The organism is Chryseobacterium indologenes (assembly GCF_018362995.1).
Classification (GTDB): domain Bacteria; phylum Bacteroidota; class Bacteroidia; order Flavobacteriales; family Weeksellaceae; genus Chryseobacterium; species Chryseobacterium indologenes_G.
Window position 1 is genome coordinate 4,207,831 of record NZ_CP074372.1, and the last position, 230,686, is coordinate 4,438,516.

The 230,686-nt window shown below is 36.4% G+C and carries 211 protein-coding genes, 16 tRNA genes and 1 pseudogene (2 of these 228 running past the window's edge); 131 read left to right on the top strand and 97 right to left on the bottom strand.

The window, feature by feature from the left end; all coding sequences use genetic code 11:
* The 3 genes from DYR29_RS19070 to rbfA all read right to left on the bottom strand — a co-directional run.
* On the bottom strand, positions 1–87 hold the 5' portion of the coding sequence (locus DYR29_RS19070; protein ID WP_213278094.1) for an endonuclease. Its footprint begins 1,704 nt before the window's first position; 87 of the gene's 1,791 nt are visible here — the first part of the coding sequence; the start codon lies at positions 85–87; its stop codon lies beyond the left edge, outside the window.
* Between the two features lie 80 nt (positions 88–167).
* Complete coding sequence (locus DYR29_RS19075) at positions 168–1,373, bottom strand: ABC transporter permease (protein ID WP_213278095.1); 1,206 nt, start codon at positions 1,371–1,373, stop codon at positions 168–170.
* A gap of 3 nt (positions 1,374–1,376) precedes the next feature.
* A complete protein-coding gene (gene rbfA, locus DYR29_RS19080) occupies positions 1,377–1,736 on the bottom strand; it encodes a 30S ribosome-binding factor RbfA (protein WP_047377769.1) in 360 nt (119 codons plus the stop codon).
* Between the two features lie 93 nt (positions 1,737–1,829).
* On the opposite strand from rbfA, the gene mce reads away from it, so the two are divergent.
* From mce to DYR29_RS19105, 5 genes are all read left to right on the top strand, one after another.
* Positions 1,830–2,228: a methylmalonyl-CoA epimerase gene (mce, locus tag DYR29_RS19085; protein WP_213278096.1), complete on the top strand. Its 399-nt coding sequence runs from the start codon at positions 1,830–1,832 to the stop codon at positions 2,226–2,228.
* Between the two features lie 62 nt (positions 2,229–2,290).
* A tRNA-Ile gene (locus DYR29_RS19090) sits at positions 2,291–2,364 on the top strand.
* A 286-nt stretch (positions 2,365–2,650) separates the two neighbouring features.
* Positions 2,651–4,402 carry an alkaline phosphatase D family protein gene (locus tag DYR29_RS19095; RefSeq protein ID WP_213278097.1) on the top strand — a complete coding sequence of 584 codons (1,752 nt, stop codon included), beginning with the start codon at positions 2,651–2,653 and terminating at the stop codon, positions 4,400–4,402.
* A 252-nt stretch (positions 4,403–4,654) separates the two neighbouring features.
* Positions 4,655–5,218 carry a hypothetical protein gene (locus DYR29_RS19100; RefSeq protein WP_213278098.1) on the top strand — a complete coding sequence of 188 codons (564 nt, stop codon included), beginning with the start codon at positions 4,655–4,657 and terminating at the stop codon, positions 5,216–5,218.
* Between the two features lie 147 nt (positions 5,219–5,365).
* Positions 5,366–6,415, top strand: coding sequence for an MBL fold metallo-hydrolase (locus DYR29_RS19105; protein ID WP_213278099.1), 1,050 nt, complete (start codon positions 5,366–5,368; stop codon positions 6,413–6,415).
* Positions 6,416–6,496: 81 nt separating this feature from the next.
* On the opposite strand, the gene DYR29_RS19110 is transcribed toward DYR29_RS19105, so the two are convergent.
* A complete protein-coding gene (locus DYR29_RS19110; RefSeq protein WP_213278100.1) occupies positions 6,497–7,336 on the bottom strand; it encodes a DUF4822 domain-containing protein in 840 nt (279 codons plus the stop codon).
* A gap of 270 nt (positions 7,337–7,606) precedes the next feature.
* Here DYR29_RS19110 and DYR29_RS19115 point away from each other — a divergent pair, with 270 nt between their 5' ends.
* From DYR29_RS19115 to DYR29_RS19125, 3 genes are all read left to right on the top strand, one after another.
* Positions 7,607–8,320, top strand: a complete 714-nt coding sequence (locus DYR29_RS19115; RefSeq protein WP_213278101.1) for a DUF434 domain-containing protein — start codon at positions 7,607–7,609, stop codon at positions 8,318–8,320.
* 3 nt (positions 8,321–8,323) lie between these two features.
* Complete coding sequence (locus tag DYR29_RS19120; protein WP_213278102.1) at positions 8,324–8,974, top strand: hypothetical protein; 651 nt, start codon at positions 8,324–8,326, stop codon at positions 8,972–8,974.
* Between the two features lie 198 nt (positions 8,975–9,172).
* Complete coding sequence (locus DYR29_RS19125; protein ID WP_213278103.1) at positions 9,173–9,958, top strand: TatD family hydrolase; 786 nt, start codon at positions 9,173–9,175, stop codon at positions 9,956–9,958.
* A gap of 58 nt (positions 9,959–10,016) precedes the next feature.
* On the opposite strand, the gene deoD is transcribed toward DYR29_RS19125, so the two are convergent.
* Entirely contained in the window at positions 10,017–10,727 is a 711-nt protein-coding gene (gene deoD / locus DYR29_RS19130; protein WP_213278104.1) for a purine-nucleoside phosphorylase, read from the bottom strand.
* Positions 10,728–10,989: 262 nt separating this feature from the next.
* On the opposite strand from deoD, the gene DYR29_RS19135 reads away from it, so the two are divergent.
* The 30 genes from DYR29_RS19135 to DYR29_RS19280 all read left to right on the top strand — a co-directional run bounded on the left by DYR29_RS19135 (position 10,990) and on the right by DYR29_RS19280 (position 28,260).
* On the top strand, positions 10,990–11,379 hold the full coding sequence (locus DYR29_RS19135) for a VOC family protein (RefSeq protein WP_213278105.1): 390 nt from the start codon (positions 10,990–10,992) through the stop codon (positions 11,377–11,379).
* A 327-nt stretch (positions 11,380–11,706) separates the two neighbouring features.
* The gene (locus DYR29_RS19140; RefSeq protein ID WP_213278106.1) at positions 11,707–12,363 is read left to right on the top strand and encodes a hypothetical protein; all 657 of its coding nucleotides are present in this window, start codon (positions 11,707–11,709) and stop codon (positions 12,361–12,363) included.
* A complete protein-coding gene (locus DYR29_RS19145; protein WP_213278107.1) occupies positions 12,350–12,616 on the top strand; it encodes a hypothetical protein in 267 nt (88 codons plus the stop codon). The genes DYR29_RS19140 and DYR29_RS19145 overlap by 14 nt, the downstream gene beginning before the upstream one ends.
* Complete coding sequence (locus tag DYR29_RS19150; RefSeq protein ID WP_249413538.1) at positions 12,583–12,927, top strand: hypothetical protein; 345 nt, start codon at positions 12,583–12,585, stop codon at positions 12,925–12,927. Before DYR29_RS19145 ends, DYR29_RS19150 begins: the two co-directional genes overlap by 34 nt.
* Before the next feature lie 12 nt (positions 12,928–12,939).
* Positions 12,940–14,073, top strand: a complete 1,134-nt coding sequence (locus DYR29_RS19155; protein WP_213278108.1) for an AAA family ATPase — start codon at positions 12,940–12,942, stop codon at positions 14,071–14,073.
* Positions 14,046–14,789, top strand: a complete 744-nt coding sequence (locus tag DYR29_RS19160; protein WP_213278109.1) for a hypothetical protein — start codon at positions 14,046–14,048, stop codon at positions 14,787–14,789. Before DYR29_RS19155 ends, DYR29_RS19160 begins: the two co-directional genes overlap by 28 nt.
* Positions 14,780–17,158 carry a hypothetical protein gene (locus DYR29_RS19165; protein ID WP_213278110.1) on the top strand — a complete coding sequence of 793 codons (2,379 nt, stop codon included), beginning with the start codon at positions 14,780–14,782 and terminating at the stop codon, positions 17,156–17,158. The genes DYR29_RS19160 and DYR29_RS19165 overlap by 10 nt, the downstream gene beginning before the upstream one ends.
* Complete coding sequence (locus tag DYR29_RS19170; RefSeq protein ID WP_213278111.1) at positions 17,148–18,842, top strand: APC family permease; 1,695 nt, start codon at positions 17,148–17,150, stop codon at positions 18,840–18,842. The genes DYR29_RS19165 and DYR29_RS19170 overlap by 11 nt, the downstream gene beginning before the upstream one ends.
* The gene (locus DYR29_RS19175) at positions 18,835–19,857 is read left to right on the top strand and encodes a hypothetical protein (protein WP_213278112.1); all 1,023 of its coding nucleotides are present in this window, start codon (positions 18,835–18,837) and stop codon (positions 19,855–19,857) included. Before DYR29_RS19170 ends, DYR29_RS19175 begins: the two co-directional genes overlap by 8 nt.
* A 243-nt stretch (positions 19,858–20,100) precedes the next feature.
* Positions 20,101–20,229, top strand: a complete 129-nt coding sequence (locus DYR29_RS19180; RefSeq protein ID WP_142719492.1) for a penicillin-binding protein — start codon at positions 20,101–20,103, stop codon at positions 20,227–20,229.
* A gap of 569 nt (positions 20,230–20,798) precedes the next feature.
* Positions 20,799–20,871: transfer RNA gene (locus DYR29_RS19185), tRNA-His, on the top strand.
* Between the two features lie 9 nt (positions 20,872–20,880).
* A tRNA-Lys gene (locus DYR29_RS19190) sits at positions 20,881–20,954 on the top strand.
* 7 nt (positions 20,955–20,961) lie between these two features.
* Positions 20,962–21,035: transfer RNA gene (locus DYR29_RS19195), tRNA-Arg, on the top strand.
* A gap of 68 nt (positions 21,036–21,103) precedes the next feature.
* Positions 21,104–21,175: transfer RNA gene (locus tag DYR29_RS19200), tRNA-Pro, on the top strand.
* Between the two features lie 6 nt (positions 21,176–21,181).
* Positions 21,182–21,253, top strand: a tRNA-Glu gene (locus DYR29_RS19205).
* A gap of 5 nt (positions 21,254–21,258) precedes the next feature.
* A tRNA-Ile gene (locus DYR29_RS19210) sits at positions 21,259–21,332 on the top strand.
* Positions 21,333–21,552: 220 nt separating this feature from the next.
* Positions 21,553–21,634, top strand: a tRNA-Cys gene (locus tag DYR29_RS19215).
* A gap of 173 nt (positions 21,635–21,807) precedes the next feature.
* Positions 21,808–21,891 (top strand) — tRNA-Tyr (locus DYR29_RS19220).
* A gap of 81 nt (positions 21,892–21,972) precedes the next feature.
* A tRNA-Glu gene (locus DYR29_RS19225) sits at positions 21,973–22,044 on the top strand.
* Between the two features lie 527 nt (positions 22,045–22,571).
* Positions 22,572–22,644: transfer RNA gene (locus tag DYR29_RS19230), tRNA-Phe, on the top strand.
* Between the two features lie 176 nt (positions 22,645–22,820).
* Positions 22,821–22,891, top strand: a tRNA-Trp gene (locus tag DYR29_RS19235).
* A 110-nt stretch (positions 22,892–23,001) separates the two neighbouring features.
* Positions 23,002–23,487, top strand: coding sequence for a ribonuclease H-like YkuK family protein (locus tag DYR29_RS19240; RefSeq protein ID WP_105684299.1), 486 nt, complete (start codon positions 23,002–23,004; stop codon positions 23,485–23,487).
* A 59-nt stretch (positions 23,488–23,546) separates the two neighbouring features.
* Positions 23,547–23,918, top strand: a complete 372-nt coding sequence (locus tag DYR29_RS19245; RefSeq protein WP_213278113.1) for a cyclic-phosphate processing receiver domain-containing protein — start codon at positions 23,547–23,549, stop codon at positions 23,916–23,918.
* Entirely contained in the window at positions 23,918–24,472 is a 555-nt protein-coding gene (locus DYR29_RS19250) for a DinB family protein (RefSeq protein ID WP_213278114.1), read from the top strand. Before DYR29_RS19245 ends, DYR29_RS19250 begins: the two co-directional genes overlap by 1 nt.
* Before the next feature lie 25 nt (positions 24,473–24,497).
* Positions 24,498–25,088 (top strand): DUF5565 family protein, encoded by a 591-nt coding sequence (locus DYR29_RS19255; RefSeq protein WP_213278115.1) that lies wholly within the window; start codon positions 24,498–24,500, stop codon positions 25,086–25,088.
* Positions 25,089–25,273: 185 nt separating this feature from the next.
* Positions 25,274–26,218, top strand: coding sequence for an MBL fold metallo-hydrolase (locus DYR29_RS19260; protein WP_213278116.1), 945 nt, complete (start codon positions 25,274–25,276; stop codon positions 26,216–26,218).
* A gap of 160 nt (positions 26,219–26,378) precedes the next feature.
* A complete protein-coding gene (locus DYR29_RS19265; RefSeq protein WP_213278117.1) occupies positions 26,379–26,942 on the top strand; it encodes a metallophosphoesterase family protein in 564 nt (187 codons plus the stop codon).
* Between the two features lie 53 nt (positions 26,943–26,995).
* Positions 26,996–27,256, top strand: a complete 261-nt coding sequence (locus DYR29_RS19270) for a hypothetical protein (RefSeq protein WP_213278118.1) — start codon at positions 26,996–26,998, stop codon at positions 27,254–27,256.
* A 35-nt stretch (positions 27,257–27,291) separates the two neighbouring features.
* Positions 27,292–27,597: a hypothetical protein gene (locus DYR29_RS19275; protein WP_249413683.1), complete on the top strand. Its 306-nt coding sequence runs from the start codon at positions 27,292–27,294 to the stop codon at positions 27,595–27,597.
* Positions 27,598–27,708: 111 nt separating this feature from the next.
* Positions 27,709–28,260 (top strand): 3'-5' exonuclease, encoded by a 552-nt coding sequence (locus tag DYR29_RS19280; RefSeq protein ID WP_213278119.1) that lies wholly within the window; start codon positions 27,709–27,711, stop codon positions 28,258–28,260.
* A 65-nt stretch (positions 28,261–28,325) separates the two neighbouring features.
* Here DYR29_RS19280 and DYR29_RS19285 read toward each other — a convergent pair whose 3' ends face one another.
* The 3 genes from DYR29_RS19285 to DYR29_RS19295 are packed head-to-tail and all read right to left on the bottom strand — an operon-like array spanning position 28,326 to position 29,987.
* Positions 28,326–29,210: an alpha/beta fold hydrolase gene (locus DYR29_RS19285; RefSeq protein WP_213278120.1), complete on the bottom strand. Its 885-nt coding sequence runs from the start codon at positions 29,208–29,210 to the stop codon at positions 28,326–28,328.
* A gap of 5 nt (positions 29,211–29,215) precedes the next feature.
* On the bottom strand, positions 29,216–29,554 hold the full coding sequence (locus DYR29_RS19290; protein WP_213278121.1) for a GIY-YIG nuclease family protein: 339 nt from the start codon (positions 29,552–29,554) through the stop codon (positions 29,216–29,218).
* Positions 29,555–29,561: 7 nt separating this feature from the next.
* Positions 29,562–29,987, bottom strand: a complete 426-nt coding sequence (locus DYR29_RS19295; RefSeq protein WP_213278122.1) for a MarR family winged helix-turn-helix transcriptional regulator — start codon at positions 29,985–29,987, stop codon at positions 29,562–29,564.
* A gap of 505 nt (positions 29,988–30,492) precedes the next feature.
* Here DYR29_RS19295 and DYR29_RS19300 point away from each other — a divergent pair.
* The gene (locus DYR29_RS19300) at positions 30,493–33,189 is read left to right on the top strand and encodes a DUF6493 family protein (protein ID WP_213278123.1); all 2,697 of its coding nucleotides are present in this window, start codon (positions 30,493–30,495) and stop codon (positions 33,187–33,189) included.
* 3 nt (positions 33,190–33,192) lie between these two features.
* A complete protein-coding gene (locus tag DYR29_RS19305; protein WP_213278124.1) occupies positions 33,193–34,554 on the top strand; it encodes an SWIM zinc finger family protein in 1,362 nt (453 codons plus the stop codon).
* Positions 34,555–34,668: 114 nt separating this feature from the next.
* Here the strand turns inward: DYR29_RS19305 and DYR29_RS19310 are convergent, their stop codons facing one another.
* Positions 34,669–35,121, bottom strand: a complete 453-nt coding sequence (locus DYR29_RS19310) for a VOC family protein (RefSeq protein WP_142719499.1) — start codon at positions 35,119–35,121, stop codon at positions 34,669–34,671.
* Positions 35,122–35,530: 409 nt separating this feature from the next.
* On the opposite strand from DYR29_RS19310, the gene DYR29_RS19315 reads away from it, so the two are divergent.
* From DYR29_RS19315 to DYR29_RS19325, 3 genes are read left to right on the top strand one after another with little or no spacing between them, the layout of a single operon-like run.
* On the top strand, positions 35,531–37,048 hold the full coding sequence (locus tag DYR29_RS19315; protein ID WP_213278125.1) for a TROVE domain-containing protein: 1,518 nt from the start codon (positions 35,531–35,533) through the stop codon (positions 37,046–37,048).
* Positions 37,049–37,100: 52 nt separating this feature from the next.
* A complete protein-coding gene (locus DYR29_RS19320) occupies positions 37,101–37,679 on the top strand; it encodes a hypothetical protein (RefSeq protein ID WP_213278126.1) in 579 nt (192 codons plus the stop codon).
* Between the two features lie 42 nt (positions 37,680–37,721).
* Entirely contained in the window at positions 37,722–38,249 is a 528-nt protein-coding gene (locus DYR29_RS19325; RefSeq protein ID WP_213278127.1) for a DUF6584 family protein, read from the top strand.
* Between the two features lie 1,310 nt (positions 38,250–39,559).
* On the opposite strand, the gene DYR29_RS19330 is transcribed toward DYR29_RS19325, so the two are convergent.
* Both DYR29_RS19330 and DYR29_RS19335 read right to left on the bottom strand, forming a co-directional pair.
* On the bottom strand, positions 39,560–39,862 hold the full coding sequence (locus tag DYR29_RS19330) for a helix-turn-helix domain-containing protein (protein ID WP_228460201.1): 303 nt from the start codon (positions 39,860–39,862) through the stop codon (positions 39,560–39,562).
* 44 nt (positions 39,863–39,906) lie between these two features.
* Positions 39,907–40,335, bottom strand: coding sequence for a transposase (locus DYR29_RS19335; RefSeq protein WP_142719503.1), 429 nt, complete (start codon positions 40,333–40,335; stop codon positions 39,907–39,909).
* 610 nt (positions 40,336–40,945) lie between these two features.
* On the opposite strand from DYR29_RS19335, the gene DYR29_RS19340 reads away from it, so the two are divergent.
* Positions 40,946–42,484 (top strand): SulP family inorganic anion transporter, encoded by a 1,539-nt coding sequence (locus tag DYR29_RS19340; protein WP_213278128.1) that lies wholly within the window; start codon positions 40,946–40,948, stop codon positions 42,482–42,484.
* Positions 42,485–42,574: 90 nt separating this feature from the next.
* Here DYR29_RS19340 and fusA read toward each other — a convergent pair whose 3' ends face one another.
* Positions 42,575–44,641, bottom strand: coding sequence for an elongation factor G (gene fusA, locus DYR29_RS19345; RefSeq protein ID WP_249413539.1), 2,067 nt, complete (start codon positions 44,639–44,641; stop codon positions 42,575–42,577).
* A gap of 627 nt (positions 44,642–45,268) precedes the next feature.
* Between fusA and DYR29_RS19350 the strand changes: the two genes are divergently transcribed.
* From DYR29_RS19350 to DYR29_RS19390, 9 genes are all read left to right on the top strand, one after another.
* Positions 45,269–45,937: an HAD family hydrolase gene (locus tag DYR29_RS19350; protein ID WP_213278129.1), complete on the top strand. Its 669-nt coding sequence runs from the start codon at positions 45,269–45,271 to the stop codon at positions 45,935–45,937.
* A gap of 8 nt (positions 45,938–45,945) precedes the next feature.
* Entirely contained in the window at positions 45,946–46,770 is an 825-nt protein-coding gene (locus tag DYR29_RS19355) for a phosphoribosyltransferase family protein (protein WP_213278130.1), read from the top strand.
* A complete protein-coding gene (locus DYR29_RS19360) occupies positions 46,760–47,317 on the top strand; it encodes a TerD family protein (RefSeq protein ID WP_142719508.1) in 558 nt (185 codons plus the stop codon). The genes DYR29_RS19355 and DYR29_RS19360 overlap by 11 nt, the downstream gene beginning before the upstream one ends.
* 2 nt (positions 47,318–47,319) lie before the next feature.
* Positions 47,320–48,495, top strand: coding sequence for a toxic anion resistance protein (locus tag DYR29_RS19365; RefSeq protein WP_213278131.1), 1,176 nt, complete (start codon positions 47,320–47,322; stop codon positions 48,493–48,495).
* Between the two features lie 16 nt (positions 48,496–48,511).
* The gene (locus DYR29_RS19370; protein ID WP_213278132.1) at positions 48,512–49,459 is read left to right on the top strand and encodes a hypothetical protein; all 948 of its coding nucleotides are present in this window, start codon (positions 48,512–48,514) and stop codon (positions 49,457–49,459) included.
* Between the two features lie 66 nt (positions 49,460–49,525).
* On the top strand, positions 49,526–50,134 hold the full coding sequence (locus tag DYR29_RS19375) for a TerD family protein (RefSeq protein ID WP_213278133.1): 609 nt from the start codon (positions 49,526–49,528) through the stop codon (positions 50,132–50,134).
* An 85-nt stretch (positions 50,135–50,219) separates the two neighbouring features.
* Positions 50,220–51,263 (top strand): TerC/Alx family metal homeostasis membrane protein, encoded by a 1,044-nt coding sequence (locus DYR29_RS19380; RefSeq protein ID WP_047424111.1) that lies wholly within the window; start codon positions 50,220–50,222, stop codon positions 51,261–51,263.
* 343 nt (positions 51,264–51,606) lie between these two features.
* Positions 51,607–52,134: a TetR/AcrR family transcriptional regulator gene (locus DYR29_RS19385; RefSeq protein ID WP_213278134.1), complete on the top strand. Its 528-nt coding sequence runs from the start codon at positions 51,607–51,609 to the stop codon at positions 52,132–52,134.
* 3 nt (positions 52,135–52,137) lie between these two features.
* A complete protein-coding gene (locus DYR29_RS19390) occupies positions 52,138–52,551 on the top strand; it encodes a DUF1348 family protein (RefSeq protein ID WP_213278135.1) in 414 nt (137 codons plus the stop codon).
* A gap of 108 nt (positions 52,552–52,659) precedes the next feature.
* On the opposite strand, the gene DYR29_RS19395 is transcribed toward DYR29_RS19390, so the two are convergent.
* Complete coding sequence (locus tag DYR29_RS19395; protein ID WP_213278136.1) at positions 52,660–53,667, bottom strand: catalase; 1,008 nt, start codon at positions 53,665–53,667, stop codon at positions 52,660–52,662.
* A gap of 297 nt (positions 53,668–53,964) precedes the next feature.
* Between DYR29_RS19395 and DYR29_RS19400 the strand changes: the two genes are divergently transcribed.
* The 6 genes from DYR29_RS19400 (at position 53,965) to DYR29_RS19425 (ending at position 58,682) form a co-directional block, all read left to right on the top strand.
* A complete protein-coding gene (locus DYR29_RS19400; RefSeq protein WP_213278137.1) occupies positions 53,965–54,399 on the top strand; it encodes an FKBP-type peptidyl-prolyl cis-trans isomerase in 435 nt (144 codons plus the stop codon).
* A 144-nt stretch (positions 54,400–54,543) separates the two neighbouring features.
* Positions 54,544–55,494: a hypothetical protein gene (locus DYR29_RS19405; protein ID WP_213278138.1), complete on the top strand. Its 951-nt coding sequence runs from the start codon at positions 54,544–54,546 to the stop codon at positions 55,492–55,494.
* Between the two features lie 65 nt (positions 55,495–55,559).
* Positions 55,560–55,970: an Rrf2 family transcriptional regulator gene (locus DYR29_RS19410; protein WP_213278139.1), complete on the top strand. Its 411-nt coding sequence runs from the start codon at positions 55,560–55,562 to the stop codon at positions 55,968–55,970.
* 59 nt (positions 55,971–56,029) lie between these two features.
* Complete coding sequence (locus tag DYR29_RS19415) at positions 56,030–56,683, top strand: NAD(P)-dependent oxidoreductase (protein ID WP_213278140.1); 654 nt, start codon at positions 56,030–56,032, stop codon at positions 56,681–56,683.
* 17 nt (positions 56,684–56,700) lie between these two features.
* Positions 56,701–57,873, top strand: a complete 1,173-nt coding sequence (locus DYR29_RS19420; RefSeq protein WP_213278141.1) for an MBL fold metallo-hydrolase — start codon at positions 56,701–56,703, stop codon at positions 57,871–57,873.
* Positions 57,874–57,998: 125 nt separating this feature from the next.
* Positions 57,999–58,682 (top strand): hypothetical protein, encoded by a 684-nt coding sequence (locus tag DYR29_RS19425; RefSeq protein ID WP_213278142.1) that lies wholly within the window; start codon positions 57,999–58,001, stop codon positions 58,680–58,682.
* Positions 58,683–58,738: 56 nt separating this feature from the next.
* Here DYR29_RS19425 and DYR29_RS19430 read toward each other — a convergent pair whose 3' ends face one another.
* Positions 58,739–59,767 (bottom strand): M23 family metallopeptidase, encoded by a 1,029-nt coding sequence (locus tag DYR29_RS19430; protein ID WP_213278143.1) that lies wholly within the window; start codon positions 59,765–59,767, stop codon positions 58,739–58,741.
* Between the two features lie 225 nt (positions 59,768–59,992).
* Between DYR29_RS19430 and DYR29_RS19435 the strand changes: the two genes are divergently transcribed.
* The 4 genes from DYR29_RS19435 (at position 59,993) to DYR29_RS19450 (ending at position 64,131) form a co-directional block, all read left to right on the top strand.
* Complete coding sequence (locus DYR29_RS19435; protein WP_052184756.1) at positions 59,993–61,033, top strand: NAD(P)H-dependent glycerol-3-phosphate dehydrogenase; 1,041 nt, start codon at positions 59,993–59,995, stop codon at positions 61,031–61,033.
* 255 nt (positions 61,034–61,288) lie between these two features.
* Complete coding sequence (gene mqo, locus DYR29_RS19440) at positions 61,289–62,794, top strand: malate dehydrogenase (quinone) (protein ID WP_213278144.1); 1,506 nt, start codon at positions 61,289–61,291, stop codon at positions 62,792–62,794.
* A 67-nt stretch (positions 62,795–62,861) separates the two neighbouring features.
* Positions 62,862–63,263 carry a hypothetical protein gene (locus tag DYR29_RS19445; RefSeq protein ID WP_213278145.1) on the top strand — a complete coding sequence of 134 codons (402 nt, stop codon included), beginning with the start codon at positions 62,862–62,864 and terminating at the stop codon, positions 63,261–63,263.
* Between the two features lies 1 nt (position 63,264).
* Positions 63,265–64,131, top strand: coding sequence for an AadS family aminoglycoside 6-adenylyltransferase (locus DYR29_RS19450; protein WP_213278146.1), 867 nt, complete (start codon positions 63,265–63,267; stop codon positions 64,129–64,131).
* 2 nt (positions 64,132–64,133) lie between these two features.
* On the opposite strand, the gene DYR29_RS19455 is transcribed toward DYR29_RS19450, so the two are convergent.
* Entirely contained in the window at positions 64,134–65,714 is a 1,581-nt protein-coding gene (locus DYR29_RS19455; protein ID WP_213278147.1) for a GMC family oxidoreductase N-terminal domain-containing protein, read from the bottom strand.
* Between the two features lie 131 nt (positions 65,715–65,845).
* On the opposite strand from DYR29_RS19455, the gene DYR29_RS19460 reads away from it, so the two are divergent.
* The 4 genes from DYR29_RS19460 (at position 65,846) to DYR29_RS19475 (ending at position 70,605) form a co-directional block, all read left to right on the top strand.
* Positions 65,846–66,463, top strand: coding sequence for a DUF1684 domain-containing protein (locus tag DYR29_RS19460; protein ID WP_213278148.1), 618 nt, complete (start codon positions 65,846–65,848; stop codon positions 66,461–66,463).
* 4 nt (positions 66,464–66,467) lie between these two features.
* A complete protein-coding gene (locus DYR29_RS19465) occupies positions 66,468–66,941 on the top strand; it encodes a GNAT family N-acetyltransferase (protein ID WP_249413540.1) in 474 nt (157 codons plus the stop codon).
* 73 nt (positions 66,942–67,014) lie between these two features.
* Positions 67,015–67,824: a glucose 1-dehydrogenase gene (locus DYR29_RS19470; RefSeq protein WP_213278150.1), complete on the top strand. Its 810-nt coding sequence runs from the start codon at positions 67,015–67,017 to the stop codon at positions 67,822–67,824.
* Between the two features lie 111 nt (positions 67,825–67,935).
* Positions 67,936–70,605: an MGH1-like glycoside hydrolase domain-containing protein gene (locus tag DYR29_RS19475; protein WP_213278151.1), complete on the top strand. Its 2,670-nt coding sequence runs from the start codon at positions 67,936–67,938 to the stop codon at positions 70,603–70,605.
* A gap of 26 nt (positions 70,606–70,631) precedes the next feature.
* Here the strand turns inward: DYR29_RS19475 and recO are convergent, their stop codons facing one another.
* The 4 genes from recO to DYR29_RS19495 are packed head-to-tail and all read right to left on the bottom strand — an operon-like array spanning position 70,632 to position 75,301.
* Complete coding sequence (gene recO / locus DYR29_RS19480; RefSeq protein ID WP_213278152.1) at positions 70,632–71,318, bottom strand: DNA repair protein RecO; 687 nt, start codon at positions 71,316–71,318, stop codon at positions 70,632–70,634.
* Between the two features lie 3 nt (positions 71,319–71,321).
* Positions 71,322–73,586, bottom strand: coding sequence for a T9SS type A sorting domain-containing protein (locus tag DYR29_RS19485; RefSeq protein WP_213278153.1), 2,265 nt, complete (start codon positions 73,584–73,586; stop codon positions 71,322–71,324).
* Positions 73,587–73,595: 9 nt separating this feature from the next.
* Positions 73,596–74,543, bottom strand: coding sequence for a bifunctional metallophosphatase/5'-nucleotidase (locus tag DYR29_RS19490; protein ID WP_213278154.1), 948 nt, complete (start codon positions 74,541–74,543; stop codon positions 73,596–73,598).
* Positions 74,543–75,301, bottom strand: coding sequence for a 5'-nucleotidase C-terminal domain-containing protein (locus DYR29_RS19495; protein ID WP_213278155.1), 759 nt, complete (start codon positions 75,299–75,301; stop codon positions 74,543–74,545). Before DYR29_RS19495 ends, DYR29_RS19490 begins: the two co-directional genes overlap by 1 nt.
* Positions 75,302–75,408: 107 nt before the next feature.
* Here DYR29_RS19495 and dapA point away from each other — a divergent pair, with 107 nt between their 5' ends.
* From dapA to DYR29_RS19515, 4 genes are all read left to right on the top strand, one after another.
* Positions 75,409–76,281, top strand: coding sequence for a 4-hydroxy-tetrahydrodipicolinate synthase (dapA, locus tag DYR29_RS19500; protein ID WP_213278156.1), 873 nt, complete (start codon positions 75,409–75,411; stop codon positions 76,279–76,281).
* A 112-nt stretch (positions 76,282–76,393) separates the two neighbouring features.
* Complete coding sequence (locus tag DYR29_RS19505) at positions 76,394–76,897, top strand: GNAT family N-acetyltransferase (protein WP_213278157.1); 504 nt, start codon at positions 76,394–76,396, stop codon at positions 76,895–76,897.
* A gap of 295 nt (positions 76,898–77,192) precedes the next feature.
* Entirely contained in the window at positions 77,193–77,774 is a 582-nt protein-coding gene (locus tag DYR29_RS19510; RefSeq protein ID WP_047424159.1) for a helix-turn-helix domain-containing protein, read from the top strand.
* Positions 77,767–78,213: a response regulator gene (locus tag DYR29_RS19515; protein ID WP_213278158.1), complete on the top strand. Its 447-nt coding sequence runs from the start codon at positions 77,767–77,769 to the stop codon at positions 78,211–78,213. Before DYR29_RS19510 ends, DYR29_RS19515 begins: the two co-directional genes overlap by 8 nt.
* 612 nt (positions 78,214–78,825) lie before the next feature.
* Here DYR29_RS19515 and recG read toward each other — a convergent pair.
* From recG to DYR29_RS19545, 7 genes are all read right to left on the bottom strand, one after another.
* Positions 78,826–80,913, bottom strand: a complete 2,088-nt coding sequence (recG, locus tag DYR29_RS19520; protein ID WP_213278159.1) for an ATP-dependent DNA helicase RecG — start codon at positions 80,911–80,913, stop codon at positions 78,826–78,828.
* Between the two features lie 159 nt (positions 80,914–81,072).
* Positions 81,073–81,606, bottom strand: a complete 534-nt coding sequence (locus DYR29_RS19525; protein ID WP_213278160.1) for a thioredoxin family protein — start codon at positions 81,604–81,606, stop codon at positions 81,073–81,075.
* A gap of 40 nt (positions 81,607–81,646) precedes the next feature.
* Positions 81,647–83,158 (bottom strand): peptide MFS transporter, encoded by a 1,512-nt coding sequence (locus DYR29_RS19530; RefSeq protein ID WP_213278161.1) that lies wholly within the window; start codon positions 83,156–83,158, stop codon positions 81,647–81,649.
* A 23-nt stretch (positions 83,159–83,181) separates the two neighbouring features.
* Complete coding sequence (locus DYR29_RS22945) at positions 83,182–83,310, bottom strand: hypothetical protein (protein ID WP_262904091.1); 129 nt, start codon at positions 83,308–83,310, stop codon at positions 83,182–83,184.
* A gap of 12 nt (positions 83,311–83,322) precedes the next feature.
* Entirely contained in the window at positions 83,323–83,727 is a 405-nt protein-coding gene (locus DYR29_RS19535; RefSeq protein WP_249413541.1) for a DUF1016 N-terminal domain-containing protein, read from the bottom strand.
* A 59-nt stretch (positions 83,728–83,786) separates the two neighbouring features.
* Positions 83,787–85,541: a peptide MFS transporter gene (locus tag DYR29_RS19540; protein WP_213278162.1), complete on the bottom strand. Its 1,755-nt coding sequence runs from the start codon at positions 85,539–85,541 to the stop codon at positions 83,787–83,789.
* Positions 85,542–85,673: 132 nt separating this feature from the next.
* Positions 85,674–87,329, bottom strand: a complete 1,656-nt coding sequence (locus DYR29_RS19545) for a peptide MFS transporter (RefSeq protein ID WP_213278163.1) — start codon at positions 87,327–87,329, stop codon at positions 85,674–85,676.
* A 142-nt stretch (positions 87,330–87,471) separates the two neighbouring features.
* Between DYR29_RS19545 and DYR29_RS19550 the strand changes: the two genes are divergently transcribed.
* Entirely contained in the window at positions 87,472–88,296 is an 825-nt protein-coding gene (locus DYR29_RS19550) for a GLPGLI family protein (protein ID WP_213278164.1), read from the top strand.
* Positions 88,297–88,351: 55 nt separating this feature from the next.
* On the opposite strand, the gene DYR29_RS19555 is transcribed toward DYR29_RS19550, so the two are convergent.
* Complete coding sequence (locus tag DYR29_RS19555) at positions 88,352–90,481, bottom strand: S9 family peptidase (RefSeq protein ID WP_213278165.1); 2,130 nt, start codon at positions 90,479–90,481, stop codon at positions 88,352–88,354.
* A gap of 181 nt (positions 90,482–90,662) precedes the next feature.
* On the opposite strand from DYR29_RS19555, the gene DYR29_RS19560 reads away from it, so the two are divergent.
* Positions 90,663–91,136, top strand: coding sequence for a hypothetical protein (locus DYR29_RS19560; protein WP_213278166.1), 474 nt, complete (start codon positions 90,663–90,665; stop codon positions 91,134–91,136).
* Positions 91,137–91,148: 12 nt separating this feature from the next.
* On the top strand, positions 91,149–91,337 hold the full coding sequence (locus tag DYR29_RS19565; RefSeq protein ID WP_213278167.1) for a DUF6496 domain-containing protein: 189 nt from the start codon (positions 91,149–91,151) through the stop codon (positions 91,335–91,337).
* A 72-nt stretch (positions 91,338–91,409) separates the two neighbouring features.
* Here the strand turns inward: DYR29_RS19565 and glgP are convergent, their stop codons facing one another.
* The gene (glgP, locus tag DYR29_RS19570; protein ID WP_213278168.1) at positions 91,410–93,074 is read right to left on the bottom strand and encodes an alpha-glucan family phosphorylase; all 1,665 of its coding nucleotides are present in this window, start codon (positions 93,072–93,074) and stop codon (positions 91,410–91,412) included.
* 204 nt (positions 93,075–93,278) lie between these two features.
* Here glgP and DYR29_RS19575 point away from each other — a divergent pair, with 204 nt between their 5' ends.
* From DYR29_RS19575 to DYR29_RS19595, 5 genes are all read left to right on the top strand, one after another.
* The gene (locus DYR29_RS19575; protein ID WP_047424181.1) at positions 93,279–94,076 is read left to right on the top strand and encodes a hypothetical protein; all 798 of its coding nucleotides are present in this window, start codon (positions 93,279–93,281) and stop codon (positions 94,074–94,076) included.
* Positions 94,077–94,280: 204 nt separating this feature from the next.
* Positions 94,281–96,383 carry a T9SS type B sorting domain-containing protein gene (locus tag DYR29_RS19580; protein WP_213278169.1) on the top strand — a complete coding sequence of 701 codons (2,103 nt, stop codon included), beginning with the start codon at positions 94,281–94,283 and terminating at the stop codon, positions 96,381–96,383.
* An 88-nt stretch (positions 96,384–96,471) separates the two neighbouring features.
* On the top strand, positions 96,472–97,062 hold the full coding sequence (locus DYR29_RS19585; protein ID WP_213278170.1) for a DUF1572 family protein: 591 nt from the start codon (positions 96,472–96,474) through the stop codon (positions 97,060–97,062).
* Positions 97,063–97,128: 66 nt separating this feature from the next.
* The gene (gene mtaB / locus DYR29_RS19590) at positions 97,129–98,475 is read left to right on the top strand and encodes a tRNA (N(6)-L-threonylcarbamoyladenosine(37)-C(2))-methylthiotransferase MtaB (RefSeq protein ID WP_213278171.1); all 1,347 of its coding nucleotides are present in this window, start codon (positions 97,129–97,131) and stop codon (positions 98,473–98,475) included.
* Between the two features lie 54 nt (positions 98,476–98,529).
* Complete coding sequence (locus tag DYR29_RS19595) at positions 98,530–100,044, top strand: FMN-binding glutamate synthase family protein (protein WP_047424189.1); 1,515 nt, start codon at positions 98,530–98,532, stop codon at positions 100,042–100,044.
* Positions 100,045–100,107: 63 nt separating this feature from the next.
* On the opposite strand, the gene DYR29_RS19600 is transcribed toward DYR29_RS19595, so the two are convergent.
* Complete coding sequence (locus tag DYR29_RS19600) at positions 100,108–100,887, bottom strand: hypothetical protein (RefSeq protein ID WP_213278172.1); 780 nt, start codon at positions 100,885–100,887, stop codon at positions 100,108–100,110.
* 55 nt (positions 100,888–100,942) lie between these two features.
* Between DYR29_RS19600 and DYR29_RS19605 the strand changes: the two genes are divergently transcribed.
* Entirely contained in the window at positions 100,943–101,380 is a 438-nt protein-coding gene (locus DYR29_RS19605) for an RNA-binding S4 domain-containing protein (RefSeq protein WP_213278173.1), read from the top strand.
* A gap of 17 nt (positions 101,381–101,397) precedes the next feature.
* On the opposite strand, the gene DYR29_RS19610 is transcribed toward DYR29_RS19605, so the two are convergent.
* Positions 101,398–101,913 carry a shikimate kinase gene (locus DYR29_RS19610; protein ID WP_047377852.1) on the bottom strand — a complete coding sequence of 172 codons (516 nt, stop codon included), beginning with the start codon at positions 101,911–101,913 and terminating at the stop codon, positions 101,398–101,400.
* Between the two features lie 115 nt (positions 101,914–102,028).
* On the opposite strand from DYR29_RS19610, the gene DYR29_RS19615 reads away from it, so the two are divergent.
* The 3 genes from DYR29_RS19615 to DYR29_RS19625 all read left to right on the top strand — a co-directional run bounded on the left by DYR29_RS19615 (position 102,029) and on the right by DYR29_RS19625 (position 102,350).
* A tRNA-Lys gene (locus DYR29_RS19615) sits at positions 102,029–102,101 on the top strand.
* Between the two features lie 36 nt (positions 102,102–102,137).
* A tRNA-Leu gene (locus DYR29_RS19620) sits at positions 102,138–102,220 on the top strand.
* A 57-nt stretch (positions 102,221–102,277) separates the two neighbouring features.
* A tRNA-Lys gene (locus tag DYR29_RS19625) sits at positions 102,278–102,350 on the top strand.
* A gap of 165 nt (positions 102,351–102,515) precedes the next feature.
* Here DYR29_RS19625 and panC read toward each other — a convergent pair.
* Positions 102,516–103,364 carry a pantoate--beta-alanine ligase gene (gene panC, locus DYR29_RS19630; RefSeq protein WP_142719556.1) on the bottom strand — a complete coding sequence of 283 codons (849 nt, stop codon included), beginning with the start codon at positions 103,362–103,364 and terminating at the stop codon, positions 102,516–102,518.
* Positions 103,365–103,535: 171 nt separating this feature from the next.
* Between panC and DYR29_RS19635 the strand changes: the two genes are divergently transcribed.
* From DYR29_RS19635 to DYR29_RS19675, 9 genes are all read left to right on the top strand, one after another.
* Entirely contained in the window at positions 103,536–104,306 is a 771-nt protein-coding gene (locus tag DYR29_RS19635) for a glycogen/starch synthase (protein ID WP_047382402.1), read from the top strand.
* Positions 104,307–104,319: 13 nt separating this feature from the next.
* On the top strand, positions 104,320–105,957 hold the full coding sequence (locus tag DYR29_RS19640; RefSeq protein ID WP_213278174.1) for a DUF4270 family protein: 1,638 nt from the start codon (positions 104,320–104,322) through the stop codon (positions 105,955–105,957).
* A 37-nt stretch (positions 105,958–105,994) separates the two neighbouring features.
* The gene (gene glmS / locus DYR29_RS19645; protein ID WP_213278175.1) at positions 105,995–107,848 is read left to right on the top strand and encodes a glutamine--fructose-6-phosphate transaminase (isomerizing); all 1,854 of its coding nucleotides are present in this window, start codon (positions 105,995–105,997) and stop codon (positions 107,846–107,848) included.
* Positions 107,849–107,956: 108 nt separating this feature from the next.
* Positions 107,957–109,381, top strand: coding sequence for a gliding motility lipoprotein GldK (gldK, locus tag DYR29_RS19650; RefSeq protein WP_047424201.1), 1,425 nt, complete (start codon positions 107,957–107,959; stop codon positions 109,379–109,381).
* A gap of 53 nt (positions 109,382–109,434) precedes the next feature.
* A complete protein-coding gene (gldL, locus tag DYR29_RS19655) occupies positions 109,435–110,133 on the top strand; it encodes a gliding motility protein GldL (protein ID WP_142719560.1) in 699 nt (232 codons plus the stop codon).
* 52 nt (positions 110,134–110,185) lie between these two features.
* A complete protein-coding gene (locus DYR29_RS19660; RefSeq protein ID WP_213278176.1) occupies positions 110,186–111,775 on the top strand; it encodes a GldM family protein in 1,590 nt (529 codons plus the stop codon).
* A gap of 22 nt (positions 111,776–111,797) precedes the next feature.
* Positions 111,798–112,736 (top strand): gliding motility protein GldN, encoded by a 939-nt coding sequence (gldN, locus tag DYR29_RS19665; RefSeq protein WP_213278177.1) that lies wholly within the window; start codon positions 111,798–111,800, stop codon positions 112,734–112,736.
* Positions 112,737–112,872: 136 nt separating this feature from the next.
* Positions 112,873–113,907, top strand: a complete 1,035-nt coding sequence (locus DYR29_RS19670; protein ID WP_213278178.1) for an NAD(P)/FAD-dependent oxidoreductase — start codon at positions 112,873–112,875, stop codon at positions 113,905–113,907.
* Between the two features lie 36 nt (positions 113,908–113,943).
* Complete coding sequence (locus DYR29_RS19675; protein WP_213278179.1) at positions 113,944–114,204, top strand: SemiSWEET transporter; 261 nt, start codon at positions 113,944–113,946, stop codon at positions 114,202–114,204.
* 69 nt (positions 114,205–114,273) lie between these two features.
* On the opposite strand, the gene DYR29_RS19680 is transcribed toward DYR29_RS19675, so the two are convergent.
* Entirely contained in the window at positions 114,274–114,708 is a 435-nt protein-coding gene (locus tag DYR29_RS19680; RefSeq protein WP_213278180.1) for an META domain-containing protein, read from the bottom strand.
* Between the two features lie 37 nt (positions 114,709–114,745).
* Entirely contained in the window at positions 114,746–115,138 is a 393-nt protein-coding gene (locus tag DYR29_RS19685; RefSeq protein ID WP_213278181.1) for a multicopper oxidase domain-containing protein, read from the bottom strand.
* Positions 115,139–115,776: 638 nt separating this feature from the next.
* Here DYR29_RS19685 and DYR29_RS19690 point away from each other — a divergent pair.
* The 11 genes and pseudogenes from DYR29_RS19690 (at position 115,777) to map (ending at position 133,702) form a co-directional block, all read left to right on the top strand.
* Positions 115,777–116,163 (top strand): hypothetical protein, encoded by a 387-nt coding sequence (locus DYR29_RS19690; protein ID WP_213278182.1) that lies wholly within the window; start codon positions 115,777–115,779, stop codon positions 116,161–116,163.
* A 148-nt stretch (positions 116,164–116,311) separates the two neighbouring features.
* A complete protein-coding gene (locus DYR29_RS19695) occupies positions 116,312–117,394 on the top strand; it encodes an efflux RND transporter periplasmic adaptor subunit (RefSeq protein ID WP_149388580.1) in 1,083 nt (360 codons plus the stop codon).
* 21 nt (positions 117,395–117,415) lie between these two features.
* The gene (locus DYR29_RS19700) at positions 117,416–120,607 is read left to right on the top strand and encodes an efflux RND transporter permease subunit (protein ID WP_213278183.1); all 3,192 of its coding nucleotides are present in this window, start codon (positions 117,416–117,418) and stop codon (positions 120,605–120,607) included.
* Positions 120,579–122,036 carry a TolC family protein gene (locus tag DYR29_RS19705; protein WP_047424220.1) on the top strand — a complete coding sequence of 486 codons (1,458 nt, stop codon included), beginning with the start codon at positions 120,579–120,581 and terminating at the stop codon, positions 122,034–122,036. Before DYR29_RS19700 ends, DYR29_RS19705 begins: the two co-directional genes overlap by 29 nt.
* A 276-nt stretch (positions 122,037–122,312) precedes the next feature.
* Entirely contained in the window at positions 122,313–123,941 is a 1,629-nt protein-coding gene (locus DYR29_RS19710) for a T9SS type A sorting domain-containing protein (protein ID WP_213278184.1), read from the top strand.
* Positions 123,942–123,981: 40 nt separating this feature from the next.
* A complete protein-coding gene (locus DYR29_RS19715; RefSeq protein WP_213278185.1) occupies positions 123,982–127,356 on the top strand; it encodes a hypothetical protein in 3,375 nt (1,124 codons plus the stop codon).
* A 5-nt stretch (positions 127,357–127,361) separates the two neighbouring features.
* On the top strand, positions 127,362–130,718 hold the full coding sequence (locus DYR29_RS19720; protein ID WP_213278186.1) for a DUF6443 domain-containing protein: 3,357 nt from the start codon (positions 127,362–127,364) through the stop codon (positions 130,716–130,718).
* Positions 130,718–131,158: a hypothetical protein gene (locus DYR29_RS19725; protein WP_213278187.1), complete on the top strand. Its 441-nt coding sequence runs from the start codon at positions 130,718–130,720 to the stop codon at positions 131,156–131,158. The genes DYR29_RS19720 and DYR29_RS19725 overlap by 1 nt, the downstream gene beginning before the upstream one ends.
* A gap of 3 nt (positions 131,159–131,161) precedes the next feature.
* Positions 131,162–131,359 (top strand): annotated as a pseudogene (locus DYR29_RS23050) (RHS repeat-associated core domain-containing protein); the annotation flags it as partial.
* 722 nt (positions 131,360–132,081) lie between these two features.
* A complete protein-coding gene (locus DYR29_RS19735; RefSeq protein WP_213278189.1) occupies positions 132,082–132,408 on the top strand; it encodes a hypothetical protein in 327 nt (108 codons plus the stop codon).
* A 529-nt stretch (positions 132,409–132,937) separates the two neighbouring features.
* Positions 132,938–133,702: a type I methionyl aminopeptidase gene (gene map, locus DYR29_RS19740; RefSeq protein ID WP_213278190.1), complete on the top strand. Its 765-nt coding sequence runs from the start codon at positions 132,938–132,940 to the stop codon at positions 133,700–133,702.
* A gap of 256 nt (positions 133,703–133,958) precedes the next feature.
* On the opposite strand, the gene DYR29_RS19745 is transcribed toward map, so the two are convergent.
* A complete protein-coding gene (locus DYR29_RS19745) occupies positions 133,959–134,567 on the bottom strand; it encodes an FMN-dependent NADH-azoreductase (protein WP_213278191.1) in 609 nt (202 codons plus the stop codon).
* 190 nt (positions 134,568–134,757) lie between these two features.
* Here DYR29_RS19745 and DYR29_RS19750 point away from each other — a divergent pair, with 190 nt between their 5' ends.
* The gene (locus DYR29_RS19750) at positions 134,758–136,290 is read left to right on the top strand and encodes a M20/M25/M40 family metallo-hydrolase (RefSeq protein WP_213278192.1); all 1,533 of its coding nucleotides are present in this window, start codon (positions 134,758–134,760) and stop codon (positions 136,288–136,290) included.
* Positions 136,291–136,612: 322 nt separating this feature from the next.
* On the top strand, positions 136,613–137,308 hold the full coding sequence (locus DYR29_RS19755; RefSeq protein WP_213278193.1) for a hypothetical protein: 696 nt from the start codon (positions 136,613–136,615) through the stop codon (positions 137,306–137,308).
* A gap of 115 nt (positions 137,309–137,423) precedes the next feature.
* Here DYR29_RS19755 and DYR29_RS19760 read toward each other — a convergent pair whose 3' ends face one another.
* On the bottom strand, positions 137,424–138,215 hold the full coding sequence (locus tag DYR29_RS19760; protein WP_213278194.1) for a DUF2490 domain-containing protein: 792 nt from the start codon (positions 138,213–138,215) through the stop codon (positions 137,424–137,426).
* Positions 138,216–138,663: 448 nt separating this feature from the next.
* Between DYR29_RS19760 and DYR29_RS19765 the strand changes: the two genes are divergently transcribed.
* The gene (locus tag DYR29_RS19765; protein ID WP_213278195.1) at positions 138,664–141,135 is read left to right on the top strand and encodes a TonB-dependent receptor; all 2,472 of its coding nucleotides are present in this window, start codon (positions 138,664–138,666) and stop codon (positions 141,133–141,135) included.
* 69 nt (positions 141,136–141,204) lie between these two features.
* Here DYR29_RS19765 and DYR29_RS19770 read toward each other — a convergent pair whose 3' ends face one another.
* From DYR29_RS19770 to DYR29_RS19785, 4 genes are all read right to left on the bottom strand, one after another.
* Positions 141,205–141,939 carry a hypothetical protein gene (locus tag DYR29_RS19770; RefSeq protein WP_213278196.1) on the bottom strand — a complete coding sequence of 245 codons (735 nt, stop codon included), beginning with the start codon at positions 141,937–141,939 and terminating at the stop codon, positions 141,205–141,207.
* 176 nt (positions 141,940–142,115) lie between these two features.
* On the bottom strand, positions 142,116–142,532 hold the full coding sequence (locus tag DYR29_RS19775) for a hypothetical protein (RefSeq protein ID WP_213278197.1): 417 nt from the start codon (positions 142,530–142,532) through the stop codon (positions 142,116–142,118).
* Between the two features lie 189 nt (positions 142,533–142,721).
* Positions 142,722–142,808, bottom strand: a tRNA-Ser gene (locus DYR29_RS19780).
* A 55-nt stretch (positions 142,809–142,863) separates the two neighbouring features.
* Positions 142,864–143,880, bottom strand: a complete 1,017-nt coding sequence (locus DYR29_RS19785) for an asparaginase (protein ID WP_213278198.1) — start codon at positions 143,878–143,880, stop codon at positions 142,864–142,866.
* A 162-nt stretch (positions 143,881–144,042) separates the two neighbouring features.
* On the opposite strand from DYR29_RS19785, the gene DYR29_RS19790 reads away from it, so the two are divergent.
* Positions 144,043–144,723, top strand: coding sequence for a TrmH family RNA methyltransferase (locus DYR29_RS19790; RefSeq protein WP_213278199.1), 681 nt, complete (start codon positions 144,043–144,045; stop codon positions 144,721–144,723).
* A 47-nt stretch (positions 144,724–144,770) separates the two neighbouring features.
* On the opposite strand, the gene DYR29_RS19795 is transcribed toward DYR29_RS19790, so the two are convergent.
* Genes DYR29_RS19795 through tsaD form a run of 3 tightly spaced genes read right to left on the bottom strand, consistent with a single transcriptional unit; the run spans position 144,771 to position 146,871 of the window.
* On the bottom strand, positions 144,771–145,466 hold the full coding sequence (locus DYR29_RS19795) for an RsmE family RNA methyltransferase (RefSeq protein WP_213278200.1): 696 nt from the start codon (positions 145,464–145,466) through the stop codon (positions 144,771–144,773).
* Positions 145,463–145,858, bottom strand: coding sequence for a hypothetical protein (locus tag DYR29_RS19800; protein ID WP_213278201.1), 396 nt, complete (start codon positions 145,856–145,858; stop codon positions 145,463–145,465). The genes DYR29_RS19795 and DYR29_RS19800 overlap by 4 nt, the downstream gene beginning before the upstream one ends.
* A complete protein-coding gene (gene tsaD / locus DYR29_RS19805; protein WP_047424252.1) occupies positions 145,855–146,871 on the bottom strand; it encodes a tRNA (adenosine(37)-N6)-threonylcarbamoyltransferase complex transferase subunit TsaD in 1,017 nt (338 codons plus the stop codon). The genes DYR29_RS19800 and tsaD overlap by 4 nt, the downstream gene beginning before the upstream one ends.
* A 4-nt stretch (positions 146,872–146,875) precedes the next feature.
* Here tsaD and DYR29_RS19810 point away from each other — a divergent pair, with 4 nt between their 5' ends.
* The 3 genes from DYR29_RS19810 to DYR29_RS19820 all read left to right on the top strand — a co-directional run bounded on the left by DYR29_RS19810 (position 146,876) and on the right by DYR29_RS19820 (position 152,724).
* A complete protein-coding gene (locus tag DYR29_RS19810; RefSeq protein ID WP_213278202.1) occupies positions 146,876–151,672 on the top strand; it encodes a translocation/assembly module TamB domain-containing protein in 4,797 nt (1,598 codons plus the stop codon).
* A 134-nt stretch (positions 151,673–151,806) separates the two neighbouring features.
* Entirely contained in the window at positions 151,807–152,277 is a 471-nt protein-coding gene (locus DYR29_RS19815) for an Lrp/AsnC family transcriptional regulator (protein WP_039371059.1), read from the top strand.
* Positions 152,278–152,346: 69 nt separating this feature from the next.
* Positions 152,347–152,724: a hypothetical protein gene (locus DYR29_RS19820; protein WP_047373649.1), complete on the top strand. Its 378-nt coding sequence runs from the start codon at positions 152,347–152,349 to the stop codon at positions 152,722–152,724.
* An 83-nt stretch (positions 152,725–152,807) separates the two neighbouring features.
* On the opposite strand, the gene gwsS is transcribed toward DYR29_RS19820, so the two are convergent.
* The 5 genes from gwsS to DYR29_RS19840 form a co-directional block, all read right to left on the bottom strand.
* Positions 152,808–153,878: a grasp-with-spasm system SPASM domain peptide maturase gene (gwsS, locus tag DYR29_RS19825; RefSeq protein WP_213278203.1), complete on the bottom strand. Its 1,071-nt coding sequence runs from the start codon at positions 153,876–153,878 to the stop codon at positions 152,808–152,810.
* 175 nt (positions 153,879–154,053) lie between these two features.
* On the bottom strand, positions 154,054–154,485 hold the full coding sequence (locus DYR29_RS22865) for a hypothetical protein (protein ID WP_249413543.1): 432 nt from the start codon (positions 154,483–154,485) through the stop codon (positions 154,054–154,056).
* Positions 154,452–154,955: a hypothetical protein gene (locus DYR29_RS22870; protein WP_249413544.1), complete on the bottom strand. Its 504-nt coding sequence runs from the start codon at positions 154,953–154,955 to the stop codon at positions 154,452–154,454. The genes DYR29_RS22865 and DYR29_RS22870 overlap by 34 nt, the downstream gene beginning before the upstream one ends.
* The gene (locus tag DYR29_RS19835) at positions 154,952–155,857 is read right to left on the bottom strand and encodes a hypothetical protein (protein WP_213278204.1); all 906 of its coding nucleotides are present in this window, start codon (positions 155,855–155,857) and stop codon (positions 154,952–154,954) included. Before DYR29_RS19835 ends, DYR29_RS22870 begins: the two co-directional genes overlap by 4 nt.
* Before the next feature lie 65 nt (positions 155,858–155,922).
* Positions 155,923–156,123: a TIGR04139 family peptide modification target gene (locus DYR29_RS19840; RefSeq protein ID WP_213278205.1), complete on the bottom strand. Its 201-nt coding sequence runs from the start codon at positions 156,121–156,123 to the stop codon at positions 155,923–155,925.
* 875 nt (positions 156,124–156,998) lie between these two features.
* Here DYR29_RS19840 and DYR29_RS19845 point away from each other — a divergent pair.
* The 3 genes from DYR29_RS19845 (at position 156,999) to DYR29_RS19855 (ending at position 158,661) form a co-directional block, all read left to right on the top strand.
* Positions 156,999–157,532 (top strand): DUF4303 domain-containing protein, encoded by a 534-nt coding sequence (locus DYR29_RS19845; RefSeq protein WP_213278206.1) that lies wholly within the window; start codon positions 156,999–157,001, stop codon positions 157,530–157,532.
* Positions 157,533–157,682: 150 nt separating this feature from the next.
* A complete protein-coding gene (locus DYR29_RS19850; protein WP_142719254.1) occupies positions 157,683–158,162 on the top strand; it encodes a hypothetical protein in 480 nt (159 codons plus the stop codon).
* Positions 158,140–158,661 (top strand): hypothetical protein, encoded by a 522-nt coding sequence (locus DYR29_RS19855; RefSeq protein WP_249413545.1) that lies wholly within the window; start codon positions 158,140–158,142, stop codon positions 158,659–158,661. The genes DYR29_RS19850 and DYR29_RS19855 overlap by 23 nt, the downstream gene beginning before the upstream one ends.
* Before the next feature lie 196 nt (positions 158,662–158,857).
* Here the strand turns inward: DYR29_RS19855 and DYR29_RS19860 are convergent, their stop codons facing one another.
* From DYR29_RS19860 to DYR29_RS19870, 3 genes are all read right to left on the bottom strand, one after another.
* The gene (locus tag DYR29_RS19860; RefSeq protein WP_213278207.1) at positions 158,858–159,802 is read right to left on the bottom strand and encodes a transketolase family protein; all 945 of its coding nucleotides are present in this window, start codon (positions 159,800–159,802) and stop codon (positions 158,858–158,860) included.
* A gap of 30 nt (positions 159,803–159,832) precedes the next feature.
* Complete coding sequence (locus DYR29_RS19865; RefSeq protein ID WP_213278208.1) at positions 159,833–160,684, bottom strand: transketolase; 852 nt, start codon at positions 160,682–160,684, stop codon at positions 159,833–159,835.
* Between the two features lie 110 nt (positions 160,685–160,794).
* A complete protein-coding gene (locus DYR29_RS19870; protein WP_213278209.1) occupies positions 160,795–161,313 on the bottom strand; it encodes a hypothetical protein in 519 nt (172 codons plus the stop codon).
* Positions 161,314–161,640: 327 nt separating this feature from the next.
* On the opposite strand from DYR29_RS19870, the gene DYR29_RS19875 reads away from it, so the two are divergent.
* Positions 161,641–163,878, top strand: a complete 2,238-nt coding sequence (locus tag DYR29_RS19875) for a reprolysin-like metallopeptidase (protein WP_213278210.1) — start codon at positions 161,641–161,643, stop codon at positions 163,876–163,878.
* Positions 163,879–163,946: 68 nt separating this feature from the next.
* Here DYR29_RS19875 and DYR29_RS19880 read toward each other — a convergent pair whose 3' ends face one another.
* The 14 genes from DYR29_RS19880 to DYR29_RS19945 form a co-directional block, all read right to left on the bottom strand.
* Positions 163,947–165,506: a sodium:solute symporter gene (locus DYR29_RS19880; protein WP_213278211.1), complete on the bottom strand. Its 1,560-nt coding sequence runs from the start codon at positions 165,504–165,506 to the stop codon at positions 163,947–163,949.
* A 183-nt stretch (positions 165,507–165,689) separates the two neighbouring features.
* Complete coding sequence (locus DYR29_RS19885) at positions 165,690–165,977, bottom strand: GNAT family N-acetyltransferase (protein ID WP_213278212.1); 288 nt, start codon at positions 165,975–165,977, stop codon at positions 165,690–165,692.
* A 1-nt stretch (position 165,978) separates the two neighbouring features.
* The gene (locus tag DYR29_RS19890; protein WP_213278213.1) at positions 165,979–166,374 is read right to left on the bottom strand and encodes an OsmC family protein; all 396 of its coding nucleotides are present in this window, start codon (positions 166,372–166,374) and stop codon (positions 165,979–165,981) included.
* Positions 166,374–166,592: a (4Fe-4S)-binding protein gene (locus tag DYR29_RS19895; RefSeq protein ID WP_213278214.1), complete on the bottom strand. Its 219-nt coding sequence runs from the start codon at positions 166,590–166,592 to the stop codon at positions 166,374–166,376. Before DYR29_RS19895 ends, DYR29_RS19890 begins: the two co-directional genes overlap by 1 nt.
* A gap of 1 nt (position 166,593) precedes the next feature.
* Entirely contained in the window at positions 166,594–167,172 is a 579-nt protein-coding gene (locus DYR29_RS19900; protein WP_047424290.1) for a TMEM175 family protein, read from the bottom strand.
* A complete protein-coding gene (locus DYR29_RS19905; protein ID WP_047424292.1) occupies positions 167,165–167,704 on the bottom strand; it encodes an NADPH-dependent FMN reductase in 540 nt (179 codons plus the stop codon). Before DYR29_RS19905 ends, DYR29_RS19900 begins: the two co-directional genes overlap by 8 nt.
* A 14-nt stretch (positions 167,705–167,718) precedes the next feature.
* Positions 167,719–168,618 (bottom strand): pirin family protein, encoded by a 900-nt coding sequence (locus DYR29_RS19910; RefSeq protein ID WP_213278215.1) that lies wholly within the window; start codon positions 168,616–168,618, stop codon positions 167,719–167,721.
* 59 nt (positions 168,619–168,677) lie between these two features.
* Positions 168,678–168,989 carry a GNAT family N-acetyltransferase gene (locus tag DYR29_RS19915; RefSeq protein WP_213278216.1) on the bottom strand — a complete coding sequence of 104 codons (312 nt, stop codon included), beginning with the start codon at positions 168,987–168,989 and terminating at the stop codon, positions 168,678–168,680.
* 154 nt (positions 168,990–169,143) lie between these two features.
* Positions 169,144–170,019, bottom strand: a complete 876-nt coding sequence (locus DYR29_RS19920) for a pirin family protein (protein ID WP_213280661.1) — start codon at positions 170,017–170,019, stop codon at positions 169,144–169,146.
* A 134-nt stretch (positions 170,020–170,153) separates the two neighbouring features.
* A complete protein-coding gene (locus tag DYR29_RS19925; protein ID WP_213278217.1) occupies positions 170,154–171,557 on the bottom strand; it encodes an MFS transporter in 1,404 nt (467 codons plus the stop codon).
* Between the two features lie 138 nt (positions 171,558–171,695).
* Positions 171,696–172,508, bottom strand: coding sequence for a hypothetical protein (locus DYR29_RS19930; protein WP_142719267.1), 813 nt, complete (start codon positions 172,506–172,508; stop codon positions 171,696–171,698).
* A 382-nt stretch (positions 172,509–172,890) separates the two neighbouring features.
* Complete coding sequence (asnB, locus tag DYR29_RS19935) at positions 172,891–174,558, bottom strand: asparagine synthase B (protein ID WP_213278218.1); 1,668 nt, start codon at positions 174,556–174,558, stop codon at positions 172,891–172,893.
* Positions 174,559–174,878: 320 nt separating this feature from the next.
* Positions 174,879–176,546, bottom strand: a complete 1,668-nt coding sequence (locus tag DYR29_RS19940; RefSeq protein WP_213278219.1) for a GLPGLI family protein — start codon at positions 176,544–176,546, stop codon at positions 174,879–174,881.
* A 183-nt stretch (positions 176,547–176,729) separates the two neighbouring features.
* Positions 176,730–177,935, bottom strand: a complete 1,206-nt coding sequence (locus DYR29_RS19945; RefSeq protein ID WP_213278220.1) for an RsmB/NOP family class I SAM-dependent RNA methyltransferase — start codon at positions 177,933–177,935, stop codon at positions 176,730–176,732.
* A 435-nt stretch (positions 177,936–178,370) separates the two neighbouring features.
* Between DYR29_RS19945 and DYR29_RS19950 the strand changes: the two genes are divergently transcribed.
* Positions 178,371–178,715: a zinc ribbon domain-containing protein YjdM gene (locus tag DYR29_RS19950; protein ID WP_047373671.1), complete on the top strand. Its 345-nt coding sequence runs from the start codon at positions 178,371–178,373 to the stop codon at positions 178,713–178,715.
* 287 nt (positions 178,716–179,002) lie between these two features.
* Here the strand turns inward: DYR29_RS19950 and DYR29_RS19955 are convergent, their stop codons facing one another.
* Positions 179,003–179,938: a sulfate/molybdate ABC transporter ATP-binding protein gene (locus tag DYR29_RS19955; protein WP_213278221.1), complete on the bottom strand. Its 936-nt coding sequence runs from the start codon at positions 179,936–179,938 to the stop codon at positions 179,003–179,005.
* A gap of 75 nt (positions 179,939–180,013) precedes the next feature.
* On the opposite strand from DYR29_RS19955, the gene DYR29_RS19960 reads away from it, so the two are divergent.
* Together DYR29_RS19960 and pheS are read left to right on the top strand one after the other, a co-directional pair.
* Positions 180,014–180,673: a YceI family protein gene (locus DYR29_RS19960; RefSeq protein WP_213278222.1), complete on the top strand. Its 660-nt coding sequence runs from the start codon at positions 180,014–180,016 to the stop codon at positions 180,671–180,673.
* A gap of 126 nt (positions 180,674–180,799) precedes the next feature.
* Positions 180,800–181,810 carry a phenylalanine--tRNA ligase subunit alpha gene (gene pheS, locus DYR29_RS19965; protein WP_213278223.1) on the top strand — a complete coding sequence of 337 codons (1,011 nt, stop codon included), beginning with the start codon at positions 180,800–180,802 and terminating at the stop codon, positions 181,808–181,810.
* 276 nt (positions 181,811–182,086) lie between these two features.
* On the opposite strand, the gene DYR29_RS19970 is transcribed toward pheS, so the two are convergent.
* Positions 182,087–182,857 carry a DUF3108 domain-containing protein gene (locus DYR29_RS19970; protein ID WP_213278224.1) on the bottom strand — a complete coding sequence of 257 codons (771 nt, stop codon included), beginning with the start codon at positions 182,855–182,857 and terminating at the stop codon, positions 182,087–182,089.
* Positions 182,858–183,010: 153 nt separating this feature from the next.
* Between DYR29_RS19970 and DYR29_RS19975 the strand changes: the two genes are divergently transcribed.
* Together DYR29_RS19975 and DYR29_RS19980 are read left to right on the top strand one after the other, a co-directional pair.
* The gene (locus DYR29_RS19975) at positions 183,011–184,066 is read left to right on the top strand and encodes an NAD(P)/FAD-dependent oxidoreductase (protein ID WP_213278225.1); all 1,056 of its coding nucleotides are present in this window, start codon (positions 183,011–183,013) and stop codon (positions 184,064–184,066) included.
* A gap of 12 nt (positions 184,067–184,078) precedes the next feature.
* Positions 184,079–184,408: a ferredoxin gene (locus DYR29_RS19980; protein ID WP_213278226.1), complete on the top strand. Its 330-nt coding sequence runs from the start codon at positions 184,079–184,081 to the stop codon at positions 184,406–184,408.
* Positions 184,409–184,476: 68 nt separating this feature from the next.
* On the opposite strand, the gene DYR29_RS19985 is transcribed toward DYR29_RS19980, so the two are convergent.
* From DYR29_RS19985 to DYR29_RS20005, 5 genes are all read right to left on the bottom strand, one after another.
* Positions 184,477–184,692, bottom strand: a complete 216-nt coding sequence (locus DYR29_RS19985; RefSeq protein ID WP_213278227.1) for a hypothetical protein — start codon at positions 184,690–184,692, stop codon at positions 184,477–184,479.
* A gap of 530 nt (positions 184,693–185,222) precedes the next feature.
* Positions 185,223–185,804 (bottom strand): TIGR00730 family Rossman fold protein, encoded by a 582-nt coding sequence (locus DYR29_RS19990; RefSeq protein ID WP_213278228.1) that lies wholly within the window; start codon positions 185,802–185,804, stop codon positions 185,223–185,225.
* A gap of 189 nt (positions 185,805–185,993) precedes the next feature.
* A complete protein-coding gene (locus DYR29_RS19995) occupies positions 185,994–187,436 on the bottom strand; it encodes an aminoacyl-histidine dipeptidase (protein WP_213278229.1) in 1,443 nt (480 codons plus the stop codon).
* Positions 187,437–187,516: 80 nt separating this feature from the next.
* Positions 187,517–188,008: a hypothetical protein gene (locus DYR29_RS20000; protein WP_213278230.1), complete on the bottom strand. Its 492-nt coding sequence runs from the start codon at positions 188,006–188,008 to the stop codon at positions 187,517–187,519.
* A gap of 23 nt (positions 188,009–188,031) precedes the next feature.
* Positions 188,032–188,637: a hypothetical protein gene (locus DYR29_RS20005; RefSeq protein WP_047424325.1), complete on the bottom strand. Its 606-nt coding sequence runs from the start codon at positions 188,635–188,637 to the stop codon at positions 188,032–188,034.
* 287 nt (positions 188,638–188,924) lie between these two features.
* Here DYR29_RS20005 and recR point away from each other — a divergent pair, with 287 nt between their 5' ends.
* Together recR and DYR29_RS20015 are read left to right on the top strand one after the other, a co-directional pair.
* The gene (recR, locus tag DYR29_RS20010) at positions 188,925–189,536 is read left to right on the top strand and encodes a recombination mediator RecR (protein ID WP_034697032.1); all 612 of its coding nucleotides are present in this window, start codon (positions 188,925–188,927) and stop codon (positions 189,534–189,536) included.
* On the top strand, positions 189,532–190,371 hold the full coding sequence (locus tag DYR29_RS20015; protein WP_213280662.1) for a glycosyltransferase family 2 protein: 840 nt from the start codon (positions 189,532–189,534) through the stop codon (positions 190,369–190,371). Before recR ends, DYR29_RS20015 begins: the two co-directional genes overlap by 5 nt.
* A 57-nt stretch (positions 190,372–190,428) precedes the next feature.
* Here the strand turns inward: DYR29_RS20015 and secG are convergent, their stop codons facing one another.
* The 3 genes from secG to DYR29_RS20030 form a co-directional block, all read right to left on the bottom strand.
* Positions 190,429–190,779, bottom strand: coding sequence for a preprotein translocase subunit SecG (secG, locus tag DYR29_RS20020; RefSeq protein ID WP_213278231.1), 351 nt, complete (start codon positions 190,777–190,779; stop codon positions 190,429–190,431).
* 133 nt (positions 190,780–190,912) lie between these two features.
* Positions 190,913–192,958 (bottom strand): M16 family metallopeptidase, encoded by a 2,046-nt coding sequence (locus tag DYR29_RS20025; protein ID WP_213278232.1) that lies wholly within the window; start codon positions 192,956–192,958, stop codon positions 190,913–190,915.
* 53 nt (positions 192,959–193,011) lie between these two features.
* Entirely contained in the window at positions 193,012–194,325 is a 1,314-nt protein-coding gene (locus tag DYR29_RS20030) for a M16 family metallopeptidase (RefSeq protein WP_213278233.1), read from the bottom strand.
* A gap of 304 nt (positions 194,326–194,629) precedes the next feature.
* On the opposite strand from DYR29_RS20030, the gene DYR29_RS20035 reads away from it, so the two are divergent.
* Together DYR29_RS20035 and DYR29_RS20040 are read left to right on the top strand one after the other, a co-directional pair.
* Entirely contained in the window at positions 194,630–196,960 is a 2,331-nt protein-coding gene (locus DYR29_RS20035) for an ATP-dependent helicase (RefSeq protein WP_213278234.1), read from the top strand.
* A gap of 400 nt (positions 196,961–197,360) precedes the next feature.
* On the top strand, positions 197,361–200,129 hold the full coding sequence (locus DYR29_RS20040; RefSeq protein WP_213278235.1) for a TonB-dependent receptor plug domain-containing protein: 2,769 nt from the start codon (positions 197,361–197,363) through the stop codon (positions 200,127–200,129).
* Between the two features lie 205 nt (positions 200,130–200,334).
* Here the strand turns inward: DYR29_RS20040 and DYR29_RS20045 are convergent, their stop codons facing one another.
* The 5 genes from DYR29_RS20045 to DYR29_RS22950 form a co-directional block, all read right to left on the bottom strand.
* Positions 200,335–202,176 (bottom strand): carbon starvation CstA family protein, encoded by a 1,842-nt coding sequence (locus tag DYR29_RS20045; RefSeq protein WP_213278236.1) that lies wholly within the window; start codon positions 202,174–202,176, stop codon positions 200,335–200,337.
* A 192-nt stretch (positions 202,177–202,368) separates the two neighbouring features.
* Positions 202,369–203,403, bottom strand: coding sequence for an alpha/beta hydrolase (locus DYR29_RS20050; protein WP_213278237.1), 1,035 nt, complete (start codon positions 203,401–203,403; stop codon positions 202,369–202,371).
* A 22-nt stretch (positions 203,404–203,425) separates the two neighbouring features.
* Positions 203,426–203,809, bottom strand: a complete 384-nt coding sequence (locus DYR29_RS20055) for a DUF3037 domain-containing protein (RefSeq protein WP_047424345.1) — start codon at positions 203,807–203,809, stop codon at positions 203,426–203,428.
* Positions 203,796–204,569, bottom strand: a complete 774-nt coding sequence (locus DYR29_RS20060; RefSeq protein WP_213278238.1) for a HipA family kinase — start codon at positions 204,567–204,569, stop codon at positions 203,796–203,798. The genes DYR29_RS20055 and DYR29_RS20060 overlap by 14 nt, the downstream gene beginning before the upstream one ends.
* Before the next feature lie 15 nt (positions 204,570–204,584).
* The gene (locus tag DYR29_RS22950; RefSeq protein ID WP_213278239.1) at positions 204,585–205,841 is read right to left on the bottom strand and encodes a T9SS type A sorting domain-containing protein; all 1,257 of its coding nucleotides are present in this window, start codon (positions 205,839–205,841) and stop codon (positions 204,585–204,587) included.
* 61 nt (positions 205,842–205,902) lie between these two features.
* Here DYR29_RS22950 and DYR29_RS20070 point away from each other — a divergent pair, with 61 nt between their 5' ends.
* Positions 205,903–206,745, top strand: a complete 843-nt coding sequence (locus DYR29_RS20070; protein WP_213278240.1) for an alpha/beta hydrolase family protein — start codon at positions 205,903–205,905, stop codon at positions 206,743–206,745.
* Positions 206,746–206,794: 49 nt separating this feature from the next.
* Positions 206,795–207,301: a hypothetical protein gene (locus DYR29_RS20075; RefSeq protein WP_213278241.1), complete on the top strand. Its 507-nt coding sequence runs from the start codon at positions 206,795–206,797 to the stop codon at positions 207,299–207,301.
* Positions 207,302–207,496: 195 nt separating this feature from the next.
* Here the strand turns inward: DYR29_RS20075 and DYR29_RS20080 are convergent, their stop codons facing one another.
* The 9 genes from DYR29_RS20080 to DYR29_RS20120 form a co-directional block, all read right to left on the bottom strand.
* Positions 207,497–208,321 (bottom strand): flavin reductase family protein, encoded by an 825-nt coding sequence (locus DYR29_RS20080; RefSeq protein WP_213278242.1) that lies wholly within the window; start codon positions 208,319–208,321, stop codon positions 207,497–207,499.
* A gap of 61 nt (positions 208,322–208,382) precedes the next feature.
* Positions 208,383–208,790 (bottom strand): GxxExxY protein, encoded by a 408-nt coding sequence (locus DYR29_RS20085; protein ID WP_142719290.1) that lies wholly within the window; start codon positions 208,788–208,790, stop codon positions 208,383–208,385.
* A 29-nt stretch (positions 208,791–208,819) separates the two neighbouring features.
* Positions 208,820–210,067 (bottom strand): fumarylacetoacetase, encoded by a 1,248-nt coding sequence (gene fahA, locus DYR29_RS20090; RefSeq protein WP_213278243.1) that lies wholly within the window; start codon positions 210,065–210,067, stop codon positions 208,820–208,822.
* Positions 210,068–210,121: 54 nt separating this feature from the next.
* Positions 210,122–210,583, bottom strand: a complete 462-nt coding sequence (locus DYR29_RS20095; RefSeq protein WP_047382827.1) for a hypothetical protein — start codon at positions 210,581–210,583, stop codon at positions 210,122–210,124.
* 71 nt (positions 210,584–210,654) lie between these two features.
* Positions 210,655–211,785 (bottom strand): 4-hydroxyphenylpyruvate dioxygenase, encoded by a 1,131-nt coding sequence (hppD, locus tag DYR29_RS20100; RefSeq protein ID WP_213278244.1) that lies wholly within the window; start codon positions 211,783–211,785, stop codon positions 210,655–210,657.
* Between the two features lie 234 nt (positions 211,786–212,019).
* Positions 212,020–212,811 carry a hypothetical protein gene (locus DYR29_RS20105; protein WP_213278245.1) on the bottom strand — a complete coding sequence of 264 codons (792 nt, stop codon included), beginning with the start codon at positions 212,809–212,811 and terminating at the stop codon, positions 212,020–212,022.
* Positions 212,812–212,949: 138 nt separating this feature from the next.
* Positions 212,950–214,224, bottom strand: a complete 1,275-nt coding sequence (locus DYR29_RS20110; protein ID WP_213278246.1) for an acetyl-CoA hydrolase/transferase family protein — start codon at positions 214,222–214,224, stop codon at positions 212,950–212,952.
* Positions 214,225–214,442: 218 nt separating this feature from the next.
* Complete coding sequence (locus DYR29_RS20115; RefSeq protein WP_213278247.1) at positions 214,443–215,954, bottom strand: succinate CoA transferase; 1,512 nt, start codon at positions 215,952–215,954, stop codon at positions 214,443–214,445.
* Between the two features lie 171 nt (positions 215,955–216,125).
* Positions 216,126–217,277: a homogentisate 1,2-dioxygenase gene (locus DYR29_RS20120; protein WP_213278248.1), complete on the bottom strand. Its 1,152-nt coding sequence runs from the start codon at positions 217,275–217,277 to the stop codon at positions 216,126–216,128.
* 123 nt (positions 217,278–217,400) lie between these two features.
* Between DYR29_RS20120 and DYR29_RS20125 the strand changes: the two genes are divergently transcribed.
* Together DYR29_RS20125 and DYR29_RS20130 are read left to right on the top strand one after the other, a co-directional pair.
* On the top strand, positions 217,401–219,470 hold the full coding sequence (locus DYR29_RS20125; RefSeq protein ID WP_213278249.1) for a TonB-dependent receptor plug domain-containing protein: 2,070 nt from the start codon (positions 217,401–217,403) through the stop codon (positions 219,468–219,470).
* Positions 219,467–219,928, top strand: a complete 462-nt coding sequence (locus tag DYR29_RS20130) for a thioredoxin fold domain-containing protein (RefSeq protein ID WP_213278250.1) — start codon at positions 219,467–219,469, stop codon at positions 219,926–219,928. The genes DYR29_RS20125 and DYR29_RS20130 overlap by 4 nt, the downstream gene beginning before the upstream one ends.
* Before the next feature lie 204 nt (positions 219,929–220,132).
* On the opposite strand, the gene DYR29_RS20135 is transcribed toward DYR29_RS20130, so the two are convergent.
* Positions 220,133–220,603, bottom strand: a complete 471-nt coding sequence (locus tag DYR29_RS20135; RefSeq protein WP_213278251.1) for a cupin domain-containing protein — start codon at positions 220,601–220,603, stop codon at positions 220,133–220,135.
* 3 nt (positions 220,604–220,606) lie between these two features.
* Positions 220,607–221,596, bottom strand: coding sequence for an NADP-dependent oxidoreductase (locus DYR29_RS20140; RefSeq protein ID WP_213278252.1), 990 nt, complete (start codon positions 221,594–221,596; stop codon positions 220,607–220,609).
* 92 nt (positions 221,597–221,688) lie between these two features.
* Here DYR29_RS20140 and DYR29_RS20145 point away from each other — a divergent pair, with 92 nt between their 5' ends.
* The gene (locus DYR29_RS20145; protein ID WP_142719300.1) at positions 221,689–222,066 is read left to right on the top strand and encodes a winged helix-turn-helix transcriptional regulator; all 378 of its coding nucleotides are present in this window, start codon (positions 221,689–221,691) and stop codon (positions 222,064–222,066) included.
* Positions 222,067–222,372: 306 nt separating this feature from the next.
* Here DYR29_RS20145 and DYR29_RS20150 read toward each other — a convergent pair whose 3' ends face one another.
* From DYR29_RS20150 to DYR29_RS20165, 4 genes are all read right to left on the bottom strand, one after another.
* Positions 222,373–223,227: a glycine betaine ABC transporter substrate-binding protein gene (locus tag DYR29_RS20150; protein WP_213278253.1), complete on the bottom strand. Its 855-nt coding sequence runs from the start codon at positions 223,225–223,227 to the stop codon at positions 222,373–222,375.
* A gap of 1 nt (position 223,228) precedes the next feature.
* Positions 223,229–224,056: an ABC transporter permease gene (locus DYR29_RS20155; RefSeq protein WP_047424380.1), complete on the bottom strand. Its 828-nt coding sequence runs from the start codon at positions 224,054–224,056 to the stop codon at positions 223,229–223,231.
* Between the two features lies 1 nt (position 224,057).
* Entirely contained in the window at positions 224,058–225,308 is a 1,251-nt protein-coding gene (locus DYR29_RS20160; protein ID WP_213278254.1) for a quaternary amine ABC transporter ATP-binding protein, read from the bottom strand.
* A gap of 515 nt (positions 225,309–225,823) precedes the next feature.
* The gene (locus DYR29_RS20165) at positions 225,824–226,189 is read right to left on the bottom strand and encodes a DUF1304 domain-containing protein (protein WP_047429381.1); all 366 of its coding nucleotides are present in this window, start codon (positions 226,187–226,189) and stop codon (positions 225,824–225,826) included.
* 63 nt (positions 226,190–226,252) lie between these two features.
* Here DYR29_RS20165 and DYR29_RS20170 point away from each other — a divergent pair, with 63 nt between their 5' ends.
* The 3 genes from DYR29_RS20170 (at position 226,253) to DYR29_RS20180 (ending at position 227,772) form a co-directional block, all read left to right on the top strand.
* Positions 226,253–226,825: a Crp/Fnr family transcriptional regulator gene (locus DYR29_RS20170; RefSeq protein WP_213278255.1), complete on the top strand. Its 573-nt coding sequence runs from the start codon at positions 226,253–226,255 to the stop codon at positions 226,823–226,825.
* A 63-nt stretch (positions 226,826–226,888) separates the two neighbouring features.
* Positions 226,889–227,320: a DoxX family protein gene (locus DYR29_RS20175; protein WP_249413546.1), complete on the top strand. Its 432-nt coding sequence runs from the start codon at positions 226,889–226,891 to the stop codon at positions 227,318–227,320.
* Between the two features lie 8 nt (positions 227,321–227,328).
* On the top strand, positions 227,329–227,772 hold the full coding sequence (locus DYR29_RS20180; RefSeq protein WP_213278257.1) for a carboxymuconolactone decarboxylase family protein: 444 nt from the start codon (positions 227,329–227,331) through the stop codon (positions 227,770–227,772).
* A 217-nt stretch (positions 227,773–227,989) separates the two neighbouring features.
* Here DYR29_RS20180 and DYR29_RS20185 read toward each other — a convergent pair whose 3' ends face one another.
* From DYR29_RS20185 to DYR29_RS20195, 3 genes are all read right to left on the bottom strand, one after another.
* The gene (locus tag DYR29_RS20185; protein WP_213278258.1) at positions 227,990–228,958 is read right to left on the bottom strand and encodes a cyclase family protein; all 969 of its coding nucleotides are present in this window, start codon (positions 228,956–228,958) and stop codon (positions 227,990–227,992) included.
* Between the two features lie 219 nt (positions 228,959–229,177).
* Positions 229,178–230,161, bottom strand: a complete 984-nt coding sequence (locus tag DYR29_RS20190; RefSeq protein ID WP_213278259.1) for an aldo/keto reductase — start codon at positions 230,159–230,161, stop codon at positions 229,178–229,180.
* 170 nt (positions 230,162–230,331) lie between these two features.
* Positions 230,332–230,686 carry the 3' end of a type 1 glutamine amidotransferase domain-containing protein gene (locus DYR29_RS20195; protein ID WP_213278260.1) on the bottom strand. It continues 398 nt past the right edge of the window, so the window shows 355 of its 753 coding nt (coding positions 399–753); its start codon lies beyond the right edge, outside the window; it ends in the stop codon at positions 230,332–230,334.

Genomic DNA, 230,686 nt, shown 5'->3' on the forward strand with positions numbered 1-230,686 from the left:
CGATTGATTGTAGTATCCTGCCGGAGCCTGTGCCAAAGCGCCTATAAATGTTACGCTTAAAAGAAAAAAAGATAAAAGTTGTTTCATTTATTTAAAATTGGGGCGTAAAGGTACGAAAAAATGAAACCGAAGTGTATTAACTTAATGTAATATATAAACTTAGATTCTTAGTTCTTAGTAATATATTCCTTGCTGATTTTTGAAAAGAACCATGAAATAGTGATTCCAAACAGAGAAGCTGTAAGGGCTACGATAAGATAATTTTTTCCTACAATTTTTACCGGGAATGGCAGCACTTCATTGGCTCTGAAGAACTCTGTGTAAAGCTGGAAGTAGCAAAGTGCAGTTCCAAGAATCAATCCCGTAATGACCCCGGAAACAACAATAAGAAGGCCGGTGTAGAAATAGGTCAATCTTAAATGGCTTAAAGGAAAACCAAGTGAAATAAGTGATTTTGCCTGTTCCTTTTTATCAAGCTGGAGGATAATGATCGCTCCTGCAAGATTAAAGGTGGTAATGAAGATAACCAGTGCGAAAATCAGGTAGATGAAAAGCTTTTCAGTATTGATCATTTTCCAGAAAGCGGCATTTTCCTCTTCCTTGGTTTTGATCTCAATATTTTTTCCGAGAGAAGAAAGCAGGCTTTGTTTTACAGCATCTGCATTTTCCGGATTTTTTAATTTAATAACAATCTGGTAAGCTGACTTTTTGGGAAGGTTAAGTAATTCTTCCGCAAGTTCAATAGGAGAGATGATATAATTGTCCAGCTGATCTTTTCCAGGGAAAACACCGGTTACCGAAATATCTCTTTTATTATAAATGTCTTCTTCTTTATTAATAATCCCTGTTCCCGGTTTGGGCATAAAGACTGTTGCATAATGGTTGGAAGAATCCACAGGGATTGAAAGTCTGTTATCCAGACTGTTTTCCATCAATACTTCATTGGAATATTTGAAGCTTGGATACGTTCCGTAGAAAACATCTTTATTGATAGGGTTTACTTTGATATAAGCAGAATCAACACCTCTTAAATAGGCAATATCTCCTTTCCCATTGAAGCTAATGTATACTTTTTCTTCAATAATACGGGAAAAACTGCTGATTTGTTTATGACTGCCTAATACTTTATTGACGGTATCCAGATTTTTAATGGTTTTTCCGGAAATGCTTTTTATGGTAAGGTCAGCATGAAGATTAGAAATAAGGTCTTTATTCAGATCTTCAAGACCTGAAAAAACAGAAATAATGACGAACATTGCAGCCACAGCAACCGTCATGGCACCTACGGCCAGCCACGTAATGAACGTAACGGCAGTACTTCCTTTTTTAGCTAAAAGGTATCTGGATGCTATGTAAAATGCAATATTCTTCAAGATTTATAAAACAGGATTGTCGCCTTCGCCTCTTAACTCTCTTTCCAGTTTTTCAACATCATCCAGAGCAGTGTCAAGGTAAAAGTTAAGCTGTGGAATGATACGTACCTGTTTTGACATTTTCTGTCCGATGAAATTTCTGTATTGAGGTTTGTTTTCTTCAATCTCCTTCATCACAGCGGTACGGAATTCCTGTGGGAAAATGCTTAAATAAATCTTAGCAATTCCTAAGTCAGCAGTTACTTTTACATCTGAAACAGATACTAAAATACTCTGTTTGCTTTCTGCAGCCTGTTTGCGGAAAAGCTCTGCGAAGTCTTCCTGAATAATCTGTGCTACTTTTCTTTGTCTGTTACTTTCCATAATTTCTGCAAATTTAGTACTTTTGTTTGAATTGATACTTTGAAATTCAACAGGAGTATCAAATTTACGATTTAATTATATTTATTAGTATTTATGAAGCTAGAACATATTGGTATTGCTGTAAAGTCTTTAGGTGTTTCTGATGAGCTTTTTGCCAAATTATTGGGAAAAGAATCCTATAAAAAAGAATCCGTGGAAAGAGAAGGGGTTGTAACTTCTTTCTATAAAACAGGAGAAAGTAAAATTGAGCTGTTGGAAGCCAGTAATTCTGAAAGTCCGATCTCAAAATTCATCGATAAAAAGGGTGAAGGCATCCATCATCTGGCATTTGGCGTTGAAAATATTGTGGAAGAAGTGAAAAGACTGAAAAAAGAAGGATTTCAGTTTATCTCCGAAGAACCGAAAGAAGGTGCTGATAATAAATTAGTTGTCTTCCTGCACCCAAAGTCTACAAACGGCGTGCTGGTAGAACTTTGCCAAGAAAAGCAATAAAAAATTTTGTAGTGAAAGAAATTTTACTATTTTTGCAAACACAAAATTTAACCAAGTTTTGAGGTCCTATAGCTCAGTTGGTTAGAGCACCTGACTCATAATCAGGTGGTCCCTGGTTCGAGCCCAGGTGGGACCACTTTTTAAATCAAGCACTTACAGAAATGTAGGTGCTTTTTTTGCTCATTCTTTATTTCAGGGTGTTGTAGTATTGTCTTAATTACTATAATTCAATTTGTTCTATTTAATCAGATGATAAAAAAGAGTGTTGAGTGAGATTTTTTTCTCTGTATCCATCAAAACCATACATGCCATAATAATTTCCTATGCGTAACATTAAACATTTGTTTAAAAAACCATAAAATACATTTAAAATTCAGTTAACAGTCTTCTTCCACAGATACCGTTGCTTTGCAAAAAAAGTAATGATGGAAAACAATAACCAATTCAACAGAAGAAGATTTCTTAAAAATTCACTATTGGCAGCCGGAGGAATTTTCATTGCTCCTTTAATTGAAAGCTGCAGCGATGATTTTACTGAAAACGGTAATGCCCCTGACGATCTCAAAAACGGAGGATTTGAATCAGGAGTGGCAAGTTTTGATCCAAGTGCAACGGGAATCATCATCTGGACAAGATATTCTAAGGGTACTGATGCGGAAATTACATGGGAAATCAGTAAAAACAGCAACTTTTCAGAAGTGGTAAGAAGAGGGCAGACAAATGCTACTGGAGTGAATGATTTTACAATAGCAGTTGATGTTCAGAATATCTCCTCTAACACAAAATATTACTACAGATTCTATAATACGAAAACTAAAGAAGTAAGTGTAACGGGGGAAACCCTTACTTTGCCTTCAAAATCAGATGCTGTAAATGAAGTGAAAATGGCGGTGGTGTCATGTTCCAATTTTCCTGCAGGACTTTTCAATGTCTATGGGGCGATTGCAAAATCTGATGCCGATGTAGTGGTGCATCTTGGAGATTACATCTATGAATATGCTCCGGGACAATACGGAACAAACCCTTACACCAATCAATTAGGAAGAGCCCATCAGCCTGCTAAGGAGATTCTTAACCTCAGCGATTACAGAGAACGATACAGACAGTACAGAGGTGACAAAAATCTTCAGCTTCTTCACCAGAAAAAACCATTCATCTGTGTTTGGGATGATCATGAATTTGCCAATGATACCTATAAAACCGGAGCTGAAAACCATCAGCCTAATGAAGGCGATTTTCAGGTAAGAAAAATGGCAGCCTTCCAGGCATACAGCGAATACATTCCTCTTAAAACAGGGAAAGATATGAGAATTTACAGAAGCTTCAACTTCGGAAATATCGTTTCTCTTTATATGATGGATACCAGGGTAATTGCAAGAGATAAGCAAATGGAATATTCTGATTATCTTGATAATGCAGGAAACTTCAATCAGGTGCAATTTAAAACAGATTTCCTGAGTACCAGCAGAAAACTGATCGGGAACGAGCAGATGTCATGGCTGGGTTCTCAGATCAATGGGGATACTGCAAAATGGAAAGTACTTGGACAGCAGATTTTAATGACTAAAATGATGGTTCCTGCAGAACTTCTGATGTTACTGAATCAGATTTTAGCAGAAATAAAACAAAACGGAAGCGCACAGCCGGCTACCATGCAGGCCCTTCAGAATACCATCGCACAATTAATTATTCTTAAGACAAGATACCAACAGCAGGACCCGACATTAACACCACTGGAAATTGCCAGAATCACAACTACTTTACCCTATAATTTAGATGCCTGGGATGGATATTTTATGGAAAGAGAACAGCTGTATTCCATTCTTGCAGGGAAAAATATAGTGGTGTTGGCAGGAGATACCCATAATGCATGGTTAGGAAAACTGACAGATGCCCAAGGGAAATTTATCGGAACCGAACTGGCGTGCAGCTCCGTTTCTTCTCCGGGATTGGAAGGCTATCTTGGAATCACATCTGATCCTACAAAAGCAATAGAACTGGCACAGGCTTTTTCATTACTCATTGATGACCTAGATTATGCCAATCTCTATAAAAGAGGATATCTGCATGTGAAATTTACAATGGGAAGTTCCGTGGCGGAATGGAGATTTGTAGACAACGTCATCTCCGATACATACAATATAACGACAGAAAAAACATATACAATTTCATAGTTTCAATTTAATTATATCTTATTTTCAATTTGGTAAAAAGAGTCATGGTGTGCCACTGTGGCTCTTTTATAGTATTCACTTTTTTCGTATCTTGAACAGATGCAAGAGGATGTAAGAAAAGATTTTTTGCCGTTAGTTTCTAAATCATGGAGGTTCATGACCTGGCTCACCAGAACGTCGGCTGCACTTTTATTATTGGTGATGTTTTTAGTGTTATTGATATTACCCGTTATTATTTGCAAAAATATTACAATGCTTGTTGTAGTATCAATTTTGTACTATCCGGCCCTGGGTTTTGGTTTATACCGTTTTATTCTTTATCAGAAGACGGTCAGAAAAAGAATAGTTAAAAGAATAGTGGTGGATGATAAGGGAGTTCATTATGAAAGAAAAGATGGTACAACAGACCATATTCTTTACCATGATCTGGAAAAATATAACCTTGCAGATGAATATGATGTAGATCTTAGCCCCAGAAATAAAATCTATGTATTGAAAGTAAAACACAATGACTCTGTAACATATGTAGATTTTGATGGAGTGGATGCAGGTTACAGCAGCTATATTGTTAATCTCAAAGCTTTACGGAGAAGATATATTCAGGGAATCGTTTACTTCAGACCGGATTTGCGTATAAATCCTTCTGTTTATACTACATACAATATCAATCCTGTAGATTTTACATTTGATAAAAAAGAATATTGGACAGTGTTTGTGAAGACTTTAGCAGTATTAATCCTGTTAGGTTCAGTATTGGGATGTATTATGCTGGGACTGGTTAAATGGCTTGCCAAAGATCAGATTTATTTACATTAAAAATCATCCGGCAAAAATTTCACAGTCAATTAAATTTATTTTCACTTCTCAAAATCTTATGCTTATATTTATTTTATGTTAAGGCATGACAGCCCATGAAATGAAGATTGTTTCTTTCAAAACGAGGCTGGATTTAAAATTAAATGAATGAAAAATTTAAAAAAGCAGCTCGGGCAGTTTCCCGATGAAAAAAGAAAAGAATATTTCAATACACTTCCCAATTATCTTAATGGGAGATTTCAGAATATATTGACAACCCCTTCTTTACTGGAAGGAGAAAGTATGACCAAAGTACTTTTCCATACTTTGTGTAAAGTGGAAAATACTTCGCCAAAAACGGCACTTCCATTTGTAATAACAGATCTAAAGAACCTTCATCCGGAAGAAAATGTTTTGGTATGGTTCGGGCACAGTTCCTATTTCATACAGGTAGATGGCAAGAAATTTCTTATAGATCCCGTTTTCAGCGGAAATGCTTCTCCAATGCCGGGTTCCATAAAAGCTTTCCAGGGAGCCGATTATTACAAACCGGAACACATGCCGGAGATTGACTTTCTGCTGATCTCCCACGATCATTGGGATCATCTCGATTATAAAACCGTTCAGGAATTAAAAGATAAAGTTGGTAAAGTCATTTGTGGTTTGGGTACAGGCCAGCATTTTGAATATTGGGGCTGGGGTTTCGACAAAATCATCGAAAAAAACTGGTGGGAAAGTATTGACATCGCAGAAGGCTTCAGAATTACACTCACTCCTGCAAGACACTTCTCAGGAAGATTACTGAACCGTAATATCTCACTCTGGACTTCCTTTGTTTTAAAAACCCCTACAAAAAAAATATTTTTGGGAGGAGACAGCGGTTATGGAAATCATTTTACAGAAATTGGAGATAAATACGGCCCATTTGATCTGGCCATTATGGAAAACGGACAGTATAACGAAAAGTGGCCATACATTCACACTTTGCCGGATCAGCTCATCACGGAAATAAAAGAACTGAAGGCTAATAATTTTATTCCTGTCCACAATTCCAAATTTAAGCTGGCTCAGCACGCATGGTATGAACCTTTAGAACTGGCCTCAAAAAATGCAGAAGAAAATAATATCCCCATTACCCTTCCCATGATCGGTGAAAAGGTTGATCTGAACCAGTTGGGAATCATAACCTGGAAAAAATGGTGGGAGGACTGTTGGTAAGGATATACATTTCTTTTAATTTAAAATATGAAAACCTGCCCATTACTGAGCAGGTTTTTCCTTATTATAAAAAAATAATCACTACAAAGGCTCCTTATGGTTGACCTTCGTATGAATGATGTCGTAAAATACAGTTGGGTTATTGGCATCAGGAGTAATTCTGTAAGTGAATGTTGTTTCGTTCAGAAGCAGAATATCTACAACACGCGTAAAAGTAGGCGTGGTAAGTGTTCTCTTTTTTCCATCCGGAGAAATTGACCAGGTGCCTTCAGATCTTAATACATCATTTAATCCGAAAATTTTAAAAGTTCCGTTAGCTTTGAAGTAAGAATATCCTACATATCCGGCAACACTTGCATCTGTAAGTGCTACATTATTTCCGCTTTTATCCTTTGCACCAGTTGTTTCCCATGGCGTGGAGGCTAATGTAAGCTGTCCGTTAGTTGGTTCCGCATGAGAAGTTTTTGTATGGATGATGTCATAGTACACAGAAGGATCACTTGAGTTAGGATGGATTCTGTACGTGAATTCATTTTTGTTCAAAACAAGAATTTCAACATCACGGGTGAAAATAGTAGTTCCGTCCGGGTTTAATGCTACAATTGTTCTTGTTTTTCCCTGTGCATCTACAGACCAGGTTCCCATAGATCTCAATACATCAGTCAGATTATATATAGCAAACTTTCCGTCTGCCTTGAAGTAAGCAAACCCTACATATCCGGCCACGCTGGCATCAGTAAGCGCTACATTATTTCCGTTTTTATCCTTAGCTCCGGTAGTTTCCCATGGAGTAGATGAAAGTACCTGTGAGGGAGTCTGCTGTTCAATAATAATTTCATTGTCATCACTTGAGCATGCAACAAAAGATGCTGATAACAGTGCTGCTGCAGACAGATAACATAATTTTTTCAGTGTATTCATAAGGGTATTTTTTAAGTCTTTGCAAACTTATTCCTAATAAATATCAAAACGTTGTACAGAATATCTCTTTTGTTGTAGAAAACATAACAGATTTTAGATTAGAATGAGAAAAACAATATTTTTGACAAATATTACTAATCGAAGTAACAAATTCCCCTCTTTTGGATGGGTGGCGAAAATTCAAAGAATTTTTGACGGGGTGGTTTTAATATTCCCGGATAAAAACATATTTTTTACCATAATAATTCACCAAAAATTCTATTTTTGAGTATGAATAGCAGAAACCGCGGAAAAAATACGGGTGATGATACCTTGTTCGGTTCAGAGAAACAGATCAGTAAACTGAAACTGGCTGTTGAGGATATGCGGTATCTTCTGACCAGAGAATATCCGGAAAAAGCAGCTTCTGAACTTGTTGGAAACCGGTATAGATTGAAAACCCGTCAGATACAGGCTTTTCGGGGTGCATCCGCATCAGATTCTCAACTTTACAACAGGCGGTTGAAACACGTGGAAACTTTAGATTTAAAAGGTAAAACGGTTTACCTCGATGGTTTTAATGTGCTGATTCTATTGGAAAGTCTGCTTTCCGAAGCGTATATATTTGAAGGATTGGATGGCTGTTTCCGTGACCTTTCTGGAGTTCACGGAACCTATAAAAGAGTCAATCAGACTTTAAGAGCGATAGAACTGGTTGCTGCCTTTTATCAGAAAAATCAGATTCAGAAGCTAGTCTGGATCTTTGATAAACCGGTTTCAAACAGTGGACGGATTAAGCAGATTATTCTTGAATTCGCAGAACAGCACCAGCTCAACTGGGAAGTTGATCTGCAGTTTAATCCGGATAAGTTTTTAGCGGAAAGTTCAGAAATTATTATTTCTTCTGATGCCTGGATTCTTGATCATTGTAAAGAATGGTTTAACCTGATTGGTTATCTGATCAGAGAAGAAAAACTTCCTGTTAATCTGATTAAAATGCTGTAAAATATGAACCTGTTTGATCCCTATATTTCCCTGTTTTCTAAAGAATGGAAAGACAAATACCAAGGTGTTTTAGTGAAAGAACATCTGGAAACTCTGGAAAAAAATCTTCAGAGAGGTAAGGAAAATACTTTAGAACTTCATCTTCCTTATTTTAATGAAGAAATAATCATTGACAGGCAGGAAAGCTTTGAAAAATTTATTGATATTCTGGAAAGTAAGGATTCAGATGAGGTGAAAACAGAATCTCTGGAAGCAATGCCGTTTGAACATTGGCTGAATATTTTAGGACAAAGGTTAACCTCAGCAAGTATCCGTCATGAAAATGCAATTCCACCTTTAAAAACAACTCTGATCAAAGCTTGTGAGGAACCCTTCAATAGCGAAATTACCATTGCACAGAGAGCCTGGGAAAAACATATCGGAAGAATGGATGACGATTTCTGGGGAGAAATCAAGGGAAACAATCAGCAGAAACAGGAAAAAGTAATGGCAAAAATCCATGATATCCTTGACAACAGAACCTGGTGGAATGTTTTCTTTCACTACAAACATGAACTGGTTTTTGAAGTCAGAGAAAAAGAAGGTCACGGAATCCGCTGGAGCCATGGTGGAACAAAACTGATCGGCTTTCTGGAAAAATTTATCAACGAATAAATAAAGCACAAACATCTGTGTCATCTGCGAAAAATGTAATAAAAAAAGCTTTTGCAGTTTCATAAGGTACTTTAGTTTTCCTTTTTCTCATTCTTTTGAATTGCGTAAAAACATTGCGCATTAAACTTCTAGTTTTGCAGATAAAAACAAGAGCTATCATATTTGAACAACAGTTATAAATAATATTAAAAAAACAAAATGAACACATACATTGATATTGGCATTAATCTGACCAATAAACAGTTCTATAATGAACACGAAGAAATAATCAACCGTGCTTTGGATCATGGTGTTGAGCATATGATTCTCACAGGAACCAGCGTAAAGGGAAGTAAAGAATCTGCTGAAATTGCTGAAGAATATCCGGAAATTTTATTTTCAACAGCCGGGATTCATCCCCACGACGCCAAATCGTTTAACGGTGAAAGCATTGCTGAACTCAGGAAATTGTTGAAACAGGATCATGTGATTTCAGTAGGCGAGTGCGGACTTGATTTTGACCGTGATTTCTCTCCCAGACCCGTTCAGGAAAAATGTTATAAAGCCCAGCTGGAATTGGCTATAGAAGTCAATAAACCGCTTTTTCTTCATGAAAGATCCGCATTTAAAAGATTTAATGACATCACAGATGAATACCTTTCCCAATTACCGGAAGCTGTTGTACATTGCTTTACCGGAACATTGGATGAAGCGAAAATCTATCTGGACAAAGGATTTTATTTAGGATTTACAGGAGCTGTCAGCGATGAGAAAAGATTTAAACATCTCGAAGACGTTATAAAATATGTTCCTCTTGACAGAATGATGATTGAAACAGATGCTCCTTTTATGCTTCCGAAAAATATGCCCAGAATGCAGAACAGGCGAAATGAACCCTCATTTTTACCTTATGTAGCACAGACAATTGCCCACCTGAAGAAGATCAGTATTTCTGAAGTCGCAGACGAGACTACAGAAACGGCCAGAAATTTTTTCAAACTATAAAAAAGAGCTCTACTGATAAAGTAAAGCTCTTTTTTTATAAGCAGAATTGTCTTTCTTTTTACAAACTCTTTATTGCTGATTCTAAAGCCAGCTCCATCATAGGATTCAAGGCTTTTTCTCTCTCGTCAGCAGAGATTTTTTCATGCGTAGGAATGATATCCGTTACCGTAAGAATAGTAGCAGCATTTTTTCCTAAATGTTGAGCATTGGCAAATAAACCGAATGCCTCCATTTCTACTGCGGGACAGTTGTATTTTGTTGCAATTTCAGGAATCGCAGGATCTTTTCTATAGAAAATATCACTACTGTGGATGTTGATTGCTTTAGCGTTTAATGATAATTCTTTAGCCGTCTCATTGATGGTACCAAAGATATTTCCCTGGTGAGGAAGGATTTCATCTTCAATTCCCCAAGCATATTTGGCATAAGTACTTTCGCTGGCAGCATTTTCAATATTTAAAATATCAAAAAGTTTAAGATCCGTATTGTAAGCACCACAAGTCCCGATTCTGATAATCGTCTCTACCTCATATTCTGTAAATAACTCAAAAGAATAGATCCCGATACTTGGGAAACCCATTCCACTAGCTCCTACAGTGATCTCTTTTCCTTTATAAAGACCTGTATAATAAAAAATTCCTCTGGTTTTACTTACCAGCTTAGCATTTTCTAAATAATTTTCAGCAATATACTGTGCACGAAGCGGATCCCCCGGCTGCAATACTACTTTGGCAATTTCTCCTTTTTTTGCACTGATGTGAATACTCATAATGTTATTTTGAATGGAGCAAAGATAATAACTTTTAGATTGTCCCGGTGATTACGATAATGGAAACAAGGAAGCCTTCTCATATCAACAGAATATATAAGATGTTATCAATAAATGCTTTAAATAATACGATATATGAAGTCTTTTGTATAATTCAAAAACGTAATCTGGTAAATGCAGAACAATAAAAGAATAATACGGAGCAGGTATGATGGAAACAGTCAGGCTAGTTTTGCATAAGTAAAACAATAAAATTTTAAAAATGAAAATTGAGCATATCGCCATCTGGGTTAAAGACCTTGAAAAATCCAGAGCATTTTACCAGAAATATTTCGGAGCTGTTTCCAATGAAAAATACCACAATTCTGTCAAAAATTTTCAGTCGTACTTTTTAAGCTTTGATAATGGCTGCAGGCTTGAAATTATGACCAAACCAGATATCAGAGAAACCGAAAACTCCTACGAATCCCAACAGTATGGAATCATCCATCTTGCATTTTCAGTAGACAGCAAAGAAAAAGTAGATGAACTTACAGAGACGTTAAGAAAAGACGGATACACAGTGGCTGGAGAACCTCGTACCACCGGAGACGGTTATTATGAAAGTGTAATCCTTGACCCGGAAAACAATATCATTGAAATCGTAGCCTAAACCGTCATTGCGAGAAGCTTTAGCGACGAAGCAATCTCTTAATAGGTTGGAAAACGCAAAGGCGCAAAACTTAATCAATGCCGTAGATTAAGGTGCAAGGATTTTATCTCCGATAAAAATTAATACTAAAAATTATAATTCTTCATTTAAAAATTATCCTTGCTGAAAATCTCAGATTTTCCTGCGCTTTAAAAATAGTATAATAGATTTCAGCTTAGCGCCTTTGCGTTTTCCAACCTTATAATTACTCCAAAGAATCCATATTTAACATGAATCTTCACTTTAAAAATTTTATTCTCAGCGAAATAATTTTATTTTTGTTAGATCATGGAAACCAAGTCACCGTTTTTAGACACGATCTTTTTGCTTCGTAAGGAAGAATGTATTACCCTCTTCTCAAGCTTACAGCAAATTTCCCCTCAGGAAGAGGTGGAAGCAGGAGATTATTTTGAAACAGAATTTGAAAAAGAAAGACTTGAATTTTTATCCGACCAGTTAATCTGCAACAAACCGGCAGCCGTATGGGCGGCAAAGATCCTCTATCACAGCGCACAGCTTTATCTGATCAGAGAAAATACAGAGAAAAATGTTGAATATCTTATTCCCGCATTTAAAGGAAGCCGGGATATTTCTTCTATCTTATCCGCAGACTTATCGTTGAGGTTTTTACCACAAATTATTGTTGCTTTAAATTCTGTAGATTCGGAAGATCCTTTGATTGCTATGCTGGAAGAGATTCTGACACAGTTTCATTATTCAGGAATCGGGTATGATCTCGATCTGAAAAATGTCAATTGGCAGGAAGAATTGAAAGACACAACTTACAGAAAACTCTATCTGGAAAGAATTGTTGAAAAAAAAGATTATAAACTGGCGGAAATTCCGTTTATCAATAAACTAATAACAGCCGAATTCGGAATTCATAAAGACGCATTCTGGCGAGAACTAAAAACTATAACCGAAGAAAACAATGAAAACGTATGAGAAAGTATTTGAATTTTTAGCTGATCCTGCCAAAGAAACCTTTCTGAAATGCCGTGAACTGGTAATCAATGATCCTGAATACGATCCTTATTCCGGGGATCTTGAAAACATCCAGGGTTTACTCAATGAAGGAAAATTTGGAGAGGTTATACAATATGTAAATGTCAATATTTTATTAGTCCGAGAGCTCATATTTATAAATATTTTGCATACAAAGAATTGGGTGATGAAAAAGGAAGGAGTATTGAAATGACAATCGCTCAGATTATTTTTGAATGTCTTGAAAAAACCGGAGATGGAACCAAAGAATCTCCCTATATGATTACAAGAATTTCTGACGAAAGAGATTTAGTAAGACATCACCTCAACAAACAGGACATATCCCAAAATCTGGTTAAAGATGGAGATAAAATCATGGATGCCCTTACACTTGATGACGGAACGCAACTGTACTTTGATATCAAAGACCCTTATCAGAGACTCGCTTTTTCATTCAGCAAAAGAAATGAACAGGCAGAAAGTAAAGACGAAGAGAAACCCCATAAGAAATGGTGGAAATTTTAATTTTTTAAATCAATGAATCAGAATATCAATCAACTCAATACAGTCCTTACCTACGTAAAAGAAACCTTTGTAGGTAAAAATGATGTCGTAGATCTGTTGGGAATCTGCCTTTTGGCAAGAGAAAATGCTTTTTTGTACGGCCCTCCGGGGACTGCAAAATCGGCGATTGTCAGAACGTTGGCGAAAACCGTAAAAGATGGAAAAAACTTTGAATATTTATTAACCCGCTTTACAGAACCGAACGAAATTTTCGGACCTTTTGATATCAGAAAACTGAAAGAAGGTGAACTTCTGACCAATACGGAAGGAATGATGCCTGAAGCTTCCATGGTTTTTCTGGATGAAATTTTCAATGCCAATTCTGCCATTCTGAATTCCCTTTTGATGGCACTTAACGAGAAGATTTTTAAAAGGGGAAAAGAAACAAAACACTTACCTGCACTGATGTTTGTGGGGGCAAGTAACGTTCTTCCCGAAGATGAAGCATTGAACGCATTGTTTGACCGTTTTCTGGTGAGAATCAATGTAGATTATGTAAAACCTGAACTGTTACAACAGGTGCTTTTAGCCGGAAGAAAACTGGAGAATCAGGAAGAAGCGGATATTCCGGAAATCCATGCCGATGAGATCAGGCAGCTTCAGAACCTGTGTAGAACCATAGACCTTAAACCAATCTATGAAGTTTATCTCAATACTATTATGAGCCTTCGGAATACAGGAATTGCCATTTCAGACCGTAGAGCCGTAAAGCTTCAGAACCTGATTGCTGCAAGTGCCCTGATCTGTGGAAGAAAAGAAGCCGTGCTTTCTGACCTTTGGGTATTGAAGCATATCTGGGATACCGAAGAGCAGATTGAAATTCTGGAGGGAATTATCAACAGGACCATAGAGAAAGACGATCATCCGGATTCCCATCCACAGGCGATGCACAACAAAACTCCCAATCCCGAGGAGGTCATGAAAGATGTGACAATTCTTGTGGAAAAATGGAATGGCGGAATGCTGAGCTTTGAAGAACAGAATGTAATAAAAGATAAACTGAGATACCTGCAGACCCGTTGCGACTGGATCAGAAATCCGGAACAGAAACAGTATATCCAGCAAGAAATTGAAAGCTTATGGCAGAAGATCCTTCAAAGCGTTTAAAAGAATTCTGGGCAGAACTTCCCCGTGCCGATGAAGACTTTCTGGGCTCTGTCAGAGACTGGAAAAACATTCAGATCGCTGTGGAGGAAGGAACAATCTGGCTGAAAGGCTTTACCGACGAACAGGCTGAATCTCAGGAAGTACAGCAGTTGCCGGACTTTATCCTGTATGAGCTTCGGAATGGTCTTTTATTCAGGAAAGAAGCTTTGGTTCCAAGCAAAAAAATGAGAACAGCATTGCTTTGGGTACCTATAGACAAGGCGTTGCAGCTTACTTTTCCTCTTTCCAATCAGAACTATTTTGGAATTCAGGAACAGGTTCAGGTAAAATTAAAAGAAAGCAATGAAGAGCAGCCGGTAATCGCTTTATTAAGCAATATTGCTGATATTAAAGAAAGTATCGCAGCATTACCGAAGTTTAAACTGGAAAAAATAAAATGGACTGTTTTAGGAAATAAAGCACTGTTTGTAGGCATTCCATTATTAAGCTTTCCCGGAAAAACCTATTGGACAAAAGACAGACATTTATTGCCGGCCGGTCTGGATTTTGAATTTAAAAATCTAAGTACCCTTTTACAGCAGAAATATAATAAAGAGCCGGAAGGATGGTTACTTTGGGATGAAAACGGGAATTATCTTTTAATAAAAGAAACTGATTTCCGTCCTTTATCTATAAGTTCATTCCGTCTTACAGAAAAATCAAGAGAATGGAATTAAAGTTCTATTTCCAGTCCTATGAAAATTACTTTTGGGAATGGAAAACTGATGAAGATGTTCCCGGTGATTCCGGTTACCATGACAATAATCTCCTCTCGGTTCCGGGAGTGGGAGCGATAGCTTACAGGCCTTATGTGATGGAGATTCTCAAAGAACTTCAGCCACAGGGATGGCCTCCCTTTGGAGCGTTGCTGATGGTTTTGTATGCTATGCAGGATGGCTATATTGATTTTGCAGGCTCTTTGAGACGTACCGCTGAGTTTTATAGTGGAGAAGACTTTGAATTCAATGTGGAAAAACAAATTGAATTTCTTGAAAAGATCCAATCACTTCCCAATGTTTATAAGCAGAAACAAAACAGAATTGTTTTGCTGCAAACGTTATTCAGCAATGGTCATAACAGGGTGGCCTCTCTTCATGCGGATATGTATTTAAAGATCTATTATAAACGACCGCAGGAAATTGCTATCAGTGCAGAAAAACAAGACGAAGGTTCAATAGCTTTAAACAAAGATTTAAGTGCTTTGAATCTGAATGAAAAATTTCCTACTGTACAATCCATCATTGATGCCATGAAAGGTTTGATCGACGAGCCTGAGCTGGATGATGAGGTAGTAGAAGAGGAAACAACAGCGGATACAGATAAAGATTTTATTAAAGAATTAATTGAAGAACCCAAAACATTTCAGGTAGGAAGCCTCATCAAAAGAATATGGAGCGGTCTGAAAATTCCTATGCGCCACCTTTCCCCGGGAGAACAGCCTATCGGAGGAATTTCTGATATGACCAACAAAGGTGATTTTCACAGGATGCTTCTTTCTGAATTTGCCAATGAAGATGACGTCTTTATGAATAGGGTAGCCAATAATGAAGCGCTTTATATTCAAAGAGAAATTCCGCCCGAAGAAAATATTTTTGAAAGAATTATTCTGATTGATACTTCCCTCAGAAATTGGGGGACTCCAAAAGTATTGGCTTTTGCCTCTGCAATTGCTATCATCAAACACCCGAAAGCTCATTCTGAATGTAAAGTTTTTGCCTTAGGGCAGGCAGGTGTTCCTATTGCCCTTAACAAAGTAGAGGAAGTGGTTGAAAACCTCAATCAGGTGAGTCCGGTTCTGGAAGTTTCCGAAGCGTTGGAAAGTTTTTTTAATCAAGAGCATACTGAAAAAGATATTGAAGTGTTCTTTATTACCCATCAGGAGAATATGGAGGATGAAAAAATTCAGCGGGTGGTTCATCAGAACAGAAACAGGCTTAAGTTTCTGGTGACTACAACATCAGATGGTGAAATTAATTTTTATAAACATCATAAAGGAACCAGAAAACATATTCAGAAAATAAAACTTCCATTACAGGAGTTGTGGGCCAATCCGCCACAGCAAAAACAGTCCGTTCATAATTTCAATGGAAAGAAAACCGATCTTCCACAAAACTATCCTGTCTTATTTCCAACCCCTGTTAATAAGATTGCCAAGTTTTTATATGATGGCGAATTTTTCATTCTGAGTTCTAAAAAACAATTATTGAAGACTTATCTTTCTGATAATTATTACGACAAACATTCTTATGATTACTATAAAACACATCACGGCTGTGAAGTTTTGTTTGATAATATTTCCATAAAACTCAAAGGACAGTTTGCCCTTGCAAAAAACAAGCAGCAGCACTTTATTCTGTGCCAGTATCAGCATGATCAGAAATTAATATCAAAGCTTAACCTTAATACAAGAGAATATTCCGAGCAGAATCTTACAGGAATGAATATTCCGGAGTCCTACAAACTGATTTATTTTGGACGGAGCTTTTATCTTCATCACCCGGACAATTCTACCCACTATAAAATAAACATGGAGGGAAATATCTCTGTAGAACCTATTACCGGAAAAGATAAAGAGTTTGAAAAAAATAATATAAAAGCTGAGGCTGAAGTTGCGAAACTGAAGGGAAGTGGATTAAGAATTATCAATAATTTCAACAAAATAGGAATCAATCAATATGAAAATCTGGTTATTTCCGGACATGAATTGTACATTTCTTCAGAAAACACACTTGATTTTTCCAAAAACAAATATGATATTAAAATTTTTGCTGAGCAGAACAAAAATAAATTTACATTTCCCGATGGAAGCGAAATTATTACAGACTCACGGGGAATGCTGACTTTCCGAAGCAGTAATAAAAGTATCGAAGAATTTTTTATTCCTTCCACGGCTCATGGGTTTCTCTCTTTGGCAACTTATACAGAATTTGGAGGATCAGAATATTATCTTCCGGAACATGCCTTGCTGAAAGTAAGAACAATGGATGATATGTGCGACAGGTTTTTGAAACCGTTTATAGAACAGATATTGGATTATGGAGCTTAGAATAAAACCTTTCCCGAAAAATAACTATCCCAAAAAAGGTCTCTTAATCAGAGGTTCTTCACCTGTGGTATGGCTTCAGGAAATGGAAACGCTTGGCATTAATTTAAGCCAGGTAAAATCTTATGCAATTCCTGCCAACAGTCCGAATGTGCTGTATGGTTGTTTCCTTGTTTTTAATGATTATGCTCCGCAGGAAATAGGTAGAAATGCTTACTTTCAATGTGTTGATAACAGACTTTTCATTCCTGAAAACACTACTTTTTATCCTAAAATAAATCCGGAAGACTGGGCACGGCTTGATTCCCGTTTTCTGATTATGCATCCTGAATTCGGATTCGTAAAACTCTCTGAAGAAATCGACTGGATTTCATTAATTCAGCTGCCCGGTATTATAGACGAAAACATCAGAAAGCCATTGAACGGCGTTTCAATTCCTCAGAAAATTGAAAGCTATACCGTTGAAATAGATGATGAAAAAGTAATGGAAGAATTACAGCCAAAGCAAACCGAAGAAGAATGGATGAATCACCTTCCGTTTGATCTTAAAAAAGTAATGGCCGGAAATAAAAAGGAAATAGAAAAGTACTTACAGTATATTGAAAAATACCCTGAAAGAGCAGTGGAACTGGGCGTTTCGCTTGATGTAATGGGAACTTCCAGAGGTGACGGCTTTGGCAAATTTACCTGGCTGGAAGGATTATTTGGTGGAAGCTCCGGAGGGAAAACTGAAAGTGCAGGAACAAAAAACTTTCGCAGAATATTCTGGGCGGTAATTATTGTGGCTATAGTCTTAAAGATAGCATTACCTTCAGATAAAAATAATACTGAACAGGAAGAAAATGCAGTTTCTGGAAAAATGGCAAATAATACTGTAAAAGAACCTTCTGATATGATTGCTTTCCAGTCCGGGACCTCAGAAATTGATCTGAAGATCGACTCTATATATCATCAGGAGAGAAAAGAACTGTCCAAAGAACTTATTCATGCCGGGATCATAGAATCCAAAACAAAAGAAGACAAAGAAAATTATAAAAAAGCAGGTGGAAGAGAGGTGAGTGAAATAGGAAGAGATATCGGAAAGCTTGTGAATAAAGAAAAGCAAAGCCGGGATTCTCTTAAAACCATTTATACCCAAAAGATCACAAAGCACCTTGAACAAAAATCTGAAAAGCTGGAACGCAAAATTTCAGATTCCCTGAAGCAGTATACCAATGGAAAACCCGTAAATGGAGAAGTCGTAAAATTCCTGCTGAAAAAGAAAAAAGCTTTGATAGCTGATTCTTTGGGTAAACTTTACGGAACATTGGATATTGTAGACCCTTCTTCTGCTTCCATTGATAAATCCAAAGTGAAAGCAGTGGGGACGGAAGGAACTGCATTGGAGAAAAAAGCCCCTGTTTCAGATATTATGTATATGGTTATCCTGATGATTGCTGGTGTAGGGCTGTATTTGTTCTTATTTAAAAATAAATCATTAAACCTTGGCGGCGATAATGTACCTGCATGGGTGAAATTTATTTTAATATCAATCCTTGTGGCGATGCTGGTGTATTTATTTTATCCGTTGGTAAAAATGTTTGGCTACAACTGGTTTGTATGGGTTCTGGTGATTTGTGTGATGCTGCTCCTTTATCGCCTGTTCAGAGAAGATAAAACCATTTTAAAATCCGATGATGATGAATAAACAGAAATTTATAGACAAATTTATGGCGGCATTCGTACTGCTTGCCCTATTTAAGGTCATCGGAATCGTTGCCCAATTATTCCATGAAAGCTTCTGGAGCGTGGCCGGAACATTAGGCATCTTCTTAATTGTAGCCTTTATTATCCTTCTTGTGATCACTTCCTTAAAAGATAAAGAACAGAACAACAGAAATTCAGCAGGAAGAAAAGGCAGTGGAAGTAGCAGTTTCTATCTGGAAAATTCACTTTTTGACAGGATCCGGAGCAAATACGAAGAACTCGCAGAAAAATATATTGCTGAAAACGATTATAAAAAAGCAGCAAGAGTCTATATGAATTTGCTGCAGGACAACTACAGAGGGGCAAAAACACTTGAAAATGGCGGGTTCTACAATGAAGCAGCCGTAGTATACCTTAAGAAACTGAATAATAAAACTGATGCAGCACTTTGCTATGAAAAGGCAAAGCAATACAAAAAGGCAATCGATCTTTATAAAGAAATGGAGCAGAAAGAAAAAGTAGGTGATCTCTATAAAGAAATCAATGATCTTAAAAATGCCCACCATTACTATCAAATAGTTGCAGACGACTATACAATCAATAATCAGATGGTGAAAGCTTCCCTAGTATACCGTAAAAAAATGGAAAAAGCTGAAGAGGCACAAAAAGTACTGCTGAAAGGATGGGAAGAAGACAGAGATGCTTTCAATTGTTTGAATAACTACTTTGCCAATATTTTTGATGTTAAAAAACTGGAATCTGAAATACAGCATTTGTATCAGAAAACTCCGGCTCACAAAAAGATCACTTATCTGGAGGCTCTGAAATATGAATTTAAAAAAGATCCGAAATTACATGCCGTCACAAGAAATATAGCCTACGAAATCATTGCTGAAAAAGTAGCCACCCGTTCAGAAATTGTGAATGAGCTAAAATATTTTAATCCCAATGATGAAGTGATTCTTAAAGACATTTCAAGATTTAAAACCGGAAGAAATAAAATGTTTAGGAATTAAATATTTAAAAATTGAAGAATTTAAAAATTAAAAGAAAAATTTTGCTTCATTAAATCAATGTAATTATTTGCATTATTCAGACCAATATTATTAACGGTATTAAATTTTATCGGAGATAAAATCCTCGCGCCTTAAAGCATATTTTTTTAATATTATTTTGCGCCTTGCGTATCTAAAACCTTCCAGAGATCGTGACAATTATAAAATAATAACAAAAAAGATTTATCTTTGCCCCAGAAAATTATGACAATACAAAGAGCACATATCAATGCAGAACTATTCGGAAGTCCTTCTAATAAAGGATTATTTGGATATGATGAGATGATATGGAATGAGGCGAAATGTGCTGACTTTGGAAATTATTTACTGTAATCTTGTAAAAAATTAATCAAAATACAACAGAAACGCCTCGGAAAACCGAGGCGTTTTTTGTTTTTTAGGTCAGAAATTATTTAGAATGAAAAAAAATAACCATAAACATGAAAATTTTTTAATTAACAATGAAACTTTAATACGATAAAATAGAGTGATAAGCAACCCGGTGAGAGACAGTCATTTAGGTAATTAAGATATCTGCAAAATATTGCGGACAGAAATTCTCTATTCTAAAAACAAAACGTAATTAATTGATTATCAATAATTTGATTTGAAAATTTATTTGCGGATTCCAAAAATTCATATTTACTTTGCAACCGAAAATTGAAAGCAACAGGTTTTCAGGATTCAATTAAAAATAATTTAGAAACAAACAAAAATAAAATGAAACAGTTACACAACATATTCAATCAATATTCAAGACTATTCGGACATGAGCCGGCAGGAGTTCTGTGTATTCTTGATAGTGAAATTGTGGATGAAAGGTGCTTGTATACGTGGGTCAGCTAATGATCTCTTACGTTTAAAAATATGAAGCGCCTCCCGAAAAGAGGCGCTTTTTTTATGGTTTCTTTAGCTTATTTGGTAAAGCGCCGGTCTGTGGAACCGGAGAACAGGGTTCGATTCCCGGAGATACCCCAAATATAAAATCTCATAGCTCAAGTGGTTAGAGCACCGGTCTTTTAAACCGGGGGTTGAAAGTTCAAATCTTTCTGGGGTTACAAAAACGGTTCCGTAGCTCAATTGGATAGAGCATGGGTTTTCTAAACCCAGGGCTAGAGGTTCGAATCCTCTCGGAATCACAAAAAGGTTCATGGAAAATTTCCCATCCGGCTGTCTCCCGGAAAAGAAACAGAAGTGAACCCCAAAGCTGGAAAGATAACGGTGGTTGTTTACCCGTCTTGGACGCGGGAGGTCGCAAGTTCGAATCTTGCTTTCCAGACAATTTGTTCCATTAGCATAGTGGTAAGTGCATTCGGCTTTCTACCGAACGACAAGGGTTCGATCCCCTTATGGAATACAAATGATTTCGTAGCTCAAGTGGTTAGAGTATCGGTCTGATACACCGAAGGTTGAAGGTTCGAGTCCTTCCGGAATTACAGTAACTAATTGTTAATTGTTTCAGGAGAAAAAAGTAAAAGTTTGTCGAGAGCAGAAGATCTTTACGCCAAACACGAAAATACAGACAGGCTTTTCTTCTCTCCGGATTAATTAAAAGTTAAGAATATCATTTATAAATTTTTAGGTAAAAATAAAGTTTGTCAAGCGCAGAAGTTCTTATATCAAACAAATCTTAGACAGACTTTATTTTTTTAATCTGATGGTTCGCCGAAGTGGAAGAGTCGGGGCGGTCTGCAAAACCGTTGTGTAAACTGAGTGGGTTTGAATCCCATAGCCATCTCAATGTAAAACTATAGGAGAGATATAAGAATCTTTTATCAATGATCCTTTATCATCTATAGCAAAGAATATCCTTTATTAATAAAAGAAAAAGGCTGTCGAGCGCAGAAGATCTTTAATCAAACATTCAATAAAGACAGACCTTTTCTTTTTTAAGGAAAAAATAAAAAATCCGGAAGTACGCCGAAGTTGGAGAGTCGGGGCAGACTGTAAATCTGTTGCTTCATAGCTGAGTAGGTTCGAATCCTACTACTTCCACCCAACCACTGATAATGTAATGGCAGCATGCAGGAAATGTACTCTTGTTGTTCAGGTTCGATTCCTGGTTAGTGGGTTAACGCTCTATTCGTCTAACGGTGAGGACGCCTGCCTTTCGAGCAGAAAACAAGGGTTCGATTCCCTTATAGAGTACTGGATGTGAATAGCTGGTCAATAATGAATTGATATAATACCATGAAAGTTCAGATTTTTTTTAAAAAAATTGGCCAGTTACCATTCACACAAAAAATGAAGAAAAGAGAAAAAGGACTGTCAAGAGCAGAAGATCTTTAGTCAATAAAAATAGACAGCCTTTTACTTTTTTAAACGAAATACATTAGGAAATGAGAAAGGTTTGTCAAGCGCAGAAGATCTTTACAAATACTAGCAGGCATAATTTATAAACAGACAGAGCTTTCTCAAACCTAGCATGACATAGGTAATAAGCAATGAGCAATAAGTAATAACCATAGATTTTCATATTACTCATTACCGATTACTCATTACTAATAAAATAACGCCTCTCTATTCCAATTGGCAGAGAAAACGGCTTTAAACCCCGTAAAGTCCCAGTTTGAATCTGGGGAGAGGTACAGAATATGATTAATAAGCAATGAGCAATAAGTAATGATATAGGGTGAAAATTACTAATTACCAATTACTCATTGCTTATAAAATCCGGAAGAGTGGTGTAGAAGGTCTGCACGTTAGTCTGAAAAACTAAAGGTACAGGTTCAATTCCTGTCTGTTCCACAGAAACATGAATGATAAGTAATAAACAATGAGTAATCATTGATACCTGATTAATTTCTGGCATTATCATTACCAATTACTCATTAATTTAAACCTTGATTCATAGTGTAATAGGCAGCACACAAGATTTTGATTCTTGTAGTTTAGGTTCGAGTCCTAATGAATTAACAGTATTTACTCTGATAGTGTAATGAGAGCATCTCAGTCTCCAAAACTGATGGTATCGGTTCGAGTCCGGTTCGGAGTGCAAAAGATGAATAGTCAATAGTGAATTTTGCTTCGGAAATAAATTTAAAAAAATTGATGATTCACAATTCACAAATTAATTTAAAACAAAATTTAAAACATGTAGAAAAAATGGAAACGCAACAACAAACATGGCAGAATATGAACGGAAAATTTTTCCAAAACTCTATCACACAGCTGGTAGAAGAAGCCATTATCCGCGAACAGGCAAACGGACACCGTCTGAAAGTATGTGTGGGATCAGACTCTCATGTATACGGAGATGCCATCAATTATGCTACGGCAGTAGTATTTATTCGTGAGGGAAAAGGAGCGTTTACCTTTATTAGAAAAGAAAGAGAAATACAGAGTATCAGTATCAAAGAGCGAATGCTGAATGAGGTTAACAAATCCGTAGAAATTGCATACGCTATCTGCTCTGTGTTGGACACTTATGGTGTGGAAATGGAGGTACACGCAGACATTAATACCGACCCCGATTTTAAATCCAATGTAGCATTAAAAGATGCAATGGGATACATTCTGGGAATGGGATATGTGTTTAAAGCAAAACCTTTTGCCTTCGCAAGTTCCAACTGTGCTGATATGATGGTGTAAGAAAGCTGGAAGAGGGATGTTGAGAGTTGGAAGCTTAAAAAAATTATAAAAATTAAATCATGCAAAAAACAAAAAGATTACTATTTCTGGATGATATAAGATATCCTGTTGAGGCGTATCATTACACCAAACAGGAGATTTTCCTCAGAAACGACTGGCATATCGTTCGGAATTACGAGCAGTTTGTCAGAAGGATTTTGGAAAAAGGACTTCCGGAAATGATTTCTTTTGACCATGACCTTGCCGATGAGCATTATCTCAAACATGATTCTCAGGAATTTGTTGAGAAAACAGGATACGACTGCGCCAAATGGCTGGTAGAATATTGTATGGACAATTATTTGGATCTTCCAAAATTCTATAGTCACTCCATGAATCCTGTAGGAAAGGAAAATATTCTTTCCCTTTTAAAAAACTTTAAAAAACTGTAATGGACATTTTTAGATATATTCAGGATATAAAAACACACCTGAAACTCACATTTGATGAGGTAGACGGATGGTTTAAAAAAGATAAAGAAACGTTGAATCATCAGCCTTCCAACGGAGGCTGGACGGTTCAGCAGATTTTAGAACACATTTATCTTACAAATTTTTACTTGCTGATCCTTATTGAAAAAGGCTCAAAAAAAGCAATGAAGAATTCTTTGAATCTTGATCTTGAATCTGAAATGAAAAATTACAGTTTCGATAAGAAAAAATTTGACAGAGTAGGTGAACATGGCGCTTTTGAATGGATAAGACCGGAACATATGGAACCGAAAGGAGAAGTAGGTCCGGATGCAATCAGAAGCTTAATAAGCCAGCAATATCTGCAATGTTTACATTATCTGGAAGTAATGAAAAATGGTGAAGGACTCTTGTATAAAACAACAATGACGGTGAATGAACTGGGGAAAATTAATGTATATGAATATATTTATTTTCTGTCACTTCATGCTCAGAGACACGTTACCCAGATGAAGAAAAATGAATTGGATGTTTAAAATAATCCATTAAAGAACAATTAAAATGAAAAAGATAAGTACATTATTCAAAAAAGATATAAATAATTTAGGAAGAGTTATTGACGAAATTAATCCTGAAAATAATTGGGTTTTTGACGGAGAAGCTATTGCTACACAAAAATTTGATGGTTCTGCATGTGCAGTGATCAACGGTAAATTATATAAAAGATACGATGCCAAGAAAGGAAAAATAGCTCCTGAAGGTGCAATTGCATGTCAGGAAGCCGATTTTATTACCGGTCACCATCCACATTGGTTAGCGTGTGATATTAATAAAAAAGAAGATAAATACTTTTGGGAAGGTTTCACTGCTTTAGCTGAATTAGGCAAGGTGGAAGATGGAACATACGAACTTATTGGTGAGAAAGTACGAGGAAATCCTGAAAATATTAAAGGTCATTTATTAGTAAAACATGGAAATCATATTCTCAGTTTAAAAAGTTTGGATTTTGAATGGATCAAAAACTTTTTAAGTGATCCTGAGAATAATATGGAAGGTATTGTTTTCCACCATATCGCTGATAATCGTATGTGTAAGATCAGGAAGTCTGATTTTGGTGTACGTAGAAAGGAAGTAAAAGAACTTATCGTTTAAAATAAAGATTAAGGTTTCGGTGATTCATTTTATCGGAACTTTTTTATGTATAAACCTAACCATAAATGCTGCGTGAGTTTAAGAATCTGATTTTCATTATGCAGTAAGTTTGTCATTCCGTAGGAATCTCAACTGTTAAAAGTGAAAATAGGCTTTCTTTTATGGTTTAATAAAAAGAAAAAAACATGTTACAGGCAGAAATAAAAAGTCTTTTAAAAGAAGACATCAGTATATTGATTACAATTCCTAACTCAGGAAAGCACTATTTGTGTGATTGCGGAGAAGCAAGTTTATTGACGGTGAAAGAAGTACAGTCTATATCAGCTGTATTCATTAGTCATACCCACATTGATCACTTTTCGAATTTCGATGGAATTTTCAGACATCAGATCGGAAGCGGAGAAAAAGTGGTGATTTGTGGACCAAAAAATATTCATCAGCAGGTTGAAGCAAGGTTGAAATCTTACACCTGGAACCTGATTGATGAAAAAGCCATTGAATATGAAATTCGTGAAATTGTTTCAGAGGATGAAATTAATATTTATACCCTTCGTCCACCATACTGGAATCTTGAGTTGGTAAAGACTCAAAACTTCCTGTTTGAAGACGAATATGTCAACGTTGATTTTGCTATTCTGGATCACAAAACAGATTCTATTGCTTATTTATTTAAGGAAAAAGATTCGGTCACCTTTAATGAAAATGCTTCCGGTTTCAGAAAAGGAAAGTGGATCAGCGAACTGAAAACCGCTTTTGAAAATAATGCAGGAGATAAAGAAATTGAAATTGAAGGAAATCTTTACAAAACATCAGAACTTTTTCATCTGTTGACCCGGAATGCTGGTTATAAACTTGGTGTTATCATGGATCATGCGGCGGACGAAGGCAATTACGAAAAAATCAGAGCCGTATTTGGAGGTGCAGATCTAGTGTATATCGAAAGCTTTTATAAAGATACAGATCAGGAATTTGCAAAGATCAATTACCACAGTTTTGCTTCTGCATCAGGAAAAATTATGAATGAATGCAAGGTGAAAGAAGCCATTCCGATTCACTTTTCAAGAAGATATACGGAAAGTGATCAGGAAGAAATTGAAACTGCTTTTTATAAAGCGTTTCGTAAGAATTAATTAAAAATATTTATAAAACAAAACTACAACATTCATAGAATCGTAATGTATGTACTTGTCATTCTGACAAAGGAAGAATCTCTTTAAGAAGAAAGATTCTTCCACTTTATTCAGTTTATAATGGCAGTGAGCATTTTGTAGTTAAAAAACAATTAAAAAAATGAAACCCAATATATTTTTTACAGCAGACCATCATTTTGGTCATGAAAATATTATAAAATTTTCAGAAAGACCTTTTGAGTCTCTGGACCATATGAATGAAGAACTCATTAAAAGATGGAACGAAAAGATTCAACCCGGTGACACGGTCTATCATTTAGGAGACATGAGTTTAGGAAAGCCTGATTTCACAAAAGAAATTTTAGACAGATTAAATGGTAATATCCATCTGATAAAAGGTAACCACGAAGGAGCTGCTTTAACTTATCCCAAACGTTTTGCTTCCATCAGAGATTATCACGAACTGAAAATTGATGAAATAGATAACAGCAACGGAAAACAGAAAATCATTCTTTTCCACTACGCCATGCGTACCTGGAATGGCTCGCACCGCGGTGTCTGGCAGTTATACGGGCATTCGCACGGAACATTGCCAGATGATGAAATGGCACTGAGTTTTGACGTAGGGGTAGACTGCCACAATTTTTATCCGGTTTCCTACGAGGAAGTCAAAGAAATTATGAAAAGGAAAAAATGGACACCACCATTTGCTCCAAGAAATTAATGATGAATAATAAGTAGTGATTTGATAGAAGGAAAAATGAGAATAATATTTCATTGAGTATTCAACAGCCTTCATCATACATTTACTTTTTACATCGTACATTTTACAATAACATAAAAACAACCAATGAGATTATCATTATCGACCTGGAAGCCACATGTTGGGAAAACGACAGAATTCCCATCGGGCAGAAAGTCGATATTATAGAAATAGGGATTTGTAAATTAAACTTAACATCAAAAGTAATTTCCCAAAAACAAAGCATTTATGTAATTCCTGAAAGATCAGAAATCAACAATTCTGCACACAGCTGACCGGAATTACTCCGCAGCTGATAGAAGAAAAAGGAATCTATTTTGAAGAAGCCTGTGAAATGATTAGGGATCAATACGGTTCTGCGCCGCTTACATGGGCCGGATACGGGAACTTCGATGGAGAGCAGATTATAGAACAGTGTGAATGGCTCGGTATAAAAAATCCTTTTTCAGAAAACTACATGAATGTGATGCATGAATTCAAAAGACATTTCGGACTGCATAAACAAATAGGGCTTAAAAGAGCCTTGAGTTATCTGAACATGGATTTTGAAGGTGCTCATCACAGTGGAGCAGACGATGCTTACAATACGGCCAGAATTTTAAGTAAGATTCTGTAAAGTAATTAGGGTGGAAGGCTGAAACTGGAGGCTGGAAGTAAATCAGACACTATGAAAACTTCCCTCTTCCCACATCCGTTTTCTACCCTTTAACAATTAAATTTTAAACAAGTGAAAACAACAGAAAATATATTAATAGTAGACCTCGAAGCAACATGTTGGGAAAACCGACCGCCAAGAGGTCAGGAGAGCGAGATCATCGAGATCGGGGTATGCATCATGAATGCAAAAACCGGTAAGATCTCCAAAAATGAGGGGATTTTAATAAAACCCCAATATTCAAAAGTAAGTCCGTTTTGTACAGAGCTTACCACCCTTACCCAAAATATGCTGGATAATGAAGGAATCATGTTGGATGATGCATTCGATATCCTGAGAGCAGAATATGATTCAGAAGAACTGACGTGGGCCAGCTACGGAAACTACGATCTGAATATGCTTCAGAATCAGGCAAGAAGATTCTACACAGATTATCCGATGAGTGATGACCACATCAATGTGAAGACATTATTTGGTGAAATTCATCCTACCATCAGAAAAAGTGTCGGGATGAACAGAGCTTTGGGTGAGTTGGGACTTACACTGGAAGGTACACACCACAGAGGAGTGGATGATGCCAAAAACATTGCAAAGATTCTGCATTGGTGCCTGAAAAATTATTAAATAATCTGAAATAGTAACAGATAAATTTAAAAATGTAGGTTGTCTCAGATAATGAGGCAGCCTTTTTATTTTCCTAAATCAGATATCTTGTCAATAATAAAATCATAAAGTTCCATCGGTATAGAATGCCCCATTCCCTCAATGAGGACAAACTCAGAATCTGGAATTGAATCTGCAATATCTTTTCCACAGTCAGGGTGAAAGATCAGATCATCTGTTCCATGAATAATCAAAGCCGTAGCAGTTATTTTTTTCAACATGCTAGGATCATACTGAAACGAACCCATTGCCATAAGCTGCCGAATGATGCCATTTTTTGTTCTGGAACGATGAAGCTCTTCTTCAAGCAAAACCTTTTCCTGATTCGGATCAAACAGATATTTTGAACCTGATATTTTTTCTGCAAAATGGAACTTTTCCCTGAAATACTCTTCTCTATGAAGAAAAGGATCCGCAGATACCTTTGTCATCATAGCCATTACTTCAGGATCTGGTTTAGGAAGAATAGGATTCAAAGAGGTAGACATGATGATCGTCAATGATAAAATCCTTTCCGGATAATATGAACCCAAAAGCTGTGCAATAATTCCTCCCATGGAACGTCCTGCAATATGGGCTTTTTCAATCTTTAAATAATCCAGTAAACCAATTACATCATTCGCCATATCCATTAATGAATAGGGGATGCCTTCCTTACTCAAGGTAGCAAAGGTTTCTTCAATTCCTTTACCAGAAGGAATTTCCTTTTCTGTATTAAAAACAGAACTCCCTGAATCCCTGTTATCAAAACGAATCACTTTGAAGCCTCTTTTCACCAGAAGACCACAAAACTCCTTATCCCAACGGATCATCTGACTTCCTAATCCGGAGATCAGAACTAAATTTTGGGAATTTCCTTCACCAAAAATTTCGTAGCATATGTCTATATCTTTTACGCGGATTGTTTTCATAAGGATTAATATAATTCCAGATTACTTTCTGAGATTACTTTCTGCTCAGCTTTCTGTATCTCCTGACGATAGTTGATATACTCATTATTCTGATCAGGGACAATCATGGCAAATTCAAAAGTAAAGACATCACTTCCGGATTCAGTCCATTCCTTCTGTAATTGTGCATGGCTAAACGTTCCACCGTTTAAAAGGAACTTCATCTTATTCACCAGCGCTTCAAGATTTAAAGAAGCCTGTATAAACTTTTTCCCATTCAAGGTATTGGTAACAGCAAGAACTCCCATTGTTGTTTTGTGATTCTTTGCCTTTTCCCTAAGCTGTTTTTTTAATGTATTCTTCATGCTTTCATTATTGTATATTTCCTCCTAAATCAAATAGAAATTCGGTTACCGTTTTTAAAGATTTGCCCCTTTTAGAAGGAATAATATCTTTGGTAAGATGCTCTGCACTTAATTTAGCCTCTTCAAATATCTTTTTACCACTAGGTGTAATGACCACATAGCTTACACGAGCATCTCTTTCATTGGTTTCTCTTGTTACCAATCCTATTTTTTCCAGTGGGTTCAGTAATCGTGTTACTCCTGACGCCGTAAGACCTATTTTTTCAGCAAGGTCTATTCTTCGCATCCTGCTTCCAGAAGAAGAATTCAGAATGTAAAGAATAACAAAGTCATTGAATCCCAGACCATGAACACTCAGGGAGTCAAATTTTCTGGAAATTACAGACTGCAGTTTATTGATGTTTATTAAAAATAATAATTCAGTGCTTATCATTGAAAAGTATTTGAGTTGTCAAGTATTTTTATTTTGCAAATATATAAAATTTAACGAATTGCAATTCTCATTTTTATATTTTAAATAAAATTAACGTATCTGTGCTATATAATGTTTTATTTTGAGACATTATAAATTCTAAAAATAAGACACCAAATAATGTGTAAATATCAGGGTAGAGAGTCTTTAACCACTTTTTTACTAATATATCTTTAAACAGGGAATTGTTTTTTTGATGTTAAAGTGATGATATTAGTTGTTTTATTAACTTAATATTTTGTTAAAAAATTCACTTTAATGGGATAATTTACTGTCTGTCAGTCATTTTTTTCTATTTTAGCTGACAAGAATGAATTTATGCTTATTGATGAGGGTTTTAAGAGAAAATATTTAAACTGTAAAATAAAAGAGATGGTTCCTTTTCTTAAAAAGCTTACACCAAAAGATAAAAAAGAAGTCGTTGCTCAATAACCTGAAACAAATTTATACATCAAATTAGAAGCACATGAAAGAAAGACTTTATGAGATCCTTAATGAGGAAAAGATACATGAGATTATCCCTTTTTTAAAAGAGCTTAGTAATGAAGAAAGGAAAACACTGGTGCCATCTATAAAGAAAATGGATAGGGAGATCAGTAAAATTGTGATGACTAAAAACTCCTACCATACAGCAGGATCTGTGAATCAGCATTCCATTATTGATATTGCTTCATTTGTCTGCATGGACAAAAAGAATTTCGGTAAAAACTACTGGAGTCTTTTCCGTAATGCAGAACAGACCGAACAGATTCTGGAGTGGGGCTGCCCGGAATGGTTTTCAGACTTTATCAATGAATCCGTAGAAGCTGAATTTACAGCATTTAACTATAAAGACATTTTGGGATGGACAGAAAAAGGCTATGTACAGCCCAAACCGGAACTGCTTGGACATCATCTGAGTAATTATCCGGCTGAACTGGACCGCCATCCCGAAACCCTTAATACCCACTTTTGGTATCTATGTGAATATCCTTCCAAATCTTTACCCTTCCGTAAAGAATGGTTTCCTATTGTTCAGAAGCTGATCGCAGAAAAAAAGATTGAAAGGAAAAGGTTTTTGAAAGAATGCCTTCTGGCTTCCAATAGAAATTTTAATAAAAATGTCACAGGCTGGTTTATGGATGCATTTACCTCATTAAAACCAACTGAAGAAGAACTGACTGAACTGCAGGATGATTTACTTGCAGGGCTGGCTTCCTCCCAGTCAAAAGCTGTGAATACCATATTATCACATTTGAAAAAAATTGTGGGAGTTTCTGATTTTAAAAATGATGAATTTTCCCATTACCTTCCGAATTTGCTGAGCTCGGAAGTAAAAACAGTGGTTGTTTCCAGTCTGGTACTGACCGAAAAAATATTCCAGAGAAAGAAAATAGATCCCGAAATGTTGGGAATGGCTTTAAGTACGGCATTTGTAAGCAAAGATGATGGGATACAGTCAAAAGCAGCAAAGATCATTCTTAAATATATTCCGGCTTCAGAAAATATGATAGAGGCACTTTCCCATTATTCAGATAATATACTGACTAATGTACGTCCTCTTCTTGTAAAATATATTGAAGAAACACAGCCGGAATTGGTGGCAATAGCTTCGGAAAAATTATCTCTGACTACAGATGAAAATGCTGTGAAAGTACTTCAGAACTTTGAAGATCTGATGTTTTATCTTCCTGTTGCCATGGATGATCCGTACAGTCAGCATTGTGATATTGCTTTGACTGGATTTATCCGTTTTGCCGGAGACGTAAATGCCGAATCCGTGAAATTAATTGAGCCGGTATTTTTGAAAGCCTGTAAAACAATTTCGAAATGGGAAGTTCCCTATCTGAATGTTTTATTGTGTAATGCCATTATTAATTATGGCTTGGATCTAATGGAAAAATATCCTGTTCAGCTTAAAAACCTGGAAAAGATTTATCATAAGACCAAAGAAGAGGAAGCAGCAAGAGAATCTTATTCCAATTATCAGAAAAAATTGGGGCCGATTGAAGATGTCGGTGCAGATTGCCCTGCCAGAATAGCGTTTAAAGAGCTGGCCATCTATGCTTATGAAAAAATAAAATCAGGAGATAAGATCCCGTTATTATTCACGGTTACCCATGCTCCATGCTGGATTTCCCCAGTAACGTTGGTGGAAAGATTGGAAAGCTACCAGAATAATAATATTGAACCCCATCATCTGGATATTCAGCTGGCATTGCAGCGTTGTGCTTTAGACAATACTTCAGAAGCGATCACAGAAACTGAAAAAAGATTAAAAGGAGAATATAAAGAACTGTTACTTTTTTTCTTTGGCAAAAATGCTAAGCCGGAAGGAAAATTTGAACACCCTTCATGGTGGATGACTGCAGGAATTACCCGTTCGCCGGAAACCGTGTTTGAAGAATTCAGCAGTTTCGGGTATGATGATATTCCTGTAGAATTCTTTTCAGGGGCTTACAAATGGAAGACCATCGATAATAAGAAAAACTCATACTATCCTGTAGAGCTGAAGATTGTTATTCCAAAATATCATCTTGCAAAAAGGAAAGAACCTTTATTCGTGGAATATTTCGTTGCCGAACAGAAAGAGCTTATCGAAATTCCTGCCTTGATGCTTTGCTTTCCGAATACTCCGGCAAATGCTTTGGCAAAAGTAATCAAGCATTGCCTTTTCTTTTCAGGAATTGCCGAAGTCTATGAAAGAAGCCTGGTTTTGAATACCGCAAATGCACTTTATCAGATCAAAAAGCCATTGGATGAAATCGGATATCTGTTCCTAGGAACTATTTTTCTGGACAGCGATAAAACCATTCGTGGTACAGCAGCTGAAATATGGCTGGAACATGTTTCTTCCCAAACGATGGATAATGCATGGTTAGGAAGAGTGATCGGCCTGCATGAAAAACTGGAATGGGCACCTGTTAAAAGGTTGACTGATCTTATGCAGCATCATATGCTGAACGTCAGTAAGAACCATAATGTAGCCCTGGAAGAATTGATTTCCAATATATTGCTTCAAATGGATGCTCCGGTCACCAACCTGAAAAAGATTCTGGAAATCTACCATGAAGTATTGGCTTTGAATCACTCAGAAGCTCATAAAGAGATCATCGGGAAACTCAATAGCTGGAAAGAAAATTCGAGTCTGAAAAAAATCTGCAGTCTTCTTCTGAAAAAATAAATCATGGAGGGTACGCTTATTTACAACTATTCAGGAACGTCCTGTTTAGTAAGGAGAGATGCGCTTGAAGAATTGTTTCTCTCCAAATATAGTGAAATACATAAAAATACCGATGCTCCATGTTTTTTCTGGGGAAATGTCGGGCAACCCTTTATTTTAGCGCGTTGTCTTATTACACTGTCCAATATTGTAAAATCGAGCTTTAATCTGTCTCCGTTTCAAATGTCGCTTCTTAAAGATCCGATCGTAACTGCCGGAAATCACAGATTACGCTTTGAAGGTTTTTCTCACTGTGCCGGAGTTTATGCAAGAGTTGACGTACTGCCTGAAGGTCTGGAAGGTGGATTTCTTGAAAATGGAACTACAAATGTAGATTTCAATCAACCAATGATAACTGCGCTGGGAAGCATCCGCCCAAATGAAAAAATTATGCTTTCCGTGGGTGAAAAGGAAGTAGGGCTGTATAACGAAGATGAAAAAATAATAGAAAGAAAAGTTCCTTTACCCGCAAAATGGATCAAAGGATTGGGAACGGTTCAGGTATATTTATCGGAATCCGAAAAACGTCATACTTTCAATAAAATTCAGACTCAACAACTATTCCGCGGGATGCCGAAAGGAGTGATAAAGTCAGATTATTATTTGATTGTGAGAGGAAATAAACCCATTTTTTCTCCGGTAAAGTCAGCGGATGCCGTTTGTATAGGCGGGCTTCACAGGCTTCGTCTTTTAGAACCTCTGCTTCCTTATATTGATTGTATGCAGGTCTTTTCTCATTCTAATATGCAGTCTACAACATGGCAGCTTTATATGGGACCTATCAGATTTTGTTTTTCTTTGTCCAGAGAGTGCTGGAGAGGTTTCTCAGGAGAAGGAGCTGTCCTGGAAAGTCTGATTTCTGAGGTTTCTGATGAGTGGATTGATGCTTTGGATAAGTATGCTTATGCCAATCAATCTTTTAATCCAGATATGCTTGCTCTGGAAGAGAATCTGAGTTTCAGCAAAACTGATACTATTACAGGAAGACTCGCTGCAATGGGATTATTGGGTTATGACCTTGATGATCATGAATTTTTCTACCGCAGGCTTCCTTTTAAGTTAAGCCGTATTATCGGACTCAATCCCCGCATAAAAAATGCCGATAAGTTGATAGAAAACGGAAAAGTTGAAATTTTAAACAATAATAAAGCAAGAACAGAAGCCAGAGTAGAAGGAACCGGTGTACATCATACGGTAATCATTGAAGAAGAAAAAGAGCGCTGTACCTGCGAATGGTTCAGTAAATATCAGGGTGAAAGAGGACCTTGTAAACACGTGTTGGCGGTGAAGAAACTGGTAAAAACAGGTGAAACTTTTTCTATCTGATTTTATTATTTTGCTGACAGTCGTAGAGACGCAAAAAGTTTTGTTTAATAAGAATTCAATTTTGTTCCCTTTAATCTTTGATTTTTTTGCGTCTCTGCGTTATATTAGCATCTATCAGTTTTTTACAGAGTTCATCCATTCTTCATAACTAAGTACACCTAATTCCGGTTTGCTTTCTCCTTCAAGAATAGAGATAAATTCAAGCTGGTTTCCATCTGGATCATTGAAATAAATGGCCAGTGCAGGCATCCATGCAAATACCATTGGTTCAACACTTCCATTTTTTAGGAAATTATAAGGCTTTAAATCTTTATTTTCTAAAAACTCCACTGAATAGTTTAAAATATCTTCTTTACTACTTGAAAAAGCAAAATGTCTGGTCTGAAGATTCTCCTTCTGCTCCCATAATCCTAACATAAATTCTTTCCCTTCTCCAACCCATAAAAAGGCAATAGGCCTGGTTTCATCTCTGTGAGCCAGTTTCAATCCTAACACTTCTGTATAAAATTGTATTGCATTTTCCAAATTGCTCACCTGAACATGGGTCTCATATATTCCTTTAATCATAGCTTAATTTTAGTAATAGCAAATCTAGAGAACCCTTATTAGAAAACGTAATATTGCTCATTTCTTTAATGGAAATGAATGATAGAAGGATTTTATAATTATGAATTATAAGTTATAAATGATGAATTAGATTATTATCAATATAATTCAATAGTGGTGGGGTATTATCCTGAGCGTAGACGAAGGGAGCCCATCTTATAAATGCCCCATTCATACGACTTTAGCCAAAACTTGAAATCTGCGTGATCACTGAAGTACCATTTTCAAATAAACATATTTGCAATAAAAAATAAAAAGAATGAAGAAAAATTTTCTACGCAAAAAGACTGCGTAACACTGTTTTTACTTTGCATCAGAAATCAGAGAGGAAGTATCAATCCTTCCCAATGTTTAACAAAAAACAGTAACCATGAAATTTAATTTTTTAAAAAAAGAAACTAAAGTAGTATTGAACTACGAAGGTGCAAAAGCATATGCGATGACACCTGCAGAAGAATTGTATAGTGCTGTTATTACAACAGGACTGTCAGATGCCAACTATGAAAAAGGAAATGACAGATTGGAAAGAATCCAGTCTCTGATCAAAAAAAATGATCCTGAATTTGTGGCAAAACTGGCGGTATACGCAAGAAAAGATATGTACTTGCGTTCCATTCCATTGGTGTTGACAACTGAACTGGCTAAACAGACTTCCGGTACGGATCTGGTGAGTAAAACAGTAGAAGGTGTCGTTCAGAGAGCTGATGAGATCACAGAATTGCTGGCGTACTACCAACTTGCGAATAAAAGAACAGATACTAAAAAACTGAATAAACTGTCAAAGCAGATTCAGAAAGGTCTGGTGAGATCGTTCAATAAATTTGATGAATACCAGTTTGCAAAATATAACAGAAAGGCGGAAGTTACCTTGAGAGATGCATTATTCCTGGTTCACCCGAAAGCCAAGGATGAGAACCAGCAAGCTGTTTTCAATAAAATCGCCAATAACACATTGGAAACCCCATACACATGGGAAGTAGAGCTTTCCGTTTTGGGTCAGACAAAATTTGCTAATGACGCAGAAAGAAGATTAGCTTTCAAAAATAAATGGGAAGAACTGATCTTCAGCAACAAATTGGGTTATATGGCAACCATGAGGAACCTGAGAAATATCCTGGAAGCGGGCGTATCATCAGATGCAATGAATAAAGTATGCAGATATCTTTCAGATGAAAGAGCGGTATCCGGTTCAAAGCAGCTCCCATTCAGATTTCTGGCGGCTTACAGAGAATTAAAGACTATAGATTCTCCTTATTTGTCATCTGTATTGGAAGCATTGGAAGATGCTGTGGTAGTAAGTGCTAAAAATATCAAAGGCTTTGGTTTTGATACTTCGGTAGTGATCGCTGCGGATGTATCCGGTTCTATGCAGAAAGCAGTTTCCAATAAAAGTAAAATTTTGCTGTATGATATCGGTTTGCTGATGTCGATGATCCTTCAGTCACAGTGTAAAAACGTGGTGACAGGTATTTTCGGTGACCGTTGGCTGAGAGTTCCAATGCCTAAAAATGGTATTTTAAGAAATGTAGACGCTTTCTACAAACGCGAAGGTGAAGTAGGATATTCTACGAATGGTTATCTCGTTATCGAAGATCTGATCAAAAGAGGTGAAAAAGTGAACAAAGTAATGCTATTCACCGATACTCAGATGTGGGACAGCACCGGAAACAGAAAATCTTTTGAAGACGTGTGGAACAGGTACAAAATGATTGCTCCCAATGCAAAACTGTATATTTTTGACCTGGCAGGTTATGGTACACAGCCGCTTGATATCAGAAAAAATGATGTACATCTTATAGCCGGTTGGTCAGACAAAATTTTCGAAGTGTTGAATGCGTTGGAAGATAAAAAGTCAGCCGTAGAAATGATTCATAAAGTAGTGCTGTAAAAGGCACTGCTTTTAATTAAGAACAAAAAATGAATTTTAATAATCAAAACCTATGAAAATCATAAATAAATATCCTGTGTTTGCAGACGTGATACAGACTGGAGAGAAATCTTTCCAATTTAAATTTAAGAATTCAAAATGCTTTGATTATTCAGGAGATCTTTTTATTGTAAATATTCATGGAATGCTTATTAATAATGTTGAAGAATGGATAAAAGCTATAAAAGCGGATCATATCAATATGGATTCGGTTATTACATTTGATGAAAATGTTATGGAAATCTTTACAGGAAAATTTGACGAAGATCAATGGGGTGATTGGTGTACGAGTTTCTCTCCATTTAATTTTGAAAGTTATGATACAAAGTATATTCAAAAGGAGCAAAAAGACTGGGATGATGAATTATTATTAACTATCAGAATGCAGGTCATGGAAAAAATGTCTCGTTCCGTAACAGCCGCTGATTTTAGAAGTTTTGTACAGGAATATTGTGAGATTAATTTGTCCAAGGCAGAATTGCAAGAAAAGCAAAGAGAAAAGTTAAAAGAAACTTTGGAAAAGATTAGTAAACTTAATGCTTCCAGTTTTTATGACATCTTTGTTTGGCAATCCGCATTTAAAATAGATTAATAATATATCGGGATTGCAAGAAAATAAAGCAAAAAATGGATTATGAGAAATTTATTTTATAAGATTGAAGAAGATCTCAAAGTAGGCAGAAAGAAAAAAGCATGTGACAGATTGAGAAATATGATCAATCAGTTTCCCAATGATCTTTCCCTAAGAAAAAAATTAGGACAGATTTATTTTGAAGCAGGATTTCTTGACGAAGCAGGTAAATTCTGGATGTTGTCTAAACCAGAGAATAATGAAATGGAAGCTGCAGTAGAGATTTACAGAAAGTCTTTAAGCAATTCAGGAAATGCAATTTTAAAAGATATTGTTTTCAGAGGAAATAAAGATTTGCTTGATGAGCATGCAAAGAAAGTAATCAGTGAACTTGAGCATGACAGTTTTAAAGCAACAAAACATATTCCAGTTTTTAAAACCAAAATGAGGGAAAAAGGGACTTATTCGGAAAATAAAACAGGTCTTCTGAGTAAAATTGGAATCTTTCTATTGATTGGATTCGTTATTTTACTGCCAGTTTTAGGGATTTTTAAATTGTTTGAAATAATATCAACATTATTTTCTCAATAAAAATAAACTGCGTAAAAAGATTGCGTACATGCAATATAATTTTGCAGTGTTAATAAATACCGGTGTCGTTAGAAAGACATTCTTCGATTCCAAAAATAGAGTCTTTCAACAGATTGCAAGGTAGCTATAACCAATGTCGTTCATAAGAGTTCCATCATCAAACTTTTAATTTGACTAGAATCAAAAACACTTATACATTGTTACTTGGTTTTTAATAAAAAAACAACTACGTAAAAAGATTGCGTACCAGCTGTATAAATTTGTAAAAGATAAAACTAATAATCATGAATAACAATAAAAAGCAAGTGTCGTAAAACAGAGTTACTTCTTTAGGGACGGTAATACAGGTTCGAATCCTGTTCTGCAGCAGCAGATAGTAGAAATGGTAACACCCCGTATTGGTCTATGTTTGATCTAATTACCTTGTTTTAATTATATCAGGTGTCGTTTTGGAATCATACTTCGAGTTAGGTCTTCAGATGTAGGTTCAATTCCTGTCATTCCTGTTGTAAACGGAATGTAGCTCAAAAGATAGAGCAGAAGAAAAAGAAAAGATTCCGCCATTTTGCCCTGATACTATAAAAAGTGTAGTAGACATATGAATAAACAAAAAAATTAAAAATCAAGTGTCGTTTTAGAATCATACTTCGAGATTGAGTAAACATTGGGTCGCAGGTTCGAATCCTGTCTTTTCCCTCGAAAAGGAGAGGTAGCTCAGCAGGTAGAGCAAATGCACGGAAGATTCTGAGAATTTTACCTTGATTGTATAAAGAGTGCCGTAGAGAAGGCCTACTTCGGTTTAATTTGGTTCGACTCCAGAAGGTCATGGAAATGATCTTGTACAAGTCTTTTCGAATCTTGCCTCTTTTATTTAAAAAAACAAACAAGTGCCGTAGAAAAATGTTACTGCGCTCATCACGACGGGGTCACGGGTTCGAGTCCCGTCTCTTCCACAGCAAAAAAACACGATGTATATAGGAAGAGTAGCTCAGTTGGTTAGAGCACGACTGCATTATTCGGATGTTGCCTTGTTTTCATAAAATCAGAAGCCGGAAGTGGGACGTTGAAAGATATCTTTGTATTATAATTTTCTATAGAGTCGGGAGAATCTCAGACTTGCCATCTTTCTTCTTCCCACTTCCAGCTTCTTTATAGTACTATTATGAAGTGTCGTTAGGAAAAAATTCATCGTAACACAATTAAGGGAGGAATAGCGAAGCCGGTCATTCCGGCAAGGTTATCCGGTTCGACTCCGGCCAACGTACAGCCCTGTTTTTTCCTTATCATTACCTTTATAAAATGCCGGTAAATTATTTGCCGGCACTTTTCATTGTGTCAAGCTCTTCTTCAAACATGAGTTTCCATTTTGAAAGAGTAGTTCTGCTTATTTTATATTTTCTGGACATATAGCTTGTAGAGTGACCATGCTTTTTCTGATACTGAAGCAGCTTTAGCATAGTCTGCCTGTCATAGGTTTTGAGTTTTTGATTTTCTCTGGACTGCTTGAACAGCTTTTCATTGAACTTCAGAACATCCTCACTGGTATTAAGTTTTTCAAGAAGTTCTTTGATTTTCGGATCTTTTAGCTTTTCCGGATATTCCATCTTTAGCATATCCTGATAAATTTTTTTGTAATTGGGGCGCATGTCTTATCTGTTTATCCGTTTACATTATCGCTCTTCTGAAGCCATCTGTGAAGGGTACTTTTTGGAATAGAATATTCTTTAATGACTTCACTTTGGGTCATTTCACCGGAAAGAATTCTCTTCATAATAAAATCTTTGATTTCCTGAGTGTAAATGTTTTTCCTGAAATAAGGCGTTTTTTCAGATTTCTGCTGGTTTTTGTTGATGGCAGAAGGAGGTGCATATAAAATTAAATGTGAGCTGTAAAGTCTGAAAAAATCATATTCCAATAATTTGCTCCATCTTAAAAGAAGATCTGTATCCATCGATTTGCTGTCATACATTACCTCGATTGCTCCTTCATCTTTGCTTAAAAATTTGCATATCCTTTCTATTGTTATTTCATTTTCATCTACCCTTTCCTTAATAAATTTCCCAATATGGATTTCTTTATATAACATTTTTATTGAATATTATTCTTTTGTTTAAACTTATGTATCAAAAAAACGAAAATAGAATCCATATATTATCTTATGTGCTAGGAAATAACTCACTTCAATTTGAAATTGATAAGAAATAGAAATTATGATGTAAGAATGTTAAATTGTGTTTAATAAGACGAGGAGTCTTAAAAAACAGATAGTAATTTACCAAATATCATAAAAAAACAGGTGGGTAGGAGTCACCTTAATGTATTTGGGATATATTCTTTATTTTCAATGGTTTCTTCTTCTTCTCTTTCAAACTTCTCTTCCTGCCATTTGTGTAAATAATATATGACCTATTAAGGTTTTTATGCAATTCTATGAGTTGAAGCTGTAGATAGATTGATATACAGCTTTTTACGCGTTGAATTTTTTAATTAGTACCAAATAATTGCTTATTCGCTTTCAAATGTAAACAAAAATAAGAAGTAAAAAGAGATAGAAATGTAAAAATCATACTTTATCTATTTATTTTAATTAAAATTAACATATTATAACAGTTAATGTGTGAATTGCTTACAGGTGATGGGCTTCCTCATAGAAAAATGATAAAAAGAAAAATTGTATTCCATACATTTGCAAATCAATGAAAAATACTATAAGCTTATTCGATTTTTCGAAGAAAATAAATTATAAAAATGAACTGCTGGCCGGTTTTACGGTAGCGATGACTATGATCCCTGAATCTCTTTCATTTGCTATCCTTGCCGGTTTGTCTCCTCTTACAGGGCTTTATGCGGCTTTTATGATGGGATTGGTAACCTCCGTTCTGGGAGGACGTCCGGGAATGGTTTCCGGTGGAGCTGGTGCAACCATCGTTGTATTGATTGCTCTGATACAATCTCATGGCGTAGAATATCTTTTTGCTACTGTAGCACTGGCCGGAATACTTCAAATGCTGGTAGGAATCTTTAAACTGGGAAAATTTGTGAGATTGATTCCGCAACCGGTTATGTACGGATTCCTGAACGGATTGGCCATTATTATCTTTATGGCACAGGTAGAGCAGTTTAAAATTACAGACAGCAGCGGAGCCGTAAGCTGGCTGCAGGGAATGTCTTTGTATATAATGGCTGGTTTAACTGCCCTGACGATTGCCGTAGTCTACTTTTTTCCAAAAATAACGAAAACAGTTCCTGCCTCGCTCGTGGCGATCATCATTGTCTTTGCTGTAGTTCTTGGGTTTAATATTCCAACCAAAACAGTAGCAGATATTGCTCATATCAGTGGAAATCTTCCAGGTTTTCATATTCCGAAAATCCCTTTTTCACTGGAAACTCTAGAGATTATTTTTCCATATGCCTTAATTATGGCTGGAGTAGGCCTTATTGAATCTCTTCTGACATTATCCATGGTGGATGAAATCACCAATACAAAAGGAAGCGCCAATAAAGAATCTGTAGCTCAGGGGTTAGCCAATATTACCAACGGTTTCTTTGGGGGAATGGGAGGCTGTGCAATGGTAGCGCAGACACTGGTGAATCTTAATGCAGGTTCCAGAGCAAGATTATCAGGAATAATAGCATCACTTCTTATTTTAATAATCATTTTGTGTGGAGCACCTGTCATTGAGAAAATTCCTATGGCTGCTTTAGTAGGAGTAATGATGATGGTGGCAATCAGTACTTTTCAATGGGTGTCTATCAGGATTGTTAATAAAATGCCGAAATCAGATATCTTCGTAGGAATTACTGTAGCATTGATTACTGTAATTTTACATAACCTGGCCTTGGCGGTGTTAGTTGGAGTTATCATCTCGGCGTTGGTTTTTGCATGGGATAATGCCAAAAGAATACGGGCAAGAAAGTATGTAGATGAAAACGGAGTGAAGTATTACGAAATATACGGACCGTTGTTTTTCGGTTCTGTAACAGCATTTACAGATAAGTTTGATCCAATGAATGATCCCGATCAAGTGGTTGTGGATTTTAAAGAAAGCCGTATTGTGGATATGAGTGCGATAGAAGCTTTAGGTAAGTTATCTAAGCGTTATAAAGAACAAAATAAAATAGTACACTTACGACATCTCAGTGAAGACTGTAGAAAAATATTGAAAAATGCAGAAGCTGTAGTAGAAGTTAATATCCAGGAAGATCCTACTTATAAAGTGATGCCGGAAAAATAAAGAAATTAAAATTGAATTTGTATCAATTATAAGTATAAACCTCAATAACAAGACAAGGACTGTAAGAAAAAATCTACAGTCCTTGCTTGTTTAGGTGATTAATGTATTTGCAATAAAATCAGGCACTAAAGCATAGTGCGACAATTTCATGCTGATGGAAGCTCTTCCGCTTGTCAGAGTTCTCAGATCAGAAATATATCCGAAAGTTGAAGCTAACGGAACTTCCGCTGCAAAAATCTTTCTTCCTGACCTTTCATCAATAGAAGTGATGATTCCCCTTCTTCTGTTGATATCTGCAGTAACAGCACCAGTATATTCTTCAATACTTTGAATCTCCACCTGCATGACAGGTTCCATAAGTTTGGGACTGCAACCTTTGGCCGCAGCTTTGAATCCTTCTCTTGCTGCAATCTCAAAATCAAGCGCCGCAGAATCCTGAGCGTGGAAAGAACCGTCCAGAAGAGTAACCTTCATGTTTTCCAGAGGATATCCTTTTAAAGGTCCGTTTTCCATAGCTTCTCTGAATCCCTTTTCAACAGATGGAATAAATTCAGTGGGGATAACTCCTCCTTTGATCATATTGATAAATTCCAATCCATGTTCATTATCATTTCCTGGCCCGATCTCAAAACTGATATCAGCGAACTGCCCGCTTCCTCCGTTCTGTTTGGAAAGTTTCTCTCTATGAACTTTGGTTGCTGTTAAAATCTCACGGTAAGAAACTTTAGGTTTTCCCTGATTGACTTCAATACCATGATTCAGGCGGATTTTTTCCAAAGTAACCTCAAGATGAAGCTCTCCCAGTCCACTCAATAAAGTTTCTCCGGTCTGTTGATCCCTTTCAACCACCAAAGAAGGATCTTCTTCCTGGATTTTTGCCAGTACCAAACCGAAAGATTTCTCATCACCATTGGTTTTCGGCTCAATAGCCACCCTGATAACAGGAGTAGGAATCGTAATCGATTCCAGTAATATCGGCTTGTCGGAAGAAGATAAAGAATCTCCGGTTTTGGCATCCTTTATTCCTGTCAAAGCAACAATATCTCCCGCTTTAGCTTCTTCCAGTGATAACGTTTTGTCAGACTGCATTTGTAAAATCCTGGAAATCCTGAAGCTTTCACCCGTTCTTACATTCAGTAAAGTATCTCCGGATTTAATTTTTCCGGAATATACACGGAGCATAGCCAGTCTTCCCATATGCTTGTCAATCATAACTTTGAAGACAAGTCCTGAAAAAGAAACAGTTTCATTCCTTTCCAGTGTTATCGTTTCTTCTGTATGAGGATCTCTTCCCTGCAGGTCAGCAAGCTGATCAGGTGCCGGAAGATATGTTACAACCGCATCTAGAAGAGGCTGGATTCCCTTATTCTTAAAGGCAGAACCACATAGAACGGGAACGGCAGATCCTGTTCTGCAGACTCTTTGTATAGCTTCTGTAAGCATTTCAACAGTGACTGTATGTTCAGTATCCATGAAGATTTCAAAAAACGTCTCATCATATTCTGCCAGCGTTTCCAGTAATTTGATTCTGTATTCATCAGCTTCAGGCTGAGAAGTGGCTGGAATTTCCTTCTCTGCAATAGTTTCTCCGTTTTCATCGGTCCAGTATAAGGCTTTCATTTTGACAAGATCAATGACACCTTCAAAATGACTTTCAGCTCCAATCGGGATCTGAAGGGCCAGGGGAACAGCACTTAGCTTGCTTCTTATCTCATGAAGAACAGCAAAGAAATCTGCACCAATTCTGTCCATTTTGTTGATGAAACAAATCTTGGAGGTTCCATGTTTTTCTGCCTGGAACCAAACATTTTCAGTTTGCGGCTGAACGCCTGATGAAGCACAGAAAACTGCGACTACACTGTCCAGAACCCTTAGAGAGCGCTCTACTTCTACTGCAAAATCAATGTGCCCCGGAGTATCAATAATGTTGATATTATAAACATTATCATCTTTTTTCCATTGTGTTGAAACCGCAGCGGATGAAATGGTAATCCCTCTGTTTCTTTCCTGTATGTCTTTATCCATGGTGGTATTTCCGTCATCTACATTACCTATTTTATGAATAAGTCCTGTGTAATACAGAAGTCTTTCGGATAATGTTGTTTTTCCTGCATCTACATGTGCTATAATCCCTATATTTCGTGTGTTGTATTTCATTTTGTTTGATTTAAATTGTTGATTTTTAGATCTGTATTTGGAAAAGATTCTGAAAAAAATGAACACAAAATAAGCTCCGATCTCATAGGCCGGTAAAAACATTTTTGTATTTTGTATCAAAGTGAAATTTTCAGAGATCTTAACAAATAACAGAAGTTGTTTGAATTGTTAAAGTCTGAAATTAGGGCAGCAAAAAAGACCTATCCGAATAGACAGGTCTTCAATATATTTTTGGGTATAAAAGATCTATAGAACTATTCAGATAAATATTCAGTGCTGCCAAAGAACACAGCTCTGACAGGATTACTTAAGTTTATAATATTTATCATTTTTGTTGACATTGTTGATTGTTAATCGGTTGCGAAATTATAATTTTTTTTTGATTTTCAAAGAATTTTTGAAAATATTTTTTCGTGAACGGATATTAAACACTTTTTTAATCATCTTCTGAGAATCTTTCAAATCCATAGAATTTCATAAAAATATCTTAAAACAGATAATGAACGTAATGCTTTTATGATAAATATTTTATCTTTGGGAAGAATAGTATGGTAAACACTTTTTGATGATTAAAAAATTTTAAATCTTTTTCAAGAAGCTAAATAAAAACTTTTAACTTAAAACCTATTGAAAACAGATATCGACATCCATAACCACTGTCATTTTTCCTTTGACCTGTGGCTCACTTTAATCAAATCTCATCCTGAATTTAAAGCAAAAAGAGTTGAGCTGTTCTCCTCATTTTTTAACGTAGATAAACCGATAGATGAAGTTGCGAAAACTGTAAAATATTACGATGATCTTTGCAATACCATTAATGAAGTCACGGGAGGAAATATAGACACTTTTGAAATTTATCTGATGATTCTTGGTTCTCTGGGCATGGATATAAAGCAATTGAATAAGGAAAAACTCAATGAGTTTTACGGAAAAAGTGAAGATTTATTTCTGGAATACAGGCCGGTTGTGATTTTTGAGAATATCCATGATTTTTTTGAAGATATTAAAAATCAGGGAAAGACCATTAATATTCTGAGCAATACAGGATTTATCAAAGGAACAACCATGAGAAAATTTCTGATCCACGAAAACCTGGATCAGTATATAGATTTCCACATTTATTCTGATGAAATCAACTGTTCCAAACCGAACCCGCTTATTTTTCAGGAAGTGAAAAATAAGATCAAAGATCAGGATTTGCCAATGCATCAGATTCTGCATATCGGAGACAATCCGTTTGCAGATTATGAAGGGGCAAAAAACTTCGGCTTCAGTGCACATTTACTTAAACACTAAAAATAAACATGAATAAAAGATACAGCTTACACCACATTCATTCGGCAGATGAGTTTACTTTTTCACCTGCGGAATACAGCTATTTCAAGTATGGCGATAAGTCGTATGCTGAAAAATTTGCAAGAGAATTATTCGACGGATTTATTTCCGAAAACGAAGCACTTTTAGATACTGATAAAGAAATTATTGTACTTCCAAGCCCTTATATGGCGATTCCTACGGCTTCTAATTTCTTATGTTTTTTCTTTAAAAAACATCTGGATTTTTATCTGTTTCAAAAAGGGAAAAAGTCAAGTGTTTTATCAAAAATCAACCGTAATCATACTTATATCACAGATTATGGTAACCTCAATTTTGAAGACCGCAAAAATCTGATTGCGAATGATACTTATTATATCGATAAAGATTTTTTGAGAAGAAAACTTTGTATTTTTATAGACGATATAAAAATTACGGGAAGTCATGAATACACAGTCAACAGAATCCTGGACGAATATAGCGTAGAGGCAGACTTTATGTTCCTGTATTATGCTGAACTGATGAATTTTGACCTTGATCCTAAAATTGAAAACTTTTTCAACTATTACGCAGTAAAAAATGTAAAACATGTTGCAGAAGTGATGAATAAAGAGAGTTTTGAGTTCAACACAAGGATTGTAAAATATATTTTAGGCCTGGAATCAAGTAATTTTGACTATCTTACGTCTAAAGTAAAAAGAGAGCAGATGGATTTGCTTTTAGAGCTGGCCATCAGCAACAATTATCATTTAATAAAAGAATACGAAAATAACATCAATACTTTAACACAAACGGAATTATATTATGGCTATTAACTTACAAAAAGGACAAAGAGAAAATATTAACGCACCTAAATTTACTGTAGGCTTAGGATGGGATATCAATAATACTTCTACAGGAACAGGATTTGACCTTGATGCCTCTTTGTTTTTGCTTGGGGACGATAAAAAATTAGTTTCAGATAATCACTTTATTTTCTATAACAACCTTGAGTCTCCGGACAAATCTGTAATCCACACAGGGGATAACCTTACGGGTGAAGGAGCAGGAGATGATGAGCAGATCAAAATTGATCTTACCAAAATTGATGATGCAATAAAAGAAATTACAGTAGTGGTAACCATTCACGAAGCAGATTCAAGAAAACAAAACTTTGGACAGGTAAGAAATTCTTTCATTAGAATTTTCAATACAGATACGAATGAAGAGATCTTAAAATATGAATTAGACGAAGATTTCTCAATCGAAACCGCAGTAGAATTCGGAAGAATCTACAACAGAAACGGAGAATGGAAATTTGAGGCTGTAGGGGCAGGACAGAGAGAAGGCCTTGAGAAATTTGTATCAATTTATCAGAAGTAATTATGGACAATCAGGAAAATCAACCCATAGATCCACTAGGATCAATAGAACCTCTTAAAACCTTTGAACCTACTCCAATGGTTCCTCCAACTCCGGCTCAGCCTGTTCAGAACGCAGCTCCGGCAGTTCTTGTGGACAGAGAGGGAAATGTAAATCTGACACAACTGCAGTCAGAAGAACGTCAGAAATATGAAGTTCTTGCGAACTCTATTGATGAAGCCAATCCGGGGTCTATTGTGAACTTTGGAGCGGAACTTCAGAAAACTCTAACCAATCAGAGTGACAGCTTTTTAGGGAATGTAAGAAGATCAAATTCAGGAGAAGTAGGAGGGCTTATCAATGACCTTTTGGTAGAGCTGAACTATGTAGATGTAGAAGAGCTTAACGGGAACAAAGTGAAAAGCTTCCTGAGCAAATTGCCATTTATGAAGAAGGTAATGACCCAGGTAGAGAATTTATTTGCAAAATACGATAAGATCATCAACAATATTGAACAGATCTCGTACAAAGTAAATGCAGGAATTATCACTTCTACAAAAGATAACGCTGTACTTCAGACTATTTTTGAAAGCAACGTAAATTCTATCAAGCAGATTGAAGAACTTGTGATTGCCGGAAATATAAGAATGGAAAGAGCGGCAGTAGAGCTTGCTCAAATGGAGGCAGCTCCTCAGAATTTTCAGGATTATCAGATTGCGGATAAAAGAGATTTCATTGCAAGATTAGACAGAAGAATGGCTGATCTTAAAGTGGTACGTGTGATTATGATGCAGTCACTTCCACAAATCAGACTGGTACAGAATAACAACGTTTCTATTGCTGAAAAAGCTCAAACGATTCTTACCACGACACTTCCTGTATGGAAAAATCAGCTTTCATTGGCTGTAGCAATGTACAGACAGCAGCAGAATATTGAAATCCAGCAGAAAGTATCTTCTACTACAGAAGAAATCTTAAGAAAGAATGCAGAACGTCTTGGCCAGAACTCAATAAATGTTGCCAGAGCAAACGAGCAGACGATTGTATCTGTGGAAACATTGAAAGAAACAACATCAATGCTGATCAATACATTGAATGAGGTGAAACAAATCCAGAAACAGGGAGCAGATAACAGAAGAAAACTGGATCAGGATCTTCAGACATTGGAGCATGAACTAAAAGCGAATGTCAGAGGTTAATTTATAGGATACCAAGGTGGGGGATGATGCAGCAACCATATTGTCGCAAAGCAAAAGAAGATTAACAAAGCTTAAGCTTCTCGCTAATTTTTTTGAACATATTGACATTATATCTATTTACATCAAAACAGATATTATCCACAATCTGTTCCAGGAAAATACGGCTTTGGATTACAATAAACTGGAACTTTTTCACCTTCAGTATACAGACAGCCTCATAGAGCTTCTGACTAAAATTAAAAAGCAGAAGGAAAATGATATGCTGGCGGTCATCAATGAAATTAACATCAACAGTAAATATATTTCAGGTTTTGAAGAAAGACGGGTAGACAGCTTTCAGACCGACAGGAAAATGTACAGCGGTGTATTTTCCCAACATCTGAAAACACTGTATAAAGACCTTACAGAAGATAGTTTTACAGCCAATTGGGAAAATGTACTGTACTTTCATAAAAAGTATGCCCAGGAATTTTACAGGACAGGTGCAGATGAAATGCTGCTGAAATCCGATTCTTTTCCTGCCTATCAGTATAAAGATTATTCCATTGAAAGAAAACTGTTGGGTAGGCTTAATATACAGGGATTTAAAGTCCGTTTTGTATGTGGATACCTTATAGGAACCCATGATTATGAACTTTTTAAAATCTTTCAGTCTGATGATTATTTTATATTCAGTGTAGACGAAAAGAAATTGTATCTTTTTGACAAAGAATTGGATAAGCTGGATATTTCTGAAAATCAGTCTAACCAGAGCTCCATTATTGATCAGCTGAGAAATAAAAATGAACAGTTGGAAAACAGTATGAACGAAAGAAAACGTGCTTTACCGGCTGAAGTAGAAGGTGTTTTGAAAGATTATATTAAAAACCTTGAAAATATGGACATTATGAGCAAAATATTTGATTTTGACGAAGAAACAAATATTCTGCGGGCGATGCTTAATTTAAATTTAAATAATAACTAAAACGAAATTTGTAAAGCAAAGAATACGCTTTTTTGCAAAAAGTAATTAACAACTAAACATAAAAAGATGGCTATCAACTTACAAAAAGGTCAGAGAATAAACCTTAAAAAAGAAAATGGAGCTGAGCTTTCTCAAGCTTGTGTGGGAATCAACTGGGGAGCAATTGAGAAAAAAGGATTTTTTGGAACTAAAAAAGAAGCAGTAGACTTAGATGGAAGCTGTATTTTATATGATTCAAACAAAAACGTTACTGAAGTAATCTATTTCGGAAACCTTAAATCCAGAAATGGATCTGTAAGACACAGCGGTGATGATCTTACCGGGGACGTAGATGGTGACGACGGATTGGATAATGAAGTAATCACTGTAGATTTCAGCCAACTGGAGCCTAACGTAGAACACGTTGCAATGGTCCTGAACAGCTACAGAGGTCAGGATTTCGGAACCATTCCTTTTGCTTCTATCCGTATTTATGAAGGTTCGCCTACCAACGTAAGAGAAGTCTTTGCAAAATATGATATTGCCAATGATGCTTCTTTCAGAGGGCATGTTGCCATGGTAATGGGAGTTTTCTACAAGAGAAACGGAGAGTGGAAATTCAATGCTATCGGAGATCCTACTGCAGACAAAAAGCTGGAGCAGACGGTTCAGACGGTTCAGATGAATTACTTATAATCAATTGTCAATCAAAAGATAAATAAATTAGCAATATTTGTACTCTGTGAATCTATTGCTTTTATCATATAATAACATAACTCAAGTGGAACATCAAAGTATTTTAGAACTGCACCCAGGTCTGGTGTGGGGATTTGCAGTAACAGTCGTTATCATGCTGCTCCTGGACTTAGGGGTATTTAATAAAAAAAGTCATGAAGTATCTTCCAAAGAAGCTACCATCTGGTCTATCGTATGGATCTCACTTTCAATGGTTTTTTCAGGAGTGGTGTATTGGGTATTCAATACCGATGGAAGTCCCGAAAGCCACGCTTTGGCAGTAGAGAAATTTACACAATACCAGGCTGCCTATTGGATTGAAAAGGCCCTGTCTGTGGATAATTTATTTGTATTTATCCTTGTTTTCGGTTTCTTTAAAGTTCCGAAATACCTTCATCACAAAGTTCTTTTCTGGGGAATTATCGGAGCATTAATCTTTAGAGCTATCTTTATCTTTGCTGGCGTAGGATTAATTAACCTGACTTACCTTCCTGAAATGAATATTTTTGGTAAGGCAGTGCAGATTAATATCGTTATGGCACTATTTGGATTATTCCTTGTCTATGCGGGGATCAAATCCTGGGGTGATGGTGACGATGATGATGACGAAGATTACAGCAATACTGCAGGAGCAAGGCTGATCAAGAGCTTCTGGAAAGTTTCTGATAATTATGATGGAGATAAATTCTTTACTATTCAGAACGGGATCAAAATGGCAACTCCTCTTTTAGTGGTAGTTGGTGTTATTGAATTTACAGACGTTCTTTTTGCAGTAGATTCCATTCCGGCGATCTTTGCAATTTCAAATGATCCATTTATCCTTTATACATCAAATATCTTCGCGATTTTAGGATTAAGATCATTATACTTCCTGTTGGCGAACTTTATCCACATGTTCAGCAAACTTCCTTACGGATTGGCGATTATCCTGTCCTTTATTGGAGTTAAAATGCTTATCGCACCATGGATTCATATTCCGTCTCCGGTCTCTTTGGGAATTGTAGGAGGAGTATTGGTGATCTCTGTTCTTTTATCCATCATCTTCCCTGAAAAAGAAGAAGAGAAGAAAGAAGAATTGGAAGAAAAATAATCTTATTAAGAAAATATATTAAAAGCCTCGGGAGTATAAATCCGGAGGCTTTTTTGTTTTTGTTGGAAGCGCAAAGATACAAAGATAAATGAGTATAAGTCTGCTTTTAAGGCCCAAGAATATTTCGGCTTCGCTCGTATAAGATTTACAACGAGGGACAATATTATTAGCGGTATTAAATATCAAAAATAAAATCCTTGCGCCTTAATACATTATTTTTCATAAAAACTTCGCGCCTTTGCGTTTCCAACATTTTACCAAATAATTATTTTAAAAATAAAAATATACAGACTGGTCTGTATATTATTTTTTTTTATACATTTGTTCCAGAAAAGAAAAGCATATGAAATCTCCAAGAGAAAGAATAGTAGAAACAACCTTTGAATTGTTTGCAAAGCAAGGGTACAATTCTACAGGAATCAACCAGATCATTTCCGAGGCAGAAGTAGCCAAAGCAAGCTTTTATCAATATTTTAAATCCAAAGAAGACCTATGTGTAGAATTTCTGAAGGTAAGACATGAATATTGGTTCAGTGAACTCAATAATTTTCTATCAAAGGAAAAAGACCCAATATCTAAAACGATCAAAGCCTTCGATTTTCTGGTATATATGAATAAAAAAGAAAATTTCCGTGGGTGCAGCTTCCTGAATATTTTATCTGAAATACCAATGGATAATATTAAAATACTCAGCGTAATTCAATCTCATAAAGCTGATCTCAGAAACTTTTTTTTAGAATTACTGAATGATGATACTCTTTCCGATCATATCTACATGCTTTTTGAAAGCAGCATTATAGAAAGCCAGCTTTTCAAATCCAATGAATTAATTGAAAAATCAAAGAAAATAGCAACCAATTTAATACAATAAGTCATGGAACAAAAACATCCGCTTCCGCCTTTCACTCTTGAAACGGCACTGGAAAAAATTCAAATGGCAGAAGATGCCTGGAACAGTCAGGATCCTGAAAAGGTTTCCAAAGCATATACCATCGACAGCGAATGGAGAAACAGAGATACATTTGTGAATGGAAGAGAAAACATTGTAGTATTTCTACAGAAAAAATGGGAAAAAGAGCTTCATTATCACCTTAAAAAAGAATATTGGGCACATACAGACAACCGGATCGCTGTTCGTTTTGAATATGAATATCAGACTAAAGATGGAAACTGGTTCAGAGCCTATGGAAATGAGAACTGGGAATTTGATGAAAACGGGCTGATGGCGAAAAGATATGCAAGCATCAATGATCTGGCAATCAAAGAAGAAGAAAGAAAATTCAGATAAAATAAAATGACTGTTGTACTAACAGTCATTTTTTGTTTTTTTAAGGTTTATTTGAACTGAAACATCCAATCAACAAATTATAATTCATAACTCATAATTCATCATTTATTAACTGTTTTTCCCATGCAGCAGTTTATTAATCTTTCTCCTCGTCTGTACAGACACTTTATAAGCTTCATCACGTAATTTCTGTATTTTTCCTACAGGCTGAAAAAAGATCTTACTTTCAAAAGGATTGAATGAAAGCAGCTCATTGGTACAATCACGGGAATCCAGCAATGAACCTTTAGTTATTTTTACCTCTCCGATTTTAATGAAGGGAGAGTTTTTCCATTCTACATTCAGTTTATTGATTGGTTGATCCTGAAGATCATAACATAACTGTATTAATATATCAGCAGAAAAATCATGGTTCTGCAGGTAATTTTTTAATGAGTCTTTGATCGGTTGCTTTTTCCCTGTATGTTTATCCACATTTTTAGGGGCTAACTTTATTTTGATGATTTGGTCACCCAGTCGATAAGCACCTACAGAATAATAATCAAAGGAGAGAATAAAATCGTTTCTTTTACCCATCAGCTTGATCATATTCCGAATGATATCACCCGTCAATGCAGAAGGAATTACTTTTATTATCTGAAGCAACATTGGAAACAGACTGCTCCATTTTTTGATGTAAAACTTATTTACAGCGGTAAACAATTTCAGGAAAGTAGATACAGAATTAATCGGGAACAACGGAAAATTCACCAATGGATAATTGGCAAGTAATCCACCGTTATCATCCTTGATCTGCACGGCAAACCCATAAGCAGGAATATCCTTTTTAGAGTTTTTAATTTTCAGCTGAGCATTGGAAAACCGAATGGTCAGATCAAATTTTTCCTTATCAAAAAAAGGCTGCAATGATTCCGGAATATCAGGCTCAGTCCAGAATGTTCCCTTTGCTGCCGCATACGTTTTTGCATGGGCATTTCGGGTAGCATAATTGACGTCACTGATGGAAGAGGATTGTTCAACAAAATCTGCTATTGTTTTTTTATTGAGTTCCAGAAGTTTCTTTTCCTCCTCATTCAGTTCATCAAACTTCTTATTATATTTTAATGGATTTGGCATTTAGTTTTTAAAATTCAATTATAACGCCAAGTTTCGAAATCTGTGTTAAGTAAGTATTACAATTATTTGAACTTTGTGGAAAAGATGTTTAAAAATAAGGAAATGTAAGACAATATGATTAGTAAATATTAAAAAATAAGTTATTTAACTTGTTGATTACTAGTGTTTAGTTTTTTTAATAAGAATGAATTAAAAGCGTGTTGTTATGATAGGAAATGCTCCGGGTTTTTAAACTTCCCTCATCGTGATTCCATCTTCCAACTCTAAAAAGCCTTATCTTTGTAAAAAAATTATAATATGGGAGTAGCAGATTTGTTATTTAAACGTAAAAAAGAATTGGCAGAAAAGAACCTGAAAGACGGTAAAGAATATATGGAAGAGTATGGTAAGAGAGAAAGCGTTGTGCAGTTACCAAGCGGCTTACAGTATGAAATCATTACAGAAGGGGATGGAGCTAAACCAGGTCCTAAGTCTACTGTAAAATGCCACTACCACGGAACTACCATTTCCGGAAAAGTATTCGACAGCTCTGTAAAAAGAGGTACACCTGCATCGTTCCCTTTAAACAGAGTAATTTCAGGTTGGACAGAAGCACTTCAGCTGATGCCTGTTGGAAGCAAATGGAGACTGATCATTCCACCGCATTTAGCGTATCGAGATCAGGAGATCAGCAAAGAAATCGGGCCAAACAGTACGCTTGTTTTTGAAGTTGAATTGCTGGATATTAAATAACCCTTCTTAAAAATAGATTAAAAAATTACCTGATTTCAGGTAATTTTTTTTATTTGTACTATATTCGTATTGATAATTGCAAAACAAAGGTGACAGGAAAAGATTTGTTTTATAATACGTCCGGTAACACAAAAATATGACTGAATGAAAAAACTCTTCTACCTTCTCGCTGTGGTAAGTTTACTGGTGTCCTGTGTTTCCAAAAAAAATCAGGCAATCCAGCAGAATATTCTTACCCTTAAGGACAGCTATTGTAAAGCTCCTTTTAAATATAATTACAATAATAAACTGCCGTCTTATAATTCGGATTCTATTTTAACGGCCAATAAAGAACTCAGCGGAATGTTTACCGATCAGAGTATATTAATTTTAAATGCATTGGGTAATCTTAGTGATGTTCACAAAATCATCGAACTGAAAAAAGATTCTTCCCTCACTTCGCAAGTGAAAATATTACAGCTTAAAACCAAAATCAATAGCCGGATTACCATCGCTTTAACAGAGCTGGATGCAGTAGCTGCAGAATTTGACTGTGAAGGAGAGAGAGTAGCTCAGATCGGAAGTTATGTGGATAACCTGAATGCCTCAAAAAATAATAAACTGATTTTATATTCTATCATTGCCGGAGCTGCCTCATCCATTGCCGGCGGAATTGTGAAAAGTGACGGGTGGGATAGAGCAATAGGTATTGGTGGAGGTATTTTAGGAGCAGGATTTGGTTTGGCAACCCTTAACCCGAAAGGAAAAAAAGTAGAATTTATCCACCAGAGAAATCTTTTGAGGGACATTTGGAAAGAAAAACTGGAATCCCCCAATTTTCCACCTTTCATCTGGTATATGTATACCGAGAAAAAGTTTTCCAACAAAGAAGAATATTCTATCATAGGAAATATGAAACAGAGATGGCTTCATTATCAGTTTGATGATGTAAAAGAAGCCGCGGATAGGTCTGTGATATTCAGTGATGGAGGATTTTACAGAGCAGATGATCTCAATAACCGCGCTGCCATGCTCAATCAGATGCAGTCTGCAACCCGTACCATCAATCAGAACATCAATTATCTGCTGCTTGATCTGGATAAATTAATCCTTTAAGAAAAAAATAACTGTAATAAATTTTGTTACATTTAAAAAATGCGTATATTTGCAGTGTAATTAGAATGAACAATACAAGATTTGCTACGGCAATACATATTATGACCTTATTGGCGAAGAGCCCTCAGGAGTGGCTTACTTCCGAGTGGATAGCCGGTAGTATCAATGTGAATCCGGTGATTATCCGAAAGGAGATCAGCGTATTAAGAGAAGCAGGTTTGATTATCAGCAGACAGGGAAAAGAAGGAGGAAGTCAGCTTGGCAAAACTGCAGAATTGATTACTATTTCAGAGATCTATAAAGCAGTGAAAAATACAGAGGTATTAGGGAAAAAAAATCAGAATCCTAATCCAGCCTGTAGTGTTGGTAAGGAGATTAATACTCATTTAAATACATTATTTGAAGAAACAGATCATTTGGTGGTAAAGTTTTTAGGAGACAAGTCATTAAAGGAATTCGCTGACCAGTTCGAATAAAAATTTTTTATCTTTAAATGTAACAAAATTTATTACAATTTAATTAAAAATAAGACATTATGAAAAAAGTAGCAGTAATTGGTGCAACAGGATTTGTAGGAGCACATGTAGTAGCAGAATTAGCAAACAGAGGTTATGCTGTAGAAGCATTGGTAAGAGATGCATCTAAAGTAAAATCACAGGAGCATGTAACAGCAAAAAGCGTTGATGTAAACAATGTAGATGAATTAGCTGAAGCATTAAAAGGAAATGATGCTGTGATCAGTACCTTCAACGCAGGATGGACGAATCCTAATCTTTACAATGACTTTTTGAATGGTTCTGAAAATATTCAAAAAGCAGTAGAGCAGTCCGGTGTAAAAAGATTGATCGTAGTAGGTGGAGCAGGAAGCCTTTACACTCCGGATAATGTACAAATCGTAGACACCCCTGATTTCCCGGATGCTTACAAACCAGGCGCTACAGCAGCAAGAGATTATCTGAACAAAATTAAAGAAAACAAAACATTGGATTGGACATTCTTCAGCCCTGCAGTAGAAATGAACCAGGCGAATGTAGGAGAAAGAACGGGGAAATATAGAACTTCATTAGAAACTCCGGTATTTGATGAAAACGGAAGAAGCCGTCTGTCTGTAGAAGATGTAGCCGTAGTTTTGGTAGATGAACTGGAACAAAACAATCATATCAGAGAACGTTTTACAGCAGCTTATTAATGATAAAAAAGACAGAAATGATACAAAAGAAATTATTGTCATTATTGACGTTATTGGGATTTATCAGCATATTTGCGGGAAACCTCAAAGTGAAAGTATATAATCCGGGAACCAAAGCTATTTTCCCGATTACGTCCACCATTATTTATGGGGATAAAGATGCTATACTTGTTGATGCCCAATTTCAGAAACAATACGCAGAGCAGCTTGTGAAAGAAATAAAAGCAACAGGAAAAAACCTTAAAACAGTTTTTATTTCTCACAGCGATCCTGATTTTTATTTTGGACTGGATGTGATCAGAAAAGCGTTTCCTGATGTGAAGATTATTTCAACAGCGCAGACAGCTTACCTGATATTAGCTTCCAAAGATGATAAACTTGCAGTGTGGAAACCACAGTTGAAGGCAGATGCTCCATCGGAAATTATAGTTCCTGAAGCTACTGTTTCCATTCCTGATCTTGAAGGAAACAAAATCGAAATCAGACAAAATCCTGAAGATCCTGCACACAGTTTTCTTTGGATCCCTTCCATTAAAACCATTGCCGGTGGGATTTCAGTTTCTGTAGATTCACATCTCTGGATGGCAGACACTCAGAATGCAAAAGCAATTGATCAGTGGATAGGACAGATTGACGCCATGAAAGCCTTGAAGCCGGAGCAGGTAATTCCTTCTCATTTTGCAAAATTATCAACATCTCCACAATCTCTTGATTTTGTGAAAAACTATCTGGAAAACTATAAACAGGCAGTGACAGAAAATAAAACTTCGGATGCCATTGTAGATTTTATGGTTAAAAAATATCCTGATCTTCCGGGAAAAGACGAACTGGGAATGGGAGCTAAAGTATATCTTAAAGAAATGGATTGGGATCTTAAATCTCCATACCCGGCCATCGGTCATAAAGTTGAAGTAGACTTTGGAGCTGTAAAATTCCTCCTTGATTTTAAAGATAACAAAACAATGACCTTCACCGGGATAGCAGGAAGTTCAAAAAACAGTACAGATACTGTAGAATATACAGCTGTAGAAGTAGCAAAGAATGTTTTTATGGTATACTGGCATGAGCCGCATCTTGGCTTCAATGTAACCCATATTCAGGATTATAATAAAAATATTATCTATTCAAATATTGCAGGTCCTGACGGTACATTTACCCATCCGAAAGGAACTCTTAAAATTTTGAAATAATGATAAGAATCAAAAGTACATGTAAATTTTTACATGTACTTTTTGTTATATTTGATTTGCAGAAAATCATTCTTTTAAAAAGAGAAGAGGATCTGTAGCTTATTTTTAAAATCAAATAATAACTCATGAAATTAATTAAAATTCTGCCTTTTCTATTGTTGTCCTTATTTTTATTCAGCTGTGGTAAACTGGCGACTACATCCGAAGATAAAAAATCTGTTGACGAAGTTCTTAAGTTTTACGGAGGTTATGTTGAAACCATGAAAGGAGTGCAAACACTGAATGGGACATCCAGTGATTTTTTTGAAGTACAGATTAAAGACAGTAAACTGATCAATAATCAACCTCAAAGAGCAATATCCAATGCTGCCAATATTGCATTTATCGTTTTTCAGAATCAAAAACCTGGAGCATATGATGTTGTCAAAACAAAATTACTTTTAGCTGACGGGGCCAGTTTTACAAAATCATTCACTCAAAAAGAACTGCAGGAAATAAAAGATATATATCCGGAAATTGATAAGATCAATTCATTTTTGATTAATAAAGATGACAACGGAATTCTTGAAATGTTTGAACCAAAATTTAAGCCTAAAAAAGAAGTAGTCAAAGAGACAATTTCAAGAATGGATTCTCAATTAGGCCCGATTAAAAAAATACAGTTTCAGGGATTTGAATTTCTCGATAATCCCAATCTGGGACAGATGATCTTAATAAGAGAAGTAAGTCAAAGAGATAAGGTTTTCCCTTTTATCAATCTTGCATTTGACAGAAAGACAAAAAAACTGTTGAATATTGAATTTCCATAAAAACAGATCTCCAGAATTAAAATAAAAAGGCCGTTCTATGTGAACAGCCTTTCTTTTTATAGATTCATAAACAATTTCGGATTAATCGGAGTATTGTTTTTGTGTACTTCGTAATGAAGATGAGGACCTGTAGAACGTCCGGAATTTCCGGATTTAGCAATCACCTGACCTACTTTTACTTTATCATTTACCTTAGATATAAGTTGAGATAAGTGTCCGTATAGTGTAGCCAGACCATTTCCGTGAGAAACAATCACGCAGTTTCCATAGCCTCCTTTCTGTCCGGAAAAAATGATTGTTCCGGCAGCCGCAGCTCTTACATCAGAACCATAGGCAACAGCAATGTCCAGACCTTTGTGGAATTGCATCTGATCAGCTTCAGCAGGCGGATTGTTTTTTTCAGCAGCAGTTTTAGCAATAGTTGTAGTTCCAGCCACAGCTTTTGTTGTAGAAGGAGCTGATGCTGCAGCCACAGGAGCTGCCTTTGGAGTAACCATTACTTTCACTTCCCTTTTATTTCCATAGCTGTCTGTAAGTTCAATAATTTTCTCAACAGGTTCAGCTTTTACTTCAGGCTTTGGAGCTGCAGCCACTGCCGGTTTTGCTTCCGTTGCTGCACTTGTTTTTACCGAAGCGAAAACAGTTTTGAATGGAATCGGGTTTTTTCTCACTCCAAAATTAGAGGAAATATATCCGTCTGTAGGCATACCTAACGGAACCTGCATCAGTTTTTTCTGAAGATCCATCAGATACTGGCTGTATCGGTTGGCCTGTTTGGAAAGATAAATAGAATTTGAAATACTGTCCTGGTTGAGCATCATCAGTTTTTCGTTGGTAATGTCTTTGGACTTCAGGAAGGAGTTAAGTTGACCCACTGTCTGATCTACAAGGGTAAGATCAGTTTTCATTTTTAGATAATCTACACTGTCTTTTTCAGTGTTTATTTTTACAAGGTTGACTTCATAGGTTTTGTCGTCTCTTTCAGAAAAGAGCTTCGCAATGAAGACACCTTGTGCAAAAACTACTAGCAAAAGTCCTCCCAGGAGAATGTTTACGTTCTTCTTGCTGCTTAGAAATTTTTTCATATTTCTTCTCTTAGTAAATTTAAAACGGTTTTGAAGCTGCAAATTTAATTAAAAATAAGCTTTGAGGGTTATTTTTAATTAAAATTCAGTTTTTTCTGTATTTAACGGTTAATTAGCTGTTTAATTGTGTTGAAGTGTTAATTTTTTCAGAAAATGGTGTTTATCATAGTTTCAAAGCCTTTGTTACGTCTTTGTTTTAATATCTTTGCAGTTCACATTCCAATTATGGCTAAAAAGAAAATTATTTCAGAATCTTCGAATCCAAAAAAGAATAAAAAGGATATTTCTGTAGGAGTTGTAGGGAGCGGAAGTTTTGCAACCGCTATCGTAAAAATGCTTGTTGAAAATTGCAAAGTTGTACACTGGTGTGTAAGAAGTGAATTTGTAAAAGGAGCCATTGAGCTTCGCGGACACAACCCGACTTATCTTACAGCCGCTCACTTTAATCTGAAAAGCTTAAAATTAACAACGGATATCAATGAACTGGTTTCTGCCTGTGACGTTATTGTTCTGGCAACTCCGTCTATCTACTTGTCTGATACACTGGACAAGATGACCTGTGATTATTCCGATAAAATCTTTATCTCTGCAATCAAAGGGATTATTCCTAAAGTAAATGATGTGGTAGCCCATTATCTGCGGGATGAATTTAAAATCGGGTTCAGAAATCAAGCGGTTATTGCAGGACCTTGTCATGCAGAAGAGGTAGCAATGGAAAGACTTTCTTACCTTACCATTGCGGCAGTAGAAGATGAAACGGCTGAAAAACTTGAAGGAATCTTCAGTTCAGACTTTATTAAAGTGCATACCAGTAAAGATATTTTAGGAAATGAATACAGTGCCATTCTTAAAAATATTTTTGCGATAGGGGCGGGAATAGCAAGTGGATTAGGGTATGGAGATAACTTTACCGCTGTTTTTGTTTCCAATGCAATCCGTGAAATGGAAGCTTTTCTGGAAGCCATCTATGAAGCACCGAGAGATGTGAATGAAAGTGCTTATCTGGGTGACCTGTTGGTGACTGCTTATTCACTTTTCTCAAGAAACAGAAACCTTGGAAACCTTATCGGAAAAGGATATACCGTGAAATCTGCCATTCAGTCTATGAATATGGTGGCTGAAGGATATTATGCTGCAGATTCTATTTATAAAACAGCAAAGCAGAAAAATCTTAAACTGCCAATTATAGATACCGTATATGCCATTCTTTATGAAGGTAAAAACGCTGAAAAACAGTTTAAAAAACTGACTGCAAAATTGAATTAAAAACAAAGCTTTATTGCTGAAAAATAAAATTAATCGAAACTTAAGCATCCCAATGCTTAAGTTTTTTTATGCTCATTCCGATAATCCGGGAGGTCATAATGCCTTGATATTATCAATCATTTCAATGGTGCTTTATTGAAATTTTCCATGGTTTTTTGTTGTGTACTCAATAAGTGTTTTGAACGAAAAAATAACGTGTTAAAATCGTTCCTGTTTTTAAAACTTTTCCCGAAATTTGAAGTAAAATTTAAAATTATGTCACAATCGCTTACAAGCAGAACACCGAAACCTAAATATGACGTTGTACTGATAGGCGGCGGAATAATGAGCGCCACTTTAGCAACGCTGCTTCATGAATTTGATCCAAATCTTGAAATCGCAATCTTCGAAAGACTTGGAAGGTTTGCCAAAGAAAGTACAGCAGCATGGAACAACGCCGGAACAGGGCACTCCGCATTTTGTGAGCTAAATTATACCCCGGAAAAACCAGACGGATCTATTGATATCACCAAAGCAGAAAGTATTGCAGAACAGTTTGAAATTTCAAAACAATTCTGGGCATATCTGCTCACCAAAGGCTATATTCATGAGCCAAAAGAATTTATCAATTCATGTCCGCACATGAGTCTGGTATTCGGCGAAAAAGATGCTGAATATCTTAAAAAACGTCATGATAAAATGGCAGAATCTGTTCTTTTCTCAGGAATGGAATTTTCTACAGATCATGAGAAACTGAGAGAATGGATTCCTTTGGTAATGAGCAAAAGAAATCAGTCCGAAGTAATGGCGGCAACGAAGATGGATATGGGAACGGATGTGAACTTCGGAACACTGACAAGAAAAATGGGAAGACATCTTCTGGAAGATTCCAATGTTGAGGTTTTCCTATACCACGAAGTGAAAGACATAGATCCAAGAGAAGACGGGAAATGGGGAATGAAGGTAAAAGACAGAATTCATAGTCACAAGCAGGAAGTTGTTGCAGACTTTGTTTTCATTGGAGCAGGAGGATATGCACTTCCGTTATTGGATAGTTCAGATATTAAAGAAAGTGAAGGCTACGGAGGTTTCCCGGTTTCCGGACAATGGTTGGTAAGCCATAACCAGGAATTGGTAGAAAAGCATCAGGCTAAAGTATATACGCAGGCTACGGTAGATGCACCTCCAATGTCTGTTCCACACCTTGACCTTAGAATTATTGACGGTAAGAAAGCTCTTCTTTTCGGACCTTTTGCAGGGTTCTCCACCAAATTTCTGAGAGAAGGAAGTTATCTTGATCTTCCAGAAAGTGTAAATACCAAAAACCTGAAATCACTTTTTGGAGCATGGTGGCATAATATTCCTCTCACGAAATATCTTATCCAGCAGGTTGCCATGACAAAATCCCAGAGAATGCAGCATTTGAGAGAATTTGTCAAAGATGCCAAAGAAGAAGACTGGGAATTGAAAGTAGCAGGCCAGAGAGTTCAGGTCATCAAAAAAGATGAAAAAGAAGGAGGTAAGCTGGAATTCGGAACTGAAGTGGTGGTGAATAAGAGCGGAACCATTGCCTCTTTGCTGGGAGCTTCACCAGGTGCATCTACAGCAGTATATGCCATGTTGAATGTGCTGGAAAAATGCTTCCCGGAAAAGCTTCATGGAGAATGGAAAGGAAAACTGCTTGAAATGGTTCCTTCTTACGGACAAAAGCTGGCTGAAAATCCTGAGCTGACCAATGAGGTAAGAAATTATACAAAAGAAAAATTAGAATTAGAATATTAATGCTAATAATGAGCAATGAGTAGAAGCATCTATTACTCATCGCTCATTATTTATTACTTATTAAAAGGTGGAAGAAGTAATTGTAAAACCTGTTATTGCCAAGGAAATCCTGGAATCTCTCAAGGCGAAAACGGAAGAGGAGAAGCAGGTGATAGTACACTGTTGTTTTCCGGCGTCACCGTTTTTAGGAAACCTGATCAGGATCTGGCATTCGACCTATCTTTTTGATAACCAGTCTGAGCATAGAAGTAAATTGATTCATGCGGAAAACATTTCAATTTCTCCTTACTGGACTCCGGTTCCTTTTATGAAAGACTTTTGGTTTACCCTGATATTTTCCGGGCTCCCGAAAGACTGTAAAAGTTTTGATTTAAAAGAAGTAATCCCTGAGGAAGGCGGCTTTTTTGTAGAGTCAATCAAAAGAAATTCTTCCGATGTGTATCGGGTAAAAATCTCAGAATCTTATTAATATGAAAGTAAGGGAAGGAAAACTGAAACAGATTATTCATTGGGCTGAAAATAACCCTGATATCCGTGCTGTTCTTCTGACCAGTTCACTGGTAAACCCTTATGCTCCCGTAGATGATTTAAGTGATCTGGATGTAGAACTTGTTTTTGAAAACAGGACATCTTATGAATCCGGAAATGAATGGACCAGGCTTTTTGGTGATCCTATTTCAATGATTGAAGAAGATGATAACGTTTTTGAGGGAAAACATGCCATGAAAATGGTTTTGTATAAAGACCATGTAAAAGTTGATTTTAAGCTGTATCAGGTATCTGACTTTATTGAAGAAATCAATGAAGAAACTCTTCCCGAGGATTGGGATGTAGGATATCAGGTTTTAATAGATAAAGATCATCTGACAAAAAATATGAAACCGCCAACCTATCAGTCGATCATGATACATCAGCCTACGGAAAAAGAATTTCAAAAGCTGTTCAATGATTTCTGGTGGGATACAACTTATGTGGCGAAATGTCTTAAACGCGGCGATATTTTTTATGCCAAATTTATGTCTGAAAATGTCCTGCGTACAGATTATCTCGTTCCTTTGATTGAATGGTATATTGCCGGAAATCATGACTGGAATACTATTACGACCAATAAACATGGAAGACTTTTCAAACAATATTTATCCTCAGATCTATGGAATAAAGTGGAAGCTACTTTCTCCGGAAATGATATTGAAGAAAACTGGAAAGCACTGCTTGCCTGTGCCGATCTGGTACATGAGCTGGGAACTTCTTTGGCCGAAAAACTTCACTTTATCTATCCGGTGAAACTGGAAAACGATATCCGGAACTACCTTACAGAAATACAATCATTGCCCTGATTTCAGGCAAATTCATTCTGTTTGATGAGGTTTTCAATACAGTATTCTGCAATGGCTGTAATCGTAACAAACGGATTGACGCCAATGGTTCCGGGAATTAATGATCCGTCCAGAACATACATATTTTCATGATCTTTTAATTTGCCATATTCATTGGTAGCTTCACCCAGAACACATCCTCCAAGCGGATGATAACAGATGTCAACCCCGAAACCATTATTGAAAAGCAGGTGGCTTCTCGTACCGCCATTGGCTTTATTCATTTTGCGGATAAAATATTGGGCATTTTCCTTCATTTTGACAGTATTGCTTTCGTCCCAGTTCAAGGTTAGAGATTGGCTGGCTTTGTTGTATGTAACTTCTCCCTTTTTATCAACTCTGTTGATCAGCAGATATAAAGCCGTAGCGACATCCATTCCCATTGGTAAAGGAGCAATCTCTGTGAAAAACGGGTGATCAGGATCATCCCAGTTGTCAATGCCGCCTACCGGAATAGTGGATTGCTTGGCTCCTGTGCCGCCAGACAAAGGTTTCACCCAGTTTCTTCCGGTCATAAAATTCCCGTTATTTCCCCATTTTTTTCCGATCTTTTCATGAACAGGAAAATTGTTTTCTGCATGAGATTGTAGCAGAAGCTGTAAGGTTCCCATGGTTCCTGCAGAAAGAATCAGCTTTTTACAGTTGAAAACTTTGTTGGCAACCGGAATTCCCGATGTATCAATCTGCTGAACATTTAATGTGTAGCTTTTATCATCATTTAGTTTTATTGTTTGGACACGATGAAGATCGAGAATTTCTAAATTTCCGGTTTCCAGCGCTTTTCTGAGATAGGTTTTATCCAGACTGTTTTTTCCATAATTGTTGCCATAGATCACTTCAGTATTAAGAGCAGAACGGGGAACCTCGTTCCGGAACTCTTTTTCCATATACTTAAAATCATACACATTCGGAACTCTCATGGTTTTAAAACCGGCTTTATGAGCCTCTTCTTCACCTACCCGTGTGAATTTATAATAAGGACAGTCTTTCAGAAACTGTTCGTCAATCACATTTACCTTGAGTTCTTCCCGTACCAGAGGAAAGTAATGATTGTAAAACTTTTCAGCATCAAGATCCGGAAAAACTTCCCTGAAATAACTTTCTTTAGGCGTAACAGCCATACCTCCGTTCACAAGAGAACCTCCGCCAACACCTCTTCCAACCCAGATATTGATATGTTCAAAATCCAGACGGTCTAATATTCCGGTAAAAGGAGTCAGAGAAAAAATATTCATGAAAGGTGCAATGCTTTTCTTTTTCAGCCAGGCTGAGCTTTTCCCCGGTTTCAGCAGATTGGAAAACGGAATTCCTGCTTTTTCCCAGTTAAGGCCCATTTCAAGCATCACTACTTTTTTCCCGGCTTCACAAAGACGTAATGCAGATACAGCACCTCCATACCCGCTGCCAATGATTATAATCGGTACATCAGTATTTTCTGTTATCTGACTGTTTTTTCTTTCCGCGGCCCGGAATAGTTCAGATTGAAGAAAATAGAAACCTGATATGGCCAATGCACTGGTCCTGATGAAATTTTTTCTGTCCATGAGCTTTGTTTTTCAAAAAGTATGCTAGATCAGCTGGTGCCTATTGTATTTAAAACAGATTATATTTTTTTATTAGAATTTTAACTTTTGTTGTTCCGGAAATTCATAGTTTTACTTATAATTTTATATTCATGAAAAAATATATAGTACTCTTTTTACTCCTTCCATTATGGGCTTTTTCTCAGAAAACGGTTTCAAAGGAAGAGAAAGATGTTCAGAAATTTCAGAAAGAACTCAATGCTGAATATCTCAATCCAAAAGAGACTCCGTTAAGAGGAGATAATTTTAAAAATTTTAAAGGACACCCTTTCTTTCCTTTTGATGCCAAATACAGAGTAACCGCAAAATTTGTTAAATCAAAAGATACACAACCCTTTGAACTTCCTACTTCTTCAGGAAAAACAAAGACGTATCAGGAGTATGGAAAAGCTACATTTATGCTCGATAATAAACCCTATACGGTCACTTTATACCAAAGTCTGGCTTTAATTAAACAGGATAAATACAAAGACTATCTTTTTCTTCCGTTCCGCGATGCTACCAATGAAAAAGAAACCTATGGAGGAGGAAAATATATGGACCTGAAGATTCCGAAAGGGAACACTATTGTACTTGATTTTAATCAATCATATCATCCTTTTTGTGCGTATAATGCTTACGATTACAATTGCCCTATTGTTCCTGAGGAGAATAAACTTCCCGTGGAAATCCGAGCCGGAGTAATGTATGAAGATATTTACCATCACTAAAACTATGATACATTTAGAATTCTATAAACCAGAGGATCTTTCCGGAGTCAGTTATGCTTTGGATGAAAACCAGATGCAATTTACTGCGACAGCTCAACAGGCTTTGCAAAGTATCAGCGAACGGGATGATGATGACGCATTTCCGGTGACGATATTTGAAAATGAACTGCCTGTTGGTTTTTTTGTGCTCGATTTCGGGAAAGATAAATTTGAACTTACCGATGATGAAACATCTGTTTTATTACGTTCTTTATCTGTAAATCCCCGGATGCAGGGAAAAGGAATAGGGAAAATGGCTATGCTGGAAGTAGGGAATTTTGTAAAAACTCACTTCGGGGATTGCCATGAAATTGTACTGGCTGTCAATCAGAAAAATGATTCTGCTTATCATATTTATCTTCAGTCAGGATATATTTTTGACGGTAAAACAAGAATTGGAAGAAGCGGCCCTCAATACCTGATGTACAAAAAACTTTAATAAAATTTTAAAATCATAATTTTTTATCTGCTGATATCTTTCCATAACTTTGAGTAACATCAAATTACAAAACATGGAAATATCACTTCGAAATCAGGTAGCTGTGGTTACAGGTGCCTCCAGCGGAATAGGTTCAGGAATCGCAAAATCATTAGCTGAAGCAGGAGCAACAGTCATTGTCAACCATTCTTCGGAAAGATCTTTAGAAGAAGCTAAAGCTGTTCTGAAAGAAATTACCGATGCCGGAGGAAAAGGGATCACTTACGCCTGTGACGTCTCTAAAGAAGATCAGGTAATCAAAATGTTTCAGGATGTTGTTTCCGAATTTCAAACTGTAGATATTCTGGTGAATAATGCAGGCATTCAAAAAGATGCAAAGTTCACCGAAATGACAATAGACCAATGGAATGCCGTCATTGGTGTCAATCTGACGGGGCAGTTTCTATGTGCCAGGGAAGCTATCAAAGAATTTTTACGACGGGGAATAGATCCTTCACGTTCTGTTGCCTGTGGAAAGATCATTCATATCAGTTCTGTACATGAAATTATTCCGTGGGCCGGACATGCCAACTACGCATCAAGCAAAGGAGCCATCAGAATGTTGATGCAAACCCTTGCGCAGGAATATGGAGCAGCCAAAATCAGGGTCAATTCTATTTGTCCGGGAGCCATTCAGACTCCTATTAACCAAAATGCATGGAGTACTCCTGAAGCACTCAATTCTCTTCTTACCCTTATACCTTATAACAGAATCGGACAGCCGAAGGATATCGGGAACTTAGCCGCTTTTCTTGCCAGTGATCTTGCTGATTATATCACAGGAACCAGCATCTTCGTGGATGGTGGAATGACTACATTTGAGAGTTTTTCCACAGGTGGTTAAAAAGTTTAAGGTTTAAAGTTCAAGGTTTAAAGTTTTGAGGTTGTTCTCATAGCTTGCAATGTGATCAAATATTACTCATTGCTTATTATTCATTACTCATAATTATCGCTTATGTCAGAAAAACAGAGAATTTCAGATATTTCATGGAAAAAATGGGGGCCGTATGTAAGTAACCGGGAGTGGGGACTCGTTCGTGAAGATTACAGTGAAAACGGTGATGCCTGGAATTATACCAGTCATGATACTGCGGAAGCCAAAACATACCGTTGGGGTGAGGAAGGCATATGCGGAATCTGTGATGACCTTCAGAAACTGGTATTCTCTGTCGGATTCTGGAATAAAAAGGATAAAATGGTGAAAGAACGGTTCTTTGGGTTGACCAACGGACAGGGAAATCACGGTGAAGACGTGAAGGAATATTTTTACTACCTGGATTCTACACCTACGCATTCTTACATGAAAATGCTGTATAAGTATCCGCAAAATACTTTTCCCTATGAAGATCTTGTAAAAACAAATGCTTCGAGAAGTAAGGATGAAACGGAATATGAACTGATTGATACCGGAATTTTTGATAATAATGAATACTTCGACATCTTTATTGAATATGCAAAAGAAAGTCAGAATGATATTCTGGTCAGACTCACCATTATCAATAAATCTGAAAAAGAGGCTTCTCTTGTGATATTGCCTACGGTTTGGTTCAGGAATACCTGGAATTGGGGATATGACGACTATCAACCAAAATTACATGCTGAAGATGCAGACCGTATTAAAGTGGATCACCAGGATGTTGATATTAAAAATGTATATGCAAAACAATCTTTAAAAACCCTGTTTTGTAACAATGAAACCAATAATGAAAGGCTCTACCAGTCGAAAAATGGATCAAAGTTCTGCAAAGACGGGATCAATAATTTTGTAATGACGGGTAACTCTAAGTCCGTAAATCCCAAAAATGTAGGAACAAAAGCCTCTTTTTTTATTGATGAAGATTTTAAAGCCGGGGAATCCAGAACATTTGAATTCAGAATATCAGATAAAGATTTACGAGAGCCGTTCGGTGATTTTGACACTCTTTTTAATCAAAGACAGACAGAAGCCGATGAATTTTATGCCGAAATCCAGAAAGGAATCGCTTCGGAAGATGAAAAACTGGTACAAAGACAGGCTTTTGCAGGAATGTTGTGGAATAAAATGTTTTACCATTACAATGTTGAAAAATGGCTGAAAGGTGATCCGGCTGAAATGCCTCCTCCAAAGTCGCGGGAAAAAATAAGAAATTACGAATGGAAACATCTTAATAACGAACACATTATTTCCATGCCGGATAAATGGGAATATCCATGGTATGCCACCTGGGATCTGGCATTTCACACCATCAGTTTCTCCCTGATTGATCCGGATTTTGCTAAACATCAATTGAAGCTTTTCCTGTTTGAATGGTATATGCATCCCAATGGACAGCTTCCCGCCTACGAATGGAATCTTAGTGATGTGAATCCTCCGGTACATGCCTGGGCGGTTTTCAGAGTATTTAAAATTGATGAATATTTAAAGGATAAACCCGACCTGGAGTTCCTGGAAAGTGCTTTCCAGAAATTATTGATGAACTTTACCTGGTGGGTGAATAAAAAAGATACCAATGGCAACAACATATTTGAAGGAGGTTTCTTAGGTCTTGATAATATTGGAGTTTTTGACCGGAATGCTGTTTTACCCAACGGAGAACAGCTGGAACAGTCGGACGGGACAAGCTGGATGGCTATGTTTGCCCTGAATATGATGCGGATTGCCCTGGAACTTGCTCTTTACAATAATGTGTATGAAGAGATGGCGATGAAGTTTTTTGAACATTTTCTGTCCATTGCCAATTCACTGGATAATATGGGGGATGAAGAATTCAGTTTGTGGGATGAACAAGACGAGTTTTTCTATGATGCCATAGCTTCTAATGACGGAACACATATGTATTTAAGATTAAGGACCATCGTAGGGCTGATCCCGATGTTTGCCGTTGAGGTTATAGATGATGAAATGATTGAAAACCTGCCCAATTTTAAGAAAAGAATGAAATGGGTACTGGATAATAAACCGGAACTGGCTTCTCTGGTTTCAAGATGGGAAGTCAAAGGTCAGGATTCCAAGCACCTTTTGTCTTTACTTCGGGGACACCGTTTGAAAAGATTGTTAAACAGAATGCTGAATCCGGAGGAGTTTTTAAGTGATTATGGCGTAAGAGCACTATCAAAAGAATATGAAAACAATCCTTATACTTTAACCCTGAATGAAACGGATTATAGGGTGAAATATACTCCGGCAGAAAGTGATAGTGGACTGTTCGGGGGGAACAGCAACTGGCGCGGCCCGGTGTGGTTTCCTATTAATTTTTTGATAATCGATAGTCTTCAGCGCTTTTTCTTCTACTACAGTCCCGATTTTTTAGTGGAATATCCTACAGGAAGTGGAAGCTATTCAAATCTGGATCAGATAGCAGATGCTTTAAACAAAAGGCTTGCAAAGATTTTCTTAAAAGATGAAAATGGAAAAAGACCGGTTCATGGGCAGTATGAAAGATTTCAGACCGATCCGGATTTTAAAGATTATATTCTGTTTTACGAATATTTTCATGGGGATAACGGCCGTGGAGTAGGAGCTTCCCACCAAACGGGCTGGACGGGACTTATTGCAAAAATCCTGCAGCCAAGATTTTCCAAAAAAGAAATTGCAGAATCTGAAACTGAAATGCCTGAAGATATTGAAAAGACAAAAGAACCATAAAAGAATTCTAGCAATCAGGATTCGTCCTATTCAAATATCTGCTGGATAATTTCCAATGAAGCAGGTGTCTTGAAGTCTGTGATATGATAGTGATAGTACACCAGAAGGCTGTCCAGGAAATCTTTTCTTAATGAAGAATGGATTTTGGTAGCATAAAGATTTTCGGCACATAGTGCTTCTTTCCACAATGCAGAAATTTCTTCGTTGAATTGCTGATGGCAGATTACAAGGGAAAAAGTTCCGGTTTCCGGATCTAAAAATTTACCGTCACCCAACAATGGTGCAACCCCTTGAATTTTTAAAACAGCCAGTAAAAAAAGCAGGTGTGCCTGATAATTTCTGTTCGTCAGCTCATTGATAAAATGATCAATACCGGTATAGATAGGAATATTTTTATCCTCATATCTAAGGATGTGGCTCAGGAAATCTGAAATAAAGAAAATAACGGTATTGACTTTTATATCCGTATAGATGTCATTATTTTTTACCAGTTCAAATTTTGAGACAGTTGGTATACCATTACCACGCAGCGGAAGTATTGAAAAATTCAGCTGGCTCAGTGGCTGCAGCAGGGCTTTCTTTTTGTTCTTTTTAGAATAAATTCCTTTTAGAAAATAGCTTTGAAAACCCTCTTCCTCAGTAAAACAATGCAATACAGCATCGTTTTCCCCATATTTTATAAACGAAAGTAAAAAACCGTTTTGTAAATTCATTAATTAATTGACTACTCCTATTTTGGCTGTAGCTTTATCAGATCCATCCTCATTGGTCATCAGAACAAAATACATTCCTGATGCTACTCTTACCCCTTTCTGATTATTAAGATCCCATTCATAATAACCTCCTCTTGCTATTGCAGAGTGTACTACATTTCCCGCGGCATCTACAATTCTTATATTGGTTTTTTCTGCAAGGCCTTTAAGCGTAACTTTTCCTTTAAAATTAGAATACACAACAGGGTTAGGATATACTACAACATCCCCGAAATTAGACGTTACATCTGCAACATCACCCTGATATGTTACAATACCATTATACGTTACGAAATATACTTTTCCGGTTTTCTTATCAACTTTTATATCTGTAACACTATTAGTAGGAAGAGGTGAATTTTCTTTAGTAAAATGTTTTATTGTTTTCTGACCATCAGCAGAAAGGTAATATACACCACCGCCATCAATGGAAACCCACTTGTAATTTCCTTCATCTACTGCAATCTGGAGAATAGCTGATTCTCTGAAAAGCTCTTCACCCAGTCCGTTTTGTTCTATGACTATAGGTTCTACCTCAGGCTGTGGGGTTTTTATTTCAGACGTAGCGTTAGACATAATCCTTAAACCTCCATCTGTACCGATCCATGCATCTCCGGACTTATCAAATGCTACAGATAAGATTCCTCCTGAACTGTTAAATCCATTAGCAGAACCCAGAATATAATCTGAATCATCAGAAAGGTTGGTTGCATTTTTATAGTCATATACCCAAAAGTTATTAGATCTCGGCAGTGGAGTCCATAACATATTTTCATGATAAACAGTCTTTTGGATACCATCACTGGCAAGAACTATTTTCTTTATAAGAAAGTCATCAGAGGCTTTATCATAGATTCCTATGGAAGGGTTTCCGTCATTAAATCCAAAAGAAACAAAAAGGTTGTTCTGAGTATCTGTTGCAAAACCTACAGGACGTCTGAGGTATGGCTGTGCCCCCAGATTATAATATTTTACCAGTTCAAAATCTTTGCTTGTTGCATTGTATTTCATTTTATACACCCCGTTATCCAGCATTGTATAATTGGTAAAGAGAACTTCATTACTGTTATAAGGACTTATGATAGCATCCAACACATTGATGAAGATTGGGCGGTTGGGATTACTTTTATTAAAGAATGAAGGATAAATCCAATCTGTCCCGTTGAAATAGTAAAATCCAGGTTCTTGCGGCTGAATAAACGGATGGTTATAGTTATTTGCTCTGGCACCAGAAGAAACCAGAAGCTGATTATTATCAAAAAGATTAATATTATAGGCAAAATTGAAGTAAGGACCTGATGGTTTAAAAGTATTGTTACTTTCATCCTTGATCCCTGATAATACAGTTCCTCCAAAGATTTTTCCACCAGCTGTTATGGCAGTGTTGCATTCCTCTCCAAGGCTTACCGCATTTTGTGATACTCCATTGATTCCGTAGGTATATACCCGGTTGTCAGTAACAATAATATTATTTGATGTGATAACGAGGTCACGGATATTTTCGAAACTTGTAGGAAGTTGTGTAGGAGTACCGTTGTTATAAAAATAAGCCGCTGTTGCGGATGAATATACCAGCTCAGATTCTGAGTCTATATGTTTGAATGCGCCTGGAGCTTCCGTAGTCCATGTAGAATATACCGGGAAGGTAGTATTCATTTGATGGCTTTTCAATCCGGTATCTGTTACAGAATATACTTTATTCCCGAATATGGTGGCTTCATTACTTGCCTGATAAACACCACCAGTAAGAAAAAATGCAGAATCACCAAATTCTTTATTCTGAAGGTTAAATATAGAAACTCCATACCCAACAGAAATGACAGCCTGGTTTCCGGTTATAGAAATATGATTGATTTTTTTATTTCCGTTATAGCCGGCAGCAATAGGAATATCAACAATATATTTGATTTCCTGCGGAGTGATAACGTCCATGGAGCCGTTTTCATACCCAATAAGCCCTGTTTTAGTCTGTGGGTTGTAATCGAAGGCTGTTATACCAATATTATGCAGACCATTAGCTTTGGACAACTTCGTAATTTCTCCTGTTGATATTGTATAATAGAATATTCCGTTTTCTGTAGCTGCAATGATTTTCCCATTGTCTTCTTTCATAGCTAAGACTTTGTTGTAGGAAAATAAATCTGCCCATTTTTTTGAAGAAATGACCTGCGCTTTTGTAAACTGCAGGGATGCTAAAATACCAAGAGAAATTATAGAGAGTTTTTTCATATTATGCGGTTATGCTATGCTGCTGTCTATTGCCTGATTGTTCCAGGAAATATGCTGTACGTTTTTGTTTGTATCAAAATAAAAATCTATTCTACCCAAAAGAAGACCTGCCCATCCTACCTGATTGACAAGGACATTTTTGCCCTGTCTGTTGGTATAAGATTGAGGTTCCGGTAAAAATGTATGCGTATGGCCTCCCAGAATAATATCAATATTTTCTGTGCTGGCCGCTAAAATTTTATCACTTATTTTATTCGGTTCATCTTTATAATCATAACCGATGTGTGAAAGACAAATCACAAGATCACATTTCTGATCTTTTTTAAGAAAATTGGAATAATGCTGTGCTACATCCACCGGATCGGAATAAACGGTTTCCCCATACTGTTTTTTACCTACAAGGCCGTCCAGCTGAATTCCCACCCCGAAAATTCCTACTTTGATTCCATTTTTGTTGAAAATCTTATAAGGGGAAATCTTCCCGTCAAGAATTGTATTTTTAAAATCATAATTGGAACAGATAAAAGGAAACTTCGCATTGGGAAGTACTTTTAAAAATCCATCAAGACCATTATCAAAATCATGATTCCCCATGGTAGAGGCATCATATTTCATCATGGACATTAATTTAAACTCCAGTTCTCCTCCGAAGAAATTGAAATAAGGAGTTCCCTGGAAAATATCTCCTGAATCAAGAAGCAGTACATTGCTTTCCTGATTTCTGATCTGCTGAATTAAGCTCGCCCTTCTTGCAAAACCTCCCTGATTAGGATTCTTTGTATAGCTTGCATCGAAAGGTTCAATTCTGCTATGCTGGTCATTGGTATGAAGGATAGTCAGTTTATTTGCGGATTTTAAATCAAGAATTTTCAACTCTTCCGCCATCATCATATTGGGAGCTAAAGCCATTGCCAAAGATCCGCCTCCTATTGCTTTTAAAAAACTTTTTCTATCCATTACTTCTTCCCGATAAAATTTAAACGAACATCTGAATTTACTACAACTTCAGGAGTTTTCTTAAAATAATCAATAAACAGATCTCTCATTTTAATTCCTGTTGAGATAGATTCTCCTTTTGCAAAGAATTTCATATTGTCTCCTCCCAGTGCAAGATAGTCTGAAGTGGCAATATAATAATCTTTAGCAGGATCTACTGTTTTTCCGTTGATTAAAGATTTGATTACCTGCCCGTTATTGGTCTCAATATACAAGTGAGAAACAGGATTGTTGACCTGCGTTTTTGCATAATACTCAAAAAGCCCCTGTAAATCTGCTCCTTTCATTTTCACAATTACCACCTCATTTTCAAAAGGCATTACTTCAAATACATTTTTGAGTAAGATATCTCCCTTTCCGATAGTGGTACGGATTCCCCCGATATTGATCAAGGCTGCATCTACATTTTGCTTAAGATGAGTTTTTATCCATTCATTACCTCCTTCAAACGTATAGTCAGCTAAAAGATTACCCAGATTGCTGTTATCGCCCTGCTTGGTAAGATCTACATTGGTATGAGAGATCTTCTGGTTCATTTCTTTATCCAGTTTTTGCTTATAAGGTTCAATAAATTTTGCAAGCTCCTCATCATTTTTCAGCTCATTATTAATAGAAATATTTTTCTGGGTCTTTACATCCGCAAGTTGCAGCGTAGAAGCTGTTTTGCATGCTGTAAAGGTCGCCAGGGCAATTCCTATTAACAAGAATTTATTTTTCATAATATCTTTTAGTATATGCAAATATAACTATATGTATAATAAAACATTATTATTTATTACAAATTCTTACTGTAAATTATTAAATTTGACAAAAATAATTCTAACAGATGAGCATTTTAAAAGGAGTAGGTGTTGCATTGGTAACGCCCTTTAATGAAGATTTATCCGTTGACTTCGACAGTTTAACAAAACTAGTGGAGTACAATATCGAAAACGGAACCAATTATTTGGTAGTATTGGGTACTACGGCAGAAGCCGCAACGCTTTCTGCAGAAGAGAAGAAACAGGTAATTGAGCACATCATTAAGGTGAATAATAAACGTCTTCCTCTAGTTTTAGGGATTGGCGGCAACGATACTCTTGACGTCAAGAAACAGATTGAAGAAGCAGATCTTTCTGCATTTGAAGCAGTACTTTCAGTATCTCCTTATTACAATAAACCGAACCAGGAAGGTCTTTACCAGCACTATAAAATGTTAGCTTCCACAGGAAAAAATATTATTATTTATAATGTTCCTTCAAGAACCGGGCAAAACGTAGAAGCAGATACTACGCTTCGTCTTGCCAAAGAATTCCCTAATTTATTCCTGATTAAGGAGGCTTCACCTAATATTTTACAGTATTTTGATATTCTTAGAAAGAAACCTGAAGGCTTTTCATTGGTTTCCGGGGATGACGAATATACATTACCGGTAACACTGGCAGGAGGAGATGGTGTGATTTCAGTAATAGGACAAGCATATCCTAAAGAATTCTCTACCATGGTACAGCTGGCTTTTGAAGGAAAAGTGAAAGAAGCTTACGCAATTCACAATAAGCTGGTTGATATTACGCGTTTGATTTTTGCAGAAGGAAACCCTTGCGGTATTAAAGTAATACTTGCTGAAAAAGGGATTATTAAAAACTTCTTAAGACTTCCTTTGGTTGCTGCTTCAGAAGGTCTTCATGCCAAAATTAAAGCTGAAATGGCAAACATTTAATAATGAATTGAATTTTATATTACTTTAAAATTCAGCAGTTCATTTTGAAAAATATAAAGGGTGGAAAGTTTAGGCTTTTCACTTTTTTTAATCATAATAATATAATAAAATCATGAAATTAAGACAGGCAACAGCTGCAGATATTCCTTTAATTCAGGATCTGGCACGGAGATCATGGGAAAATGCCTATGCAGACATTCTTTCGACAGAACAGATGGAATTTATGCTTTCCGAAATGTATTCTGAAACAGAAATTCTGAATCACCTTCAGAATTCTCATTACCATTACTATCTTATTCAGGATGAGAATAATGATTCTTACGAAGGTTTTATCGGATATGAAAATCATTATGAAGAAAAAACAACTAAGCTGCACCGTATTTATCTGGTTCCGGAGAGTAAAGGAAAAGGATTCGGCAAAAAAGCACTTCAGTTTCTGCATGAGAAAGTTTCTGAGAATGGAAATGAAAGAATTATTTTGAATGTGAACAAAAATAATTCTGCCCGAAGCTTCTATGAGTCCCAAGGATACAGGGTTTATGGAGAGGGAGTTTTCGATATCGGGAACGGGTTTGTGATGGATGATTATATGATGGAATTTCTAATTCACTCATGATTGACTTAAAATTTTGTAACTTTATCCTGTAATTCTATAACAAGTGACTTCTTTTTTTGAATGATCTTTGCTTCAGAACCAAATCACTTATAACAATACATTCATATGCTTGGTTTTGAGCTGACACAGCTTTTTATCAGTATATTTTTTTCATCCTTAGTGTTTAAATTCCTGTATTCTTAAATACAGGAGTTTTTGCGTCTATATAGCAAAAATAAAAAATTTACACCTATTTCACTTTTAAATGAAATAAATTGTTATATTTACTAAATAAAACAGGCTTATATATACTAGGATGAAAATGTATGTTAAATTTGATTTCAATGCCCTTTGCAAAAAGGTATTGGACGAAAAGCTCAAAGAACACGGGCTGAAGTACAGGTTGCTGAACTTCGGTGAAGTGGAATTTTATGAGCCCCTCACAAAAGAACAGCACAGTCTTTTTAAGCAAAATCTTGAAGATTATGGCATAGAAATCATAGAAAGCCAGAAGACTGCACTGGTGCAGAAAATAAAAGATGCTATCGTAGAACTGGTCTTTTCTGATGAGATCATACCGGTAAAAGCATCCATCTATATTTCTGAGAAACTGAATCACAGCTATGGATATCTTTCCAACCTATTTTCTGAAGTTGCTTATACCTCTATTGAGAACTTTATTATTCTGCAAAAGATAGAGCACGCAAAAGCCCTGATCATAAGAAACAAACAAAGCCTTACAGAAATAGCCCATAAGCTGAACTACTCCAGTGTGGCACATCTGAGTACCCAGTTTAAAAATACAACGGGAATCACGCCCTCCCAGTTTCAAAAGATTATTGGAAAGAGAAGAAGAGCTCAAAGCACGGTAATAAACCCTAAAATGCAGTATGAATAAAGAATTTCTGAACGTAATAGTAGCAGATAACGATGAAAACACCTTGATTTTCTTTAAAAATATTTTGAAAGAGCTGAAAATCTCTATAAAAGTTCAATGCTTCTCTAACGGTAAAGATATGATGCTGTATCTGAATAATAATGATGCCGTAGTTCCGGAAATTGTTTTCATAAAATACATTATCCCTGGAAAAGACAGTATGGAATGCCTGGAAGAAATTGAAGCCAATTCAAAATTCAATAACATGGTTACCGCCATTTTTTCGGAACCGATTCCGGAAAATGAAATTGAAGATATTTTTGTAAAAGGAGCTAATATTTTCATGAAAAAACCTGAGTCTTTTGAGGCTCTGAAAAAGGTGCTTACAGAAATTATTACAATCAATTGGCAGTATCATACTTCAGGATTGAATAAAGATCATTTTATTCTGAAAGTGTGATGAATAAATGTTTTATTAATTTTATATTAAGAAAATATTAATCATATTTAATGCATACTATTCACAAATAAGTGAAAATTTTATAACTAATACTTAAAATAATATAAAAAGGATCTGAATTAATATACTGACATTTGTAAAAGTAATCTGAGACACAAATTTCATTATAAAGTAGAAGATACAGATGAATGAGAAGTAATTGTTTCTAAAAACAAAAATTATATAAATCACGATGTTAGTTAACAAAATGAATTATACTAGTTTTTCCAATTTTAAAGCACAGAAGATCTTTAAACAAAACGGTACAATCATGAAAACTCAAAAGTAGTTGGAGATATTTTTATTCGTTTCATTCCCTCATCTCCACCGAAACTCAGTTAGTTTTTATAATAAGCAAGTTGGAAAAAAATAATTCATTTTGTTTTTCATAATTTGTTTTAATAGTTAAGGTTTTAGCTTATCAAATAATATTGTTATATAGATATTTTCACACCACATCACAAAATATTAAGCCTTAACTATTAAAATGAATTTTTTGGATATCCAAAAAGTAATTTCTTCTAAATAACAGTTTTATAAGGGGGCCGCAGGAAGTATTTTTCTGCGGTTTTTTTATGAAATTTTACTCCATTTGTTTTTTCCTTTATAATATCTGATATAATAGTTTTTAATGATCAGATTATCAGGCCTGGACAGCATTGGATCAGCTTCCAGAATTTTTTCTACCGTATTTTTTGTTGTTTTGATGATCGCCGAATCATTGATCAGGTCTAATCTCTTAAAATCTACCACACCACTTTGCTGGGTACCCAGAATATCTCCAGGACCCCGAAGCTGCATATCCACTTCAGAAATTTTAAAGCCGTCATTGGTTTCAGTCATTGTCTTAATACGCGTTCTGCTTTCTTTCGACAATTTATCCGATGTCATCAGGATACAGTAACTCTGTTCAGCACCTCTTCCTACACGTCCTCTCAGCTGATGGAGTTGTGAAAGGCCAAACCTTTCTGAACTTTCAATAACCATTACGGAAGCATTAGGGACATTTACCCCGACTTCAATTACGGTAGTTGCCACCATAATTTCAGCTTTTCCCGAAGCAAAATAAGCCATTGCGGCATCCTTTTCATCCGGCTTCATTTTCCCGTGAAGCATGGTCACATTGTACTCTGAGAAATAATCCATGACATGTTCCAAACCTTCCACCAGATTTTTGTAATCTAAGGTTTCAGATTCCTCAATAAGCGGATATACAAAATAGACCTGTCTGCCTTTCTTAATTTCATCTTTACAGAAATTATAGACATAAAGTCTGTCTTTTTCACGTCTGTGAGCAGTAATGATGGGTTTTCTTCCCACAGGCATTTCATCAATCACGGAAACATCCAGATCAGAATAAAAGCTCATCGCAAGCGTCCTTGGAATAGGAGTAGCGGTCATCACCAGAATATGGGGCGGAATTTTATTTTTGGCCCAAAGCTTAGCCCGCTGGGCAACTCCGAATCTATGCTGCTCATCAATAATTGCGAGTCCTAGATTTTTAAATTTAACCTTATCTTCCAAAACAGCATGGGTTCCTACTAGGATTGAAAGGGTACCATTTTCCAGTTCTTCATGGATAATTCTCCTTTCTGCTGCTTTGCTTGATCCGGTCAGAATGCGGATATTGATTCCTGTCTTTTCTAACAGTTCTTTAATACCATTATAATGCTGTTGGGCAAGAATTTCCGTGGGAGCCATCAAACAGCTCTGAAAACCGTTGTCCATAGCAATAAGCATGGTTAACAAGGCCACCATTGTTTTCCCTGATCCTACATCTCCCTGTAAAAGCCTGTTCATCTGAATTGGCCTTTTCATATCAATCCGTATTTCCTTTAATACTCTTTTCTGTGCATTGGTAAGCTCAAAGGGAAGGTGGTTTTCATAGAAATCATTAAAATGATCTCCAATAATTGGGAAAGGATTACCATAAGCCTGTGTTTTATGGTGAAGTTTTTTCAAACCATATCCTAATTGAAAAAAGAATGATTCTTCAAATTTTAATCTGTAATCAGCCTTATCAAAATGCTCTTTATCCTTTGGAAAATGAACATTCAGGAAAGCGTGCTGTCTTGACATGAATTTAAAGGTTTTCATCAGGTACTCCGGGAAATTTTCTTCAATAAGACTCGGAATTTCTTTGCAGATATTTCTCAATGCATTCTGAAAAAACCTTTGACTTAATCCTCTTTTAGTCAGTTTTTCTGAACTCGGATAAATAGGTTTAAGTCTTGTATCTCCTTCTTTATTTTCCTCAGCTTCTATTTCAGGATGCGGCATAGAAAACTGACGGTTGAAAACATTAATTTTCCCGAAAATATAAACCTCTTTATTAATAGGAAGCTGCTCTTTCAGCCATTTTGAATACTGGAACCATACCAGATCCATACTGCCCGTTTCATCATTGAATTTCGCAGATAATCTTTTAGTCTTCCCGGTCTGGATTTCCTGAACATGAGTGATTCTTCCCCTTAATTGTATTTCCTGGCTGCTTTCTTCCTGAAGCTGAGAAACTGTATAAATTTTACTTTTATCCAGATAGCGGATTGGGTAGAAGTTCAGCATATCTTCAACAGTGGTTAGGCCCAATACACTTTTAATGAGTTTAGCTCTTTCCGGACCTATTCCTTTTACGTATTCTATGGAGGTTTCGAGATTCATTTTCAGATTTCAGGATGCGGAGTTTTGAATTTTTTGATCCTTATTTTTTGACAAAAGAAATAAAGGTTCGAATTTCGGTAAAATTAAAAAGACTTCCAAAAAAATTGGAAGTCCGTATGGTGATTTTTTAGAATTAAATCCGGAAATCGGGATCTCTAATTAATCTTTGATTTTAGGTTTGAACTTTTTCTGGTAATCTTCCCATTGTTCTCTGGTTTTAATCTTTTTGAACAAATCTTTTGAGATCAGTTCCAAATAGGGTTCCAGTTCCTTGGCAGATAATTCTCCCTGAAGAATGGTAATAGGATCTCCATGTTCATCCAGAAATACAGTACTCGGAACAGCACCTACATTCATATACTGTGTAAATTCATGAAGTGAATTTTTTCCTTTTCTGTGTTCAGTATTGGGATTTGAAAATGTTCTTCCAAAGATATCAATACTCTTTTTTTCTTCTGCATTAAACTTTACAGGATAATAATTCTCGTTCAGGTTTTGAGCAATCACAGGATGTCCATAAGTTTTTTTGTCCATGATTTTACATGGGCCGCACCAGTCTGCATAAAAATCAATAAGTATTTTTTTGGGATTTTCCTTTTGAGCTTTTAAGGCTTCCTCAATGGTCATCCACTTTACCTGGGCAAAACTAAAATTTAATAAAAGTAAGAGAACTATGCTTAAAATTTTCTTCATATTGTGATATTTAGGTAAAAATAAGCATAATTACTTATTTCTATTTTACATCTTGCATTAATTTTTTCACGTACGGAGATATCAAAATTAATACCACTCCGGCAATTACCGCGTATAATCCCAATTGTTTATATCCATCAGTATAAGTGATCAAAGCATCATAGTTGGTAGACCCTTTCTTTGAGGTAGCGAGACTGGCTCCGATAATCCCTGCAACATACTGCCCATAAGCGGAAGCAAGAAACCACATTCCCATCATCATTCCCTGAAGATTTTTAGTAGAAAGCTTCGTCATAATAGACAATCCGATAGGAGAGAGGCACAATTCTCCAAGGGTAATGATTAATAATGCCAGGGTAAAGAAGTTCAATGAAGTAATTCCCTGAAGGTCTGCAAATAATCGGGTAGCAAACAGAACATAATATCCTAATCCTAAGAAAATAAATCCTAATCCGAATTTAATAATAGTATTAGGTTCAATTTTTCTCTTATTAAGCCAGATCCAAAGAAGTCCGATCAATGGAGCAAGGAAAATAATAAAGAAAGCTCCTCCTGAATTATTCACACCATTCGGGTCTAATCCAAAAAGATCTTTATTAAGGTTTTTAGCGGCAAAAATGCTTAAGGAACCTCCGCTTTGTTCGTAAATTCCCCAGAATATGATTGAAAATATAATGAAAACGAGTGCTGCCCAAAGCTTTTTACGTTCTGAAGCAGTTACTTTAGACATTTCATAGAATAAATAGATTAAGGTTAATGGCCCGATTGTCCACATAAAATAATCCGTATATTCTGTTTTAGCAACCATTGTCATAATGATAGGTACAAAAACCAATGACAAAACATATACTCCGTATTCTTTCCATTTTGGAATTGGAGCTGCCTTTGTTTCTGCTAAAGGATGTCCGGGCTGTAAACCGATAGTACCTAATGTTCTTTGTGTAAATACAAAGTTAATCAAGCTGACCACCATTACTATTGAAGCTAATCCGAAAGCAATATGCCATCTCATTTCTTCTGCAATAACATTACTTAGGAATTCTCCTTTACCAATAGCAATACATAAATAGCCGCCTAATAATGCTCCAAGATTAATTCCCGCATAAAAAAGCGAAAAGCCTGCATCAGCTCTTGAATCATTAGGCTTATAAAGTTGTCCCACCATAGATGAGATATTAGGTTTGAAGAAACCTGTCCCTACTACGGTGAATGCTATTCCGAGGAAAAAGAATTTATGGGGATCTGTAGCCAAAATTAAACTTCCTACGATCATCAGTAGACCTCCCCAGAACAGAGATTTTCTGAATCCTAAAATTTTATCGGCAAAAAGTCCGCCTACAAAAGTAAAGGCATATACGAAGGCCTGAGTAGCACCATATTGAAGGTTGGCTTCTTTTTCATGGAAATTAAGCTGTGAGATCATAAAGAAGACCAGCATTCCACGCATTCCGTAGAAACAGAAACGTTCCCACATTTCAGAGAAAAAAAGGCTCCAGATCTGTCTGGGATATTTTCCTTTGAAATCTTGTATTTCATCTAAAGTTAAGCTCATAATGATATATGATTAAGTTCTAATTAAGGGTTTTTATCTTTCTGATCCAGTTCAAAACGAATTCTGTCCTGGTCAATAATTTGTTTTAATTCTTCTTCTTTTGGGAGGTACAGCAGGTATTTGCTGGCAAATAAATTGTTTTTATCATTCAAAATGGAAATTGATTAATCTCTGTAATTCCAGTTAATTTGAACAGATTCGTTGATGTAATAATTTATTTTATCAGTGTGGTCAAGCTTTATCAAGAGTCTATAGTGGGTCCAGCTTAATTCGTGACGCAATGCGTCACATATCGGAAATATATGATAGAAGGACCTCATATTTCTTAGGTTGCTTTCATCAAACCTCTTTCCAAATTCTAAGGTAAGCTTCTGTGAAAGTTTTTTAAGCGTATATTTTCCATATTCTGCACGTTCTTTTCCCTGTTGTTTGTCTTCAACAATAAGTTTTCCAATCTGCCCGTAGGTAAGCAGTAGAGTAGAATTCGCTATCCGAAACACCTTTTCGCGCGACTGTCTAATGATTTCCTTTACGGATTGGAATAAAGAATCTTCGGAAATTTCCATCATACGAAAATAAAAAAAACCTCTGACTTAGCAGAGGTTTTATTCATATTTTGTTAATGCAGCTAGTTTACACCATGCATCATTTTCTTTAAGATAGGTGAAATTAAACCTAAAATTACAGATGCAATACCACAAAGTACTACGAATACCATGAAGAATTCAAATAGATTGTGAATTTCAAATCCTACAAAAGTAGGGTTGTGTAATGGAAGCTGAGCTTTATCAAAAGCAGCTACCTGATCTGCAGTTAAAGTTACTTTTTTATCTAATACATCCTGAAGATTTACTCCTATCTCTTCAGCTTTTTTAAACTTATCACCTGTTGCAGGGATAAGTGCTCCTAATGAACCAGCTAATGCATAACCAGCAGCGTTAGAAATGAAGAATACACCATATAATAATGAAGCAAATCTTTTTGGAGCCAGTTTACCAACCAATGATAAACCGATTGGAGAAAGACAAAGCTCACCACAAGTCTGGATGAAGTATAAAAGCATTAACCATTTGATTGCTAATAATCCTGAGTTTCCAAGATCTTTTACATTGTGTGCAATGATGAAATAAGAAAGAGCAATTAATGCCAATCCCATTGCTTGTTTGAACGGAGACACAGGCTCTTTTCCCTTTGCTCTCAGTTTATCCCAACACAAACTGAAAGGAACAGCCAAAAGAACTACGAAAATTCCGTTGAAAATCTGAACCATTGAAGGTGGCATATTCCATCCGAAAATGTTTCTGTCCGTCTGGTTATCTGCAATAAATGTTAATGAAGATCCAGCCTGTTCAAAAGCTGCCCAGAAAAAGATAATGAAGAATGAAACGATATAGATTACCCAGATTCTTTGTCTTTCAACCTTGTTTTCTGCAGAAGACATAATCAGGAAGGCAAGGGAAATACCTGCGGCATAGATGAATGGGTAGATAATTCCTTTAATCATTTGTCCCATTTCTACTGAGTTGAATCCAAGTTCTCCTACCAATAAGTATCTGAATACGAAGAATAGAGCAACAAATATAGCTACAGTAATTCCTAAGAATGTACCTGAGAATTTTGCTGTTTGAGTTTCTCCCTCCTCGAAATCTGCACTTGTATTGTTTTTTGGTAATCCTCCGATAGGTCTTCCTTCCGGAGTAACTACATATTTGTTTTTAAGGATAAAGAATGTTATTGTTCCGATTACCATCGCAATAGAAGCAGCTAAGAATCCCCATTTGAAAGCGAAGATATCTCTCACTCCGGTCGCAGCATCTTTTACGTCTCCTACGTATGGACAGATAAACTGACCTAAGAATGCTCCGATGTTGATCCCCATATAGAAAATGGTGAAAGCTGAATCCAGTTTAGACTTTTCCTGTTTTGGATAAAGACTCCCTACCATTGAGGAAATATTCGGTTTGAAGAATCCATTACCGAAAATGATAACGAATAATGCCAGCCACATAATCAGTTTAGCACTTCCAATGTCTGCTGAAAAAGTTGAAGCACTGATAAATAATAAGAACTGGCCAATAGCCATCAACGATCCACCAATGATGATCGCGAATCTGTTTCCGATATATTTATCAGCAATAAATCCTCCCAAAAGAGGTGTTAAATAACATAACGCTAGAAATCCACCATAGATGATTGCCGCATCAGCTTCTTTTATTAATAAGGAATTTACCATGAAGAGCGTCAAAAGTGCTCTCATCCCATAAAAGTTGAAACGCTCCCACATTTCTGTTCCGAAAAGAACCCATAATCCTTTAGGATGCCTGGAATTCTTATTCTCTACAAATTCATCCGGTTTCGGACTCAATGCTTCAATATTATCCATTTCTATTGTTAATTTTTGTTAAGACTGACAAATATAGTTTATTTTGGGTTTTTGGCAAGTTTTTAATTTTATTTTTAAATAAAAAAGCTGCGGAACTATTCCGCAGCTTGCTAATCTTTATAATATCAATGATTAATGTCCTTTTTCCTTCATAATTTTGTTCAATCTTTTTAACATAGAAAGACCCAAAAGTGTAGCAAATATTAACAAACCAAAGTTGACAAGGAAATAATTCGTCTTGTTTTCGTAATTATACCAGGTACTTGCTAGGATTCCTGAAAGTTTATTTCCCACAGAGTTGGCCAGGAAAAATCCTCCCATCATCAATGCAGTAATCCTTGCAGGGGAAAGTTTTGAAACGAATGAAAGTCCCATTGGGGATAAACATAACTCCCCGATGGTAATTACCCCGTAGCTGGCAACAAGCCATAAAGGAGACACTTTTACAGCTCCGTTATCGCCGGCCATAACTGCTAAAACCATCACCAGACAGGAAAGTCCGGAAATAAATAATCCTAAAACAATCTTAGTAGGAGTTAGAGGTTCTTTTCCTTTTCTTCTCAACAATGCCCAGAACCCAACAATCACTGGAGTCAATGCTATAACCCAGAACGGATTGATAGACTGGAATAATTCTGTATTGTACAGATAAACTTTATTTTCAGGATTTTTCTCAAGGGTAGCGCGCTGTTCAGGAGATATATTTTTAAAATAAACATCTTTGCCCATTTCTTTCTTTGTGTCTCCTTTGTCATCCTTTTGAGATCTGAACTGGTTGTCATACACCGGAGTTTCTTTGTTTTCATAGCTCTTACCTTCCACCATATAAATACCTTCCAATGGCTTTTCAAGAGAAGCAGGAACACTTCTGTCCGTATAATAATTCGCCCATCGAGTTAAAGCTGTCCCATTCTGTTTGAATACAGCCCAGAAGAACATACTGATCAGGAATACAGAAAGTAATGCTCCGATAGAGGCTTTTTCATCGGGTTTAGCCTTAAAGTAAAGAGAGGCATAGAAGTAAATAACAGGTATACATGCAAAAATAAAGGCATCTGTACTGTCACTTCCAAAAATATTGTTAGGAACAAACCAGCCTATTACTCCGGCGATAATGGCAGGAACAAAAACTTTAAGCATAATTTCCGAAAGCTTGGTATCTCCTTCCTGTACAGGTTTCATCTGTGCAGCATGGATATAATGCTTTCTTCCGATGGTAAAAATTACCATACCGATAAGCATTCCCACTCCGGCAGTGATGAAAGCCTCACCCCAGCCAAATTTATTACGCATAAATGCAGCAATGATGTTACAGATAAATGCTCCGATATTGATTCCCATATAGAAAATATTATATCCGGAGTCTTTATTCGCTTTATAAGGTTCTTCAGAATAAAGGTTTCCTAATAATGTTGAGATCGTCGGCTTAAAGAAACCATTTCCTATGATAATTAATGCCAGTGAAGCATAAAACAGAGGTAAATCTTTAAATACTCCCATTCCTATATATCCGGCAGCCATTAAAAAACCTCCCAGATAGATAGATTTAATATATCCTAAAACTCTGTCTGCCAGGAATCCACCAATGAAGGGAGTCAGATAAGTTAAGGCAATATAAGTTCCGAAAATGTCATCAGCAGTTTTATCCGGAAGTCCAAGTCCGCCTTTCATACCAGTAGGCTCAATAACATACAGAACAAAGATTCCAAGAATCAGGTAATACCCGAAACGCTCCCACATCTCTGTGAAAAAGAGGAAGGGCAGCCCTTTAGGATGTTTAGTCTTCATATATTCAATTTTCAAATTTCCCAAAAATAAGTTTTTAATTTTAATTGATAAAATAAATAATACTTGCCTAAATGATTAATGAAATAAATATAAAATCGCTTTGACTGAAGCATAAAGTTTTTTAAATTGACCCAATTAAACTATGAAAAAGCTATTATTTTTATTATTGGGAACATTTGTTTGTTTTTCTCAAAGCAACAGGTTTGTGTATGATGTTGTATCTAAGAAAGATTCCACCTCAAATAATCTTATTAAAGAAAATTTTAATCTGGATATTTCTAAAGATGAAATGAAATATTATAATAGAATATACTATATCAATGATTCAATATTTGCGACTAAAAATCAATATGGATTTAAAGGATATAAACAGACTTCATTTCTGATTAAAAAAAATAACAGTAATGAATACCAAAACTATGAATATATAGGTGATGTTAATTTTTATAAAGTAGATGGAAAGGCAGAGCAGAACTGGAAAATTTCGGATAGTACCAAAACATTTGGGGGCTATCAAGTTCAAAAAGCTGTAACGGAGTTTGGAGGAAGAAGCTGGGTGGCATGGTTTTCCAAAGATATTCCGATTCCTTATGGGCCTTATAAATTCAATGGTTTACCTGGACTTATTATGGAATTGTATGATGCTAAAAAAGACTATCAATTCAAAGTTATTAAAAGCGAAAAAATTACAGAGGATTATAAACAGGTTTCATTAGAAAATTCCATTTCCAGAGCAATTCCTGTTAATCAGGCTAAGCTGGACAAACTAAAATTAGAACTATATGAAAGTCCTTTCAAATATATATTGAATGGAAGACTTGTTTTGACTGAAGGAAAAAAACTGGAACTCGAAGATGGTAACATTCTCACCAAAGAACAGTTGAAACCTGCTGAGGCCAATGAAAGAAAAAAAATAAAGTCTTTTAATAATCCAATAGAACTGGATAAAGCTGTAAAATATCCTTAAATAAAAAACCCTTTCAAACTTTTGAAAGGGTTTTTTATTAGATATAATATACTGTTTATAAATTATTCAAGATGAAATCTGTCATTTTCTGATACAACTGAGGTCTTGTCTGTCCACCATAGATTCCGTGGTTTTTATCCGGATAAGCCATGAAATCAAACTGTTTTTTGTTTTGAATCAAAGCTTCAGAAAATTCCATAGAGTTCTGGAAGTGAACGTTGTCATCAGCAGTTCCGTGAATTAACAAAAATTTACCTTTCAATAAGTTTGTATATTCTGTAGGAGAGTTTTTGTCATATCCATCAGGGTTTTCCTGAGGCGTTCTCATAAATCTTTCTGTGTATACAGAGTCATAATATCTCCAGTTGGTTACCGGTGCTACAGCAATTCCCATTTTGAAAACATCTGCTCCTTTAGTCATTGCCAGACTGGTCATATACCCACCGAAGCTCCATCCGAACATTCCGATTCTGCTTTTGTCAATATAAGATTGGTTTCCAAACCACTTAGCTGCAGTGATTTGATCTTCAATCTCATATTTTCCTAAGTTCATATACGTTACTTTCTTGTATTTTGCTCCTTTGTAACCCGTTCCACGACCGTCTACACAAGCTACAATATATCCTTTTTGTACAAGATGGTTGAACCACATTGCATTTCCGTTATCCCATGAGTTGGCAACCTGCTGAGAGCCAGGTCCGGAATATTGGAACATGAATAAAGGGTATTTTTTATTCGGATCAAAGTTTTTAGGTTTCATAATCCAGGCATTCATCTGATCGCCTACCGCATTGGGAATAGTGATGAATTCTTTTTCAACAAAATTATCGGTTTTTAATTTCTGTAACTGATCATTGTTGTTCTGAAGCTCTTTTACCGCTTTTCCGTTTCCGTCTTTTAAGACATAAGTGTAAGGCTTTGCGGCTGTAGAAGAGGTCTCAATGAAATAATTATAGTTTTTGCTGAAATTGGCAGAGTTGTTTCCTTCTGCATTGGAGATCAGCTGAGATTTTCCGTTTTCAATATTTACTTTGGAAACTACCTTATTGATGCTTCCTTTTTCAGTAGTCTGAACGTAAATTTCTTTTGATTTTGGATTGAATCCATAATAATCTGTTACTTCCCAGTTTCCTTTTGTGATCTGCTTTTTAAGCTTACCATCTTTGTCATACCAGTAAAGGTGGCGGTTTCCGTCCCTCTCAGAAGCCCAAAGGAATGAATCATCTTCAAGGAATTCAAGGGTAGGACTGTCAGTATCGATCCATTTATCATCCGTCTCAGTAAATAATTTCTGAACTGCACCTGTTTTGGTGTTTACTTTTAAAATATCTGAAGCATTCTGAATTCTCTCAGAAGTAATTAAAACAATTTCATCCGGTTTTGCAGTCTGGAATACATTCGGGATGTAATAATTCTTGAAAGAACCTAAGTTCAGCTGCATTGTTTTCCCGTTATCCAGACGGTAAAGCTGTGCAGAAACAACAGAATTTTTCTCACCTGCTTTTGGATATTTATAGCGCATTTCGGCCGGGTAAAGACTTTTTCTGTAGATAGGAATATAGATTTCCGGTACTTGTCCTTCGTCAGACTTTACAAATACAATAGCATCAGAATTTTTGGTCCACTCATACTGTCTTGCATGTCCGAATTCTTCCTCATAAACCCAATCTGCCAAACCATTCAGTATTGAATTCTTTTTACCATCCGTAGTAATCTGCGTGATTTTTCCCGAAGCAAGATCCTGATAGAACAAGTTGTTGTCAGAAATGAATGCAACTTTTGTTGCATCCGGTGAAAATGTAGGCTCCTGAACTGTTTTACCTTCATTAAGACTGATTACTTTTCCGGATTTTAAATCTTTTACCTCAAATTTTCCCAGGAAAGAATGTCTGTAAATAGGCTGGCTGGCTGTCTGCAAAAGGATTTTAGACTCATCATCAGAAAAAATATAGCTTTCAAACTTTCCGTCCACAAGATTTCCTTCTTTTTGTGAAGTTTTATAAGAATATTTTGCAATTCCAGTTGGTTCAATCACAAGATAATTTTCACCGTTTTTCATGGAGGTGATTCCTGCGATTCCTTTTCCACGGTAATATCCTGAATATATTTTATCTAAAGTAATTTCCTGTGCTGATACATTTTGGAATACAGCAGCAATGGTAAGTGTTAATAGGAGTTTTTTCATTTTCAATTTTAATGATTCCAAATTTAATAATTCTTACTTATATAACCATATAAAATGCAAAATCAGGATTTGATACTCTTTTTTGTACTATAATAATATTCAATAATGAAATTTTTGAAAAAAGGCAATTTGGCAAAAGAATTGAATATATAATAACTGTAAATCAAATCAAATGATAATTATGGAAACGAATGCATACAACCAGAAACTGAACCGTTATGTATTAAACGATCAGATTGTTTATACAGGTTTTTCCAGTTTTAATGACGCCGAAGAATGCGCACATAAAAAAGGAGGAACATTGGTAGAAGTAGTGTTTAGAGACGGGAATGATAATCCCGAAATTACGGATGAAGCAGGTTTGATAGAGAAAAAACTTCATTACCACGTGGATGCAGGCGATGAATACAAATTTATTCATTCCTCAGATCCCGGATTCAGAAAATATGCGGATGAACTGCAGAAAATTAAAGCAAGAAATGACAAAACCAGCCCGGATGAACGGTATTTTGCCAATTTTGAAATTGAAAATATAGAAGACCCGATCATTGTGATCAAAAATGATCATTTTGAATCGGTAACATCGAGAGAGCGTTCAAAGTATTTGAAACATGCCTGCGTTTATGAAATAGGGGTTTCCCTGCCAAAAACTTAAAAAAATCAAATCATGAGCAAGACTAAATATTCAGAAAAAGCTCAGGACAAAGTAGGAAAAGTTATGCACGAATTCAAGGAAGGAAAACTGAAATCTTCTTCCGGAAAGAAAGTGACAAGCAGAAAGCAAGCCGTAGCCATCGGCATTTCTGAAGCTAGAGAAAAGGGCCTTAAAGCGCCTGCAAAGAAAAAAAGCAAATAAACTTATAAAGAAAAGCCCGGAAAATTTCCGGGCTTTTCTTTATAAGATGTAAATAGTGAATTCGTATTTACTCTATTTCGTTTCATTATAAAGCACTTTGTAGTACTCATCTGCCATCCTGTCGCTGTTGAAGTGATCTTTTACATCATTCATTGCATTATGCTGGATTTTTCTCCATTCATCAGGATGATCATAATAGGTTGGAAGAATTTCGTTTTCAAGGATCTCATATAATTTGTTTAAATCATAGTTGTCCTGTTCATAGATGCTCATGTTCATATAATCTGCTTTCGGAACAACGAAAGAGTTTTCTCTATGTTTGGCAAATTCCGGAATCCAGCCGTCATCAGTGGATAAATTCACTGAACCGTTCATGGCAGCGGTCATACCGGAAGTTCCTGAAGCTTCCCTTGGAACTCTGGGGTTGTTAAGCCATAGATCCGAGCCTTGTTTTAAAGATTTACTTAAAGAAAGTTCATATCCCGTAAGAACAGCCATACTTTTATGATTTTTGCTTTCCTCAACAAGAGTGTTGAATGTGGAAATGGCGGAATAATCCATTGGATAAGGCTTTCCTGCCCAAATGATCTGTACCGGATATTTCGGGTTGTTCAGAAGCCTGTAGAATCTTTCTTTATCATGCAGAAGAAGTTCTGCTCTTTTGTAGCCTGCAAATCTTCTTGCCCAGACAATGGTAAAAATATTAGGATTGAATAGATTTCCCGTTTGATCTGCAACAATACTGAAAAGCTTTTTCTTCAAATACTTTTTACGGTAGTCGAAAACAGTTGCATCATTTTCGTCCTTGGCATTGTACAAAGGTTTATCAGACCAATATTTAAATTCCTGTGCATTAGTAATAGATGTAATTTCACAGATGTCAGAATATTTATTCCACATGGCTCTGGAAACCACACCGTGAAGCTGAGAAACGCCGTTGGCAATTCTGGCCATCCTCAATGCACAAAGGGAATGATTGAAGCGGTCATCATTGGAACCTTCAATCTTTTTTACTTCTTCCATGCTGTATCCGGAGAAATAAGACATATCATAACATAATCTGAAACTATGTTTTTCATTTCCTGCTTCTTCAGGCGTATGCGTTGTGAAAACCAGCTTTTCCTTAACTTTATTGAGGTCTCCGTTATATTTTTTCAACAGATAAAAGGCTGCCGGAAGTCCGTGAGCTTCATTAAGATGGTAAACATCTCTTTCAATATTCAATTCATCCAATAGCTTGGCTCCTCCTTTTCCTAATAAAATATATTGGGCAAGCTTGGTAGATTCATTGGCATCATATAATTTGTGACAGATCGTTTTGGAAACGTGATCGTTTTCCGGAACATCTGTGGAAAGGAAAAACATAGGTGCCGTATTGAATGTTTCAGGATCAAGGTACCATACTTTTACCCAAACCGGAGCACTGTGGATTTCGATTTGAAATTTTATTCCGGTGTCTTCCAGAAAGCTGTACATTTTTCTCGTCCATACAGGCTGTAAAGTCTGATCATGATTTCTGGCCTGGTCATAATAACCAAACTTCCATAGAATTCCAATTCCTATAAGGTCTTGTTTAAGATTATAAGCACTTCTCATATGAGACCCGGCCAGAAAGCCAAGTCCTCCCGAATATATTTTAAGTACCTGCTCAAGAGCAAATTCCATCGAGAAATAGGCGGTTTTTTTGGAGTATTGAGGATTGATGTTGTAGGGTATTCTGAAATTCCTAAAATCCATAAATGTGCGTTTGTGTTAGAAAAAGACAAAGGTATTAATTATGAAAATAAACTTTACATTAATTAACAGATAAATTAATTTTAAAACTAAGTGTTGAATTGTTTTTTTACTTATCTTTAAGTGTGTAAATTTTTGATTATCAAAAACTTTTAACGATGAAAGCCCAAGGCTGCATGTGTTCTTAAATAAATAAAAAAATCACACATGAAAAAGACGTTTTCTGAGGAAGATCTGATAAAGAATCTGAGTTTATATTACCTGAACAGGCATTTGAAAAAAAAGCCCATAGAGAAGTATCACCGTACCATAGACGAATCTCCGCTTCATGACCGTGAAAAGTACAGAAAGAAATCCGAGATTCTGCTTCTCAATTCTTTTATGCATCACTTCCCCGAAGTGAAATTTGAAAACCTTACCTGCGAGAGCCCGGACTTTATCGCAAAGTTAAACGACAAAAAAATCGGAATAGAACTGACTGAAGTAATCAATCATCTGGAAATGAAGAAAGTGGAAAGCACTTTGAATAAAATGTTCCGTCAGGCAGAAATATTATTAGAACAGGAAGACACTACGAAATATCGTGGTGTTTATTTTTTAGAATTCCATCCGGAAACCAAATTTGATCATCTTGAAGCACAGCAGGAAAATATCATTAATATCTATAAAAGCATCAAAAAAAACAAACCTATGGGTTGTGTAAAAAGCATCAGAAAATCTTTTCACCGAAGAAATGTCTTTATTACTCATGAATACAGTATGAGCCTTTTTGATGAACTCTGCTCGGAGAAAATTCTGGAGCTCATTGAAAAGAAAAATGAGAAATTTCCTTATTATGATACCTCGGTAGATGAATGCTGGCTGGTGATTGTTTCAGATATGAATTCTATTGCTTCAAGATATACCTTTATTCAGGATAAAGAACATTTGACAGAGGTGAAAAGTCCTTTCCATAAAATATTTCACCTGGAAAACCTGTGTGGGAATATTACCAGTATAAAATAAAGTTTTGTCTTTTGATTTATGTGTTTGGTTATTTCATGATTTAATTTAAAATTATATGAACTATTTTAAATTATTTGATGTTTTAATTTGGAATACCTTAAAATTATTTAGATTTTATTGTTTGTAATTAAAATATGGGTATATTTGGTGTGCGTTGAATATCAATATGATGTATAACTAATGAACCATAAAAACATATAATCTATGAGAAAACTTTTACTTTTCATACTTCTGTGCATCTCTCATACTTATTATTCTCAGGCAGATTGTGCTACTGCATTATCCGTCTGCGGAAACTCAAATATCACTTACAGTCCTACAGGATATGGTAATATAAAAGAATTGGTGAACTCGGGGAGTTGTATAGACTTTACAGGAGAACACAATTCTATTTGGTATAAAATTACGATTGCTACAGGAGGTACTCTTACTTTTGATCTGGTTCCGAACAATCCGGATGCCGATTATGACTGGGCCATTTTTGGTCCTAATGTAAACTGTGGAAACTTGGGATCACCCATACGTTGTAATGCTGCAACCGTTATCGGGCCTGGTCCGGCTACAGGATTAAATATGACAAGTACTCTTCTAAGTGCAGCAGGAGGTTCTTTGACTCCTTATTGTAAATATATGGATGTTTTGCCGGGACAGACGTATTATTTGTTTATTGACAACTGGGTAAGCAGCACCAGCTCTACAACGGCTCCGTTTTCTTTGACATGGGGCGGAACTGCTACACTGGCTTCACCATTTACTGACCCTAATATCCAGACACAGCCATTTACTCCTCCTGGAATTCCTGCAGCTAATCCTGCAGATCCGAGAGAAGTAGTAATATGTTCAAGTACTGATCTGTTTGATTTTTCTACATTGTCTGCGGGAATTCTTAATGGAAATCAAAACTTTAATGTAAGTTATCATCTGAGCCAGAATGATGCTTTAACAGGAAATAATCCTATTACGGCTCCAATCACGGTAAATACAACTACGGTTTACTATTACAGTATCAATTATACTGATCCAACCAATGCTACCAATCCGCTTAATAAGTGTAAGCAGGTTGGAACATTTAAATTCAAAAACGGTTCTATTACAGTTAAGAATGTAACATTAACTGAATGTAACAATAATAATGCAGGTACAGCTTTATTTGATTTAACCACAGCAGATGTTATTGGAAATCCGAATGTCACTAAAAAATACTATCACACGATGGCGGATCTCAATGCCGGTATCAATGAGATTACTACTCCTATGGCATTTGTATCTGCGGAAGGGATTATTTATGTAAAAGTCATCTCAGAATTTGGCTGTACTGCAGTGGCACAGATCACTTTGAAATTTTATTCGGTTGTCGTTGTGAATGAAGCGACCCTAAGATCATGTTTCATTGAGGCGAATCCATCCACTGCATCTTTCAATCTTGTAAATGCTTCAGTAACAGGTCAGACCAATCCGACCAAGAAATATTACCCTTCATTGACGGATGCTGTTAATCAGACGAATGAGATTCTGAATGCTAATAATTATATTGCTCCTAATGGATTTGTATATGTAAGAGTTTCCAATGCTCAGGGATGTTATACAATAGCCAGAATTACTTTAGTTGTTATTGCTCCGGTATATTCTACTACTCTTAAAGATGTAACCATTTGTGCAGAAGATCAGACCACGCTGGATGCAGGACCAGGATTCAAAAGTTACGAATGGAGTACAGGGGCTACTACCCAAACGATCAAAGCAGGAATTGGAGTATATTGGGTAAAACTTAAAACAGGAGAATGTATTGCTACACAAACAGTAAAAGTACTTCCTTCTGAACAGCCGGTTGTTTCCGGAATTGATATCTCAAATAATACAATTACAGTTTCAGTAACAGGAGGAAATCCGGCATATAAATATTCAATAGACAATATTATCTGGCAGGACTCCAATGTATTTAATAATCTTTCAAGAGGAGATCATAAAGTTTACGTAAAAGACGCTTACGATTGCGATCCCATAGAAATAGGAGTGGTTGTGCCTAATTTGGTTAACGTGATTACCCCGAACGCGGATGGAGTGAATGATGTGATTGATTATTCAGCATTAGGCAATAAACAAAATCTGATCATGAATATTTTTGACCGCTACGGAAACAAGATCTTCCAGGCTGACAGATCAAATGGTTATAGATGGGATGGTACACAGGGCGGAAGAAGAGTACCTACGGGAACTTACTGGTATTCTATCACATGGAATGAAAATGATAAAAATAATACAGCAATCAAATTTACAGGTTGGGTATTGGTGAAAAACAGAGAATAACAATAAATATAATACATAGATAAAACCACTTCAAACGAAGTGGTTTTTATTTTTAAAAGTTTTTAAATTAGATATCAAAATAGAAAAAATGAAAGACCTGTTTGTAAAACGCTTTGAATATTATAAATCTCTGGGAGATAAAACATTTGGCCAGCTTACTGATGAACAGATGTTCTGGCAGTATAATGATGAGAGTAATTCTATTGCCGTCATTGTGAAGCATCTTGCAGGAAATATGCTTTCAAGATGGACTAATTTTCTTACTGAAGATGGAGAGAAATCATGGCGTAACCGTGATGGAGAGTTTGTCAATACATTTACTACTAAAGAACAGGTGCTGGATTTTTGGGAACAAGGCTGGAAATGTTTTTTTGATGCCCTTGGAAAGATAAATGATGACAATCTTTACTCAACAACTTATATCAGAGGGGAAGCTCACCCTGTTATTGATGCTGTTCTCCGCCAGCTGGCTCACTATCCTTATCATATCGGTCAGATTGTTTATATCGCGAAAATGATAAAAAATGAAGATTGGAATACACTGTCTATTGCCAGAAACCGTTCTCAGGAGTTTAATACAGAAATGAAAAGCAAATTTTTTAATGGTGAACCAGACACCAATTCATCACCCGTCTGCTTTCAAAACAGCCCTGAAATAAGGGACGAATATAAACAATAGATTCAATCAATCTTGGATTCTTATTAAAATTACTATCTTTGCACCCATAAAATTCAGGAGTAACAAATGTCTACTTTTCATAGAACTGCCGCGTTTCATACACTTGGCTGCAAATTAAATTTTGCGGAAACATCTACTATTGCCCGTCAATTAACAGATGCAGGTTATGATAAGGTAAGTTTTGATGAAAAAGCAAACGTGTATGTTATCAATACATGTTCCGTGACAGAAAATGCTGACCGTGAGTGTAAACTGCACGTGAAAAGAGCGATGAAAGCCAATCCGGAAGGACTGGTTGTTATTGTTGGATGCTATGCACAATTGAAACCTGAAGAAATTTCCCAAATTGAAGGAGTTGATCTTGTTTTAGGAGCAAAAGAAAAATTCAATATTCTGAGCTACCTTGATGATTTGGAGAAATCTGAGAATGAAGGAGTAGTGCACTCATGTGAAATTGAAGAAACAGACTTCTTTATCGGAAGTTATTCTATTGGTGACAGAACCAGGGCTTTCCTGAAAGTACAGGATGGTTGTGACTATAAATGTACATACTGTACGATCCCTTTAGCAAGAGGAATTTCACGTTCCGATACTATTGAAAATGTTCTCAGAAACGCCACAGAAATTGCCGCAAAAGACATCAAAGAAATCGTTCTTACAGGGGTGAATATCGGTGATTATGGTAAAGGGGAATTCGGAAATAAAAGACACGAACATACTTTTCTTGATCTTATTTCTGAACTTGATAAAGTAGAAGGAATTGAAAGAATCCGTATATCTTCTATTGAACCGAACCTTTTGAAAGATGAAAGTATTGAACTGGTTTCTAAAAGTAAAAGCTTTGTTCCGCATTTTCATATCCCGTTACAGTCCGGAAGTGATGATCTTCTGAAAAAGATGAAACGTCGTTACCTGACAAAGCTGTACAATGACAGAGTAAACAAGATCCGCGAGGTAATGCCTGATGCGGCTATTGGTGTAGATGTTATTGTAGGATTTCCGGGAGAAACAGAGGAGAGATTTATGGAAACCTATAATTTCCTTAATGAGCTTCCTATTACTTACCTTCACGTATTTACCTATTCTGAAAGAGAAAATACGGAAGCAGCCACAATGGAAGGTGTTGTTCCGGTAGCTGAAAGAAAAAAACGTAATAAAATGCTTAGAATTCTATCTGAAAAGAAGAAAATGGCATTTTATCAGACACAACTTGGAAAATCGCTTCCAGTTCTTTGGGAGCACGAAAATAAAGACGGGAAAATGTTTGGCTTCACAGAAAACTATGTGAGAGTCCAGAAAGACTTTGATCCTGCATCCGTAAACCAAATCGAATTTCTGAATTTAGAAAAAATCCTGTCAGATGGCACGGTTTCTGTGCATTCTTCTTATCAAAACTTTTTAGCAAAAGCGTAGGCTCTTTGCTAAAATTCTACTAAATTTATTTTTAAACTTTTAAATACTACATTCATGAGAGATAAGTTTTTATCTTGGGGAATTGTATTAGTAATTGCTACATGGATTATAGCAATACTGATCAGAGCGCATTATTGGATACCAACGCTGTTATCCGCAATTTATGCATTAGGTGTATACAATGCTTACCAATCGAAACATGCTATTTTGAGGAACTTTCCTGTATTGGGATACTTCAGGTATTTTTTCGAGAGTATTTCACCTGAAATGCAGCAATATTTTATTGAGAGGGAGACAGACGGGAAACCGTTTCCAAGAAATCAGCGTTCTGCAGTATACAGACGTGCAAAAAATTTAAGTGATACCGTAGCTTTCGGTACACAGCTGGAAGTTAATCACAGAAAATATGAAGGGATCAAGCATTCTATTTATGCAAAATCACCTTCAGAAGAGCTTCCGAGAGTATGGGTAGGGGGAGAACAGTGTACACAGCCTTACCACGCTTCATTATTTAATATCTCAGCCATGAGTTTCGGAGCATTGAGTGACAGAGCTCAGATCTCCCTGAACAGAGGTGCCAAAAAAGGAAATTTCTATCACAATACAGGAGAAGGAGGAATTTCACCCCACCATATGGAAGGAGGTGATTTATGCTGGCAGATCGGAACAGGATACTTTGGATGTCGTGATGAAGAAGGAAAGTTCAATCCGGAGCTTTTTAAAAAATATTCAACTCTTCCTAATGTGAAAATGATTGAGATCAAGCTATCACAGGGAGCAAAACCAGGACATGGAGGAGTACTTCCAGGTGTTAAAAACACTCCGGAAATCGCAGCGATCCGTCACGTAACGCCTGGGATGACTGTTATTTCACCACCATCACATACCTCATTCTCTGATGCAGCAGGATTGCTGAGGTTTGTACAGCAGCTGAGAGAACTTTCAGGAGGAAAGCCTGTAGGTTTTAAGCTTTGTATAGGGGATACCAAAGAATTTGAAGACATCTGCGTTCAAATGAATGTTTTGAAAATTTATCCGGACTTTATTACCATTGACGGAGCGGAAGGAGGAACTGGAGCAGCACCACCGGAATTCTCTGATGGAGTAGGGATGCCATTGGAACCCGCTTTGATATTTGTGAACAGAACGCTTAATAACTATAATGTAAGACACAAACTAAGAGTGATTGCCAGCGGAAAAGTTCTTACCAGTCTGGATATTTTGAGAGCAATTTCAATGGGGGCTGATATGTGTAACAATGCAAGAGGGTTTATGTTCTCTCTGGGATGTATTCAGGCATTGAGATGTAATACAAACAACTGTCCTACAGGAGTTGCTACCCAAGATAAAATGCTTATTAAAGGACTTGATGTGACGGATAAGGCAGAAAGAGTATATCATTTCCATAAAAATACGCTTCATACCTGCAATGAACTGATTGCTGCTGCAGGAAGAAGCTCTTATGAAGAAGTAGATGCTACTATGTTTATGAGAGGAGATGAATTTGATCACCTTGCAGATCTATATTTCCCGGATATCTTAGGGAATGTAAAGCAGAAGGCAAGATGATCGTAATATATTACATAAAAAAACACCGCTATTGAGGCGGTGTTTTTTATTATATGATAACTTTTATTGCTGTTGTTCTGTTGTTTGTTTATCACCGCTTGGTCTGTCCTCCCTTCCATAAATCTGAAAGTTAAATACAAAAGATTTATTTCTGTAAGAAGTATTTAAGTACGGATAATGAGGGTTTCTAGCAAAAGCAGCTCGGGAAGGAACGATAATCACTCCCTGTAGGTTATAAGGAGCCTCACTAGAAGGATTATTGAATGCTTTGAACTTCTGTAAAGCTTCTCTGAAACCAGGAATCTGGTAATATTTTGCTTTTTTTGCAGCATCAGTTGTACCAGCCTCCAGTATTGATTTCTTTGTATAATAAAACATAGGGTCAATAACAGGAATACCAGTTCCGTCAATGGTATTTAAAAAAGCAGCTTTTGACGTAAATGAAGTGTTTCCGTCAGAATTAACAGCCAAATAAGAATAAACTCTACCCATGATTTTGATAATATCATCATCTTTGATTGTAGATTCATAAGCAGGAGTGGGGTTAGCAGGAGGCTGGGCTCCGCTTCTGACAATATAGATTGTTCCTGAAGGAAGTGTTACAGGCGACAATTCAGATAACTTCTTTTCATTATCATCCGCGGTATCCGTAGAACTGAAAGCTTTTATATTACCCTGTGCATCCAGATAATTCTCATCCATAAATTTCTTAATGGCTTGATCATCATATGTGTTTTGTGTTGCAATGTCTTCCGGCTCTACATAAACGTCTGGCGTATCATCTTTTTTACAGGCGGAAAAACACAAAGATCCTGCAAGGATATATAAAAATATTTTTTTCATTTCAAAAAACTTTAATTACTTTACAAATAATATAACGGCAAAAGTATAAAAAAATATGAGAATAGATAAATTTTTATGGAGCATTCGTTTTTATAAGACGAGAAGTATTGCAGCAGAGGAGATTAAAAAGAACAGAGTTTCTATAGGAACGTCTGCCGTAAAGTCATCTAAAGAGGTAAAAGAAGGAGATACTATTAAAATCCGTAAGAATCAGATTGATTATAAAATAAAAGTAATTCAGATTCCTAAAAGCAGGATAGGAGCCAAACTGGTGCCTCTTCATATTCAGGACGTGACAGATAAAGAGCAATATGAACTGTTGAAACTTCGTAAGATGTCACAAGACTATTACAGAAACAAAGGAGAGGGAAGACCTACTAAAAAAGACAGAAGAGAAATGGACGATTATGTAGGTAACGATATTGATTCTGACTTTACGGACTGGGATGATTTCTTTGGAGAGACAGATAACGGGGAAGAAAACGAAGATTAGTATAAAATAAAAAAGCTCTAGAGATAGAGCTTTTCTATTATTTCGTTGACAATGTCTTCCGGTTCTCTGGAATCTGTACCTACAGTAAATTGTGCTTTGCTGTAAAACTGATTTCTTTCAAATAAATGTTTAGCGATGAATTCCGGGAGGTCTTCATCAGATATATTGGCAATCAACGGTCTTTTTTCTTTCTGTTTTGAAAGTCTTTCAACCAATGTTCCTACAGAACTTCTTAAAAAAACACTTTTGGAATTATGATTGATGATCTCCATATTATTGTAATAAACAGGAGTTCCTCCGCCAAGACTTAAAACTACATTTTCTTCTGAAGCCAATATCTCTTCCAGGGCCTCTCTTTCCAGCTTTCTAAAGTAAATCTCACCCTTCTTTTCAAAAATTTCCGGGATGGTTAATTTATTTCTTCTGGAAATCTCTTTATCGAGATCAATCAATTTAAAATCGATTTTTTCGCTTAATATTTTGGAAATGTGAGATTTGCCACTTCCCATGTATCCGATCAATGAAATTACCATGAATTTTTTTTAAACAAATTTGCGAAAAAGTTTTGAGATAAAGAAAAAAGTCATATCTTTGCACCACTTAAAACAAGGGGCATTACTTAAATGAAAACTTGGTAAGTAAGTGACCGACTCGGTAGCTCAGCTGGTAGAGCAATACACTTTTAATGTATGGGTCCTGGGTTCGAATCCCAGCCGGGTCACAAGCAATAAAAATTACTGGATTTTGTAATTTTATTGCCTGCGTGGTGAAATTGGTAGACACGCCATCTTGAGGGGGTGGTTTCCTAAGGATGTGCTGGTTCGAGTCCAGTCGCAGGCACTGCAAAAAAAAAAAATTATAATTAATATTGAAATTTATTTCGTTTTAATTGTGGCCGACTCGGTAGCTCAGCTGGTAGAGCAATACACTTTTAATGTATGGGTCCTGGGTTCGAATCCCAGCCGGGTCACAAGTTTACTGAAAAGTAAATTTTTTTCATATTAATATTTTGTGATTTGGTGTTTCAAAGGCTTCCTTCAGGAGGCCTTTGATTTTTTGTATTCTACTGTAAAAAATAAAAAAAACTCTGACATCATCAGAGTTTTATCTTATAAAAATATGTGTTTTTATTGTCTTAATCTAAATGCATATTGTCAATTAATCTCACACCATCTACCACCACAACAATGAACGCTCTGAATTTTCTGTCTTTATAGAAGAAATCAGTTTCCTGTAGGGTATTTTCATCGGCAATCAGGAAGTATTCCAGTTTCATTCCCTGCTGATTGTCAAAAATGTCCGTTACTCTTTCCTTTATTTCAGGTATACTAACGGTTCTGAACCAATCGTTTACTTTTTTTAAAGTCTCATAAATGACTTTAGAAGCTTCTTTTCGGTCTTCATGAAGTCTTTGGTTTCTTGAGCTTAATGCCAGTCCGTTGTCTGCTCTGTAGATTGGAACTCCTGATATCTTAACGGGAAGATGTTTTTTATCCACCATTTTTTTAATAATAGCAAGCTGCTGAAAGTCTTTTTCTCCAAAATAAGCATTGTCAGGTTGTATCTGTCTGAAAAGCTCTTCTACAACAGTTCCTACGCCGTCAAAATGTCCGGGTCTGGATTTTCCTTCCATCTCATTTTCCAATCCATCAAAATCATAGTGCTGGCTTTCGGTTTTTTCAGGGTAGATATCTGCTACTTCAGGGATGTAAACAGCATCTACAAGGCCTGAAGTTTGAAGAATAAGAATATCTCTGTTAACATCTCTTGGGTATTTTTCAAGATCTTCAGAGTTATTGAACTGGGTTGGATTTACAAAAATTGAAGAAATCACAAGGTCATTTTCTTTTCTTGCCTCTTCATACAGAGAAAGATGGCCCTTATGTAAAGCGCCCATCGTAGGTGCGAAGCCAATTCTTTTCCCCATTTCTTTCTGTCTTTCAATAAAATCCTGAAGGACTTTCCTGTTTTTTATAACTTCCATAGTTTATTTTAATGCTATTTCAAAAATACTAAAAATATCGCATAATAATATGCACTTTTAATAATTTGGAAAAGGGAATTTTCGTAAAAAAATGTTAATTAAAATAATGTTGGATGTTTTTTTGTAATTTTGCACATTAAAGCATTTTTACAAAAATTAGATAGAAAGTTTATGCCGAATCAAAAAATACTGTACATTACTACAGAGATGTATCCATATCAGGAAGATACAAATATGGCTGCAGTGGTAAACAAAATGGCACTTAAGATGCACCAAGAAGGCAATGATGTAAGAGTTTTTATGCCAAGATTTGGACAAATAAGTGAGAGGAAATTCCAGCTCCATGAGGTAATCCGTCTTTCAGGAATGAATATCATTATCAATGACCTAGACCAGCCTCTGATCATTAAAGTAGCGTCTCTTCCGGGGGAAAGACTTCAGGTTTACTTTATTGACAACGAAGAATACTTCAAAAGAAAGCAATACTATTTTGATGATGAAGGAAATCCTTTCGAAGACAATGACGAAAGAGCTATTTTCTTTGCCAGAGGAGTTATTGAAACCATTAAAAAGCTGAACTGGGTACCAGATGTAATTCATTTAAACGGATGGATGGCTTCTTTTGTTCCAATTTATCTTAAAACTTACTACGAATCAGATACTTATTTCAAAGACGCAAAAATCGTACTTTCTCTGTATAATGAGAAGGATGCTGATTTGGATAAAAAGATCGACGAAAAACTGCAGTTTGATAATATTTCAGGATTAAAAGCGTTAGATAACCCAACAATTAAAAGCTTTGTTATCGAAAGTATGAACTATGTAAACGCTGTTGTGAAAGGGGACGAGTTTCTGGATGAAGACCTGGATAAGGCTTTCAACGAAACTACTACCGAGAAGTCGGAATATCTTGACATAGATTCTATAAATCAACTTTATTAAAAACACATTTTTAATGACTCATAATCTTAAAAGGACCTTCGCCATGCTTTTATTGGCGATTTTCGGAAGTACAATCCTTTATAACTGCGAACCGGATCCAGATTCTCTTGGTGAGCAGTTGTTCAATGATGATGCAGCACAAGGTAATGAAATTGCATATCCAGTTATCGCATACAATTATAGCAACAATGATTCAATCAGAAGTGATGCTGCCAGATTAATCAGCGGTGTGAATGAATCCGGTGCAGCCTCATATGTTGGTGTTCTTGGAGCTTTTACTGAAAGTCAGTTTGGAATGCAGAGAGCATCTTATGTTACTCAGCTGAGAATGCCGGTAGATAATTATGATTTTAACGGAGCGAATCCAAAAGTAGACTCCGTTGTTCTTGTAGTAAGACCACCAGCAAATACTACTGCAAGTACTTATTTCTTTGAAAGCGATTCATTAAAAACAAATACATTTGAGAAAAGTGATTTTCCGGTGGATGGAGTGGCTACAGCTGTTTCAATTGAGAAGAAAACTTATCCTGTTCGTAAATACGGTAAAATAGGGGGTGCTTCAAAATCAATGAAAATCAATGTACATGAAGTTACTACGTTCTTAGATTCAAATGATGATACTTTTAAACGTTCCAATAAATCAATAAGCACTGGCGAATTGTTAGGATCAGGAGTGTTTGACGGTAACATCAATTCTATATCTATCACTAAAAAATCTGATAATTCAGTTGTGTTTACAGGAAATCTTGGTTTCAGAATGAAATTGAGCAATACAAACTTTTTCCAGACTCATATTCTTGATAAAAAAGGAAAACCTGAACTTCAGGATGCTTCTAACTTTATCAGATATTTCAAAGGAATAAAAATTTCTGTAGATGAAACAGATAAATACCTTTATCAGTTCTCTCCTAATGATCTGCAGCTTATCATGTATTACAAATATGATAAAACAGACAACGGAACAACAACAAGACCACAGACAAATCTTGTTTTCAACTTAGGAGGTTCTAATGCTCATATCGGATTATATGAATACAGCAGAACTAACTCGTCTGTTGAAAAAGCATTGGCTGCAATTAATACTTCTGAAGGTGATGAAAAACTTTATGTTCAGGGAATGGGTGGTCCTTCTGTAGTAATGAAAATTCAGGATGAGACCATTGCAAACCTTAAGAAGATCTATCTTGAAAAGAAAGCAGGTATTTTAAGTGCTAAGATAAGAGTATATGTAGATCCTTTAAGCTGGAAGAATACCAACTCAACAGAAGATCGTAGATTTTCAATTTTAACCAATACGTTAAATAGTAATGGTACTATTGATTTCTCAAAATTAGCTTATACCTCAGACTTGTCAACAGGACTTGGATTATATAATTACAACAAGGATAAAGATTATTATGACATTGTAGTAACAAAAACAATCAAGGATCTTGTTGAAGATGTAAAAGATAGTGATGGGAACTTCATTAAGAATAAACCACTAATAATCAGTGCTGGAACATTTGCTGCAAATGCTACAGGAACCCTTTTAGGAGTTCGTAATACAACCAGAGCATTTGATATGAACAGAGTTATTCTTACAGGTATAGATAAAACGAATACCAATCCAAAGAGAATCCAGCTGATGGTGACTTATGGTACGAAAAAATAAATACAATAAATACAAAATACACTAGACAAAATATAATATGTGCGGAATAGTAGGATATACAGGTTTTCAAGACGCTTACGAAATTGTAATTAATGGTCTTAGAAGATTAGAATATAGAGGGTATGACAGTGCCGGAATTGTTTTAGAAGGTTCAAACAATAAGCTTGAAGTAGAAAAAACAAAAGGCAAGGTTGAGGATTTGGTGAATATTTCGAAAGAATTAAAAGGGAAATATAAAATTGGAATGGGGCACACGCGTTGGGCAACCCACGGAGTTCCAAGTGATAGAAATTCCCATCCGCACTTGTCAAACAACGGAAAAATAGCTATTGTACATAATGGTATTATCGAAAACTATGATACCATTAAAACAATGCTTACTGAAAAAGGCTTTACTTTCAAATCAGAAACAGATACTGAAGTATTGGTAAACCTTATTCAATACTTTATGGATCTTAATCCTGAAACGGATTTCCCTACAGCAGTAAGATATGCGTTAAATGAAGTATATGGAGCGTATGCTATCACTGTACTTCATGAAGATTATCCGGGAGTATTGGTAGTAGGAAGATTAGGTTCTCCTCTGGCAATAGGTATCGGGGAAAAGGAATATTTTATTGCATCTGATGCTTCTCCTTTCGTAGAATTTACAAAAGAAGCCATCTACCTTGAAGAAGGACATATGGCAACCATCTCTCTTGAAAATGGAGTAGATATCAGAACCATCAATGAGAACTCTAAAATTGAGCCGGAAATTCAGGAGCTTAAAATGAGCCTAGAGCAGATCGAAAAAGGTGGATACGAGCATTTCATGCTTAAAGAAATCTTTGAACAGCCTAAGTCTGTACACGATACAATGAGAGGTAGACTTCTTGTAGATGAAGGAGTGATCAAAATGGCAGGAATCTGGGATCATGTTGAAAGATTTAAAAATGCTAACAGAATCATCATTATTGCTTGTGGTACTTCATGGCATGCTGGTCTTATCGGAGAATATCTGATTGAAGAATATGCAAGAATTCCTGTTGAAGTAGAATATGCATCAGAATTCAGATACAGAAATCCAATCATTACAGATAAAGATGTGGTGATTGCCATTTCTCAGTCCGGAGAAACAGCTGATACAATGGCTGCTTTAAAACTGGCAAAAGAAAAAGGTGCATTTATATATGGTATATGTAATGTTGTAGATTCTTCAATTGCAAGAATTACAGATGCAGGTTCATACACGCATGCTGGTCCTGAAATCGGGGTTGCTTCTACAAAAGCATTTACGGCACAGCTTACTATCCTTACTTTAATTGCATTTAAACTAGGAAAACACAACGGAAACTTAGGAAACGCGGAATTTATGAGCTTAATTGCTGAGCTTGATGCTATTCCTAAGAAAATTGAAGAAGTGCTGAGTACGACCCACGAGCTGACTCAAAATATTGCAAAAGATTTTGTGAAAGCTACAAACTTCCTTTATTTGGGAAGAGGATACAATTATCCGGCTGCCCTTGAGGGAGCATTAAAATTAAAAGAAATTTCTTACATCCATGCAGAAGGATACCCGGCTGCAGAAATGAAGCACGGTCCAATTGCCCTGATCGATGAAAATATGCCAATTGTAATTATAGCACCTAAAAAAGGTCACTATGATAAAATTGTAAGTAATGTTCAGGAAATTAAAGCGAGAAAAGGAAAAATTATCGCTGTAGTTAATAAAGGAGACCGTCAGGTGAGTGAAATGGCAGATTATGTTATTGAAATCCCTGAAACTTCAGAATGTTTCTCACCTATCGTTGCTTCCGTACCTCTGCAACTACTTGCTTATTACATTGCAGTATATAGAGGGGCAAACGTAGATCAACCGAGAAACCTTGCAAAATCTGTTACCGTGGAATAAAAAGTTGTTGTAAATAAAATAAATTTAGATTTCTTCCGTTATTTCAAAAAAAATCTTAAAAGTTTCTTAAAAAAATTATATATTTACGGCTTAATTATAAAAATTAACATGAAAAGGATATTTCTTTTATTATTGTCTGCGTCGGTAGCATCGGTATCTTGTTCAGGTGGTGGCAGCTCTTCTGTAGGGAAGCCAGGAACAAAAGGAGAATTGATACCAAGAGAAAAAACTAAATCATTTGTTGCGGAAAGACCATACGGAATGGTCGCAATTCCTGCAGGTTCATTTGTTGCTGGTTTAGCAGACCAGGATCCAACAAATACTCCTGAAAAAGCAGCATTGAAGACAGTTACTGTTTCTTCTTTCTTCATGGATGAAGCAGAAACTACCAACTCGGAGTACAGAGTATTTATCAACTATGTAAGAGACTCTATCGCGAGAACTTTACTTGCTGAAGCTGCCGGAGAAGGTGGTGATGAAGGCGGACGTAAAGGAGCTAGCATAGGGGATTATGCATACCTTGCTAAAAAAGAAGAAAATTTAACACCTTATCAAGAATATATGGAAGGCCAGGGTGGCCGGGAAGACGGAAGTTATGATGCCAGCAAAAGATTAGATTGGAAAATCCCTTTGCACTGGAGCACAACGAAATATCCGGATGTAGAATACGCAGAAGTTTTAGAATCTATGTATCTGCCTTCTTCTTCCAGAATTGGAAACGAAAGAATTTTAGATGTAAGCAAGCTTAAATATACTTACCGTTGGGGAGATATGGACGCTGCAGTTGCAGATAACGAAAGAGGAGCTAATTACCTGAAAAGCGAAAGTATCGCGATCTATCCTGATACTACAGTTTGGGTAAAAGATTTCCACTTTGCTTACAATGAGCCATTGTTTGAACAGTATTTCTGGCACAAGGCTTACAAAGACTATCCTGTTGTTGGGGTAACCTGGGATCAGGCAAGGGCTTATTGTAACTTCAGATCTAAATTGAAAACAGATTATAACGAAAGTTTAAAAAGAAAAAAACAAAGACCATTAGAATTCCGTCTTCCAACAGAGACAGAATGGGAATATGCTGCCAGAGGAGGAATGCAGAATGCTACTTATCCTTGGGGTGGTCCATATTTAATGGATGACAGAGGTTGTTACCTTGCCAACTTCAAACCGAAGAGAGGTAACTACATGGAAGATGAGAAAAAAGGTACTTATACATATACAGCTCCAGTTAAGAAATTTAAGAAAAATGGGTTTGGGTTATTTGATATGGCTGGAAACGTTTCTGAATGGACATTATCTTCGTTTAACAATTCATCAGCTGGATTCACTTCTACATTAAATCCTTCTACTAAAGATAAAAAGGATACGAAGAAATCAGTAAGAGGTGGATCTTGGAAAGATATAGGATATGCACTAATGACAGGTGCTAGAGATTGGGAGAGAAAAGATTCCGCAAGAAGCTATATCGGATTTAGAACTGTACAGGATATTCCTGAAGCAGCTGTTAAGCCAAGAAGAGTTAACAGAAATTAATCAGACAATTTTTCAATAACAATTTTATTTAACATTAAAAAAACTAACTCAATATGTTTAAGACTAAAGATGCTTGGATGAATTTCTTTTATTCATTCGGTGCTGCAATTGTAATTCTTGGAGCTTGGCTTAAAATTACTCACATTACCTTGGGACCAATTAACGGTAACATCGCTCTTACCGTGGGACTTATTACTGAGGCGATTATCTTTATCATTTTTGCATTTGACCCTCCAAAATCTGAAGAGTCTTATGCTTGGGAAAATGTTTATCCTGAATTATTAGATAAGCATGCTAACCCAAATCCATTACACTCTAATGTATCTTCCAGAAATAACAATGCTGCAGCTCAATTTGCAGAATTAGAAAATTCTCTTTCTAACAAATTGGACAAAATGCTTGAGGATGCTAGATTAGATGTTCAATTATTTGAAAGATTGAGAACAGGAATTGATAAATTTTCAAACTCTGTTGATCAGATCAATCAAACAGTTGACGTATCTGCTTCTACTCATAAATATAATGACCAATTAAATAAAGCTGCTCAGCATATGGAAAGCATGAATGCTCTTTATGCAATGCAACTTGAAAGCGGCAAAAAACAATCAGAATTTGCTAACAAATATGTAGCAGATATGCAGAAATCTGCTGAGCAATCTGAGAAATTCAATCAAGAGCTACAAGGTTTAACTTCTAATCTTAATAACTTAAATAGAGTTTATGGTGGTATGTTAACTGCTATGAAGTCTTAATTCCTAACCATTTCTAAATTTAACTACTTAATCAAAAAACAAAGAAAAGAGAATGGCACAAGGAAAACAGACCCCTCGTCAGAAGATGATCAACCTGATGTATTTGGTGTTCATCGCGATGATGGCCCTAAATATTGATGCAGAAATCATCAGATCATACTATGACTCTACCAGAGCATTGAATGAAACCAGAACTTTAACAGAAAAGAAAAACGAGAAGATCTTTGAAAGAACGTTGGAAGCTAAGGCTCAGCAAGTTCCGGATACCTACGCACAGCCTTGGGCTCAATACAAAGTATTGAAAACTAAAATTGATGCCTTGGTGAACTCTGCTCAGGATGTTAAAAATTTGTTGAAAAAACAATCTGAGTTTCACGATAAAGATAAGGACGGAAAAGATATTGACGTAAGTGAAAACTTTGCTGCACTTAACAACAACGAAGCAACTACTGAATATTTCTTCAAAGAAGGAGATGAAAATACTCCATCAAAGAATGCATTAGATCTGAAAGCTAAAATTGATGATGTAAGAAACTATATCAATTCTACTTTTGGAAGCAATGCTCCGTTACAGGATTTAGTAGCAAGAGCTAACAAGTCTCTTATTGCGGAGTATCCTAAAGGAACATCTCCAAATGAAAAGACTTGGTTCCAGAATAAATTTTATCATCAGCCGCTAATTGCTGCAATATCTAATTTGGAGATTATCCAAAATGATGCCAGAAACGTTCAGTCTGATGCATTGGCACTATTACTTCAGGAGAAAGTAGATGCGAATATTAAATTCTCAAGCTACGAGCCTATCGTTTCAGGTCCGGTTGATATCCAGGCAGGAAAACAGGCTGAAGTAAAAGTAATGTTAGGAACTTATTCTAACAGCAATAAAATCAGCATCTCTGGTGTAAGCAGAGTTGAAAATGGTAAAGGTATTACCCAGATTTCAGGTTCTGGAATTGGTGAACATAAATTAGGAGGTACAATTACATTAACAGATGCTTCAGGTAAGCCACAATCTTTCCCTTGGACGCATACTTATAATGTAATCGCAGGACCTAGAGAAGTAAAACTTGAAAAAGGATTATTGCTTTCTGCTGATAAAATGAACGTAATGTATAGAGGACTTGAGAACCCTGTTTCAGGATCAATCTTAGGTGCTGATAATTCTAAACTTTCATTATCTGCTGCAGGAGCTACTGTAAAAGGTAAAGGTCCAGGTAAATGGGATGTAACTCCTACTACAGGAAATGTAGTGAAGTTAACATTATCAGGAACAGATCCATATGGTAAAACAGTTTCTCAGGTATTTGAATACAGAATTAAGAATATTCCTAGACCTCAGGGTCAGATCAGAGGTAAGGCTGTAAACTTTATGCCGGCAGGTTCTATTCCTAACCAGATTGTATCAGCTACTTTACCTGACTTTGACTTCCCTGTTTCGTTTACTGTAAATAGCTTCATTATCAAGCTTCCAGGAAAAGCAGGTACTCTGATCCAAGGTAGTTCACTATCAGGAGCAGAAGGAATGCTTAGAAACCTTAGACCTGGTGATGTAGTTCAGATTTATGATATTCAGGCTACGGCTACAGGATTGGGTAACCAGAGACTTAAGGAAATTTCACCTGTAATTATTAATGTACAATAAGGTTAATTTGTAAAATCATATTATGAAAAAATATATTAGCACCCTTTTAGTTTTAGTTTCGGGATTAGCATTTTCCCAAACTATTCTGAATGCTGCTTCTCCCGAAGAATTCAGACAAATGAGATCTGAATCAATGAGAAAAGCAGGGGATACTGTTATCAGCAATAAAGTAAAGCCTCTTGAATATGGTTTCGTTGATGACAAAGATATTTACAAAAGTATGTTTGTTTGGGAAATCATTGATATGAATGATAAGATCAACCAGCCATTCTATTATGACAATCCGGATGGTCTTCTTTCAAGCTCTACAAGATCTTTATATCAATTATTACTTGATGGAGCTCTTAAAGGTGACATTAAGGAAGTTTATGATGACGAAAACTTTGTGACAAGACTTTCACCTGAAGCAATTCAGAAAAGATTGGAAAGCATAAGACTTGACGAAGAAGCTATTGATATTCTTAACTCTGGAAGAACACTTACAGAAGACGAGAAAAAAAGATTAACAGATATCATCAGAACTACAACGGATAAAGTAAAAGTTCTTAAAGTGATGGGTATGTGGTTTATCGATAAGAGAGACGGTCAAATGAAATACAGACCTCTTGGAATCGCAGCTATGGGACCAGATCCTACATCTGTTGGAAGAATTGGTCCTGACGGTCAGCCTTTAGCTGGTGCTGATGAATTGATCGACTTATTCTGGATATATTATCCAAGTGCTCGTGATATTTTAGCAAACAATTATGTTTTCAACAGAAAAAATTCTTCTGCCGACTTATCTTTTGATGATATCATCAATGCAAGAAGATTCTCTTCTATTATTTACAAGTCTTCAAGCGGCTTAGGAGATGGTACTATTAAGGACTATATTCCTAAAAATGCTGATGAACAGATTGAAGAAAGCGATAGAATCAAAGCACAGATTCTTGACATGGAAAATGATATGTGGAATTACTAGATTTCACTTGATATTTATAGAAAACCTGAGTATTTTTACTCAGGTTTTTTTATGATGAAATCGCCCTTGTTTATTGCCGATCAATAATCAATGAGATAGGCGATTACATATGACCTTTAAACAAACGAAATTTCTCATGAAAAATGTAGATTATATTATTGTAGGAGACGGATATGCAGGACTTTTTCTGGCTCATCAGCTGATTAAAAACAATAAGTCCTTTGTGGTCTTTTCCGAAGGGAGAAAAAGTGCTTCACAGATTTCAGCCGGAATTATCAATCCTGTTGTTCTCAAGAAGTTTACCACTTTCTGGAAAGCACAGGAACAAATAGACTTTCTTAAAGACAGTCTCAAAGAAATAGAATCCTATACCGGAGAAAATTATCTGATCAATGCTCCCATTCATAGAATTTTTCATGATGAGAATGAACAGAATCTTTGGTTAAAAAAATCAGAGAATGAAGAATTATCAGCTTTTCTTGACCAAAATTTTGATTCTTTAAACGGGGTAAAAAACGATTTTCAGACCGGAAAGGTCAATCAGTCTGCCAGACTCAATGTTAATGGATTTTTTAGTGGTTTATTCAATTATTTGGAAAAAAATGATCATCTAATAAAAGAAAGATTCGATTATGCCCGACTGAACCCTTCCGAATCTGTTTATAAAGACTTTTCTTTCAAAAATATTATATTCTGCGAAGGAATGGGAGTGAAAGATAATCCATACTTTTCAGAAATTGCTGTGGTTCCCAATAAAGGGCATCATATAAAAGTGAAGCTATCCCAACCGATTCCGGAAAACATCACCATTAAAAAGAAGCATTTCTTATTTCCCACCGGAAACGGACTTTATTTTTACGGTGGAACCTACGACAGAGATCAGCTTCATCACCACATCGATGATTCAGCAGTCACTCAACTAGTCAACGGACTTTCTGAGTTCTATCCCTATGACTTTGAAGTGGAAGAAGTACATTTTGGATTCCGTCCTACTGTAAAAGACAGAAGGCCAATCATTGGAAGACATGAAACATGGGACAATTTGTATATTTTTAATGGAATGGGGGCCCGTGGTATTCTGAATGGATGCTATTTCTCACGCGATTTATTCCGTTTCATTGAAAACGATATCCCTTTGCATGAAGAAGTGTCATCAAAAAGGTTTCAATAGTATATATTAGTGTAGAGATTCAAAACCACAAAACTTATGGACGTAAATGTATTAGGGATCATTGCCGGTTTTCTTACTTCGGTTTCGATGATTCCGCAGCTTGTAAAGGTGATCAAAGAAAAGAATGTGGAAGATATTTCTCTGGTCATGCTTTTGGTTCTTATTTCGGGACTTTCGCTGTGGGTCTGGTATGGGATAAAAAAAGACGAACTGCCTATTATTTTATCTAATGGATTTGCCGTTCTGGTCAATATCAGCCTACTGATCTGTTATTTTATTTACAATAAAAAGAAGTAGAGTCTATACATACAAAAAGACGCTTCAGAATTGAAGCGTCTTTTTTTTATTTAAGTGAAATAAATACGATTATTGAAGAACAAATTTAGCTAAAGGAGCCATTCTTGCCTTGTTTAAAGTAAGTGTGTTTCCATTTACAGAGTAGTTATCTGCTGCAAGGACTGCTTTTGTAAACTGGTTTTCAATATCCAGATCTTCACAAGCCATCATCGTAGACATTCCCTGATTGAATTTTATTCTCATGATTTCAGGTTTGATCTCGAAAGTTCCTCCAAATCCGTTACATCCGGCATGACCTTCATATCTCATTCCATCCATATTAAGTTTGAAATGAGGATTGTTTTTAGGGTTTTTAAGCTCTATCGGTTTCCCGTTAAGCTCTGTAAGTTTCCAGGTTTTCCCGGTAATATCAGTAGTCGTTTTTTGTGCGGTTTGTGTTTTACATGAAACAACAAGGAATGTTGCAATTACAAGTGCCGATAAGTAATAATATAAACTTTTCATAATGCTTATTTTTTTTAAATGAATGCTAGTCCTTATGCTAATACGATGCCATTTTTGCCGGACCAGACTCTTTTTTTGCCTGTTTAAGATGGAACAGTACCATGTCTACATTCTTTTTAAGGAAAGTTATATTTCCCTTAATATCAGAATATTGATACTCTTCATTGGAGGCTGTATATTCAGGTAAAGCATCACTTTTTTTAAGGTCAAAAGTTTTACCGTTTAAATGTATTGTTGCGGTATTTTTAGTGTTGTTGATCGTTACTTCTATCTTTTCTCCATAGCTGTCAACATACACATCTTTGAAAATTTCGTCTGTGTTTTCGGGAGCAGCAGCGGTAATGGTTTCAGCTTCTTTTCCGGGATGTTTACACGCTGTTAGGGAAAGAATGGTCAATCCCAGAAGGATTGTTGTTAATAAATTTTTCATAATGATAAGTGATTTTAAAGTGTTTCATGAATTGTGATATTAATACTATATAAATTTACAAATATTTTTAATAAATATATGTTAATTTTACATAAAGTAACAGTAATTTTAAATTTATATATTTTTAACTCACTGTTTTTTGAAACATTATTCACGAAACAGAAAGTAATATTTATTGTGGAAAATTGTGTATAATTATTGTTAATGCAGGGATTTTAACGGACTTGTTTTCAATAGTATAGTATACTTTTTTTTCATTTTTCATTTGTTGTGTAAATTTTCGGCAAAAATAATTCAAAAAGAAGAGAGTAACAATAAGTTAATGTTAATAATTAATATTCATGACAAAGTTTAGGTTTAACTGCGGAAATTCTTAAAAATGGAATACTAGGCCATTAAAAATGTTCAAAAAAGTAACAACGTAAAAATTAAAATTTCCTTAAATCAAAAAAAATGGCTTGATTTTTGAAAATTTGAACCTGCACAGATGAGATGTCATAATTGCTGGAATTACCTTTGAATAAAGGAAATGTTTAATATTTATCATGTTTTCAGATTCAGGTAATTTAAAGAATAGTTAAATTTTGTTAATCTACTATGATAATATCATAATCTGGGTGTACATTTGCCACTTCAAAATGAGAAACTTTATAGTATACTTTTTAACCGGTCTTTTTCTGCTCTTTGTAGTAGAAAGCAGACTTGATGTTAAAACGCTTCGAAATGACTATTCCGGTCATGTTTCTCATCATATGCCCAAAAGAGCCAACCGTTTGAATCAGACTTTTGAAAAACTCTCTGTTCAGCAAATGGCCGATACCGTAGACAATTCCACACTTGAACTTGCTGAAAATGATTTCCAACTGTCTGATGTATGGCAGGCGATTGTTGTTTTTGCAGGAGTTTTCAGCCTGGTTTATATTTTTGGGTTAAAAAGCCATAAAAGGTTTAGACCTGATATTCATGGCTTTATTCTTGGCTTTGCCACCAAAAGATTTATTCTTATCCGTTCTATTAGAATTTAAAATTTCATCAATCTACTCATTTTCTACCTGATTCCGGGTAGAAATACTTTGCGTTGTGTATGCTGGTAATCATCACATCGTACCCCCTTTTATTACCGTTTTTATTTCTATCAAAACATTAACGATTTATATAAACTCTAGAATTATGATAAAGAGAGTTGCTTCGGGAATTGCGCTGAGTGCCCTTCTGTTGGCGGTTGGCTGCAATAAGAAAAAAGAAGAAAAAGAAGAAGTTACCGTATATCCGGTGACATCTCCTGTAGTAATGGACACTGTAATCAACAAAGAATACGTAGCCCAGATTCAATCTGTAAAAAACATTGAAGTAAGGGCTCAGGAAAAAGGTTTCCTGGAAAAAATCTTTGTAGATGAAGGACAATACGTACAGGCGGGACAGACATTGTTCCGAATCATGCCTAAATTGTACCAGGCAGAATTATTAAAAGCAAAAGCAGAGGTAGAACAGGCTTCTATCGAATTGAAAAATGCAAGTACATTAGCAGGAAACAATATTGTTTCTAAAAATGAAAAAGCAATGGCAAAAGCCAAGCTGGATGCTGCTAATGCTGAAATGAAACTGGCTCAGATCCATCTTTCATTTACTGATATCAAAGCACCGTTCTCTGGTGTTATCAACAGAATTCCTTTGAAACTTGGAAGTCTTGTAGATGAAGGTGATTTGCTGACTTCATTGTCAGATAACACAAGTATCTATACTTACTTTAACGTTTCTGAACCGGAATATTTAAGTTATCAGACTCACGCTGCAGACAGAGGAAGCAATCAGGTATCCCTGATCACAGCGAATGGAGAAACCTATTCGCAGAAAGGTGAAATCCAAACCATAGAAGGAGAATTTGATAACGAAACAGGTAATATTGCGTTCCGTGCCAAGTTCCCGAATCCTGATAAACTTTTAAGAAATGGCGAAACAGGAAAAATACAGATGTCAATGCCTGTTCATAATGCACTCATTATTCCACAGAAAGCTACTTATGAGATTCAGGATCAGAAATACGTATTCGTCATTGATAAAAACGGGGTTGCTAAATCCCGAAATATCAAAATCGCTTATGAACTTCCCGATCTTTATGTAGTAGGTTCAGGAATTTCAAAAGGAGATCAGATTCTTTTGGAAGGAGTTCAGAAAGTGAAGGATGATCAAAAGGTGAAAACAAAATTCCAGGATCCTAAGAAAGTTCTTCAATCATTGAAATTAAAAGCAGAGTAGTGGTCTCTAAAATGAAGTAGTATGTTTAAGAAATTCATTCGCAGACCAGTTCTGTCTATAGTAATCTCATTGATTATTGTATTTATGGGGATATTGTCATTGGTAAAACTTCCGGTGACGCAGTTCCCATCCATTTCTCCGCCTAAAGTAAATATTACCGCAGAATATCCGGGAGCTAACAACGAATTGTTGATTAAATCCGTAGTGATCCCTTTAGAAAGAGGGTTAAACGGAGTTCCGGGGATGAAATATATGACCTCGGATGCCGGAAACGACGGGGAAGCTTCCATTCAGATTGTATTTGATCTGGGAACAGATCCCAACGTAGCAGCAGTAAACGTTCAGAACCGTGTATCTTCAGTGGTGAATAAGCTTCCTCCTCTTGTAGTACGTGAAGGGGTAAAGATCACCCGTGAGGAACCTAACATGTTGATGTATATTAACCTGTACAGTGATGATCCTAAAGCTGACCAGAAATTCCTTTTCAACTATGCAGATATTAATGTAATGTCTGAATTGAGAAGGGTAAGTGGTGTTGGTTTTGCTGACATCCTGGGAACCCGTGAATATGCAATGCGTATATGGCTTAAACCGGATAGATTAACAGCTTATAATATTTCAGCTGATGAAGTAATGGAATCTCTGAATGAGCAGAGTTTGGAGGCTTCTCCGGGTAAAACAGGAGAAAGTTCAGGAAAACGCTCGCAGTCATTTGAATATGTATTAAAATATCCGGGTCGTTTCAACAATGAAAAAGATTATGGAAACATTATCCTAAAAGCAAAACCGGATGGTGAATCTGTAAGACTGAAAGATGTTGCAGACATAGAATTCGGAAGTTCCATGTATGATATTTATTCTACATTAAATGGAAAACCTTCTGCGGCGATTACTGTAAAACAATCCTATGGATCTAATGCAAGCGACGTTATCAAAAACGTAAAAGCATTGATGAAGGATCTTGAAAAAAATAACTTCCCTAAAGGAATGCATTATGACATCAGCTATGACGTTTCCAGATTCCTGGATGCCTCTATGGAAAAAGTAATTCATACCTTGTTTGAAGCCTTTATTTTGGTTGCAATTGTGGTATTCCTATTCCTTGGAGACTGGCGTTCAACCTTGATTCCGGCACTAGCCGTTCCGGTTTCATTGGTAGGAACATTTGCGGTGATGTCCGCCTTTGGAATTACCCTGAATATGATTTCCCTCTTTGCCCTGGTAATGGCGATCGGGGTTGTAGTAGATGACGCGATTGTGGTAATTGAAGCTGTTCACGCCAAAATGGAAGAAAAACATCTTTCCCCATTGAAAGCAACAGAGGAGGCAATGCATGAGATCAGTGGAGCGATTATCGCAATTACTTTGGTAATGGCATCCGTATTTATCCCGATTGCATTTATGTCCGGACCGGTTGGGGTATTCTACCGTCAGTTCTCTATTACAATGGCTTCGTCCATTATCTTATCAGGGGTGGTGGCACTTACTTTAACACCGGCATTGTGTGCGTTGATCTTAAGAAATAACCACGGTAAGCCTAAAAAGAAGACTCCGATTACTATTTTCCTTGATAAGTTCAATAATATCTTTACAAAAGGTGCCGGGAAATATGAGAAGATGCTGAATAAAACAGTGACGAAGAAAACAATCACGTTGCCGTTACTGTTAGCATTCTGTGCCTGTACATTCTTCCTGAGTAACTCTTTGCCTTCAGGATTTATTCCGGCTGAAGATCAGGGGATGATCTATGCCATTATCCAGACTCCTCCGGGATCTACATTAGAAAGAACCAATCAGATTGCTAAAGAACTTTTAAGAGAATCTGAAGACATTGATGGTGTACAGTCTGTTTCATCCTTAGCAGGATATGAGATTTTGACAGAAGGTACCGGATCTAACTCGGGAACCTGTCTGATCAACTTGAAAAGCTGGGAAGAACGTAAAGAATCCGCCGCTGAAATCATAGAAAAACTTGAGGAAAAAGCGAAGAATATTCCGGGTGCCAATATAGAATTCTTCCAGCCACCATCCGTTCCCGGATATGGAGCTGCCGGAGGTTTTGAACTTCGTTTACTCGATAAAGCAGGAAGTGGAGACTATCATAAAATGGAACAGGTAAGTAATGACTTTGTGAAGGAGCTTAAGAAGCGTCCGGAACTGGGATCTGCATTTACTTTCTATTCTGCGAGTTTCCCGCAATATATGCTTAAGATTGATAATGATCTTGCAGAACAAAAAGGAGTGACCATTGAAAAAGCGATGGATAACTTATCCACATTAATCGGGTCCAACTATGAGACGAGTTTCATCCGTTTTGACAGGCCTTATAAGGTAATTGTTCAGGCGGGCCCTCAATACCGTGCTCTACCAACAGATCTGTTGAAGCTCTATGTTAAAAATGATAAAGATCAGATGGTTCCTTATTCAGATTTCATGAGATTGGAAAAGGTATATGGATTATCTGAGATTACAAGGCACAATATGTATAACTCTGCAGAGGTGAGTGGAACTCCGGCACCAGGATATAGTAGCGGACAGGCGATTAAGGCAATTCAGGAAGTTGCAGATAAAACACTTCCAAGAGGTTTTGGTATCGACTGGGCAGGTATTTCCAAAGACGAAGTAAGCCGTGGAAATGAAGCCGTATTTATCTTCCTGGTATGTTTAGGATTCGTTTATCTGATTCTTTCGGCACAATATGAAAGTTTTATTCTTCCGCTTCCGGTGATTTTATCCCTTCCGGTTGGTATTTTCGGAGCGTTTTTATGCTTAAAACTTTTAGGATTGGAGAATAACATTTATGCACAGGTAGCGATGGTCATGTTGATTGGACTCTTGGGTAAAAATGCGGTTTTGATTGTCGAGTTCGCTGTACAGAAGAAAGCGGAAGAGGGAATTCCTGTGGCAAAAGCGGCTATTGAAGGTGCTGCCATTCGTTTCCGTCCGATTCTAATGACATCGTTTGCATTTATTGCCGGTTTGATTCCATTGGTTATTGCAACAGGGCCGGGAGCAGTTGGTAACAGAACAATTGGTACTGCAGCAGCAGGAGGGATGTTGATCGGAACCATTTTCGGATTGATGATTATCCCTGGATTGTATTATATCTTCGGAACCATTGCAGACAAGTCCAGACTGGCGAGATATGAAGAAGAGAATCCTTTAACAGAACAAACTGAACCTTATGAACATGATGGAAAATTCGAAGACTAAAAATATAATCACAGCCATTGCCTTATCACTTGTACTTGCAAGTTGTAAGGCGCCCATGGCGACTGTCATAAAAGACGAGGTAAAAGAAAATATTCCTCAGAACTTTAATCAGGAAGAACAGCAGGATGCAAATAACAATAGCGGAACAACTCCATGGAGACAGTTCTTTACGGATCCAAATCTGGTAACGCTGATCGAAACAGCATTAAAAAATAATCAGGAACTATTAATTACCCTTCAGGAAATTGAAATTGCTAAAAGTGGTGTTTTAGCTAAAAAAGGAAGGCTTACTCCAACTGTTTCAGCAGGAATAGGAGCCGGACTAAAAAAAGCAGGGCGTTATACCAGTGAAGGAGCGGGTGATGCCACTACAGAAATAGAACCTGGAAAAGAAATGCCTGATCCGCTGGGAAATTTTGAAGCAGGATTAAATGCAAGCTGGGAAATTGATATCTGGAAAAAACTCAGAACCGAAAAAGAATCTGCAGTTGCCCATTATCTTTCTACCGTAGAAGGCAAAAACTTTGTCCTGTCTAATCTTATTGAAGAAGTTGCTGATAATTATTATGAATTGTTGGCCCTTGATAATCAATTAGATATTATACAGCAGTATATCAAGCTTCAGCAGAGAGCGTTGGAAATTTCCAAAATTCAGAAAGAAGCTGCGGCTGCAACGGAACTGGCGGTGAAAAAATTTGAAGCAGAATTGGCGAAATCTAAGGCTGCTGAATATACGATCCGTCAGCAAATTACTGAGAAGGAAAACGAAATTAATGCCCTGTTAGGAAGATATCCACAACCTATTGTGAGAACAAAGGAAAACTTTATGTCTACGATTCCTCCTACAGTCTATACCGGAATTCCATCACAGTTATTGGCAAACCGTCCTGATATCAAGCAGGCAGAACTGGAATTGAAAGCATCAAAGCTGGATGTGGAAGCAGCAAGAAAAGAGTTTTATCCTTCTTTGGAAATTTCTGCGACATTAGGACTGGAGGCTTTCAAACCATCTTATCTTGTTAAATTGCCTGAATCCATTGCTTACAATCTGGCAGGTGAATTGGCAGGACCGCTTATTAACAAAAGCGCCATAAAAGCGAATTTCCAGACAGCAGATGCAAAACAGGTTCAGGCATTGTACGAATATGATAAAACCATTTTGAACGCTTATCTGGATGTTGCCAATCTGATGTCAAAGGTTAAAAATATAGATCAGTATTATCAACTGAAATCTCAGGAAACTAAAGCCCTGGACCAGTCTATTGATATTGCCAATCAGTTATTCCGTAATTCCAGAGCAGATTATCTTGAAGTTCTTTTGAACCAAAGAGATGCTTTGGATGCCAAAATGGAACTTATTGAGGCAAAACAAAAACAGCTCAGCACAGTAGTTGACATCTATAAAAGTTTAGGTGGAGGCTGGAAATAAAACATCATAATTCTATCAATAAACAGTTAATGTTTTTTGGAAGGGTCAATTCTTTTGAGTTGGCCCTTTTTTGTTTTTAATGCGACAGGTTTTGTCGTTATCCGGGGATAATTTTACACCAGAATAAAATGAATTTCAATATAATAAAGTGGATTTAATAATAAATAGTAAGATTTATGTTAAATCGCAACTTTGTGATTTTAATGTCTTAAAAAGTGTTAAATTCGCGAAGTTTTAATAAACTAATTACTAACTCAAAAAAACAACAATACGGGAATGAAAAAAATCTATCTCGGAGCGCTAAGTTTATGCGCTATTCTGAGCATCTCTGCTCAGGAAGTGGTATGGCAGAAAGACATCAAATCCTCTACTCAGGATTTTCTTAGCCAGGTTACTACAACAATCGATCAGCAGTATCTGATAACGGGAAGCTCTATCCAAAGCGATAAGCAGCAAGCCTCAGGCAGCAAGCAAAATAATGGTTACGATTTTCATCTGGTAAAATTGAACCAGCAGGGAGAAGAAGCCTGGGAAAAATACTTCTCGGGATCCAATCATGATTATTTATCAGCTACAGTCACAACACAGGATGGCGGATTTCTTTTAGCCGGAACTTCTTATTCAGGAAAAGGATTGGATAAAAAAGAGGATTCAAAGGGCGGGTCAGATATCTGGCTGATCAGAATCAATGAATTCGGAGATGAATTGTGGCAGAAAACTTTAGGAAGTTCTTCCGACGAAGAAGCAAGGGCTGTGATTCAAACTACAGATTTAGGATTCTTTGTTGCAGGGAATGTTCAAAACTCTTCAAAAGGTTACGGCTCTAAAGACGTTCTGATCACAAAACTAGATAAAAACGGAAAAGAGCTCTCCCAATTAATCTTAGGCGGAAAAGGCTTAGACGAAGTAGAAAAGATGATTCCAACGAAAGATGGAGGAGCATTATTAGGTATTTATTCCAGGAGTTCCGAGGTTCGTGTTTCGGGATCTGAAAAGGGTTCCGAGATGCGAGATGCGGGTTCTGTTTCAAACGTTCAAAACTCGAATCCCGTGTCCCGAAACTTGAAACAAACTGAAAATTTCGGAGAAGGTGATTACTGGATCGTAAAACTCGATAAAAACGGAAAAGTAGAATGGGAAAAGAACTTTGGAGGGAAAGGTGATGATCATGTCAGAACACTAGCTTTGACTTCAAACGGCTTTATCATTGGTGGAGAATCCAGATCGGAAAGATCAGGAAATAAAGTGGTTGGAATTGAAGAAGGAACAGACCTTTGGCTGATTTCTTTAAATGAAAGAGGTGATGAGCAGTGGCAGAAATCTTACAACTTCAAAAATAGGGATATTTTGATGGGAATAAGCGTAATTCATTCTGTAGATGATAAATCTTCCAAAGGAATTTTATTGGGAGGCTATACTCAGGCTGAAGGAAGAGTAGAAACTGATGATGAAACCTTCTGGATACTGTATTTAGATCAGAATGGCAATGAGCAGTGGAGAAAACATGTCAAAGGAGAATCCAGAAAAAAGGAAGAAAGACTTTCTGATTTAAAACTTAATAGAGATGGTTCTATTGTTCTGGCAGGAACCAGTGCAGAAGAATTGGGTAAAGAAAACTGGAAGATCGTAAAGCTAGGAGACAAACAGGTTGATCAGTTAATTGAAAAATATGACATCAAAATTTATCCGAACCCAGTATCAGATTATGCTTATATAGAAATCGGTTTTGATTTTAAAGATGCAGATATCTTATTATATGACATGAGCGGGAGACAGCTTCAGAGTATAAAAACTAAGAATAAAGTGACTAAGATTAATACTCAGGCTTTGGTGCAGGGAGCTTATCTGGTGACGATAAAAACTGATAACAATAAAACGGCGAATGCTAAACTAATCAAGAAATAGACAAATGAGGAAAAAATACTTAATACTGTCATTGTTTTTCATGCAGTATTTACACTCACAGATTATAAATTCAAATCCGGCTTCCGCAAGCAGTCCTATGGATAATATAAAACAAATTTATCCGGCTGCTCCCACTGCTAATAATTTAATGAAATTTGAAGAAGTTCCTGTAAGCTACTACACAGGAATTCCGGATATTAAAATTCCACTTGCAGCTATCTCAACAAATGATTCTAAAATTTCTATGAACGTTTCGCTAAATTATCACCCTCTTAATGCAAAGCCTCTTGACAAATCGGGAGAAGAAGGATTAGGATGGAGTCTGTTTGCCGGAGGAACTATCACCAAAACTATAAGAGGAAGTGCGGATGATCGTAATTTTGAAGGAGTTGAGCAAAGGGTAGGAATTCTTTATGATGAATATAATTATGCAGGAGCCCACACCAATTATACAAGAAAATATTTGGATGAGTTAGCAGTAGGTGGTGTATATCATACGGATCAATATAAAAAGCTTTTATTTGATGCATTGTTTTTTAGCCGATATGATACTGAGTATGATCTTTATCAATATAATTTTATGGGTTATACTGGGCGATTTATCATTAAAAAATCTTCCGATAATAATTTATATGTTGAAAAGTTAGATAAAAATAATCTAAAAATTACCATAGGCTCTACTAACTCTGGTAATGCATTAGAGGTAGCATCTTTTATAATTCTTGATGAATATGGAAATAGTTTTACTTTTGATGTATTAGAGAGAACTCAAAGATCCAGTATATCTAATAAAATAGGTTATTATGATTCATTTCAAACCAATTCAAAAGATTCCGGTGAAAGTACTACTGCTTTTCACCTGAGCAAAGTTGCCAACACATCCAAAACAGAATTGGTAAAGCTGGAGTATTATCCTCCTTCCGAGATCCAGTATACAGATTATTCTAATATAACCAGAAATAAGTTTGCAAGTGAAGATGCAAACTCTTTGCCTGTAGCAACAACTTTCGATAGCCAGATGCCGGCTTCTTACGAAACGAACATCATCACAAATAATACATTTGTCCGAAGTTTAAAAGAAATAGAAATACCGGGAAAAGGAAAAATTAATTTTACATATTTGCAGGAAAGAAATGATTCAGGCTATAGTCTGCCTCAGCAGCTGCAAAAATTAGATAAGGTTAAAGTTTTTGATGCATCCGGAAAACTACTGGAAACACACCAGTTATCTTATAGCTATTTTACTTATAATTTAGCAGGAGGAAATTTGCCTAACACAACGTTATCACTCTCAAAAGTAACTAAGTTTGATTCTTCTTCCAATAAAGAATATGATTATATATTAGACTATACATCCAATCCGCAGAATCGAACTTTGGGAACAGATTCATGGGGGTGGTTTAACTGTCCTCGTCCTAATGCTAATCCTCTTTTGGCAAAATATGTTTCACCGGATTGTATCAATATGAATATTCTCAAAAGTATGAAACTTCCTTCGGGAGGAATTAGGACTTTTGATTTTGGAGCCAATACTTACTCATCAGATCATTTGGGAATGCCAATTACTAATTTTGATGATAATATTGAAAACTGGACTTATAGTAATGTTACTGATGTTACATTACATAGTACTTTTTTTAATTCTGCTACTTATAGTTTAGGAAAGGTTCTTCAGAATAAAATATTATTATTGGAAAGTGGCGAAATTTTAAACAATAACGATAATATCGGATTTTTATTCTTAGAAAAATTAAACCTGAGCCAAGAGTTGGTACAGTCATATGGTATCAATACTACAGATAAAGAAATTAATTTAGAAGGCGGACACTTTTATAGAATTAAATTTACCTGGACCAATTCAAATGACCAGGGAACTGCTAATATTAAATATTCATTTAAGACAAAAAATCCCGTACAAAAACAGTGGCTTAACGGAGGAGGAATAAGAATTAATACAATCAGTTATTATGACAATCCCAATGATGCCACTCCTCAAAAGAAAGTTACATTTTCATATAACACATTTACGGATTCAGGAAAAAGTAGTGGTGCCTTGGTATTTCCAAAACCTTTGTTGACTTATAAGTATGGGTATAGTAATAAGTTTGTTTCGACTTGTGGAGGCATGTCGGTAGGATATTGTCAATATCCTTATGCCAATGAATTTGCGATCTATTCATCTCAGAGTTTTCTTCCTGTTCAGAAAACACAGGGCTCTGATGTGGGTTATCAGAATATAACGGTTTTGGAAACGGGCAAGGGTAGAACAGAATATTCTTACACTTCACCTATTGATAAACCAAATCCGGATTCACACTATATTAATTTTGAATTGCCACCATTTCTTCCCGTAGATAATTATGATTACAAAAGAGGACTATTGACAAAGGATGAAAAAAAGGACAATATGAATCTAAGTCTATATAAAAAGGATACAGAATATAATATCTATGATTCAAGAGTTCTTACGGGATTAAATATAAGCTACATAAATTCACCCTACTCAGAGTATGTGTATGCTGGTCATTTTAATTCCTATGAAAATTATTATGCTGGTTGCATACAAAATCAGGGATTGAATGTGTTTTGCGATAACCGCAGCAACGTTAGTAGTATGATGCGAATTCTTCCAGTGCAGGAGATTATAGGAAAAGCAAATCCTATCCATTCTGAGACTACAGAATCTTTTAACGGGAAGACTTTAAAAACGGTTGAAGATATTACCTATAATACCAGAGATTATCCAATAAAACAAAAAGCTACTTTTGCTGACAATACAATTACAGAAACTACTTTCAGCTATGCCCATGAGAAAAATAATCAGAGGCTTATCAATGCCAATATAATAGGTATTCCATTGCAAACCATTACGAAAAAAGATAATGTAATGGTGTCAAATATAGAAACAAAATATGATAATCCTTTGAGCTTACTCCCAAGTTCTGTAATATCTACTGACCTACAAAATGTTATTTCTACAGAAGTGACTTACGATCAGTATGATTTAAAAGGAAACTTACAGCAGTATACCACAAAAGATGGTATTTCAACAGTAATTATCTGGGGCTATAACCAAACTCAGCCCATTGCTAAGATAGAAGGTGCCAAATTAACAGATATCCAGCAATCATTAATTGATGCTATTGTAAATGCTTCCAATACAGATGCTCTAGCAGCTTCTGGTAATGATGAGACAGCATTTTTATCAGCATTGAATGCCTTTAGAGCTAATACGGCATTATCCGGTTATCAGATCACTACTTATACTTACGATCCTTTAGTAGGAGTAAGAAGTATCACTTCACCATCCGGAATTAGCGAATTTTATGTTTATGATTCGGCTAACAGGCTTGAAAAAGTGATTGATGTGAATGGCAAAGTGCTGAAAGAAATGAAATACAATTATAAAAACTAAAACTGATGAAAAAACTTATAATACCAATAGGAGCCTTGCTCTTATCTAATATAACCTATGCCCAGCTTTCCACGATTTCAAGCAATGAAAATTATATTCAGACCAAAACATATTTAGATTATAATGGAACAGCTGCTACCAAATCCTTAGAAACGGTACAGTATTTTGACGGATTGGGAAGACCCAAGCAGATTATCAACTTACAAGCTTCACCTTTGGGAAAAGATGTTGTGACCCATATTGAATATGATCCTTTCGGAAGACAGGTTAAAGACTATCTTCCTGTTCCCCAACTTTCCACAAGTAACGGGAACTATTATTCAGGACCTTTGGGTGTTTATCCTAACACCTATGGCAATGAAAAGATCTATTCAGAAAAGGTTTTGGAAAACTCACCTTTAGACAGAATTCTGGAGCAGAAACAAGTGGGAAATGCCTGGGATAACAAACCCGTACAATTTGGATATGACGCCAATGTCGATGGTGAGGTTAAAAAATATACAGCCACTTTTACCTATACCACTTTTACTTCCCAACTCATCCCATCCGGTTCCTATGCAGTAGGACAGCTGTATAAAAATACAGTCACCGATGAAGACGGCAACTCAACCATTGAGTTTAAAAACGGCCAGGGGCAGGTGGTATTGGTCAGAAAAGTAATCAGTGCTACAGAAAGTGCAGATACCTATTATGTTTACAATGATTATAACCAGCTGGCTTTTGTGATTCCTCCTAAAGCTTCCGTAGAAGCAGATCCCAATACCGTACTTAGTGATTTATGTTACCAGTATAAATATGACGGAAGGAACCGTCTGGTAGAAAAGAAACTTCCCGGAAAAGGCTGGGAATATATGGTGTATGACAAACAGGACAGGCTGATCATGACCCAGGATGCTGTCATGGGAGCATTAAAACAGTGGCTTTTTACCAAGTATGACCAATTCGGAAGAGCTGCCTACACCGGAATATACACAAGTACTCAGGTGTATGGTACAGCAGGAAGAGCTGCAGAGCAAATATCAGCAGATGCTAAGGGGAGTAATAATGTAACCAGGTCCTCTACCGTAGGATTTACCAACAGCGGGGTAGGAGTATATTATGATAATGGTTCTGCCAGTTATCCTGGTTCTGTCACTACGCTGTTAACGGTTAATTATTATGATACTTATCCGACAGGCTCCCCTGCGGTAACCAATGTCTTTGCCCAACCTCTTCTTACAGATAATCCTGCTAATGCACAAACCACTAAAGGATTTCTTACAGCTTCTTATGTAAAGAATATAGAAGATGACAATTGGACAAGGAATTTTATCTGGTATGATACCAAAGGAAGAAATATCGGATCAAGAAGTCGTAATTATCTTGGAGGCTATACTGTGATTAATAATAAGCTTGACTATACCGGGGTTATCCTTCAGACCAATACTTACCATAAAAGGCTGGGTTCAGACCCTGAAAAAATCATTGTAGAAAAATTCACCTATGATTCCCAGAACAGGCTTCTGACCCAGACTCATCAGATAGGAAGTAATCCAGTTGAATACATTGCTCAAAACAAATACAATGAACTTTCCCAGCTGGAATCTAAGAAAGTAGGAGGAATAGCTGCGGCCTCCCCATTACAGACCATTGCTTACCAATACAATATCCGTGGTTGGATGACTAAAATCAATGATCCTGCTAATCTGAACGGGAAATTATTTGGCTATGAGATGAAGTATAACAATCCTGTTTATACCAATACTTCATCCGGAAGGTTTAATGGGAATATTGCTGAGATTGATTGGAATATTTCCAGTTCCGAGGGGTTGAAAAGATACAATTACCAGTATGATGCTTTAAACAGGGTGTTGAAAGGAGCTTATTCCCAGCCCAATGCTTCTTTAGCCCAAAATAACTATTTTAATGAAGAGCTGAGCTATGATCTCAATGGGAATATTAAAACCTTAAAGAGATTATCATGGCCTGCTGCCGGAGGAACAACAGCAGAGAAGATTGATGATCTGATCTATAACTATCAGAATGGGGACAAAAGTAATGTACTGGACAAAATCACCCTTCCTGCCGGTGTCATTAACAACCGTTCAGGATATGATGCTTTGCAGGGAACTATGGCTTATAATCCTAACGGGAATATGACCGATCATCCTGACCGTAAAATGAAGATCAGCTATAATTATCTGAATCTTCCCAATAATATTGCGGTTAATGCAGGGATAATAGATAACTCTACAACCAGTTATATCTACAGGGCAGATGGCATGAAAGTATCTAAGGTATACGATCATAACGGACCTATAGAAACCAATTATCTTGACGGCTTCCAGTATGATAACAGACATGCCTATGACACTGCAGCTTCTCTTTATACCATTCCTGTATTGAAATTTGTGCCTACCTCAGAAGGGTATTATGATTTTACTGAAAATAAGTATATTTACAATTATACGGATCATTTAGGAAATGTAAGAGTGAGTTACAGAAGTAATGGCAGTGGTATAGCTGAGGTCATTGATGCCAACAATTATTATCCTTTTGGATTAAAACATCAGGAGGGCCTTATTGTACCAGCTCCTTTTGGAGGGGTTCCATATAATTATAAGTATCAGGGACAAGAGTTACAGGAGACTGGTTTTTACTCGTTTAAATGGAGAAATTATATGCCTGATATTGGACGTTTCTTCAACATTGACCCGCTCGCTGAAAAATATACCCATAATAGTACTTATGCGTTTTCTGAAAATCGAGTTATTGATGCGAGAGAATTAGAAGGGTTAGAAGCTGAGTTAATTAATAAATCTACACGGAATACCCCTGTATCTAATGATATATCTGGATTTAATTTGAATACTCCAGCAAAAGTTGAATTAAGAACAAATGTTACACAAGGCTCTTTTACTAATGAACAAGTTCAACAAAAACTTTCAACCGTAGAAAATAACTTTAAAAAAGAAGGACTCGATCTTACAATTATTCAAGATAGTAATGCTACTTATAACATTGATATGACTTTTCCAGGACGATCTGTAACAATAGTAAATGATAACGGTACTACTATGACGGGAACAGTTCTTGGAGACGCACCACTCGGAAATCCAATTACAGCAACTGTTAATGCAAAGAATGGAGATACAGATACAATTACGCATGAAATTGGTCATACTTTTGGTTTAGAACATATCTGGGAGCCAAATTCAGGAGTTGAAGCTACTCCTGCCAATATTAACAATAGGATGAATTCATATGAAAACCCAATTTCTTCAATGAAAGGATTAGGTGTGGAATTTAATAAAAATCAGATACAGAAGATGGAAGAAACTGTTAAAGCCAACTCATTTAGATTACCAAAAAATAAAAAATAATGAAAATAATATTTTTTTTTATAATTGTTTTACTGACCAACAATAGTTGCTTCGCACAAAATAATATTGATTTTTATTATCAAGATAAAACGAAAGCAACAGAAACAGATAGTACAGCATATAAATCTTATTTGGAAAATATTCCAAAAGAATTTCTTAAAAAAGATGACGAAGTTTTATTATCTTTTAATAATGCTGCTTTTATTGACGATGTTATTACTATAAATGGTAAAAGGTATAATTTTCAAAATTATACCTGTGGATATACACAAATTAGAGTTCTTAAAAGGGATGAAAAGATTAAAATTACATCTAAGAAAAAAGGTGAGATGAATTTTAAGCTAAAAAAAGGAATTGATTACATTATTATTAATGGAGGATTTGATAATAAATGGAGTGTTACATTTTCAGAATATTTTCCTACAATGGAATGCTTATAGAACTACAAGTATAATGGAAAGGAGCTTCAGGAGACTGGAATGTATGACTATGGTGCGAGAATGTACATGCCGGATGCTGTAATCTGGGGACAGTATGATCCACTTGCAGAAGTATCAAGAAGATTTTCACCGTATGCATATGCTTTTAATAATCCTATCAGATTTATTGATCCGGATGGAAGACAAGGAACAGACTGGTTTTGGGACAGTAATAAAAAAACATTTACCTATGATGCTTCAATTACTTCTGCCGAACAATTTAATAGTCTCAAAGATCAAGGTTTAGTCCAAGGAGAATATTTAGGAAAAGAGGGGCAGTTTAATGTAACCTATGGAGACGAAACAATAGGCAAAGTTGCACTTTACAGCGATGGAGATTGGTTAAATATGTCTTCAGGAGATGCAAATAGTTTTGAATATCACGCTTCTGACGGTCCTGAAAGTATGAAAGGTCAGTTTTTTACTAATTTGGAATCCAGCAGAAACTGGGGTGTACAAGTTCTTGATAAGCCTTTTACAGTAGGTATTGGAGGAGAACTTACAGTAGGTGCAGGTGCGGGATTTGAAATAGGCTACTTCAGTGGTAACTATGACAGTTCAATATATATTAATTTGTATAAATCTTATGGATTAAATGTAGGTGCTGGTGTTGCATATAATGAATATACTACTAAAAATGGATATGATCCACTAACTGCAGATAATATGAACGGTAAGTACTGGAATGGAGCAGTGGGAATTGGTCCATTTTCTGGAAATTATGGTGAAACTGCTTTAAATGATAAACAACAAAATGTCTCAATGGGTGGTGCAAGTGTGTCGTCTGGTATTTGGAATTTTTTGAAAAGACCTAAAGTATCATTAGGTGGTAGTGTACAGTTTGGTACAACTTATTCTTCAAAACTTAAAAAATTTGGGAATTAATGATAAAATATAAAAATGTTATAGGTCTGATATTATTCTGTCTTTTTACTTCAGGGTATTTTTTTTATAAAGAATATCAGAAATCTAGACCTGAAAAGATAATACAAAAGAATTTGGATACTAATTTTTTTGGAAAAATTGATAGTTTATATATTGATCATCATAATCATGGTTGGTTAACAATTATTTTGTCAACAAAAAAGACATTACGTTTTAATGGTTCTGATAGGTTTATATATAAAAAAAATGATAGTATAGTGAAGCATAAAGGGGAAGATAGTGTTTACATATATAGAAACGGAGCAGTAAAAGCTTATAAATACTAGAATCCCCCCCCGCTCCCGTACGATTATATCGTGTGGTACCCCACTGGCGCGAGCATCTCGCTCGCCCACAAAGAATAAAACCACTGCTTTTGCAGTGGTTTTTGTTTTAAAAAGTCCTCGTACATCCTTATCAAAATACCATAAACCACTTTATAAATAACCTTCAGCCACCTGGAAAGTACCTCTAGCCACTATATTAAGTATCTTCAGCCCCTTTATAAAGTGGCTGGAGCCCCTTCGGAACAGCCTCGAACTACTTCATTAACGGTCTCCAGACCGTTCTATAAGCCCCTTTACCCACTTATCAAAGTGGCTGGAGACCGTTAATGAACACCCTCTAGCCCCTTATATAACAGGGTATACCCCCTTACCCAAGGGGGTAGAGGGGGTTGGTGAAGGGGGTAGAAGAATATTAAAGTACCTGATAATCTCGTTTTTCAATACACGAACTTTGGGAATTAAAACAAATCGTATCAGAATATTTTAATTTCCTAACTTTGTAGTTCTCAATAACAATCAAAACAAAACTATGTCAATCACCAACGAAGATCAGATGCTCGGAATGCAAAAAGTAAGTGAAGCCGTTGCCTATACCCTGAAAAAGATGATCGAGTATGCTGAACCTGGCATGACCACAAAAGATCTTGATGAGTATGGAGCCCAAATACTAGAAGGTTTCGGGGCAAAATCTGCTCCTTATCTGACGTATGGATTCCCAGGCTGGACATGTATCAGCGTGGATAATGAATTCTGCCATGGTATTCCGACTGATCAAAGGATTTTGAAAGAAGGTGATCTCATCAATATTGACGTTTCTGCTGAACTTGGTGGATATTGGGCCGATAACGGTGGCTCTTTTGTCATTGGAAAAGATATTCATGGACATCAGAAGCTAGTGGAAGCATCTAAAGAGATTTTAAAGAAAGCTATTGACAATATAAAAGGTGGAGTGAAAATCGCAGACATTGGGCATCTAATGGAAACAGAAGCGAAGAAAAGAGGCCTTAAAGTTATTAAAAATCTTGCAGGACATGGAGTAGGGAGAAGTTTACATGAACAGCCCGATGAATTACTGAACTACAAAAACCGTTTTGATTCCAGAAGATTCAAGAAAAACTCTGTGGTGGCTATTGAAACTTTTATTTCCACCGATTCCAATCTTGCAGTAGAATTGAAAGACGGGTGGACAATGGTAGGAAATAAAGGCGGCTATATGGCTCAGCACGAACATACCATTGTAATCACCGATGGAAAACCCATCATTCTCACCGAAATGAACGAAATCCTGAATTAAAGAAACCACGACGGTGCGAAAACAATCATAATCATTTTTAAGGCACAAGAATATTATTGTAATTCCCTGCTGAAAATCTTTGATTTTCTTGCGCCTTAAATATACATTAGAATAAAATCCTTTAGCGCCTTTGCGTTAAAAACAAAATACTATAAAGCTCCAAAGCTTCATCCAATCAACTTGTTGATTCCTTCTTCGCTCCCCTTATATTCAGGATCAAGAATAGAAAACTTTGCGTTTACAATAAAATCTGCTTTCAAAATACTTCATTCGTAGAATTAAAATCTTTCAAAATACTTTCATAATCCGCTTTAAAACCATTCTCCATAGTCCCTTCAATGCGATAGGTTTCCACATCAGTAATTCCCGAATAATTTCTGAAAACATCTTTGATATAAGCAGAAACATAATCCGGAGCACCTTCTGCACTCCTGCCTCCGGAAGAAACTGCTAGGTATACTTTTTTACCTTTAAATTGTCCTACGCGGTTCCATTGTTCATCAAAAACATAAGTAACTCCTGCCCGTATCAGCTGATCCAGCCATGCTTTCAAAGGAGTGGAAATTCCGAGATTAAACATAGGAGTTCCGATGACAATAATGTCGGATTCATGCACTTCATTCACAATTGTATTGGCATAGGAAAGAAGCTTTTTGCTTTGTTCATCATACAATTCCGGATGTTTATAAAACTCATGGATTGACATTTCATCCGCATGAGGCGGTTGGTCTTTCACCAGATCGCGTACCGTAATTTGACCGATGATATTTTGTTGTGAAATTTTTTCAACGATCGCTGAGCTGAGTCCTTTACTATAAGACAGATCTCCTCTTGCGCTGGAAATAATGTGCAGAATATTTTTCATATTTTATTTTTGTTCTTATAACGATCTGGTGTTCATAATGGGGACAGATGTGTGCGCTTTTTATCAGTCTAAAATTTGAGAAAGCACTATTCAAGAGATTTTGCGATTGAAAAAGCCGGTTTTAAATTGTTAAACAATAAATACTTTGCTATATTTATAGGATCAAACCACCTAACAAAACTTATCTGCTATGAAAAAAGCTCTTTTAATCCTTCTGGGAATCATTGTCATTCTGGCTGCTGTAGTATTGATTAAAACTTATACCTATCCGTTTAAGAAAAATAATACCGGAGCAGGCGAAGGATGGAAACCGATAAAAAATGATTCTGCAGTCATGAGGCTGTCGGGAGGAATAAAGGTTCCAACCGTTTCTACAGGAAGTTTAGGTGAATTCAATTATGCACCCTTTGATCAGTTCAAAACTTATTTAAAAACTTCTTATCCCTTAGTATATCAGAATACAGAAAACGTTGAAGTGAATCAGTATGGGTTGGTGTTCAGGCTTAAAGGAAGCAATCCTGCCCTGGAGCCCATTTTATTTCTTTCCCATATGGATGTTGTTCCACCGGGAGATGCTGATATCAAAAATAATGAAGAAAATATATTCCGTCTGGATGATAAACCGGCAGAACCTGTTGCAAAAGTAGCGGAAGACTGGGATTTTGCCCCTTTTTCAGGAGCTGTAGCGAATGGAAGGATCTATGGAAGAGGAGCAATAGACATGAAAGGAATGCTGTTTTCCTTAATGGAATCCATGAATTCTATGATTAAAAATAAACAGATTCCACAACGTGATATTTATCTGGCGTTTGGTTTTGATGAAGAAGTTGGCGGGCAAAAAGGTGCTATTCAGATTGCAGATTATTTTAAGAAAAAAGGATTGAAGTTCGATGCCGTGTATGACGAAGGCGGATTGATTATGAGAAAAGGAAATGTGGCAGGGATAGATACAGATGTTGCTGTTGTAGGATGTGCTGAAAAAGGATTTCTTTCTGCAAAAATTAAAGTGAAAGGACTCGGCGGGCATTCTTCTATGCCTCCAATGGAAAGCGCTATAGGAAAAGCGGCTGTTATTATGCAGCGTCTGGAAGATCATCAGATGAAACCTGTGATCACCCCGTTAATCAAAGAGTTTTTTAATAATATCGGAGGTGAAATGCCTTTTACAACAAGAATGGCGCTTGCCAATCAATGGCTTTTAAAACCTGTTTTGATTTCACAACTTACTAAAAATAATACAACCAACGCATTGGTAAGAACAACGACAGCACTGACAATGATGAAAGGCAGTGATGGGACCAATGTACTTTCCCCTGAAGTTGAATTTGTTGTTAATTTCAGATTACTTCCCGGAAATTCAGTGAAGGATGTAAGGGATCACATAGCTAAAGCAACTGAAGGTTTCGATGTTGAAGTAGAAGAAATTGACAATACAAGAGAAGCTTCTGCAATTTCCCCAACCAATACGAAAGCTTTTAAAATCATAGAAGCCGGAGTCAAGGAAATTCATCCGGGAGCAATTGTTACCCCATATCTTACTATGGCAGGAACAGATGCCGGAAAATATGAAATTGTGAGTAAAAATGTGTACAGATTCATGCCAATCAAGATCAACAGCGCAGAACAGCAGAGCATACACAGTACCAATGAATATCTCAGTATAGAAAACTACCTGAAAATGATTCACTACTTTGAGTATGTGATGAAGAATTATGATAAGTAGTTCGGGGTACGGGATCTAGGGATAATGCATACTATTAAACGCAGAGTTCGCGAAGTTTTCTATACTATCTTATTATTTTTTCGATCGCAAAGGCGTTTCACTCAGCAATAGGTTGAAATCTTAGCTTAATGAAATGCCTTTGCGAGCCCAATAAGCTTTATCTATTCATAAACCTTGCGATCCTTAGCGTTAAAATCATATTCATTATTGACTTTGCGACGCAAAATTGATTCCTGACCAAAAAAATCTTTTACGAAAAATATATTACGTCAAGTTTTGTCGCATTACGGATATAGCTTTGTCATATCAAAATTACAGAGCTATGGAATTGCCATTTTACTTAAACTTTAACGACTTTGAAAGTAATTATTACGACAACCTTGAAAAATGGTTTGAAGAATATCATAATACCAGCGAAACAGACTATCTGAATGCCCTTGCTGAACTTTACAGTCCATATGTCTATTATAACTTTACAGATGACATGCTAAAGCCGGATGCATCCATTGAAGTGAAAGACTGCTTTTTTCCTTATCATGAAAAAATTGGGATCTCATTCTGTATTGATTGTGAAAACGGAACTTCTCCATCCAATGGAATGAACCAGGTTTTTGAATTTAAAAATATTTCCATGATGGAGTATGCCCAGCATATTCTGGATAAGATCAATAAGTTTTGTTCAAAAAATCCAAATGCTTTGGATGGTACCAAAAATATTCAGGATTATCTTAATCACTATGCTATTATTACCTCTATGGAAGGAGTAGGATATTGTATCAGCTACAACCGCCATCAGAAAGCCATTCCTTTTTTGAAAGCCTATCTTCCCTACTATGGCCAGACGGTGAGTATGGCGTTATACAGAGACTTTCTTTTCTCTGTGGTGCAGATTGCCGAATTCATAGATCAGAAACTGAAGACAGTACATGCGTTTAAACAAACTATCTATGCCCGTTCAAAAGCTGAAGCCAAATTCAATGTGCAGTTGAGCCGCCAGTTTCTGACGTTATGCAACTAATATTTTACACCAACATTCATACTTAATTATATTGCAGTGAAACTTATGTTTCAACAAAAATCCCGGTCAGCGACGACTGGGATTTTGTTGTGGTGTTATAGAATTATTCTTTTTATTACCTCTTTCTGTAAGGAATATTCCAGATCAGGTCCGCCGCCAGATAATGAACGCCTCCATGATGAATACTTCTGCTGTCTCTGATCAGATCATCCATATATCCTACATCTACTGTAAAAGGAGAATTTGGGATTGTAAACATATAGTAAGCTGCAATCCGCATTTCACGATACCCGAAAGAACCCCACTGCGGGTCAGGTTCATTGAGATGGCTGATGGAGAACAGCGCTTCTGCACTCAATGCCAGCTTTTGATTGTTTTTAGGAGATAAATTATAGGTTAATTGACTCTTGATACGTGTTCTGAATTGAAAATCTTCTTCTACCTGATGAAAATCTGCATCAAAAAACTTTCTGAATTCCTGCCGCACTGTATTTTTTAGTTTCCATTTCTTTCCAAGGTCAAAAGTGTAGGCATATCTTCCGTAAATTCTGAATTCCTGTTCCGTATTTTCTTTATCATAAGGAGCTGTGCTTTCGTACTGAGGCTGCCGGCGGTAACTGATGGCGTAGCTGTACTGCTGATGGGGAGCAAAAGAATGATACACTTCGTGATTTAAGACAATAATAGCCTGTTTTGAAAATAAATTATGATCATCCGGACTGCTTTTTCTCCCGATGGCAATATAGCTCAGCGCCTGTTTCTTTCCCAATGAATCCAGCTGTCGTTTGACTCCAAAGGCTCCCCAGAAAGCATTATTGGTATCTCCCAAACCGGGTGGGCTGATCTGTGCTTGTAAGGTTGAACCGATAAAGCCCAATAAAAATAATCCTGCAAAAAACTTCTTCATGCTCAATAATGTGGATAACTGTTTTAGGGTTAATTTTAAATGACTGCGAAACCAGAAGTTGGACAAAAATACCATTGATACGCAGAGAGAATACTTTAAGATGTCAAAATTAGAGGCTTTGTTCATAGAATGTTTATTCAAAAACTTTTAATACTGTTTAAAAACATGACAAAATAAAGAGATGATTTAGGATAGATTTAGGAATAGAGTTTTCTGAATCAAAATAACGATTGTGGATAAAATGTTAATAACTTGTGGAAAAGTGGATAACTAATGATTAATCAGTTTACAGTTGACATATGCAATTGTTTTACTATTTCTATTTTCAGAAAGAATATAATATTTGTTAAAATTTATTTAGAATAATTCAAATTAATATTGTGAGAGAATTTGCTATTCCGTTATTTTGCACCTTTATTTATAATTATTTTAAATAAGGCTGAAAAAAATGATACAATCAAATGAATGTATGCTCTCATCAGGGCATATGGATCATTCCGGAGCTATTCCTCAGAATGATATACCTACCCATCACAACATACAATGGTCTAAACAACTGCTCATCCTTTTCTTTTCGTTTCTGAGCTTTGCAACTCTATATGCACAGGACTTGCATGGAGGAATAACCGGAAAAGTGAGTATGGTAGACGGGCAGCCTCTGAGAGCAATATCAGTCTCATTACTTGAAACAGATAGACAAACCCTGACAGATGATGAAGGGAATTATCATTTTGAAAATCTTAATGCAGGTTCTTATACCCTAAAATTACAAATTCTGGGAAGTAAGGAAATCCGTCTTCCTGTTGAGGTTAAAACAGGAGAAGATACAAAACTGGACTATCAGCTTACCAAAGAAAATATTCAGGCGATACAGGAGGTGGTTATCATGAAAAACACCAACAGGTTTTCCAAGAAAGAAAGCGGGTTTGTAGCAAGATTACCCTTAAAAAACTTAGAAAATCCACAAGTATACAATACGGTGACAAAAGAACTTTTTCAGGAACAGGTTGCTGTAGATCTGGGAAGTATTTCTAAAAATGTACCGGGAGCAGGAGTGCCCATGATTGCCAATCAGGGGAGAGTGACATTCCGTTCAAGAGGATTCGAAACAGAGCCTAATGCAAGAAATGGAGTGGCAGGAGCAGCATTCTCAGTGATTGATCCAGTAAACCTTGAACGTATAGAAGCTATTAAAGGACCGTCAGCTACATTATTCGGGAAAAGTGTAGCCAGCAGCTACGGTGGAGTCTACAACAGAGTGACGAAAAAGCCCTATAATAATTTTGGCGGTGAAGTAGGCTATGTGGGCGGAAGCTGGAGCTATAACAGGTTAACAGTAGATGTGAATACTCCTGTTAATAAAGATAGAACCGCTCTTTTCCGTCTTAATGCAGCGGGAACTTTTGAAAAGAGTTTTCAGGACCTCGGGTTTACCAATTCCTTAGCGATTGCACCTAGTTTCTCTTACCAGATCAACGATCGTATGTCGCTTCTTCTTGATGTGGAATTTAATCAGGCAAAAGGAACATCTGTTGTTCGTTTCAATCCTTATACAGGAAGTAACAAAACTCAGTCTATTGCAGATATGAAATTTCCGTATTATAAAAAATTCTTAGGAGATGATCTGGCGTATGATACGCAGATGATGAATATCTTTGCCCAGCTGAACTATAAAGTTTCAGAAAACTGGACTTCCCAGACCATATTATCACGTGCAAGATCAACAATCAAAGGATATATTTCCGCGATTAACGGAAAAACAGACTCTACAGCAAGTGCTCAGGTAATGGTGGGAACAACTTCATTTATTGCTACCAATATTCAGCAGAATTTCATCGGAGATTTCCATATAGGGCGTTTCAGAAACAGAATGGTGGTAGGATTGGATTATTATAACAATTCCAATCATTTCGACCGTTACCATACCAATACCAAAGTATTCAACTTTGTTCATCCCTCAGCGGATTTCAGAGTGAATCAGAATATCATTGATGCCCTTACGGCAACTTCTGCTTTCAGAAAAGAAAACAATAGCGATAATACCTATGCGGCGTATGTATCGGATGTATTCAATATCACAGACCGGCTTATGGTAATGGCTAGTTTGAGGGTAGACAGGTTTCAGTTTAAAGGAGTTTATGATATCACCACAGGGGAAATTAAAGGAGGTTTAAGCAATAGCGGAACCCAGTCAGGTCCCTATGGACAGACCGCTTTTTCACCTAAGATGGGAATCGTATATGAAATATTGAAAAATAAGGTTTCATTGTTTGGAAATTATATGAATGGTTTCAATAACGTAAGCGGTGTTGATATCAATGGAAATACATTCAGACCGGAATATGCCAATCAGTTGGAATTTGGGGTGAAGGCAGATATTTTCAATCACAGACTGGTAGGAACCTTAAGTTATTATAACATTCGTGTAGATAATATTTTACGAACCAACCCTGATGATGTCAACTATTCAATACAGGACGGAACACAGCTAAGCAAAGGAATAGAAGCTGAAATTACCGCCAATCCGTTTGATGGATTCAATATTGTGGCGGGATATGCTTATAACGACAGCAAATATACCAATGCCAATCCTTCTGTTGACGGTTTAAGACCTGCATTATCAGGCCCAGCCAATATGTACAATTTCTGGATCAGCTACCGGATCTCTGAAGGAAAATTAAAAGGCCTTGGAATAGGTGGAGGAGGAAATATGGGTTCCTCTTCTTATCAAACCAATACACAAACAGCGAAAGTTATAATCCCATCTTATAAAATGTTTGATCTTGGGATTTTCTACGATCAGCCGAAATATAGAGTTGGATTGAAATTCGATAATATAACCAATGAAAAAGCATGGTCTGTACGTCTGACGCCACAGGCTCCGGCACGTTTTCTTGGAAGTGTTTCCTTAAAGTTTTAAATAATTATTATAATTGAAAAAATCCCGGACTGATGTTCGGGATTTTTATTTTTTATGATTAAGATAAGATCAGTTGATCCAAAGGCAGTAATTATTCCGGTAACGTATTTTTCCATAGGAATTTCCCTGAAAAGTTCCGGGAGTATTTTCATTCCAGTCTTGTCGGATTACATACAGCCCCGCAAGAGTTGGTTTAAATACAGCTTGGTGGTTTTCATCAATAGAAATGTTTTTCTCCCAGTTTTCGGGGTTAAATATCCTGATGGCGGTTCCTTTTTCAACAGGTTTCATGTTTCTGTACGGAGAAATAGTATAAATGCCATTCTTTTCGTTAAGAATAATATCCATGAACTGAGCTGGTGACATCATCTCTGAAGGTTTCCCGACATGATAAGCACTACACATAAAATCAATTGGTCTTACATTTTCAGCAGGATTTTTAGAACGAAGAAGAACAGGCAGTTGATCGTTCATTCCTAGAATCCGGTAAGTTCCCTCCTGATCTGGGATGAAAGTTCCTTCCCAATAGTCCCCTTTCATTTGTAATTCAAACTTTGATTTTTCCCCTTTGGCATTCAGGATAAAGAATTGGAAGTTTTTGATTTCATGAAATTCCGGTCCGGTGGTTCGGTGGCGCTCGCTAAGATCATCAATAAAACCATAAAAAAACTGAACTTTTACAGGATCTTTTAATTTTCCCGATCCATGAATTTCCATCCAGTAGGCACTGGCTTTCGCCAATTGCGGAAATAGAAAAAACGTTGAAAATAATAGCAATGAGAATACTGTCCTGAATGTATACATATTGAAAAGTCCTGTTTGAATAAGCGAATTTAGTGAAAAAGGGAATAAATAAAATTTTAGATTCAATAGTTTTCTCGTCATGCAGCATTTGAAAAATGTTTTAAGAAGAATAGTAAATTGCCACAGTACACAAAATACTGTGGCAATCTGGTTTTATGGACTGGTTTATTTATATTTTAATTTTGCCCTGTTTTGCACATGGCATCCCATGTCGTCCAAAAGTGAGCATTGATAGCGCCGATAGGAGGATTGGTGCTGTCAGCAACAATACCTACCATTGATGCACAGTTAGAATTACAGCCTATTTCATTATAGCTTCCCTTCTGAGGAGGAATCTGGCGCCATGTACCGGTAGATCCGCTTAGTAATTCAACTTTGATCTCAAAGATCCCTGAAAGATTGGGAGTCTGAATTTGTTTGGTCGGATTTTCACTGGAAATCGTATCCATCCAGTTTCCCTGTGAGAATGTTACGCGCCATGTAGATATCATTCTGGCGGTGTCGTTTTGAGGTGAAAGGTATACCCAAAACTGTGCTCCGTTTCCAAGTACGAGTTGACCTGAAGAATTTGCATTTACACTTGTTGATGTCATATTGATTTGGATTTTAGTTGATTAGATTGTAAGTCAAAGTAACGAAGAACCGAAATGATATTGTATAGTATAAATTACCAATTATGATTTTGAGTATAAATACTTATGGAGTAAAGAATTGAATATGAATCGAGAGTTTTAAGCAAAAAATAAGCCTGTGCTAATGAAGCACAGGCTTTAATTTTTTTGCAGAGAGGAAGGGATTCGAACCCTCGATACAGTTACCCGTATACTACCTTTCCAGGGTAGCTCCTTCAACCACTCGGACACCTCTCTTTTTGAGATTGCAAAAATAGTGTAATTTCTTTAATATCCAAATTATTCTTACAAATTAATCCGTAATTTCTCCACAAAGACTTCTGGTGAAATTATCAGCAAAGCTTCCGGAGTAGCTTGGATTATCAATAAGGTGCATTGCTTTGGTAATAGCGGTTTCCGCAGTCATGTCCCTTCCGCTGATCGCTCCGATTCTGGAGAAAATATTACTGTTTTCATACTTTCCGAATGAGATACCTCCTGATATACACTGGCTTACCACTACGATTTCGGTTCCGTTATTTCTGATTTCCTGAAGTGTTTCCTGGGTTTTTGCACTGCTGAAAATGGTTCCGGAACCAAAAACCTGAAGAATAAGCACCTTCATTTTAGGAATTTCCCTGAAATGACTTAAGTGCATTCCCGGAAAAATTCTCCAGAATAAAATATCTTCGGAAATATGTTCATCTACATGGAATTCTACTTCAGGATCACAACGGAACAGATTGTCTTTAAGAATATTCAAATGAACTCCAGACTGCCCCAGAATAGGGTAATTTGGGCTTGCATACGCATCAAAATACTCGGCAGAATATTTCAACGTTCTGTTTCCTCTTAATAATTTGTATTCAAAATAGATGGCAACTTCCTGGATTACTGCTTCATCATTCTCATAAAGGCTGGCATAATAAAGGCTGGTCAGAAGATTTTCCTTGGCATCTGTCCTCAGGTCACCAATCGGAAGCTGAGAACCTGTCATGATAACGGGTTTTCTTAATCCTTTTAACATGAAGCTTAATGCTGACGCCGTATAGGACATAGTGTCGGTTCCGTGAAGAATCAAAAATCCGTCATAGTCATTATAGTTTTTAAGAATATAATTAGCGATAATCCTCCATTCTTCAGGTCCCATATCCGATGAATCCAGTGGTTTGGCGAAAGGATGAACAAAGACTTCGCATTCCATAAGCCTCATTTCAGGCATCTTTTCAAATATATTACCAAAATCAAAGGCACGGAGACTTCCGGTTTCATAATCTTTTTCCATCCCGATGGTTCCACCGGTATAGATGAGCAGGACTTTTCGCTTCATGTACTATTTTTAATTAAGAATTGGAGCCCGATTAGGGTTCATAGGTCAAAATTACGTTAATTTGCAAAGATTTGAAAATGAATGAAACGCTTAGATCAAAATTTTATAAAAATAAGATGGTAATTGTGGGCGTTACATTGAGCTATTGGAAAAAATAACTAAATGTGGATGAAAGACTTAACGCAAACTTATGAATATTTAAAACAGTTTTTAACCGAAGAAAGACTGGCAAAAATTGAACATTTTTCGCAGGAAAGTTCAGACTTTGTGCTTCCGGTTGTAGAAGATGTCTATCAGTTTAGAAATGCGGCAGCAATTGTACGCTCTGTGGAGGCTTGCGGCTTTCATAAAGTAGTCGCTTTACAGGAAGAATATAGTTTTGAACCTAATCTTAGGGTAACAAAAGGTGCAGATACCTGGGTTGAGGTAGAAAAGCTTCCCCGGAATATGGAGTCCTTTCAGAGTATTAAAGACAGAGGATATAAAATTGTGGTGGTTTCATTAGAAAATAATGCTAAAATGCTGCCTGAATATGAAATTACAGAACCCATTGCATTGGTTTTCGGAACTGAAATGGAAGGGGTGTCTCAGGAAATTTTAGACTTTGCAGATGAGACACTGGCAATTCCGATGTATGGTTTTACGAGAAGTTTTAATGTTTCTGTAGCAGCTTCAATCTGTATGTATGAATTGAAACAAAAGCTTATAAAATCTGATATTGATTATAAACTGGATGAAGAAAAACTTTTAAGGATGAAAATTCTCTGGACGGTAAATTCAATCAGAAGCGGACAGCAGATTTTTGAGAAATATCTGAGAGAAAATAATATTGACTGGAAATAGAATTCAGAAATAAAAAGAGAAGGTTCAGCGCCTTCTCTTTTTGTTATCTATATCATGTTGTAATAATTCCATGCGGCTACAAAAACTCCTGCAGTTTCCGTTCTGAGCCTTTGATTTCCGAGAGAGACAGCCTTTACTTTATTCTCTGCCAGAAATGCAATTTCCTTTTCAGAAAAATCACCTTCAGGGCCTATTAAAAAGGTAAGCTGTTTCAGTTGAGGAATATTTTTAAGATCAATTCTTTCCAGATTCTCATGACAGTGTGCTACAAAAGTATGTTCCGGATCAGTATTTTTAAGGAAGTCCGTTAGTTTTACAGCATCATTGATGACCGGAAAATGAAATCTCAGACTTTGCTTTGATGCGGCCACAGCCTGTTTTCTGATTTTATCAATATTAATATTTTTACGTTCCGTTTTCTCGGTTACGATAATGCTGATCTCCGAAATGCCCATTTCCACAGCTTTCTCTACAAAAAACTCGATCCTGTCAATATTCTTGGTGGGAGCAATCGCAATATGAAGTCTAGGAGTGAATTCCGGTAGATTTTCTTTGATCTCAGAAATGTCAATACCTGCTTTTTTACCTTCAATAACCAGTTTTCCGGAAGCAAGTTTCCCTTTTCCATCCGTCACATGAATATCTTCACCATCTCTCATACGAAGCACTTTCACAATATGCTGCTGTTCTTCGTCATGGATGATGACCTTTTGATCTGTTATTTCTCCGTAAAATAGTTTCATATATCCTGCGTTAAAAATGCAACTCCTGTTTTTATAGTTGTGTAGATGTCTGTATCACATTCACGGTAAGAGCACATGTATATTTCTTCAATCCAGATATTGTTGATGAAAATCAGATTTAAGTATTCCTGTTTTCTCAAATTATTTTTGATCGATAAATAATCTCCTTCATTTGGAGTATAAGGAAAACTGAAAAGATGTTCAGAATTTATTTTTTTTATAATTTCCTCTTTTATATCCTGAATATATCCTGTCTCAGAACTTGATGGAAAGTAATCTAAGGCATTTTCTGCATCTTCATTTTTTCCTGTAACCGTTTCTAATACCCAATAATATTTTGAGTTCTTTTTAGAATGTGTGCCCAGTACTTTTTCTTCTAAGAGTATTTTCATAAATCGTATTTTGCTGTTGCCGAAGTTCTCAAATCCGTAAATTCACCTCTCTCAAACTTCAGTTTTGCTACCATGGCAATCATCGCAGCATTATCTGTGGTATATTCAAACTTAGGAATGAAGATACTCCAGCCCAGCTTTTCTTTGTTATCTTCCATTGCTTTTCTCAGTGCAGAATTGGCAGATACACCACCTGCAATAGCAACTTTATTGACGTTCAGATCCTGAGCTGCCTTTTCAAGTTTATTCATCAGGATTTCAATGATGGATTTCTGTACAGATGCACATAGATCATTTAGATTTTCCTTGATGAAATCCGGATTTTTTCTGACTTCCTTCTGAATGAAATATAATACCGAAGTTTTAATACCGCTGAAAGAATAGTCATAGTTTTCAAGCTTCGGTTTGTTGAATTTAAACGCATCGGGGTTCCCTTCCTTGGCAAGTCTGTCAATGATAGGTCCGGCAGGGTAGTCAAGGTCAAAAATCTTTCCGATTTTATCAAAAGCTTCGCCCGCGGCATCATCGATGGTTTTACCGATGATCTCCATGTCGAAATAGTCTTTTACCAGTACAATCATGGTATGTCCTCCACTTACCGTAAGACATAAGAATGGAAAAGTGGGCGGCACAGGATTTGCATCTTCGATGAAATGGGCCAGAATGTGGGCTTGAAGGTGATTTACTTCAATTAACGGAACGTTAAGGCTCATCGCCAAAGACTTAGCAAATGATGTTCCTACAAGAAGAGATCCTAAAAGTCCGGGTCCGCGTGTAAATCCTATAGCTGAGATTGCATTTTGTTGTATATTTGCTTTGGAAAAAGATTTTTCAACAACGGGAATAATATTTTGCTGATGGGCCCGTGAAGCCAATTCAGGGACAACACCACCATATTCTTTGTGGATGGCCTGATTCGCGGCAATGTTTGAAAGAATAGAATTTCCCTTGATGATAGCTGCTGAGGTGTCGTCGCAGGACGATTCAATACCTAAAATTATAGAGTCGCTCATAATAATGGCAAAGTTAGAGAATAATAACGAGAATGAGAATAAAAAATCGGTAGCTGAAAACCTAGGGGATCAGGTACAGAAAACTGTCGAAAATGTTGAAGAAAAAGTTCGGGAGACAGTAAAAGAAGCATCTGAGCTGGCTTCAGATGCCATACATCATCCTGTGGAAACGGCTGAAGAGTTCGGGAAACAGGCGATGAAAGACGTTACCAGCTATACCTGGTGGGGAAAACTTCTCTTGATTCTCTTTTGGCTTGGCTTATTTCTGGTAGGAGGGATATTGGTTGTCATCAATCTTCCGGTTACAAAACAATGGGCGGCAGATCAGGCTCTTCAAATCGTAAATAAAGATTTCAAATCCGGGTTTTCCACAGAAAGTGTGGATGTTAACTACTTTGGAGATGTAACGATAAAAGGTTTAAAAGTAAAAGATTATAAAGGATTTGATTTCATTAAAGCCCGTGAATTCCGTGCAGATTCAGACTGGATATCCCTGGCTGTGAATGCGATTTCAGGAAAAAGCAATTCATTAAGTTTCAATTCACTTACTCTCGTGAATGCAGAAGTAAGGGTAATTACCTATAAAGGAGACAGCATATCCAATTTTGTGAGATTTACGGAACTCTTTGACGACGGAAAGAAAAGAAATCCGAACAAACCTCCTTTTCAGCTGAATTCCAGAGTACAGATTATCGATTCTAAAGTTTCTATCATCAATGAAAACTCTCCCGGAGAACAGGGGAAATGGCTGACAGCAACACAATTCAACTTAAAAGCCCCAAATGTAAAAGTCAACGGACCGAATGTTTCGGCATTGATCAATAATATGTCCTTTGTGACCTCAAGATGGGGAAAATCTCATATTGTGGATACCTTTTCAACAGAACTGTCTTTAACGAAACAGTTTCTGTCATTGAAAGACCTTACGCTGAATACTGATCATACCTTACTTCAGGGAGATATTAAATTTAATCTTCATGACGGATCATGGTCAGATTTTGCTGATAGAGTACGATGGGATATGAACATTCAACAGGGAAGCCAGGTGAGTGGTTATGACATCAGCTATTTTGTGACAAACTGGGATAATATTAAACCGTTCAATCTTTCAGGGACAATGACGGGGCCTTTAAATAAGTTCCATCTGGAGAATTTCCTGATCAGAAATCCTGATGTTAATATTGCAACCAAAACCATGAAGGTGGATAACCTGCTGAAAGGACATTTTGCCATTGAAACAAAAGATCTTTCTACAGATTTTACTTACAAGGATTTAAAAGCAATGATGCCTTCCTTTATCTCTAAAAAGATGAAGAATTTTGCTGATGATTTCGGGAAATTAAAGTACAACGGAACAGCAAGAGTAAATCCGGATCAGATCTATGTGGACAGCGGGAATTTAATGACAGGAATAGGGCAGGCCAAAATTTCCAAACTTACTTTATCGGGTTACAGCACCGCAATGCCTAAATATTCAGGTTATCTTGATGTAAAAGACCTTAACACGTCTGTTATTACAAAGAATAAAACGGTAGGCTTAATCTCGGGTAAATTTGATCTTAACGGGCAAAGCTTTGATGTGAATACCATGCGTCTGACCACTAAATCTCAGATTGCAAGCGTTGAAATTATGGATAAAACGATCAATAATCTGTATCTGGATGGATTATTGGATCATAAAAAATACAACGGACTTATTACCGTAAATGATGAGCAGGCAAAAGCTACGATCAAAGGATTAATAGATTTCAGTACTGCAAGAGTAGCAATGGATGTTAATGCAGATGTCACCTACCTGAACATGAACTATTTTACCAATAAGCCCGGCAGCCAGGTGGTAAGCGGTCAGGTTGAAGGAAAAATGGCCATGTCTTCCATTAATGACCTTACACTGGACGTTAATGCCAATAATCTGAACTTTGCTACAGCAACTCAAAAATATAATATTCCGAATGCTAAATTAAAAACCTTTGTAGAAGCAGGAGGCCGTGTGATTGATGTAGATGCTCCGGGGGCTGCTACAGGGAAGATATCGGGAAGATACGGCCTGGCAGATCTTGCAGGAATGGTAGAAAACGGAGTCGGAAAAATTTTGGTGGGACCACCGCCGAGAAAATTATACCGCGGACAGAATTTTGCGCTGAAATTTGATGTTCAGCAAGGATTGGTCAATTACTTTTTACCGGAACTTAAAATTCCTCAGGGAGCTATTGTGGAAGGAGAATATGATGGAAATTCAAACAACCTGATTCTGAACCTGGATGCTGCTTCTTTGAAATATATGATGACGAAGGAAGAAGAGATTACAGATGCTGATAAAGCGCTGGCAGCTTCCAATCCTGATTATAAAGTTCACGACAGAAAGAACATCAACAGAGACAGTGCAATGGTGGACAGTGTTAAAGTAAGAATTAATACTGCTGACCTTAACCAGCAATTGTACGCAAAGATCAATAGAGTAGTTTACAATAAAAATGTAATCAAAGATTTTGAGCTGAAAGGGAATAATGAAAATGGAAATACTCTTCATTTAGCTACCGTATTCAAGCATGGAAGTCCTGATGATGAAATTAATGAAAAGCTTAAAGAATACGCGATTAATGTAGACCAGTCTACCGATGCCGCCGGTGATTATGTGTTCAGATTTGAGCCTACGGAAGTGAAATTTAATGAAGTTACCTGGGCTATAGATACAAGTCCGGAACTCAATCATTCTATTACCTACAGAAGGAAGACCGGAGATTTTGATATCAGAAACCTAAGGGTTTATTCAGATAAAAGTGCCTTGTTTATTAAAGAAGCACAGTTTAAATCGGCAAAAGATTTTTATCTGGATGCCGATATCAACGACTTTTCAATAGAAAAACTTCTGGAAATGCAGTCCGGGGGAAATACAATGGATATCAAGGGTCTTGCCAACGGAAGTGTCAAGATCAAGATGGATAAAAGTACACTTCAGCCACTGGTAGATCTTAATATTGATGATATCAAAATGAACGGCAATGATATGGGAGATATCTCCATCTCTGCCACCAATGGTTTCTCACTGAATGTTTATGATATAGATGTAAAAGTACATTCTGCAGGAGTCCTTGGAAATAATAGTCTTAATTTAACAGGAACAGTTAACAATAATACTTCTTCACCGATCATCGATCTTACGGCAGAAATGCGTGATTTTGATCTGTCATTTACACAGCAGTTTGTACAGACTGTTTTCGCAAACCTTCGTGGAAAAGCAACCGGAGACCTTAAAATCAACGGAAAGCTCAACAATCTGGATTATAGCGGTGATATTGCTTTAAAAGATTTCGGATTAAAACTTTTGTTCACCGGGGTAGATTATTCATTTGATGATACTGTGATTCAGCTGACCAAAGGATTAGCCATTCTCAACAATATTGAGGTACATGACGGAAGAACCAATTCCAAAGGAAATGTTTCCGGGGCAATCCAGTTTGAGACCCTTTCTTCAATGGGAGTATCTCTCGTAATGAGGGCAGACAACCTGTTGATGCTTAATACTACTCAAAAAGATTTTGACCTGTTCTGGGGAAGAGTTTACGGGCAGGGAGATCTTTATGTGGACGGACCTGTCTCAGGATTAAGTATTACAACTCCTAATATGAAGGCACTTAACGGAAGTACCTTTACCTTTAATTCCAGTTCCACATCTAATGTTGAAGAATTCAAGATGCTGAGGTTCCTGAAAGAAGGAAAAGACGGTCTGATTACGCTGGAAGAAAAGAAGAAAACAGGAGCCAATATGAATATTGATTTCAATCTGGCTGTAGATAAAGGAACAACTGTAAACGTACTGGTAGGAGATGATGTAGGAAATATTACCGTAAAAGGTTCAGCAGATCCGTTGAGGTTCCATATGAACAGACAGGGAAATATCGCGATGAGCGGTACCTATAAAGTAGATAACGGAACGTTTGTCTCTAAGGCAATTCTTAATAAAACGTTCCAGATTGAAAAAAACAGTAGTATCAGATGGGATGGTGACGCTATGAAGCCTGCATTAGACATTAACGCTAATTATATAAGGATGGTAGCCAATGTAGGGGAATATCTGAGTATGGGAAAACTACAGCCTATCAGTGTTTTATTACAGGCTCATATTACCCAATCCTTAGTGGATCCTCAGATCGATCTGAATGTAACGGCTATGGATGTATCCAGCCAGGTAAGAGAAACGCTGGCCGCTAAAATGAGTCAGGAAGGAGAGAAAGTACTCCAATTTGGTTCAGTTCTTTTGCTGAGCACCTTTAACGTTTCCAATAGTGGTGGAGTGGAAGTAAACGTAGGTAACGTTGCAGAATCGCAAGGGTATAACATGCTTCTTAAACAGTTGGGATCTGTTCTTAATACAATGAGTAATGAATTTCAGATTGACCTTAATTATGTGAAAGGAGACCAGAACTCGACAGTTGGAGACAGAGCCAATGCAGGAGTAAGTGTAGCAGTTTCTCCCAGAATTAATATTAAGACTGGATTGGGAATCCCTCTGTCTAAAACAGATAATACACAGAATAACTACCTTTCCGGGGAAGGATCTGTAGAATATGACCTCTCAAAAAAGAATGATGGAAGTTTAATCATACGAGGATATTCTAAACCTACTAATATCGGGATGGGAATGGTGAGTACAAACGGTTCTGCAAATCAAGCCTATGGAGGCGGGGTCGTGTGGAGTAAAAGCTTCAATTCTTTGTTTAAAAAGAAGAAAAAAGACAAAAAAACTTCAGATGCAAAAGGTGAAATAAAAACAGATTCTATAAAATCAAATAGTAAATAATCAGAATATTTTAATGATTTTTATCATCTGTGTTAATTATTGTTAATATTTGATATATATTTTTTAGTTAAATTATTTTTCGTAAATTTGCAAAAAATACATAGATTTTTTAAAGAAATTGTAATTTAACTAATATGAACTATCAACTGGACGAAATAGACAAGAAAATTCTTGATTTCTTAGTAGAAAACACAAGAATGCCTTTTACTGAAATTGCAAAGCAGATGGATGTTTCTGCTGGAACAATTCACGTAAGAGTGAAAAAGATGGAAGATGCAGGTATTATTTTGGGATCATCTCTTAATATCGATTATGGTAAGCTGGACTATCACTTTACAGCTTTCATAGGGATCCTTTTGACAAAATCAAACCGTACTCAGGAAGTATTGAAAGAATTGTCAACATTACCTAACGTCATTGAAGCTAGCGTTATTTCCGGAAAATATAATATTTTCTGCAAAGTAAGAGCTAAGAATACCGATGATGCTAAAAGAATTATTTATCAGATAGATGACATTCAGGACGTAATGAGAACTGAAAGTATGATCTCTATGGAAGAATTCTTAAGTGACAAAAATAGATTGATCAACGCTATCTCTATATAAGTCAAATTTTAAACGAATAATTATAAAAGAACTTATGAAATCTCTCATAAGTTCTTTATTTTTGTAGGTATGGAAGAATACAGTTATTTTGACGAAGATCCGAAGAAAGGATGGGGATTTGTACTGGCATTTGCAGCCCTGATGTTGTTTACCATAATGGGGCTTGGAATAGATGTGGATGAATATCTGCAGCATGAATATCTGGAGATCCCGAGGTGGTATTTCTATGTTATTTTTTCAATTGATGTACTGATGATGATTGGGCTGGTACTGATGTTCTTCTACAGAAAAATAGGAATCTTCATGTTCCCTGCTTTACTGGTGATGCACTTCTTTATGCACAATTATTATCTTTCTACATTTCTTTACACAGATGTTACCAACCTTTTCCTGTTTACAGGATTCGGAATGCTGGCTATTATCCCGAAATGGAAGTTTTTCAAATAAGAATATAATCACTTTATAATAAGACGAACGGCTTTTAAATTCAATTTAAAAGCCGTTCTTGATATAAGAGGGGATGAGAAACACTATCTGAGTTCTAATGAATGAAAAATTTTTTGCTTCAAAGGATTTTTTGTCCAGTCTTCCCAGACTCCTGAATAGGGGTTATAACCACATTTTAGAGGTTTTGATATATTCAGGCCTTCTTTGCTTTTTTCTGTATTTTCGGTGTACGCCCTGCAGTCTGTGCAGGTATAACGGAACTCACAGTCTTTGCAGACTTCTATATGGTCTTTAGTCAGATCCCAATATTTTTTGAAATCAGGTTGGGCTATTGCTTCTTCAAGGCTGTGATTATGGATGTTTCCAAAGCTTTCAGCCATCAGCGGGCAGTTTTTAATAGCACCGTTTCGGTCAATACCAATCTTTTTATACAGGCAGGAATTATGGTTCATTGCTTCCAGTACTTTTGGAAGGTTGGTGTTGAAATATTTCAGTTCCACTTTTCCACAGGCAGATATTTTCAGGTCATCTTTCAGAAAATTCAGCGAGAATCTGTATTCATCTTTAGCTTTGAAAGGAGGGTTCGAACAATTGTAGAAAATGAGACTGTATATTCTGACTGTATTTTTGTGAAGAGCCTGTATAAAAGATAGATTGGTTTCCTGATGAAATGGTGAAAAGACTTCTATTCCTGACAGCACTGAGGTTTTAAAAGTATCATCAATTTCTATGAATTCATTGATTGTTAACGATTTTAAACTATAAATAACCAAATGTTTAATGCCAAGGTTTTCTACAGAAGGTTTTATTTTTTTCAGCAGCTCTATATCTTCCATTTCGATAAAGAGATTTGTTATAGCACTGGGCTCATGATATTCATAAGAAAGAGGAGGGAAGTTCCTGTCCCAATCGTTTTCAGTAACAAATCCATATTCTTTTTCGAGCAGCAGATTAATATATTCCTGAAGAATTGGCCTGGATTCTTCATCATAATCTTGCAGGATGTCTTCAAGAGAATGTTTTTTCATTTCTTCTATCATCTCGTACAATTCCAGGGGATATAGTTCAGATACATTTCTCTGTATATCCGAAATAAGAATCCTGGTGGCTCCTTTGGTGATCAGAATTGTTGAAAAAAGATTAAAGTATTTCATAGTAATCTTGTAAGAAATTTATAAGGATTAAGTTTAGCATAAGAATCCGTAAAATATTTTTCACAAGGAATAGTAATGCTAAAATGCTTTTTCTCACGACTTTTACTTTTTACAACGTCAATATATTTAAATGTGAGGGGAAGTGTATGTTTTTCTTTGCTAGTAAAATCTCTTTTCATAAATAATCAGCTATTTCTTTTTCCAACAAATAATTACATATTACTGATATTCCCAAAAACTGGCCTACAGGATTGACTTCTAAAAAATAGTATTTACCATCATTTTTAATGAAATCAAGAGAACCGGAATTAAGATCTAATGACTGCATTAGCCGATGTATTTTTTGTTCAATATTTTTCGGAAGATTATAAGGAACCTTTCTATTTGGTTTTTCATCATTGTATTTCCTAAAGTCAATTTTAGTCTGGTTATCATTTTGCGAAAAGATGGCTGTAGACCAGACTTTACCATTTAAATAAAAGCTTCTGATCTCGAAGTCTTTTTCGATTTTTTCCTGAAAGAAGGTGATAAAAAAATTTTCGTCTTCATTTTCTTGAACAATTGTTGTATACATCATACCGCTTGAATCTTTGAGTATGTTTTCCATTCGCGGATTTCCACCATGGTTTTGATGATTGTTTTGTTTAAAGTAACATCATCTGTGGTGTCAGCCAGGAAGTAAGACGGAACATCTAATCCAACCTTTTGAGCCGCTTCAAGCACGAGAAGTTTATTAATATCACTATTGCTTTGTTTATTAATATGTTTTTTTGACTCTAAAACCTTTATTATATAATCTTCCAGCCAGTGTTGATATTCATTCATATTAAGATTAACTGCTTCATTTTTATAATGCAGGCGGTTAAAATTCAATCCACCTCTTCTATACCATACACTGGTAATTTCATCAATAAAAAAACAATTTCTCGGGCTTTCTAGATAAATCCGTTTTTCTTGTATTTTAATATCAAAAACTTCATCTTCATGTACCCGGATAAAGCTTTTATCCGATTTTAGTAGCCATTTAATGACTTCAGTAGTGGTTATTTCGTTATTTTGAGAAATGATCAGTATCAATTTTTCTTTTTTATTTTTTTGAAGAAATCTTTTGTAATCAACTGAGCATGCTTTAAGCTTGGCAACCCTATGCTTTTGCGATTACGATTGACGGTTGTGGAATCTTTTATATTTTCATATCCTTGATAAACGCCATAAGTATAAGGTACTTTATGGTGTAAATTATTTCTATCTATCATAGCTGCGTAGTCTCGTGGGGGACATTCACCTGATTTTACATACTCTAATACTTTTATTTTCAAATATGGGTAATACTCTTCATAATCGGCCATATGAAGTAACATGGGGCCGGAGGGCATAAAAAAATCACCATTCCATAAACCTATTTTTTGCAGGTCTGGAAATCCATAGTTCTCAAACATCCACTTCAGAAGTTCAGCATTCTTTTTATCATTTTTATTGATATCTGCATAATTTGAATCAATACGACTGTCTTGATCACGTTTAAACGCGACTGTAAAAGAATCTACAAGTTTTTGATTAAGTCTTTTTTTCCATTCTTCAACTTTCAATTCCATTTCTTGTCTGTCAATACCATATTTTTGATAGAGTTGTATAAAGCTAGTGTCTTGCTTTTTATATTTCCAATTAGGTGCAACTAACGGAATAAGCTTGTAAAGACTTTTCTTCCCTCCAAAATTTTTGTGATGTTGATCTGCAAGCTTTATGTAATTTTCATATTCTTCTCTCCGTTCCTGGTTTTTGGGAGGATATTGTCTGAATATTTTTTTGTACTGCTTTATCGTAAATATTGTATCCTTTTGAAAACGAAATATACTGTCGATTTCATTGATCTTATTATAATAGGTTATATAGTTTAAATTTCTGCTCTTACAAGCTGTAAGAGTAAAAATTATAGCTATTAAAGCAAATGAAGTATAGTTCCAAATATCTTTTTTCATAAATTCTCTAACGAATATGATCTGATAGAAAGAGATAGAGGGATGATCCTCTATCTGTATTAATATTAATTAAGGCTGGTATCTATTTTCAAAGTGCTGATATGAACACCGTCTTTCCATGTCTCTTTATCATAACATGTAGAACCACAATCTGTTTCTACATATTTATAACCATCTCCACCTAAAATAGATTTTAAATCTTTTCGTTGTAATTTTTTGTTTTCTGTAGAAGAGAAGCCACCCTTCATTCCATTTAATTTTTTCATTTTGATAATTTTTGTTGTGTTGTGTAAAATCATTTGTGCCATATAAACCCTGACATTGGGATTGAATAATTCACTTATTTTCTTGTACTGTACACATACAATGCAAATATGTAGAATGTATTCCCTCAACGTTGATGTTTTCAAATCTATAAATATTCAGTTCACTTCAGTGGGATAAAATGTGTAAGTGATTTGCTTATTTTATGTACAAACATGCATATTCATATTGTACCTGTATCAGAGGGTTTGGTGAAATATTTCAAATATTGAAAAGTATAAAGTGAAGTTTGAAAATGTTATGAAAGCTTAGGAATATAATGGCATATTGTAGAGTAAGATATTCTATTGTACAACACAGTGAAATGAATGGATTTAACATTAGAAATCACATGATAATTCAATCATTTTGAAAGGAATTTGCATGTTTCTAAGGATGTTTTTAGTGAAAAAAGTACTGGTTTTGAATGAAAAATGATCTGAAAAAAGTATTGCTTTTATATTTTTTCACCATCTAAGTAGTTGTGTTCAGTCATAAAAATGATTTTTTTAGTTTAGTCCGGTAAGTTTTTGTGATTTAAAATATAGTGGTGAAATGTAGTTACAGTTTAGAAATTAAATACCCTGTAAAAAGTCTGAAATCATATTTTAATTTATACCGGACTTCTTTTTTAATCGGTATTTGGTCATTCTATATTTTCCCACTCTTACATCAAAAGAAACAGAAGGTGTGTGCAGAAATAATCCAAATACTTAATGTGAAGCTATAAAATACACTAGCTATAATCGTGAATTTGGCTATACTTATAAAGAATATAAGGTGCTGATTTGACAGGATAAAGGTAATTTTACCGCCCATTTTAAAAAAGAAAAGAAGGATGGATTTTGAAATTTTGAAACAGCAGATAGAAGATGCTGCTAAGAAAGCTTTTTTAGAAGTGTATGAAAAGCATGGAACAGAAGGGATTTACAGCTTTGCATTGTACAGTGATGAAGGTGCAATGACAGTATGCCCTGCAGCCAATACCATGAAAATACTGGAAACGGCAGATGAGGAGGATGCTCTTTATTATAAATATGAACCGGCAGAATGGACCTATGAAATGGAAGGAGCCGATGAAGAGTTCAATGAAATATGTACTCAGCTGAGAGCAGAACTGGATCAACATGAAGAAGATGATCAATGGTTTGAAGGTTTTCAGGCAAAATTGTATTCGGCTTGCATCGAAGTGCTGGAAAAACTTAAAAATGAGAACTTTTTCACAAAGATTACAGGCAAAGATATTTTCTTGATTTTCACGGTCTCAGATTATGAGTTTGAGATGGAAGAGCTAAAAAATCTTGTTGTAAGACTTAATGATAATGAATACAGAAGTGAATATCTGAACTGGATGGCTACCTGGGACAATTAAAAGAATGCCGAATTAAAAAAACACTTTAAATATATAATACATATGAAGCCCGATAAAATAATTGTCTCAGAAGCCTCTTATCATCACAGTCTCTAAAAGCCTAATAATATCATATCAGAAACCAAAAATTAAACAACAATTATATTAATTATGAACAATTACAAATTTTATAAACAAGAAGGAAATCAATATATTTTTAAAAACCAGCCGGTATTTGTATCTGTGCTTTGTATTATTTTTCTGATTGTAGCAGCATTGCTCTTTAACAGCGTAAGGACTCTTAGCTATGTTATCATTGCTGTGGTAGCACTTATTCTGGTTAATTTTTTTACCAAGAAATTCATCATTGATATGGATCGCATGACAATTACAGGAAAACATACCATTTTTGTTCCGGCAAGAACCTATCCGATAGATAACTTCAGAAATTTTCATGTGCTGGCAACAAAATACATGGGTTTTATCACCACAAATGTAATGCTGTCTATGTATTTTGAAGTGAATGGCAAAGAAAAGCAGCTTACAATAGGCCAGGCTCTTACCCAAAAAGGAATACAGAAGATGGTGAATGAAACAGAGGACATTATGAACATTAATAATCCTGAGAATGGATATCAGAGACCGCTATAAGTTTGAAGAAAACGGAAGTGAAATAAGCTTTATGCCCAACTACAATTTCCTGCGTACTTTGGTATGGTGGTTGGCATTGGGTGTCATTGCACTTCCTGTGATTCTATATTATTTTAAGGGTAAAACTTCCGGAGATCAGTTTAAAATTGCAATGGGACTATGGACAATTTATATGATCTATTTCCTGTTTGATCTGCTTTTCAGGGTTCCTGTGAAATATATTTTTGATAAATCAGAGAAGTGTATCTACAGAAAACTTTTATTGTCCAAAAAGCTTATGAACTTTGATGAAATGACCTATTTTATCAATGATGAAAGAGGAGGATACTATTATTCAATTGGGAAAAAAAGAAATCAGTTTGTAAAAAACTACAGAATCAGCAATTATTTTTCAGGTTCAAAAGCTTCCGGCAGAAGAGAAGGAGAGTATATCGAAAAAATACTGTGTCCTATTTTGATTGCCGTTGGAATTCCCCTAAACCAGCAATCAGAACAATAATAAGACAAGGTAAAAACTAATATTGCGACAAACAGGTGCATAGCCATTCCCCTCCTCCGGAGGGGTGGCAAAAATTCAAAGAATTTTTGACGGGGTGGTCTATAAAGTAATTTAAAAAAAAATTATAATTCAGTCAACAAAAACCCCGGCTGTTTCAAAGAAACAGCCGGGGTTTATCTATATAAAAATAGCTTTCTTAAGCTAAAATTCTCTTTACAGCTTCTTTCACTGCAGCAGCATCAATTTTATACTTTTTCATCAATTCTGCTGGTGTTGCAGACTCTCCGAAAGTATCATTTACCGCTACAAATTCCTGCTTTGTAGGTCTTCTTCTTGCAAGCATACCTGCAACAGATTCTCCTAAACCACCAAGGTAGTTGTGCTCCTCAGCTGTTACAATTTTACCTGTTTTTTCAACAGATTTCAGAATGATCTCTTCGTCAAGAGGCTTAATCGTGTGGATGTTGATTACCTCACAAGAAATACCTTCTTTCTCAAGCTCATCTGCAGCTACAAGAGACTCCCATACAAGGTGCCCAGTTGCAACAATCGTCACATCAGTACCTTCCTGAAGCATAATTCCTTTTCCGATTTCGAAAGGCATATCTTCCGGAATGAATACAGGAACTACCGGTCTCCCGAATCTTAAATATACAGGACCTTCAAAATCTGCAATCGCCAAAGTAGCAGCTTTAGTCTGGTTATAATCACAAGTATTGATAACCGTCATTCCAGGAAGCATTTTCATCATACCAATATCTTCAAGAACCTGGTGGGTAGCTCCATCTTCTCCTAAAGTAAGACCTGCGTGAGATGCACAGATTTTTACATTTTTGTTAGAATAAGCGATAGACTGACGGATCTGGTCATATACTCTTGAAGTAGAAAAGTTAGCAAAAGTTCCTGTGAAAGGAATTTTCCCTGTAATGCTAAGACCTGCAGCAATTCCCATCATGTTAGCTTCTGCAATCCCTATCTGAAAGAATCTTTCGGGAGCCTTCTCAATGAATTTCTCCATTTTCAAAGAACCGATAAGGTCAGCACAAAGTGCTACTACATTAGGATTTTTGTCCGCTAGTTCTGCTAATCCTGCTCCGAATCCTGAACGAGTGTCCTTTTTTTCTGTATATGTATATTTCATTTTTATTGTATTAATCGAGATGTTAAGATATTAGTAATCAGCCGGAGCTTCTAGGTACAATTGCTTGAATGCTGTGTCTAGCTGCTCATCATTAGGAGCTTTACCATGCCATGCATGAGATCCCATCATGTAATCAACCCCGTAACCCATTTCTGTATGAAGAAGGATGGCTACCGGCTTTCCTTTTCCGGTTTCTGTTTTTGCTTTCTCAAGGATTGCAATCACAGCTTCAAGATCGTTACCGTTCTTTTCTTCCAAAACAATCCATCCGAATGCTTCAAGTTTAGCATGAAGATTTCCTAAGCTTAATACATCATCTGTATCCCCGTCAATCTGACGTCCGTTGTAATCAATAGTAGAAATGATATTATCTACTTTTTTAGCAGAAGCATACATCAATGCTTCCCAAACCTGACCTTCCTGAAGTTCACCATCTCCGTGAAGAGTGTAAACAAGAGATTGATCACCATCTAATTTTTTACCCTGAGCCACACCAAGAGCTACAGAAAGTCCCTGTCCAAGAGAACCTGAAGCAATTCTCACTCCCGGAAGCCCCTCATGAGTAGTTGGGTGCCCCTGTAACCTTGAATCTAATTTTCTGAAAGTACTCAGCTCTTCAACAGGGAAGAATCCGAATCTTGCCAAAGTAGAATAGAATACCGGAGAAATATGTCCGTTTGATAGATAAAAATGATCTTCATTTTTGCCTTCCATTGTGAAAGGAAGTTTATAGTTCATTACCTTTCCATAAAGGGCTGTGAAGTATTCTGTACAACCTAAACTTCCGCCCGGGTGTCCTGAATTTACAGCATGAACCATTCTTAAAATGTCTCTTCTGATCTGCGTAGTAAGAGATTTTAGCTCTTCAATACTTTTACTCATTATGTCTGATTTATTTGAACGCGAATTTACAATTTTTTACCGGCTTATGGAAATGCAAAAATCCGGATCTGAAACCCCGGATTTTAATTAATTTGAATTTTTTTCCGCTTTTAACAGCCCTCATTGAGGTAGACGGATATTTCTGTAACAATATTATTAACAAATTTAAAGCTTAACATCGTTCCTGCCTGGCTGTCTTCAATATTAAAATAGCCGGAATCTTTGATGGGTTTGCTATTGTCATCCCAATCCGGACGTACACTGAAGTTGGGATAATTTCTGTAAGCATTGATAAGGTCATCCCTGGTGCTTTCAACCCCGATCCCGCTTTTGGTCTTAAACTTTTTACTCTTTGTTGTCATGTAAGTAACAGAAGGAACACTTGGATTGGCTTCATTAATATAATTGTCGAAAAGATCAATCTGGATGATTTCTCCATTATACTTTACATTATTTTTTTTCTCCCCACCAGAGTTCGTAAGTTTTGTTCCAGCAATTTTTTCAGCCTCCACCTTGGGCATAAAGACTTTAAACGGTCCGATTCTTAATGTTGACACTTCAAAATTTTCCTGAGCATTCACAAATGCAAATGTTAATGAAAACATTAGGATTGAGATAATTTTTTTCATGGTTTTTTAATTTCTGTTTCTTTTTATTTTGTTGAATTTTTGAATGGATTTATATCATTCGGATCAAAGATAATTAAAATATAAAAGTCTATAAAATTAGTTATTTTAATAAAGGAAATTTACTTATTGAGTAGAATGCTTTGTGGTAGCTTGATTGTTGATTTTTTACTACTGAATATCATTTTTTTTTGAATTTTGATATATAATATTTGAATAAATTTAACTAATTTTATAATTCAAGATTATTTGAATTATAAACCTTTAACTGATTATTTTTTGGTTTTTGGTCTTGTTATTTGAATTAATAAAAATTACATACCATTATATATGAAAATTAAACAATTATTTTATCTGGGGATATTTGTGATATCCATTTCCTCAGGGAAAGCCCAGGACTTTTTTACAGTAATCAGTGAAAGGTCCATCAAAGCAGATCCTAAAAACAGGACAGTACAGCCGGAAAAGTCATTGACTTACACATTAGATGTGGCTGGAATGAAAAGTTATTTTAATTCCGTTCCGGAGTTGAAAGACAGTGACCATAAAGCTAATGCTCCGATTATTGTTTTGCCAATGCCGGACGGTACGAAAGCAAAATTCAAAATCTGGAAGTCTTCGGTGATGGCTCCTGGGTTAGCCAGCCAGTTTCCTCAGATCGTTACTTTTACAGGGCAGGGAGTTGATGATAAGTATGCTACTATCAAACTTGATTTTACCGAGCTTGGGTTTCATGCGCAGATAAAATCTGTGGTAGCAGGTGATACTTATATTGACCCTTATGCAAAACAAAATATTAACAATTATATCATTTATAAAAAAAGTGACTTAATTGATAAAAATCCAAGATCCTGCGGAGTAAAAGATGAGGACGATTCTCCATTAGGAAAAAAAAACGCTCAAAAAACCGTAAGCCCAAGCGTAGGAACTCAAATTAGAGTTTTTAGATTTGCTGTGGCTTGTACCAATCAGTATGCAAAGGCAGCAACAGGCTCGGCAACACCTACTGTTGCCCAGACTTTGTCAGCGATTGTAACTTCTGTAAACAGAGTAAATGGAGTATATGAGCAGGAAGTAGCTTCAAGATTGGTGTTAGTGGATAGTGAAACGAATGTCATCTTTACAAATTCTGCCACAGATCCTTTTACCGGAAATGATAATGCCGGCACATTAATTAATGAAAGCCAGACTCAGATTGATGCATTGATTGGAAATACCAATTATGACATAGGACATACTTTCAGCACAGGTGGCGGCGGATTGGCAGGATTAGGAGTGATCTGTAATGCAACCAACAAAGGAAGAGGAATTACTGGTTCTCCTAACCCGGTTGGTGACCCCTACGATATTGATTATGTAGCCCACGAAGTAGGACATCAGTTTGGAGGTCCTCATACTTTTAATGCAACTACAGGAAGCTGTGGAGGAGGTAACCGCAGTGCTAACAATGCTGTAGAACCCGGAAGTGGAATTACCATTATGGCATACGCAGGAATTTGTGGAAGTACCAATAACTTAGCTCCTAACAGTATTCCTACTTTCCATACCAAATCATTCCAGTCTATCACAGCAAAAGTTCAGTCAACAACATGTCAGGTGACAATTCCTTCTAACAATTTTCCACCTTCTGTAAATGCCGGAGGTGATTATACTATACCTAAGAGTACACCGTTTAGATTGGAAGGATCCGCTTCAGATATTGATAACAATCCACTTACTTACAGCTGGGAACAGAATGATGTAGGCCCGGCAGGTGACTGGAATGCCCCAACAGGTAATGCTGCTATATTCAGATCATATGTGCCTGTAACCGTTCCTTACAGATACTTCCCGAAACTTACAGATGTGATCAATGGAACTGTATCTAAAGGAGAAGTGAGACCATCTTATGCCAGAACCATGGAGTTCAGACTTACAGTAAGAGATAATAACCCAGGATGTGCAGGAGTTACCAATGATGATGCTATCATTACCGTGGATGGAAATTCAGGGCCGTTCAATGTAACTGCTCCTACCACAGCTGTAAACTGGGCGGGTAATTCTACACAGACCATAACATGGGATGTAGCGAATACAACTGCTTTCCCTGTAAATTGTGCTACTGTAAACATTTTTCTTTCTACAGATGGAGGTCTTACATATCCTACGCTTATTTTAGGCTCCACTCCGAACGATGGTTCGCAGACCGTTACCATTCCTAATGTAACGACTACGCAGGCCAGAATTATGGTGGCAGCAGAGACAAATGTATTTTACAATATCAACCCTATCAACTTTACGATCACACAGACATTAGGAGTGAACGAAACAGCTTCAAATAATGATGTATTCGTAGTATATCCTAATCCGAGTAAAGGGCTTCTGAATATTAAATTTACCAATTCAAATGAAGTGTATGATATGACAGTATATGATGTAAGTGGAAAATTAGTATTCACTCAGGCTAATAATAAACTGAACCATGATAAAACAGGTACTTTTAATTTATCACAATTGGTTAAAGGTAATTATATGATTAAAGTTAAATCCAAGAATATGGAGAAAACGATCAAGTGGATTAAAGAATAAAGAATCCATTTACCAAAATAAAAAATGCTGTCTTCAATGGAGGACAGCATTTTTATTTTTTATAAAGATTAAACGACTCTTAAATAGTTTTTATTTTTTACCAGCCATAGGCCAATAAAGGTCAGCAATCCGTTAAGAACAATCAGTTCCACACCGATTTTGTAATCGGTATAAGTTGTGACAGCCAGGTTGATCAGATAAGTAAGTACAGGTGCTAAAATAGTCACTGTAAGGATGGAGTATTTTCTGGAAATCTGAAACTTTGTGAAGATTCCAAAAGCAAAAAGCCCCAAAAGCGGTCCATAAGTATATCCTGCAATTTCCATGATCAGATAAACAATAGACTTGTCATTCATTGCTTTGAAAACCATAATCAGGATAAAGAAAACTACCGTAAAGATCAAATGCACTTTCATACGAAGACGTTTCTTTTCTTTTTCAGTTTTGGTTTTATCTTCATTCAGGTTTAATAAATCTACACAATACGAACTTGTTACAGCCGTTAAAGCGCCATCTGCAGAAGGGAACAATGCTGAGATCAATCCGATAATGAAAATAACGGAAATCGTCATTGGGAAATACCCTTGAAGCGATAAAGCCGGGAAAAGGTCGTCTCCCATTATATTCTTAATATTTCCTGCGGTGTCTTTAAATCCGAAAATATTCGTGACTGTTTCACCGTTTATAGTTCCATATTCTGCTCCATGTTGTAGGGCAAAAAGATATAATAATCCTCCCAGGAATAAGAAGGCAAGATTCACGATAAGAAGTGTTCCTGCAAAAGTCAGCATGTTTTTCTTTGAATTCTTAAGATTATCTACAGAGATATTTTTCTGCATCATTTCCTGATCCAGCCCCGTCATCGCAATCGTAATAAAAATTCCACCTAAAATTGTTTTCAGGAAAAAGGTTTTGGAGTTAGGGTCAAAATTGATGAAATGGGTGTAATTTTTCTGTTCCAGTATAGTATAAGCTTCTCCAAATGATAAATTCAGATTTGATAAAATATAAACGATACATGCTACGAGGCTGATAATCATAAAAGAAGTCTGCAATGTATCTGTAATAACAATTGTTTTTACACCACCTTCAAAGGTGTACAGAAGTACCATCAGCAAAAGAACCAGAGAAGTTACCCAAAACGGAACTCCCAACCCTTGAAGTAAGAATATCTGTAAAACGTTTACCACCAGATATAATCTTGCCGTAGCACCAATTGCCCTTGAAATAATAAAAAAGATGGAACCTATTTTATGAGCTTCCACATTGAATCTTTTCCCCAGATACGTATAGATAGATGTGAGGTTCATCTTATAATAAAGTGGAAGCAGTATTGCTGCAACGATAAAATACCCGATGAAAAACCCGATCACCATCATATAGTACTCAAAACCTCCGTAAATGTATTCGGAGCCGGTCATTTTTCCTACAGTTCCCGGAACAGAAATAAAAGTAACCCCGCTTAAGCTGGTTCCTATCATCCCGAATGCAACGAGCCACCATTTACTCTTTTTATTACCGATAAAAAATGACTGGTTATCAGAATTCCGGCTGGTGAAATAAGAAATCACCAAAAGGCCGATAAAATAGATGAAAACAAATAGCAAAAGGATAGTTCCTGAATTCATGCTTGATTTTTAAATTTTAGCAAATATATAAAAAAGATCAGTCGTGAATCGTGAATTTAAAATACTGTTGGTTTCAAAACAAATTGGGAGGAACATTTTGCTTTCCAGTCTGTATTTTGCTAAAAATAAAAACCCTTCCAGATCTCTCTGAAAGGGTTGTATTGTAAGGGTGGAAAACCGTGGCTAGTTCACTAAAACATCCTGAAGTTCCTCACTTTTCTGGAAACTTGCCTTAGCGAAAGGGCAGAGGGGAATGATCTTTTTCCCGTTTTTTCTGGCAAAATCCACTGCAGCCAGAAGCATTTCCTTGCCTACACCTTTTCCGTTGTAGGCTTCTTCCACCTCGGTGTGGTCTATAATAAATCTTTCTTCTCCCGCCCAGGTATACGTCATCATTCCTGCGCGACTTCCATCTATGAAAGCTTCAAAACTTCCGTGTTTATCGTCGTTGTTTTGTTTTACTTCGATCATATTACGAGAATTTAGTTAATATTTCTATGTCGTTGGTTAATATTTTATGAACAGGACATGCATCTGCAATAGTATGAAGTCTTTTCAGCTGCTCATCATCCAGAATACCTTCAAAGCTGATATCCCTTTTGAAAACCGCTCTTTTTGTCAATGGAAAATTTTCAAGCTCTACTTCCACATTGATGTTTTCTACATCCCATTCTTTTCTTTCAATATACATTCTCAAGGTAGCAGCCGTACAGCTTGCCAGTGACGTTGCCAGAATTTCCAGAGGGTTAAAACCTTTGTTCTGTCCGCCTTTATCAATCGGTTCATCAGTGATGATCTTATTTTCGCCGGCTGTTACCTCTGTATAATATTTTGTTTTTCCTAAACTTGCTTTTACCGTTACCGCCATTATTTTTCTGTATTGAATTTATAACTTAATGCACCTGAAGGGCATTGGTCTATCTGTGTTCTAAGTTCTTCCGGGCTTGCATTTTCTGCTTTTATCCAAGGTCTTTCTTTTGGATTGTAGACTTTAGGGAGCAATTTTACACATACAGCCGAGTGGATACACTTTTTAGGCTGCCAGATGACAGTGATGTTACCGTTGGGATATTCGTGTGTTTCCATATCAATTTTCTTTTAATGATTTTTCGATTCTTCTGTCCGGAATCAGCCATATAAGAGCCACTAGATAATAAAAACCTATGGCAATATAAGGATAAAAAAATGAAGTAGCGATGCCAAGAACATAAAAAATAATAGAGATATACTCTTTATATTTCGAATGAATGGCCTCTTTTAGCTTGGAATCTTCTCCCTCGCACCGGATAATGACGTGCTCCAGAATGGTATAGGCAATTGCCGCCATAATGAGTCCGATACCATACACTGCAACAGGATTTTTAGCGAAACCGGTAGTTCCGATCCATTCTGTGGCAACAGGCATCAATGAAAGCCAGAACAAAAGGTGAAGATTGGCCCAAAGAATGCTGCCATTTACTTTTTTTACCGTCTGAAACAAATGATGATGGTTGTTCCAGTAGATTCCTACATAAATAAAACTGAAAATATAAGCCAGGAACTTGGGAAGAAGAGGTTTGAGACTGGCCCAGCTATCTCCCTCAGGTACTTTCAGTTCAAGTACCATAATGGTGATAATAATAGCCAGGACACCATCACTGAATGCCTCCAGTCTTCCTTTATTCATTGGTTTTAACCTGATTTTTAAAATTCTGTATTTTGCCTTTCAGCTCATTCAGCATATCCGGATTGATGACTCCGCTTTCCATGTCAAAATTTTCATAAAACTTCGGCAGTGAAAAAGTATCCTTGATATCTGCTGCAAACTGAGGGAAAAATGTTTTTGCTGTATTCATTACATTTCCTCCGCCGTAACCTCCGGGGGAAGTACTCATCAGAAGCATGGGTTTATTCTGAAATACTTTTACATTAATTCTGGAAGACCAGTCAAAAACATTCTTAAAAGCTGAGCTGTAAGAACGGTTGTGCTCCGCAAGAGAGCAGATGATGACATCACATTCTTCAATGGCTTTTAAAAACCCATGAGCTTCATCCGGAAATCCTTTCTTTTCAAGATCTACAGAGAAAACAGGCATAGTGAAATCGTTGAGGTCAATCAGATTGATTTCTTCATCCTGAAAATCTTTCAGAACGAATTTTACCAGTTCCCTGTTGATAGAAGTGGAAGACGTACTTCCTGCAAATGCTAATATTTTCATGGTTTGAACTGAAATTATTTTCTGTTTAAAATAGCCTTAGGAAGCGGAACGTATTCATTTTCATCGCCCGAAACCAAAGGAAACGCATCATGATTCTGATCATTCCAGTTTACTTTTGCCTGATCAATTAATTCTTTATCAGAGTTAACGAAATTCCAGAATATAAAACGTTCTTCATCAAATGGTTCACCACCGAAAAGATATACCGTTCCGTTTTCGCTCATATCGAATTCACAAAGCTTGGTATCTTTAGCGATCATCAGCTGTTTTGAGCCATAAGAATTTCCTTCTGTGGTAACTATTCCGTCCAGAACATACATTGCAGCTTCTCCGTAAAGATCTTTTCCAATGCTTATTTTCTTAGCCTCTTTTGTTTTTATTTCGATGAAAAATAATTTGCTGTGTACAGGAACCGGCGAGGTTCTGCCAAATGCTTCGCCCGCAATTAGTTTATACTGAATACCATCTTCTTCCCAAACAGGAATCTCATCTGCTTCAATATGATGAAATGTAGGCTCAGACTGCTCAAGGTGCTTCGGAAGTCCTACCCAGATCTGAAATCCGTGAAGTCTTTTATCAGTGTGTCTTAAATATTCAGGAGTTCTTTCTGAATGTACAACTCCTTTTCCGGCAGTCATCCAGTTAACGGCACCTGGTTTTATTTCAAGAGCACTTCCAATACTGTCTCTGTGGAAAATAGAACCTTCCAGCAGATACGTTAATGTAGATAACCCGATATGTGGATGAGGAGGAACATCAAGATTCTGATAATCCTTTAATTCCGAAGGTCCCATATGATCAATAAAAACAAAAGGTCCAACAGCTCTTTTTTCACGAAAAGGAAGAAGTCTTCCTACCAGGAAATTTCCGATATCTGCAGCTTTTTCTTCAATGATAAGTCCAATATTTGACATGATGATGTGATACTTTTTAAAATGTTAATTAAATAAAATTGAGTGGGCTTACAGGAAATTTAAAGTTTGTCATATCCTTCAAATTTCTCATCCACGATACGTTTCCATTCAGGATGTTTCTTAATAAAAGCGAAAACGAAAGGACAGAAGGGAAGAAGTTTTTTTCCGCTTTCTTCGATATAATTCAGCGTTTTTTCTACTACGGCAGCCGCGGCACCTGTTCCTGCCAATTCAGGGTCTGCTTCAGTATGTACCAAAGCGATCTGGTGCGTTGTCTCACGATAATCAATGAATGCATAATGCCCGTTGAATTCTATTTCAAATCTTTTTTCTGCTTTTACAAGAGATATATTTTCAAATTCTGGTTTCATAATTTTGTATTAAAAGTGTCTGTTTTGCAATAGAATAAACAGAACTCAGTTGTTAAAACAGCTAAACCTTATAGGTTTCAAAACCTACAAGGTTTGCCATTATATAAAGTTAATAAAAAAGGAATTATCTAAGATTAAGATAAATTTAATTCTTTTAATCTTCAAGGTATCCGAACTTTCCGGTGTTGAAATCCTCAAAAGCCTGCATAATTTCCTCTCTGGAATTCATTACAAAAGGGCCGTGGGGATAGATCGGTTCGTTGATCGGTTCACCACTGATGATTAAAACAACAGCATCTTCTTTTGCTTCAATTGTGAAAGTTTCTCCTTCGTTTTTAAATAATGCAAGATGATCCGTTTTCACCGTTTCTTCACCATTGATGATAATGCTACCTTCGATAACCAAAGCTGCGGTATTGAAATGAGCAGGAAAATTAAAATCGGCTTTTCCTCCTGCCTTAAGTTTGGCATTCATCATATGAACCGGAGTGAAAGTGCTTGCAGGACCTTTATGACCGTCATATTCGCCGGCAATTACTTCCACAAAACCATTCTCACCCAGATCTACTCTTTCCATTTTAGAGTTTTCAATAGCCTGATATTTCGGGCAGCTCATTTTATCCTTTGCCGGAAGATTTACCCAAAGCTGAACCATCTGAAAAATTCCTCCTTCTTTTGCCCATGCTGTTTCATGATATTCTTTATGAAGAACTCCTTTTGCTGCGGTCATCCATTGAACATCACCTTCTCCTATAACACCGCCGCCGCCAGCGCTGTCATGGTGTTCTACTTTTCCGCTATACGCTATTGTTACTGTTTCAAAACCTCTATGTGGATGAACTCCTACACCTCTTGGTCTGTCGGAACCATTGAAATGAAATTTTGAATTGTAATCAAGCATAATAAACGGGTCCATTCTTTTCATATCTAAACCGGATACTCCCGGAATAAAATTGTGAACCCTGAATCCATCGCCTACAAAGTGCGCAGGTCTTGGAGGTACTACGATTTCTATTTTTTTAGTTGCCATTACATTGTTGATTATGTAAACAAAATTACCATAGTTATGTTCGAAAAGCATTGATCTGTGTTAAGTTCGTAGGAAGGGTAGAATGGCAAAATGAAAGAGTGAAATTGTAAATTGGCCCTTTAAAGTTTTATTCTTTATTCTTCCTTCGACTTCATATTTTTTCCATCCGAAATGTGCAGTCTTCTGAAAACAAATCCTGATAAAATCGTTAATATTCCTACCGTAAGAAATGTAAGTCGAAAGGCATTGTGGATTTCACCATTAATAAGATCTGTATTTTCAAAAAGTTTTAAAACAATCAGTCCGAATGCAATCCCGAAACCGATAGCCAGCTGTTGATTCACTGAAATTAAAGAGTTTCCGCTGCTGGTCTGGAAATTCCGAAGGTCAGCAATAGAAATAGTGTTCATAGAGGTGAACTGTATAGAGTTGAAAAAACCTAATACTGCGATAATGGGAACAAACCAATATAAAGAAGTGTGTATATCAGGTATGGCAAGAAGGCAGATGAGTGTTCCGATGATGAACGTATTCACCATTAAAGTCTGACGGTAGCCATATTTATCCAGAATTTTAATAACATATGATTTTCCGAAGATCGCTGTAATTGCCATGGGAGCAATGATCCATCCTGAAGTTACTGCAGACTGTTTATACGCAATCTGAATCATCAGGGGAAGCAATAACGGAACAGAACTGATTCCTAATCTGGTGGCAAGATTTCCTACAATACCTACACGGAATGTTCTCACCTGAAAAAGATTTAGCGGGAATATAGGATTTCCTCCTCTTTTAGCATGTTTGTAATAATAATAGAGGAACAGGAAGCCCATAATGAATACAAGCAAAACAGGGGTAATATTCTGTATGTCCCCAAAAAGTTCCAGTGAAACCGAAAGCAGAAGGGAGGCTGCTGCAAATATTAAGAACCCTTTTAAATCAAAATCAACATCATCCGACTTATAATTGGGCATAAATTTTATTCCTAAAAGAATCCCTAAAAGACCGATCGGAATGTTAATCAGAAATATCCAGTGCCATGAAAGGTAATCTACCATATAACCCCCGACTAATGGACCGAGTACTGGACCAATAAGGGCTGGGATAATGGCAAAGTTCATCGCTTTAAGCAGTTCACCTTTATCAAACGTTTTGATGAGTGCCAACTTCCCGACAGGAGTCATTAAACTTCCTCCGACTCCCTGAATAACCCTTGAAATAACCAAATGAGTAAGATTCTGAGACAAGGAACAAAATAAGGAGCCTAAGCTGAACAGTATCAACGAGAAAATAAATATTTTTTTGGTCCCGAAGCGGTCTGCCAGAAATCCGCTGGCAGGCATGAAAACAGCTAATGTCAGAACATAACTGATAATGGCGTTCTGCATATTAAGCGGAGACTCGTGCAGATCTTTTGCAATAGCGGGCAGAGAAGTATTCAGGATGGTGGAATCCAGCATCTGCATAAAAATAGCAGTGGCCAGAATTAAGGGAAGTATTTTTTTTATGGACGTCTGTTGTGTGTTTGCTTCTGTCATTTTGTATAGGCTGGAACGTGAAAAATGTCCAGACTTGTTTTATGTGAAGAGCCGCTTTCTTTAAGCGGTTTGATCTTTAGATAAAGAAATCCATATAAAATTAAAAAAGTCCTGTGAAATTTCACAGGACTTTTTGATTTATTTTCTAGGTTTTTCTACTCCTTTCCATTCATCACCGGCTTTTCTGTACTGGCTTAAAGTGAAAGTCTTGAAATCCTTTGTTTTGTATTCGATGTTATCGGTATTCTGCTCAAACGGCATAATGTAATAATATTCAATGTCTGTTTTATCAGATTTATTTCCTTTTTTTACAGTAGGAACATATTTTGAAAACTTATAGCTTGGAAGATATTGTTTCAGTCTTGCGTAGAAAGCTTTGTCTTCTTTTTCGCTAGGAATGATATCTACAATATTCAAATCGTCTTTTTTCTTATCAATCCAAAGATAATACGTCTTTTCTTCTCCTATGTTTCTGTTGAATGAGTTGAAAGCAAATAATTCTTTCGGTACAAGTTCCTTGATTTTTTCAGGATCAACCTTTGTGTAGTATTGTCCTTTTGAAGGATCTACATACGTTTCAAGATTATACATTAAAACAGAATTGTTTTCAAATTTTTTATTTTTAAAATATTGATTTAAAGATAATTCTGCAGTGGCTCTGAGTTCTTTACCTCTGGCATCCAGTTTTTTTGTTGGATTCTGAGGATTTACATATTTTACAAATTCATATAAAACAACAGGTTTTATATCTTTAAGGTGAGGATACGTTTTTAGCTGCTCTGCTTTTACAAGCCAGTAGAATTGTTGGTAATAATCATCTTTATCCTGATCTTTTACACTCTTATAAGCCAAAGCAAGCTTCTTTGAATTCAGATATTTGCCATATTTTCCTTGTCCAAAAGCAAAACTTATGGCTAATAAGGCAAATAAAACAGTTAGGTTTCTTCTCATTTTTTTATAATTGATATTTTCGTTTTCCAAATATAATTATTTATTAGATATTATTTTGGATTGTCAGTTAAATTATGCCATATTGTTATTGTTAATTCAAAAGAAAATCCTGTATTGCTACAGGATTGATAAATTATAACTGAGGAAGTTATATGTTTGAATAAAAAAAATATATATTTTAATTAGTGAATTAATATTATTGACAAGGTTAAATAAACGCTATGGTCGCAAGGTTTATATTTTAATCCCATATATTTCGTTCGTAAGGGCACTTCGTTCAGCGAGGATATCAGTTTGTCTGTTGCTAAGTGAAACGCCTTTGCGATCGTTCTTAAACACTAATGTACTCTGCGTTAAAATATCCCGAAACAAATAACATAATCTAATACGACGTTTCATGTACTTTCACAGCTCTTCCGCTCGGATCATTCATTTTTTTGAAGGCTTCATCCCATTCTAAGGCGATAGGAGTGGAGCATGCAACAGATGGAACAGAAGGGACAGTAGCTGCTGCCGTTTCACTTGGGAAATGTTCTTCAAAAATAGTTCTGTATCTGTATTCTTCTTTGTTCTGAGGAGTATTTAGCGGAAATCTGAATCTCGCGTTTGCCATCATTTCATCCGTTACTTCTTTTTCAGCAACTTCTTTTAAAGTATCGATCCATGAATAACCCACACCATCTGAAAACTGTTCTTTCTGTCTCCAGACAATAGAATCAGGAAGAATGTCTTCAAAGGCTTTTCTCAATACCCATTTTTCGATTTTTCCTTCAGCGGTATTGATCATTTTATCTTTTGGGTTAAGAGTCATGGCAATATCCATAAATTCTTTGTCAAGGAAAGGAACTCTTCCTTCAATTCCCCAGCTCATTAACGCCTTGTTAGCTCTTAAGCAGTCATACAGGTGAAGTTTACCCAGTTTTCTTACTGTTTCATCATGGAATTCCCTTGCGTTAGGAGCTTTATGGAAATATAAATATCCACCAAATAATTCATCTGAACCTTCTCCTGAAAGTACCATTTTTATCCCCATAGACTTGATTACTCTTGCCAGTAGATACATAGGAGTGGAGGCTCTGATTGTTGTTACATCATAGGTTTCCAGATGGTAAATTACATCTCTTACAGCATCCAATCCTTCCTGTACGGTAAAGTTAACTTCATGGTGAACAGATCCGATGTGCTTTGCAGCAGTCTGTGCAGCAGCCAGATCAGGAGAACCTACAAGTCCTACGGCAAAACTATGAAGTCTTGGGTACCATGCTTCCTGTGTATCTCCGCTTTCTATTCTCTGGCGGGCAAATTTTGCAGTAATTGCTGATATAACTGAAGAGTCCAAACCTCCGGAAAGAAGCACTCCATAAGGAACATCACTCATCAGTTGTCTGTGAACAGCATCCTCAAGGCCTTTTCTCAATTTTGCGATATCTGTTTCATTTTCTTTCACGTGATCAAAGCTGTCCCAGTCTCTTGTATACCATTGCTGAAGTTCTGTGCCGTCAGGACTGTAAACGAAATGACCCGGTAAGAAAGTTTCGATTTTCTTGCATACTCCTTCAAGGGCTTTTAATTCAGAAGCTACATAATAGTTGCCGTTTTTGTCCCAGCCTTGATAAAGAGGGCATATTCCCATATGGTCACGGGCAATAAGGTAGACATCATTTTCAGTGTCATATAATGCGAAGGCGAAAATTCCGTTCAGTTTTTCAACGAAATTTTTTCCATATTTTCTGTAAAGAGCAAGGATAACCTCGCAGTCAGACTGAGTCTGGAACTCATAATCAGGAAATTCTTCTTTTAATTCTCTATGGTTGTAGATTTCGCCGTTCACAGCTAATACTACTTTTCCGTCTTTTGTAAATAAAGGTTGTTTTCCAGAGGTAGGATCTACAATAGCAAGTCTTTCGTGAGAGAAAATTACTTTTTCATCCTGAAAAACTCCACTCCAATCCGGTCCTCTGTGACGGATTTTTTTTGACATTTCCAACACCTGAGGTCTTAATACTTCAGTTTTTTGTTTGGCGTCAAATAAACATACAATTCCACACATAATTTCTATTATTTATGTGACAAAAGTAAAGGTGATGTTTATAAATAACAATGGAAAATGTTTGAAACGGAATATTTTTAATTAATTAATGTTTTAAAGTTAAAAATATTAACTATTTGTTCGATTTGGCGTGTTTTTGATTGATTTTTTTCGTCAGGCTAAAATTTGTGATATTTCTATACAAAATAAAAATGACATATTTATTAATCTATGGTAATTAATTATATGAATTTTAACCCTTACTTTGTGGCTCGAAATAATTTTTTTTCATCATTTGTGTTTTTACCTTCTTGCAATTCTCATGCAAGAAGGTTTTGTTTTTATTGTACTCCAAGTAACGTTCCCGAAACATTCCATGAGCTGAAACTTGTACCTTCGGAAGCTCCCTGAGGAATTTTTACCTGGATTGTATGTTTACCCGCTTTCAAATCTCCAAGAGGAATGAAGTTAGGATTGGTAACCGTTCCCGGGCACCAGTTTGATCTGCTGAGGTCTGATGACGAAAGACCGTCCTGGAAATTTCCTGATGCAGGATTGTACAAACGGTACGAACCACAGTCTGTTCTCCATGGCACGAATGAAAATATTTGATTTCCATCAACGAAAATAGAATTGGCTTTAGGAACAAACTCATCGCCGTTTTCCCAACCTCCATGTCCGGTTGTGGTATATCTTAGCTGAGCATTTTTCAAATCTTTATTTACAGTAAAATTAACAAGGAGCCCTTTATCCTGATTGAACATCGTAGAATAATCCTGTCCGGCCATTTCCATAATATTTAAAGTATTGAATAATGGTATCGCTGTATTATTTTTATTAACTGTCTGATCGCTTTTGTGAATAGTGATATCAAGGCTTACTTTATGTCCTCCTTTGTCATAGTTGCCAATAAATGTACCTACCCAAAGTTCTTTTCCGGATAATGCAGGTTTAAGCTCTGTAATATCCTGACGGTAAGGGCTAATGGTCTGCCAGTTTTTTCCTTTAAGCTGAATATGATTGAATTTCTGGATTCCAAAAGCGGTAAAGAATCTCATCATTTCCATAGCAGGGCTATAGTTGTCTGTAGTAGTTATCCCATAATACTGCTTTCCGTTTCCATTTTCGTAGACAGGTAGTGTTTTTGCTCCTTTTTCCAATCCGTCAAAAAAGGATTTTTCTTTATCCTGAGGAATAAAAAATACGGTTCCGGTTCTGTCATAGGCATCACCGTTTGATTGCTGTTTCAGTTCTACAAAAATATTTTCACCTTCTGTAATAGCCGGGAATTTTATCTTTTTAAGAATGATCGTACCGTTGGCGTATCTTTTTATCTTATCATCTGATTTAGAAGCATCCGAAAAATTGATCGTTTCATTTTCAAAAACATTCAGAGTGGTAAATCTGCTTTTCCAAAGTAAATCTTTGTATCCCAACTGATCTGTTGTCTGTATGTTTCCTTTTATAATATTTTCAATTCCGGTATTTTTTATTTTTTTGATCGAGCTGGCTGTAATTAAAGAATTTTTATTTCTCTCCACTTCCAGAACCAGACCTAAACTCTGTCCCAAAACAGAAGGTCCGCCTTTTAGTTTTAAATCATTTGTATACCAGATTTCAATGGTATTTGAATTGACTTTGGTAACCGCTTTTTTACAGTTGTATCCTAAAATCTTTTTAATTTCATTGGTAAGTTCAAAATCCTGTTTTCCTACAGACTCAGCATCTGATGTTGAAATAATGGATTCCGGTTTTAAAAAAGCATATGAAATAATAGTATTTGATGGCTTTTCTACCTTAGTGATTTCATAAGGAAAGCTGCTTTTTTGTTCTTTGATTGTACTGTTGAGGATGAAGTTTTCTTTCTCATTAACCCAAACAATAGTGGAGGGCTGGTCAGCAATAGTTTTCCCGTTATATGAGCTGGTATACTGAATTTCATAGGTCTGTGCAGAAAACAGACAGTATAAGAAGACGGCCAGAAAATTGAAAACAGTTCTTGTATGCATAAAAATGAGTTTGCTGCAAAGTTATTCTAAAGTTTCCACAGCATCAAAACGGTTTGATCTATACAGTTAGTAGACAGTATCCTTTAAATGTTACAAAAAATGTTACATTTTTTAAAAAGATTTTTAAATAAAAAAACTACTCCAGAAAATAGAGTAGTTTTATATATTGTTTATTGGTTGAGATTAAGAAACTCTCTCAATCAAAGCCATATAGAATCCGTCATAACCTTCGCTAGGCATTACTTTTTCATCCTTAATCATTTTGAATCCAGGATTGTTTTTGATGAATTCATCTACCTGCAGATTGTTTTCAGAAGGAAGGATAGAGCATGTAGCGTACACCATTTTTCCTCCTTTTTTAAGCATTTTAGAATAGTCCTGAAGGATTTGCTGCTGTTCTTTTTTAATTCTGTCAATAAAGTCCTGATCAATTTTCCACTTACTGTCCGGGTTTCTTTTTAAAACTCCAAGACCGGAACATGGTGCATCAATCAAAAGTCTGTCAGCTTTTTCATGAAGACGTTTGATCACTTTGTTATCAGCAATCATACGGGTTTCAATATTGTGAGCTCCGGCTCTTTTAGCACGGCGCTTCAATTCGGCAAGTTTCCACTCGAAAATATCCAGGGCAACAATCTGACCTTTGTTTTTCATTAATGCTGCCAGGTGAAGTGTTTTTCCTCCCGCACCGGCACAAGCATCTACTACTCTTTGTCCTTCCTGTACATCAAGGAAATACCCGATCTTTTGAGAAGAAGCATCCTGAACTTCAAATAATCCTTCCTTAAAAGCTGTGGTAAGAAAAACGTTTTTCTTCTCTTCTAGCTGAACAGCATCAGGATAATTTTTAATAGGGAAAGAAACAACACCTTCATCAGAAAGGTCAGAAATAAGTTCTCTTGTTGTTGTTCTTAAAGAGTTTGCTCTTAAAACAGTAGGTGCCTGCTCATTCAAAGCTGCCATTTCTCTTTCCCATTTGGGTCCAAGTTCTTTTTCAAGAGTTTCAGCAAGCCATTCAGGAATAGAATGTTCTATTGCTTTTGTAGGAACTGTATTCTTTTTAAGTTTTGTAAGAATGTCGGCAATTTTGATTCCGTCAAATTCTTCAAATTTTTTATAGTTGGTCTTACTCCAAAGTAAATAGGCGATGATAAGCTTGTAAATATTGTTGGGTTTTACACCTTCCCCCATATAATATTCAAGACGTTTTTTCCAACGGATAATATTGTAGAAAATCTCAGAAACAACGGCTCTGTCCTGGCTTCCCCATTTTCTGTTTGCTTTCAGAAGTCTTTCAATAACCTTATCGGCATATTTGTTTTTTTCAAAAAATGTCTCCTGTAGGGCATCGTGAATTCCGATGGCCAAGTTTCTGTGAATAAGTTCCATAAATTTGCTTCGCTGTTTGAATCTGCAAAAATACGACTTTTAATTGAGAGTTGAGGATTTGGGTGAGAGAGTTTGAGAATAGGAGGATTGGTGGTGAATAGTGAATGGTCAATCTGTTTATTAATTTTTTAAATGGTAGAAATGAATTTTAATGCTGAATTTGTAAAGATTTTCTGAATATTTATAATTTTTATTTGTTGATAATAGCCTTTCACTTTAAGACAAATAAACCTGTATTTTTGCCTAATGAGAAATATTTGTTAGCAAAATATGCACTGTTCATTACTATACTTTATTTTCTTTGCGGCAAGTTTATTTAATTTATATTAATTCACATAGTTGTGTAAAATTAATATATGCTTATCATCTACTATACTGATCTTTATCTCTTGACTTCAACCTCCAAAAAGCTCTACCTTTGCAAAAAATAAAAATATGAGTGACACAGTACTTTGTCCTAAATGCAGCTCGGAGTTTACTTACCCAAGCGATAATATGATGGTATGTTCCCAGTGTTTCTACGAATGGGATCCTGCAGAAGCGGCTTCAGAAGCGGCCAATGAAGGAAAAATATTGGATTCAAACGGAAATGAACTTCAGGATGGAGATTCCGTAGTTGTAGTAAAAGATCTTCCCGTAAAAGGAGCACCAAAACCGGTGAAAGCTGGAACAAAAGTGAAGAATATCCGTCTGAGACCAGGAAGTGATCACAATATTGACTGTAAAATTGATGGTTTCGGGGCAATGGCTCTTAAATCAGAGTTTGTAAAGAAAGCATAAGAAAATGCTGTTTTCTTATGCCCTAAAAATAAGAAAAGGAAAAAATTGGACAGTGTAATCTTTCTAAGACTTAATTGCAAGATTGCTAATGTCCGTCTGGAAGGCAGAAAGAGAAATAACCAAAAATTTCCTTAAGCTTTGGAAGTACAAATGTAAGAAAAAGTTTGAATAACAGATTCTTATGTTTGTATTTTTTTATAGATAAGTGTAAGTAAATGTATAAGTTATGCGAAACATAGGGAAAAGGAAAATGTCCCCTCTATAATAACGACCTTACGTTTTTGCCTTTAAAAAAATGAAATATTTACAGACCCGGATATTCTCTCGTCCGTATAGATTACAAGTTCTTTTTCCTTTGTTCTTAGCTTATTCCAATAATAATTTCCTGCAAATTTGCTTTCCAGAACTTCAGCTTCAAGACCGGTTTCTGTGATTTTGATTTCTTTAGGATAATAGGAGAATTTTGAAAGCTGGAAATATTCAGCCTCGTTTTCGCTGAAAATATTCACTTCCCCGAATAGTTTCGCAACATAAGAATTGTAAGGGTGTTTGTAGGTTTCTTCCGGACTGTCATTCTGAATCAGTCTTCCGTCCTGTAAAATGACGATCTGATCCAGCCATGGCATAATATCCTGAAGTTCGTGAGTAGAGATGATCAAAGAAACTCCATGCTGCTTTACATATTTGAAAAGTCTTTCTCTGAGCTCAATTTTTCTCGGAAAATCCAGATTACTGAAAGGTTCATCTAAAATCAGAAGTTTCGGAAGTACAGATAATGCTCTGGCAATGGCCACTCTCTGCTGCTGTCCGCCACTTAAATATTTGGGAAGTATATTGGCGAATTCCTGCAAACCTACCACTTCAAGAAGCTCCGTTACGGTTTCTTTTTTTTGTTTTAAATTGATATTAGAAATAAATTTCCCTACATTTTCGGCAACCGTAGCATAAGGCATAAGATCAAAATTCTGTGCTACGAATTTCATTTCCGGCTCTCCGGGAACAAGATTTCCTTTCGGTCCTAAAAGCCGGGTTCCGTTAAAAATAATTTCTCCGCTTTCCCAATCGAGAAGCCCATAAATAAGGTTGAGAAGAGTGGATTTTCCGCATCCGCTTTCTCCGGCAAGAGCTATAATTCTGTTTTCGTCAAACCTTAGGTTAAGGTTCTGAAACAGGGGGTTTTCTTTGGTGTGAGAGAAAAATAAATTGTTTATTTCTAATAGCATATTACAAATGTAAGGTTTTTATGAAAACATAATTTTTTTTATTATATTAGCGGAACTAATAAAAATAAATCAAAAATGAGAAAAAAACTGTTTTCGATAGCGATTCCTGCTTTATTCGTTGCTGCTGTAATGGTTTCTTGTAAAAAAGATAAACCGCTTACCAGTGAGAGTAATGGGGTAACGACTACTAAAGAAGGTAGCCAGTTCACTGTGGATACGCTAAACAGTAAAGTTGAATGGAAGGGATACAAAGTATTTAAATCTGAAAATACGAGCCATTTTGGAACAATCAGGTTTGAAAGTGGAGATGTAACGGTGAAAGACGGAAAACTGGAAAGCGGAAAATTCGTTGCTGATATGAGCTCATTAACTTCTGTAGACTTGAAAGACAGCCCGGAAGATTTAGGGAAATTAAATGGCCACCTGAAGAGCGATGATTTCTTTGAAGTTGAAAAATTCCCAACAGCTTCTTATGAAATTACAAAAGTGACTCCGGCTACGGAAGGTGATTACAATACTCTTTTGGATGGTAATTTAACGATTAAAGGAATTACAAAACCTGTTCAGTTTAAAGCTAATGTTTCTGTGAAAAACGGAGAGGTGAGTGTAGCTACTGAACCGAAAGATATCAAGAGAGAAGAGTTTGGCGTAAAGTTCCAGGCTCCTGCTGAAAACGGTGTGATTAAAGATGAGGTGACTCTTCAGATCAGCGTTAAGGCTTTAGAAAAGAAATAATTTTTTTATTTAAGTGAAATAAGTGATTGAAGTCTGCCTCCCGAAAAAGAGGCAGATTTTTTTATGACGGACTTAATATTCAACTAAAAGTCGTATTTTTGCAAAACATTTTGAAAGGGTAAAACAATGATAGAAAAGATAGAAGAACTACTGATCGAAGTAAACGGCTTCAATGCTACCTCTAGGGAAGATATCGAAAACTTCCGAATCAAGTACAATGGTAAAAAAGGGGTTCTTAATGATTTTTACGAAACATTAAAAGAAGTTCCTAACGACCAGAAGAAAGATTTCGGACAGAAGATCAATACTTTGAAGCAGGCTGTGGCTGTAAAATTGGAAGATTTGAAAAATTCTTCTGAATCTTCTATTGTGGTAGAAAAAGAAGATCTTACAAGACCTGCATTTCCATTGGAACTGGGTTCAAGACACCCGATTAACCTGGTAAAAAACAGAATTATTGAAATCTTCAAATCTATTGGTTTTGCTGTAGCAGACGGACCTGAGATTGAAGATGACTGGCATAACTTTACGGCGCTTAACCTTCCGGAATACCACCCGGCAAGAGATATGCAGGATACGTTCTTTATTGAACAGAATCCGGATATTCTTTTGAGAACACACACATCTTCTGTACAAACTCGTTTTATGGAAGAAAACCAGCCGCCAATCAGAATTTTATCTCCGGGAAGAGTTTTCAGAAATGAAGCGATCTCTTCACGTTCTCACTGTATTTTCCACCAGATTGAGGGATTGTATATTGATGAGAATGTAAGCTTTGCAGATTTAAAGCAGACAATCCAGTTCTTTACTACTGAGCTTTTCGGAAAATCCAAGATCAGAATGAGACCTTCTTTCTTCCCGTTCACAGAGCCAAGTGCTGAAATTGATGTATATTGGGGGTTAAACTCTGAAACAGACTACAGAATTACGAAAGGAACAGGATGGCTGGAAATCATGGGATGTGGAATGGTAGACCCTGCCGTACTGAAAAATGTGAATATTGATTCTGAGAAATATTCAGGATATGCATTCGGAATGGGAATTGAGAGAATTACAATGCTTCTTTACCAGATGAGTGACATCAGAATGTTCTTTGAAAACGATATCAGAACACTGGAACAGTTCAAAACACTATAAAAAATCAAACCTCCGGAGCTCCGGAGGTTTTTGTTTTTAATTACTGACCTAAGAAACAAAACGTAATTAAAAACTGATCTTATTGAAAAATTTACACGTGTCTGTTTCTTATGTCCATACTTCAGTTCGGGTCCGCTAGGTACCTCAATGGAAGTATTGACATGCCACAGCTTTAGGCTGTCTCTATTATTAAGACAACCTGTGTTAAGGATATATTACATCAGAAATAAAAAAGCCTGTAAAATTTACAGGCTGTATATTTAATAATAAAGATTGTTACTTACTAAACTTCAAAGGATACTTTACATTTTTGTAATCGTCAATACTGGCTTTTAATGAACCTACTGCAAGTTCAGCTTTCAACAGCATAGGTACGTGGTTGGCATCGTTGGAAACCCACATCGTTACGCCTTCTTTTTCTTTAAATACTCTTCCGCTTTTTACAGAAGGAATAATTTTCAAGCAATTAATAGTACCGAATTTTGTCTTTAGATTTTCTGTACCTGTTACTTTTAGCTGGAAAGGAAACATTTCATCGTCAATCCATACATTCATATTGATCACTGTTCCCACCTTCAGTTCATCCGGGCTTTTACTTCTTAAATAATAAAAACATGAAAGCATATCCTGAACTCCTTTTACTGATTTTAAAACCTTGGAACCATTGGCCGGAGTTTTTTTATCTGTTAAAATTAATGTATTGTTATCGTGATTAAAAACCGTTTCAAAATGCTGACGGTAGCTTCCTTCACGTACGTTTCTGACATAGAAGCTTGGTAATCCTGTTTGGGTATTGATGAAACTTTCATATAAATCTTCCACTTTGAAGAATGCTTTTACGGCGCCGGTAGTCTGCCCTGTACCTTTTACATACAGATGGGGAACCCCTTTGTAATTGGTCTGTTTTGTAGTAAGGTTGGCTGTTCCTGCATTAAGGAAGCCGTAGTGTATTCTGAGAGTGATAGATTCGCCGTCTGCGATGTTATCAATCTGGGCCGAGCCTAAAAAGAATATAAATACTGCAAAAAGGTTTAAAATTTTCTTCATAACAAGACATTTACAAAAACACTGCCAAATTTAAAATCTTAATTGATAGATATTTGACAAATCTCAGGTTTTTATTTAGAATCAATTAAATATGCTTCGCATTAAAATTAGTAAATTTGCAGTTACATGTATAATTAAATTATCTTAAATATTATGATAACCACAGATATATTGATCATAGGTGCGGGACCTACAGGACTTTTTGCAGTTTTTGAAGCTGGTTTGTTAAAAATGAAGTGCCATATTATTGATGCGCTTCCACAGCCGGGAGGGCAGCTGGCGGAGCTTTATCCTAAAAAACCTATTTTCGATATCCCAGGTTATCCTTCAGTGAACGCTGGAGAATTGGTGGATAATTTGATGGAGCAGATCAAGCAGTTTCAGCCTGGATTTACTTTGGGAGAAACCGCAGTTTCTTATACTAAAGTAGATGATGAATGGTTTGAAGTGATTACGAACAAAGGAACTGTTCACAGATGTAAAGCAATTGCCATTGCCGGTGGTCTGGGTACTTTCGAGCCAAGAAAACCTACAATGGATAATATTGCAGACTACGAAGAAAAAGGTCTTGAGTACTTCGTGAAAGAACCTGAACATTTCAGAAACAAAAAAGTAGTGATTGCCGGAGGTGGTGACTCTGCTCTTGACTGGAGTGTTTTCTTGTCAAATGTAGCAAGTGAAGTTACATTGATTCACAGAAGAAATGAGTTCAGAGGAGCTTTGGATTCTGTAGAAAAAGTTCAGGATCTTAAACATCAAGGAAAAATTAAACTTATCACTCCAGCTGAAGTTACAGCGATTAAAGGTGACGGAAAAGTAGAAGCGATTACCGTACAGGTTGACGGTGAGGAAGCTTATGATATTGAAACGGATTATTTCATTCCATTATTCGGATTGACACCAAAACTGGGAGAGATCGGAAACTGGGGATTAAATATCGAGAAAAATGCTATCGTTGTAAACAATGCTTTAGATTATCAGACCAATATTGACGGAATCTACGCAATCGGAGATATCAACACCTATCCCGGAAAACTGAAGTTGATCCTTTGTGGTTTCCACGAAGCTACTTTGATGTGTCAGAGTGTTTATAACAGACTGAATCCTGGTAAAAAATTCGTGTTAAAATATACAACAGTAAGTGGAGTTGACGGATTTGACGGAAGCCGTAAAGAAGCAGAGAAGGCAGTTGTGAAAAAAATTGACTAATTTTGCAGAATTATGTCAGATGTTAATATTAAAATCACCGACAGAGAAGGGATAACCCATGATGTCGTAGCTCCTACGGATATGTCCATGAACTTAATGGAAATTATCCGTTCTTATGAATTGGCAGAAGAAGGTACTATTGGTGTATGCGGAGGAATGGCGATGTGTGCTTCATGCCAGGTATATGTAATCAATGATCCTGGTCTGGAACCAATGGGAGATGAAGAAGATGCTATGCTGGGTGAGGCTTTTCATGTGAAAGAAAACAGCAGGTTAGGATGCCAGTTACATATTGCCGATGCCATGGAAGGGCTCGAAGTAGAAATTGCTCCTTATCCTTAGAAAATATTTTTTAATCTTAATAAGAAACTCCTGAAGATATATTTTTCAGGAGTTTTTTTATTAATAAGTTATAACTCTTCTCTTAACCAATCAAAATATACTTTATCAAAAAATTTAGGTTCTATGCTCAGGTTTTCTATTTCATCTTCATTACATGGGTACGCATGAGCAATTTGACCTGATTTATTTATTTCAAACATCATTAAATTAGTTTCTGTTCCTACATTCGAAACTCCTATATTCTTATCGACCTTTACTCCAAATCTAAGATTTTCATTTTTCAATATTAAATCAAAATATTCTGTAAAAGAATCTAAAAGTATGGGCTCTAAATGAGTCTCATTTATTTCTGGAAAGAAATATGAAATGTTTTTTTTGTAGCTAATTCTATAATATCAGCATTACTCATTTTACTTTTCAAATAATGTTTTGGATAGTCTTTTGAGCTTGCCATTCGCGAATTAAAAGCTTTTGTAATATTTAAAAAATCGGCTTTTGCTGTATCAATCCAACGAATTAAATTAAAGCTAACTCTTTTAAACTCATCTAAATCTTCTGCATTAAAAAGACCAGATTCTTCTTCATATGATCTCTTATAAAATCTTCTTCATTCGCAGTCGAGTATTTTGAACAAACATTTTTCCATAATTCAATTAACTCTTGTTCAACTATATTTAAACGATCTCCTTGTTTACAGCTTATAGGACAGTCAAGTTTTCACTAATAAAAGTTTTAAATTCTCTTTCTGTAGTTAATTCATTAAATTTTTCAAGTAATTGTTGATTCATGATTTTAGTTTTTAAAGTTACATATTTTAAATTTCTTCTTTAGAAATCCACTTCCCAACGGTAGGAGCCTGATAATTTCTCATCTTTTCCAGCAGATCGTCAATCGTATCACTGATCAGCAGCATATCTCTGTTTACCTGCTTTAAAAATCCTTTATCCACCATAGTCTGAACTAGTTTGATCAGATCATCATAAAAGCCGTCAATATTCAGAATTCCGATGGGTTTTTTGTGAAGTCCGAGTTGTGCCCAGGTGATCATCTCGAAAAGCTCTTCCAACGTTCCGTAACCACCGGGAAGAACGATAACTCCATCACAAAGTTCGTTCATTTTGGTCTTCCTTTCGTGCATGGTTTCCACGATGATAAGCTCGGTCAGATTTTTATGAGCAATTTCTTTGGCTTGTAAAAACTCGGGTAGGATTCCGATTACCTTACCATTTTCACTTAAAGTTCCATTGGCTACTGTTCCCATTAAGCCGGTTTCCGAACCGCCATAAACAAGTTGTATATTTTGTTTTGCTAAGGTTTGCCCCAGCAGGAGTGCCTGTTCTTCATAAATTTTATCTGTGCCGAAACTTGAGCCGCAGAATACTGTGATGCTTTTCATTGTATAAGCTTTTTTATGGTTTGGACGCTTCGGCAGGCTCAGCATGACACAGCTAAAAAATTCATCTCTAAAAAACAGTTAGTATTAGAGATGTCATGCTGAGCTTGTCGAAGCATTTTTATTTCAATTAAAACTAAAAATATCCAAAATCATAAGACTTTGGATATTCAATATAGTAATTTTAATGTTCTATTTCTGAGGAATATTCGCTAAAATATCTTTCAGGAAACTCCAGAACTTCTGAGTAGAAGGAATGTTCGCTTTTTCATCAGGAGAGTGGGCTCCTCTGATGGTTGGTCCAAAGCTTACCATTTCCATTTCAGGATAATTGGCTCCGATGATTCCGCATTCAAGACCTGCGTGACAAGCTACTACATGAGGCTTTTCACTAAACTTCTCTGTGTAAAGCTTCTCCATCAGCTGTACGATCTCAGAACCTGGTTTTGGCTTCCATCCCGGATATGATCCGCTGAATTCAACGTTCATTCCAGCTAATTCTGCTACAGATTTCAGTTGTTCTGCCACTGAATATTTAGAAGAATCTACAGAAGATCTTGTAAGGTTTAAGATTTTAAGTTCTCCTCCTTTCAATTCTACTCTGGCTACGTTGTTGGACGCTTCTACAAGATCAGCCACGTCAGGGCTCATTCTGTATACTCCGTTGTGAAGAGCTTTTAGAGTAAGGATTACCTTTTTAGAATCTCCTTCTGAAATTGCTTTGTCAGAAGATGTAGAGTTCTCAATATTGATTTGAATTCCCGGTTCTACAGTGGCAAATTCTTCTAAAATATCTTTTTTAAGAACAGTTACATTTTCAATAAACTCCTGAGCATTTCTTACTGAAATTAAAGCAACACCTTCTCTTGGGATTGCGTTTCTTAAACCTCCGCTATCGATAGAAACCAATTCAATATTCTGATTTTCCAATCCGGTGTAAAGAAGTCTTCCCAGAATAATATTGGCGTTTCCAAAACCTTTATGAATATCCATTCCGGAATGTCCTCCCTGAAGACCTTTTACCTCAAGTCTTACAATTTGTCCTTTTGGAGCTTCTGCAGCATAGTTTTGAGTGATGGTTACATCAACACCTCCTGCACAGCCGATATCAATTTCATCATCCTCTTCAGTGTCAAGATTTAATAAAATTTCGCCTGTCAGTTGTCCTGGTTTTAACCCTAAAGCACCTGTCATTCCTGTCTCTTCATCAATGGTGAAAAGGGCTTCCAATGCAGGGTGTGGAATATCTGAGCTTTCAAGGATAGACATAATAGTTGCTACTCCCAAACCGTTGTCAGCTCCTAAAGTAGTTCCTTTTGCTTTTACCCAGTCACCGTCAATCTCCATTTTGATTCCTTCCGTTTCAAAATCAAAAGTAACATCGTTGTTTTTCTGGCAAACCATATCAAGGTGCGATTGAAGCACGATTGATTTACGGTTTTCCATTCCTGCAGTGGCAGGTTTTTTAATGATAACATTTCCTACTTCATCTACGGTAGTTTCCAGTCCCAGATCTTCACCAAATCCTTTGATAAAGGCAATTACTTTTTCCTCTTTTTTTGAAGGCCTTGGAACAGCATTTAATTTGGAGAAGTTTTTCCAGATTATCTGCGGTTCTATATTAGATAATTCCATTGAATTTTATTTTTCTCAAATTTACGAAATAAAAAATGCTTCTGTGTCCCACAGAAGCATTTTTGTATGATTTTACTTTACTAGCAGCCACATTCTCCATAGATCGGAGTGGTGAAAATCGTGCCATCAGGTTTTTCAATAGTCAGAGTACCTTCAAACAGTAAAGCTTCTTCTCCTTTTATTTTTTTACCTTTCACAGAAATTTTATAATTATCATTTTCTATTTCCTTGGTCAGTAATTCATCTACTTCCATATCACTTGATGAGATAAGATTCAGAGCCATTCTTTTACCATCCAGCATCATATAAGCTGTTTTTCCGGCGTCATCTGCGTAGATGTATCTTTCATTTTCAAAATCAGCTTTGCTAATGGCAAAATAGCATGAGCATTCTTTGATTTCTTTTGGAAACGGAATAGTTCCTACCAAAATATTGCCTGAAGAAGTACCTGTTGAAGCAGAATCTTTAGCAATATGTGAAGAATCTGCAGAAGCAGAAGCTGAAACCGTTTCTTTTTCCTTTTTGCAGGCTGTCAATAAAAATGCGGAAAATAAAATGATTAAATATTTCATGTGTTTGTGGTTTTATTATTTGTTTACCCTCTTGCTCTTTCAAGAAGTGTCATCATTAATAGAGAAAGGATTACTAAACTTTCCTCCTCATCATCAATATCGATCAATCTGTCCAGCTGAAATCTTCTTCCGAAGAATGAAGGCATTTTTTTAAGCTTAAAATAAGCTTTTCCGTCAATACCTGTTACCGTGTAAGATGGATTAAGGAAATACCCGGTGAACATTCCGATGATAGGAAGTTCTCCTACAAAGCTGTCCCAGAATCTTACCCATGCGCTGTCTTCCTGAACTTTAAACTTAGGCTGATCGTGAGCATCCAGAATATCATAACTTGCTTTCCAGATAGAACGCATTCCTTTTCTGGCTAATCTACCGAAGTTTTTGTTGTCAATAAGATCATTCAAAGAATACGAAGCATTGAAATCTATCCATTTATTAGCTCTGATTCTGAAAAGTTCCTTAGACTTGCTCTCATCATTGAAAACAATAACATCTTCTTTCAACTTGAACATTTTCTGACGCACATACGCTACATAATTTCCGTTTTTGTCAGTAATGTTGAAGTCACTTGCTAAAGTAGTGATTTTGAATTTGAAATCCAGAGGATAGTTAAGATTGTTAAGTACCATGTCAGTTTATTTTTTTCATATTTAATTTAAGCCGCAAATATAAAGGTTTTTTTAGAGTTCTCGGATAGGGGAGAAAATTTAAAATATCATATTGAGACATTAATCTCTTGGTCAATTGTCAATTTTTGCTTCGCAAAGTGAAAGATGAATTCTCAACCTCAATCTCAAACCAAAGTCCCCAAACCCCGAATCTCGCATCTCGTATCCCGAAAAAAATTCACAAGCGAAGCGAGTTGGCGATTCACATTCACTATTAATTATCAACTTTAATCCTTATTTTTGTACCTATGGATTACCCAAGTAAAGTATTGGCAAAGGCGGTAGACGAGATTTCGGGATTGCCTGGGATTGGAAGAAAAACGGCTTTGAGATTAGCACTGCATTTATTGAAGCAGCCCAATTCCAGAGCTGTGAGTCTTGGAAATTCCCTGATTAATCTTGTCAACGAAATAAAATACTGTAAAGAATGTCATAATTTTTCGGATTTTGACATCTGTGAAATATGCAGCAATGAAAAGAGAAATGGCGAGCTTATCTGCATCGTTGAAGATGTACGCGATGTGATTGCCATTGAAAATACAGGAAAATACACAGGAAAGTATCTGATCCTTGGTGGGAAAATTTCTCCAATGGAAGGAGTAGGGCCTGGACAATTGAATATTCCAAGCATTGAAAAGAAACTGAATGACGGAAAGGTGAAGGAATTTATTTTTGCATTGAGCGCTACGATGGAAGGAGATACAACTGCTTATTATATTTACAAGAAATTTAAAAGTTTCAATGTGAATTTTTCCAGCATTGCAAGGGGAATTTCAGTTGGAGATGAACTGGAATATGCTGATGAAATTTCATTAGGAAGATCTATTATCAACAGGTTGCCATATAACGAAAAGGATTAATATGAAGCTGTCTGTTATTATTGTTAATTATAATGTTACCCAATTACTCAGAAGCTGTCTCCTGTCACTTCAGAAATATATACAAGAGATAGAATATGAAGTGATTGTCATTGATAATGCATCTACAGACAGCTCCTGGAGCGATCTTATTCCCGAATTTCCGAACGTACACTTTATATCTTCTGAAATCAACGGTGGTTTTTCAAAAGCAAATAACCAAGCGATTCAAACGGCAAAAGGGGAATATATTTTACTTTTAAATCCTGATACGGAATTTGAAGGTTTTTACATGAAAGAACTTCTGGATTTTGCCGATTCTCAGCCTTCTTTCGGATGTCTGGGAGTAAGAATGCATGATGCAGAAGGGAATTTTCTTCCGGAAAGTAAACGGTCAGTACCGGATATGTTTAATTCTTTTGAAAAGCTTTTTACGAATTTTAAAAAGAATAATTCCAAGTCTTATTACAGGAATGATATTGAAGAAAATGCAGTGGCTGAAGTAGAAGTGATGACAGGCGCATTTTTGTTGGTTAAAAAAGACGTCTACGAAAAAATAGGAGGATTGGATGAAGCTTATTTTATGTATGGAGAAGATATTGATCTTTGCTATACCTTCTTAAGAAACGGGTACAAAAACTTCTATTACGGTAAAGTTTCTATTCTTCATCATAAAGGGGAGAGCACAATCAGGAATGAGGCATATCTCAAGAGATTTTATGGAGCTATGCAGATCTTCATTGATAAATATTACAAAGAGTCCAAGCCTGTACAGTATTCATTTTTAAAGGCAGGATTGAAACTACGATATCAGATTGAAAAGATCAGGTTAAAATAAAAAAGCAACTCAATTTGAGTTGCTTTTGTTTTTGTTTTATATAAGATAGTATTCTTCTTATTTTGCCGGTGCTACAGGAGTTTGTGCCGGAGTTGTTGTAGAAGCAGGAGCTGACTGTTTTGCAGGAGCTTCTTTCTTCACGGGTTGTTTTTGTGTAGGAGCTACCTGAGATGGCTTACCTGTGATAACAACGCTTATAAGGATAAGAACAATGATAGTTCCGCCTAGAGTCCATGTTGCTTTTTCCATGAAATCATTGGTTCTCTGTACTCCAAACTGTGCAGATGATGCACCTCCGAATGTACTGGAAAGGCCTCCTCCTTTTGGATTTTGTGCCATAACGATGATTACCAATAAAACGCTGGCAACCATAACAAGAACCATCAATAGTGTAAATATAGTATCCATTAATTCTGATATCTTTTTGAATGGGCAAATTTAATCTTTTTTTACTGAATGACAAAAAAAGAAGTCGCCAAATGTTGATAAAAATAAAAACGGCAACAATTGTTGCCGTTTTTTGTATAAAAATTGGATGTTGTTATTTAAAATCAGCATCTGTAGCCTTATTGATCTCATAAGACTTTACATTCATGGTCATATCCATTCCCATCTGGCTTACAGAGATGGTGTATGGCATTTTTACCCCTTCTACATCTTTGTAATTAGAGAATGTTGTCGGGATTGTCATTTCCTGACCTTTAGCTTTTATTTTCTTGGTTTCTCCGGTTTTTAATCCCGTTGCAACGCTGTAGTAATAAGTGGTATCTCCACCTTTAATTGCATAAGAATCTTCACCTCCGATTTTTTCAATTCCTCCTAATTTATAATCAGCAGATTTTGCAAAACCTAATTCTTCGAAAAGCTCCGGGTTCTTTTGTTTTTCAGCAATTTCTTCCGGTGTGATATCAACTTTTTGTCCCATTTGCATAGAATAACCAGTCTTCCCGTCAAATACCTGCTTCTGAACAACCTGTCCCATTGCTGTTACAGTTGTCAGCTCTTTTCCGCCTTGTGCCTTAATGATTTTAAAATCGATGTTTTGTCCTTGCATAGACATTGAAGCATTGGTAGTATATGAAGTAATTTTAGCCAGATTAGCTTTTCCTCCGATAGCATTGATGTATTTATCTGCGATAGAAGCAACCGTTACGCTTGCATCTATTTTTTGTACAGTTGGTTTTGCAACAGGGTTAGCATCCTTATCAAAATATTTTACCGGGTAACCTAGTTTTTCAAGTCCTTCAGAAATGTCAGATGCTTTACCTGCAATGAAAATTCTGCTTTGGTTAGGTAAAATGGTAGCTTTTACAGCATTAGTAACATCTGCAGCAGTTACTTTATCAATAGATTTCAGATAATTGGTGTAGAAGTCAGCTGGTAAATCCTGAACTTTTTGGTTTAATGCAAATCTTGCTATAGTAGCAGGCTGTTCTAAAGACATGATGAAAGACCCTTTCAATTTTGCTTTTGCATTTGCCAATTCCTCCGGTTTTACAGTAGAAATCGCATTAAGTTCATTCATGAATTCCTTAACGGCTTTGTCGGTAACCTCGTTTCTTACGCTTGCGCTTGCCGAGAACTGTGGAGAATACTTGCTGGCTACCATACTTGAATAAGCACCGTAAGTAAATCCGTTTTTCTCTCTAAGGTTCATGAAAAGTCTTGCTTCACCACCACCTCCAAGGATGTAGTTCGCGATTGTTGCAGGGAAATAGTTGGCATCTTTCATTTTCAGCGTGTTCAGGTTGTTTAGGGAAACAACAGACTGTACAGCAGAAGGAACATCCACTACATTAATCTCTGTTTTGGCAACATTAGAAGCAGGCTCCAATTGTGCAATAGGAGTATTTGCTTTTTTCCAGCTGCTGAAAGACTTTTCGATCAATGGTTTTACCTGGTCAAATTTTACGTCTCCAACGATTACTAAGTAGGCATTGTCCGGAGCGTAGTATTTTTTGTAAGTATTCTGTACGTCAGCTAACTGAATTTTGTTGATAGATTCAACGGTTTCAAATTCACCTCTTGAAGTATTTTTTCCATACATCAAAGCGTTAGAAACTTTTGATGCGATAGAAGAAGCATTTTTTTCCTCAGATTTTAATCCTTCGACAGCTCTTTCTTTAGAACTTTGAATTTCTTCAGCAGAGAATTTAGGATTAATAATTGCATCAGCCATTAAGCCTAAAACTTCAGGAAAATATTTTGAAAGTGAGTTCGCAGAAGCACCTCCTGAAGAGAAGTTAAGGTTAGCTCCAAGGTAGTCTACTTTTTTGTTGAAATCATCTTTGGAGATGTTTGTAGTTCCGTTTTCGAACTGTTCAGCCATAATTTCGCTTACTCCGGTTACAGCTCCTTCGTTGTATGGAGGTCTGTCCATAGAAAGACTTGCGCTTACTCTTGGCAGTTTATTGTTCTCAACCACCATTACTGTAAGGCCGTTGCTTAGCTGGAAAGTTTTTGGCTTGGCAATGTTAATCGTAGGAGTAGGTCCCGGTTTTGGCATTGCATTAAGATCTATTTTTTGTGCTGAAACCATTCCTGTAAAGAAAAACGCTGCAGCTATATATGTTAATTGCTTTTTCATTTGTAAAAATTTAATTTTTAATAATCATACTGTCACCTAAAAAGTTGAAATGATTACTTTTTCTCAGGTACGTAATTAATGACTATTCTTTGGTTAGAATTAAGATACTTTTTAGCAGCATTTTGAAGATCCTGTTTTGTGATAGATCTGTAAATGTCGATTTCTTTGTTGATCAAATTCGTGTCACCCATCAATACGTGGTTGGTTGCCAATGAAGCAGCAATTCCCTGAATGCTTGAGTTAGCATTTACAAACTGGTTTTCGTATTGGTTCTGAAGTTTTTGATAATCTTCTTCAGAGATTAAAGTAGTCTGAAGTTTTTTGATTTCAGCATCAATGTCAGCCTGTAAAGCCTGCTTTGTAGTCTGTCCCATCGGGATTGCAAAGAATGCGAAAATACTGTAATCTTCAAGACCCTGGTTGAAAGCAGCTACCTGAAGTGCTTTTTTGTCCTGGTCCACTAATTTTTTATATAAAACAGAAGATTTTCCGTTGCTTAAATAAGAAGAAAGCATATCTAAAACATAAGCATCTTTCTCTTTATTAGCCGGAGTTCTGTACGCGAAAACATAAGCAGGAAGCTGGATGTTCGGGTCAGTTGCTGTTACTTCCTTTTCCTGAGTGATAGGAGCATCTTTAGGGAAATCTTTTGGATATAAAGTTCCTTTTGGAATTCCTCCATAGTAAGTTTCGATCCACTTTTTAGTCTGTTCAGGTTTAATATCTCCTGCAACTACCAAAGTAGCGTTATTCGGAACGTAATACTTTTTGTAGAATGCCTGGAATTCTTCTAATTTAGCAGAATTCAGATCTTCCATAGAACCGATTGTAGGCCAGTTGTATGGGTGATTGGTAAATAAATTTTTCTGAATTGTGGTGAAAAGGTTTCCATAAGGCTGGTTATCCATTCTTAATCTTTTCTCTTCTTTTACAACCTCTCTCTGAGTATCTACCCCAATCTGGTTGATCACCGCATGACGCATTCTTTCAGCTTCCATCCAAAGTCCAAGCTGTTCGTTGTTGGAAGGGAATGTTTCATAGTAATACGTTCTGTCATTGGTGGTGTTGGCATTGTTCTGTCCTCCGTTTGAAGAAACAATCTTGAACCAGTCTCCTCTTTTGATATTAGGAGTTCCTTCAAATAAAAGGTGTTCAAAGAAGTGAGCAAAACCTGTTCTGCCTTTTACTTCATCCTTTGCACCTACATGGTACATTACACCTGTTGTTACAACCGGCGCCGAGTTATCCTGATGAAGAATTACGTGAAGACCATTGGGAAGGTCATACTCTTCGAATTTGATTTGCTGTGCATTCAGCATTAGCCCGAAGAAAGCTACGGCAGCAGCAGAAAGAAGTCGCTTTTTCATAAAATTTAGAAATTGTTTACCAATTAGTATGAAAAGTGAATTAAATGTTACAAAATGTATAGAAATAGATATGTAAATGTGAGTAATGAATGGTGAATTCGCTTCGCTTGTCAATTTGTTACGTGATTCGGGTTGCGGGATTTCAGACTATGAATAATCATTTACGATTCATTTGCGAAGCAAAATTGACCGTTGACCAATACTATCAATACAATCTTAATATTTCAAATCCCTAACTTCTACATGAAAGTTTGAATTCTCCTCTGAATACCTTAATTTTGTGTTCCCAAAATTTTTTTGCTGTATGGACTATTTGAAAGGACTCAATGAATCACAATATGAAGCCGTTACCTCTTTACAGGGACCTCTGATGGTGCTTGCAGGAGCAGGTTCCGGGAAAACGCGTGTACTGACCATGCGTATTGCTCATTTAATACACAATGGAATAGACCCTTTCAATATACTGGCGCTTACCTTTACCAATAAGGCAGCCCGTGAAATGAAAGACCGTATTGCAAAAGTAGTGGGAGACAGCAATGCAAGAAGTCTGTGGATGGGAACTTTCCACTCTGTTTTTGCAAGAATTTTAAGAATTGAGGCTCATTATCTTGGATATCCTTCCAATTTTACCATTTATGATCAGCAGGACGCCCTGAATGTGATCAAAAAAGTACTGAAGGATATGAATATCGATGCAGATCTTTATAAACCTAAAAAAGTTCAGGCAAGAATTTCAACCTATAAGAATAATCTGATTACGGTAAAAGCTTACTTCAACAATCCGGAACTGATGGAAGCGGATGAAAAGGCGAACATGAAATTTATCGGGCAGATTTATCAGAAATATGTAGACCAGTGTTTCAGAAACGGTTCCATGGATTTTGATGACCTTTTGTTGAAAACCAATGAATTATTGACCCGTTTTCCGGAAGTATTGGCAAAATATCAGGACAGATTCAGGTATATCATGGTAGATGAGTACCAGGATACCAACCACTCTCAGTATCTTATCGTAAAAGCATTAGCTTCAAAATTTGAGAATATCTGTGTGGTAGGGGATGACGCACAATCTATTTACTCTTTCCGTGGGGCTAACATCTACAATATCTTAAACTTTAAAAAGGATTATACAGATGCTAAAACAGTCTCCCTGGAACAGAATTACCGTTCTACACAGAATATTGTAAATGCGGCTAATGTAGTTATTGCAAAAAACTTACAGCAGTTTAAGAAAAATGTATTCAGTGATAATGAAGAAGGAGATAAGATCAAAATATACCGATCTCTTTCCGATGCTGATGAAGCGAATTTTGTAGCCGGAAACATCTGGGAACTTCGTAACCGCGATCAGAGAAAATACAGTGATTTTGCCATTTTATACAGAACCAATTCTCAGACACGTGCCTTTGAAGATGCGCTGAGACGTAAAAATATTCCATATAAAGTCTATGGAGGGCTTTCTTTCTACCAAAGAAAAGAAGTAAAGGACCTTATCGGTTATCTCCGACTTCTGATCAATGAAAATGATTCTGAAGCATTGATGAGAATTATCAACTATCCTGCAAGAGGAATTGGTGAAACAACACAGAATAAACTGATCGTTTTTGCAGATGCTCACAATATTGCAGTATCAAAAGTGTTGGAAAATCTTCCGATGTATGCCCCTCAATTAGGGCTGAACAATGGGGTTTTAAACAAGCTGAACGACTTCTGGTCTATGATAAAAGCTTTTCAGGTATTGCTGAAAACAGAGACGGCTTACAGTGTTGCTATGGAAGTGGCGAAACGAAGTGGTTTGATCAAATTCTTAAAAGATGATCAGACTCCTGAAGGAATTTCCAGAGTAGAAAACGTTCAGGAATTGATGAACTCTATGCAGGGGTTTATTGAAGAACAGATGCAGCTGGAAGACGGAGATCCGAGCCTTTCCAATTTCCTTGAAAATATTGCACTTTCAGCAGATACTCAGGATAAGAACCTGGAAGATGATATGGTTTCCTTGATGACCATTCACCTTTCAAAAGGATTGGAATTCCCGGTTGTTCATTTGGTAGGATTGGAAGAAAACCTGTTCCCAAGCTTTATGAGTTCTGCCACCAGAGAAGATCTTGAGGAAGAGAGAAGACTATTTTATGTAGCATTGACCAGAGCTGAGAAACAGGTGTTTTTCTCATATGCTGTTTCCCGTTTTCAATGGGGAAAAATTACTGATGCGGAACCTTCAAGATTTTTAAGTGAAATTGATGACGAATATATTGAATTCCTTAATCCGGCTCTTGAAAAAAGATTTATCAATAATTCAGGGGTAAAATCCAATATTTTTGATGAACATCCTTCTGAAATGAAATCTTTCAAAAAGGTTGAAAAGAAGACTATCGACAGAAGTGATGCTTCAAAACCTGCTCAGGAAGTAAGAAAACTGAAACCTGTAAGTACGGCTAAAATTATCAATCCAAGCGGAGCTTCTTCTCAGGATATTGAAGTAGGAGATAAGGTGAGACATGACCGTTTCGGAATTGGAGAAGTGAGTTTCCTTGATGGAACAGATCCTCAGAATATTAAAGCGAAAGTTATTTTCATCCATGAAGGAGAGAAAAACCTCATTCTGAAATATGCTAAACTGACTAAGATTTAAATTGTAAATATTTAAACATACAAGATAACGGATTCAATTTTGGATCCGTTTTTTTAACACGAAGTTCGCAAAGTGAATATCATATTGTGTTTATTTTTCGATCGCGATGACGTTCCACTCAGCGGAGTAAATTTTCTCTGCTAAACGAAGTGGCATTGCGATCATCAGACTAATAAGCTCAAGTTTCTTTGCGATCATGGCGTTTTTATTTTAGATCTAACATTCTATAAAACAATGTTTTTTATGGGAATGTTCTTAAATTATCATAACTTTAAATAGGGATAGAAAGAAACGATAACCATTTTTTATAAAAACAAAGTCTATTGATTTTGTAGACTAATAAATATATTTTACATTTGCACCTTGTAAAAAACATAAATGTTCAATCAAATTAAACTATATGAGAAATAAAAAAACTATTCTTTCGGCCTCTGTTTTATTTTTTCTTGGCGTATTTACTTACGGACAGGAAAAAGACAGCATAAAAACAAATAAAGACAGCATAAAAACCAATAATGTAGAAGAAGTAGTGGTGCTGGGGTCAAGAGCCGGAGCCAGATCTAAAACAGACAGTCCGGTTCCTGTAGATGTTTTCAATGTAAAAGAATCCTCAATAATCCTTCCACAAACCAATATCGGGCAAATCCTGAATGCGGTAGCCCCTTCATTTACTTCTACTATTCAAACCAATTCAGACGGAACAGACCATTTGGATCCTGCACAGCTGAGAGGTTTGGGACCAGACCAGGTATTGGTTTTGGTGAATGGAAAAAGAAGACACACTTCAGCATTAGTGAATGTAAACGGAACACCGGGAAGAGGTACCGTAGGAACGGATTTAAATGCCATTCCGTCTTTTGCATTAAACAGAATAGAAGTATTAAGAGACGGAGCTGCGGCACAATATGGATCTGATGCCATTGCCGGAGTGATCAATCTTGATCTGAAAAGAGATACAGGAAAACTGGCAGGACAAATCAGTTACGGGGGAAATTTAACACCAACAGCTAATGATCATACCGGGGATTTTGACGGACAGAATATTCAGCTGGATCTGAACTATGGTAATAAAATTGGAACCAAAGGAGGTTTCTTCAATATTACCTGGTCTTCACAGTTCAGAAATCCAACCTATAGAGCCGGAACAGAAAATGGACCTATTTATAATGCTTATAACGCGATTGAGCAACGCGCATTAAACGACGGAGTAAATCTTTCTTCTCTTTTTACGAATATAAACAATACTCCGAATTCACAGCAGCTTGTGAACTACATTCATCAGTATGCCCAGAATGTAAATTACTTTTCTCAGGATTTGCAAAACTCAATTCAGGGAGCCAATACCATTTCAGGATTACAAAATGTTTTGAAATCTGCCAACTTTACAAGAGATCAGCTTAATTATTTTACTGATCAGGAATTAGCGTACAGAGGACAGTCCAGAAAAGACTTCAATATGCAGGTAGGGCAGTCTAAACTTAATAATCATCAGCTTTTTATAAATGCCGAACTGCCAATCAATGACAATTGGAAGGTTTACACTTTCGGAGGATATAGCTTAAGACACGGAACTTCCGGAGGATTTTACAGAAGACCAAGTGAAAGCAGAACCTTTACAGGATTATATCCTAACGGTTACCTTCCACAGATTGGAACAGATATTCAGGATATTTCACTGGCTGCAGGAATCAAAGGGAAATGGGAAGGCTGGAATATTGATTTCAGTAATACATACGGTCAGAACTCATTCACCTATAACATTCAAAATACGGGAAATACTTCTTTACGTTTTGCTTCACCAAGAGAATTTAATGCCGGAGGACTGCGATTTTCTCAAAATACAATCAATTTAGATTTCTCCAAGAAATATGATGTATGGGAAGGAATTAATGTCGCTTTCGGAGCTGAGCATCGCTATGAGAATTTTAAAATTACTCAGGGAGAAGAAGCTTCTTATGCAACGTATGACGCTTCCGGAAATGTATGGAACGGAAATTCTGTGAGACCTACAGATTTCTTCGGAGCATTACTTCCGGGAGGTTCACAGGTCTTCAACGGATTTAAGCCTGAGAATGCGGTGGATAAAAACAGACAGTCAGTGGCAGCTTATGCAGATGTAGAATTTAACTTTACCAACTGGTTATTGGTAGATGCGGCAGCGAGATATGAAAATTATTCTGATTTCGGATCGACATTCAATTATAAATTAGCTTCAAGAATCAAGGTTGCCCCTAATTTCAATGTGAGATTTGCAGGATCTACAGGATTCAGGGCACCATCTATTCACCAGATCTATTATAATGTAACATCCACATTATTTACAAATAATCAGCTTTTAGAGGTGGGAACTTTCAGTAATGATTCACAGTTGGCAGGATTGCTGGGTATGCCAAAACTGAAGCAGGAAACTTCCAAATCAGCAAGTGTAGGATTTACTTATAAGATTCCTTCAGCAGGCCTTAGCTTTACAGCAGACGGATATTTTACGAGAATTGATAACCGTATCATTCTTACAGACCAGTTTTTAAGAAAAGATGTGCCTGCAGATGCACAAAAAGAATATGATAAATTAAATGTGAATGGTGCCCAGTTCTTCACAAATGCGATAGATACAGAAACAAAAGGATTGGATGTTGTGATTTCACATAATGTAAGATTTTCAGGAGTAAAACTTGATAATAACTTTGCGATTAACCTTAATAAAACCAAACAGGTAGGAGATATTCACTCAGCAGGCCTTTTACAGTCACCACAGCTTGAAAAAGTATATTTTTCTGAAAAATCAAGAATATATCTTGAAGAAGCGGTTCCTAGAGTGAAAGCCAGTCTTTCGCACACCCTTTCATGGAAGGATGCCACTTTCTATCTGAGAAACACCTACTTCGGAAAAGTAACAGGTGCTGATGTTATTGATGTAAACGGAGACGGGATTATAGATTTCAATGAACATCAGCAGATCGGAGATAAGATCATTACCGATATATCTGCTGCTTACCAGTTTACTAAAAATGTAGGATTGACTTTAGGAGTGAATAATTTGTTTGATATTTATCCAACGAAAAATCTTGCTGCCTCTACGAATAACGACCAGTTTATCTATTCACGTTCCACTTCACAGTTTGGACAGAATGGTAGATATGTCTTCGCAAGACTTAATTTCAATTTTTAAATAAAAACTACCGATAATGCTTATAAAAAAACAGTTCAGAATTTCTGAATTGTTTTTTTATGAACTTTTATTTTTGAACCATTAAGATTTAATAAGAGTTTAAGATAAGCTTAGCTTTAAGCTTAAAAATCAGAATGATTCATCTTAACTATACTTTATTTCTTAAATCCATTCTTAATGGTTTTAAATTTATAGAATGTGAATTTTATCTTTCTACCAGTTCCTTCACAGGTTCTCCGTAATGATCAATCACTGTTTTGTTGATTTGAAGCAATTGATACCATTTTCTGAAAGCTCCTATAAATACAATAAGCATCAGAATCATTGCTGTTGCCGCTAATGCAGCCAATAAGTACTGTCCTTTTGGAATATAGATAGCAGTCACCTGGATATACCCGGCCCAGAATGTAATTCCGGCCATAAAAACTCCCGGAACAGCAGAGCATAAAGCATATTTTCCCCTGTTCATCCTTATCAGCATCGTGGTACAGACGATAAGCCCACAGGCAGCCAGCAGCTGATTACTGATTCCGAATAACGGCCAGATGCTGTTTACGTTTCCAGTATATACCAGATATCCCCAGGCAAAAGTGAAAAGAAGGCTGCTGATGATAATTCCCGGAATCCAGTTTTTATCATTGAATTTCGGAACTACCGAACCCAGCATTTCCTGTAAGAAAAAACGACCCACTCTTGTTCCTGCATCAATGGCAGTAAGAATAAATACCGCTTCAAACATAATCGCAAAATTATACCAGTAAGCCGTCAGCTGATCCATATAAGGAATGTTGTTGAAGATATGAGCCATTCCCACAGCAAGAGACACTGCACCTCCGGTTCTGCCATAAAGATCAATTCCTATTTTCTGAGAATAATAATCAATATCTACTCCGTGTAAAGAAGGGTGGGTTGCCAAAAATGAATCATAAGCTTCTTTTGGGGTATTGATTGCGAAATAGTCACCCGGCATCAATGTACACGCGGCAATAAGTGCCATCAATGCTACGAAGCCTTCCACAAGCATTGCCCCATATCCTACGAATAGAATTTCTCTTTCTTTATTAAGCATTTTAGGAGTTGTTCCCGTAGCAATCACCGCATGGAATCCGGAAATAGCACCACAGGCAATCACGATAAAAATAAAAGGAAGTACAGGTCCGCCAATAATAGGTCCGCCACCATTGACAAAAGCTGTGATAGCAGGCATCTGTATAGTAGGGTGAATCACAATAACTCCGATAGCCAGCATGATAATAGTTCCAATTTTTAAATAAGTGGAAAGATAATCCCTTGGAACCAAAAGCAGCCATACCGGTAGTACAGAAGCGATAAAACCATACAGAGGAATCGCGATAGAAATTGTTTTAATATCCCAGGAAAATAAATTATTCATGGTTGGATTCTGCATTAGAGTATGACCTCCGATAATTCCGGCAATCAAAAGGATACCGCCCAAAATACTTGCAAACAAAACACTGTTCTTTCTGTAGCGCATGATCAGCCCCATGATGATGGCAATAGGCATAGTAATGACTACTGTAAAAAGAGACCATGAGGCTTCATGCATTGCATTGATACAGGCCAGCGATAAACCGGCCAGCGTAAGAATCAGGATGAATAAGATGGCAAAACCCGCTACAGTTCCCGTTGCTTTTCCTATTTCTTTAGAAGCGATGGTAGCGAGACTTTGCCCTTTATGTCTTACAGAGGCAAAGAGTACAACCATATCATGTACCCCGCCTCCCAATACACAGCCAATCAGAATCCATAATGCGCCCGGAAGATATCCGAACTGAGCAGCGAGAACAGGCCCGACTAATGGCCCGGCAGCCGCAATTGCAGCAAAATGATGTCCGAAAAGTACATTTTTATTGGTTGCGACATAATCTTTACCATCTGCAAATTCTACAGCAGGAGTCATATTCTGGTCGTTAAGCCTGAGAACTTTATTGGCGATAAAAATACCATAAACACGATAAGCTATCGCAAAAATAAGAACAGATGCAAATATGAGCGTAAGCGCATTGATATTATTCAGAGAATCCATATTGCGTATTTTTTTTAATGAATGATTAATTTATTGGTTGTTTTATTAAATATAATTTAAACATTAGCCAAGGTAATTAATTTTCAATTAAAAATAGTGATATGTATATCAATTTAGCATATTTGTTGTTTTAGTGTAGTTTATTTAGTTGATTTTTAATAGTTTAATATTATTTTACATGAATTATGTATATTATCTTTTTTGCGCGATGATAAAATCCACCATTTGATCTGTCATCTGATCCAATACAGTTTTATCTGTAGTTCCAAAACCATGTACGCCGCCATCAATGACAACCAAAGAATTTTGCACTTTTGCTCTGTTGAGTTTTCTATGAAGTTTTTTAGACTGGCTTAAAGGGACAATTTTATCTTTATTCCCCTGCATAATTAAAGTAGGAACCCCTCCTGAAACAAAATATACAGGAGAAAGAGTTTTAAGATACTCTATAGATTTGTCCTGATCTTTTCTGATATCATATCCGGAAATTCCTTTCACAAGATTTTCCTGTAAACCGACAATTTTTTTTGACATCAATCCGATCATTCCTACCGGAATTGTTCCTAATCTTGTATGGAAAAGCTTATTAAGATCGGCCGGACCATAATGATCTATCACATAATTTACTTTCGCAGAATAAGATGAAAGTTCCGGACTTCCCAGATAGGTATTATCAGGAGTATAGGCTGCCAGCAGGGAAAGATGAGCCCCCGCTGAAGCTCCGAAAAGGCCAATATTATTCATATCAAGGTTATATTTGTCAGCATTCTTTCTGACCCATCTTACGGCATCCTTAGTGTCTTCTAAAGGCAAAGGAAAATGGATGCTGTCACTCAAAAGCGTATAATTGATACTGATAACTGCATATTGTTTAGCCATCAGTTTTTGAATGGTTGTTTCAAGATAATTATCGGCATGAACCACTTTGTCACCTTCTATCCAACCACCTCCGTGAACATAGATCAGTACCGGAAGTTTTCCAGTAGCAGCATTTTTAGGAACATACAAATCCAGGGCAAGAGGTTTTCCTTTTCTGTTGGTCTTGTAAACAATATCTTCAGAAACTGTTGCAGTCTCAGGAAGTAAAGTGCTTTTTACTGGAGGAGTCTTAACCGGGATTTGTGAGAAGTTTTGTGAAAAAAATAAATTTGATATACTTAAAAATAAAACAAAAAACAGGTTTGTGAAAAACCTGTAGATTGATATGTTGTATATGGATGATTTCATAATAAACTTTTTAGAGGGTATGTTATTTTACTAACTCCTCAAAAAGTTTACCAAAAGTACTGTTTAAGTCCTTGGATTTTCCCGGATGAGGTCTGGAAGTCTGCACAACAGCACTCCTTACGGCTGTAAGCCAGCGGAAACGCTCAGGAATATCAAGCAGAGCAATAGGTCCGCCGTCTTTATCACCATTGGCAATTTTTTGAAAACTTTCAAGATTCTGGATAATATCTTCATAATCCAGCTTACTGTGCATGAGCTTAAATTTATCAGGACACAAATAAAATTCTACCCTGATGAATTTTTCCTTTTTGGAAAACATCACCAGCCCGATATTGAAAAATTCTTCTCTTTCAACTTTAGGGACCAAGCGTATTACCGCATATTCATATATTTTATCCTCTTGCATTTTTAGCTTCGTTTATAAAGATTTGAGAATTTTCTAATCTGGTTTTCAGAAACTGAAAATAGATCTCACGGATTTCGTCAGGGGTTTCATCAGCATCATTCCACTGCAGCCAGTCTTCAGGAATTGTATTGACAATCTCTCTGAAAAGGGTGTCATTCAGTACTTCATGGGCAAATTGATCTGCTTCGTCAAGCATTTTTGCCTTAGGAAGAAGGACATGGTCTTTCACATACTTGAAAGGTGTTTTTGCCGCTGTATCAAAATTCTGCCATGAATGGTGGAAGTAGAACGAAGCACCGTTATCAATGATCCAGAGCTCTTTATTCCACATCAGCATATTGGTATTTCTGAAAGTACGGTCAATATTGGTAATGAAGGCATCCAGCCATATTATTTTTGAAGCCAGAAGAGGATCAACACTTACTCCAGGATCATAAGTGATAGAACCGGAAAGATAATGTAAACCAAGGTTCAGACCTTCGGAAAATTTCAGAAGATCCTGTATTTCCTCATCGGCTTCCGTTCTTCCGAAATCGGCATCAACATTGATAAAAACAAGTTCAGGAATTTTTAGTCCCAATGCTTCGGTAATCTTTCCGCCTAAAAGTTCAGAGATCAGCATTTTTACCCCATGGCCCGCGCCACGGAATTTTAATACATATTTGAAATCATCATCAGCTTCTGCCAGAGCAGGAAGAGACCCTCCTTCTCTCAATGGCAGAATGTAACGCGTCACGGTTACAGTTCTTAAATTCTGCATGAAGCAAAAATAAGGTTATTTTTTTATAATCTTTTTAGTGAATTCCTTTTCACCAGCTTTATATTGTAAAAAATAAACTCCGCTGCTTAAATGCTGAAGCGGTAGAATATATCCTGAATCTGTTTTATTCAAATGATAATGAACCATTCTTCCGGAAACATCTGTAAGTGAAAGTACTTCAATTCTCTTTTTAGAACTAATGTTAATAAGATGTTGAGCAGGATTAGGATAAATCTGAACAGGATCTTCAATAGCTGTTTCTGCTATATTTAAGGTGTTTACTACAACCAGCTTTGTTTTGGTGGTAGTGACTCCGCAGGCAGCTGTTGTCAGCTTTACATTATAATTTCCTGCTGTAGGATAGGTATGTAGAGGATTTTCCAGAGTTGAAGTTGTGCCGTCACCAAAATCCCATGAATATGAGGCTGCATTCTGTGTTGTGTTGGTAAACTGAACCGTTCCTGCTCCGGTAAACTGATAAGTGAACCTGCTGTGAACATCATTATTCGTTACAAACCATTTAGCAGGCTGATTATAAACTTCTGTTTTAACGATATCCTTGATCAACTGTGCCTGCGCCGGACTAAGATTCCCATTAAAAGGGATCTGTGTAGGATCTTTCTTGAATATAATAGTGTAAAAGGTGTACGCAGCAGCCATAGATCCAATATAGCTAGGATGTGATTCATCCTGATCATACAATTCAATAGCAGGATTTTGCTCTCTGATCGTTCTCCACACTTTACCTACAGGTGAAATAATACCTTCATTAGTCATCGCCATTTCCATGTAACGGTTATAAATCTGAGTATCCATTCCCTGATAGGTACAGACAGCAGGAAGTCCCGGACAATTTGCAGCATCTCCGTTTTTACGGCCCCAGGTCATATAGAAGATTACATTTCCGCAGGGATTAGATGTTTTAATCAGATTGGAAAGCTGAAGCGCATAAGGATATACCTGATTTTGAACCTGAGAATCCGGAAATGATGGAAGCTGGCTCTGCTCCTGTAATACAACATAATCCCAGTTTCCCTGGTTGATGGTTGAAATCACATCCGGATTGTTGGAATGATCCTGCAGTGTGGACCCGCCCGGTGTATGGCTGTGATGCTCCAGTACATCGCCGTTAGAAGCAGCAATACTTTGGACAAGGTTAGGCAAATCATTAACGTAAGTATAACTGTTCCCGATAAAGAACACCCTTTTGGTCGCCTGACTGAGGATAAAAGAAAAAGTAATTAAAAATAAAAGAAGTAGAGTTTTTTTCATAAATTTCAATTTAAATTAATCCCATAAATATAAATAATATTAAATAAAACCCATTTATTTTATGAATTTGATTAGTCAAAAGAATATATATTTAGAAAATAAAGAAACAAAAGGTTTTCTTGCTGATGTTTTTTATAAAGACACTGAAAAAAAACTTCCGCTGGTAGTGTTTGTTCATGGATATAAAGGTTATAAAGATTGGGGAGCATGGAATCTGATGGCGGAAAAGTTTGCTGAAGCAGGTTTTTTCTTTGTGAAGTTTAATTTTTCCCATAACGGAACTACTGTAGATGATCCCTATAACTTTGGAGATCTTGAAGCTTTTGGACATAATAATTATTCTAAAGAGCTTTCTGACCTTGGCGTGGTCATTGATCATTTTAGTAAAGATCCGCATGTAGATGAAGAAAAGATCGTTCTTATAGGTCACAGCAGGGGAGGAGGAATTTCCATTATTAAAACATCCGAAGATGAAAGAATTAATGGGCTGATCACTTTGGCCAGTGTGGATACTTTAGATCGCTTTCCCACAGGAGAAGCTTTTGAAAACTGGAAAAAGAATGGAGTTTATTATGCTCTGAACGGACGTACCCAACAGGAAATGCCCCACTATTATCAGTTTTATGAAGATTATGAACAGGATGTTCATCGTTTTGATGTAGAGCGGGCAACGGAAATGGCAAAAGCTCATATGCTGATTATTCATGGGACAGAAGATGAAGCGGTAGAGGTAAAACAAGCTGAGCACCTTCATATTCTTCACCCGAATTCTGAACTTTTCCTGGTTGAAAATGCCAACCATACTTTCGGTGCAAAAGAGCCCTGGACAGACACAGATTTACCCAAAGATCTGAATACTGTAACCGAGAAATGTATTGATTTTATCAAACAAAAATTGAAATAAAACGTTTAAAACTACGTTATTATAAATTAACCACCATATCAGTATAATTATGAAAAAAATTATTGCAGGAGCATTTGCGCTCTCATTATGTGTTATTTCGTGTAAAAAAGAAAATAAAACAGAATCTTCAGCAAGCACAGATACTTTGGCTACAGTAATGCCTAAAGATTCTGTCATTACAAAAAATGATTCTGTAGCATCACCACCTCCTTCTGCACAGGCTCCGGACAATATTATTACCAAAAATGTTGGTAAGTATCCGCATGATATCAAATTCTTTGAGGATAAAAGCATCACAGATAGACTGAAAAAGCTAGCAGGAGCTCAATATGATGAAATGGTTAAGAATTTCAATGTAGAAAGTCCTGTTACATCAGAAAACGGAATTTATAAACTGTCAGGATGTAAGCAGCATGACTGCCCGGGATATGCAACACATATCTACTACGATGCCAAGAATGATAACCTGAATGTTTCTATTGATAAAAACGGAAAGGTAACAGACTTTGCTGAAAAAGGGAAAATAACGGTTTCCGAAACCTTGAAAGCGAAGTAAAATATAAGTTGGAAAGCTGGAAAATAGAAGCTGGAAGCCATTAACAGTGTTCAATATCTATTGAAATCAGAATAGGACTATTTTCCAAAGGTTATTAATTTGGGAAACAGTTATTTATAAGAATTTATGTACTTCCTGCTCCCAGCCTCCAACTTCGAGCATAAAAAAAGAAGCCTGAAATTTCAGGCTTCTTTTTTATTTTACCGTGAGTAAAATCCAGGCTTCTTCCACTTTACTTTCCAGAAGCAGTTTCTGGGCATTAAGGTGGATATCATCATCCGCATGGAAGTCACCAGCAGGTAATATTTCTGTATTGGCAAGCATTCCAAGGTCATTGCCTGTAAATACTTTACTGTACTTAATTGCATCAGGCAGCTGATCAAAGCCAATTCCTTTTGTGACCAAAGGTTTTGGAACTTCAAAAAGGCTGTTCTCGTTACTTCTGGAATACCAGTTACTGCCTAAACGGGCTACCATATCCAGTTTTTTCTGATCCAGATTTCCGGCTTCATTCAGATATTCTTCTCTGATATGGATTTTCTGCACTTCACAGATCACCAGATTTCCTGCACCGCCCTGATCTCCCAATGACTTTACCTCTAAAACTTTACATTCAAAGTTGACGGGGCATTCTTCAATCAGTTTGGGCTGTACAAGATCTGCCTCTTTCATGGTAAGACCGGATTTAATAAACTCATTGACTCCGGTTTCATATTCTGTAGAAGCTAACGAGATTTGCTGTACAATCGGAAAATTGACTGTTCCAATAACGACTTCCGGTACTTCAAGAACATTTTCTAACGTGTGCTTCGTTGTATTGTCACGTACTCTCCTTGACGGTGAAAAAATCAAAATCGGAGGAACCGTACTGAACATATTAAAAAAACTGAACGGAGATAAGTTAATGGTACCATCTTTATCTACCGTAGATGCCAGAGCAATCGGGCGTGGTGAAACGGCCGTCTGCATGATGGTCTGAAGTTGTACGGAGGTTATCTCGGAGGGGATTACTGTTTTCATATTTTATTTAACCACAAAAGGCACAAAAGTTTTAAGCTAAAACAGCTTTAATTTTTAAAGTTCAAAAAAGCATATCATAATATTGGTTTACGAAGGTTTCCTGTCCTTCATGATATAAATTTTTCACATTAAAATTTACCAAAATGCCTTTTGGTTTTTTCATTAAGTTAATATAATTTAGAAGTTGAGCTCTATGAATCTCTGTTAGTTTTGATACTGATTTTAATTCTACCACAATCAAGTCTTCAATTAAAAAGTCACAAAAGAAATCACAATTAATTTCTTTTCCTTTATAATATACCGGAACTTTTAGCTCAGACTTATAATTAATATTTCTCAATCTAAATTCTTCTTCCAGGCATTTATGATAGACACTTTCCAATAAACCAGGCCCCAGAACTTTGTGAACTTCTATACAAGCACCATTTATCTTATATGTCAGATCTGTTAAATAGGACTGTGTAATCATAATCCTTTTGTGACTTTTGTGGTAGAAAATTATAGTGTTGGAATAATTTTACCGGAAACTTCACCGAAACCTACTCTCACACCATCTTTTTCAGCCCAGGCTTTCATAGTAACCGTATCATTATCTTCAATGAATTTTCTTTCTTCACCGTTGCTTAATGATAACGGATTTTGTCCTCTCCATGTAAGCTCAAGCATAGAACCGAAAGATTTTGGATCACTTCCAGAAATGGTACCGCTGGCATATAGATCTCCCACTTCCACGTTACATCCGTTTACGGTGTGGTGGGCAAGCTGCTGGGTCATATTCCAGTACATGTGTTTGTAGTTGCTTTCGGAGATCAGGTTTTGTTCTCCGTTTTCAGGCTGAATATAGACTTCAAGGTTGATATCATAATTTTGATCTCCTTCAAATTTTAAATATTCCAGAACTTCAGGATCCTGTACCGGTGAAGATGTTCTGAACGGTTCTAAAGCTTCAAGAGTAACTACCCATGGAGAAATAGAAGAACCAAAGTTTTTCGCAAGGAATGGCCCTAGCGGAACATATTCCCAAGATTGGATATCTCTTGCAGACCAGTCATTGAAAATAACCATTCCGAAAATGGCATCTTCTGCTTCTTTGGTAGAGATACTTTCTCCCATCTCTGTATTTTTATTGATGATGAAAGCCATTTCCAATTCAAAATCCAATTGTTTACATGGTCCGAATACTGGTTTATCAGCATCAGCAGGTTTCATCTGACCTTTCGGGCGGTTGATTTCTGTTCCGGATACTACAATTGAAGAGGCTCTTCCGTGGTAACCTACCGGTAAATGTTTCCAGTTAGGTAATAAAGCATTTGCAGGATCACGGAACATTTTTCCTACGTTGGTAGCATGTTCAATGCTGCTGTAGAAGTCTGTATAATTTGGAATGTGAACAGGCATCATCATTTTTACTTTATCAAGATCATAAAAAGCTTCTTCTATGGTTTTCTGATCCTTTGATAAGATTGAGCCTTCCTGTAATAAGGTCTGAATTTTAGTACGAACTGCATTGGTAACAGGTTTACCAAGCTCGATAAATTCGTTGATGGTATATGCTTCAAAAACATTGTCGTCTAATCCTTCAATATCTTCAAAATAGCCAAGATCATACAAAGTAGCAAGATCAACTACCTGATCTCCGATTCTTGTACAGCATCCGATATATTCTTTGTTAAAAACTGCGACTCCGAAAGGAATATTATGTATAGAAAAATCCGAGTTTGAGGAATAGTCTACAAATGATTTCATAAGTTTAGATTTTAGTTAGATTAAAATATTGCTGAGAGCATTTTCTCAGAACATTTATTTTGCCTTTTTTGAGTAAGATGCTTCATCTATCCATCTGTCTCTGGTATTGACATCGATGAGATATAAAATATTATCCTGCTGGGTCAACAATAATGTTTTCGTAACAGGCATTGGGATTTTTTTATTTTCAAGCATATCTGCTCTTAAAGAAATAATATTTTTTTTTCTGACGATATCCCCGGTGAAAACATTAGAACTGCTTTCTCCAGTAGCTTTATCATCAAAAACTTCTACATAGGTGGCATTGTTTCCTTTGATAATAATAAAGTCCCGTTCCGTATGATCAGCCTCATCTTTGATGAAAACAAATTTCTTGTTGTCAATATTTACATTTTCAAGATGCTGATTGATGCCTTTTCTTTGTTCAAGTCGGTTAAGGATTTCATTCAAAGAACCATATTGAGCTTTAAGCCCTAAAGTTCCTAAAAGGGAAATCCCAATTAAAAGTTTTCTCATATACTGTGTTTTATAAAAAAGTTTTGCCAGAATACTGTATTCTGACAAAACCTATATTTTTTAATGTAAAATTAAAGATTACCTCTTCTTTCCTGCTCTCTTTCCAATGCTTCGAATAAAGCTTTGAAATTTCCGGCACCAAAACTCTGTGCACCATGTCTTTCAATGATTTCGAAGAATAGAGTGGGACGGTCTTCTACAGGCTTGGTAAAGATCTGCAATAAGTACCCTTCTTCATCATGATCAATAAGTATACCTAAATCCTGAAGTTTTTTAAGATCTTCATCAATGTGGCCTACTCTTTCAGGAACCATGTCGTAATAAGCTTCTGGTGGAGCAGAAAGAAACTCTACACCACGTTTTTTCAATTCCGTTACAGTGTGGATGATATCTTTTGTAGCAACAGCGATGTGCTGTACACCTTCTCCTTCGTAGAAATCAAGATATTCTTCCACCTGAGATTTCTTTTTACCTTCAGCTGGTTCGTTGATAGGGAATTTTGCATATCCGTTTCCGTTTGACATTACTTTAGACATCAAAGCTGAATATTCTGTATTGATCTGCTTGTCATCAAAAGAAAGGATGTTTACAAATCCCATTACTTTTTCATACCATTCTACAGTAGGGATCATTCTGTTCCAGTCAACATTTCCTACGCAGTGGTCTACATACAATAAACCTGCTTCTTCAGGCTTATAGTCACTTTCCCACTTTTCATATCCAGGCATGAAGGCTCCGTTGTAATTTTTTCTTTCTACAAACATGTGAACGGTTTCTCCATACGTGTAGATACCGGACATTCTTACCTCACCATGCTCATCAGTTAAAGTTACAGGCTCTAAATACGGTTTACCACCTCTTTTAGTTGTTTCTTCAAAAGCTGCATAAGCGTCATCTACCCAAAGTGCCAAAATTTTTACTCCGTCACCATGTTTTTTTACGTGCTCGTTGATAAGAGAGTCAGACTTAAGTCCGGTAGTTAATACCAATCTGATTTTTCCCTGTTGAAGCACATAAGATGCACGGTCTCTTACTCCTGTTTCAGGACCCGCATAAGCTACAGACTGAAAACCGAAAGCGGTTTTGTAATAATGGGCAGCCTGTTTTGCATTTCCTACATAAAACTCAATATAATCTGTACCGTTAATCGGTAAGAAATTTTCTGCTTGAGCTATTTTCTCGGCAAATGTAAGTGTTGACATATTTTCTCTTTTACTTTTATTTTATTGGTATGCAAATTACAAAAATCTTAGACATTGCGAAAATATTCCCTTGGATTCATTGAATATATTTAACATAAAGTTAAAGAAGAGTTTACTTAAGTATATTTAAGTTTCTTACGTTTAAAATCGGGTACTTACATTTGTAATACAAAAGACAAGTGAAAAAAATATTTCGAAACATGAAAGCCGTAGAAATTTTCTACGGCTTTCTTTTTATATTGTTTCAATTTTTCTGTTTAACATTCCGGCATCGGGATTATAATTATCCCATATCTTCCAGGTATTGTTTATTTTCCGGATGAAGTAGATCTGGGTGCTCAGCTGGTTGACAAAATGCTCTTCTCCCGTTTCTCCCACTTTGAACAGAAGGTTCCAGAATTCCTGAGACTCCAGTATTTTTTTGTCCGGCTCATCTGTAACGATATGAATATCAAAAACTTCATAATTGGACCTGTTGTTTTTAGTAACAAGATGAAAATCCTTATCACACAGTTCTTTACTGAATTGTGACGCTCTTTCCAGAAACGGGGAATCATCAAATACAAGGCCTTTTAAAAGTTCAGTATTGTGAGTGGGAAAGAGCTTATAAAATTCAAAAGCAGCAGCACAGTAATCATAAACCATCTGCGTAAGCTGTGACTGATCATCTGTCTCCTCATTATCCTGCTTCTTATGTCTCACAGATAGAATATAATCGTTCAGGTCTTTGTAACCTAAGAAAATACAGATCTTATCTAATGTTTTAAGAAACCTGAGATCATTATGGGTTTTATGCTGGTAATCATTTTCAAAAAAACGCTGCAGGGTAACATGCGAAATGGTATTTCCAATTTCAAATTTTTTTCCCCCTTTCAGTTCTTCAGCTTCTGATAGTTCATCTTTAATAATTTCGGAAAGAATAATATAATGGCTTCGCTTCCATTCATCCACATTCCCCAAAACGGAATTCCTTACCTTGGAATGCTTTATCACTTCTTCCCGTATCGAATTATATATAGTTTTCAATTTGCTTGTTTTTGAATGAGTTTTATCAAAAATACTGCCAAAAGATTAGTGCTTTTTTATGATTCTGCGGAATTGGGTTCAAAATATGTTTTGAGATTTTAGATAAAAAACAATTTGGAAATCCTTACCATTTGATTATCAGTGTTTAAATCTCTCGAAGGCTGCTCTCTCCAGCATTTCCCTATCGTCCGGATGGGCAATGCTGATGAGCTCCTGTGCTCTCTGGCGAAGGTTTTTCCCATACAGATAGGCTGTTCCGTATTCAGTAATAACGTAATGAATATGTCCTCTTGTGGTTACTACACCAGCTCCCTGTTTAAGAAAAGGAACGATTCTGGAAATTCCCTTTTTCGTTCTTGCGGTAATGGCTATGATAGGTTTTCCGTCATCACTTAAAGCTGCACCGCGCATAAAGTCCATTTGTCCCCCGATTCCGCTGTACTGCATAGTTCCGATAGAATCGGCACATACCTGTCCTGTAAGATCTATTTCGATGGCAGAATTGATAGCAACCATTTTTTTATTTCTCATGATATTAATCGGGAAGTTTACTTCGCTCACATCTCTGAAGGCAAATACGGTGTTGTCATCTACATAATCATACAGTTTTCTGGTTCCGAAGCAGAAGCTTGTAATGGTTTTATTATCGTTATAGCCTTTGTATTTATTGTTGATGACATCATCTTGAATGAGATCTATAACCCCGTCACTCAGCATTTCGGTATGAATCCCCAGGTCTTTATGATTGGTAAGGCATTTCAAAACTGCATCAGGAATTGTTCCGATACCCATCTGAAGGGTAGACTTGTCTTCAATAAGTTCAGCCACATTTTTCCCAACAAGCATTTCTTCAGGACCTACTTTTGATCCATAATCTACCGTTGGAAGTTCTTCTTCATGCCAAACCAGTTTATGAATTCTGCTGATGTGGATCATCCCGTCTCCGTGGGTTCTTGGCATTCTGGGATTAACGATAGCAACAATGATTTTTGCAGTATCCACCGCTGCTCTTGCAATATCTACAGAAGTTCCCAGCGTACAGAAACCATGTTTGTCCGGAGGAGATACCGTAACAATTGCAACATCCAGAGGCAGGATATTTTTTCTGAATAAAATAGGAATTTCACTTAAAAAGACTGGCACAAAGTCTCCTCTGTCAGAATTCACAGCATCACGCACAGGAGTAGAAACAAATAACGAGTTGACGAAGAAGCTGTCTTTGTATTCCGGTTTTGCAATTTCCACATTGCCTTGTTGGGTAATGGAAACCATTTCTACATTTTGCAATCGGTGAGACTGTCTTGCCAGCTCATCAATCAGGTAGTTGGGAGTACATGCACTACCGTGAAAAAATACCCGGTTTCCGCTTTTTATAGTATATATTGCTTCTTCTGCACTGATGTAATTATTCATATTTTGTCTTTTTAAAAGGGTGTTCAACGTATTTTACATCTCATAAAAATACTGCTCTTCTTTCAAAGATAATCTTTATAATTTTATATTCATATAAATATTTTAAGGATATTATACAGACTTTTGTCATATGAACCCACCGGATATGATGTAACAGGAAAAGGACCAAATGCGTTGGCATTCAGTCCTTTTTATCTTGTTATTTTTTGATGAAAATTTTAATTAGCGGCTTCTACAGCAGTTTTCTGCTTCATACTTCCTGTTTCTGCAAATCGTAAATGCCAGCTGAATGATTCTTCCAGCAAATGAGGAGTATGACCTCCTCTTTCACAGGCTCTGTCAAAATAAGATTGCAATTCTTCTTTGTAATCAGGATGAACACAGTTGTCAATGATTTTCTGTGCTCTTTCTCTCGGTGCTAATCCTCTTAGATCGGCCAATCCTATATCCGTTACCAGAATGTCTACATCATGTTCTGTATGATCCGTGTGAGAAACCATTGGAAGAATATGGGAAATATTATTGCCTTTTGATGCGGCCTGAGTTACAAAAATACTTAGATAAGCATTTCTTGCAAAGTCTCCGGAACCTCCGATTCCGTTCATGATTTTTGTTCCTCCGATGTGGGTAGAGTTTACGTTTCCATAGATATCGAACTCAATAGCCGTATTGATGGCGATAACTCCTAATCTTCTGATTAATCCTGGAGTATTGGAAATATTCTGAGGTCTTAAAACGAATTTGTCTTTGTATTTTGAAAGATTTCCTAAGACTCTTTCGTAGCATTCCTGAGAAACGGTAATGGAAGATGCTGAAGCGAAGCTTAATTTACCAGAATCGATCAGATCGAATGTACTGTCCTGAAGTACTTCTGAAAACATGGTCAGGTCATAAAAATTGCTGTCTTTGAATCCTGTAAGAACTGCATTGGCCACTTTACCGATACCTGCCTGAAGAGGAAGCAATCTGTCTGTAAGGCGCCCCAAAAGAACCTCATTTTCAAAGAATGCAAGTAGATGTTTGGCGATGGCTGTTGTCTTTTCGTCCGGTTCTGCAATATCTGCCGGGCTGTCTTTACGGTTGGTAAAAACTATGGCTTCAATTTTTTCAGGATCTACAGGAATGCTTTTTCTTCCGATTTTGTTCCATGGCGCTACAATAGGAATAACGTTTCTGTAAGGGTAATCTTCAGCCTGGTAGATGTCATGGATTCCATAGACTTCTTCAGGAACTTCTGTGTTGATTTCGATGATCACTTTTTTAGCCAAAGCAGCGAAGGTTACTGAATTCCCCACAGAAGTAGTAGGAACAATGCTTCCGTCTCTTTCAATATAAGCAGCTTCGATAATGGCTACGTCTATGCTTTGAAGATTTTTGGTGTGGAGAAGTTCGGCACTTTCACTCAAATGCTGGTCGATGAAGAGAATTTCACCGTTGTTGATCTTGTTTCTTAAAATAGGATCCACCTGGAAGGGCATTCTTTTCTTTAAAACATTGGCTTCTGCCAGTTTTCCGTCGGTACCGTGTCCCAGTGAAGCTCCGGTCATTAAAGTGACTTTCAGATCTTCTGTTTTTCCTCTTTCTGCCAGTGCCGGCAAAATAGCTTTGCTGTCACCTGCTTTTGTAAAGCCGCTGGACCCGATAGTCATGCCGTCTTTAATAATTTTTACAGCATTTTCTGCCGTGGTTACTTTTTGGTGTAGACTTTCTAATCTGATTCTTTCTAACATGTAATATTGATTTTGTTTTAAACCACCATTACTTAGGATGCGTCATGAAAAATAATGATGGCTAATATGTTAACCATACTTCACAAATTTACGAAAAAAGACGCTTTAAATAAAGGATTTAAAGCGTCTTTTGTATGTATTCAGTAATACTTTTTTGATAATTTTACTGTTTTACTCCAACCATGAAGTTTTATAAGAAGGATCTTCTACCTTTAAAGCTTCTTCGGTAATTTTCAAAGGACGGAAAGGATCAACCATAACGGCATATTCTTCCGTGAATTTTTTACCGATACTTCTTTCCATCGCTCCCGGATGAGGTCCGTGTACAATTCCTCCCGGGTGAAGCGTGAAATCCATCAAATCAATATGATTACGGCTCATGAAATCACCTTCTGTATAGAATAATACCTCATCAGAATCAATATTGGAGTGATTGTAAGGAGCAGGAATAGCCTGTGGATGGTAATCATACATTCTTGCACAGAATGAGCATACTACGAAATTATGTCCTTCAAAATTCTGATGAACCGGTGGCGGCTGGTGAATTCTTCCGGTAATCGGTTCGAAGTTTTTAATATTGAATTTATATGGATAAAAATATCCGTCCCAGCCTACTACATCAAACGGATGTGTTGCATAGATGAAGTCCGTAATCTGGTTTTCTTTTTTAACTTTGATCAGGAATTCTCCTTTTTCATCTACTGGCTCTTTGAAAGTAGGAGCAATCATGTCTCTTTCGCAGAACGGAGAGTGTTCCAAAAGCTGCCCGAATTCATTTCTGTATCTTTTCGGAGTATAAATAGGAGAGTGGCTTTCTAATACAAAAAAGACCGTATCATCAGACTTCAGTTCAACCTGATAAATTGTTCCTCTCGGAATAATAAGATAATCTCCGGTTACGAATTCAAGGTCTCCTACAAAAGTTTTTAATATTCCGGCTCCGTTATGAACGTATAAAAGCTCATCACATTCCGCATTTTTGTAGAAATAATCCATTGATTTTCTTGGCTTGGCTAATCCCATTTTCAGATCATTGTTCATCAAAAGGATTTTTCGGCTGTCCATAAAATCGTCTTCAGGGGTTACATTCATTCCCTTAAACATTCTTGGAGCGACGTTTTTTTCCACAGCTATTTTGGGAGTGACATCTTTCGGCTCACCGATAGATTTGATCTGCGTAGGGCGGTGGATATGATATAACAGAGAAGAAATACCATGGAAGCCTTCTGTACCGAATAGCTGTTCATAGTAAAATTTATCTTCCGGAGACTTAAAGATCGTATGTCTTTTTGGTGGGATATTTCCCGCTAGATGATATCTCATTTTACTTTCGTATGTAGTTTCTCAAATTTAATCATTTTTCATGAATTGGCTTAATCTATATTTTTTCAGTAAAGTTTTGTATTTGAAAAATAATTGTTAGATTTGTCTAACAATTTTAATTTCATGAAGCGAATACTATTTTCTATTACTTTTTTATCATCATACTGTTTTGCACAGGAAACAGACAGCTTAAGTTTGCAGGCCAATAAAAACCTGGATTCTGCCAGAGTTACCAGAAAAGAAATTAAGACAAGTACCATTGAAGATGTAGTGGTTACCGGAACCATAAAACCTATGAGCAGATCCAAAAGTCCCGTGGCAGTAGAGATCTACAGCCAGAAATTTTTCCAGAAAAATCCCACTCAAAGTATTTTTGAAGCTATTGCTATGGTAAATGGAGTAAAACCTCAGCTGAACTGTTCTGTGTGTAATACAGGAGATATCCATATCAATGGATTGGAAGGACCTTACACCATGATTCTGATTGACGGAATGCCTATTGTAAGTTCACTTTCCACAGTATACGGATTGAGTGGAATTCCGAATAGTCTGGTGGATAGGATAGAGGTGGTAAAAGGTCCTGCATCGTCCATCTATGGTTCTGAAGCGATGGGTGGGGTTATTAATATTATCACTAAAAATGCTTTGACAGCTCCTAAATTGAGTGTTGATATGATGACCAGCACATGGAGTGAAAATAATCTGGATCTTTCCACGAAATTTAATGTAGGAAAGAATGCCGCTTCATTATTAAGCTTAAATTATTTCAGCTTTCAGGAAAGAATAGATCAGAATAAAGATAATTTTACAGATGCCACTTTACAGAGCAGAATTTCAGTTTTTAACAAATGGAATTTTAAAAGAAAGGAAAACAGACAGGCGAGTTTTGCAATGAGATACCTGTATGAAGACCGTTTCGGGGGAGAAATGCAGTGGAACAAATCTTACCGTGGCAGTGATCAGGTGTACGGAGAAAGTATTTATACCAACAGGGCAGAGGTTTTCGGATTGTACGAATGGCCCATGAAGGAGCATATTGTAACTCAGTTTTCCTACAACTACCATGATCAGAATTCATTTTATGGATCTAATCCTTTTAATGCCACGCAAAAGGTAGCTTTTGTACAAACATATTGGGACAGAAGTTTTGGGAAACATGATATTACTGCCGGTCTTACTTTCAAAAGAACTTTTTACGACGACAACACTCCGGGAACATTAGCTGCAGATGGCATCACGAATGCTCCGATGAAATCTCCGATCTGGGGAGCGTTTGTCCAGGATCAGTGGGAAATTAATGATAAAAATACCTTGTTGCTGGGATACCGATATGATTATGATAAAGTGCATCATTCCGTACATTCGCCGAGGTTCGCGTGGAAATTTTCACCCAATCCGTATCATACGCTGCGTTTCAATTTTGGAACAGGTTTCAGAGTGGTTAATTTATTTACGGAAGATCACGCTGCATTAACAGGTTCAAGAGAAGTTGTGGTAAAATCAGATCTTAAGCCGGAAAGATCGGTGAACGGAAACCTGAATTATATATGGAAAATTCCTGTAGGAAACCGAATGGTGAATCTTGATGCTTCTGCATTCTATACCTATTTCAGTAATAAAATTGTGGGAGATTTTGATTCCGATCCTGATAAAATTATTTATGATAATCTTCACGGATATGGAATTTCAAGAGGAGCTTCCCTGAACGTTGATTTTGCATTTCAGTTTCCGCTGAGTGTCAATTTGGGAGTAACTTATCTTGATGTATATCAGAAATTTGATAATGAAAATCAAAAAACACAGCAGCTGCATGCTCCAAAGTGGAGTGGAACGTATAACCTGACCTATAAATTTCCGAACAATCTGACGGTAGATTTTACCGGACAGTTTTATGGACCGATGCGACTTCCTATTTTAGTGAATGACTACCGCCCGGAATATTCACCATTCTATTCATTGGCTAATATTCAGGTGTCCAAGACATTTAAATCAGGATTTGAAGTGTACTGCGGAATTAAGAATTTATTCAACTTTACCCCTAAAGATCCTTTGATGAGACCGTTTGATCCATTTGATAAACATGTTGATGATCCAGTCAATAATCCCAATCATTACACTTTTGATACGGCATACGGTTATGCTCCAATGCAGCGTATCAGAGGTTTCCTGGGAGTAAAATATACTTTGAAATGAAAAAAATAGCTTTATTTTTAATGTTAGTGCCCTGTTTTTATCTGTCTCAGATGAAGACAGGCACTTTTTCTGATCTTGAGGTACAGCAGAAAGAAAACCCTAAGCCGGTTGTTATTCACCTTTATACAGACTGGTGTGCGGTCTGTAAAATTGAATCTTACCGTTTGAGTAAAGATAAAGAGCTGATGAGTATGATGAATGATCATTTCTATTTTGTAAATTTTGAGGCAGAGAAAACAAAGGAGAAAATTCATTTCCAGGATCAGGATTTTGAATATCTGCAGAATGGAAATTCAGGAATTCATGAATTAGCACTTGCTTTGTCAAAGAATAAAAATCAGCCCGTTTATCCTTTATGGGTATTCCTGGATAAGGATCAGAATCTGGTGTATTATCAGGAAGGGCAGATGACGCCTGAAAAAATGAAGGAGAAACTATTGGAAATTTCTGCTTTGTAAATCGGGAGATTTTTGTTGGGAAACGCAAAGGCGCAAAGTTTTTTCTTTTATTATGCTGTAAGTCGCAAGGATTTTATCTGTGATAAAATTGTATATTCCTAATACTATATACATTAAATCCTTACTGAAAATCTTTGATTTTTTGCGCCTAAAACAGCATCATATTTATTTTCTTTGTGCCTTTGCGTTTTCCAACAAAATAAATTAAATATTAGCATCTATCAGCACAGCCAGCTGAACACACGGCTCATCAGAACGGTTGCTCCACGCATGATTGGTTCCCCGCTGAATGACAATATCGCCCGGTTTCAGAAGCGTTTCTCCTTCTTCCATAATCAGATAGAGTTCACCGGAAAGGATAATGATATAGTCCAGTGTCGGAGTTTGTTGCATCATCGGATGAGGTTCATTCTTTTTCCACTCAACCCCTAAATCTTTATCAGGCGGAACCACTACATACCGGAAGTAAGTGCCGTTTTTGGGAGTTTGTGGAAATCCGATGTTAGGAATTCTGGTTTCAAATTCCAGGCTTGCTGGCATTGTCTGTGTATTCCACACGTCCGAAATGATCAGTCCAGGAAAATGTTCCACTGCATTTTCTACCTGCTGGTCTTCTACAATGATCGATTTCCCGTTTTTAATTCCTGTTACGATCCGTCTTGGTATTTTGTTCATAAGTTAGTGTTTCATGATAAGTTTATGACCTTGTGTCTGATTGTTTTTTAATAGAGAATGCGCCTGCAGAACGGTGTCCAGAGAAAGATTTCCTATGAGTTTATACTGTGGAGGAAGAATCGTTTCGTTTTCAATGAGCTTTTTTATTTCAAGTAAGCTGTTCTTGTAATACTCATATTTTTTGATCATTCCGTAAGTATAATTGGAGATATTCATAATCAAAGTTCCTTTGTTGAATAATTCTTCATGAGCATCCTTAGTGACTAAAGCTGTTACGTCTACGTAAGTTCCATTAATTTTTAAAACTTTAGCAGTCACTTCTGACATATAATTTCCTACGAGATCGATTCCATATTCAAAAGGTTGATCATTATTGGCTTTTAAAATATTTTCAATAAGGTTTTCATCTCTGTAATTAATGATCTGATGACTTTTTAATCCTAAATTAAGAAGCATCTGCCGGTTTTCTTCACTGCCAACGGTTGCTGTGATCTGCCGGATATTATGGGCCAATAAAAGTTTGATCAAAAATGAACCAACGCCTCCGGCTGCACCTGTTACAAGAGCTGTATTTTCCGGATTTAACTTCAGACGGTTAAAGATCTGTAAAGAGGTAAGTCCTGCGGAAGGAATGGAAGCCGCCTGTTCAAATGAGATATTCTTAGGTTTAAAAGACACAATAGCTTCAGGTACGGCAATATATTCTGCGTAAGTACCGTTGCTTCCCATAGAGCCGCTGCCGCAATAGACCTCATCACCAATATTGAACTGTGTAACTTCGGGACCTTTGTCAACAATGATTCCTGATAGTTCTCTCCCTAATATGGGTGAACTGATCAGTTTACGTTCAAGTTCATTTTCCAGCATCTGGTAATCTATAGGATTGAAACCACTGGCTTTAATCTGGATTAAAACCTCATTATCTTTAGGTTTTGGCTGTTCAGTAAAGCTGTCTTCCAGCTTTCCGTTTTTATTTAAAATAACTGCTTTCATTATTGTTAATTTGATACACAAATGTAAAGAGGGAATAGTTTATATTTGCTACTAGTTAACTAATGGTAACTAGTTACCTTCATGAAACTATTATGGCAAAAATTACTGAAAACGGCATCGAAAGAGAAGCCAGCTGTACGGAAGAATTGTTCGCAATGCGGGACAGTCTGGATGTTTTAGGAGGAAAATGGAAACTGATGATTTTACGATATCTGACAAACAGACCGGATCAAATGATCCATTTTAAAAAGCTGGAACGCGGTATTGAAGGAATATCCGCCAAAATGCTGAGCAAAGAATTAAAAGAACTGGAAACAAATCTTCTGATCACAAGAACCATTCAGGACACGAAACCTATCACGGTAACGTATGCAGTAACCGAATACGGGAAGTCTGTATTTCCGGTGACTGAAACATTGGTAAACTGGGGAATAATTCATCGGGAGAAAATCAAAGAATCAATGGGATAACTATAAAATATTGGAAACGCAAACACGCAAGATTTTTCCTTTAAATATGCCTTAAGGCGCAAGGATTTTATCTTTGATAAAATTTAATTCTGTTGAATTTTAACTGAAACAAACTTGCTGAAAATCTCCCATTGAGCGAAGTCGAAATGTTCTTGCGCCTTAAAGCAGTATGTTATTAAATTTCTTTGCGCCTTTGCGATTACTAATAATATAGCTTCATAGAGAAAAAATCAACTAATCTATGTCGATAAAAAAATCCTCAAACCCATGCAGAGTTGAGGATTTTAAATAATACCAAATTGTTTATTAATTTTTATCTAGCCAGGACTGTACAAGTTCAGAATGATCTTTCACCCATTCTTTGGCAGTAGCTTCTTTATTTTTACTCTGTTCCATTTTCATTAAAAGATCAGACATGTTTTCATCATCAAAATGAAGTCTGGAAAAGAATCTGGCCAGTTCCGGATGGTCTTTACCAAAGCTTTTTCTGGAATAGGTTTTAATCTGTTCTGCTTCTCCATATATCTTTTTGGGATCATCAAGAAACTTAAGCTTCATCTTTCCAAACATCCAGTGAGGCTGCCATCCGGTTACCACAATCCATTCTTTTCGTTGTATGGCATTCTGCAATTCGGTGATCATGGCAATGGTAGAGGAGTTGATCTGTTGATAATCCAGTTTATAGTCAATAATTGCTTTGTCAGTTCCGGTGGTTAATCCCGCTCCTTTTTCAATTCCAATAATTCTGTGATTGAATTGATCTTTATATTGATTAAGTTCTTCAATAGAGCTAACAGGAACATACTCCGGTACGACCAATCCTATACGGCCGTTGTCATAATTGGTTCCAAGATGAGTCAGTCCCGGAAATTTAGCAAGCTTTTTGGCATGAGTGTAAGGAAGCCAGACTCCCATGAAAAGATCTGTATCTTCATTATTCATCGAAGCCAGAATCATATCCGTAGAGGCTTTTTGAATAATAACGTGATATCCTTGTTCGTCCAGAATAGCTTTAGCAATATGCGTCATGGCCACATCTTCCGCCCAGCCGTCTACCATTCCGATGGTAATATATTTAGAGTTTTTTATGTTTTCACACGAACTTAATGCTGTAAATATTAACATTAAAACGGGAAAAAACAGATATTTTAATTGTTTCATCTTATTGCTTTTTCTTTACAAATCCCTGGGTAATACGATCCAGGATAATGGCTAAAATCACAACGGATAATCCGCTTTCAAATCCTAATCCGATGTCCAGGTTATTAATTCCTTCCAGTACTTTTTCACCTAAACCACCTGCAGCAATCATTCCTGCGATCACCACCATGGATAAGGATAACAGTATGGTTTGATTGATCCCTGTTAAGATCGTTTTCATTGCTAAAGGAAGCTCCACTTTAAACAGAATCTGTCGGTTGGTTGCTCCAAAAGCTCTGGCTGCTTCCACAATGTCTTTCGGAACGGCTTCAATTCCCAACGCTGTTAATCGTACCGCGGGCGGCATGGCAAAAATGATGGTTGCAAAAGCACCGGGCACTTTACCAATACTGAAAAACAATACAGCAGGAATCAGGTAGACAAATGCAGGCATTGTCTGCATTAAATCTAGTAAAGGACGAATGATTTTGTCAGCTATTTTACTTTTAGCAGCCAAAATTCCCAGAGGGATAGAAAGGATAAGGGCAGTAATGGTGGACACAAAAATAAGTGCCAGCGTTTCCATAGTTTCTTTCCATAATCCCATTAAAAATATTAAGCTTAATCCGGCTGCAGTTACCACAGCAATACCTTTTCCGGCTTTCCATAATGCCAGCAGGGTAAAAAAGAGAATGATTACATAAAAAGGAGTGTTTGTTAATACCCATTCAATCCCCATGATAGAGGAGTTTCCTACATGTTTTATAACATCAAATACAGGTTTTCCATTTTCTGTGAGCCAATTGATTGCAGTTTCTACATATTGACCTATATCTATAGTTTTATTCATCTTATTGGTTGTTTGCGATTTCTTTTAATTCAATAATTTCTTCTTCGTTAAACTTGGTCGCTTCTATGACAAGAGATAACTGGGTGACAAGACCTAAAAATTTGTTGTCTTCATCAATCACTGCGATGGCTGATTTACTTCCAGAAATTAACGGCAGCATTTCTTCTACCGTAACTTCAGGATAAACCGAAGGAACATTACTGTTGATAATTGATTCTACAGTTGGTTCTTTCTTTCTGGCAATGCGGACCACATCGTTAAGGGTAACAAAGCCCAGAAATTTATTTTGAAAATCTACCACAGGTAAGTTTTCTAATCCGGTAGCTCTCATTTTTCTTAAAGCTCCTTCCGGACCGTCTTTTCTGAATCTTACCACCGTAGCTTTGTCAAACATCAGAGATCTGGCAGTGATAATTGTTTTACGGTCTACTTTCTCTACGAAAGCTTTCACATAGTCGCTGGCAGGATTGGTTAAAATATCTTCTGCTGTTCCTATTTGTTCTATGACACCATCTTTCATAATGACGATACGGTCCCCGATTTTAATGGCCTCATCCAGGTCATGGGTAATAAAAACAATGGTTTTTTGTAAAGTATTCTGCAGTTCAAGCATCTGATCCTGCATTTCAGATTTTATCAAAGGGTCCAGTGCGGAGAAAGCCTCATCCATAAGCAGTACTTCAGGATCGTTTGCCAAAGCTCTTGCTAATCCAACTCTCTGTTGCATTCCTCCTGAAAGTTGGGAAGGATATTGATTTTCGAAACCATTTAAGCCAACAATATCTAATGCTTTCTGTGCTTTTTCATCGCGGGAAGCTTTACTTTCTCCTCTGATTTCCAGCCCGAAACCTGCATTGTCTAAAATCGTATGATGAGGCAGCAATCCGAATTTCTGAAACACCATACTCATTTCCGTTCTTCTCACTTCCAAAAGTTCCTTGTTGTTTTTACCGGTAATATCATCGTCATTGATGTATACTTTTCCTGAGGTGGGCTCATTCAGTCTGTTTAGACAGCGCAGTAATGTGGATTTTCCACTTCCTGATAGTCCCATGATGACAAAGAATTCTCCTTCATAGATCTCAAAACTGGCTTTATTGATTCCTATGGTGCAGCCTGTTTTTTCAAGAATTTCCTTTTTGGAAAAGCCTTTGTCTAAAAGTTCCTGAGCTTTTTCTTTGTTTTTGCCAAAAATAATAGTCAGATCTTCCACTTTAAGTTTTACTTTTCTACTGTTTTCATTTTTTTCCATATTCAGAATTTTTGAATTAATAAATGATATAAAAAACTGTACACCAATTCATTATATACGTTTAGCTTTAGTTGTTCTGCTGATGAGGTTAGGATAAAATAATTTGCTAAGCTTTTAATGATAAAAGCCTTAACAAAAAAAATAATGCATAAGAACCATGAGGCCTTATGTTTATTTTAAATATTTCAATAGATTATACTCTAGAAAAAGAGTGTATTATGTAAAAAGAAATTAATCTCTTACATAGATTCTACAATTAAATTACTGATGAGGTAATTAAAGATATGTGTACTGAACAACTTGAATGCCTACTTTGCATCAAAATGCAGGCCAGCATAAAAAAACGGTCTACCAATTTTTTATGACGGTGCAAATTTACGAATTTTATATTAAATGAATTTTTGTAACTGTAATGTGTTGATTTTCAATAGTGTTTTTAGATTGAGGTTTCATGACAATTTTCCCTTATCACCAAAGCTAAGAGAAGATTGACATTACCAGGATGATCCGGTCAATTACTTTAGTAATACTGCAATGATTGCTAGTATGGCAGGAAGCGCTTGTACGAAGAATATTTTTTTAGTGGCTGAAATTGCACCGTAAATTCCCGCTACAGCTACACATCCTAAAAAGAATAAAGCTACATTGGTCTGCCATTGCGGATCTTTAATCAAAAAAGACCAGATCAGTCCGGCAGCCAGAAAACCATTGTAAAGCCCCTGATTGGCAGCGAGTCCTTTGGTAGGCTTAAACATTTCTGCAGGTAAAGCAGCTTTGAAAACTTCTTTTCCTTTCGTTTCCCAGGCAAACATTTCCATCCAAAGAATATAAAGGTGTTCCAGTGCTACAACAGCGATCAGAATTTTAGCAACGATTTCCATAATAAATATTTTCTCATTGTAAAACTAAAAAAATAAAGTTAAGTTTGAGTATTAATTTGTACAATGGATCCATTCAAAGCACATTTACATAAATTTATTACCATAACTGATGAAGAATATGCATCTATTGTATCATTTTTCGAGGTATTGGATGTAAAAAAGAAGCAAAATCTGGTGCTGGAAGGAGAGATCTGCCGGACCATGTATTTTGTAGTGAAAGGATGTCTCAGAAAGTTCTTTATCAATGAAAAAGGTGTAGAGCAAACTACAGAATTTGCTATTGAAAACTGGTGGATTACCGATACATTTGCTTACGAAAGACAGATATCAACAGATTTTTCCATACAGGCAGTGGAACATTCTTCTATTCTGGTAATTGATCTTGAGCGCCAGGAAGAATTGTTGAAAAAACATCCCGTAATGGAACGGTATTTCCGTATGGTCTACCAAAGAGCGTATGCCGCTTCAGAGCGTAGAATCCGGTATTTGTATGAAATGTCCAGAGAAGAACTTTATATGCATTTCAGCACATTGTATCCATGGTTTATCCAAAGAATTCCTCAGTATCTTATTGCTTCCTTTTTGAATCTTACACCTGAATATCTGAGTGAAATCAGGGCCAAGTTACGATCTTAAACCAGTTTAAGATTTTTACGGATCATAAACCGGAAATTTGTCATGTTATTAAAAGCCAATACAATGACAGATATCAAAAATCAATTTCCGCAGCTATTTTTAAGACTTGCTCTTGCTGTAACCATGCTTTCTGCAGTGGCAGACCGATTTGGATTTTGGAGCAAAGAAAATTCATCATGGGGAAATATGGAGCGTTTTAAAGAATATACAAGACAGTTGACATTTTTTTTACCGGAAGCCTTAAGTACAGTTTCAGCCTATGCTGCTACCTTTTTAGAAATTCTTTTTTCTTTGATGCTGATCTTTGGATTTAAAACAAAGTTTGCAGCCTATGGAAGCAGTATTCTGCTGTTGATTTTTGCCGTATTCATGACCATTGCTTCAGGACCTAAAGCTCCACTCAACTATTCTGTATGGGTAGGAAGTGCCGCGGCTCTTTTACTGGCGGTTCAGCAACATTATTCTTTAAGTATAGATCAATTAACCAAAAAATAATACATATTATGAGCGCAAGATTAAATATTGCAACAGTAGATTCAGCAGCTTACAAAGCGATGATGGGATTAGAAGGATATTTACAGACCATTTCTTTAACTCACATTCAGAAGGAATTAATTAAAATCAGAGCTTCACAGATTAATAAATGTGCTTTTTGCCTTGATATGCACACCAAAGATGCCATCAAATATGGTGAAACTCTTCAAAGAATTTTTATTCTGAACGGATGGACGGAAGCAAAAGAATTCTTTACAGAAGAAGAGCAGGTACTTTTGGCAATGACAGAGGAAATTACGCTGATCAGCCAAAACGGATTAACTGAAGAGACCTTCCAAAAGGCAAAAAAATTCTTCGATGATAGCCAGATCGCTCAGATCATTATGGCTATTGTAACCATCAATGCATGGAACAGAATTGCAATAAGTACTCATCTTCCGATTGCAAAATAGCTAAGCCCGGGAGCGGAGAGATGAAGATGAAGTCAATGAAGCCTGCATAATTTACGGATATTTACTTTTTATAAAAACGGCCTTTCAAAAACTGAAAGGCCGTTTTAATGTAAAATTCAAAGTGACAATGTAACACAGTTTGGGTATTAATTCTAAAATAAATTCTAAGGCTAGCTTTATTTTTTAACTGGAATTACTTTGTTACTCTGTTTTTTAATTAATAAATCGCCACAGGATTTACATTCACCTGAGTAGAACCTACGTATAATGGCTGTCCCAGTACGAATAGAAATTCCCATACTTTTTGTTTCACCAATGGGCGACTGTCAATCAGTTCCAGGTTATAAATTCCTTTTTTCGCCAGCATAAACTGATTGATGGGGAATTCTTCTTTACTTTTCGGGTTAGGATAGACTTCAGAAGCCCATGTATCACCGCCAAAAGCTACGATTCCCTGATCGGCAAGCCATTTTGCGGCATCCATTCCGATGCCCGGTTCTGTTTCTAAAAACTGTTTGTTGTCTTTACCTATCAATTCAAGCCATCCGGTATTGAAGAGAATGATATCTCCTTTTCTTAGGGTAAGTCCCTGCTTCTTTAAAACGGATTTGATATCTTCTACCGTAAATTCTGTTCCGCCGGGTACTATTGATTTTCCATAATGAGCAGTCATATCAAGGACTACACCACGTGTAACGAATGGCGGTACTTTTTCAACGCCCAGTTTTTTTACGCCTTCTACGGTTACAAAATCAGTCGCTTTATTTCCGTTGTAGTAAGTATTATCAATACCAATGTGCCCGATACCGTTGAGCTGTGTTCCCACTCCGGTCCATCCGTTTACTAACTCGTCATTGAAGGTGAATTTATTAAGGCCTATGCTTTTTCCACCTTGTTCTCCCGGTTGAATATTATATAAACTGAAACTTCTGTGTCTGAAAGCAGGCAGGTTTTTATCAATAGGAACAGCAAGTGCTAATGTTTTGCCTTGTTTTACCAGTCCTAAAGCCTGTTTTACAACTTCAGGTGTTAATAGATTGGCTGCTCCAATCTCATCTTGCGCACCGTAAGCAGAAGGATACCATGATTTGTCTTCCGGATTGACGAGGGTTTGAGCACTTAAACTAATACTGTTAATAGTCAATAGAGTGGCTAACCCGAACATTTTGATCAGATTATTTTTCATTTTTTATAAGGTTTGAGGTTAAAAGAAAGGAAGCTGGAAGAGGGAAGGGGGAAGTTATATTAGTGTGTTATAATTAGCAGGTTTCTATTGCGCTATTCTGCATGTAATAAGAGATTCCTCCTTCGTCGGAATGACAGTTGAAGTTAAATTATAAACCGATCTATTGATTATCCGACATCAATAACTTCCATCTTCCAGCCTTCTTCTTCCAGCTTTATATTATATTTCGCTTAAAGCCGAATTGATGAAGCTCAATTCTTCCTGAGAAAGGTCAATAGACATAGCTTTTGCATTTTCGATGGCTTGCTGGGCATTTCTTGCTCCTGCCAGTACTACTGTGATTGCTGGCTGCAGCGTCGTCCATCTTAGTACCAGTTGAGATAGGCTGGCTCCTTTTTCCTGTGCAAGAGGTTCAATTTTTTCTAAGAAAGTTTTCACTTTATTCAAATCAAACTGGGAGAAATATCCGTTTCTGTGGTCGTTATCTTTTAATTGGTTTTCTTTGAAATATTTACCGGTTAAAAGACCTCTTTCCATAGGACTGTATACGATGATTCCTGAATTGTTTTCCAAAGAATAAGGAACAAGGTCGCTTTCAATGGCACGGTTCAGCATACTGTAAGAAACCTGGTTGCTGGCAAGTTGTAAAGTTCTGTTCGCTTCTTCCATTTGAGCTACGCTATAGTTACTTACCCCTGCAGCACGGATTTTTCCCTGTTGAATCAATAGTTCCATAGCTTCCATAGTCTCACAAATAGGAGTGGTGCTGTCTGGCCAGTGAAGTTGTAAAAGGTCGATATAATCTGTCCCTAATCTTTTTAAGCTTTCTTCAACTTCTTTGATGATGTTTTCTTTAGAAGCCAATTTATAAACAGGAAGAGTCTTTCCTTCGTCTTCTGCATCAAAGAAAAATTCTCCTTTTCCGTTATTGCTTCCGTCCCATACCAATCCGAATTTTGTTAAAAGCTGGATTTTTGAACGGTCTTTTCCTTTGATAGCTTCACCAATCATTTCTTCACTCAGTCCGAAACCATAAAAAGGCGCCGTGTCGATAGAAGTTACTCCGTGATCTAATGATGCATGAATAGAGTTGATAGAATCCTGCTTTTCATTGCCTCCCCACATATTTCCTCCGATAGCAAAGGCTCCGTGTGTGATTGTTGATAATTCTAAATCTGTATTTCCTAATTTTCTGTATTCCATTTTGTTTTAAAATTGTTATGTGTAAACCACCCCGTCAAAAATTCTTTGAATTTTCGCCACCCCTCCAGTGGAGGGGAATTCCCGTCATTTCAATGGTGAGACTTTTAAGAGCTTTTCTGATTTTAAAGAACTTAAAGTCTTTTGTGACTTTTGTGGTTAAAAATGATTTGTTATTTATTTAATTCTTTTAAAATAGCTTCTCCAACGCTCTTTGCAGATTGAGGATTCTGGCCTGTGATCACTCTCTGATCTGTAACTACGTGGTTTTGCCAAAGCCCTGATTTTTCAAATTGTGCGCCTCTTTCTTTCAGTTTGTTTTCCAGTAAGAAAGGAACAACATCTGTTAATTTTACTTCAGCTTCCTCTTCATTGGTAAAAGCATTGATTTTCTTTCCGTCTACAAGGTATTTCCCGTTATTCAGCTTGATATTCACCAATCCTGCCGGTCCGTGGCATACTCCTGCTACAATACCACCGTTTTCGTAGATTTTTGCAGCAATATCAGACAGCTCATTATTGTCTGCA

What these genes read in the sequence shown, in the direction of transcription:
- rbfA (WP_047377769.1), bottom strand. Translation starts at nt 1,736, where the DNA reads ATGGAAAGTAACAGACAAAGAAAAGTAGCACAGATTATTCAGGAAGAC.
- mce (WP_213278096.1), top strand. Translation starts at nt 1,830, where the DNA reads ATGAAGCTAGAACATATTGGTATTGCTGTAAAGTCTTTAGGTGTTTCT.
- DYR29_RS19095 (WP_213278097.1), top strand. Translation starts at nt 2,651, where the DNA reads ATGATGGAAAACAATAACCAATTCAACAGAAGAAGATTTCTTAAAAAT.
- DYR29_RS19100 (WP_213278098.1), top strand. Translation starts at nt 4,655, where the DNA reads ATGCTTGTTGTAGTATCAATTTTGTACTATCCGGCCCTGGGTTTTGGT.
- DYR29_RS19105 (WP_213278099.1), top strand. Translation starts at nt 5,366, where the DNA reads ATGAAAAATTTAAAAAAGCAGCTCGGGCAGTTTCCCGATGAAAAAAGA.
- DYR29_RS19110 (WP_213278100.1), bottom strand. Translation starts at nt 7,336, where the DNA reads ATGAATACACTGAAAAAATTATGTTATCTGTCTGCAGCAGCACTGTTA.
- DYR29_RS19115 (WP_213278101.1), top strand. Translation starts at nt 7,607, where the DNA reads ATGAATAGCAGAAACCGCGGAAAAAATACGGGTGATGATACCTTGTTC.
- DYR29_RS19120 (WP_213278102.1), top strand. Translation starts at nt 8,324, where the DNA reads ATGAACCTGTTTGATCCCTATATTTCCCTGTTTTCTAAAGAATGGAAA.
- DYR29_RS19125 (WP_213278103.1), top strand. Translation starts at nt 9,173, where the DNA reads ATGAACACATACATTGATATTGGCATTAATCTGACCAATAAACAGTTC.
- deoD (WP_213278104.1), bottom strand. Translation starts at nt 10,727, where the DNA reads ATGAGTATTCACATCAGTGCAAAAAAAGGAGAAATTGCCAAAGTAGTA.
- DYR29_RS19135 (WP_213278105.1), top strand. Translation starts at nt 10,990, where the DNA reads ATGAAAATTGAGCATATCGCCATCTGGGTTAAAGACCTTGAAAAATCC.
- DYR29_RS19140 (WP_213278106.1), top strand. Translation starts at nt 11,707, where the DNA reads ATGGAAACCAAGTCACCGTTTTTAGACACGATCTTTTTGCTTCGTAAG.
- DYR29_RS19145 (WP_213278107.1), top strand. Translation starts at nt 12,350, where the DNA reads ATGAAAACGTATGAGAAAGTATTTGAATTTTTAGCTGATCCTGCCAAA.
- DYR29_RS19155 (WP_213278108.1), top strand. Translation starts at nt 12,940, where the DNA reads ATGAATCAGAATATCAATCAACTCAATACAGTCCTTACCTACGTAAAA.
- DYR29_RS19160 (WP_213278109.1), top strand. Translation starts at nt 14,046, where the DNA reads ATGGCAGAAGATCCTTCAAAGCGTTTAAAAGAATTCTGGGCAGAACTT.
- DYR29_RS19165 (WP_213278110.1), top strand. Translation starts at nt 14,780, where the DNA reads ATGGAATTAAAGTTCTATTTCCAGTCCTATGAAAATTACTTTTGGGAA.
- DYR29_RS19170 (WP_213278111.1), top strand. Translation starts at nt 17,148, where the DNA reads ATGGAGCTTAGAATAAAACCTTTCCCGAAAAATAACTATCCCAAAAAA.
- DYR29_RS19175 (WP_213278112.1), top strand. Translation starts at nt 18,835, where the DNA reads ATGAATAAACAGAAATTTATAGACAAATTTATGGCGGCATTCGTACTG.
- DYR29_RS19180 (WP_142719492.1), top strand. Translation starts at nt 20,101, where the DNA reads ATGACAATACAAAGAGCACATATCAATGCAGAACTATTCGGAAGTCCT.
- DYR29_RS19240 (WP_105684299.1), top strand. Translation starts at nt 23,002, where the DNA reads ATGGAAACGCAACAACAAACATGGCAGAATATGAACGGAAAATTTTTC.
- DYR29_RS19245 (WP_213278113.1), top strand. Translation starts at nt 23,547, where the DNA reads ATGCAAAAAACAAAAAGATTACTATTTCTGGATGATATAAGATATCCT.
- DYR29_RS19250 (WP_213278114.1), top strand. Translation starts at nt 23,918, where the DNA reads ATGGACATTTTTAGATATATTCAGGATATAAAAACACACCTGAAACTC.
- DYR29_RS19255 (WP_213278115.1), top strand. Translation starts at nt 24,498, where the DNA reads ATGAAAAAGATAAGTACATTATTCAAAAAAGATATAAATAATTTAGGA.
- DYR29_RS19260 (WP_213278116.1), top strand. Translation starts at nt 25,274, where the DNA reads ATGTTACAGGCAGAAATAAAAAGTCTTTTAAAAGAAGACATCAGTATA.
- DYR29_RS19265 (WP_213278117.1), top strand. Translation starts at nt 26,379, where the DNA reads ATGAAACCCAATATATTTTTTACAGCAGACCATCATTTTGGTCATGAA.
- DYR29_RS19285 (WP_213278120.1), bottom strand. Translation starts at nt 29,210, where the DNA reads ATGAAAACAATCCGCGTAAAAGATATAGACATATGCTACGAAATTTTT.
- DYR29_RS19290 (WP_213278121.1), bottom strand. Translation starts at nt 29,554, where the DNA reads ATGAAGAATACATTAAAAAAACAGCTTAGGGAAAAGGCAAAGAATCAC.
- DYR29_RS19295 (WP_213278122.1), bottom strand. Translation starts at nt 29,987, where the DNA reads ATGATAAGCACTGAATTATTATTTTTAATAAACATCAATAAACTGCAG.
- DYR29_RS19300 (WP_213278123.1), top strand. Translation starts at nt 30,493, where the DNA reads ATGAAAGAAAGACTTTATGAGATCCTTAATGAGGAAAAGATACATGAG.
- DYR29_RS19305 (WP_213278124.1), top strand. Translation starts at nt 33,193, where the DNA reads ATGGAGGGTACGCTTATTTACAACTATTCAGGAACGTCCTGTTTAGTA.
- DYR29_RS19310 (WP_142719499.1), bottom strand. Translation starts at nt 35,121, where the DNA reads ATGATTAAAGGAATATATGAGACCCATGTTCAGGTGAGCAATTTGGAA.
- DYR29_RS19315 (WP_213278125.1), top strand. Translation starts at nt 35,531, where the DNA reads ATGAAATTTAATTTTTTAAAAAAAGAAACTAAAGTAGTATTGAACTAC.
- DYR29_RS19320 (WP_213278126.1), top strand. Translation starts at nt 37,101, where the DNA reads ATGAAAATCATAAATAAATATCCTGTGTTTGCAGACGTGATACAGACT.
- DYR29_RS19325 (WP_213278127.1), top strand. Translation starts at nt 37,722, where the DNA reads ATGAGAAATTTATTTTATAAGATTGAAGAAGATCTCAAAGTAGGCAGA.
- DYR29_RS19330 (WP_228460201.1), bottom strand. Translation starts at nt 39,862, where the DNA reads ATGCTAAAGATGGAATATCCGGAAAAGCTAAAAGATCCGAAAATCAAA.
- DYR29_RS19335 (WP_142719503.1), bottom strand. Translation starts at nt 40,335, where the DNA reads ATGTTATATAAAGAAATCCATATTGGGAAATTTATTAAGGAAAGGGTA.
- DYR29_RS19340 (WP_213278128.1), top strand. Translation starts at nt 40,946, where the DNA reads ATGAAAAATACTATAAGCTTATTCGATTTTTCGAAGAAAATAAATTAT.
- fusA (WP_249413539.1), bottom strand. Translation starts at nt 44,641, where the DNA reads ATGAAATACAACACACGAAATATAGGGATTATAGCACATGTAGATGCA.
- DYR29_RS19355 (WP_213278130.1), top strand. Translation starts at nt 45,946, where the DNA reads ATGAATAAAAGATACAGCTTACACCACATTCATTCGGCAGATGAGTTT.
- DYR29_RS19360 (WP_142719508.1), top strand. Translation starts at nt 46,760, where the DNA reads ATGGCTATTAACTTACAAAAAGGACAAAGAGAAAATATTAACGCACCT.
- DYR29_RS19365 (WP_213278131.1), top strand. Translation starts at nt 47,320, where the DNA reads ATGGACAATCAGGAAAATCAACCCATAGATCCACTAGGATCAATAGAA.
- DYR29_RS19375 (WP_213278133.1), top strand. Translation starts at nt 49,526, where the DNA reads ATGGCTATCAACTTACAAAAAGGTCAGAGAATAAACCTTAAAAAAGAA.
- DYR29_RS19385 (WP_213278134.1), top strand. Translation starts at nt 51,607, where the DNA reads ATGAAATCTCCAAGAGAAAGAATAGTAGAAACAACCTTTGAATTGTTT.
- DYR29_RS19390 (WP_213278135.1), top strand. Translation starts at nt 52,138, where the DNA reads ATGGAACAAAAACATCCGCTTCCGCCTTTCACTCTTGAAACGGCACTG.
- DYR29_RS19395 (WP_213278136.1), bottom strand. Translation starts at nt 53,667, where the DNA reads ATGCCAAATCCATTAAAATATAATAAGAAGTTTGATGAACTGAATGAG.
- DYR29_RS19400 (WP_213278137.1), top strand. Translation starts at nt 53,965, where the DNA reads ATGGGAGTAGCAGATTTGTTATTTAAACGTAAAAAAGAATTGGCAGAA.
- DYR29_RS19405 (WP_213278138.1), top strand. Translation starts at nt 54,544, where the DNA reads ATGAAAAAACTCTTCTACCTTCTCGCTGTGGTAAGTTTACTGGTGTCC.
- DYR29_RS19410 (WP_213278139.1), top strand. Translation starts at nt 55,560, where the DNA reads ATGAACAATACAAGATTTGCTACGGCAATACATATTATGACCTTATTG.
- DYR29_RS19415 (WP_213278140.1), top strand. Translation starts at nt 56,030, where the DNA reads ATGAAAAAAGTAGCAGTAATTGGTGCAACAGGATTTGTAGGAGCACAT.
- DYR29_RS19420 (WP_213278141.1), top strand. Translation starts at nt 56,701, where the DNA reads ATGATACAAAAGAAATTATTGTCATTATTGACGTTATTGGGATTTATC.
- DYR29_RS19425 (WP_213278142.1), top strand. Translation starts at nt 57,999, where the DNA reads ATGAAATTAATTAAAATTCTGCCTTTTCTATTGTTGTCCTTATTTTTA.
- DYR29_RS19430 (WP_213278143.1), bottom strand. Translation starts at nt 59,767, where the DNA reads ATGAAAAAATTTCTAAGCAGCAAGAAGAACGTAAACATTCTCCTGGGA.
- DYR29_RS19435 (WP_052184756.1), top strand. Translation starts at nt 59,993, where the DNA reads ATGGCTAAAAAGAAAATTATTTCAGAATCTTCGAATCCAAAAAAGAAT.
- mqo (WP_213278144.1), top strand. Translation starts at nt 61,289, where the DNA reads ATGTCACAATCGCTTACAAGCAGAACACCGAAACCTAAATATGACGTT.
- DYR29_RS19450 (WP_213278146.1), top strand. Translation starts at nt 63,265, where the DNA reads ATGAAAGTAAGGGAAGGAAAACTGAAACAGATTATTCATTGGGCTGAA.
- DYR29_RS19455 (WP_213278147.1), bottom strand. Translation starts at nt 65,714, where the DNA reads ATGGACAGAAAAAATTTCATCAGGACCAGTGCATTGGCCATATCAGGT.
- DYR29_RS19460 (WP_213278148.1), top strand. Translation starts at nt 65,846, where the DNA reads ATGAAAAAATATATAGTACTCTTTTTACTCCTTCCATTATGGGCTTTT.
- DYR29_RS19465 (WP_249413540.1), top strand. Translation starts at nt 66,468, where the DNA reads ATGATACATTTAGAATTCTATAAACCAGAGGATCTTTCCGGAGTCAGT.
- DYR29_RS19470 (WP_213278150.1), top strand. Translation starts at nt 67,015, where the DNA reads ATGGAAATATCACTTCGAAATCAGGTAGCTGTGGTTACAGGTGCCTCC.
- DYR29_RS19475 (WP_213278151.1), top strand. Translation starts at nt 67,936, where the DNA reads ATGTCAGAAAAACAGAGAATTTCAGATATTTCATGGAAAAAATGGGGG.
- recO (WP_213278152.1), bottom strand. Translation starts at nt 71,318, where the DNA reads ATGAATTTACAAAACGGTTTTTTACTTTCGTTTATAAAATATGGGGAA.
- DYR29_RS19485 (WP_213278153.1), bottom strand. Translation starts at nt 73,586, where the DNA reads ATGAAAAAACTCTCTATAATTTCTCTTGGTATTTTAGCATCCCTGCAG.
- DYR29_RS19490 (WP_213278154.1), bottom strand. Translation starts at nt 74,543, where the DNA reads ATGGATAGAAAAAGTTTTTTAAAAGCAATAGGAGGCGGATCTTTGGCA.
- DYR29_RS19495 (WP_213278155.1), bottom strand. Translation starts at nt 75,301, where the DNA reads ATGAAAAATAAATTCTTGTTAATAGGAATTGCCCTGGCGACCTTTACA.
- dapA (WP_213278156.1), top strand. Translation starts at nt 75,409, where the DNA reads ATGAGCATTTTAAAAGGAGTAGGTGTTGCATTGGTAACGCCCTTTAAT.
- DYR29_RS19505 (WP_213278157.1), top strand. Translation starts at nt 76,394, where the DNA reads ATGAAATTAAGACAGGCAACAGCTGCAGATATTCCTTTAATTCAGGAT.
- DYR29_RS19510 (WP_047424159.1), top strand. Translation starts at nt 77,193, where the DNA reads ATGAAAATGTATGTTAAATTTGATTTCAATGCCCTTTGCAAAAAGGTA.
- DYR29_RS19515 (WP_213278158.1), top strand. Translation starts at nt 77,767, where the DNA reads ATGAATAAAGAATTTCTGAACGTAATAGTAGCAGATAACGATGAAAAC.
- recG (WP_213278159.1), bottom strand. Translation starts at nt 80,913, where the DNA reads ATGAATCTCGAAACCTCCATAGAATACGTAAAAGGAATAGGTCCGGAA.
- DYR29_RS19525 (WP_213278160.1), bottom strand. Translation starts at nt 81,606, where the DNA reads ATGAAGAAAATTTTAAGCATAGTTCTCTTACTTTTATTAAATTTTAGT.
- DYR29_RS19530 (WP_213278161.1), bottom strand. Translation starts at nt 83,158, where the DNA reads ATGAGCTTAACTTTAGATGAAATACAAGATTTCAAAGGAAAATATCCC.
- DYR29_RS19535 (WP_249413541.1), bottom strand. Translation starts at nt 83,727, where the DNA reads ATGATGGAAATTTCCGAAGATTCTTTATTCCAATCCGTAAAGGAAATC.
- DYR29_RS19540 (WP_213278162.1), bottom strand. Translation starts at nt 85,541, where the DNA reads ATGGATAATATTGAAGCATTGAGTCCGAAACCGGATGAATTTGTAGAG.
- DYR29_RS19545 (WP_213278163.1), bottom strand. Translation starts at nt 87,329, where the DNA reads ATGAAGACTAAACATCCTAAAGGGCTGCCCTTCCTCTTTTTCACAGAG.
- DYR29_RS19550 (WP_213278164.1), top strand. Translation starts at nt 87,472, where the DNA reads ATGAAAAAGCTATTATTTTTATTATTGGGAACATTTGTTTGTTTTTCT.
- DYR29_RS19555 (WP_213278165.1), bottom strand. Translation starts at nt 90,481, where the DNA reads ATGAAAAAACTCCTATTAACACTTACCATTGCTGCTGTATTCCAAAAT.
- DYR29_RS19560 (WP_213278166.1), top strand. Translation starts at nt 90,663, where the DNA reads ATGGAAACGAATGCATACAACCAGAAACTGAACCGTTATGTATTAAAC.
- DYR29_RS19565 (WP_213278167.1), top strand. Translation starts at nt 91,149, where the DNA reads ATGAGCAAGACTAAATATTCAGAAAAAGCTCAGGACAAAGTAGGAAAA.
- glgP (WP_213278168.1), bottom strand. Translation starts at nt 93,074, where the DNA reads ATGGATTTTAGGAATTTCAGAATACCCTACAACATCAATCCTCAATAC.
- DYR29_RS19575 (WP_047424181.1), top strand. Translation starts at nt 93,279, where the DNA reads ATGAAAAAGACGTTTTCTGAGGAAGATCTGATAAAGAATCTGAGTTTA.
- DYR29_RS19580 (WP_213278169.1), top strand. Translation starts at nt 94,281, where the DNA reads ATGAGAAAACTTTTACTTTTCATACTTCTGTGCATCTCTCATACTTAT.
- DYR29_RS19585 (WP_213278170.1), top strand. Translation starts at nt 96,472, where the DNA reads ATGAAAGACCTGTTTGTAAAACGCTTTGAATATTATAAATCTCTGGGA.
- mtaB (WP_213278171.1), top strand. Translation starts at nt 97,129, where the DNA reads ATGTCTACTTTTCATAGAACTGCCGCGTTTCATACACTTGGCTGCAAA.
- DYR29_RS19595 (WP_047424189.1), top strand. Translation starts at nt 98,530, where the DNA reads ATGAGAGATAAGTTTTTATCTTGGGGAATTGTATTAGTAATTGCTACA.
- DYR29_RS19600 (WP_213278172.1), bottom strand. Translation starts at nt 100,887, where the DNA reads ATGAAAAAAATATTTTTATATATCCTTGCAGGATCTTTGTGTTTTTCC.
- DYR29_RS19605 (WP_213278173.1), top strand. Translation starts at nt 100,943, where the DNA reads ATGAGAATAGATAAATTTTTATGGAGCATTCGTTTTTATAAGACGAGA.
- DYR29_RS19610 (WP_047377852.1), bottom strand. Translation starts at nt 101,913, where the DNA reads ATGGTAATTTCATTGATCGGATACATGGGAAGTGGCAAATCTCACATT.
- panC (WP_142719556.1), bottom strand. Translation starts at nt 103,364, where the DNA reads ATGGAAGTTATAAAAAACAGGAAAGTCCTTCAGGATTTTATTGAAAGA.
- DYR29_RS19635 (WP_047382402.1), top strand. Translation starts at nt 103,536, where the DNA reads ATGCCGAATCAAAAAATACTGTACATTACTACAGAGATGTATCCATAT.
- DYR29_RS19640 (WP_213278174.1), top strand. Translation starts at nt 104,320, where the DNA reads ATGACTCATAATCTTAAAAGGACCTTCGCCATGCTTTTATTGGCGATT.
- glmS (WP_213278175.1), top strand. Translation starts at nt 105,995, where the DNA reads ATGTGCGGAATAGTAGGATATACAGGTTTTCAAGACGCTTACGAAATT.
- gldK (WP_047424201.1), top strand. Translation starts at nt 107,957, where the DNA reads ATGAAAAGGATATTTCTTTTATTATTGTCTGCGTCGGTAGCATCGGTA.
- gldL (WP_142719560.1), top strand. Translation starts at nt 109,435, where the DNA reads ATGTTTAAGACTAAAGATGCTTGGATGAATTTCTTTTATTCATTCGGT.
- DYR29_RS19660 (WP_213278176.1), top strand. Translation starts at nt 110,186, where the DNA reads ATGGCACAAGGAAAACAGACCCCTCGTCAGAAGATGATCAACCTGATG.
- gldN (WP_213278177.1), top strand. Translation starts at nt 111,798, where the DNA reads ATGAAAAAATATATTAGCACCCTTTTAGTTTTAGTTTCGGGATTAGCA.
- DYR29_RS19670 (WP_213278178.1), top strand. Translation starts at nt 112,873, where the DNA reads ATGAAAAATGTAGATTATATTATTGTAGGAGACGGATATGCAGGACTT.
- DYR29_RS19675 (WP_213278179.1), top strand. Translation starts at nt 113,944, where the DNA reads ATGGACGTAAATGTATTAGGGATCATTGCCGGTTTTCTTACTTCGGTT.
- DYR29_RS19680 (WP_213278180.1), bottom strand. Translation starts at nt 114,708, where the DNA reads ATGAAAAGTTTATATTATTACTTATCGGCACTTGTAATTGCAACATTC.
- DYR29_RS19685 (WP_213278181.1), bottom strand. Translation starts at nt 115,138, where the DNA reads ATGAAAAATTTATTAACAACAATCCTTCTGGGATTGACCATTCTTTCC.
- DYR29_RS19690 (WP_213278182.1), top strand. Translation starts at nt 115,777, where the DNA reads ATGAGAAACTTTATAGTATACTTTTTAACCGGTCTTTTTCTGCTCTTT.
- DYR29_RS19700 (WP_213278183.1), top strand. Translation starts at nt 117,416, where the DNA reads ATGTTTAAGAAATTCATTCGCAGACCAGTTCTGTCTATAGTAATCTCA.
- DYR29_RS19705 (WP_047424220.1), top strand. Translation starts at nt 120,579, where the DNA reads ATGAACATGATGGAAAATTCGAAGACTAAAAATATAATCACAGCCATT.
- DYR29_RS19710 (WP_213278184.1), top strand. Translation starts at nt 122,313, where the DNA reads ATGAAAAAAATCTATCTCGGAGCGCTAAGTTTATGCGCTATTCTGAGC.
- DYR29_RS19715 (WP_213278185.1), top strand. Translation starts at nt 123,982, where the DNA reads ATGCAGTATTTACACTCACAGATTATAAATTCAAATCCGGCTTCCGCA.
- DYR29_RS19720 (WP_213278186.1), top strand. Translation starts at nt 127,362, where the DNA reads ATGAAAAAACTTATAATACCAATAGGAGCCTTGCTCTTATCTAATATA.
- DYR29_RS19725 (WP_213278187.1), top strand. Translation starts at nt 130,718, where the DNA reads ATGAAAATAATATTTTTTTTTATAATTGTTTTACTGACCAACAATAGT.
- DYR29_RS19735 (WP_213278189.1), top strand. Translation starts at nt 132,082, where the DNA reads ATGATAAAATATAAAAATGTTATAGGTCTGATATTATTCTGTCTTTTT.
- map (WP_213278190.1), top strand. Translation starts at nt 132,938, where the DNA reads ATGTCAATCACCAACGAAGATCAGATGCTCGGAATGCAAAAAGTAAGT.
- DYR29_RS19745 (WP_213278191.1), bottom strand. Translation starts at nt 134,567, where the DNA reads ATGAAAAATATTCTGCACATTATTTCCAGCGCAAGAGGAGATCTGTCT.
- DYR29_RS19750 (WP_213278192.1), top strand. Translation starts at nt 134,758, where the DNA reads ATGAAAAAAGCTCTTTTAATCCTTCTGGGAATCATTGTCATTCTGGCT.
- DYR29_RS19755 (WP_213278193.1), top strand. Translation starts at nt 136,613, where the DNA reads ATGGAATTGCCATTTTACTTAAACTTTAACGACTTTGAAAGTAATTAT.
- DYR29_RS19760 (WP_213278194.1), bottom strand. Translation starts at nt 138,215, where the DNA reads ATGAAGAAGTTTTTTGCAGGATTATTTTTATTGGGCTTTATCGGTTCA.
- DYR29_RS19765 (WP_213278195.1), top strand. Translation starts at nt 138,664, where the DNA reads ATGATACAATCAAATGAATGTATGCTCTCATCAGGGCATATGGATCAT.
- DYR29_RS19770 (WP_213278196.1), bottom strand. Translation starts at nt 141,939, where the DNA reads ATGTATACATTCAGGACAGTATTCTCATTGCTATTATTTTCAACGTTT.
- DYR29_RS19775 (WP_213278197.1), bottom strand. Translation starts at nt 142,532, where the DNA reads ATGACATCAACAAGTGTAAATGCAAATTCTTCAGGTCAACTCGTACTT.
- DYR29_RS19785 (WP_213278198.1), bottom strand. Translation starts at nt 143,880, where the DNA reads ATGAAGCGAAAAGTCCTGCTCATCTATACCGGTGGAACCATCGGGATG.
- DYR29_RS19790 (WP_213278199.1), top strand. Translation starts at nt 144,043, where the DNA reads ATGTGGATGAAAGACTTAACGCAAACTTATGAATATTTAAAACAGTTT.
- DYR29_RS19795 (WP_213278200.1), bottom strand. Translation starts at nt 145,466, where the DNA reads ATGAAACTATTTTACGGAGAAATAACAGATCAAAAGGTCATCATCCAT.
- DYR29_RS19800 (WP_213278201.1), bottom strand. Translation starts at nt 145,858, where the DNA reads ATGAAAATACTCTTAGAAGAAAAAGTACTGGGCACACATTCTAAAAAG.
- tsaD (WP_047424252.1), bottom strand. Translation starts at nt 146,871, where the DNA reads ATGAGCGACTCTATAATTTTAGGTATTGAATCGTCCTGCGACGACACC.
- DYR29_RS19810 (WP_213278202.1), top strand. Translation starts at nt 146,876, where the DNA reads ATGGCAAAGTTAGAGAATAATAACGAGAATGAGAATAAAAAATCGGTA.
- DYR29_RS19815 (WP_039371059.1), top strand. Translation starts at nt 151,807, where the DNA reads ATGAACTATCAACTGGACGAAATAGACAAGAAAATTCTTGATTTCTTA.
- DYR29_RS19820 (WP_047373649.1), top strand. Translation starts at nt 152,347, where the DNA reads ATGGAAGAATACAGTTATTTTGACGAAGATCCGAAGAAAGGATGGGGA.
- gwsS (WP_213278203.1), bottom strand. Translation starts at nt 153,878, where the DNA reads ATGAAATACTTTAATCTTTTTTCAACAATTCTGATCACCAAAGGAGCC.
- DYR29_RS22865 (WP_249413543.1), bottom strand. Translation starts at nt 154,485, where the DNA reads ATGGAAAACATACTCAAAGATTCAAGCGGTATGATGTATACAACAATT.
- DYR29_RS19835 (WP_213278204.1), bottom strand. Translation starts at nt 155,857, where the DNA reads ATGAAAAAAGATATTTGGAACTATACTTCATTTGCTTTAATAGCTATA.
- DYR29_RS19840 (WP_213278205.1), bottom strand. Translation starts at nt 156,123, where the DNA reads ATGAAAAAATTAAATGGAATGAAGGGTGGCTTCTCTTCTACAGAAAAC.
- DYR29_RS19845 (WP_213278206.1), top strand. Translation starts at nt 156,999, where the DNA reads ATGGATTTTGAAATTTTGAAACAGCAGATAGAAGATGCTGCTAAGAAA.
- DYR29_RS19850 (WP_142719254.1), top strand. Translation starts at nt 157,683, where the DNA reads ATGAACAATTACAAATTTTATAAACAAGAAGGAAATCAATATATTTTT.
- DYR29_RS19855 (WP_249413545.1), top strand. Translation starts at nt 158,140, where the DNA reads ATGGATATCAGAGACCGCTATAAGTTTGAAGAAAACGGAAGTGAAATA.
- DYR29_RS19860 (WP_213278207.1), bottom strand. Translation starts at nt 159,802, where the DNA reads ATGAAATATACATATACAGAAAAAAAGGACACTCGTTCAGGATTCGGA.
- DYR29_RS19865 (WP_213278208.1), bottom strand. Translation starts at nt 160,684, where the DNA reads ATGAGTAAAAGTATTGAAGAGCTAAAATCTCTTACTACGCAGATCAGA.
- DYR29_RS19870 (WP_213278209.1), bottom strand. Translation starts at nt 161,313, where the DNA reads ATGAAAAAAATTATCTCAATCCTAATGTTTTCATTAACATTTGCATTT.
- DYR29_RS19875 (WP_213278210.1), top strand. Translation starts at nt 161,641, where the DNA reads ATGAAAATTAAACAATTATTTTATCTGGGGATATTTGTGATATCCATT.
- DYR29_RS19880 (WP_213278211.1), bottom strand. Translation starts at nt 165,506, where the DNA reads ATGAATTCAGGAACTATCCTTTTGCTATTTGTTTTCATCTATTTTATC.
- DYR29_RS19885 (WP_213278212.1), bottom strand. Translation starts at nt 165,977, where the DNA reads ATGATCGAAGTAAAACAAAACAACGACGATAAACACGGAAGTTTTGAA.
- DYR29_RS19890 (WP_213278213.1), bottom strand. Translation starts at nt 166,374, where the DNA reads ATGGCGGTAACGGTAAAAGCAAGTTTAGGAAAAACAAAATATTATACA.
- DYR29_RS19895 (WP_213278214.1), bottom strand. Translation starts at nt 166,592, where the DNA reads ATGGAAACACACGAATATCCCAACGGTAACATCACTGTCATCTGGCAG.
- DYR29_RS19900 (WP_047424290.1), bottom strand. Translation starts at nt 167,172, where the DNA reads ATGAATAAAGGAAGACTGGAGGCATTCAGTGATGGTGTCCTGGCTATT.
- DYR29_RS19905 (WP_047424292.1), bottom strand. Translation starts at nt 167,704, where the DNA reads ATGAAAATATTAGCATTTGCAGGAAGTACGTCTTCCACTTCTATCAAC.
- DYR29_RS19910 (WP_213278215.1), bottom strand. Translation starts at nt 168,618, where the DNA reads ATGTCAAATATTGGACTTATCATTGAAGAAAAAGCTGCAGATATCGGA.
- DYR29_RS19915 (WP_213278216.1), bottom strand. Translation starts at nt 168,989, where the DNA reads ATGAAACCAGAATTTGAAAATATATCTCTTGTAAAAGCAGAAAAAAGA.
- DYR29_RS19920 (WP_213280661.1), bottom strand. Translation starts at nt 170,019, where the DNA reads ATGGCAACTAAAAAAATAGAAATCGTAGTACCTCCAAGACCTGCGCAC.
- DYR29_RS19925 (WP_213278217.1), bottom strand. Translation starts at nt 171,557, where the DNA reads ATGACAGAAGCAAACACACAACAGACGTCCATAAAAAAAATACTTCCC.
- DYR29_RS19930 (WP_142719267.1), bottom strand. Translation starts at nt 172,508, where the DNA reads ATGAGAAGAAACCTAACTGTTTTATTTGCCTTATTAGCCATAAGTTTT.
- asnB (WP_213278218.1), bottom strand. Translation starts at nt 174,558, where the DNA reads ATGTGTGGAATTGTATGTTTATTTGACGCCAAACAAAAAACTGAAGTA.
- DYR29_RS19940 (WP_213278219.1), bottom strand. Translation starts at nt 176,546, where the DNA reads ATGCATACAAGAACTGTTTTCAATTTTCTGGCCGTCTTCTTATACTGT.
- DYR29_RS19945 (WP_213278220.1), bottom strand. Translation starts at nt 177,935, where the DNA reads ATGGAACTTATTCACAGAAACTTGGCCATCGGAATTCACGATGCCCTA.
- DYR29_RS19950 (WP_047373671.1), top strand. Translation starts at nt 178,371, where the DNA reads ATGAGTGACACAGTACTTTGTCCTAAATGCAGCTCGGAGTTTACTTAC.
- DYR29_RS19955 (WP_213278221.1), bottom strand. Translation starts at nt 179,938, where the DNA reads ATGCTATTAGAAATAAACAATTTATTTTTCTCTCACACCAAAGAAAAC.
- DYR29_RS19960 (WP_213278222.1), top strand. Translation starts at nt 180,014, where the DNA reads ATGAGAAAAAAACTGTTTTCGATAGCGATTCCTGCTTTATTCGTTGCT.
- pheS (WP_213278223.1), top strand. Translation starts at nt 180,800, where the DNA reads ATGATAGAAAAGATAGAAGAACTACTGATCGAAGTAAACGGCTTCAAT.
- DYR29_RS19970 (WP_213278224.1), bottom strand. Translation starts at nt 182,857, where the DNA reads ATGAAGAAAATTTTAAACCTTTTTGCAGTATTTATATTCTTTTTAGGC.
- DYR29_RS19975 (WP_213278225.1), top strand. Translation starts at nt 183,011, where the DNA reads ATGATAACCACAGATATATTGATCATAGGTGCGGGACCTACAGGACTT.
- DYR29_RS19980 (WP_213278226.1), top strand. Translation starts at nt 184,079, where the DNA reads ATGTCAGATGTTAATATTAAAATCACCGACAGAGAAGGGATAACCCAT.
- DYR29_RS19990 (WP_213278228.1), bottom strand. Translation starts at nt 185,804, where the DNA reads ATGAAAAGCATCACAGTATTCTGCGGCTCAAGTTTCGGCACAGATAAA.
- DYR29_RS19995 (WP_213278229.1), bottom strand. Translation starts at nt 187,436, where the DNA reads ATGGAATTATCTAATATAGAACCGCAGATAATCTGGAAAAACTTCTCC.
- DYR29_RS20000 (WP_213278230.1), bottom strand. Translation starts at nt 188,008, where the DNA reads ATGAAATATTTAATCATTTTATTTTCCGCATTTTTATTGACAGCCTGC.
- DYR29_RS20005 (WP_047424325.1), bottom strand. Translation starts at nt 188,637, where the DNA reads ATGGTACTTAACAATCTTAACTATCCTCTGGATTTCAAATTCAAAATC.
- recR (WP_034697032.1), top strand. Translation starts at nt 188,925, where the DNA reads ATGGATTACCCAAGTAAAGTATTGGCAAAGGCGGTAGACGAGATTTCG.
- secG (WP_213278231.1), bottom strand. Translation starts at nt 190,779, where the DNA reads ATGGATACTATATTTACACTATTGATGGTTCTTGTTATGGTTGCCAGC.
- DYR29_RS20025 (WP_213278232.1), bottom strand. Translation starts at nt 192,958, where the DNA reads ATGAAAAAGCAATTAACATATATAGCTGCAGCGTTTTTCTTTACAGGA.
- DYR29_RS20030 (WP_213278233.1), bottom strand. Translation starts at nt 194,325, where the DNA reads ATGAAAAAGCGACTTCTTTCTGCTGCTGCCGTAGCTTTCTTCGGGCTA.
- DYR29_RS20035 (WP_213278234.1), top strand. Translation starts at nt 194,630, where the DNA reads ATGGACTATTTGAAAGGACTCAATGAATCACAATATGAAGCCGTTACC.
- DYR29_RS20040 (WP_213278235.1), top strand. Translation starts at nt 197,361, where the DNA reads ATGAGAAATAAAAAAACTATTCTTTCGGCCTCTGTTTTATTTTTTCTT.
- DYR29_RS20045 (WP_213278236.1), bottom strand. Translation starts at nt 202,176, where the DNA reads ATGGATTCTCTGAATAATATCAATGCGCTTACGCTCATATTTGCATCT.
- DYR29_RS20050 (WP_213278237.1), bottom strand. Translation starts at nt 203,403, where the DNA reads ATGAAATCATCCATATACAACATATCAATCTACAGGTTTTTCACAAAC.
- DYR29_RS20055 (WP_047424345.1), bottom strand. Translation starts at nt 203,809, where the DNA reads ATGCAAGAGGATAAAATATATGAATATGCGGTAATACGCTTGGTCCCT.
- DYR29_RS20060 (WP_213278238.1), bottom strand. Translation starts at nt 204,569, where the DNA reads ATGCAGAATTTAAGAACTGTAACCGTGACGCGTTACATTCTGCCATTG.
- DYR29_RS22950 (WP_213278239.1), bottom strand. Translation starts at nt 205,841, where the DNA reads ATGAAAAAAACTCTACTTCTTTTATTTTTAATTACTTTTTCTTTTATC.
- DYR29_RS20070 (WP_213278240.1), top strand. Translation starts at nt 205,903, where the DNA reads ATGAATTTGATTAGTCAAAAGAATATATATTTAGAAAATAAAGAAACA.
- DYR29_RS20075 (WP_213278241.1), top strand. Translation starts at nt 206,795, where the DNA reads ATGAAAAAAATTATTGCAGGAGCATTTGCGCTCTCATTATGTGTTATT.
- DYR29_RS20080 (WP_213278242.1), bottom strand. Translation starts at nt 208,321, where the DNA reads ATGAAAACAGTAATCCCCTCCGAGATAACCTCCGTACAACTTCAGACC.
- DYR29_RS20085 (WP_142719290.1), bottom strand. Translation starts at nt 208,790, where the DNA reads ATGATTACACAGTCCTATTTAACAGATCTGACATATAAGATAAATGGT.
- fahA (WP_213278243.1), bottom strand. Translation starts at nt 210,067, where the DNA reads ATGAAATCATTTGTAGACTATTCCTCAAACTCGGATTTTTCTATACAT.
- DYR29_RS20095 (WP_047382827.1), bottom strand. Translation starts at nt 210,583, where the DNA reads ATGAGAAAACTTTTAATTGGGATTTCCCTTTTAGGAACTTTAGGGCTT.
- hppD (WP_213278244.1), bottom strand. Translation starts at nt 211,785, where the DNA reads ATGTCAACACTTACATTTGCCGAGAAAATAGCTCAAGCAGAAAATTTC.
- DYR29_RS20110 (WP_213278246.1), bottom strand. Translation starts at nt 214,224, where the DNA reads ATGAATAATTACATCAGTGCAGAAGAAGCAATATATACTATAAAAAGC.
- DYR29_RS20115 (WP_213278247.1), bottom strand. Translation starts at nt 215,954, where the DNA reads ATGTTAGAAAGAATCAGATTAGAAAGTCTACACCAAAAAGTAACCACG.
- DYR29_RS20120 (WP_213278248.1), bottom strand. Translation starts at nt 217,277, where the DNA reads ATGAGATATCATCTAGCGGGAAATATCCCACCAAAAAGACATACGATC.
- DYR29_RS20125 (WP_213278249.1), top strand. Translation starts at nt 217,401, where the DNA reads ATGAAGCGAATACTATTTTCTATTACTTTTTTATCATCATACTGTTTT.
- DYR29_RS20130 (WP_213278250.1), top strand. Translation starts at nt 219,467, where the DNA reads ATGAAAAAAATAGCTTTATTTTTAATGTTAGTGCCCTGTTTTTATCTG.
- DYR29_RS20135 (WP_213278251.1), bottom strand. Translation starts at nt 220,603, where the DNA reads ATGAACAAAATACCAAGACGGATCGTAACAGGAATTAAAAACGGGAAA.
- DYR29_RS20140 (WP_213278252.1), bottom strand. Translation starts at nt 221,596, where the DNA reads ATGAAAGCAGTTATTTTAAATAAAAACGGAAAGCTGGAAGACAGCTTT.
- DYR29_RS20145 (WP_142719300.1), top strand. Translation starts at nt 221,689, where the DNA reads ATGGCAAAAATTACTGAAAACGGCATCGAAAGAGAAGCCAGCTGTACG.
- DYR29_RS20150 (WP_213278253.1), bottom strand. Translation starts at nt 223,227, where the DNA reads ATGAAACAATTAAAATATCTGTTTTTTCCCGTTTTAATGTTAATATTT.
- DYR29_RS20155 (WP_047424380.1), bottom strand. Translation starts at nt 224,056, where the DNA reads ATGAATAAAACTATAGATATAGGTCAATATGTAGAAACTGCAATCAAT.
- DYR29_RS20160 (WP_213278254.1), bottom strand. Translation starts at nt 225,308, where the DNA reads ATGGAAAAAAATGAAAACAGTAGAAAAGTAAAACTTAAAGTGGAAGAT.
- DYR29_RS20165 (WP_047429381.1), bottom strand. Translation starts at nt 226,189, where the DNA reads ATGGAAATCGTTGCTAAAATTCTGATCGCTGTTGTAGCACTGGAACAC.
- DYR29_RS20170 (WP_213278255.1), top strand. Translation starts at nt 226,253, where the DNA reads ATGGATCCATTCAAAGCACATTTACATAAATTTATTACCATAACTGAT.
- DYR29_RS20175 (WP_249413546.1), top strand. Translation starts at nt 226,889, where the DNA reads ATGACAGATATCAAAAATCAATTTCCGCAGCTATTTTTAAGACTTGCT.
- DYR29_RS20180 (WP_213278257.1), top strand. Translation starts at nt 227,329, where the DNA reads ATGAGCGCAAGATTAAATATTGCAACAGTAGATTCAGCAGCTTACAAA.
- DYR29_RS20185 (WP_213278258.1), bottom strand. Translation starts at nt 228,958, where the DNA reads ATGAAAAATAATCTGATCAAAATGTTCGGGTTAGCCACTCTATTGACT.
- DYR29_RS20190 (WP_213278259.1), bottom strand. Translation starts at nt 230,161, where the DNA reads ATGGAATACAGAAAATTAGGAAATACAGATTTAGAATTATCAACAATC.